Source organism: Cryobacterium ruanii (assembly GCF_004404055.1).
In the GTDB taxonomy this organism is placed as follows: Bacteria; Actinomycetota; Actinomycetes; order Actinomycetales; family Microbacteriaceae; genus Cryobacterium; species Cryobacterium ruanii.
In genome coordinates this window covers 1-224059 of record NZ_SOHK01000012.1, presented here as the reverse complement: position 1 = coordinate 224059, position 224059 = coordinate 1, and the positions used below count along the sequence as shown (strand labels likewise).

Annotated in this window: 221 protein-coding genes, 5 tRNA genes, 7 pseudogenes and 1 riboswitch (1 of these 234 cut by a window edge); of the genes and pseudogenes, 97 read left to right on the top strand and 136 right to left on the bottom strand. The window is 64.3% G+C overall.

What is annotated here, in order from left to right:
* The 6 genes from E3T47_RS08270 to E3T47_RS08245 all read left to right on the top strand — a co-directional run.
* Positions 1-1238 carry the 3' portion of a ThiF family adenylyltransferase gene (locus tag E3T47_RS08270; protein WP_134555593.1) on the top strand. It extends 55 nt beyond the left edge of the window, so the window shows 1238 of its 1293 coding nt (coding positions 56-1293); its start codon lies off the left edge, out of view; it ends in the stop codon at positions 1236-1238.
* Positions 1235-2698: a molybdopterin molybdotransferase MoeA gene (locus E3T47_RS08265; protein WP_241982085.1), complete on the top strand. Its 1464-nt coding sequence runs from the start codon at positions 1235-1237 to the stop codon at positions 2696-2698. Before E3T47_RS08270 ends, E3T47_RS08265 begins: the two co-directional genes overlap by 4 nt.
* Positions 2695-3204 carry a cyclic pyranopterin monophosphate synthase MoaC gene (gene moaC, locus E3T47_RS08260; RefSeq protein ID WP_134555592.1) on the top strand — a complete coding sequence of 170 codons (510 nt, stop codon included), beginning with the start codon at positions 2695-2697 and terminating at the stop codon, positions 3202-3204. The genes E3T47_RS08265 and moaC overlap by 4 nt, the downstream gene beginning before the upstream one ends.
* A 154-nt stretch (positions 3205-3358) precedes the next feature.
* Positions 3359-4051, top strand: coding sequence for a molybdenum cofactor guanylyltransferase (gene mobA, locus E3T47_RS08255; RefSeq protein ID WP_134555591.1), 693 nt, complete (start codon positions 3359-3361; stop codon positions 4049-4051).
* Positions 4048-4320 (top strand): DUF6457 domain-containing protein, encoded by a 273-nt coding sequence (locus E3T47_RS08250; protein ID WP_134555590.1) that lies wholly within the window; start codon positions 4048-4050, stop codon positions 4318-4320. The genes mobA and E3T47_RS08250 overlap by 4 nt, the downstream gene beginning before the upstream one ends.
* Entirely contained in the window at positions 4320-4559 is a 240-nt protein-coding gene (locus E3T47_RS08245) for a MoaD/ThiS family protein (RefSeq protein WP_134555589.1), read from the top strand. The genes E3T47_RS08250 and E3T47_RS08245 overlap by 1 nt, the downstream gene beginning before the upstream one ends.
* Before the next feature lie 22 nt (positions 4560-4581).
* Here E3T47_RS08245 and E3T47_RS08240 read toward each other — a convergent pair whose 3' ends face one another.
* Positions 4582-5040: a molybdenum cofactor biosynthesis protein MoaE gene (locus tag E3T47_RS08240; RefSeq protein WP_134555588.1), complete on the bottom strand. Its 459-nt coding sequence runs from the start codon at positions 5038-5040 to the stop codon at positions 4582-4584.
* The gene (locus tag E3T47_RS08235) at positions 5040-5555 is read right to left on the bottom strand and encodes a MogA/MoaB family molybdenum cofactor biosynthesis protein (RefSeq protein WP_134555587.1); all 516 of its coding nucleotides are present in this window, start codon (positions 5553-5555) and stop codon (positions 5040-5042) included. The genes E3T47_RS08240 and E3T47_RS08235 overlap by 1 nt, the downstream gene beginning before the upstream one ends.
* Before the next feature lie 186 nt (positions 5556-5741).
* On the opposite strand from E3T47_RS08235, the gene E3T47_RS08230 reads away from it, so the two are divergent.
* Together E3T47_RS08230 and E3T47_RS16550 are read left to right on the top strand one after the other, a co-directional pair.
* Positions 5742-7067: an MFS transporter gene (locus E3T47_RS08230; RefSeq protein WP_134555586.1), complete on the top strand. Its 1326-nt coding sequence runs from the start codon at positions 5742-5744 to the stop codon at positions 7065-7067.
* A gap of 82 nt (positions 7068-7149) precedes the next feature.
* On the top strand, positions 7150-7284 hold the full coding sequence (locus E3T47_RS16550; protein WP_277871814.1) for a hypothetical protein: 135 nt from the start codon (positions 7150-7152) through the stop codon (positions 7282-7284).
* A gap of 99 nt (positions 7285-7383) precedes the next feature.
* Here E3T47_RS16550 and E3T47_RS08225 read toward each other — a convergent pair whose 3' ends face one another.
* From E3T47_RS08225 to narJ, 5 genes and pseudogenes are all read right to left on the bottom strand, one after another.
* On the bottom strand, positions 7384-8796 hold the full coding sequence (locus tag E3T47_RS08225; protein WP_134555585.1) for a dicarboxylate/amino acid:cation symporter: 1413 nt from the start codon (positions 8794-8796) through the stop codon (positions 7384-7386).
* Between the two features lie 137 nt (positions 8797-8933).
* On the bottom strand, positions 8934-9290 hold the full coding sequence (locus E3T47_RS08220; RefSeq protein WP_134555584.1) for a DUF488 domain-containing protein: 357 nt from the start codon (positions 9288-9290) through the stop codon (positions 8934-8936).
* Positions 9291-9308: 18 nt separating this feature from the next.
* Positions 9309-9965: pseudogene (gene narI / locus E3T47_RS08215) on the bottom strand (respiratory nitrate reductase subunit gamma); the annotation flags it as partial.
* A gap of 12 nt (positions 9966-9977) precedes the next feature.
* Positions 9978-10067 (bottom strand): respiratory nitrate reductase subunit gamma, encoded by a 90-nt coding sequence (locus E3T47_RS16675; protein ID WP_338419386.1) that lies wholly within the window; start codon positions 10065-10067, stop codon positions 9978-9980.
* Entirely contained in the window at positions 10064-10789 is a 726-nt protein-coding gene (gene narJ, locus E3T47_RS08210; protein ID WP_241982082.1) for a nitrate reductase molybdenum cofactor assembly chaperone, read from the bottom strand. Before narJ ends, E3T47_RS16675 begins: the two co-directional genes overlap by 4 nt.
* Positions 10790-10809: 20 nt before the next feature.
* Here narJ and E3T47_RS08205 point away from each other — a divergent pair, with 20 nt between their 5' ends.
* The 4 genes and pseudogenes from E3T47_RS08205 to E3T47_RS08195 all read left to right on the top strand — a co-directional run bounded on the left by E3T47_RS08205 (position 10810) and on the right by E3T47_RS08195 (position 13530).
* Positions 10810-11724, top strand: a complete 915-nt coding sequence (locus E3T47_RS08205; protein ID WP_241982080.1) for an alpha-ketoacid dehydrogenase subunit beta — start codon at positions 10810-10812, stop codon at positions 11722-11724.
* Positions 11693-12010: pseudogene (locus E3T47_RS16790) on the top strand (E3 binding domain-containing protein); the annotation flags it as partial. The gene E3T47_RS08205 and the pseudogene E3T47_RS16790, both read left to right, overlap by 32 nt.
* Positions 12011-12019: 9 nt before the next feature.
* Positions 12020-12802, top strand: coding sequence for a 2-oxo acid dehydrogenase subunit E2 (locus E3T47_RS08200; RefSeq protein WP_166805662.1), 783 nt, complete (start codon positions 12020-12022; stop codon positions 12800-12802).
* A 62-nt stretch (positions 12803-12864) separates the two neighbouring features.
* Positions 12865-13530 (top strand): helix-turn-helix transcriptional regulator, encoded by a 666-nt coding sequence (locus E3T47_RS08195; protein WP_134555582.1) that lies wholly within the window; start codon positions 12865-12867, stop codon positions 13528-13530.
* Here the strand turns inward: E3T47_RS08195 and E3T47_RS08190 are convergent.
* Genes E3T47_RS08190 through E3T47_RS08180 form a run of 3 tightly spaced genes read right to left on the bottom strand, consistent with a single transcriptional unit; the run spans position 13527 to position 15752 of the window.
* Positions 13527-13754: a putative acetyltransferase gene (locus tag E3T47_RS08190; protein ID WP_134555581.1), complete on the bottom strand. Its 228-nt coding sequence runs from the start codon at positions 13752-13754 to the stop codon at positions 13527-13529. The genes E3T47_RS08195 and E3T47_RS08190 overlap by 4 nt on opposite strands.
* Entirely contained in the window at positions 13751-14449 is a 699-nt protein-coding gene (locus tag E3T47_RS08185; protein ID WP_198416611.1) for a potassium channel family protein, read from the bottom strand. The genes E3T47_RS08190 and E3T47_RS08185 overlap by 4 nt, the downstream gene beginning before the upstream one ends.
* Positions 14442-15752: a TrkH family potassium uptake protein gene (locus E3T47_RS08180; protein WP_134555676.1), complete on the bottom strand. Its 1311-nt coding sequence runs from the start codon at positions 15750-15752 to the stop codon at positions 14442-14444. Before E3T47_RS08180 ends, E3T47_RS08185 begins: the two co-directional genes overlap by 8 nt.
* A 264-nt stretch (positions 15753-16016) precedes the next feature.
* On the opposite strand from E3T47_RS08180, the gene E3T47_RS08175 reads away from it, so the two are divergent.
* Positions 16017-16544 (top strand): hypothetical protein, encoded by a 528-nt coding sequence (locus tag E3T47_RS08175; RefSeq protein ID WP_134555580.1) that lies wholly within the window; start codon positions 16017-16019, stop codon positions 16542-16544.
* Here E3T47_RS08175 and E3T47_RS08170 read toward each other — a convergent pair.
* The 3 genes from E3T47_RS08170 to E3T47_RS08160 form a co-directional block, all read right to left on the bottom strand.
* On the bottom strand, positions 16541-17926 hold the full coding sequence (locus E3T47_RS08170) for an NAD(P)/FAD-dependent oxidoreductase (RefSeq protein WP_134555579.1): 1386 nt from the start codon (positions 17924-17926) through the stop codon (positions 16541-16543). The genes E3T47_RS08175 and E3T47_RS08170 overlap by 4 nt on opposite strands.
* The gene (locus E3T47_RS08165) at positions 17923-18627 is read right to left on the bottom strand and encodes a phosphatase PAP2 family protein (RefSeq protein ID WP_134555578.1); all 705 of its coding nucleotides are present in this window, start codon (positions 18625-18627) and stop codon (positions 17923-17925) included. Before E3T47_RS08165 ends, E3T47_RS08170 begins: the two co-directional genes overlap by 4 nt.
* 96 nt (positions 18628-18723) lie before the next feature.
* Complete coding sequence (locus E3T47_RS08160) at positions 18724-20001, bottom strand: multidrug effflux MFS transporter (protein ID WP_241982078.1); 1278 nt, start codon at positions 19999-20001, stop codon at positions 18724-18726.
* Between the two features lie 377 nt (positions 20002-20378).
* Here E3T47_RS08160 and E3T47_RS08155 point away from each other — a divergent pair, with 377 nt between their 5' ends.
* Both E3T47_RS08155 and E3T47_RS08150 read left to right on the top strand, forming a co-directional pair.
* Entirely contained in the window at positions 20379-21260 is an 882-nt protein-coding gene (locus E3T47_RS08155; protein WP_166805661.1) for a DsbA family protein, read from the top strand.
* A gap of 14 nt (positions 21261-21274) precedes the next feature.
* Positions 21275-21649: a CHY zinc finger protein gene (locus tag E3T47_RS08150; RefSeq protein ID WP_338419385.1), complete on the top strand. Its 375-nt coding sequence runs from the start codon at positions 21275-21277 to the stop codon at positions 21647-21649.
* Between the two features lie 50 nt (positions 21650-21699).
* Here E3T47_RS08150 and crcB read toward each other — a convergent pair whose 3' ends face one another.
* The 3 genes from crcB to E3T47_RS08135 form a co-directional block, all read right to left on the bottom strand.
* Complete coding sequence (crcB, locus tag E3T47_RS08145) at positions 21700-22080, bottom strand: fluoride efflux transporter CrcB (protein ID WP_134555574.1); 381 nt, start codon at positions 22078-22080, stop codon at positions 21700-21702.
* Entirely contained in the window at positions 22077-22529 is a 453-nt protein-coding gene (locus E3T47_RS08140) for a CrcB family protein (protein ID WP_134555573.1), read from the bottom strand. Before E3T47_RS08140 ends, crcB begins: the two co-directional genes overlap by 4 nt.
* A gap of 306 nt (positions 22530-22835) precedes the next feature.
* The gene (locus E3T47_RS08135) at positions 22836-23204 is read right to left on the bottom strand and encodes an ArsR/SmtB family transcription factor (RefSeq protein WP_134555572.1); all 369 of its coding nucleotides are present in this window, start codon (positions 23202-23204) and stop codon (positions 22836-22838) included.
* A 147-nt stretch (positions 23205-23351) separates the two neighbouring features.
* Between E3T47_RS08135 and arsB the strand changes: the two genes are divergently transcribed.
* Positions 23352-24416 (top strand): ACR3 family arsenite efflux transporter, encoded by a 1065-nt coding sequence (gene arsB, locus E3T47_RS08130; protein WP_134555675.1) that lies wholly within the window; start codon positions 23352-23354, stop codon positions 24414-24416.
* A 25-nt stretch (positions 24417-24441) separates the two neighbouring features.
* Positions 24442-24846, top strand: coding sequence for an arsenate reductase ArsC (locus E3T47_RS08125; protein WP_104131561.1), 405 nt, complete (start codon positions 24442-24444; stop codon positions 24844-24846).
* 103 nt (positions 24847-24949) lie between these two features.
* On the opposite strand, the gene E3T47_RS08120 is transcribed toward E3T47_RS08125, so the two are convergent.
* The 5 genes from E3T47_RS08120 to E3T47_RS08100 form a co-directional block, all read right to left on the bottom strand.
* Positions 24950-25225 (bottom strand): metal-sensitive transcriptional regulator, encoded by a 276-nt coding sequence (locus E3T47_RS08120; protein WP_134555571.1) that lies wholly within the window; start codon positions 25223-25225, stop codon positions 24950-24952.
* Position 25226: 1 nt separating this feature from the next.
* Positions 25227-25529: a rhodanese-like domain-containing protein gene (locus tag E3T47_RS08115; RefSeq protein ID WP_134555570.1), complete on the bottom strand. Its 303-nt coding sequence runs from the start codon at positions 25527-25529 to the stop codon at positions 25227-25229.
* Positions 25526-27190, bottom strand: coding sequence for an FAD-dependent oxidoreductase (locus E3T47_RS08110; RefSeq protein ID WP_134555569.1), 1665 nt, complete (start codon positions 27188-27190; stop codon positions 25526-25528). Before E3T47_RS08110 ends, E3T47_RS08115 begins: the two co-directional genes overlap by 4 nt.
* A gap of 169 nt (positions 27191-27359) precedes the next feature.
* A complete protein-coding gene (locus E3T47_RS08105; RefSeq protein ID WP_134555568.1) occupies positions 27360-29588 on the bottom strand; it encodes a heavy metal translocating P-type ATPase in 2229 nt (742 codons plus the stop codon).
* Positions 29588-29809, bottom strand: a complete 222-nt coding sequence (locus E3T47_RS08100) for a heavy-metal-associated domain-containing protein (protein ID WP_134555567.1) — start codon at positions 29807-29809, stop codon at positions 29588-29590. The genes E3T47_RS08105 and E3T47_RS08100 overlap by 1 nt, the downstream gene beginning before the upstream one ends.
* A 102-nt stretch (positions 29810-29911) precedes the next feature.
* On the opposite strand from E3T47_RS08100, the gene E3T47_RS08095 reads away from it, so the two are divergent.
* Both E3T47_RS08095 and E3T47_RS08090 read left to right on the top strand, forming a co-directional pair.
* Positions 29912-30220 carry a metal-sensitive transcriptional regulator gene (locus tag E3T47_RS08095; protein WP_134555566.1) on the top strand — a complete coding sequence of 103 codons (309 nt, stop codon included), beginning with the start codon at positions 29912-29914 and terminating at the stop codon, positions 30218-30220.
* A 106-nt stretch (positions 30221-30326) separates the two neighbouring features.
* On the top strand, positions 30327-30974 hold the full coding sequence (locus tag E3T47_RS08090; RefSeq protein ID WP_134555565.1) for a response regulator: 648 nt from the start codon (positions 30327-30329) through the stop codon (positions 30972-30974).
* On the opposite strand, the gene E3T47_RS08085 is transcribed toward E3T47_RS08090, so the two are convergent.
* On the bottom strand, positions 30874-32652 hold the full coding sequence (locus E3T47_RS08085; RefSeq protein ID WP_241982076.1) for a GAF domain-containing sensor histidine kinase: 1779 nt from the start codon (positions 32650-32652) through the stop codon (positions 30874-30876). The two genes, E3T47_RS08090 and E3T47_RS08085, sit on opposite strands and share 101 nt — an antisense overlap.
* A 67-nt stretch (positions 32653-32719) precedes the next feature.
* On the bottom strand, positions 32720-33574 hold the full coding sequence (locus E3T47_RS08080; RefSeq protein ID WP_134555563.1) for a universal stress protein: 855 nt from the start codon (positions 33572-33574) through the stop codon (positions 32720-32722).
* A 233-nt stretch (positions 33575-33807) separates the two neighbouring features.
* Between E3T47_RS08080 and E3T47_RS08075 the strand changes: the two genes are divergently transcribed.
* From E3T47_RS08075 to E3T47_RS08065, 3 genes are all read left to right on the top strand, one after another.
* Entirely contained in the window at positions 33808-34863 is a 1056-nt protein-coding gene (locus E3T47_RS08075) for a zinc-dependent alcohol dehydrogenase family protein (RefSeq protein ID WP_134555562.1), read from the top strand.
* Positions 34864-35026: 163 nt separating this feature from the next.
* Positions 35027-35902, top strand: coding sequence for a universal stress protein (locus tag E3T47_RS08070; RefSeq protein ID WP_134555561.1), 876 nt, complete (start codon positions 35027-35029; stop codon positions 35900-35902).
* 118 nt (positions 35903-36020) lie between these two features.
* Positions 36021-36950, top strand: coding sequence for a hypothetical protein (locus E3T47_RS08065; protein WP_134555560.1), 930 nt, complete (start codon positions 36021-36023; stop codon positions 36948-36950).
* A gap of 42 nt (positions 36951-36992) precedes the next feature.
* On the opposite strand, the gene E3T47_RS15860 is transcribed toward E3T47_RS08065, so the two are convergent.
* Positions 36993-37817 carry an NUDIX hydrolase gene (locus E3T47_RS15860; RefSeq protein WP_166805660.1) on the bottom strand — a complete coding sequence of 275 codons (825 nt, stop codon included), beginning with the start codon at positions 37815-37817 and terminating at the stop codon, positions 36993-36995.
* Positions 37818-38012: 195 nt separating this feature from the next.
* Between E3T47_RS15860 and E3T47_RS08055 the strand changes: the two genes are divergently transcribed.
* From E3T47_RS08055 to E3T47_RS08040, 4 genes are all read left to right on the top strand, one after another.
* Complete coding sequence (locus E3T47_RS08055; RefSeq protein WP_134555559.1) at positions 38013-39068, top strand: 2,3-butanediol dehydrogenase; 1056 nt, start codon at positions 38013-38015, stop codon at positions 39066-39068.
* A 65-nt stretch (positions 39069-39133) separates the two neighbouring features.
* Complete coding sequence (locus tag E3T47_RS08050) at positions 39134-39910, top strand: MBL fold metallo-hydrolase (protein WP_134555558.1); 777 nt, start codon at positions 39134-39136, stop codon at positions 39908-39910.
* 393 nt (positions 39911-40303) lie between these two features.
* Positions 40304-41779: an MFS transporter gene (locus E3T47_RS08045; RefSeq protein ID WP_134555557.1), complete on the top strand. Its 1476-nt coding sequence runs from the start codon at positions 40304-40306 to the stop codon at positions 41777-41779.
* Positions 41780-41931: 152 nt separating this feature from the next.
* The gene (locus E3T47_RS08040) at positions 41932-42429 is read left to right on the top strand and encodes a universal stress protein (RefSeq protein WP_134555556.1); all 498 of its coding nucleotides are present in this window, start codon (positions 41932-41934) and stop codon (positions 42427-42429) included.
* 87 nt (positions 42430-42516) lie between these two features.
* Here the strand turns inward: E3T47_RS08040 and E3T47_RS08035 are convergent, their stop codons facing one another.
* The 10 genes from E3T47_RS08035 to E3T47_RS07990 form a co-directional block, all read right to left on the bottom strand.
* A complete protein-coding gene (locus E3T47_RS08035; RefSeq protein ID WP_134555555.1) occupies positions 42517-43848 on the bottom strand; it encodes a class I SAM-dependent methyltransferase in 1332 nt (443 codons plus the stop codon).
* On the bottom strand, positions 43845-45278 hold the full coding sequence (locus tag E3T47_RS08030) for an FAD-binding oxidoreductase (protein ID WP_241982075.1): 1434 nt from the start codon (positions 45276-45278) through the stop codon (positions 43845-43847). The genes E3T47_RS08035 and E3T47_RS08030 overlap by 4 nt, the downstream gene beginning before the upstream one ends.
* Before the next feature lie 54 nt (positions 45279-45332).
* Positions 45333-46307, bottom strand: coding sequence for a class 1b ribonucleoside-diphosphate reductase subunit beta (nrdF, locus tag E3T47_RS08025; RefSeq protein ID WP_134555554.1), 975 nt, complete (start codon positions 46305-46307; stop codon positions 45333-45335).
* 48 nt (positions 46308-46355) lie between these two features.
* Positions 46356-48461 carry a class 1b ribonucleoside-diphosphate reductase subunit alpha gene (gene nrdE / locus E3T47_RS08020; RefSeq protein WP_134555673.1) on the bottom strand — a complete coding sequence of 702 codons (2106 nt, stop codon included), beginning with the start codon at positions 48459-48461 and terminating at the stop codon, positions 46356-46358.
* Positions 48462-48490: 29 nt separating this feature from the next.
* On the bottom strand, positions 48491-48895 hold the full coding sequence (gene nrdI, locus E3T47_RS08015) for a class Ib ribonucleoside-diphosphate reductase assembly flavoprotein NrdI (RefSeq protein ID WP_134555553.1): 405 nt from the start codon (positions 48893-48895) through the stop codon (positions 48491-48493).
* 72 nt (positions 48896-48967) lie between these two features.
* Positions 48968-49201 carry a glutaredoxin-like protein NrdH gene (gene nrdH / locus E3T47_RS08010; RefSeq protein WP_035880942.1) on the bottom strand — a complete coding sequence of 78 codons (234 nt, stop codon included), beginning with the start codon at positions 49199-49201 and terminating at the stop codon, positions 48968-48970.
* A gap of 496 nt (positions 49202-49697) precedes the next feature.
* Complete coding sequence (locus E3T47_RS08005; protein WP_134555672.1) at positions 49698-50789, bottom strand: substrate-binding domain-containing protein; 1092 nt, start codon at positions 50787-50789, stop codon at positions 49698-49700.
* 83 nt (positions 50790-50872) lie between these two features.
* Positions 50873-52210, bottom strand: coding sequence for a multiple monosaccharide ABC transporter permease (gene mmsB / locus E3T47_RS08000; protein WP_134555552.1), 1338 nt, complete (start codon positions 52208-52210; stop codon positions 50873-50875).
* Positions 52207-53757 (bottom strand): multiple monosaccharide ABC transporter ATP-binding protein, encoded by a 1551-nt coding sequence (gene mmsA, locus E3T47_RS07995; protein WP_134555551.1) that lies wholly within the window; start codon positions 53755-53757, stop codon positions 52207-52209. The genes mmsB and mmsA overlap by 4 nt, the downstream gene beginning before the upstream one ends.
* A gap of 84 nt (positions 53758-53841) precedes the next feature.
* Positions 53842-54888: a LacI family DNA-binding transcriptional regulator gene (locus E3T47_RS07990; RefSeq protein ID WP_134555550.1), complete on the bottom strand. Its 1047-nt coding sequence runs from the start codon at positions 54886-54888 to the stop codon at positions 53842-53844.
* A 158-nt stretch (positions 54889-55046) separates the two neighbouring features.
* On the opposite strand from E3T47_RS07990, the gene E3T47_RS07985 reads away from it, so the two are divergent.
* On the top strand, positions 55047-55865 hold the full coding sequence (locus tag E3T47_RS07985) for a shikimate 5-dehydrogenase (protein WP_174844651.1): 819 nt from the start codon (positions 55047-55049) through the stop codon (positions 55863-55865).
* A gap of 96 nt (positions 55866-55961) precedes the next feature.
* Here E3T47_RS07985 and E3T47_RS07980 read toward each other — a convergent pair whose 3' ends face one another.
* The gene (locus tag E3T47_RS07980; protein ID WP_134555549.1) at positions 55962-57113 is read right to left on the bottom strand and encodes a cystathionine gamma-synthase; all 1152 of its coding nucleotides are present in this window, start codon (positions 57111-57113) and stop codon (positions 55962-55964) included.
* Positions 57114-57138: 25 nt separating this feature from the next.
* On the bottom strand, positions 57139-58503 hold the full coding sequence (locus E3T47_RS07975) for a cystathionine beta-synthase (protein WP_134555548.1): 1365 nt from the start codon (positions 58501-58503) through the stop codon (positions 57139-57141).
* 259 nt (positions 58504-58762) lie between these two features.
* On the opposite strand from E3T47_RS07975, the gene E3T47_RS07970 reads away from it, so the two are divergent.
* Both E3T47_RS07970 and E3T47_RS07965 read left to right on the top strand, forming a co-directional pair.
* Positions 58763-59443, top strand: coding sequence for a DUF3105 domain-containing protein (locus E3T47_RS07970; RefSeq protein WP_241982073.1), 681 nt, complete (start codon positions 58763-58765; stop codon positions 59441-59443).
* A gap of 14 nt (positions 59444-59457) precedes the next feature.
* The gene (locus E3T47_RS07965) at positions 59458-60162 is read left to right on the top strand and encodes a DUF305 domain-containing protein (RefSeq protein ID WP_134555546.1); all 705 of its coding nucleotides are present in this window, start codon (positions 59458-59460) and stop codon (positions 60160-60162) included.
* A gap of 159 nt (positions 60163-60321) precedes the next feature.
* Here E3T47_RS07965 and E3T47_RS07960 read toward each other — a convergent pair whose 3' ends face one another.
* The 4 genes from E3T47_RS07960 to E3T47_RS07945 form a co-directional block, all read right to left on the bottom strand.
* A complete protein-coding gene (locus tag E3T47_RS07960; RefSeq protein ID WP_134555670.1) occupies positions 60322-62256 on the bottom strand; it encodes an ABC transporter ATP-binding protein in 1935 nt (644 codons plus the stop codon).
* A 99-nt stretch (positions 62257-62355) separates the two neighbouring features.
* Positions 62356-63330, bottom strand: a complete 975-nt coding sequence (locus tag E3T47_RS07955; protein WP_134555545.1) for a carbohydrate ABC transporter permease — start codon at positions 63328-63330, stop codon at positions 62356-62358.
* Positions 63327-64460 carry a carbohydrate ABC transporter permease gene (locus tag E3T47_RS07950; RefSeq protein ID WP_134555544.1) on the bottom strand — a complete coding sequence of 378 codons (1134 nt, stop codon included), beginning with the start codon at positions 64458-64460 and terminating at the stop codon, positions 63327-63329. Before E3T47_RS07950 ends, E3T47_RS07955 begins: the two co-directional genes overlap by 4 nt.
* Positions 64461-64610: 150 nt before the next feature.
* Entirely contained in the window at positions 64611-65930 is a 1320-nt protein-coding gene (locus tag E3T47_RS07945) for an ABC transporter substrate-binding protein (protein ID WP_134555543.1), read from the bottom strand.
* Between the two features lie 315 nt (positions 65931-66245).
* On the opposite strand from E3T47_RS07945, the gene E3T47_RS07940 reads away from it, so the two are divergent.
* Positions 66246-67262 carry a LacI family DNA-binding transcriptional regulator gene (locus E3T47_RS07940; protein ID WP_134555542.1) on the top strand — a complete coding sequence of 339 codons (1017 nt, stop codon included), beginning with the start codon at positions 66246-66248 and terminating at the stop codon, positions 67260-67262.
* Between the two features lie 111 nt (positions 67263-67373).
* Here E3T47_RS07940 and rplL read toward each other — a convergent pair whose 3' ends face one another.
* A complete protein-coding gene (rplL, locus tag E3T47_RS07935; protein WP_134555541.1) occupies positions 67374-67757 on the bottom strand; it encodes a 50S ribosomal protein L7/L12 in 384 nt (127 codons plus the stop codon).
* A gap of 55 nt (positions 67758-67812) precedes the next feature.
* Positions 67813-68328, bottom strand: a complete 516-nt coding sequence (gene rplJ / locus E3T47_RS07930) for a 50S ribosomal protein L10 (protein ID WP_092106287.1) — start codon at positions 68326-68328, stop codon at positions 67813-67815.
* 337 nt (positions 68329-68665) lie between these two features.
* Here rplJ and E3T47_RS07925 point away from each other — a divergent pair, with 337 nt between their 5' ends.
* Complete coding sequence (locus E3T47_RS07925; protein WP_241982071.1) at positions 68666-70267, top strand: MDR family MFS transporter; 1602 nt, start codon at positions 68666-68668, stop codon at positions 70265-70267.
* A complete protein-coding gene (locus tag E3T47_RS07920) occupies positions 70264-70725 on the top strand; it encodes a MarR family winged helix-turn-helix transcriptional regulator (protein ID WP_134555540.1) in 462 nt (153 codons plus the stop codon). The genes E3T47_RS07925 and E3T47_RS07920 overlap by 4 nt, the downstream gene beginning before the upstream one ends.
* Here E3T47_RS07920 and E3T47_RS07915 read toward each other — a convergent pair.
* The 3 genes from E3T47_RS07915 to E3T47_RS07905 form a co-directional block, all read right to left on the bottom strand.
* Positions 70722-72254 carry a sensor histidine kinase gene (locus E3T47_RS07915; RefSeq protein WP_134555539.1) on the bottom strand — a complete coding sequence of 511 codons (1533 nt, stop codon included), beginning with the start codon at positions 72252-72254 and terminating at the stop codon, positions 70722-70724. The two genes, E3T47_RS07920 and E3T47_RS07915, sit on opposite strands and share 4 nt — an antisense overlap.
* Positions 72254-73000: a response regulator transcription factor gene (locus E3T47_RS07910; protein WP_134555538.1), complete on the bottom strand. Its 747-nt coding sequence runs from the start codon at positions 72998-73000 to the stop codon at positions 72254-72256. Before E3T47_RS07910 ends, E3T47_RS07915 begins: the two co-directional genes overlap by 1 nt.
* Before the next feature lie 68 nt (positions 73001-73068).
* Positions 73069-74208 carry a hypothetical protein gene (locus E3T47_RS07905; protein WP_134555537.1) on the bottom strand — a complete coding sequence of 380 codons (1140 nt, stop codon included), beginning with the start codon at positions 74206-74208 and terminating at the stop codon, positions 73069-73071.
* 229 nt (positions 74209-74437) lie between these two features.
* Between E3T47_RS07905 and E3T47_RS07900 the strand changes: the two genes are divergently transcribed.
* The 3 genes from E3T47_RS07900 to E3T47_RS07890 all read left to right on the top strand — a co-directional run bounded on the left by E3T47_RS07900 (position 74438) and on the right by E3T47_RS07890 (position 77789).
* Complete coding sequence (locus E3T47_RS07900; protein ID WP_134555668.1) at positions 74438-75022, top strand: YqaJ viral recombinase family protein; 585 nt, start codon at positions 74438-74440, stop codon at positions 75020-75022.
* Between the two features lie 71 nt (positions 75023-75093).
* Positions 75094-76071, top strand: a complete 978-nt coding sequence (locus E3T47_RS07895; protein WP_241982069.1) for an NADP-dependent oxidoreductase — start codon at positions 75094-75096, stop codon at positions 76069-76071.
* A gap of 299 nt (positions 76072-76370) precedes the next feature.
* Complete coding sequence (locus tag E3T47_RS07890; protein ID WP_134555536.1) at positions 76371-77789, top strand: cryptochrome/photolyase family protein; 1419 nt, start codon at positions 76371-76373, stop codon at positions 77787-77789.
* 123 nt (positions 77790-77912) lie between these two features.
* Here the strand turns inward: E3T47_RS07890 and aceB are convergent, their stop codons facing one another.
* Positions 77913-79601, bottom strand: a complete 1689-nt coding sequence (gene aceB, locus E3T47_RS07885) for a malate synthase A (RefSeq protein ID WP_134555535.1) — start codon at positions 79599-79601, stop codon at positions 77913-77915.
* A gap of 263 nt (positions 79602-79864) precedes the next feature.
* Between aceB and E3T47_RS07880 the strand changes: the two genes are divergently transcribed.
* The 3 genes from E3T47_RS07880 to E3T47_RS07870 all read left to right on the top strand — a co-directional run bounded on the left by E3T47_RS07880 (position 79865) and on the right by E3T47_RS07870 (position 84051).
* Positions 79865-81346 carry a helix-turn-helix transcriptional regulator gene (locus E3T47_RS07880; RefSeq protein WP_134555534.1) on the top strand — a complete coding sequence of 494 codons (1482 nt, stop codon included), beginning with the start codon at positions 79865-79867 and terminating at the stop codon, positions 81344-81346.
* Between the two features lie 228 nt (positions 81347-81574).
* Positions 81575-82516, top strand: a complete 942-nt coding sequence (locus E3T47_RS07875; protein WP_166805659.1) for an ATP-binding cassette domain-containing protein — start codon at positions 81575-81577, stop codon at positions 82514-82516.
* Positions 82517-82617: 101 nt separating this feature from the next.
* A complete protein-coding gene (locus tag E3T47_RS07870; protein ID WP_134555532.1) occupies positions 82618-84051 on the top strand; it encodes an aminobutyraldehyde dehydrogenase in 1434 nt (477 codons plus the stop codon).
* A 64-nt stretch (positions 84052-84115) separates the two neighbouring features.
* On the opposite strand, the gene rplA is transcribed toward E3T47_RS07870, so the two are convergent.
* From rplA to E3T47_RS07835, 7 genes are all read right to left on the bottom strand, one after another.
* The gene (rplA, locus tag E3T47_RS07865; protein ID WP_134555531.1) at positions 84116-84805 is read right to left on the bottom strand and encodes a 50S ribosomal protein L1; all 690 of its coding nucleotides are present in this window, start codon (positions 84803-84805) and stop codon (positions 84116-84118) included.
* A gap of 106 nt (positions 84806-84911) precedes the next feature.
* The gene (gene rplK / locus E3T47_RS07860; protein ID WP_092106326.1) at positions 84912-85343 is read right to left on the bottom strand and encodes a 50S ribosomal protein L11; all 432 of its coding nucleotides are present in this window, start codon (positions 85341-85343) and stop codon (positions 84912-84914) included.
* A 128-nt stretch (positions 85344-85471) separates the two neighbouring features.
* A complete protein-coding gene (gene nusG / locus E3T47_RS07855) occupies positions 85472-86446 on the bottom strand; it encodes a transcription termination/antitermination protein NusG (protein ID WP_134555530.1) in 975 nt (324 codons plus the stop codon).
* Positions 86447-86549: 103 nt separating this feature from the next.
* Entirely contained in the window at positions 86550-86822 is a 273-nt protein-coding gene (secE, locus tag E3T47_RS07850) for a preprotein translocase subunit SecE (RefSeq protein ID WP_134555529.1), read from the bottom strand.
* A gap of 40 nt (positions 86823-86862) precedes the next feature.
* Positions 86863-86935: transfer RNA gene (locus E3T47_RS07845), tRNA-Trp, on the bottom strand.
* Between the two features lie 293 nt (positions 86936-87228).
* A complete protein-coding gene (locus E3T47_RS07840) occupies positions 87229-88683 on the bottom strand; it encodes a phytoene desaturase family protein (protein WP_134555528.1) in 1455 nt (484 codons plus the stop codon).
* A complete protein-coding gene (locus E3T47_RS07835) occupies positions 88680-89522 on the bottom strand; it encodes a UbiA family prenyltransferase (protein WP_134555527.1) in 843 nt (280 codons plus the stop codon). Before E3T47_RS07835 ends, E3T47_RS07840 begins: the two co-directional genes overlap by 4 nt.
* Before the next feature lie 155 nt (positions 89523-89677).
* Here E3T47_RS07835 and E3T47_RS07830 point away from each other — a divergent pair, with 155 nt between their 5' ends.
* The 3 genes from E3T47_RS07830 (at position 89678) to E3T47_RS07820 (ending at position 92866) form a co-directional block, all read left to right on the top strand.
* The gene (locus E3T47_RS07830) at positions 89678-90880 is read left to right on the top strand and encodes a pyridoxal phosphate-dependent aminotransferase (RefSeq protein ID WP_134555526.1); all 1203 of its coding nucleotides are present in this window, start codon (positions 89678-89680) and stop codon (positions 90878-90880) included.
* Positions 90881-91070: 190 nt separating this feature from the next.
* Complete coding sequence (locus E3T47_RS07825) at positions 91071-92015, top strand: ABC transporter ATP-binding protein (RefSeq protein ID WP_134555525.1); 945 nt, start codon at positions 91071-91073, stop codon at positions 92013-92015.
* Complete coding sequence (locus E3T47_RS07820; protein ID WP_134555524.1) at positions 92012-92866, top strand: ABC transporter permease; 855 nt, start codon at positions 92012-92014, stop codon at positions 92864-92866. Before E3T47_RS07825 ends, E3T47_RS07820 begins: the two co-directional genes overlap by 4 nt.
* Before the next feature lie 21 nt (positions 92867-92887).
* Here the strand turns inward: E3T47_RS07820 and E3T47_RS07815 are convergent, their stop codons facing one another.
* Entirely contained in the window at positions 92888-93619 is a 732-nt protein-coding gene (locus E3T47_RS07815) for a LuxR C-terminal-related transcriptional regulator (protein ID WP_134555523.1), read from the bottom strand.
* Complete coding sequence (locus tag E3T47_RS07810; protein WP_134555522.1) at positions 93616-95043, bottom strand: ATP-binding protein; 1428 nt, start codon at positions 95041-95043, stop codon at positions 93616-93618. The genes E3T47_RS07815 and E3T47_RS07810 overlap by 4 nt, the downstream gene beginning before the upstream one ends.
* A gap of 113 nt (positions 95044-95156) precedes the next feature.
* Between E3T47_RS07810 and E3T47_RS07805 the strand changes: the two genes are divergently transcribed.
* Positions 95157-96746, top strand: coding sequence for a PspC domain-containing protein (locus tag E3T47_RS07805; RefSeq protein WP_166805658.1), 1590 nt, complete (start codon positions 95157-95159; stop codon positions 96744-96746).
* A 9-nt stretch (positions 96747-96755) separates the two neighbouring features.
* On the top strand, positions 96756-97163 hold the full coding sequence (locus E3T47_RS07800) for a hypothetical protein (protein ID WP_134555520.1): 408 nt from the start codon (positions 96756-96758) through the stop codon (positions 97161-97163).
* Positions 97164-97247: 84 nt separating this feature from the next.
* On the opposite strand, the gene E3T47_RS07795 is transcribed toward E3T47_RS07800, so the two are convergent.
* Genes E3T47_RS07795 through E3T47_RS07785 form a run of 3 tightly spaced genes read right to left on the bottom strand, consistent with a single transcriptional unit; the run spans position 97248 to position 99311 of the window.
* The gene (locus tag E3T47_RS07795; RefSeq protein WP_134555519.1) at positions 97248-98441 is read right to left on the bottom strand and encodes a UDP-N-acetylmuramate dehydrogenase; all 1194 of its coding nucleotides are present in this window, start codon (positions 98439-98441) and stop codon (positions 97248-97250) included.
* A 4-nt stretch (positions 98442-98445) separates the two neighbouring features.
* Entirely contained in the window at positions 98446-98868 is a 423-nt protein-coding gene (locus E3T47_RS07790) for a MaoC family dehydratase (protein ID WP_134555518.1), read from the bottom strand.
* A complete protein-coding gene (locus E3T47_RS07785; protein WP_134555517.1) occupies positions 98865-99311 on the bottom strand; it encodes an FAS1-like dehydratase domain-containing protein in 447 nt (148 codons plus the stop codon). The genes E3T47_RS07790 and E3T47_RS07785 overlap by 4 nt, the downstream gene beginning before the upstream one ends.
* Before the next feature lie 72 nt (positions 99312-99383).
* On the opposite strand from E3T47_RS07785, the gene E3T47_RS07780 reads away from it, so the two are divergent.
* Entirely contained in the window at positions 99384-99830 is a 447-nt protein-coding gene (locus tag E3T47_RS07780) for a GNAT family N-acetyltransferase (RefSeq protein WP_166805657.1), read from the top strand.
* A gap of 272 nt (positions 99831-100102) precedes the next feature.
* Positions 100103-100675, top strand: coding sequence for a HEAT repeat domain-containing protein (locus tag E3T47_RS07775; RefSeq protein ID WP_134555515.1), 573 nt, complete (start codon positions 100103-100105; stop codon positions 100673-100675).
* A gap of 21 nt (positions 100676-100696) precedes the next feature.
* Here E3T47_RS07775 and E3T47_RS07770 read toward each other — a convergent pair whose 3' ends face one another.
* Together E3T47_RS07770 and E3T47_RS07765 are read right to left on the bottom strand one after the other, a co-directional pair.
* Positions 100697-101593 (bottom strand): PfkB family carbohydrate kinase, encoded by an 897-nt coding sequence (locus E3T47_RS07770; RefSeq protein WP_134555514.1) that lies wholly within the window; start codon positions 101591-101593, stop codon positions 100697-100699.
* Positions 101586-102584, bottom strand: a complete 999-nt coding sequence (locus tag E3T47_RS07765) for a LacI family DNA-binding transcriptional regulator (RefSeq protein ID WP_134555666.1) — start codon at positions 102582-102584, stop codon at positions 101586-101588. The genes E3T47_RS07770 and E3T47_RS07765 overlap by 8 nt, the downstream gene beginning before the upstream one ends.
* Before the next feature lie 230 nt (positions 102585-102814).
* Here E3T47_RS07765 and E3T47_RS07760 point away from each other — a divergent pair, with 230 nt between their 5' ends.
* Positions 102815-103117 carry a putative quinol monooxygenase gene (locus E3T47_RS07760; protein WP_134555513.1) on the top strand — a complete coding sequence of 101 codons (303 nt, stop codon included), beginning with the start codon at positions 102815-102817 and terminating at the stop codon, positions 103115-103117.
* Between the two features lie 92 nt (positions 103118-103209).
* Here the strand turns inward: E3T47_RS07760 and E3T47_RS15855 are convergent, their stop codons facing one another.
* On the bottom strand, positions 103210-103374 hold the full coding sequence (locus E3T47_RS15855; protein ID WP_166787763.1) for a hypothetical protein: 165 nt from the start codon (positions 103372-103374) through the stop codon (positions 103210-103212).
* A gap of 212 nt (positions 103375-103586) precedes the next feature.
* Here E3T47_RS15855 and E3T47_RS07755 point away from each other — a divergent pair, with 212 nt between their 5' ends.
* The 4 genes from E3T47_RS07755 (at position 103587) to E3T47_RS07740 (ending at position 108936) form a co-directional block, all read left to right on the top strand.
* On the top strand, positions 103587-104501 hold the full coding sequence (locus tag E3T47_RS07755) for a LysR family transcriptional regulator (protein WP_134555512.1): 915 nt from the start codon (positions 103587-103589) through the stop codon (positions 104499-104501).
* A gap of 292 nt (positions 104502-104793) precedes the next feature.
* Entirely contained in the window at positions 104794-106125 is a 1332-nt protein-coding gene (locus E3T47_RS07750) for an MFS transporter (RefSeq protein WP_134555511.1), read from the top strand.
* 46 nt (positions 106126-106171) lie between these two features.
* Positions 106172-107446 carry a M20 family metallo-hydrolase gene (locus E3T47_RS07745; protein WP_134555510.1) on the top strand — a complete coding sequence of 425 codons (1275 nt, stop codon included), beginning with the start codon at positions 106172-106174 and terminating at the stop codon, positions 107444-107446.
* Positions 107447-107460: 14 nt separating this feature from the next.
* Positions 107461-108936 (top strand): amidase, encoded by a 1476-nt coding sequence (locus tag E3T47_RS07740; RefSeq protein WP_134555509.1) that lies wholly within the window; start codon positions 107461-107463, stop codon positions 108934-108936.
* Between the two features lie 5 nt (positions 108937-108941).
* On the opposite strand, the gene moeB is transcribed toward E3T47_RS07740, so the two are convergent.
* From moeB to thiO, 5 genes are read right to left on the bottom strand one after another with little or no spacing between them, the layout of a single operon-like run.
* Positions 108942-110102, bottom strand: coding sequence for a molybdopterin-synthase adenylyltransferase MoeB (gene moeB / locus E3T47_RS07735; protein ID WP_134555665.1), 1161 nt, complete (start codon positions 110100-110102; stop codon positions 108942-108944).
* Between the two features lie 5 nt (positions 110103-110107).
* Positions 110108-110245 (bottom strand): hypothetical protein, encoded by a 138-nt coding sequence (locus E3T47_RS07730; protein ID WP_198416610.1) that lies wholly within the window; start codon positions 110243-110245, stop codon positions 110108-110110.
* Entirely contained in the window at positions 110242-111015 is a 774-nt protein-coding gene (locus E3T47_RS07725; RefSeq protein WP_134555664.1) for a thiazole synthase, read from the bottom strand. Before E3T47_RS07725 ends, E3T47_RS07730 begins: the two co-directional genes overlap by 4 nt.
* Positions 111016-111035: 20 nt before the next feature.
* A complete protein-coding gene (thiS, locus tag E3T47_RS07720) occupies positions 111036-111290 on the bottom strand; it encodes a sulfur carrier protein ThiS (protein ID WP_241982067.1) in 255 nt (84 codons plus the stop codon).
* Positions 111287-112543, bottom strand: a complete 1257-nt coding sequence (gene thiO / locus E3T47_RS07715; protein ID WP_134555508.1) for a glycine oxidase ThiO — start codon at positions 112541-112543, stop codon at positions 111287-111289. The genes thiS and thiO overlap by 4 nt, the downstream gene beginning before the upstream one ends.
* A 43-nt stretch (positions 112544-112586) precedes the next feature.
* Here thiO and thiE point away from each other — a divergent pair, with 43 nt between their 5' ends.
* On the top strand, positions 112587-113246 hold the full coding sequence (thiE, locus tag E3T47_RS07710) for a thiamine phosphate synthase (protein WP_134555507.1): 660 nt from the start codon (positions 112587-112589) through the stop codon (positions 113244-113246).
* Positions 113247-113323: 77 nt separating this feature from the next.
* On the opposite strand, the pseudogene thiD reads toward thiE, so the two are convergent.
* A pseudogene (gene thiD / locus E3T47_RS07705) lies at positions 113324-114169 on the bottom strand (bifunctional hydroxymethylpyrimidine kinase/phosphomethylpyrimidine kinase); the annotation flags it as partial.
* Positions 114152-114251, bottom strand: a riboswitch (TPP riboswitch). (Overlaps the previous pseudogene by 18 nt.)
* Positions 114252-114873: 622 nt before the next feature.
* Between thiD and E3T47_RS07700 the strand changes: the two are divergent.
* The 4 genes from E3T47_RS07700 to E3T47_RS07685 all read left to right on the top strand — a co-directional run bounded on the left by E3T47_RS07700 (position 114874) and on the right by E3T47_RS07685 (position 118055).
* Positions 114874-115425: a dihydrofolate reductase family protein gene (locus E3T47_RS07700; protein ID WP_134555505.1), complete on the top strand. Its 552-nt coding sequence runs from the start codon at positions 114874-114876 to the stop codon at positions 115423-115425.
* A 41-nt stretch (positions 115426-115466) separates the two neighbouring features.
* On the top strand, positions 115467-115763 hold the full coding sequence (locus E3T47_RS07695) for a DUF4287 domain-containing protein (protein WP_134555504.1): 297 nt from the start codon (positions 115467-115469) through the stop codon (positions 115761-115763).
* Positions 115764-116362: 599 nt separating this feature from the next.
* Positions 116363-117343 (top strand): alpha/beta hydrolase family protein, encoded by a 981-nt coding sequence (locus E3T47_RS07690; protein WP_166805654.1) that lies wholly within the window; start codon positions 116363-116365, stop codon positions 117341-117343.
* Between the two features lie 97 nt (positions 117344-117440).
* The gene (locus E3T47_RS07685; protein WP_241982066.1) at positions 117441-118055 is read left to right on the top strand and encodes a Pr6Pr family membrane protein; all 615 of its coding nucleotides are present in this window, start codon (positions 117441-117443) and stop codon (positions 118053-118055) included.
* On the opposite strand, the gene E3T47_RS15850 is transcribed toward E3T47_RS07685, so the two are convergent.
* The 3 genes from E3T47_RS15850 to E3T47_RS07675 all read right to left on the bottom strand — a co-directional run bounded on the left by E3T47_RS15850 (position 118045) and on the right by E3T47_RS07675 (position 121068).
* Positions 118045-118398, bottom strand: a complete 354-nt coding sequence (locus tag E3T47_RS15850; RefSeq protein ID WP_166805653.1) for a hypothetical protein — start codon at positions 118396-118398, stop codon at positions 118045-118047. The genes E3T47_RS07685 and E3T47_RS15850 overlap by 11 nt on opposite strands.
* Before the next feature lie 214 nt (positions 118399-118612).
* Positions 118613-120262: an MFS transporter gene (locus E3T47_RS07680; RefSeq protein WP_166805652.1), complete on the bottom strand. Its 1650-nt coding sequence runs from the start codon at positions 120260-120262 to the stop codon at positions 118613-118615.
* Positions 120259-121068 carry a tryptophan-rich sensory protein gene (locus E3T47_RS07675; RefSeq protein ID WP_134555501.1) on the bottom strand — a complete coding sequence of 270 codons (810 nt, stop codon included), beginning with the start codon at positions 121066-121068 and terminating at the stop codon, positions 120259-120261. The genes E3T47_RS07680 and E3T47_RS07675 overlap by 4 nt, the downstream gene beginning before the upstream one ends.
* Before the next feature lie 57 nt (positions 121069-121125).
* On the opposite strand from E3T47_RS07675, the gene E3T47_RS07670 reads away from it, so the two are divergent.
* Positions 121126-121599 (top strand): MarR family winged helix-turn-helix transcriptional regulator, encoded by a 474-nt coding sequence (locus E3T47_RS07670; protein WP_241982065.1) that lies wholly within the window; start codon positions 121126-121128, stop codon positions 121597-121599.
* 418 nt (positions 121600-122017) lie between these two features.
* Here E3T47_RS07670 and E3T47_RS07665 read toward each other — a convergent pair.
* Together E3T47_RS07665 and E3T47_RS07660 are read right to left on the bottom strand one after the other, a co-directional pair.
* Positions 122018-122091 (bottom strand) — tRNA-Met (locus E3T47_RS07665).
* A gap of 31 nt (positions 122092-122122) precedes the next feature.
* Positions 122123-122194, bottom strand: a tRNA-Thr gene (locus tag E3T47_RS07660).
* Positions 122195-122321: 127 nt separating this feature from the next.
* Here E3T47_RS07660 and E3T47_RS07655 point away from each other — a divergent pair.
* Together E3T47_RS07655 and E3T47_RS07650 are read left to right on the top strand one after the other, a co-directional pair.
* Entirely contained in the window at positions 122322-124022 is a 1701-nt protein-coding gene (locus E3T47_RS07655) for a glycoside hydrolase family 13 protein (protein ID WP_134555500.1), read from the top strand.
* Entirely contained in the window at positions 124019-124801 is a 783-nt protein-coding gene (locus E3T47_RS07650) for a GTP pyrophosphokinase (protein ID WP_174844650.1), read from the top strand. Before E3T47_RS07655 ends, E3T47_RS07650 begins: the two co-directional genes overlap by 4 nt.
* A gap of 164 nt (positions 124802-124965) precedes the next feature.
* Here the strand turns inward: E3T47_RS07650 and E3T47_RS16545 are convergent, their stop codons facing one another.
* From E3T47_RS16545 to E3T47_RS07635, 3 genes are all read right to left on the bottom strand, one after another.
* A complete protein-coding gene (locus E3T47_RS16545) occupies positions 124966-126138 on the bottom strand; it encodes a M23 family metallopeptidase (RefSeq protein WP_134555499.1) in 1173 nt (390 codons plus the stop codon).
* 182 nt (positions 126139-126320) lie between these two features.
* Positions 126321-127157 (bottom strand): inositol monophosphatase family protein, encoded by an 837-nt coding sequence (locus E3T47_RS07640; protein WP_134555498.1) that lies wholly within the window; start codon positions 127155-127157, stop codon positions 126321-126323.
* Between the two features lie 65 nt (positions 127158-127222).
* Positions 127223-127307, bottom strand: a tRNA-Tyr gene (locus tag E3T47_RS07635).
* A 188-nt stretch (positions 127308-127495) separates the two neighbouring features.
* Between E3T47_RS07635 and E3T47_RS07630 the strand changes: the two genes are divergently transcribed.
* The gene (locus E3T47_RS07630; protein ID WP_092106423.1) at positions 127496-127984 is read left to right on the top strand and encodes a YajQ family cyclic di-GMP-binding protein; all 489 of its coding nucleotides are present in this window, start codon (positions 127496-127498) and stop codon (positions 127982-127984) included.
* Positions 127985-128099: 115 nt separating this feature from the next.
* Here E3T47_RS07630 and E3T47_RS07625 read toward each other — a convergent pair whose 3' ends face one another.
* Genes E3T47_RS07625 through ubiE form a run of 3 tightly spaced genes read right to left on the bottom strand, consistent with a single transcriptional unit; the run spans position 128100 to position 131337 of the window.
* Positions 128100-129482: an FAD-dependent oxidoreductase gene (locus tag E3T47_RS07625; protein WP_134555497.1), complete on the bottom strand. Its 1383-nt coding sequence runs from the start codon at positions 129480-129482 to the stop codon at positions 128100-128102.
* A gap of 60 nt (positions 129483-129542) precedes the next feature.
* Positions 129543-130613: a polyprenyl synthetase family protein gene (locus E3T47_RS07620; RefSeq protein WP_241982063.1), complete on the bottom strand. Its 1071-nt coding sequence runs from the start codon at positions 130611-130613 to the stop codon at positions 129543-129545.
* Positions 130614-130635: 22 nt separating this feature from the next.
* On the bottom strand, positions 130636-131337 hold the full coding sequence (ubiE, locus tag E3T47_RS07615) for a bifunctional demethylmenaquinone methyltransferase/2-methoxy-6-polyprenyl-1,4-benzoquinol methylase UbiE (protein ID WP_134555496.1): 702 nt from the start codon (positions 131335-131337) through the stop codon (positions 130636-130638).
* An 84-nt stretch (positions 131338-131421) separates the two neighbouring features.
* On the opposite strand from ubiE, the gene E3T47_RS07610 reads away from it, so the two are divergent.
* Positions 131422-132648: an isochorismate synthase gene (locus E3T47_RS07610; RefSeq protein WP_422386481.1), complete on the top strand. Its 1227-nt coding sequence runs from the start codon at positions 131422-131424 to the stop codon at positions 132646-132648.
* An 8-nt stretch (positions 132649-132656) separates the two neighbouring features.
* On the opposite strand, the gene E3T47_RS07605 is transcribed toward E3T47_RS07610, so the two are convergent.
* From E3T47_RS07605 to E3T47_RS07595, 3 genes are all read right to left on the bottom strand, one after another.
* Positions 132657-132833, bottom strand: coding sequence for a 2Fe-2S iron-sulfur cluster-binding protein (locus tag E3T47_RS07605; protein WP_134555495.1), 177 nt, complete (start codon positions 132831-132833; stop codon positions 132657-132659).
* Between the two features lie 188 nt (positions 132834-133021).
* A complete protein-coding gene (gene menD, locus E3T47_RS07600; protein ID WP_134555494.1) occupies positions 133022-134740 on the bottom strand; it encodes a 2-succinyl-5-enolpyruvyl-6-hydroxy-3-cyclohexene-1-carboxylic-acid synthase in 1719 nt (572 codons plus the stop codon).
* The gene (locus tag E3T47_RS07595; RefSeq protein ID WP_134555493.1) at positions 134733-135212 is read right to left on the bottom strand and encodes a PLD nuclease N-terminal domain-containing protein; all 480 of its coding nucleotides are present in this window, start codon (positions 135210-135212) and stop codon (positions 134733-134735) included. The genes menD and E3T47_RS07595 overlap by 8 nt, the downstream gene beginning before the upstream one ends.
* Positions 135213-135284: 72 nt before the next feature.
* Between E3T47_RS07595 and E3T47_RS07590 the strand changes: the two genes are divergently transcribed.
* The gene (locus tag E3T47_RS07590) at positions 135285-135584 is read left to right on the top strand and encodes a DUF4229 domain-containing protein (protein ID WP_134555492.1); all 300 of its coding nucleotides are present in this window, start codon (positions 135285-135287) and stop codon (positions 135582-135584) included.
* Here the strand turns inward: E3T47_RS07590 and E3T47_RS07585 are convergent.
* From E3T47_RS07585 to E3T47_RS07575, 3 genes are read right to left on the bottom strand one after another with little or no spacing between them, the layout of a single operon-like run.
* Positions 135558-136586 (bottom strand): 1,4-dihydroxy-2-naphthoate polyprenyltransferase, encoded by a 1029-nt coding sequence (locus E3T47_RS07585; protein WP_422386479.1) that lies wholly within the window; start codon positions 136584-136586, stop codon positions 135558-135560. The two genes, E3T47_RS07590 and E3T47_RS07585, sit on opposite strands and share 27 nt — an antisense overlap.
* Positions 136583-137797, bottom strand: a complete 1215-nt coding sequence (locus E3T47_RS07580) for an AMP-binding protein (RefSeq protein ID WP_241982059.1) — start codon at positions 137795-137797, stop codon at positions 136583-136585. Before E3T47_RS07580 ends, E3T47_RS07585 begins: the two co-directional genes overlap by 4 nt.
* 15 nt (positions 137798-137812) lie before the next feature.
* Positions 137813-138724 carry a 1,4-dihydroxy-2-naphthoyl-CoA synthase gene (locus tag E3T47_RS07575; RefSeq protein ID WP_134555491.1) on the bottom strand — a complete coding sequence of 304 codons (912 nt, stop codon included), beginning with the start codon at positions 138722-138724 and terminating at the stop codon, positions 137813-137815.
* 247 nt (positions 138725-138971) lie between these two features.
* Between E3T47_RS07575 and E3T47_RS07570 the strand changes: the two genes are divergently transcribed.
* The 4 genes from E3T47_RS07570 (at position 138972) to E3T47_RS07555 (ending at position 141599) form a co-directional block, all read left to right on the top strand.
* The gene (locus tag E3T47_RS07570; RefSeq protein WP_134555490.1) at positions 138972-139928 is read left to right on the top strand and encodes a sigma-70 family RNA polymerase sigma factor; all 957 of its coding nucleotides are present in this window, start codon (positions 138972-138974) and stop codon (positions 139926-139928) included.
* A 39-nt stretch (positions 139929-139967) separates the two neighbouring features.
* Positions 139968-140303: a DUF7882 family protein gene (locus E3T47_RS07565; protein WP_134555489.1), complete on the top strand. Its 336-nt coding sequence runs from the start codon at positions 139968-139970 to the stop codon at positions 140301-140303.
* Positions 140300-140554: a hypothetical protein gene (locus tag E3T47_RS07560; RefSeq protein WP_134555488.1), complete on the top strand. Its 255-nt coding sequence runs from the start codon at positions 140300-140302 to the stop codon at positions 140552-140554. The genes E3T47_RS07565 and E3T47_RS07560 overlap by 4 nt, the downstream gene beginning before the upstream one ends.
* Before the next feature lie 61 nt (positions 140555-140615).
* Complete coding sequence (locus E3T47_RS07555; protein WP_134555487.1) at positions 140616-141599, top strand: o-succinylbenzoate synthase; 984 nt, start codon at positions 140616-140618, stop codon at positions 141597-141599.
* Between the two features lie 82 nt (positions 141600-141681).
* Here the strand turns inward: E3T47_RS07555 and ccsB are convergent, their stop codons facing one another.
* From ccsB to E3T47_RS07530, 5 genes are all read right to left on the bottom strand, one after another.
* Positions 141682-142725 (bottom strand): c-type cytochrome biogenesis protein CcsB, encoded by a 1044-nt coding sequence (gene ccsB / locus E3T47_RS07550; RefSeq protein ID WP_134555656.1) that lies wholly within the window; start codon positions 142723-142725, stop codon positions 141682-141684.
* A gap of 69 nt (positions 142726-142794) precedes the next feature.
* Positions 142795-144471: a cytochrome c biogenesis protein ResB gene (resB, locus tag E3T47_RS07545; protein WP_134555655.1), complete on the bottom strand. Its 1677-nt coding sequence runs from the start codon at positions 144469-144471 to the stop codon at positions 142795-142797.
* Positions 144455-145216 (bottom strand): cytochrome c biogenesis CcdA family protein, encoded by a 762-nt coding sequence (locus E3T47_RS07540; protein WP_134555486.1) that lies wholly within the window; start codon positions 145214-145216, stop codon positions 144455-144457. The genes resB and E3T47_RS07540 overlap by 17 nt, the downstream gene beginning before the upstream one ends.
* Entirely contained in the window at positions 145213-145815 is a 603-nt protein-coding gene (locus E3T47_RS07535) for a TlpA family protein disulfide reductase (RefSeq protein WP_134555485.1), read from the bottom strand. The genes E3T47_RS07540 and E3T47_RS07535 overlap by 4 nt, the downstream gene beginning before the upstream one ends.
* Positions 145812-146456, bottom strand: a complete 645-nt coding sequence (locus E3T47_RS07530; protein ID WP_134555484.1) for a histidine phosphatase family protein — start codon at positions 146454-146456, stop codon at positions 145812-145814. The genes E3T47_RS07535 and E3T47_RS07530 overlap by 4 nt, the downstream gene beginning before the upstream one ends.
* Positions 146457-146558: 102 nt before the next feature.
* Here E3T47_RS07530 and aspS point away from each other — a divergent pair, with 102 nt between their 5' ends.
* Positions 146559-147872 (top strand): aspartate--tRNA(Asn) ligase, encoded by a 1314-nt coding sequence (gene aspS / locus E3T47_RS07525; protein ID WP_422386480.1) that lies wholly within the window; start codon positions 146559-146561, stop codon positions 147870-147872.
* A 171-nt stretch (positions 147873-148043) separates the two neighbouring features.
* On the opposite strand, the gene E3T47_RS07520 is transcribed toward aspS, so the two are convergent.
* The 4 genes from E3T47_RS07520 to E3T47_RS07505 all read right to left on the bottom strand — a co-directional run bounded on the left by E3T47_RS07520 (position 148044) and on the right by E3T47_RS07505 (position 149388).
* Positions 148044-148343 carry a Dabb family protein gene (locus tag E3T47_RS07520; protein ID WP_134555482.1) on the bottom strand — a complete coding sequence of 100 codons (300 nt, stop codon included), beginning with the start codon at positions 148341-148343 and terminating at the stop codon, positions 148044-148046.
* The gene (locus tag E3T47_RS07515; RefSeq protein WP_134555481.1) at positions 148340-148609 is read right to left on the bottom strand and encodes a glutaredoxin family protein; all 270 of its coding nucleotides are present in this window, start codon (positions 148607-148609) and stop codon (positions 148340-148342) included. The genes E3T47_RS07520 and E3T47_RS07515 overlap by 4 nt, the downstream gene beginning before the upstream one ends.
* Before the next feature lie 103 nt (positions 148610-148712).
* Positions 148713-148811 (bottom strand): 30S ribosomal protein bS22, encoded by a 99-nt coding sequence (locus E3T47_RS07510; protein WP_003792170.1) that lies wholly within the window; start codon positions 148809-148811, stop codon positions 148713-148715.
* A gap of 109 nt (positions 148812-148920) precedes the next feature.
* Positions 148921-149388: an ArsR/SmtB family transcription factor gene (locus tag E3T47_RS07505; RefSeq protein WP_134555480.1), complete on the bottom strand. Its 468-nt coding sequence runs from the start codon at positions 149386-149388 to the stop codon at positions 148921-148923.
* A gap of 144 nt (positions 149389-149532) precedes the next feature.
* On the opposite strand from E3T47_RS07505, the gene E3T47_RS07500 reads away from it, so the two are divergent.
* The 3 genes from E3T47_RS07500 (at position 149533) to E3T47_RS07490 (ending at position 153082) form a co-directional block, all read left to right on the top strand.
* Complete coding sequence (locus E3T47_RS07500) at positions 149533-150924, top strand: TrkH family potassium uptake protein (protein WP_134555654.1); 1392 nt, start codon at positions 149533-149535, stop codon at positions 150922-150924.
* Complete coding sequence (locus E3T47_RS07495) at positions 150917-151588, top strand: potassium channel family protein (RefSeq protein WP_134555479.1); 672 nt, start codon at positions 150917-150919, stop codon at positions 151586-151588. The genes E3T47_RS07500 and E3T47_RS07495 overlap by 8 nt, the downstream gene beginning before the upstream one ends.
* A 114-nt stretch (positions 151589-151702) precedes the next feature.
* On the top strand, positions 151703-153082 hold the full coding sequence (locus E3T47_RS07490) for a MinD/ParA family ATP-binding protein (protein WP_134555478.1): 1380 nt from the start codon (positions 151703-151705) through the stop codon (positions 153080-153082).
* Positions 153083-153123: 41 nt separating this feature from the next.
* Here E3T47_RS07490 and proC read toward each other — a convergent pair whose 3' ends face one another.
* Positions 153124-153972: a pyrroline-5-carboxylate reductase gene (gene proC, locus E3T47_RS07485; RefSeq protein WP_134555477.1), complete on the bottom strand. Its 849-nt coding sequence runs from the start codon at positions 153970-153972 to the stop codon at positions 153124-153126.
* A 95-nt stretch (positions 153973-154067) separates the two neighbouring features.
* Here proC and E3T47_RS07480 point away from each other — a divergent pair, with 95 nt between their 5' ends.
* A complete protein-coding gene (locus E3T47_RS07480; RefSeq protein WP_134555476.1) occupies positions 154068-155030 on the top strand; it encodes a cation diffusion facilitator family transporter in 963 nt (320 codons plus the stop codon).
* Between the two features lie 3 nt (positions 155031-155033).
* Here the strand turns inward: E3T47_RS07480 and tadA are convergent, their stop codons facing one another.
* Positions 155034-155510 (bottom strand): tRNA adenosine(34) deaminase TadA, encoded by a 477-nt coding sequence (gene tadA / locus E3T47_RS07475; RefSeq protein WP_206751334.1) that lies wholly within the window; start codon positions 155508-155510, stop codon positions 155034-155036.
* Between the two features lie 44 nt (positions 155511-155554).
* Here tadA and upp point away from each other — a divergent pair, with 44 nt between their 5' ends.
* The 4 genes from upp to E3T47_RS07455 all read left to right on the top strand — a co-directional run bounded on the left by upp (position 155555) and on the right by E3T47_RS07455 (position 159183).
* Positions 155555-156187 (top strand): uracil phosphoribosyltransferase, encoded by a 633-nt coding sequence (gene upp / locus E3T47_RS07470; protein WP_134555475.1) that lies wholly within the window; start codon positions 155555-155557, stop codon positions 156185-156187.
* 525 nt (positions 156188-156712) lie between these two features.
* Entirely contained in the window at positions 156713-157417 is a 705-nt protein-coding gene (locus E3T47_RS07465) for a winged helix-turn-helix domain-containing protein (protein WP_134555474.1), read from the top strand.
* A 356-nt stretch (positions 157418-157773) separates the two neighbouring features.
* The gene (locus tag E3T47_RS07460; protein WP_422386478.1) at positions 157774-158235 is read left to right on the top strand and encodes a MarR family winged helix-turn-helix transcriptional regulator; all 462 of its coding nucleotides are present in this window, start codon (positions 157774-157776) and stop codon (positions 158233-158235) included.
* 249 nt (positions 158236-158484) lie between these two features.
* Positions 158485-159183 carry an SDR family NAD(P)-dependent oxidoreductase gene (locus E3T47_RS07455; protein ID WP_134555473.1) on the top strand — a complete coding sequence of 233 codons (699 nt, stop codon included), beginning with the start codon at positions 158485-158487 and terminating at the stop codon, positions 159181-159183.
* A 14-nt stretch (positions 159184-159197) separates the two neighbouring features.
* On the opposite strand, the gene E3T47_RS07450 is transcribed toward E3T47_RS07455, so the two are convergent.
* Both E3T47_RS07450 and E3T47_RS07445 read right to left on the bottom strand, forming a co-directional pair.
* Positions 159198-160661 carry a cryptochrome/photolyase family protein gene (locus tag E3T47_RS07450; protein WP_134555472.1) on the bottom strand — a complete coding sequence of 488 codons (1464 nt, stop codon included), beginning with the start codon at positions 160659-160661 and terminating at the stop codon, positions 159198-159200.
* 168 nt (positions 160662-160829) lie between these two features.
* A tRNA-Arg gene (locus E3T47_RS07445) sits at positions 160830-160902 on the bottom strand.
* Between the two features lie 404 nt (positions 160903-161306).
* On the opposite strand from E3T47_RS07445, the gene E3T47_RS07440 reads away from it, so the two are divergent.
* The gene (locus E3T47_RS07440; RefSeq protein WP_134555471.1) at positions 161307-161612 is read left to right on the top strand and encodes a chaplin family protein; all 306 of its coding nucleotides are present in this window, start codon (positions 161307-161309) and stop codon (positions 161610-161612) included.
* A complete protein-coding gene (locus E3T47_RS07435; RefSeq protein WP_134555470.1) occupies positions 161609-162346 on the top strand; it encodes a flavodoxin family protein in 738 nt (245 codons plus the stop codon). The genes E3T47_RS07440 and E3T47_RS07435 overlap by 4 nt, the downstream gene beginning before the upstream one ends.
* 77 nt (positions 162347-162423) lie before the next feature.
* On the opposite strand, the gene E3T47_RS07430 is transcribed toward E3T47_RS07435, so the two are convergent.
* Positions 162424-162693 (bottom strand): hypothetical protein, encoded by a 270-nt coding sequence (locus tag E3T47_RS07430; protein WP_241982056.1) that lies wholly within the window; start codon positions 162691-162693, stop codon positions 162424-162426.
* The gene (locus E3T47_RS07425) at positions 162690-164108 is read right to left on the bottom strand and encodes a glycosyltransferase family 2 protein (protein WP_166805651.1); all 1419 of its coding nucleotides are present in this window, start codon (positions 164106-164108) and stop codon (positions 162690-162692) included. Before E3T47_RS07425 ends, E3T47_RS07430 begins: the two co-directional genes overlap by 4 nt.
* Positions 164109-164310: 202 nt before the next feature.
* On the opposite strand from E3T47_RS07425, the gene E3T47_RS07420 reads away from it, so the two are divergent.
* Entirely contained in the window at positions 164311-164724 is a 414-nt protein-coding gene (locus E3T47_RS07420) for a DUF1294 domain-containing protein (RefSeq protein WP_134555468.1), read from the top strand.
* An 18-nt stretch (positions 164725-164742) separates the two neighbouring features.
* Here the strand turns inward: E3T47_RS07420 and E3T47_RS07415 are convergent, their stop codons facing one another.
* Together E3T47_RS07415 and E3T47_RS07410 are read right to left on the bottom strand one after the other, a co-directional pair.
* A complete protein-coding gene (locus E3T47_RS07415; RefSeq protein WP_134555467.1) occupies positions 164743-165312 on the bottom strand; it encodes a hypothetical protein in 570 nt (189 codons plus the stop codon).
* 114 nt (positions 165313-165426) lie between these two features.
* The gene (locus E3T47_RS07410; protein ID WP_134555650.1) at positions 165427-165789 is read right to left on the bottom strand and encodes a MerR family transcriptional regulator; all 363 of its coding nucleotides are present in this window, start codon (positions 165787-165789) and stop codon (positions 165427-165429) included.
* A 227-nt stretch (positions 165790-166016) separates the two neighbouring features.
* Between E3T47_RS07410 and E3T47_RS07405 the strand changes: the two genes are divergently transcribed.
* A complete protein-coding gene (locus E3T47_RS07405; protein ID WP_134555466.1) occupies positions 166017-167537 on the top strand; it encodes a SulP family inorganic anion transporter in 1521 nt (506 codons plus the stop codon).
* A 12-nt stretch (positions 167538-167549) separates the two neighbouring features.
* Here E3T47_RS07405 and E3T47_RS07400 read toward each other — a convergent pair whose 3' ends face one another.
* The 6 genes from E3T47_RS07400 to E3T47_RS07375 form a co-directional block, all read right to left on the bottom strand.
* Complete coding sequence (locus E3T47_RS07400) at positions 167550-170162, bottom strand: multicopper oxidase domain-containing protein (RefSeq protein WP_134555465.1); 2613 nt, start codon at positions 170160-170162, stop codon at positions 167550-167552.
* A gap of 9 nt (positions 170163-170171) precedes the next feature.
* Positions 170172-170492, bottom strand: a complete 321-nt coding sequence (locus E3T47_RS07395; protein WP_134555464.1) for a DUF2249 domain-containing protein — start codon at positions 170490-170492, stop codon at positions 170172-170174.
* Between the two features lie 143 nt (positions 170493-170635).
* The gene (locus E3T47_RS07390; protein ID WP_134555463.1) at positions 170636-173155 is read right to left on the bottom strand and encodes an MMPL family transporter; all 2520 of its coding nucleotides are present in this window, start codon (positions 173153-173155) and stop codon (positions 170636-170638) included.
* A 103-nt stretch (positions 173156-173258) separates the two neighbouring features.
* A complete protein-coding gene (locus tag E3T47_RS07385; protein WP_134555462.1) occupies positions 173259-173903 on the bottom strand; it encodes a TetR/AcrR family transcriptional regulator in 645 nt (214 codons plus the stop codon).
* Positions 173904-174324: 421 nt separating this feature from the next.
* Positions 174325-174669: a hypothetical protein gene (locus E3T47_RS07380; protein ID WP_134555461.1), complete on the bottom strand. Its 345-nt coding sequence runs from the start codon at positions 174667-174669 to the stop codon at positions 174325-174327.
* Positions 174670-174674: 5 nt separating this feature from the next.
* Positions 174675-175073 carry a hypothetical protein gene (locus E3T47_RS07375; RefSeq protein WP_134555460.1) on the bottom strand — a complete coding sequence of 133 codons (399 nt, stop codon included), beginning with the start codon at positions 175071-175073 and terminating at the stop codon, positions 174675-174677.
* A gap of 598 nt (positions 175074-175671) precedes the next feature.
* Between E3T47_RS07375 and E3T47_RS07370 the strand changes: the two genes are divergently transcribed.
* Together E3T47_RS07370 and E3T47_RS07365 are read left to right on the top strand one after the other, a co-directional pair.
* A complete protein-coding gene (locus tag E3T47_RS07370; RefSeq protein WP_134555459.1) occupies positions 175672-176295 on the top strand; it encodes a maleylpyruvate isomerase family mycothiol-dependent enzyme in 624 nt (207 codons plus the stop codon).
* A 2-nt stretch (positions 176296-176297) separates the two neighbouring features.
* Positions 176298-176591 (top strand): DUF1905 domain-containing protein, encoded by a 294-nt coding sequence (locus tag E3T47_RS07365; protein ID WP_134555458.1) that lies wholly within the window; start codon positions 176298-176300, stop codon positions 176589-176591.
* A 267-nt stretch (positions 176592-176858) separates the two neighbouring features.
* Here the strand turns inward: E3T47_RS07365 and E3T47_RS16785 are convergent, their stop codons facing one another.
* From E3T47_RS16785 to E3T47_RS07345, 5 genes are all read right to left on the bottom strand, one after another.
* Positions 176859-176999 (bottom strand): sigma factor-like helix-turn-helix DNA-binding protein, encoded by a 141-nt coding sequence (locus E3T47_RS16785; RefSeq protein WP_422386477.1) that lies wholly within the window; start codon positions 176997-176999, stop codon positions 176859-176861.
* A gap of 126 nt (positions 177000-177125) precedes the next feature.
* The gene (locus E3T47_RS16780; RefSeq protein WP_198416607.1) at positions 177126-177302 is read right to left on the bottom strand and encodes a sigma factor; all 177 of its coding nucleotides are present in this window, start codon (positions 177300-177302) and stop codon (positions 177126-177128) included.
* A 1050-nt stretch (positions 177303-178352) separates the two neighbouring features.
* Complete coding sequence (locus E3T47_RS07355) at positions 178353-178745, bottom strand: hypothetical protein (RefSeq protein WP_104082774.1); 393 nt, start codon at positions 178743-178745, stop codon at positions 178353-178355.
* A complete protein-coding gene (locus tag E3T47_RS07350; protein WP_166805650.1) occupies positions 178742-180664 on the bottom strand; it encodes an ATP-binding protein in 1923 nt (640 codons plus the stop codon). The genes E3T47_RS07355 and E3T47_RS07350 overlap by 4 nt, the downstream gene beginning before the upstream one ends.
* Positions 180665-181232: 568 nt before the next feature.
* Positions 181233-181436 (bottom strand): hypothetical protein, encoded by a 204-nt coding sequence (locus E3T47_RS07345; RefSeq protein WP_233193068.1) that lies wholly within the window; start codon positions 181434-181436, stop codon positions 181233-181235.
* Between the two features lie 693 nt (positions 181437-182129).
* On the opposite strand from E3T47_RS07345, the gene E3T47_RS07340 reads away from it, so the two are divergent.
* The 5 genes and pseudogenes from E3T47_RS07340 to E3T47_RS07320 all read left to right on the top strand — a co-directional run bounded on the left by E3T47_RS07340 (position 182130) and on the right by E3T47_RS07320 (position 187179).
* A complete protein-coding gene (locus E3T47_RS07340; RefSeq protein ID WP_166805649.1) occupies positions 182130-182837 on the top strand; it encodes a S8 family peptidase in 708 nt (235 codons plus the stop codon).
* Positions 182834-183673, top strand: coding sequence for a hypothetical protein (locus E3T47_RS07335; RefSeq protein WP_104082778.1), 840 nt, complete (start codon positions 182834-182836; stop codon positions 183671-183673). The genes E3T47_RS07340 and E3T47_RS07335 overlap by 4 nt, the downstream gene beginning before the upstream one ends.
* Positions 183673-184305: a hypothetical protein gene (locus E3T47_RS07330; RefSeq protein WP_092452073.1), complete on the top strand. Its 633-nt coding sequence runs from the start codon at positions 183673-183675 to the stop codon at positions 184303-184305. The genes E3T47_RS07335 and E3T47_RS07330 overlap by 1 nt, the downstream gene beginning before the upstream one ends.
* A gap of 523 nt (positions 184306-184828) precedes the next feature.
* Positions 184829-185401 (top strand): annotated as a pseudogene (locus tag E3T47_RS07325) (recombinase family protein); the annotation flags it as partial.
* 278 nt (positions 185402-185679) lie between these two features.
* Positions 185680-187179: a glycosyltransferase family 39 protein gene (locus tag E3T47_RS07320; protein ID WP_134555455.1), complete on the top strand. Its 1500-nt coding sequence runs from the start codon at positions 185680-185682 to the stop codon at positions 187177-187179.
* Here the strand turns inward: E3T47_RS07320 and E3T47_RS07315 are convergent.
* Together E3T47_RS07315 and E3T47_RS07310 are read right to left on the bottom strand one after the other, a co-directional pair.
* Positions 187162-188298 (bottom strand): acyltransferase family protein, encoded by a 1137-nt coding sequence (locus E3T47_RS07315; protein WP_166784249.1) that lies wholly within the window; start codon positions 188296-188298, stop codon positions 187162-187164. The two genes, E3T47_RS07320 and E3T47_RS07315, sit on opposite strands and share 18 nt — an antisense overlap.
* Before the next feature lie 611 nt (positions 188299-188909).
* Positions 188910-189545, bottom strand: coding sequence for a GDSL-type esterase/lipase family protein (locus E3T47_RS07310; protein ID WP_134555453.1), 636 nt, complete (start codon positions 189543-189545; stop codon positions 188910-188912).
* Between the two features lie 231 nt (positions 189546-189776).
* On the opposite strand from E3T47_RS07310, the gene E3T47_RS07305 reads away from it, so the two are divergent.
* A complete protein-coding gene (locus E3T47_RS07305) occupies positions 189777-191153 on the top strand; it encodes an IS30 family transposase (protein WP_134555452.1) in 1377 nt (458 codons plus the stop codon).
* Positions 191134-191913, top strand: a complete 780-nt coding sequence (locus tag E3T47_RS07300; RefSeq protein WP_134555451.1) for an arginase family protein — start codon at positions 191134-191136, stop codon at positions 191911-191913. Before E3T47_RS07305 ends, E3T47_RS07300 begins: the two co-directional genes overlap by 20 nt.
* Positions 191914-192009: 96 nt before the next feature.
* On the opposite strand, the gene E3T47_RS07295 is transcribed toward E3T47_RS07300, so the two are convergent.
* Entirely contained in the window at positions 192010-192675 is a 666-nt protein-coding gene (locus tag E3T47_RS07295) for a hypothetical protein (protein ID WP_134555450.1), read from the bottom strand.
* Positions 192676-192948: 273 nt separating this feature from the next.
* Between E3T47_RS07295 and E3T47_RS07290 the strand changes: the two genes are divergently transcribed.
* The 3 genes from E3T47_RS07290 (at position 192949) to E3T47_RS07280 (ending at position 195746) form a co-directional block, all read left to right on the top strand.
* Positions 192949-193356, top strand: a complete 408-nt coding sequence (locus tag E3T47_RS07290; RefSeq protein ID WP_134555449.1) for a RidA family protein — start codon at positions 192949-192951, stop codon at positions 193354-193356.
* A 250-nt stretch (positions 193357-193606) separates the two neighbouring features.
* Positions 193607-194062, top strand: a complete 456-nt coding sequence (locus E3T47_RS07285; RefSeq protein WP_134555448.1) for an SRPBCC family protein — start codon at positions 193607-193609, stop codon at positions 194060-194062.
* Between the two features lie 448 nt (positions 194063-194510).
* Complete coding sequence (locus tag E3T47_RS07280; RefSeq protein WP_134555447.1) at positions 194511-195746, top strand: MFS transporter; 1236 nt, start codon at positions 194511-194513, stop codon at positions 195744-195746.
* A gap of 174 nt (positions 195747-195920) precedes the next feature.
* On the opposite strand, the gene E3T47_RS07275 is transcribed toward E3T47_RS07280, so the two are convergent.
* From E3T47_RS07275 to E3T47_RS07265, 3 genes are all read right to left on the bottom strand, one after another.
* Positions 195921-196151, bottom strand: coding sequence for a hypothetical protein (locus tag E3T47_RS07275; RefSeq protein ID WP_134555446.1), 231 nt, complete (start codon positions 196149-196151; stop codon positions 195921-195923).
* A 133-nt stretch (positions 196152-196284) separates the two neighbouring features.
* Positions 196285-196755 (bottom strand): GNAT family N-acetyltransferase, encoded by a 471-nt coding sequence (locus tag E3T47_RS07270; RefSeq protein ID WP_134555445.1) that lies wholly within the window; start codon positions 196753-196755, stop codon positions 196285-196287.
* A gap of 518 nt (positions 196756-197273) precedes the next feature.
* On the bottom strand, positions 197274-197675 hold the full coding sequence (locus tag E3T47_RS07265) for a hypothetical protein (protein WP_134553983.1): 402 nt from the start codon (positions 197673-197675) through the stop codon (positions 197274-197276).
* 218 nt (positions 197676-197893) lie between these two features.
* Here E3T47_RS07265 and E3T47_RS07260 point away from each other — a divergent pair, with 218 nt between their 5' ends.
* Complete coding sequence (locus E3T47_RS07260; protein WP_134548907.1) at positions 197894-198163, top strand: luciferase domain-containing protein; 270 nt, start codon at positions 197894-197896, stop codon at positions 198161-198163.
* A 184-nt stretch (positions 198164-198347) separates the two neighbouring features.
* Here E3T47_RS07260 and E3T47_RS07255 read toward each other — a convergent pair whose 3' ends face one another.
* From E3T47_RS07255 to E3T47_RS16340, 8 genes and pseudogenes are all read right to left on the bottom strand, one after another.
* Complete coding sequence (locus E3T47_RS07255; protein WP_134551456.1) at positions 198348-201122, bottom strand: ABC transporter permease family protein; 2775 nt, start codon at positions 201120-201122, stop codon at positions 198348-198350.
* Positions 201119-201805 carry an ABC transporter ATP-binding protein gene (locus E3T47_RS07250; protein WP_104134115.1) on the bottom strand — a complete coding sequence of 229 codons (687 nt, stop codon included), beginning with the start codon at positions 201803-201805 and terminating at the stop codon, positions 201119-201121. Before E3T47_RS07250 ends, E3T47_RS07255 begins: the two co-directional genes overlap by 4 nt.
* 35 nt (positions 201806-201840) lie before the next feature.
* Positions 201841-202443 carry a PadR family transcriptional regulator gene (locus tag E3T47_RS07245; protein ID WP_134551457.1) on the bottom strand — a complete coding sequence of 201 codons (603 nt, stop codon included), beginning with the start codon at positions 202441-202443 and terminating at the stop codon, positions 201841-201843.
* A gap of 663 nt (positions 202444-203106) precedes the next feature.
* Positions 203107-204432: a hypothetical protein gene (locus E3T47_RS07240; protein ID WP_134555444.1), complete on the bottom strand. Its 1326-nt coding sequence runs from the start codon at positions 204430-204432 to the stop codon at positions 203107-203109.
* Positions 204433-204601: 169 nt separating this feature from the next.
* Positions 204602-205108, bottom strand: a pseudogene (locus E3T47_RS16775) (transposase); the annotation flags it as partial.
* A 643-nt stretch (positions 205109-205751) separates the two neighbouring features.
* Positions 205752-206414: a phosphonatase-like hydrolase gene (locus E3T47_RS07230; protein WP_134551461.1), complete on the bottom strand. Its 663-nt coding sequence runs from the start codon at positions 206412-206414 to the stop codon at positions 205752-205754.
* A 31-nt stretch (positions 206415-206445) separates the two neighbouring features.
* A complete protein-coding gene (locus E3T47_RS07225; RefSeq protein WP_241982087.1) occupies positions 206446-206994 on the bottom strand; it encodes a GntR family transcriptional regulator in 549 nt (182 codons plus the stop codon).
* Between the two features lie 30 nt (positions 206995-207024).
* Positions 207025-207228 (bottom strand): annotated as a pseudogene (locus E3T47_RS16340) (winged helix-turn-helix domain-containing protein); the annotation flags it as partial.
* Between the two features lie 146 nt (positions 207229-207374).
* Between E3T47_RS16340 and E3T47_RS07220 the strand changes: the two are divergent.
* Genes E3T47_RS07220 through E3T47_RS07195 form a run of 6 tightly spaced genes read left to right on the top strand, consistent with a single transcriptional unit; the run spans position 207375 to position 213422 of the window.
* On the top strand, positions 207375-208577 hold the full coding sequence (locus E3T47_RS07220) for a TIGR03364 family FAD-dependent oxidoreductase (protein ID WP_198416606.1): 1203 nt from the start codon (positions 207375-207377) through the stop codon (positions 208575-208577).
* A 53-nt stretch (positions 208578-208630) separates the two neighbouring features.
* Positions 208631-209725: an extracellular solute-binding protein gene (locus tag E3T47_RS07215; protein WP_166784250.1), complete on the top strand. Its 1095-nt coding sequence runs from the start codon at positions 208631-208633 to the stop codon at positions 209723-209725.
* Complete coding sequence (locus E3T47_RS07210; RefSeq protein ID WP_134551464.1) at positions 209725-210642, top strand: ABC transporter permease subunit; 918 nt, start codon at positions 209725-209727, stop codon at positions 210640-210642. Before E3T47_RS07215 ends, E3T47_RS07210 begins: the two co-directional genes overlap by 1 nt.
* Positions 210639-211496 (top strand): ABC transporter permease, encoded by an 858-nt coding sequence (locus E3T47_RS07205; RefSeq protein WP_134551465.1) that lies wholly within the window; start codon positions 210639-210641, stop codon positions 211494-211496. The genes E3T47_RS07210 and E3T47_RS07205 overlap by 4 nt, the downstream gene beginning before the upstream one ends.
* Before the next feature lie 26 nt (positions 211497-211522).
* Positions 211523-212605 carry an ABC transporter ATP-binding protein gene (locus tag E3T47_RS16335; RefSeq protein WP_241982052.1) on the top strand — a complete coding sequence of 361 codons (1083 nt, stop codon included), beginning with the start codon at positions 211523-211525 and terminating at the stop codon, positions 212603-212605.
* Positions 212598-213422 carry an alkaline phosphatase family protein gene (locus E3T47_RS07195; RefSeq protein ID WP_134551467.1) on the top strand — a complete coding sequence of 275 codons (825 nt, stop codon included), beginning with the start codon at positions 212598-212600 and terminating at the stop codon, positions 213420-213422. The genes E3T47_RS16335 and E3T47_RS07195 overlap by 8 nt, the downstream gene beginning before the upstream one ends.
* 1332 nt (positions 213423-214754) lie before the next feature.
* Here the strand turns inward: E3T47_RS07195 and E3T47_RS07190 are convergent.
* From E3T47_RS07190 to E3T47_RS15845, 10 genes and pseudogenes are all read right to left on the bottom strand, one after another.
* Entirely contained in the window at positions 214755-215030 is a 276-nt protein-coding gene (locus E3T47_RS07190; RefSeq protein WP_134551468.1) for a hypothetical protein, read from the bottom strand.
* Between the two features lie 614 nt (positions 215031-215644).
* Positions 215645-216067 carry a hypothetical protein gene (locus E3T47_RS07185; protein ID WP_134551469.1) on the bottom strand — a complete coding sequence of 141 codons (423 nt, stop codon included), beginning with the start codon at positions 216065-216067 and terminating at the stop codon, positions 215645-215647.
* A 174-nt stretch (positions 216068-216241) separates the two neighbouring features.
* A complete protein-coding gene (locus E3T47_RS07180; RefSeq protein WP_198416605.1) occupies positions 216242-216940 on the bottom strand; it encodes a DUF6998 domain-containing protein in 699 nt (232 codons plus the stop codon).
* A 557-nt stretch (positions 216941-217497) separates the two neighbouring features.
* Positions 217498-217860 (bottom strand): hypothetical protein, encoded by a 363-nt coding sequence (locus E3T47_RS07175; protein WP_134551470.1) that lies wholly within the window; start codon positions 217858-217860, stop codon positions 217498-217500.
* Between the two features lie 164 nt (positions 217861-218024).
* The gene (locus E3T47_RS07170; RefSeq protein WP_134551471.1) at positions 218025-218687 is read right to left on the bottom strand and encodes a hypothetical protein; all 663 of its coding nucleotides are present in this window, start codon (positions 218685-218687) and stop codon (positions 218025-218027) included.
* A 425-nt stretch (positions 218688-219112) separates the two neighbouring features.
* Positions 219113-219355 (bottom strand): glutaredoxin family protein, encoded by a 243-nt coding sequence (locus E3T47_RS07165; RefSeq protein ID WP_134551472.1) that lies wholly within the window; start codon positions 219353-219355, stop codon positions 219113-219115.
* 256 nt (positions 219356-219611) lie between these two features.
* Positions 219612-220676, bottom strand: coding sequence for a hypothetical protein (locus tag E3T47_RS07160; protein WP_166784252.1), 1065 nt, complete (start codon positions 220674-220676; stop codon positions 219612-219614).
* A gap of 4 nt (positions 220677-220680) precedes the next feature.
* A complete protein-coding gene (locus E3T47_RS07150; protein WP_134551474.1) occupies positions 220681-222156 on the bottom strand; it encodes an ATP/GTP-binding protein in 1476 nt (491 codons plus the stop codon).
* Entirely contained in the window at positions 222153-223823 is a 1671-nt protein-coding gene (locus E3T47_RS07145) for a hypothetical protein (RefSeq protein WP_134555443.1), read from the bottom strand. Before E3T47_RS07145 ends, E3T47_RS07150 begins: the two co-directional genes overlap by 4 nt.
* A pseudogene (locus E3T47_RS15845) lies at positions 223820-224059 on the bottom strand (hypothetical protein); the annotation flags it as partial. The pseudogene E3T47_RS15845 and the gene E3T47_RS07145, both read right to left, overlap by 4 nt.

Genomic DNA, 224059 nt, shown 5'->3' with positions numbered 1-224059 from the left:
TGCGCACCGCCCGCCAGCGTCGCCTCCCCCAGCTCAATGAACTCGGCCAGCGCCGCCTCGCCAACGCCCGGGTGCTCGTGCTCGGCGCCGGCGGACTCGGCTCTCCCGCCCTGCTCTACCTCGCGGCGGCCGGCGTCGGCACAATCGGCATCGTTGACGGTGACGACGTGGAACCCAGCAACCTGCAGCGCCAGATCATTCACGGCCAAGCGGATGTCGGCCGCCCGAAAGTAGACAGCGCCGCCGAGCGTATCGCCGAGATCGCCCCGGAAACCACGGTCGTCCGGCACACCGAACGCCTCGTCGCGGCAAACGCGGCCGAGATCATCGACGGCTACGACGTGGTCATCGACGGCACCGACAATTTTCCAACCCGATTCCTCGTCAACGACACCTGCGCCCGGCTGGGGCTGCCGTTGGTGTGGGCATCCGTTTTGCGTTTCGACGCCCAGCTTTCGGTGTTCTGGGCCACACCGCCCGAGGGCTCTGGCGTGACCGGCGTGCACCTGCGCGACCTGTTTCCGACGCCGCCGGCCGAGGGAGAGGTGCCCAATTGCGCCGACGCCGGTGTGCTGGGCGCGCTGTGCGGCCAGGTCGGATCGCTCATGGCGACCGAAACCATCAAGCTCATCACCGGTATCGGCTCGCCGCTGATCGGTCGCGTGCTCGTGATCGACGCGCTGTCGGGCCGGTTCAGCGAGATTCCTCTGCTCGGAACCGGCCGTGCCGCCGAGCCGACCGCCGCCGAGATTGCCGCCGAGATTGCGCAGGCTTCCATGGCGAGCACGCCGGAGGTTTCCAGCGCCGAACTCGTCGACCGCCTCGCTGCCCAGAGCGCGGGCACCGACAGTTTTCTCGTGGTGGACGTGCGGGAGCCGAGTGAGTTCGCCGAAAGCTCGATTCCGATGGCCCGATTGCTGCCCATCGGTGAGCTGTTGGACGGTGGCATTCTCACGGACAGCGGCCGCGCTGCGCTCCCCACGGACACCCCGCTGATCGTGCACTGTCACGCCGGCGGCCGTGCCGCCCGGGCCGCGAACGCGCTGCGCGAGGCCGGATTTACCGATGTCTCGGTGCTCACCGGCGGAATCCTGGCCTGGGATGACCTTGTCACCGCCGGGCGGGCGCCCGGTTTCGGCAGCCGCTGGGCCGCGCTCGAGCCCGCCGCGACCGGGCGGCACGGGTTGGCGCGCGACGACGCCGACAGCGCCAGCCAGTCCGAGAGCCTGGACCGGTGACCGACACCGAACGGCCCGACGACCGCGCCCCCGCGAACACGGCCGCCGTGGCTTCCACCGAGCCACCCACGCGCTCCGATGGCTCTGACCGCAACGCCGTGGCGAACGACCACGACCACCCTCACTCGCAAGCCGACCGAGCGGATGCCTGCACCCCCGCCGCATCCGCTCGCACCGTTTCCGAGCAACTCGCGGTCGTGCTCGGCAGCGTCGCGCCGCTGCCGCCCGTGCGCGTGGAGCTCGATGCGGCCCGCGGACTCGTGCTGGCCGAAGACGTGCTCACCGTGACGGACACGCCTCCCTTCGACAATTCCGCGATGGACGGCTACGCCGTCATCCGCTCGGATCTGCTCGGCGCATCCGTTCTGAACCCGATCACCCTGCCGGTCGTCGCCGACCTCGCCGCCGGCACCGCCGATAACCCGCGCCTGGTGCCGGGTCAAGTGGCGCGCATCATGACGGGTGCTCCGATCCCCGATGGAGCGGATGCGATCGTTCCGATCGAAGACACCGACCAGGGCACCGACCTGGTCACGATCGTGGCAGCACCCGCGGTCGCGGCGCACGTACGCCGGGCCGGCGAAGACGCCCACGCCGGCGACCGGGTGCTCGCCGCAGGCAGCGTGCTGTGGCCCGCCCGGGTCGCCGCCGCAGCCAGCGCCGGCACCAGCACCGTGCTCGTACACCCCGCCCCGCGCGTGGCCGTCATCTCGACCGGAAGCGAACTCGTCACACCGGGCAGCCCGACCCGACGCGGCCAGATTCCCGACTCGAACTCCTTTCTGCTCTCGGCCGCCGTCGCCGACGCCGGTGGCATTCCCGTGCGGATCGGCGCCGTTCCCGACGACGAGAACGTTTTGCGTGCCGTGTTGGCCGAACTGGCCGGCACGGTCGACGTGATCGTGCTCTCCGGCGGCGTGAGCGTTGGAGCGTACGACGTGGTCAAAGCCGTGCTGAAACCGCTCGGCACCGTGCACTTCGGACCGGTCAAGATGCAACCCGGCAAGCCGCAGGGTTTCGGGCACTGGCCCGCCACCGACACCGTGCCCGGACCGCTCATCTTCGCCCTGCCCGGCAACCCGGTCAGCGCCCACGTGTCCTTCGAAGTGTTCGTGCGACCCGCGCTGCGCCGCCTGCTCGGCCACACGACGCTGCACCGGCGCACCGTCACGGCAACCGTCGCCGACGGCTGGAACTCCCCGCCCGGACGTGCCCAGTACATGCCCGTCATCGTGACGTACCGCACCGATATCCAGCGCGCACCCGCCGACAACACCCGGGCGGCCGGCACGGACGCCAGCGCCGGCAGCACCCACGCCGAGGTGCGGCCGGCCTCCCGCGGGGGGTCGGGTTCACACCTCGTCGCCGGCCTCGCCCAGGCCAACGGCCTCGCCCATGTGCCCGAAGACACGACTCACATTCGCGGCGGCGACCTCATCACTGTCATGCTGACATCATGACGCACACCACCGACACGACCGGCGCGGCCGTGCCCGCCCAGCTGTTCACCCATCTCGACTCGGCCGGACAGGCCCGCATGGTCGACGTGACCAATAAGGTGCCGACCGTTCGCAGCGCCACTGCCGCCGGCTTCGTGCGCTGCGGCGCGAGAGTGATCGCCGCTCTCCGCGACGGCACCGCGCCCAAGGGTGACGTGCTCGCCGTGGCCCGCATCGCCGGAATCCAGGGCGCCAAGAAGACCGCCGACCTGCTCCCCCTCGCGCACGTGATCGGCGTGCACGGTGCCGTCGTCGACCTGATCGTCGAGGACGACGGCGTCAGCATCACCGCCACCGTGCGCACCGCCGACCGCACCGGCGTCGAAATGGAGGCGTTCACCGCCGTCTCGGTCGCCGCGCTCGCCGTCGTGGACATGGTCAAGGGCCTCGACAAATCCGTCACGATCGAGAACGTGCGCCTGCTCGCCAAGAGCGGCGGCAAGAGCGGCGACTGGCTGCGCGCGTGACCCTGCTCGTTTCCCGCACATTCTTCCCTCAAAACGGAGGCCCGGCACCCGCCTGGCCTCGTACGGTCATTGCCGCGCTCGATTTGGGCAGCCGCTACGCCGGTTACCGTAGCAGCTACCCAAATGGGGCGCGCGCATGCGCTGAGCTCGCCACATGAGCGCCCATCCCAGCGGCCTCACAATCGACCTGATCGTGCTCGCCGGCGGCCGCGGCAGCCGGCTAGGCGGCGCACTCAAACCCGCGGTCGAGGTGGCCGGACGCACCCTGCTCTCCCGGGTACTCGACGCCCGCCCGGTCGCCCGGCACGCCGTAATCGTCGGCCCGCCCGCCGCCCGGTCCGCCGCCGCCGACCAACCGAGTGACGCGCTCACCTGGGCCCTGGAAGACCCACCGTTCGGCGGCCCCGTGGCCGGCATCGCGGCCGGCCTCACCGCGCTCGCGTCGAATGTTGATGAACCCGCCGGCTGGTTGCTCGTGCTCGCCTGCGATCTGCCCTGGGGAGCGGATGCCGCACGCCTGCTGGCCGTGGCAGCATCCGCCCTCGAGGCGGCGAACGAAACGGCAAACGCACCGACCGTCGACGGCGTGCACCTCGTCGACAGCACCGGCCGCGCGCAGTGGCTCGCCGCAATGTACCGCGCACCCGCCCTGCGCGCGGCCGTGGCCCGCCTCGGCGATCGTGTGGACGGTGCCAGCATGCGTCAGCTGCTCGCCGGCCTGCACCTCGACGGGCTGCGCGACGAAGCCGAAGCCGGAACCGACGTGGACACGTGGCAGGATGTTAAGAGCAGCACCGCCCGCTTGAACGGTGCTATTCAGCCCGACCCGAGGAGTGACCCCGAATGAGCTCTGTACCGCTGCCTCCCGAAGCGCTCGACGAGTGGCTCACGGCCCTCGCCGATCGCCTGCAACTCGACCCGGCCGACGTACCCGTGGGCGACCTGCTCGACGTGGCCCGCGATGTTGCCCATAGTGTGGCCCGGCCGGCCGCGCCGCTCAGCACCTTTCTGATCGGCCTCGCCGCCGCAAAAAACGGCGGAACCGGCGCCGATATCGAAGCTGCCTGCGCCGCCGCGAGCGAACTCGCTCGCGACTGGGCGCCCGGAAAGCTCTGATGGCGACCCTGCGATTCTTTGCCGGCGCGGCCGAAGCGGCCCGGGCCGAGACGGCCACGGTCGATGCCAGCACGATCGGCGAACTGCGCACCGAGCTCGGCGTGCGCTACGGAAGCGAGTTCATGCGCGTGCTCGGGCTGTGTTCCCTGCTCGTGAACGGTGCCCGCGCGAGCGACGACGCGGTCACGCTCGCGCCCACCGACACCGTCGACGTACTCCCCCCATTCGCCGGCGGTTAGTCCCGTTCACCCCGGTAGAAAGTTACAGACCGACCCAGGAATGCGTTCCGTCGACCTCGTACTGCTTCTTCCAGATCGGGACCTCGGCCTTGACTGCCTCGACCAGGCTCTCGCAGGCCGCGAAGGCGTCGCCGCGATGCGCGCTCGCGACCGCAGCGACGAGAGCGAGGTCGCCCACGTCGAGGTGTCCGATGCGGTGACTGACCGCCAACACGACCAGCGGATGCTGCCCCCGCACCCGGTGCGCGATCTCACCGATAATGCGCCCCGCGTCGGGATGCGCACTGTAATCGAGGCCCGTGACGCGACCGGAAGCATCCGGATCGTGGTCGCGCACCTGCCCGATGAACGTCACCACGGCGCCGTGGGTGACTTTCGAAACGGCCGTCACGTGCGCGTCGACATCGAGCAGCGACTCGGTGACGACGGCAAAGCCGAGCGAATCGTGCCCTGAATCCGACCCAAACGCAGGCGCCCCCATCAGTGGTCGCCGCCGTCGAGCTGGTCGATGATATGGCGCACGAGCGGCGCGAGGATGGCTACACCGTCACGCACCCCACCGGCCGAGCCGGGCAGGTTCACGACGAGGGCACCGTTGTTGCCGACCGAATCGGCGATGCCGGCGATGCCGCGGGACAGCATCGCGGTGGGAATCGTCGCGACGCTGACCGCGCGCATCCGCTCGGAAATACCCGGCAGGATCGTGTGCAGCAGGGTCGCCGTGCCTTCGGGCGTGAGGTCCCGGGCCGAGACCCCGGTACCGCCGGTGGTCACGACGAGGCGGGCGCCGTCGCCGAGCGCGGCCGAGATAGCCCCGGCCACGCTCTCGATGCCGTCGGGCACCACTCGGGGCGGCCCGCTCGGAATGCCGACGTCCCCGAGCGCATCGACGGCGGCCGGACCCGACCGATCTTCGCGTTCGCCGCGCGAACAGCGATCAGACACGGTTATCACGACGGCCCCGAGTTCGGCCCCAAGTTTGAGCTGAGTTTTCACCGTTCCACAGTACCGCGACCCATCGCGAGCAAACGGGCCAAGTGCCAGCGACAAGCGGATGCCGCCGGCATCCGCTTGTCGCTGGAATCATTTGTCACGGTGTTTGCGCGATGCACCCCGAACGGCAAACGAACAAGCTGGGTCATGCAACGGGCCGCCTGCCCGACAGAACAACCGAGGAAGCCCATGTCAACCGTCTTACCCCCACGCGTCACGTCCACGCTCAAGCCGGACCTCTCCAACTGGGATCCGGAACACGACGAAACGTGGGATTCGCACCTCGCCTGGCGCACCCTGTGGATCACCACCTTCAGCATGACCCTCGGTTTCGCCGCCTGGTACCTGGTCAGCGCGATCGCGCCGCGGCTCAACGACATAGGCTTCGACCTGAGTACCAGCCAGTTGTACTGGCTCGTCGCGCTGCCCGGCCTTGCGGCCGGCCTGCTGCGGCTCGTGTTCATGTTCTTACCGCCCATCCTCGGCACCCGGGTGCTCGTCGCCCTCTCGAGCGCGCTGCTCCTGCTGCCGATGATCGGCTGGACCCTCGTTGCCCGCGACGTGTCCACCCCCTACTGGGTGCTGCTCGCCCTCTCGTTTGCGGCGGGGATCGGCGGTGGCAGCTTTTCGGGTTTCATGGCCTCGACCACTTATTTCTTTCCGAAGCGCCTCGCCGGAACAGCGCTCGGCTTGCAGGCTGGGCTTGGCAACTTCGGCATCGGACTCATCCAGCTGCTCACCCCGTGGGTCGTCGGTTTCGGTCTGCTCGGCACCATCGCGCTCACCCCGGAGAGCGACTCGAACGGCGAGCTGGTCTGGCTGCACAACGGCGGGCTCGTGCTCATTCCCTGGGTGATCCTCGCTGTCGTCCTCGCGCTCCTCTTTCTGAAGCGCGTGCCGATCAAGGCCAACTTCCGGCAGCAGCTCGACATCTTCACGGTTAAGCACACCTGGATCATGACCGCCATCTACCTGATGAGCTTCGGCGCGTTCAGCGGCCTGGCCGCACAGATGGGCCTGATCATCCTCAACGTCTACGGCGACTTTCCCGACGCGCCCAACCCGCTCGCCTTCGCCTTCATCGGCCCCGTCGTCGGCGCCCTGGTGCGCGCGGCCTCCGGCCCGCTCTGCGACCGTTTCGGCGGCGCCATCTTCACGTTCATCGGCGGCGCCGGCATGGCCGTGGGCACCCTGGTCACGGTGTTATTCCTTACGCCGACGAGCGTCGACGAGTTCTCCGGGTTTCTCACCGGCATGATCATCATTTTCTTCTTCTCCGGACTGGCCAACGCCGGAACGTTCAAGCAGATGCCGATGATCTTCCCCAAGCGCCAGGCCGGCGGTGCGATCGGCTGGACCGCCGCGATCGCCGCCTTCGGCCCGTTCATCGTGGGCATGGCCCTCACGGCCATGAGCCCTACCGCCTTCTTCATCGGCTGCTCGGCGTTCTGCGTGCTCTGCACCGGCCTGGCCTGGTTCTACTACGCCCGCCCCGGCGCCCCCAACCCGAGCTGACGCTCCCTCCGGCCACCCGGGACCCCCTCTCCTCCAGCGGGGTGCCCCGGGTCTTTCTCTGCCCGGGGGTCATACTGGAACAGTGACCACACAGGAACCCATCGGCGGCGACCCGGTCTGCTGGCTCGAACAGGTCTGCCCGGAGTGCGGCGCCTACGTCTCCGGCGGATTGCCGGCCACCTGCTGGCGCTGCGGCACCGTGGTCTCTCCGAGCTGAGCCGGCGGGGCTAACGATTGAGGGGGCGCAAATTGACCTCCCGAGACCGGTTGTAGATCGATCTGCGCCCCCTCACAGCGACCTGAGAGCCAGGTAGACCTAGACCCGCGTGTCGGCCGGTTCCCGGGACGCTATTTCTGCCGAGTCGTCCGTGAACGGCTGCGCGGTGCGCGGCGCGTTATAGAGTGACTCGTCGAGAATGCCCTGACGCTTGGCCACGATGGTGGGCACGAGCGCCTGTCCCGCAACGTTGACCGCGGTACGGCCCATGTCTATGATCGGGTCGATGGCCAGCAGCAGGCCCACCCCGGCCAACGGCAGTCCCAGCGTCGACAGCGTCAGCGTCAGCATGACCACGGCACCCGTGGTGCCCGCCGTTGCTGCGCTTCCCAGTACGGAGACCAGCACGATCAGCAGATACTGGGTGAGGTCCAGCTGGATACCGAAGAACTGTGCGACGAAAATAGCGGCGACGGCCGGATAAATGGCCGCGCACCCGTCCATTTTGGTCGTGGCTCCGAGCGGAACGGCGAAGGATGCGTAGCCGCGAGGCACACCGAGGCTGCGCTCGGTTACGCGCTGCGTCAGTGGAAGGGTACCGATGGAGGAGCGCGACACGAAGCCGAGTTGAACCGCCGGCCACACGCCGGAGTAGTACTGCTTCACAGACAGACCGTGCGATTTGATCAGTATCGGGTAGACGACGAACAATACCAACACCAGGCCGATGTAGATGGTGACCGCGAACTTGCCGAGGGAACCCATGGTGTCCCAGCCGTACACCGCGACCGCGTTGCCGATCAGACCGATCGTGCCGAGCGGCGCGATGCGAATGATCCACCACAGCACCTTCTGAATGACCGCGAGAGCGGATGCGTTCAGGTTGAGGAAGGGTTCGGCCGCCTTGCCCACCTTCAACGCGGCGATGCCGACCACGATGGCGATGACCAGGATCTGCAACACGTTGAAGCTGATGTTGGTGGTCGCGATGCCGTCGACGACATTGGTGCTCGCGCCCAGACCGAGGAAGTTCTTCGGGAACAGCCCGGTCAGGAAAGCCCACCAATCACCGGTCTTGCCGGCGTATTCGGCATTCTCAGTGATGCCGGTTGCTGCTCCCGGCCGCACCAGAACTCCCAGTCCGATGCCGATCAGAACGGCGATCAAGGCGGTGATTGCGAACCAGAGCAGGGTGTTCCAGGCTAGTTTTGCCGCGTTGGACACCTGGCGCAGGTTGGCGATCGAACTGACCACGGCCGTGAAAATGAGCGGCACGACGGCTGCCTGCAGCAGCGAGACGTAGCTCGACCCGATAATTTTCAAGGTGGCACCGAGCCCGTTGGGGTTTGCTTCGGTGCTGCCGGTGTATTTGGCCAACAGACCCAGGCCGAGGCCGATGATGAGCGCGGCGATGATCTGAACGCCGAATGAGCGCACCCATTTGGGAAGTCTGCTGCGGCGGGTGCTGACGGGAATTACTGAAGACACTGGTTCGACACTTTCTGTTGTCATTTGTGTTACACGCTGACGCCCCCTGGCCCGCATGCTGGGAGCCCCTTCGAGATCCCCCTCCACGTGCGGGCGCTCTTGACCCAAGGCCGAAAGCTGGCTCAGTATTCCTCCGCGCGAATTGTGGACCGGTGCGTCGATTATTCCTTTAGGTATTCGGCGAGCACCCGCGCGTGGTTCACCCGCGGGTCCTTGGCCCCGTAGATCAGAGTCGTGACCTGCGACCCCGCGGCGAGCGCACGCAACTCCTGGACGGCCGCCTGGGTTGGCGCGTTGCCGTCGAGTTCGGCGCGGTAGCGCAGCGCGAACTCGTCCATTCGCTTCGGGTCGTGCTTCCACCATGTGCGCAGCGCGGGCGACGGTGCAACGTCTTTCAGCCACTCGTCGAGCGCGGCGTGCTCCTTGGAGACGCCGCGTGGCCAAAGTCGGTCAACCAGCACCCGGCATCCATCGGAAGCGGATGCCGCCTCATACGCTCTTTTAATTCGTAGTGTCATGCAGCCAGTATCGTGCCATTATTTGCGCGACCGCTCGAGCGGACGCTCGCTCTTTTCCCAGCCGCGACGCGGTGCCCTCGACCCCGCACCGCGGGGGTTGTCCCGCGAGCGGTAGACCACGTAGGGCCGCACGAGGTAGCCGAGCGGCGCGGAGAACACGTGCACCAGGCGAGTGAACGGCCAGAGCAGAAAGAGCGTCGTGGCGGTGAGTACGTGCAGTTGAAAGAAGAACGGCACGTCGCTCATGAGCGAGGGATCGGGCTGAAAGCTGTAGAGCGAGCGAATCCAGGGTGAAATCGACCCGCGATAGTCGTAACCGCCGCCAAAGATCTGGTAAAGCACCGTGGCCGTCGTGCCGAACGCGATGGTCCCGGCCAAAAATACGTACATGACCTTGTCCATCACCGTCGTGACGAGCAGCACCCGCCTGGTCAGGCGACGCCGGTAGATCAGAATGGCGAGCCCGGCCACGGTCAAGACGGCCGCGAAAGTGCCCAGCCAGGTGGCCCCGAGGTGGTACATGTGCTCGGTCACGCCGAAGAACTCGAGCCACGGCTTGGGAATGAACAGGCCAACGACGTGCCCGCCAATCACCATGAGGATGCCGTAGTGGAACATGGGCGAACCCCAGCGCAGCAGCCGATTCTCGTAGGTCTGGCTCGACCGCGAGGTCCAGCCGAACTGGTCTTAGCGGTAGCGCAGCAGGTGGCCTACCACGAACACGCCCGAGGCGGCGTAGGGAAAAGCGACCCAGAGCAGGTAATCCCAAGCGGTCATGCTCTCACATCCTCGTTGGCGTGCGCGGAAAACGGTTTCAGATTGCCGAGGTAGGTCATGCCGACGGTCTCGGTTGGCGGCCCCTCGTTGACCAGGTTGAGGTAGCGTTCGCGGGTCTCGTCGTCGATCACGGGCAGCGACAGGCACACCGCCTCCACAAGGTGGGCGTATGGACTGTCGAACTTCTCGAGCGCCGAGCGCAGCACCTCGATACCGTCGCGGTGCGCGGCGAGCAGTTCCTGCGCGATCGGGGAGTCGGAGAGCGCTGAGAATTCCAGCACCATCGGCAGGTAGTCGGGCAGTTCGTCGGCGTCAACCTGCCAGCCAGCGGCCCGGTACGCCTCGACGAACCGCACGAGCGCCATGCCGCGGCGACGTGTATCCCCGGCCGCATAGTAGGTGAGGTACGGGCAGCACTTGCGTTTCAGGTCGAAGGTCGCGGTGAAGTGCGTTTCGAGCTGCTGCTGGCTGAGCGTGTTGACCGCCGTGAAGAACGCCTCAAAGCTGCGGTGCAGCTCCCCCGGCAGATTCAGAACGGATGCCTCCACCAGCGCGAATTGCGCCCGCCGCGCCGGCGTCGGGTAGTCGAGCAGAATGGACGCCGCCATGTGCGCGATGACGCCCTGCTCATTCGTGAGCGGGACGGCCGCGATGGAACGCGGAGCCACCTTGGGTGCCCGAAAGCCAAAGTTCAGGCGGCGCGTGGGGTTGCCGGTGCTCATGAACCCGTTATGGACGCACTGTGACTGCCAAAGTAGAACCCGCCACCCGCACGATCACCTACCGCCAGGCGCTCAACGAAACCCTACGCGCCGAACTGGAGCACGACGAGTTGGTCCTTCTCATCGGTGAAGAAATCGGGGTGTTCGAGGGGTCTTATAAGATCACCGCCGGACTGCTCAAAGATTTCGGACCCGACCGGGTGCTCGATGCTCCGATCGCCGAAGAGGGCTTCGTCGGTGCCGCCCTCGGCGCCGCGATGCTCGGCATGCGGCCCGTGGTCGAGATCATGACCATCAACTTCAGCCTCATCGCCATCGACCAGATCGTGAACCACGCCGCCAAGATGCGGTCGATGTTCGCCGGCCAGGTCTCCATTCCGCTCGTCATCCGCATGCCCGGCGGCGGCGGCCAGCAGCTCGCCGCGACCCACTCGCAGAACCTCGAGGTCTGGTACGCCCACATTCCCGGGCTCAAGGTCGTCGCCCCGTCGACCCCGGCCGACGCGAAGGCGCTGCTCACCGCGGCCATCCGCGATGACGACCCGGTGATCTTCCTCGAGAACCTCTCGCTCTACAGCGCCAAGGGCGAGGTGCCCGATGGCGAACAGATCGCCGAGATCGGCAAGGCGGCGGTCGTCAAGACCGGAACCGACCTCACCATTGTGAGCTATTCGCGCGGCACCACGACCGCCCTCGAGGTGGCCAACCAGCTCGAAGCCGAGGGCCTCTCGATCGAGGTCGTCGACCTGCGCAGCCTGCGCCCGCTCGACCGCGACACCATCTGTGCCTCGGTGAAGAAGACCGGCCACGCCGTCGTCTTCGAAGACGACTGGCTCAGCTACGGCATCGGCGCCGAGATCTCGGCGACCATCGGCGAGGGCGTCTTCGACTTTCTCGACGCCCCTGTGCGCCGCGCCGGTCGCCCGCATCGGTGACGGCAGCAATATCGTCACGGAAAACGCGGCCCCGGCCGTCGTCGTAGCTCCCCCAGCGGATGCTCCCGTTCCCGCCCCGGCAGCTCTCGCCACGGCCATTGCTCCCGCCCCGGCAGCTCCCACCGCGGCCATTGCTCCCGCCGCGGCAACACCCGCACGTGCGGCAGCGCCCACGGCACCGAACACGGGCGAACTGCGCACCTCGCCGCTGGCCCGCAAGATCGGCCGAGAGCACGGCATTGACCTGCACACCATCGCCGGCACGGGGCCCCAGGGTCGCATCACGCGCACCGACGTGGACGCGGCGATCGCCGTGAAAGGGAAGGCCGGTCCGGCCACCCCCGCACCCGTCATTGCAGCGCCAGCGGCACCCACGACCTCGACCGGGCCGACCGATTCCGTCGACGTACCGGTCAGCCGCATCCGCGCCGTCACGGCCCGGCGACTCACCGAGAGCCAGGCCGTGCCGCACTTCTTCCTGACCAGCGTCGTCAACGTAGAACGCCTCGTCGCCTTCCGCGCCGACGTGAACGAGTCGCTCGCGGTGCTTGGCACCAAGGTCAGCCTCAATGACCTGTTCGTGCGGGCCAGCGCGGTCGCGCTGCGCGCACACCCCGAAGTCAACGCCTCCTGGGGCGACGGCGTCATCCTGCGCCACAACCACGTCAACGTGGGCGTGGCCGTAGCGACCGACGACGGACTGCTCGTACCCGTGGTCGCCGACGCCGATCAGAAGTCGCTCGGCGCCATCGCCGTCGAGACCCGCGCCCTGGCCGGCCTCGCGCGCAGTGGCGGCCTGTCCCTCGGTCAGATGTCCGGGGGAACCTTCACCATCAGCAACCTCGGCATGTTCGGTATCGATTCGTTCACCGCCGTGTTGAATCCGCCGGAGGCCGGCATCCTGGCGATCGGCGCGGCGAGCGATGTTCCCGCCGTGCGCGATGGCGTGCTCGTGACCGTGCCCACGGTCAAGATCACCCTGACCGTCGACCACCGGGTGCTCGACGGGGCCGTCGCGGCCGCGTTCCTGCGCGACCTCACCACCCTGCTCGAGGAGCCGCTGCACATCGTTCTCTGACCCGCACGCCGGGCCCGAATTAAAAGCACCCTGCTGCTCGCAAATCGGGCTACTGTTGAAACGTGGAATCCAAAGAACGCAGTCCCGCCTGGCATGCCGCGCTCGCGTCCCCGATCCGACGCAGCGTGCTCAAGTTTCTCATCGATTCCGGCGAGCCGTTGGACGCGGCCGCCGTCGCCGCCCGAATGAACCTGCACGTCACGACCGCCCGGTTCCACCTCGACCAGCTGCTGGCCGCCCGGCTCATTCAGCGTGAACCCGACCGGTCCGGCCAGCGCGGCCGGCCGCGCATCCGTTTCACGCCCGTCCCGGCTCCCCGTGGCGACGCGCAGGACCAGCTCAGCCACGCCCTCGCGAGCGCACTCGCGGAGGACGACGACGGCGGCCGGGCCCGCGCCATCCGCGCCGGAGAAAAATGGTCGGAGGCCTTCGCCGGCGGTCTCGCCGCGTCGACCGGAGCGGGCGCCATGCCCCTCGTCGAGTTGCTCGACCAGCTGGAATTCGCCCCCGAACTCGATTCGGCCGGCCGCTCCATCGCACTCACTGCCTGCCCGTTTCGCGAGGCGGCCCGCGACAACCCCGGCGTGGTCTGCGCTGTGCACCTCGGACTCATCCAGCGGGTCGCGCGCACTCTCGGCCACGACGACAGCGCCGTCGCACTGCGCCCCTTCGTCGGCCCATACCTCTGCGTCGTCGAACTCGGAACCGACTGGGCCCCGCACGCCTAGAGCAATCGTGACCGAGGCTCTGGCGCGGGCGGCACGTCCTTCGCGGCCACCACGTCCTCCATCGCGAGCGTGACCAGGCCCCGTTTGGTCTCCACCGAAACGGATGCCGCGCTCCGCTCCCGCAGAAAGCCCAGCGCGTCGGTGTATCCACCTGGGATGCGCGTACGCACGACGACGCGGGTGCCGAGCGAGGCCTGCGCCAGAAATGCGAAGGGGTCGCTCATCGCATCAGGCTGTATTCTTCGACGCGCGCCGACTCTCCCGCGATCAGGATGATGTCGCCGTCCTCGATCACGGTGTCGAGCGAGGTGTAACTCCAGCCAGCGCCGGGGCGGTGGTAGGCGGTCACGGTGATGCCAAAGCGGGCGCGCACCTTGGCCTGTCCGAGCGGTACGCCGATCAGGGAGCGTGGCGGGGCCGTCTTGACCAGCGCAAAATTCTCACCGATCTCGATGTAGTCCTGCATGGCGCCGCGCACGAGGTGGGCGACCCGCTTGCCCATGTCTTTCTCCGGGTAGATGACGTGCTGCACGCCGAGCTGGGTGAGAATTTCACCGTGCGGGTCGCTGACCGCCTTGGCCCAGATATTGGGAATGCCGAGCTTGAGCAACAGAGAGGCGGTGAGGATGTTCGCTTGGATATCGCCGCCGATCGCCACGACCACGCTGGAAAAGTCGGGCACTGACAGCTCGCGCAGGGTCGCTTCCTTCGTGGAGTCGGCACGCACCACGTGGGTGAGCAGGCGATTGTGTGCCTGCACGATTTCTTCGTCACCGTCGATGCCGAGCACCTCGGTGCCGCTCTTCATGAGTTCGAGGGCGAGGGCACTGCCAAACCGGCCAAGGCCGATGACCACGACCGATTCCGCTTCGGCCAGGCGGGAAGCGTCGCGATGCCCGAACAGCGAATATTTAGCCAATGATCGGCCTTTCCTTGGGGAGTTCGTAGGTGGTGTGCCGTTCGCGCAGGGCCATTGCAGAGCCGATGGTGATCGGGCCGAGTCGGCCGATGAACATCAGCAGAATCAGAATGACCTGCCCGCCCCACGGCAATCCGGCGGTGATACCGGTCGACAGTCCCACCGTGGCGAAGGCGCTGATCGCTTCGAACAGCAGGGCGTCCATCGAGATGTCGGTCAGGAGCATGAGAGCCGCGGTCGCGGAGATGATCACCCCGACCGCGAGCAGGACGATCGTGATCGCCTCCCGGTGCACCGCTCGGGAGAGCCTCTTACCGAAGACGTTCACGGCAACCTCGCCGCGCAGCTCGGTCCAGAGAATGAAGAACAGCACGGCGAAAGTCGTGATCTTGATACCGCCGGCGGTGCCAGCGGGGCCGCCACCGATCAGCATAAGCACGTCCATGCCGAGCAGGCTTGCCGAGTCCATCTGACCGATGTCGATGCTGTTGAAACCGGCGGTTCGGGTCTGCACCGCCTGAAAGAACCCGGCAAGCAGCTTGCCCGCCCAGTCGAAGGGGCCGAGCGTGTTCGGATTGGACCATTCAACGACCGTAATATACGCCGTTCCGAGCGTTAGCAGCACGATCGTGCCGGCCAGAACGATGCGAGTGTTCATGGTCCAGGTTCGAATCGACCAGCTGAACGGCCGCGTGCGCAGCTGCCGGCGCAGCTGCACGATCACGGGGAACCCCAACCCGCCCAGAATGATCGCGGCGCTAATCGGCACGCAGATCCAGGCATCCGTTGCAAACCCCATGAGGTTGTCGCTGAACAGGGCGAAGCCCGCATTGTTGAAGCTCGACACGGAGTGGAATACTCCGAGCCAGATGGCTCGGCCGACCGGTTCGCCGTAGCCGAGCATGAAGCGCAGCGCTAGCAGGACCGCGACCGTGATCTCGATGGCGAGCGAGATGCGCACGACGCCGAGCACGAGTCCTTTCACGTCTTCGAGCCCGACGCTCTTGGTCTCGGCGGCGGCCGTGATGCGGGAGCGCAGCGAGAGCTTGCGGGCAATGGCGAGGCCCACCACGGAGGCGAAGGACATGATGCCGAAGCCGCCGATCTGAATGAGCAGCAGAATCACGACCTGGCCAAACGGCGTCCAATAGACCGCCGTATCGACGACGGTCAGACCGGTGACGCAGACGGCGCTGGTCGCGGTGAACAGCGCCTCCAAGAACGACGCCGCGCCGGGCCCCACGCGGGAGTTCGGCAGCATGAGCAGCGCGGTGCCGACCAGAATGGTCAAGGCGAAGCCCATAACGACGACCTGCGCCGGATGTAGGCGGTACCGCTTCGCTGTGTTGCCGCGTATGCGGACAGCCGGTGAATGCACAGAAATAACTCTACGCCGGGCACACCAGCACCGATTCACCACTCACGATTCTTCGTCTCCGATCGCTAGTCGATCTAGACCGCTTCGTCTCCCCCCCAGGTGGAGGTACAGAGAAAGCGCGCAGCATGCGCAATACTCATTTTGAGGGGAAATGAATATATGTTGCCTAAGGGGTTCGAGCCCAGCAAAATGACGCTTTTGCGACCACGGCGCAGGTTGGTCGCGCGCACGGTCATTGCCACCCTGGCGTTGCTGGTGCCCCTGTCGCTCGTGATGTACTGGCTCACCATTCCCAGCGATACCTGGATATTCGTCACCGTCGTTCAGTTTGGTCTGGTCATTCTCGGCGCAGCCGGAGTGTTTGGAGCACGCACGATGTGCGTGACCGTGACCACTGAGCGCGTAGAAAGCCGAAACCTGCTGGGTCGAGTCACCACACTCGCCACCGCCGACATCACCAGCGTCGTGCTCGTCAACCTGTACCAGAGCGGAACCCTCGATACCCTCCCGCACCTGTACCTACTCGACTCCGCCGGTGAGGTGCTGCTGCGCCTGCGCGGCCAGGTCTGGCCACGATCGGGCCTGGAAGAGATGGTCGACACGCTCGGGGTCGCGGTCGTGCGCCCACCCGATCCGCTCACCGAGGCTGACCTCGGCCGCCTCCAACCGCAGCTGGTGCACCGGTGCGCGCGGCACGCGACTCGCCAGGGCGTCTAGTGTCCCCGGCCCGACACGACATCGGCGACCCGCGCGAGTAATGACGTCGTGCGGCGGCCGCCGAGTTCGGCCCGATCGGCCAGGGAATAGGCCCGATACAGCGCGGTCACGGCGAGCCAGCGCAACGGTTCCGGCTCCCAAGCGCGCACCCGATGGTTCACCCAAGGCAATTCCACGAGGGTGCTGTCCCGGCCGAGAATCAGGTCGGTCAGGGTGCGCCCGGCCAGGTTCGTAGTCGCGACCCCGGTGCCCACGTAGCCACCGGCCCAGGCCAGTCCGGTCTGCGGGTCGAGACCGACGGTCGCGGCCCAGTCCCGCGGCACACCGAGCACGCCGGACCACGCATGATCGATGCGAGCGCTCTTCGTCGCCGGAAAGAAGCGCACCAGAATTTCGCGTAACGCGTCGACGGTGGCCTGCGGGGTCTGGCCATCGGCATCCGTTTTCGAACCGAATCGGTATGGCACCCCGCGCCCGCCGATCGCGATGCGGTCGTCGCTCGTGCGCTGCGCGTACATGTAGGCGTGCGCCATATCGCCCAGGGTTTCCCGGCCAGACCAGCCGATGCTCTCCCAAACGGATGCCGTGAGCGGCTCCGTCGCGATCAGCGACGAATTCATGGGCAGCCACGTTCGGTGCAGCCCTTTGAGCGCGGCGGTGAATCCCTCCGTCGCGCGCACGACGAACGAGGCCGTGACGGTGCCCCGAGCGGTCAGCGCCCGGTGCGGCGTGATCTCGCTCACCGGTGTGTTCTCGTAGATCTCCACGCCGAGCGCTTCGACCGTGCGCGCGAGCCCGGCCACGAGCTCGGCCGGGTTGATGCGGGCGCAGTGCGGATGCCACATGGCGCCGGTGGTACCCGCCACATTGATGCGGTTCTGCGCGGCGGTTGTCGACAGCAGTTCGACGTCGGTGTGCGCCCATGCCTGTTCGGCGCGCGCAGCGTGCTCCAGCCGGTGCTGCTGCGCCGGGTCATAGGCCACCGTGAACTCGCCGCCCTTGACTATGCCGGCGTCGATGCCCTCTTCGGCTGCCACCCGAATGACCTCATCGACCGTGTGATTCATGGCGGCCTGAAAGCGTTCGGCGGCGGGCCGACCGTGGCTACTCACGTACTGCTCGCGACCGCCGGTGACCGAGTTCGTCAGCCAGCCGCCGTTCCGGCCCGAGGCACCGAATCCGCTGAAGCGGGCCTCGAGCACGATGATGCGCAGCTGCGGCGCCGCCTTCTTGAGGTAGTAGGCCGTCCACAGGCCGGTATAGCCGGCGCCGACGATGACAACATCGGCGCCGGTCGATCCGGGCAGTGCCGGGCGGGCTGCTGGCTGTCCGAGTTGGTGCCACCAGAAAGACACCTCACCGTTGCGCCGGGCCTTCGTCATGAACGGGCTTCTTTCTGTCTCTGGCGTTCAAACCTTCGACGGGCGGCCAGTTCACGTTCACCGGCGAGTTTGGCGGCGACCGGAGCCCACAACACGATGGCAACGCCGGCGCCGAGGAGCAACCCGCCGAAGGTGTCGGTGAGCCAGTGCGCACCCAGATAGGTGCGGCTGAGCAGCATCACGATCGTGTACGCGGCGCCGACGAGCGCCACCCAGAGTCGCGGAAAGATAATAGCGAGGCACACGGCCATGGTCGCCGCATTGGCGACATGGCCTGAGGGAAATGACCCGAAATCCGAGGCGACCAGCATGTCCTCCGGTCGGGCCCGGCCGAAAACCTGTTTGAGCACCTGTACCCCGCCGGCACTCAGCACGGTCGCCGCGACGTAGTACCCGGCCGCCCACGGCCGCTTGATCAGCACGATCGCGAGCGTCACGGCCAACGGAACGACGAGAACGCCGAACAGGCCGCCGCCGAGGGCGTTCATGAACAACGACGGAATCTCCCAGACCGGCGAGCGGTGCTCTACGATCTCGTCCATCCACTCGGTGTCGAGCTCGGCGGCGAGGCCGTTGGCCCGCACGACCACGACGAGTCCGAGCAGCGTGGCGAGCGCCAAAGCCGAGAGCCCGCTGATGAGGGGCCAGCGGCGCGACACGCGGCGAGCAGCGGGGCCTGCGGCGCGTTCCGGCTTAGTCATCCCGCCATCGTAGAGGAGCGGCCCGCAATCGGGCCCCCCGGCGTGCCGCCGCGGGCATCCGTTCTCGCATTGTGGACGACACCCGAGCGCGTCGGCTTAGTGCTCGAGCGCCGGCACGCGGCTCGGGCGCACGATGAGCCAGAGCGAGAGAATCGAGATCGCCGCGGTGACGCCCATAACGGATGCCATCGGTATCGACGTTCCGACCCCGAGCACTCCCACAATCGGCGAGATCAGACCAGCCACACCGAAGTTCGCAGCGCCGAGCAGCGACGCCGCCGTTCCGGCCTCATGACCGTGGGCATTGAGCGCGATGACCTGCACGCTCGGCAGGGTGAAACCGCAGGCCGCAATGAAGAACCAGAGCGGTACCAGGGTGCCCCACAGCCCCATGCCGGCGAAATCGAGCAGTACGATCGCACCGGAAGTGATGACCAGCACGACCGTGGACACCGAGAGAATCCACTGCGGTCCAATGTTGAAACGATGCATCAGGCGCGAGCTCAGCTGCACCCCGGTGACCACACCGAGGGAGTTGATGGCGAACAGCAGGCCGTACTCCTGCGGGCTGAACGCGTAAACGTCTTGAAACAAGAACGGCGAGGCGGACAGGTAGGAGAATAGCCCGGTGAAGGTCATCGCCCCGATGATGGCGACGCCCACAAAGGTGCGGTCACTGAGTACCGCTTTGTAGCGCTGGCCCAACGTGTTGTGGCCCGACGTGTGGCGTTCGCTTTCGGGCAGGGTCTCCACGATCCAGAAAGCCACGGCCAGAATCACGATGACGCCGTAGGCGGCGAGCACCCAGAAGATGCCGCGCCAGTTCATGACCAGCAGCAGTTGCGACCCGATCACCGGCGCCAGCACCGGCGCGAGGCCGCTGACCAGCGCGAGGCGGGAGAGCATCTTCACGAGCGGCTTACCGCCGAACAGGTCGCGCACCATGGCCATGGCCACGACCGCGCCGGCCGCGGCCCCGAACCCCTGCAGCACCCTGAACACAGCGAGCATGACGATCTCATTCGACAGCGCGGCGCCGACACACGCGAGGATGTGCAGCCCGGTAGCGAGCATCAGCGGCAGCCGGCGACCGATCTTGTCGCTCCACGGCCCCACGACGAGCTGCCCGAATCCGAAACCGATCATGGTTCCGGTCAGCGTGAGCTGGATGACCGACGGCAGCACGCCGAATTCGTTTTCCAGGGTCGGGAACGCCGGCAAGTACAGGTCGATCGTGAACGGGCCGAGGGCCGTAAGTGCCCCGAGGATGAGAATGTACGCGATGCGCTGGCGGCGAGTCAGTTTGTCCCCGGGGTGCGCGGCCGTCGAGTTAAGTTGTGCGGCGCTAACCACGGGGATACTGGCAGTGATCACGAAAACGGATGTCCTTGGCTGGTCGAGAAAGGCTGGATGGCGGCGGGTTGTGGTGACGGCGAAGCTGTGGCAGCGCGCCCGGCCACTCTGAAAGCAAGCAAGGGTAGACCCTGAGTATTCCCCATTCCGAGAAGTCGGTGGAGCTGCGGGCCCGTGGCGAATCCAGACTTGGTGCGGCGGCATCCGCTCTCTGACTGGTGAAACGGGTGCTGTCGCGCGTTTTTTTCAATACGCCACCACCCGGACAGGTCACGCCCCGGAGCCCTGCTCCCAGCCTGCTCCCAGCCCGTCTGAACCGGATCGTTAGGCAGGGCCGCTAACGTCATAAGCAACGGCTGTCTCGGCAGCGCAGCGACGACTGAATGGTGAACTCCCGCATGAGCACTTCCGGCCAGGCCCGCCCGCCCAAGAAGGACCGCCGCGAGGAGGCTCGCGAAACCGCCAGGCTCATGCGTGCGGAGCAGGCGAAACGGGACACCCGACGTCGCCTCTTTCTGCGCGGCGGTATCGGTATCGGGCTGCTTGCCGTGGTCGCCATCGTGGCGCTCGTGATCGTGAACACGGTCAACGCGCCGGCGGCGGCGGGCCCGGCCAACATGGCCAGCGACGGCATTCTGCTCGGCAGCGAAGGCACCGCGGTTTCCGCGGCCACGTCGGCCGCTCTGACCGCCGACGCCGATCCCATTGCGACCGACCAGACCGCCCTGACCGACACGGCCAACATTGTGCTGTACCTCGACTACCTTTGCCCGATTTGTGGCAACTTCGAGACCACCAACGGCAAGCAGATCACCGACTGGGTGACCGCCGGCAATGCCACGGTCGAGATCCACCCGATCTCGATTCTCGACCGCCTCTCTTCGGGCACCAAGTACGCCACGCGAGCCGCGAACGCTGCCGCCTGCGTGGCCGACTACGACCCCAACAATTTTCTTGCTTTCAATACGGCGATGTTCGCCGATCAGCCCACCGAGAATTCAAGCGGCCGGACGAATGCCGAACTTGCCAGCCTCGCCCAGGAAGCCGGGGTGACGTCCAGCGATGTCGCCAGCTGCATCACCGACCAGACCTATGCCGGCTGGGTGGACGCTTCGACGCAGCGCGCGCTCGCGGGGCCGATCCCCAACTCCGACATTGAAAATGTCAAGGGAACGCCCACAGTGCTGGTGAACGGCGTGAGCTACAACGGCTCGTTTACCGACGCCGCGGCCTTCGAAGCATTCGTTACCGCACAGATGACCGCTGCGCCCGGCGAGTAGCCGCGCGCGTTGAGATGAGCCATTCTGACGAAACGGCCCCGAGGGGAATGGGCGCGCCGACCGTATACGGGGCGGTTCTTGATGCGTCGACCCGGTGCATCCACTTTCACTCGGAGCGCGATATTGTGGCGATCAAGTTCGCCTGCTGCCGGCGGTATTACCCGTGTTTTCAGTGCCACGACGAGGCCGTGCGGCACGAACGCACCCCGCACGCAACGCGGCGGTGGCCGCAAGCCGAGTGGTCAGAGCTCGCAATTTTGTGCGGTGCGTGCCATCGCCAGCTCAGCATCTCCGAGTATCGCCGAGTTGATCGCTGCTCGCACTGCAACGCCGAGTTCAATTCCGGCTGCCGGCTGCACGCCCACCTCTACTTCGACGAGCCCCAATGAGCACTGACCACCTCTTCACGTTCCGGGCTCGGAACATGGGCGCAGCAGTGCTAGCCCGGTGCGAGCCCGACCCAGAGGCCGAGCGCGGCAGCGGCCACGGATACCCCGAGCATGCCGATTCCATTGAATAGCCCTGCCAGGTAGCGGCGCGCCTGGATCAGCCGCACCGTTTCGAAGCTGGCAGTGCTGAACGTCGTGTAGCCGCTCAGCAGGCCGACACCGAGCACGAGGCTCCATTCCGCAGCGATCAGGTGGTTCATTGCCAGGCCGGTAACGAGTCCGAGCAGCAGCGAGCCGCTCACGTTGATGATCGTCGTTCCGAACGGGAACGCATCGCCGAGCCTGGAGCGCACGAGGCCGTCAAGAAAGAGACGGGCGGTCGCGCCCACGCCGCCAGCGGTGGCGATTGCCAGGAACAGGAGGGGGGTCATCCGGTGTCCTCACCAGCGACTGCGCGACCCTCGTGCGTGCGCCGCTGCAGCGCCGCACCGATCAGGATGCCGAGCCAGGTGGCGACGCCACCGAACAGAACCGAACCGAGACCATAGGTCATGGCCACTCCGGTCGCACCGCCCTGCAGCAGCAGAACGCTGTCGGTTGCGAGGGCGCTGTAGGTCGTGAATCCGCCGAGCAGTCCGGTGCCGAGCAGCAGACGCACGGTGCGGCGGCGGCCAGCGTCGGGTCCCCGACGCACGAGGGCCTCGAGGAGCAGCCCGAGCAGCAGGGCACCGAGCAGGTTGATGCCGAGTGTGGTCAGCGGTAGGCGAACACCGGCGGTGAGATCGACCGGAGGTAGCACGAGGGCGAGTGCCTCGCGGAGGGCCGTGCCCACGGTTCCGCCGAGAAAGACAAGGCCGAGCGAACCCCAACTTAGGTTCACGGCGCGCGGCGTGATCGTGTCGATGGTTCACCTGCCTGATCGTTGCGGTTTCTGCCACAATCGGCAAGAACCATTGGCCGCAGTCAACTCGAGCGGATGCTGCGACGCGATCCGGCGCCGTGGCCAGAATACATGCCTCTTTCGGCGGACTTGCACGGCAGCTCGACACAGGAGGCGCCCGCCAGCATCAACAGGCTGCCGTCGGCAGGGCTGCTTTGTAGCCAGTATGGCCGCGCTTCGATCGAAAGGAGGGGGCCACCCGGGTCGCGGTTCGGGAACGAAGGCGGCGTGCCAGATAGCCGCGGGTCAGACCGCCGCGAGCACCCCGGCGACAGAACCCAGCGAGCCGGGCACGAGGCTGTAGTAGGACCAGGTGCCACGTTTGGCGCGGGTCAGGAACCCCGCGTCAACGAGCACCTTGAGGTGGTGCGAGATGGTCGGCTGGCTCAGTGTGAGCTGGTCGGTCAGGTCACAGACGCAGGCTTCCTGGTCGGCGTGAGCGGAGACGATCGAGATGATGCGCAGCCGGGCGGGGTCGGAGAGGGCCTTGAGCGAGCGGGCGAGGGCGTCTGCGCTTTCCGGGGCGATGGCCGTGCGGGCCAGCGGGGAGGAGCAGGCATCCGCTGGTGAAACGCCAGAGATGTCGGTCAAGGGCAGGATCTGGGTAAACGTCACGTGAACACACTCTCCTTAGATTGACATTGGTCGATGTATTGTTCTAGCGTAGGCATCGACACCGATCAATGTTACCGCGAGTCGCTGTCGTCAACACTTTGGAGATTCGTGAGCATTACGGCGCCTGCCCCCACCCGACTCGGCGCGATGGACCGGCTGCTGCCGGTCTGGATCCTCGCCGCCATGAGCCTCGGGCTGCTCCTCGCCGTGTTCGTGCCGGCCGTCGGCGACCTGTTGCACGCGTTCACGATCGGGTCGATCAGCGTGCCGATCGCCATCGGGCTGCTCGTCATGATGTACCCGGTTCTCGCCAAGGTGCGCTACACGGATGCCCGCGTTGTCGCCTCCGACAAGCGCCTTCTGGCCTCCTCCCTGCTGCTCAACTGGCTGATCGGCCCGGCGCTCATGTTCGCCCTGGCCTGGATCTTTCTACCCGACCTGCCGGAGTACCGCACCGGCCTGATCATCGTGGGCCTCGCCCGCTGCATCGCCATGGTGCTGATCTGGAACGACCTCGCCTGCGGCGACCGCGAAGCCGCCGCCTTTCTCGTGGCCGTCAACTCGGTGTTCCAGGTCGTGGCGTTCGGTGCCCTCGGCTGGTTCTACCTTCAGTTACTGCCGGCCTGGCTCGGCCTGCCGACGACGAGCGCCGAGTTCTCGATCTGGGCGATCACCGCGAGCGTGTTGGTGTTCCTCGGCATACCGTTGCTGGCCGGTTACCTGTCGCGCCGCATCGGCGAGGCGCGCCGCGGTCGCGACTGGTACGAGGCGAAGTTCCTGCCCCGGGTCGGCCCGTTCGCCCTCTGGGGCCTGCTGTTCACGATCGTCATGCTGTTCGCCCTGCAGGGCCAGCAGGTCATCGACCACCCCGGCGATGTCGCGCGGATCGCGCTGCCGATGCTGGTCTACTTCGCGGTAATGTTCCTGGTCGGGTTCTTCACCGGGCGGCTCTTGCGCATGACGTACGAGCGCACCACAACGCTCGCCTTCACCGCCGCCGGCAATAACTTCGAGCTTGCCATCGCCGTCGCGATCGGCACCTTCGGCGCCCTCAGCGGCCAGGCCCTGGCCGGCATCGTCGGCCCGCTGATAGAGGTTCCGGCCCTCGTCGCCCTCGTCTACGTAGCGCTCTGGCTCAAGCCCCGCCTGTTTGCCAGGCGGATGCCGCCGGCCGACGTGCCGACGCCGGCCGCGGCATCCGCTCTCGTCTAGTCCACCCCCAAGAAAGAAGAGTTCCATGAAACCCTCCGTATTGTTCGTCTGCGTGCACAACGCCGGACGCTCGCAGATGGCCGCCGGTTTTCTGACCGCCCTGTCGCAGGGTCGCGTCGAGGTGCTCTCGGCCGGTTCCGAACCGAAGGACCAGATCAACCCGGTCGCGATCGCGGCGATGGCCGAAGAGGGCATCGATATCGCCGGCAACGTGCCGAAGATCCTCACCACCGAGGCGGTCAAGCAGTCCGACGTCGTGATCACCATGGGCTGCGGCGACGCGTGCCCGATCTTTCCCGGCAAGCGCTACGAAGACTGGAAGCTCGACGACCCGGCCGGCCAGGGCATCGAGAGCGTGCGCCCGATTCGCGATGAGATCAAGGCGCGCATCGAGGCGCTGCTCGCCGAGATCCTGCCGGTCGAGGCCTAGGCATGCTCCCCGGCCTGAGATGCGGGTTGGACTCGGCGTGACCGCCGCCGCCTGAGTCGCCTTTCGGCCCGGGCCCAGCGCGCGCAGGCCCCGGTTGAAAACGCTACGCGAGCGTCAGAAACAACTTCTCGAGCTCGGGCACCGTGAGCGAGTTCTCGCTGTCGGGGTTCGCGATGCAGTCACGCATCGCGGTCGACACGATGACGAAGCCGGCTTTGTCGAGCGCGCTCGACACCGCGGCGAGCTGGGTCACGACATCGCGGCAGTTGCCGCCAGCCTCGACCGCGGCGATGACGGCGGTCAGCTGCCCCTGCGCCCGCCGCAACCGGTTCAGGATCTTCTTCTGCTCGGCCGCCCGGGTGTCTTCGGAGATCGTCATCTCAAGCCCCCTGCTCAGTCGGAAGCCCGGCTTGTTGCCAGGCCCCGGTGCCACCGGCAACGTTCACGGCGTCATGGCCGTGGGCCGCGAGGTACTCGGCCACCTGCGCGCTGCGACCGCCGACGGCGCAGATGACATGCACCGGCACATCCGCTGGAATCTCACCGATTCGTGCGACGACCTCCCCCATCGGAATGTGCACGACGCCGGGCACGTGGGCGGCTTCGTATTCCCACAGCTCGCGCACGTCGATGACGACGGGGTCGGGGAGCGCAAACAGCTCGGCTACGGTGATCTCTTTCATACGAGGACCCTTTCAGCAATGGGGGAAGCCATAAGGCTAGACGTTCCGGCGAGCCAGGTGCGGTAACCGCCGTCGAGGTTCTGCGCATCGAAACCGCTCTCGGTCAGAATGCGCGCGGCGGTGTGCCCGCGCTGTCCGACCTGGCAGTGCACGATCAGCGGCACTCGCGGCAGTTCGAAGAGACGAGCGCGCAACTCATCGAGTGACACGTTGAGCGCGCCCGGGATGCTGCCCGCCGCGAATTCTTCGGCCGAACGCACGTCGACGAGCACGGCGCCCGCCGCCCGCGCCGCTTCCAGTTCGTGCCACTGCAGGTTCACGCTCGTGCCCTGCGCGAGGTTGTCGGCGACGTAGCCGAGCTGGTTGATCGGGTCTTTCGCCGAGGCATACTGCGGCGCATAGGCGAGCTCGAGACGCGTCAAAGCGGATGCGCCGAGCCCCGCCGCCATCGCCACGGCCAGCACGTCGATGCGCTTGTCGACGCCCGCACCGCCCACGATCTGCGCGCCCAGGATGGCGTCGGACTCGGCGTCGATGAGCAACTTGATCGACATGCCCTCCGCGCCGGGAAAGTAGCCCGCGTGGTTGGAGGGGTGGGTGTGCGCTATGCGGTGGGCGCGTCCGGCGGCGACGAGGCGTTTCTCGCTCCACCCGACGAGGGCCACAGTGAGGCCGAAGATCCCGAGTATTCCGGTGCCGAGAGCCGGAGCGGCGTGCTCGGTGTTGCCGGCGATGCTGTCGGCGACCGAGCGGCCGTGGCGGTTCGCGAGTCCAGCCATGGTGACGAGCGTGCCGGAGCCGTCGACGGCATCCATTTTCTCGACACCGTCACCGACTGCGAAGATAAGCGGATCACTCGTGGCCTGGGTGCCGTCGACCCAGACGCCGCCGCTCTCGCCGATGCGCAGGCCAGCCTGCTCGGCGAGGGTCACGTCGGGCCGCACGCCGCTCGCGTCGATCACGAGGTCGGCGGGCACGGTCGTGCCGTCGCTGAGGATGACGGTACCGGCCCCTGCAGTACCGGTCACGGTCGTGTTCAGGCGCACGTCGACGCCGCGTTCGCGCACCCGGTCGAGAACGGGCGCGGCCATCTCGGGGTCGAGCGGGGTGAAGATCTGGGGCCCGCGCTGCACGAGGGTCACGTGCACGCCGCGGTGCACGAGGTTTTCGACGGCCTCGAGGCCGATGAAGCCGCCGCCCATGACGACAGCGGATGCCGCGCCCGCTTCAGCGAGAACCGCGGTGATGCGGTCGACGTCATCGACCGTGCGCAGCGTATACGTGGGAATGGTGCTGCCGGTGGCACCGGACCGGGCCGACGCTCCGGCGGCGAGCACGAGGCGGTCGTAGTGCTCGATGCTCTCGTCGCCGGTGAGTACATTGCGCACCGAGACGGTCTGGGCAGTGCGGTCGATCCGCACGACCTCGGTGTCGACGCGCACGTCGAGGGCGAAGCGGGCTCCGAGCGATTGGGGGGTCTGCAACAGCAGATCACCACGATTACGGATGATTCCCCCCACGAAATAGGGAAGGCCACAGTTTGCGAACGAGACGTAGTGGCCGCGCTCGAACACGATGATCTGGGCCGTCTCGTCGAGCCGCCGCAACCTCGTTGCCGCCGACATTCCGCCCGCAACTCCTCCTACGATGATGATTTTCACTTTTGCCTCCGAGAAAAGGATACCCTAAGGGGTATGTGCACACAACTCTTCGCGGCGCGGCAGCGGCGGCGAATCCGCTCGCCCGGGCCCACCTTGTGAACTCGGGCCCGGTCTATGAACTGGGCCCGCATCCCGGGCCCCGTGCGCACAAACCGCGAACACACACAACTCAGGCGACGGGCAGCGCCCGAAACCCGCGCAGGCGCAGGCTGTTCGTCACCACGAAGACCGACGACAGTGCCATCGCGGCCCCGGCGATAAGCGGGTTCAGCAGCCCGGCCATTGCGAGCGGAATCGCCGCGACGTTGTAGGCGAAGGCCCAGAACAGGTTGGCCTTGATCGTCGTGAGGGTACGCCGAGACAAGCGGATAGCGTCCGCTGCGGCGAGCAGATCGCTGCGCATGAGCGTGAGGTCGCTCGCCTCGATGGCCACGTCGGTGCCCGACCCCATCGCAATGCCGAGGTCAGCGGTGGCCAAAGCGACAGCATCGTTCACGCCGTCGCCGACCATGGCGACCACGTGGCCTTCGGCCTGCAGCCGCGCAATAATCCGCGCCTTGTCGGCGGGCAGCACCCCGGCGGTGACGTCGCTGATCCCACACACGGCCGCGACACTCTGCGCCACGGCGAGATTGTCGCCGGTCACGAGCAGCGGCGTCAGCCCGAGCGTGCGAAACCGGGCGATCGCGGCAGCGCTCGTAGGCTTCACGGTGTCGGCGACGGTGAGCACGCCCCGCACCTGCCCCTCCCAGGCCGCCATGACGGCCGTCCTGCCGAGGGCCTCGGCGGTGCCCAGCACAGCCTGCATCTCGATCGGAACGACAAACCCCCGCTCGACGAGCCACGAGGGCCGCCCGACCAGAACCTCGCGGCCGTCGACAGTGGCCTGCACGCCCAGTCCCTGCTCAGAGGCAAACGCCGACGAAGCGGGCACCGAACCCAGCCGCGACACGGCGCCCGCAGTGATCGCCCGCGCGATCGGATGCTCCGACCCGCTTTCCGCCGCCCCCGCCAACCGCAGCAGCTCGTCGCTGGAACCACACTCGTGCACGTCGACGGTCGAGAGCATCATGCGCCCGGTCGTGATGGTGCCGGTCTTGTCGAGAACGATCGTGTCGACCCGCCGAGTGGATTCCAGAACCTGCGGCCCCTTGATCAGAATACCCAGCTGCGCGCCACGCCCGGTGCCCACGAGCAGCGCGGTCGGGGTGGCCAGCCCGAGCGCGCACGGGCAGGCGATGATCAGCGTCGCCACGGCCGCCGTGAACGCGACTGAAGCCCCGGCGCCGACCAGCAGCCAGCCGGCCAGCGTGGCGAGGGCAAGAATGATCACGATCGGCACAAAGATGCCCGAGACCCGGTCGGCCAGGCGCTGCACCGCCGCCTTGCCGGTCTGTGCCTGCTCCACCAGCCGGCCGATCTGGGCCAGTTCGGTATCGGCACCAACCCGCGTCGCCCGCACTACGAGTCGCCCGCCGGAGTTCAGGGTCGCTCCGACAACGCTGTCGCCCGGCCGCACCTCGATCGGCACCGATTCGCCGGTGAGGAGGCTCGCATCGACGGCGCTCACTCCGTCCACGATCATTCCGTCGGTCGCGACCTTCTCCCCCGGCCGCACGACGAACTGGTCACCGACCACGAGCAGCGCGGTGCTGATGCGACTCTCGACGCCGTCGCGCAGCAGCGTGGTCTCTTTCGCGCCGAGCTCAAGCAGCGCCTGTAGCGCCGCGCCGGAGTTGCGCTTGGCCCGCGCCTCCGCATAGCGCCCGGCCAGAATGAACACCGTCACAGCGGATGCCACCTCGAGGTAGATCTCGTCGGCGCCACTTCCCGGGGTGGCCGAGAAGGTGAAGCTCATGGTCATGCCGGCCATCCCGGCCATGCCGAAGAACAGGGCGTAGAGCGACCAGCCGAGGGCGGCGAGCACGCCGACGCTGACCAGGGTGTCCATGGTTGCGGCGCCGTGGCGGGCGTTGACCCAGGCGGCGCGGTGGAACGGCCAGGCCCCCCAGACCGCGACCGGGGCCGCGAGCGTCAGTGCAAGCCACTGCCAGTTTGTGAACTGCAACACCGGGATCATCGACAGGGCCGCGACCGGCAGGGTCAGCGCGGCGGAGACGAGCAGGCGTTGGCGCAGGGCCGTAACCTCGAGGGAAGCGGCATCTTCCGGCGCGACGAACGCAACCGGCAACACTGCCGTGTAGCCGGTCGCTTCGATGGTCTTGATGGCGTCGTCGACGCTCGTGCCGGCGGGTACGAAAACGCTGGCCTTTTCGGTGGCGTAATTGACCGTGGCGGCGACCCCGGGCATCCGGTTGAGCTTTTTCTCAATGCGCGCGGCGCACGAGGTGCAGGTCATGCCCCCGACGAGCAGGTCGACCTGTTGGCCGGCAGACATCAGGCGGCTACCAGCTGGTAGCCCGCCTCCTCGGTGGCCGCGGCGACGAGAGCGTGGTCCAGCGGAACATCACTCGTGACGGTCACCTGCGAGGTGCCGCCTTTGACCAGTTCCACGGTGACGGATTCGGCGCCCGCGATGAGCCCGATCTCCTCGGTCACACTCGCGACGCAGTGGCCGCAGGTCATTCCGTCAACGCCGTAGGTGGTCGTGGTGCTCATGGTTATGCCTCACTGTCTTCTGCCCTCGAATGGGTGTTCATTCGAATATACCCCTTGGGGGTACCATTCCCTACTATACCCCAAGGGGGTACAGTAAATGTCATGAACGAGTCAGAAACCCACGACGGCCCGCACGGCTACATCTCCAACAAGGACGCCTACCTCAAGCGCCTGCGCCGCATCGAGGGCCAGGCCCGCGGCCTGCAGGGCATGGTCACCGACGACAAGTACTGCATCGACATCCTCACCCAGATCTCGGCCATGACGAGCGCGCTCGAATCGGTCGCCCTCGGCCTGCTCGACGACCACCTGAACCACTGCGTTCTGCACGCGGCCATGGCCGGCGGTGCCGAGGCCGAAGCCAAGCTACAGGAGGCATCCGCCGCCATCGCGCGGTTGGTGCGCTCCTAAAGGACCGGACCTTTGGCCCTAGTCGCCGGGTGAGCCCGAGCGCAACACTGGGAGGACACCAACCAAGCACCGGCCGCCGGCACCGCGCCCGGCCGGGAAGGACCCCATGAACACGCCCGACCGCATTCGCGTCTTCATTCTCGACGACCACGAACTGGTGCGCCGCGGCCTGCGCGAACTGCTCGAGGGCGAGGGCTTCGACGTTGTCGCTGACAGCGGCCTGGCCGCCGAGGCGACTTTGTTGATTCTGCAACTGCGCCCCGATGTGGCCATTCTCGACGCCCGCCTGCCCGACGGCACTGGCATCGAGGTCTGCCGCGATGTGCGGTCCGTCGACCCGTCAGTGCAATGCCTCATTCTCACGAGCTATGACGACGAGCAGGCCCTGCGCGGTGCGGTACTCGCCGGTGCGGCCGGCTACGTACTGAAAGAGATTCGCAGCACCGACCTGCTGGGCAAGATCCGACACGCGGCGGCCGGCGATTCCCTGTTCGATCCGGCGATCAAGGCCAGCATCATCGCCGGGCTGGCAGACCCGCAAGACGCTCGACTCGCTTCACTCACCGCACAGGAGCGTAAGGTGCTCGACCTGATCGGCGAGGGCCTGACCAACCGTGAAATCGGTCAGACCATGTTCCTCGCCGAGAAGACGGTCAAAAACTATGTGTCGTCGATGCTGGCGAAGCTGGATTTTCAGCGCCGAACCCAAGCTGCCGTGTACGTTGCGAAACGTGGAGACGAACACCTACGGTAACCTCCGGCACCGGCGCCGACCAACGCAGCCGGGTTCCCTCGCCCACAACGCTGCGCACCGAGAACTTGCCGCCCAGCAGCGCCGCACGCTCCTTCAGGTTGTCGAGGCCGCTGCGCCGGGCGGACTTGCTGAAGCCACTACCGTTGTCGGCGATGACGAGTTTGATGCGATCAGCGTCGGCATCGACCGAAATGTCGATCGAACTCGCCTGGGAATGCCGAGCAGCATTGCTGAGTCCCTCCGAGATGACCGCGAGCAGGCTGCTGCTCAGCTCGTCGGTGAGCGGCGCATCGATCGGTCCAGACAAGCGGATGCGCGGCGCATACGGCAGGCTTGCCGCCCCCTCCTTGATCACGGCCAGGATGCGGCTGCTGAGCGTGCCGGTGTCCTGCGCCATTCCGCGCAGTGAGTAAATCGTGTCGCGCAGTTCCCGAATCGTGTCGTCGAGCTCGTTGGTGACGGCGTTGATGCGGTCGAGGGCGGTCGGATCGTTGGTGAACCGCCGCAGGCTCTGCATGCTCAGCCCGGCGGCGAACAGCCGTTGAATGACCAGGTCGTGCAGGTCGCGGGCGATGCGGTCGCGGTCACCGAGCACGGCCTGTTCTTCGCGCATGCGATGCACCGAGGCCAGTTCGAGCGCGAGCGACACCTGGGTGCCGAAGACCGCGCTCATCTCCACATCGGTCAGGCTGTAGCCAGCGGATGCCGGCGCGCGCGACAGCAGGATCACTCCCTGCCCGTCGCCGGCCGGCCCGAGCGCGGCAATGAGGGTGGACCCCAGGTGCGACCAGTGCGCGGCGGGGTCGGGCGCGGCATCCGCTGCCTGCAATGGCGCTGTGTACAGCGGCGGCCCGGCGAGCAGGGCGGACCGGCCGGTCACCTGCAGCTCGCGCAAAACGTCGGCCTGCAGAAGCACGGTCGTGCCGGTCAGGGCGCGCGCAGACGCCTGAGACCCTGTCGCGCCGGCTGCAGCCGCACAGAACAGGCTGTTGCCGGTGGGAAACCCGATCACGGCCAGTTCGGCGCGGGAAGCTTCGAGGACTCGCTCGGCGACAAGACCGAGCCCGTTGTCTTCGTCGCCGTCGACCGATCGCAGCAGGTCACGGCCCATTTCGGCGACCGCTTCGAGCCACCGCGAGCGGCCGCGAGCCTCGTCATAGAGTCGGGCGTTCTCGATCGTGACTCCGGCTGCCGCGGCGAGCGCGACGGCCAGTTCCTGGTCTTCGTCGGTGAAGTCACCGCCCCCCTCCTTCTCGGTGAGATAAAGGTTGCCGAACACCGTGTCGCGCACCCGCACCGGCACTCCGAGAAACGACTTCATCGGCGGGTGGTGGGCCGGAAAACCGAAGGAGTCGGGGTGATCATGCAGGTCATGCAGGCGAATGGGGTGCGGTTCTCGAATGAGCAGGCCGAGCACGCCGTGCCCGACCGGCAGCGCCCCCACATTGCGGATGGTCTCCTCGTCGAAGCCCACGGTGACGAAGTGGCTGAGCGACTGGTGTGCGCCGATCACGCCGAGGGCACCGAACCGGGCCTGCACGAGTTGGCAGGCCGCGGTGACGACGCGTTCGAGCACCGCTTCGAGGCTGAGGTCTTCGGCCACCGACACGACGGCGTCGAGTAGGCCGCGCATACGATCCTGGGTGAGGGCAAGTTCGGCGGCAGTCTGATCCGTCATTGTTCTCATCCCCAACCACGAAACCAACTGAGGCTCTAACCTTGGCACGATTTGGCGGGTGGCGACCTTACTTATGAGTGGTTCTGGTCACAATTGTCGGGCAGGTGATGTGCAGGAGCACCTCATGGCTGACCGACCCCATCAGCAGGCGCTGCAGCGACCCGCGACCGCGGCTGCCCACGACGAGCAATTGGGCGTGCCGGGCCGCAGCGACGAGCGCCCGGGCCGGCGATTCGTCGGTCTCGAGAACCTGGTGCACCACGAGGTCGGGATAGCGTGCGCTGAGGCCCGCCACGGACTCCGCGAGAACGACGCGTTCCTCTTCCATGCGCTCGGTCACGGCGTCGGCAGGAATACTGCGCAGCACGCGACGAGTCGGCAGGTGCACCGCGTAGAGGGCGAACAGCTCCTGGCCGGTGCGGTCAGCCTCGGCCGCGGCGAAGGCCACTGCGGCCACCGAGTCGGCCGAGCCGTCGACGCCGACATAGACCCCGGTTCGCTCGCTCTCGGGCAACGACGGGATCACGGCGACCGGGCAGGTACCGAGCGCGGCAATCTGCAGGCTGACACTGCCGAACAGTTCACCCTCGACCCGGCTCTTACGGTCGGTGCCGACGACAATGAGGTCGGCATCCTTCGACAGCTCGCTGAGCACGCGCGGTGCACTGCCGGTACGCAGCTCGGTGTGAACGACAACCGTCGGGGCGAGGGCCGCAGCACGAACGCCCGCGTCGGCGAGCAGCTTCTTCTCGGCGTCGAGAATGGAGTCGTAGTAGCCGTAGCCGTCGGCCAGCCAGGTTTCGTACACCGTGTGCATGAGGGTCACCGGGCTCTTGACGTTCTCGGCCCGGTGCATTGCCCACGCCAGGGCGGTCTCGCCGGCAGCCGATTCGTTGATGCCGACCACGATCATCCGGTTCATTGCTCTACCTCGTTCTGAAATCGAAAGGGCGGGCCCCGAGCTGGTGCCCCATCGCCTCCACCTCATCCTGTCAGTCAGCGCCGCTCGCGAATAGGGCCGGAAGTCCCGATTAGCCGCACAATCCTCGTGGCGGCGCTACGGGACTTTCGGCCCTAGTCGCATCGGCTCGTCGGTCGTACCGTGGCTCTGACGGGTGGTTTGCCCGCCCCCATTCTCAACTCAAGGAGATCCTCGTGAAGGCACTTGTCTATGGCGGCCCCGGCCTGAAAAGCTGGACCGATGTTCCCGACCCGACCCTGCAGAGTCCGACCGATGCCATCGTGCGCGTGGACACCACCACGATCTGCGGCACCGACCTGCACATACTCAAGGGCGACGTTCCCGCCGTTACGGTCGGGCGTATCCTCGGCCATGAGGGCGTCGGCACGATCACCGAGGTCGGCTCGGCGGTGAGCAACCTGAGGGTCGGCGACCGGGTCATCATCTCCTGCATTAAGAGCTGCGGTCACTGCAGCAATTGCAGCAGCGGGCTGTACTCGCACTGCCTCGGCGACGAGGGCGCCTCCGGCATCGGCTGGGTTTTCGGCCACCTCATCGACGGCACCCAGGCCGAGTTTGTGCGCGTGCCTTACGCCGACAACTCCCTGCACAAGCTGCCGGCGGGCGTCAGCGACGACCAGGGCGTCATGCTCAGCGACATCCTGCCGACCGGTTTCGAGATCGGCGTGCAGTACGGCCGGGTCAAGCCCGGCGATGTCGTCGCCGTGATCGGTGCCGGCCCGGTGGGCCTCGCCGCGATCGCCACCGCCGGTCTCTACGGTGCGGCGACCATCATCGCGATCGACCTCGACGAGAACCGCCTCGAACGGGCCCGCGACTTCGGTGCGACCGACACGGTCGTCTCCGGTGCAGCGGACTGGAAGGAGCAGGTGCTCGCCCTCACCGACGGCGCCGGCGTCGACGTCGCCATCGAGGCCGTCGGCATTCCGCAGACCTTCACCATGGCCACCCAGATCGTGCGCCCGGGCGGCAACGTCGCCAACGTCGGCGTGCACGGCAAGCCGGTCGACCTGCACCTCGAAGAACTCTGGATCCAGAACATCAACATCAGCATGGGTCTGGTCAACGCCAACACCACGAAGATGCTGCTGAAACTCGTTGCGAGCAAGAAGCTGCCGGCCGAGAAACTGGCCACGCACCACTTCAGCTTCGATCAGTTTCTCGAGGCCTACGACACCTTCGGTCGTGCGGCCGAAACGAAGGCACTCAAGGTCGTCATTTCCCGCTAGTCAGCTGCGGCCGGGCCGCGGCATCCGTTCGGCATTGCCGACTTGAAGGTGACTTAAGGCCCTACTCGGGGGCGGCGGCCATGGCTATCGTGAAGAATAATCGTTGGTGACGCTCACACGGCATTCCCGCTCGTGGCCCGCCGCCGGAGAAGGGATTGAGCTCATGACGCACACACTCACACGGAGCCAGACGGTGGTGGCCTGGGACGGTTCGGAACCCGCCAGGGCTGCCCTGGACTGGTCGCTCGCCCGCTCCAGCGGTGGCAGCAGCGGTGGCGAGCTCACCCTTGTGCGCATCCTCGACCGCACGGTGTCGTCGGCCGATTACTTCACGGAGGAGTCCGCCACGGAGCGGGCGCGGGAGGTACTCAAGGACGCCGTCGACCGGGTGAGCGCCCGGTATCCGACTCTTACCGTGCACGCCGACCTGCGCTCCGGCGACCCGATCACCGAGCTGCGCGCCCTGAGCGGAACCGACACCCTCGTCGTCGTCGGAACGCACCGCCGTCGCGGGTCGACCCTGCGCTACGAATGGTCGATGGGAGCCCGGCTGGCCGGGTCGGCCCATGGACCGATTGCGATCATCCCGGAGGGTGACAGCAAGCACCACTCCGGCATCGTGGTCGGCGTCGACGGATCGGCGGCATCGAACGCCGCGGTGGACTTCGCCGCAGCCGAGGCTGATCGCACCGGCCAAGAGCTGCACGCCATCCACGCCTGGCAGGAACCGCTGGTCTGGCGCGACACGACCGAACCCGACGCCCAGTTTCTGCAGACGCTCGAATCGTCGCACCGGCGCATCCTCGACGAGGCGCTGCTCGCGGCCTCCCGGCGTTACCCAGCGCTCGGCATTCGGGCCTCGCTCGTGCGCGGCGCTCCGCAATCGGCGCTGCTCGACGCCGCCCGCGGGGCCGCGCTGCTCGTCATCGGCGACCACGGGCTCAAGGGCATGTCGAAAATGCTGCTCGGTTCGGTGAGCCACTCCATCGTGCTGAATATCCAGTCGCCCATGGTGGTCATCCCGGCTCCGCACGCCTGACCGGGTTCGCTGGTCGTGCTTCTCAATCGGGGGCTCGCGGCACTCGTTCGGGAAGCCGGCACCTAAGGCCACGCTAGCTTCCCAAGCACGTGCCGACCGGGGCGGTTAGGGTTTTGATATGAGCTCCTTCGCGCTACCCCGTCGTCTCCTGCGCGTTCTGGCGACCGGGATGGCCCTGCTCGGGCTTGCAGCGACGCTCATCGCACTGCCGGCGACGTCGGTCACCGCGGCACCGCTGCCGGCAACCGCTATCCCGGCAGCCAGCGACCCGGCTACGTTCGACCCCGGCTTCATCATCAGCGACTACAACTTCTTCAACCCCGACGCCCTCACCGCGGTGCAGATTCAGGATTTCCTCGAGGAGCGATCCTGCCGCCCGAGCGACGACGTGCCGTGCCTCTGGGAGTACCGCGAGACGACGACCAGCCAACCGGCCAAGGGCGATGGCCACTGCCTGCCCTACGTCGGTGCCGAGAACGAGACGGCCGCTCGCATCATCGCGAAGATCGCGGCGGCCTGCACGATCAGCCCCGAGGTGTTGTTGGTGCTGCTGCAGAAGGAGCAGTCGCTGTTGACCCGGCCCACGGCATCCGGTTACCTGCGCGCCACCGGCTATGGCTGCCCGGACACCGCGGACTGCGACGCCCAGTACTTCGGATTCTTCAACCAGGTCTACAACGCGGCCTGGCAGTTTCGGCAGTACACGCAGGAGCCCGACCGGGCCTTCCAGATCGGTTCTGTCGACGTCGGTTTCAACCCCAATGCCGAGTGCGGGGCCTCCGCCGTGGTCATCGACAACCAGGCCACCGCCAACCTGTACAACTACACGCCGTACCAGCCCAACCCCGTGGCCGTCGAGAACGCCGGCGACGAGGGCGACGCCTGTTCCACCTACGGCAACCTCAATTTCTGGCTGTTCTACAACGATTGGTTCGGAGATTCGACCCTTGAAACGTTCCCGGTCATCTTCGACGACTGCCTCAACTTCGTCGACGGCCAGGGTTGCGCGCCCTCATCGCTGCTGCCGAACGTTCGCGCTGGCGGCTAGCTCGCGCTGGCGGCCAGCTCGCGCCGCCGCACCCGCTTCCGCTCAGTTCGCGGTGTACAGCCACGGCACCCGGCCGATCTCAAGGCGGTGCCTCCCGCCGGCTTGGTCGGCGAGCGCGTCGTCGTCGTAGGCGACGTCGCCGGCCCAGAACAGCACCGGCCCGCGCTCGCTCGCACCGAGCCGGGTTTCGTAGTGCGCGAGCCCACGCTGTCGGGCACTCGCCACGATCTCGGCCACCGACCCGTGCCCCTGCAGCCCGTGCAGGGTTACCCAGGTCGGTGCCACTAGCGTCAGCACAGCGGATGCGTGCCGCTCCAGCGCCGCAGCCGGCCGCAGCCAGGCGTAGTCGATGACCTCGTCCTCGGCGAGCACGATGGTGCCGGGCGGGGCCGTCGTCACGTAGAACCAGGTGCGCAGCCGCTTCGGGACACTCGACGGGGGCACCCACAGCGCCGTCGCGACGAGCGCAGCGGAAGACACCTGCAGCCCGGTCTCCTCCCATACCTCACGCACGGCGGCGCGGCGGGCGGCGAGCTGCTCGACGTCCTCGGCCCGGGCCTCGGCATTCGGGTCGACCGAGTCGGCCAAGGCGTTCGGGTTGGCGGGGTCGATCGCAGGACCGACCGACTCGACGGCGGTCGCTGTGCGGCCGGCCGGGGCCGCGGCATCCGTCGGCAATCGGTCGGCGGCGTCTACCGCACCGCCCGGAAACACCCACGCGCCGGCGAACGATCCGCGATGGCGCGGACGTTCGAGCAGCAGCACCTCGGGACCCTCTGGGCTGTCGCGCAGCAGCACGACCGTCGCGGCCACTCCGATCGGTGTTTCGGGGATCGGTGGCGAGCCGGACTCTGCCTCTCGCGTCATTGCGCTGTCCTCGTCATGGTCTCGTGCTATCTCGTGAAGCCGGGTCGGCCGCGCTTTCCCCCACCCTAACGGCAGCCCCCGACGCGGCACCGAAATCCGGCGAGTACGCTGAAAGTAAGCCGGAACGTACCGCACCCTGCCACGAGGGCACCGTCGCTGCACCGCGTCTCCGGAGTCAAGGAGTAGTGACGCATCATGAAGGCAGCTCGTTTTCACGGCCCAGCAGACATTCGCATCGAGGAGATTCCGGAACCCACCCTTCGACCGGGAGCCGTCGCGATCGACGTGGCCTGGTGCGGCATCTGCGGCACAGACCTGCACGAGTACCTCGAAGGCCCGATCTTCATTCCGGCCGAGGGACACCCACACCCTCTCTCGCACGAGGAAGAACCGGTCACGCTCGGCCATGAGTTCTCGGGCACGGTCACCGCACTCGGCGAGGGTGTGTCCGACCTCGCGGTCGGAGACAACGTCGTGGTCGAACCGTATTTCGTCTGCAACGAGTGCGGCCCCTGCCTGGCCGGCAACTACCACCTCTGCACGAAGATGGGCTTCATCGGCCTGGCTGGCGGAGGCGGCGGACTCAGCGAGAAGGTCGTCGTGGACCGCCGCTGGGTGCACGCCATCGGCGATATCCCCTTGGATGAGGCGGCGCTGATCGAGCCGCTCTCCGTTGCGCACCACGCCTTTGTGCGCAGTGGCGCGAAAGCCGGCGATGTCGCCCTCATCGGCGGGGCCGGCCCGATCGGACTGCTCGTCGCTGCCGTGCTCAAGGCCGAGGGCCTGACCGTGATCATGTCCGAGCTCAGCGAGGCTCGCAAGGAGAAGGCGCGAGTCACCGGGGTGGCAGACTACGTGCTCGATCCCAGCCAGGAAGACGTCGTCGCCCGGGTTCACGAACTCACGGGCGGTAACGGCGCCGACGTCTGCTTCGAGTGCACGAGCGTCAATGTCGTGCTGGGCCAGCTGTTCGACGCGGTGCGGCCTGCCGGTGTCATCGTCAACGTGTCGATCTGGGGCAAGCCGGCCAGCATCGACATGCAGAAACTCGTACTCAAGGAGATCGACCTGCGCGGAACGATTGCCTATGTGCGCGATCACCCGGCCACCATCAAGCTCGTGCAGGACGGCCGGGTCAAGCTGGCGCCGTTCATCACCGGGCGCATCGCGCTCGACGATCTGATCACCGAAGGCTTCGACACCCTGATCAACCACAACGAGACCGCGGTCAAGATCATCGTGCACCCCTGATTAGTGCTGGCAGCGGCACCTCGCGCATCGGGGTACCGGTCGTGGCAGTCGCTAAGCTGCGAGCTATGCCCGACGATAGCGCCCGCCCGCAGCGCACGAGCCCGCTCACCCGCAGCCTGCTCGCGCCAAACGCCGGTCCGATGACTCTCGACGGCACCAACACCTATCTGATCGGTGCACCGGACTCGCGCTCGATTGTCGTCGTCGACCCCGGGCCGCTTGACGAGGGCCACCTGTCCACGCTCGCCGCTTCCGGCCGGGTCGAGCTTGTGCTGATCACGCACCGACACGCCGACCACACGGCGGCAAGCGAACGATTCGCGGCGCTCACCAACGCCCCTATACGTGCGTTTGATCCCGCCTATTGCGTGAACGGTGACCCTCTCGTCGATGGGGAGCAGCTCTCAGCCGCTGGTACCAGCATCCGCGTTGTGGCCACGCCCGGGCACACCGACGACTCGATCTGTTTACATCTGCCCGGCGACGGCCTCACCGGCTCGGTGCTCACCGGCGACACCATTCTTGGCCGTGGAACGTCGATCATCGACGGCGCCCTCGCCGACTACCTGGCCTCGCTCGAGGCGCTGCGCGCGCTCGGGCCGGCCACCGTGCTGCCCGCGCACGGCCCGATACTGCCCGACCTTGCGGCCATCTGCACGGCCTACCTCGCGCATCGCCACGAACGACTCGACCAGGTGCGAGCTGCCCTCGCCACGTTCGGTTCTGAGGCGACGGTGGCCGAGGTCACCGATCTCGTTTACGCTCAAATGGATGCCGCGGTGCGGTTGGCCGCGGAGGCATCTGTTCGCGCGCAGCTGGCCTACCTGCGCGAACCGCGCTGACCGAGCTGACCGAGCTCGCGAGTCTACTTGCCGGGTTTCTTGTTCTCAAGGGCCCGGGCCGCCAGGGCGCGGGCTCGCGCAGCGGCAGTGTCTGCTGCAGCACTGAACCGGGTATTTCTGATCCCCGAGCTGGCGGTTCGTGCAACCTTGTTGCTTTGTTTGGGGTTTTGGGCCATGGTGCATTTTCCAATCACGTGAAACCGGGAGATAACTCCTTGTTGAACCCTATCCGCCCGAAGCCTCCGGCGCCTGTGTGGCACGCACGCGCCGTGAGCGGCGAGCCGGGTTTTGGCCCGGTATCCGCTTACGCGACGGCACCTAGAGGCCAGTCCAGGTAGTCCGCGTGCCGCACACCGTACTGGCCTGTGACCCTGGATCTAGAATCAATGGACCATGCCGAAGATCACTCCTCCCGTCTCCGAGCATGCCGACAGGTCGAAGCGGCAAGCCTTCTGGGTGTGCGTCGGAGTTGCTTCACTGACAATTCTCGACCTGTCCAAGATAAATGTTGGGTTACCGGCCATCGAGCAGTCGCTCGGCGGTGGTACCACCGAACTCCAGCTCATCGTCGCTGGTTACGCACTCGCTTTTGGGCTCGCGCTGGTACCGTCCGGTCGGCTGGGCGACATCCATTCCCGGCGACTCATGTTCATTGTCGGCCTCAGCTCCTTCACGGTTGCAAGCATCCTGTGCGCGCTCGCGCCCACGATCGAATTCCTGATAGTGGCGCGTATCCTGCAGGGAATTGCTGCGGGAATACAGATGCCGCAGGTACTCGGACTAATCCAACAGTTGTTCCAAGGCGCGGCACGAGGGCGCGCCTTCGGCTTGTTTGGAGCGGTCATCGGAGTTTCGACGGCCTTCGGACCGACCCTGGGTGGCCTCCTGATCGCCGTTGGCGGCCCCGATAACGGCTGGCGCCTGTCGTTTTGGATGAACGTGCCGCTGGGTCTTCTGGCACTCTTCTTCGCGATGCGAGTGCTTCCGAAACGCCAGAGTCATGCCCGAGAACGCACGGGGCTCGACCTCGTCGGCATCCTGTTGCTGGGAATCGCCACTCTCGGCCTCATGCTTCCGTTCGTACTGACGACCGGCGCCCCAACGGATGACCCCCGCCGCTGGTTCTGGCTGATTGTGTTCGGTCTTTCCGGCGCCGCGTTCTTCTGGTGGGAACGGCGGTACCAGCACATCGGTAAGTCACCCGTTGTGAATTTCGCGCTCTTTCGCACGGCCTCCTATCGCAACGGGATACTGATCACCACGGCCTATTTTGCGGCGATTCCGCCGTACTTTCTGCTGGTCACCCTTTTTCTGCAACAGGGCCTTGGGCTTGAGCCCGTCTTCGCCGGAATGGTGAGCATCTCCTTTGCCCTCGCCTCAGCGGTAACGTCGTGGATCGGCGGTCGCCTGGTCTTTTGTTGGGGCCGCCAGCTCGTCGCTCTCGGCCTGGTCACCGTCATGATCGGCTTCGTGCTCGTTCTACTGGCGGGATTATTCGCCTCGGTAGGCCTCGCACCGTGGCTGATCGCGGCAGCCATGACGATGACCGGTGTCGGCGGCGGCCTCGTCATCTCGCCGAACCAGACGCTCACCCTGACCGAGGTTCCAGTCACGCAGGGCGGCGTCGCCGGGTCGATGGCCCAGGTGGGTCAGCGGGTGGGAACGGCCATCGGAGTCGCGGCGATAATCTCGACCTTCTACGCAACGTTGTACGCGGAGGCGAGCCAGCCCGACCGCGTGCAGGTGTTTCGTGACGGCTTCCTCAACGGAATCCTGGTCGCGCTGGTACTCGTCGCCGTTGCCCTGGTATTCGCCCTGGTCGACCTGTTCGGACACCGAGCTGAAACGTCGGCCCTACCGAAGGCCTGAACGCAGACAGGTCTTCGCCGATGAACGAAAATCTCCACCTTGGTAAACGGCGAATCGGGGCGGAATCTGCCATGCTGGCCGTGAGTCGAGGTGCGACAGTCGGTCCTGTCCGCCTGTCCGCCTGCCGGGCGCCGTAGACAAGGGAGTGCAGCATGAGCGCGTGCGTGATTGTTGGGGTGGTGACCGGCCAGCCGGACACCGTCGTGCAGCAGGCGGCCATGTTCGCGGCGCGTTTCAACGCGGATCTGGTGTGCGCAGCCGTTGACGCCGGCCAGTACCAGGTCTACGACCTGGGCTACGGCACGATGACGAGTCTGCCATTGACTGCGGACTCGCCCGAGCGTGCAGAGGAGAGATTCGACCCGGATCTCGCGGCGCGCCTGGCCGCGCTCCTCGACGGACGCGGTCTCACCTGGAGCACCCGTGCCCTGGTCGGTAATCCGGCCCAAGCCCTTGGCGACCTGGCCGACACGCTCAATGCGGCGATGATCGTGGTCGGAACCAGGGAGGCGACGTTGCGGGCCAGCCTGCAGGAGTTCATCAACGGTTCGGTGGCGGTGCAACTGGCGCACCGTCAGCATCGTCCGGTGGTCGTGATTCCGCTTGCCCCGGTTCCGTCTGACCAGGCCCTGCCCTGGGACCCCGCCTGATCATCCGCGCGACCATTCTTCGCGTTCACGCGAGCCGCGGCCCGTCGTCGCAGGCCGGCCCGCCGCATCCGCTCCCAGCGAATATAGCTACGGTGTCCACCACGGCCGCAGCGGCAGCGCACCGAAACCGACACCCTCGTCGGGCTTGGCCATCAACACCTGATGCAGCTGGATCCCGTTACTTTCGAACCCGAGCCGTGAGCCCGCCATGTACAGCCCCCACACTTTCGCGGTGGGGAGGCCAACCTCGGCGACCGCCTCGTCCCAATGCTCGACGAGGTTGGCGCACCAGTCGCGCAGCGTCAGCGCGTAGTGCTGGCGCAGGTTCTCCTCGTGCAGCACCTCGAGCCCCGCATCCTGCGCTTCGCTGATGATCCGGCCCGAGCCGGTGAGCTCACCATCCGGAAAGACATAGCGATCAATGAACCCGCGGGGCGCCGGTTCGGTTCGGTTCTCTGGCCGCGTGATGCAGTGATTGAGCAGAAGACCGCCGGGGCGCAGCCTGGATTGCAGAAAGTCGAAGTACGACGAGTAGTTGCGCACTCCGATGTGCTCGAGCAGCCCGATTGACGACACCGCGTCATAGCCGGTTTCGGTGATGTTGCGGTAGTCGCCGTGGCGAACCTCCGCGAAATCGTTTAGGCCCTCCTCGGCGATGGCCCGCTGCGCCCACGCGGTCTGCTCACGCGACAGCGTCACTCCGGTGGCGAGCACGCCGCGGCGTGCGGCGTAGCGCACCATGCCGCCCCAGCCACACCCGACGTCAAGCAGGCGGTCACCCGGCAACAGCGCCAGCTTCTCAAACACGAGCCGGTATTTGTTCTCCTGTGCCTCATCGAGGGATGCGTCGCTGCGGGGGTAGCAGGCGCAGGTGTAGGTCATCGTCGGCCCGAGCACCCACTCGTAGAACCGGTTTGAGACGTCGTAGTGGTGGCGGATCGCCTCGGCGTCGCGCGTTTCGCTGTGCCGGAGCCCCCCGGCAACACGGCGCCAGCGCGGCATTGCTTCCTCCGGCGGCGGTGCGATCGGGCGCAGCTGCCGCACACCGATAGAGCGGATGATGTCCACCATCATTCGCGCCGGTGGCCGAGTGAAGTCCAGGCTGTCGGCGAGGGCTTTGAGCAGCTCATAGGGATCACCGGGGTGTACGCCGTGCAGGTCGAGGTCGCCGGCGATATAGGCGCGGGCCAGTCCGAGGTCGCCGCGGCCCGTGGCGAGGTAGGTCGTGCCGCGCGGGGTTAGGAGATCCAGCCCGAACGGTGCGCCCTGCGGTCCGGCTGCGCTCCCGTCGTAGGCGGTGAATCGCACCGGGAGGCGACCGCCGGCCAGAATCTCCAGCACCTGGGCGAGGGTGAATTTTCCTGCTGTCGCGTCCGTCGCTTTCGTCGCTTTCGTCGCACGATCCTTGAACGTGGTCATCGTCGTTGCACCGCCTTGGAGTAGAGGTCGAGGAGCCGGGATCCGGGGTCGTATCGCTTCTTCGCGGCTCGGTAGCTGTCCCCGCCGTAGAGTTCGTCGAACTCCGGCCGCGAGTAATACGAGTCGGAGTACAGCGACTTGTGCCCGTCGAATTCGCCGACCTTGCATTCGATCAACCGGTTCGTCGCCCCGTCGCTGAACCCAACCGGTACCGTCGACCAGAAGCCGACGTTGACGTAGTTCTGCTGGGGCCGGATCGGGTAGAGCGGCCAGTAGTCATCGCCTCTCAAGCGCAGCGGGCACAGCCAGATCGGCGTGATCGGTATGTTGTTTAGAAACCAGTCCAGAAACTCCGCGCATCGCGCGATCGGCACCTCGACGTCTTGGACGACTCGCTCGCGGGGCGGCCGGCCGTTCAGTTTTTCGATACGGTCGCCGATGTGGAACCGCTGTTCGAGCTTCATCAGCTTTCCGTAGAAGCTGCTGCGCCGGAAGCGCCCGGGCCAGACCCTTCGTATCAGCGGATGCTGCGCGCCGAACGCTTCGGAGCACCAGAACCAGTCGGTGTCCCAGCGCCACAGGTAGTCGTGAATGGTGAGGCGATCATCCGTCGCGCCGCGGTCGTGTCGCATGGAGCGGTAGTAGATCTCCTGGCCGGTGTAATCGCTGGCGGGGCCGGGCGCGCTGGTCTGCCGACCCACGCAGAGGTAGCCTTCGTCGGCGCTGAACACCACGCCGTCGAGGTAGTCGACGAGAACTCCGTCGAGGCGGCCGGTCTCGAGAATGCCGTCCATCGCCGCGACCAGGTCGACGAGCGAGTGGAATCGCACATGGGTGAGGGCGACGAACGGCTTGACGGGTTCGAGTTCGATGCGCAAACGCACCGCATAGCCCAGCGTCCCGTACGAGTTGGGAAAGGCGCGGAACAGGTCGGCGTTCTGGCCGGGCGATGCGGTGATCATCTCCCCGCCGCCAGTGAGGATGTCCATTTCCAGTACCGACTCGTGCGGCAGACCGTTGCGGAACGACGTCGACTCGATGCCGAGGCCGGTCACCGCGCCACCGAGGGTGATGGTCTTCAGCTGCGGTACGACCAACGGCACCAACCCGTGGCGCAGCGTCGCTGCAACAAGGTCGTCATAGGTACACATGCCGGCCACGTCGGCCGTTCGCGCCGCCGTGTCAACAGCGATGACGTTCGTCAACCCCGACACATCGAGGCCTGAAACATGGGCCTTCGTTCGGGTTCGGAACAGATTCGACGTGCGCTTGGCCAGGCGAATCGGGGCCGTCATCGGGACGGCGCGATAGCTCGCCAGAAGGCGCTGCACGCCGGCGGCGTGAGCGCTCCGGGCGATGAGCACAGCAGCGGGCACGCCGTCACGATAGTCCCGCGCGGCATCCGCCGCGACCCGTACTTGGACAGGCAACGCAGAAAGGGCGGTGGCCGAAGCCTCCGCCCTTCCCCAGTCACACACGCGGCGCTAGAAGTCCCAGTCGTCGTCCTCGGTGACCACGGCTTTGCCAATCACGTACGACGAGCCGGACCCGCTGAAGAAGTCGTGATTCTCGTCGCCGTTGGGTGAGAGCGCGGAGAGGATCGCCGGGTTCACGTCGCAGACGTCCTTCGGGAAGATGGCCTCGTAGCCGAGGTTCATCAGTGCTTTGTTGGCGTTGTAGTGCAGGAACATCTTGACGTCTTCGGTCAGACCGACCTCGTCGTAGAGGTCTTGCGTGTATTGCACCTCGTTCTCGTACAGCTCGAAGACGAGGTTGAAGGCGTAGTCCTTGATCTCGTCGCGGCGCTCCTGCGTTGCCTTCTCGAGACCTTTCTGAAACTTGTAGCCAATGTAGTAGCCGTGCACGGCTTCATCACGAATGATCAAACGGATGAGGTCGGCCGTGTTGGTCAGGCGCGCCCGGCTGGAGAAGTACATGGGCAGGTAGAAGCCCGAGTAGAACAGGAACGACTCGAGCAGAACCGAGGCGACCTTGCGCTTGAGCGGGTCGTCACCCTGGTAGTAATCCATGACGATGGAGGCTTTTTTCTGCAGGTTCTCGTTCTCGGTGGACCAGCGAAAAGCCTCGTCGATGTCCTTGGTGTTGCTCAGGGTCGAGAAGATCGAGGAGTAGCTCTTGGCGTGCACCGATTCCATGAACGCGATGTTCGTGTAGACGGCCTCTTCGTGCGGCGTGATGGCATCCGGAATCAACGACACGGCGCCGACGGTGCCCTGGATCGTGTCGAGCAGGGTCAGCCCGGTGAACACGCGCAGGGTGAGCTGCTGCTCGACCGGCGTGAGCTGGTTCCACGACTGGATGTCGTTGCTGAGCGGAATCTTCTCCGGCAACCAGAAGTTGTTGGTCAGTCGGTTCCAGACCTCAACGTCTTTCTCGTCTTCGATCCTGTTCCAGTTGATCGCATCGACGTGCGAGACCAGCTTGAGCTTGTCAATCATTGGCGGTATTCCTTTGTCCATGGTTCATGGAAAGAACATTTAGCAAACTCACAGCGCGCACGAAACACAACCCTCAACCTCGGTCCCCTCGAGGGCCATCTGACGCAGGCGGATGTAGTAGATGGTCTTGATGCCCTTCTTCCAGGCGTAGATCTGGGCGCGGTTGATGTCGCGGGTGGTCGCGGTGTCCTTGAAGAACAGGGTGAGCGAGAGCCCCTGGTCTACGTGCTGCGTCGCCGCGGCGTACACGTCGATGACCTTTTCGGAACCGATCTCATAAGCGTCCTGGTAGTAGTCCAGGTTGTCGTTCGTCATGAACGGCGCCGGGTAGTACACGCGGCCGAGCTTGCCTTCCTTGCGAATCTCGATCTTCGCCGCGATCGGGTGGATCGACGCGGTCGAGTTGTTGATGTACGAGATCGACCCGGTCGGCGGCACGGCCTGCAGGTTCTGGTTGTAGATTCCGTGCTTCACAACGGATGCCTTCAGCTCGGCCCAGTCGGCCTGCGTCGGAATCGATACCCCGGCCTGGGTGAAGAGTTCGGCGCCGCGCGCGGTCGTCGGCTCCCAGACCTGGTCGGTGTACTTGTCAAAGAATGCGCCCGAGGCATAGGTGGAGTTTTCGAAGCCTTCGAAGGTGCGGCCACGTTCGATGGCGATGGCGTTCGAGGCGCGCAGGGCGTGGAACAGCACCGTGTAGAAGTAAATGTTGGTGAAGTCGATGCTCTCGTCGCTGCCGTAGTAGACGCGCTCGCGGGCGAGGTAGCCGTGCAGGTTCATCTGGCCGAGGCCGATCGCGTGAGAGCGATCGTTGCCGTCTTCAATGGATCGAACCGAGCTGATGTGGCTCTGCTCGGACACCGCGTTGAGGCCGCGAATGGCGGCATTGACGGTGCGTCCGAGGTCGCCGGAATCCATTGCGAGGGCAATGTTCATCGACCCGAGGTTGCAGGAGATGTCCTTGCCGATCTCGTTGTACGAGAGGTCCTCGTTGTAGGTCGTCGGTGTGTTCACCTGCAGAATCTCGGAGCACAGGTTCGACATGTTAATGCGGCCCTCGATCGGGTTCGCCGCGTTCACCGTGTCTTCAAACATGATGTACGGGTAGCCCGATTCGAACTGAATCTCGGCGAGGGTCTGGAAGAACTCGCGCGCCTTCATCTTCGACTTCTTGATGCGGGGGTTGTCGACCATCTCGTGGTACTTCTCGGTCACGGAGATGTCGGCGAAGGGCACGCCGTAGACGCGCTCCACGTCGTAGGGCGAGAAGAGGTACATCCACTCGTCATTCTTGGCCAGCTCGAACGTGATGTCGGGAATGACGACTCCGAGCGAGAGCGTCTTGATGCGGATCTTCTCGTCGGCATTCTCCCGCTTGGTGTCGAGAAAGCGCATGATATCGGGGTGGTGCGCGTGCAGGTAGACCGCGCCGGCGCCCTGGCGGGCACCGAGCTGGTTGGCGTAGCTGAAGGAGTCTTCGAGCAGCTTCATGACGGGGATGATGCCGCTGGACTGGTTTTCGATCTGCTTGATCGGCGCGCCGGCCTCACGAATGTTGCTGAGCAGCAGGGCCACGCCGCCGCCGCGCTTGGAGAGCTGTAGCGAGGAATTGATGCCGCGGCTGATCGACTCCATGTTGTCTTCGATGCGCAGCAAGAAGCAGGAGACGAGCTCGCCGCGCTGGGCCTTGCCCGAGTTCAGAAAAGTGGGGGTCGCGGGCTGAAAACGGCCGGCGATAATCTCTTCGACCAGGGTGACGGCGAGCTTCTCGTCGCCGGAGGCCAAGCCAAGCGCGGTCATGACGACGCGGTCTTCGAAACGCTCGAGGTACCGCTTGCCGTCGAAGGTTTTGAGCGTGTAAGAGGTGTAGTACTTGAACGCGCCGAGAAAGCTCTGAAAACGGAACTTCTTGGAGTAGGCCAGGTCGTTCAGGCTCGTGATGAACTCGAACGAGTACTGGTCGAGCACGGCCTGCTCGTAGTATTCCTTCTCAACCAGGTAATCCAGGCGTTCGCGCAGCGAGTGAAAGAACACCGTGTTCTGGTTGACGTGCTGCAAAAAGAACTCGCGGGCCGCCTCGCGGTCCTTGTCGAACTGGATCTCCCCGTTCGGGCCGTACAGGTTCAACATCGCGTTGAGCGAGTGGTAGTCCATGCTCGAGGGGGCAACGATGGGCGTGATCTTCACGGCTGTTGTTTCCAAAATTCTTCCAATCCGTCGTGAACGATGCGCACATCATCCGGTGTTCCAAATACTTCAAAGCGGTAAAGATGCGGCACCTTGCACTTGGCGGCAATGATGTCGCCGGCCAAGCAGTAGGTTGTACCGAAGTTCATGTTGCCGGCGCCGATGACGCCGCGAATCAGCGACCGGTTGGTCTCGTTGTTCAAGAACTTGATGACCTGCCTGGGCACGGCCCCGCCCACACTGCCGCCACCATAGGTGGGCACGCAGAGCACGAACGGCTCCGTAGCCACAAGCGGTTTTTCGCGCGCATACAGCGGTATGCGCGCTGCCTTCCGACCGAGTTTCTCGACGAACCGACGAGTGTTACCCGAGGTACTCGAGAAATACACGATGTCAGTCATCTGGATAGGCGATTCTGGTCGGGCCAGACATCCGGGCCAGTGGGGGCCTGCGGATGTTTGTGCTGATGTGAACTACGCGAGGCGGGCAGCGAGTGCGTTGATCTTGTCGGGGCGAAAGCCCGACCAGTGCTCTTCGTCGGTGATCACGACGGGCGCCTGCAGGTAGCCCAGAGCCTTGACGGCCTCCAGGGCGTTTTCGTCGACCGACAGGTCGAGCACCTCATACTCGATGCCCTTGTTGTCGAGGGCACGGTAGGTCGCCGTGCACTGCACGCAGGAGGGCTTCGTGTAAACGGTGATTGCCATGGTTATGGCCTTTCTTCTTGGCAGTTCAAGTCTAAATCTGTTCGACATACTTCGCAAGTATGTTCGATAAAACTCTGTGACCCCGGACGAGAATTTGTCAGAGATTACGGTGCAGATCATCGCGCAAAGTGAGCACGTATGCTGTCCGACCGTAGAGCCTGACCAGAGTTCTAATACTACATCTAGTGATCCCCGAGCTCAAGAGCCACTACATGCAGTAATTACAATTATGTAGTTATCCACCGACATTCCACATGTTGCACACAGTCCGGCAACTCAGAACTCCCCGCATTCCGCGGAATTACACCCGGTTATCCACAGGCACCGTTCTCGACTGTATTTTGCCTGTGGAATCGTAGTCGGCGTGTCGCACCCCCACCGTCGCGGGCATCCGCCGCTCGGCTGGGGCGCCGGCCAGGCACGCACAAACGGGCCGGTCCCCACCGAAGTGGCGACCGGCCCGTCAGGCGGTGCTGGCTAAGCGGATGCCTGCGCCCTACTTGGTCAGCGGCGACAGCTTCGGGTCATTGGCATAGGCCTCAGCCGCATTCTCCTTGGTCACGATCACCGGCGGCAACAGGAACGCGGGCACGATCTTGTTGCCGTTGTCGTAGGTGTCGTCGTTGGTCTCGGCGGTGCCTCCGGTCTGGAGCACCTTGACCATATCAATGGCCTGCTTCACGAGGACGCGGGTGTCCTTGTTGATCGTCGAGTACTGCTCGCCCGCCATGATCGACTTGACGGACTCGACCTCGGAGTCCTGACCGGTGACGACCGGGATGGGCTTGCCGGCTGCCTTCACCGAGGTGATGATGGCGCGTGCCAGGGTGTCGTTCGGCGACAGGACCCCGTCGAGTTCCTGGCTTCCGTAGGTGCTGGTGAGCAGCGAGTCCATACGGCTCTGAGCGTTCTCCGGCTTCCAGTCTGCGGTTGCAGTCTGCTTGATGTCGGTCTGACCGGAGGCCACAACGAGAGTTCCGTCATCGATCTTCGGCTGCAGCACGCTCATCGCCCCGTTGAAGAACACCGGAGCATTGGCGTCGGCAGAGTTGCCCGAGAACAATTCGATATTGTACGGCCCCTCGGGCTTCTTAGCGGCAAGACCATCCAGGAGTGCCTGACCCTGCAGTTCCCCCACCTTGAAGTTGTCGTAGGCCACGTAGTAGTCAACGTTGTCGGTGTTCAGAATGAGGCGGTCGTAGGCGATGACGATGGCACCGGCATCGTGGGCATCCTTGACCTGCGTGCCGAGCTGGCCGCCGTCCTGGGCTCCGATGATAATGACCTTGGCACCGTTCGTGACCATGGCGGAAATTTGGTCCTGCTGGTCCTTGACCGTGGTCGAGGCTCCGGCGTACTGCACGTCGCCCTTGAAGCCGGCCTCCTTGAGACCGTCTTCAAACAGACCACCGGCCAGCACCCAGTTTTCGCTCGTCTTCGAGGGGAGCGCAACGCCGATGACGGAGTCTTCCGGGAATCCGGCTGCGGCGCTGCCGCCGCCGGCCGTCTCCGGAGCTCGGCTGGAGCAACCGGAGAGCGCCATGAGCGCTACTGCGGCGACCGCTGTGACCGTGAGAATTTTTCGCATGTCAATCACTTTCTGTTCATTGGGTTAAAGGGTAGGCAGAGGGAAAATCATCAGACTGGTAGCGTTCGAAGAACGGCTCACGTTCAGTTGGCAGCGCTGTCGGCGGGCCGCGCCGAAGCCGGTGTGCCGGCATCCGGGAGCACTGCAGGTGGCGCCGTTGGCGGATCAGAAACCTTGCGGTTGCGGGTGAGCAGGCCGATGATCGATGGCCGGCCCTGGCTCTTGTTCCAAACGTCCACGCCCACGGCCACCAGGAGTACCAGTCCCTTGATGATCTGTACGAGGTCAGAACCTACGCCGAGCAGTTGCAGCCCGTTATTCAGTACGGCCATGACCAGACCACCCACGATGGAGCCGATCACGGTGCCAATACCACCCGACACCGCAGCGCCGCCAATGAAGACCGCGGCGATCGCGTCGAGTTCCCAGCTGAGGCCGTCCTGCGGCCCGGATGCCCCGGCGCGAGCCACGAAGATCATGCCGGCCAGGGAGGCCAGGATCGACATGTTCATCATGACAAGAAAGTTGACGCGTCGGGAGTTGACCCCCGAGAGCTCAGCAGCGAGTTTGTTGCCGCCTACCGCGTAGACGTGGCGCCCCAGGATGGTGTTGCGGGTGACGAAGCTGTAGAACAGCACGAGCACGCCGAGGATGATTCCCGACACCGGGAAGCTCGTGCCGACCCGCCCACCGGCGAAGAGGAAGGTCGCGTAGAGGACGACAGCGTCGAGGAGGCCGATCTTGAGCAAGCTGGCCCAGAGGGGGGACATCTCAGAGTGCATCGTTTTCTGCACCCGCCTGGCCCGCCACTCCCGCACGGCAATGGCAATCGCGATCAGAAAGCCGAGTAGCAGGGTGAGGTTGTTGTAACCGGTGGCCGGCCCCATCTCGGGCAGGTAACCGGCACCGATCACGGTGAAGCCTTCAGGCACGGGCACCGTGTTGGCGTTACCGAAGAACTGGTTGCCGCCGCGAAAGATCAGCATGCCGGCCAAAGTGACGATGAAGGCGGGAACCCCGATGTAGGCCACCCAGAATCCCTGCCAGGCTCCAATCACTGCACCGACGAGCAAGCCAAAAAGTACGGCCAGCGGCCAGGGAAAACTCCACTCCGACATCGAGGTCGCGACGACGATACCGGAGAAGGCGGCGACCGAGCCGACCGACAGGTCGATATGGCCGGCGATGATCACCATGACCATGCCGATAGCGAGAATGAGAATGTAGGAGTACTGGCTGACCAGGTTGATCAGGTTGCCCGAGGAGAGGGTGAGACCATCGGTCAGAATTTGGAATAGGACGATGATGGCGATCAGGCTGAACAGGATTCCGAACTGGCGAAGATTGTTCTTGCCGCGACCGAAGATCGACCTGCGGCCTTCGTCCTTTTTCGTATCGATCGGGGTCGTGTTGAAGCTCATATGCTGCGCACCTTTTTCTTGGCAGAGGTCATGCTTTTCATCAGGGATTCCGGGTCGGCATCGGCACCGTCAATGCAGTCGGTGATGGCGCCCTCGAAGATTGTGTAGATGCGGTCGGCCAGACCAAGCAGCTCCGGCAGCTCGGACGAGATGAGGATCACGCCTTTGCCCTGGGCGGCGAGGGCCTGAATGATGCCGTAGATCTCGTATTTCGCCCCGACGTCGATGCCGCGGGTAGGTTCATCCAGGATCAGGATGTCGGGGTCGGTGAACATCCACTTGGCCAGCACAACCTTTTGCTGGTTGCCGCCGGACAGTTTGCTCACGCCCATATCGACGTTGGGCGTTTTGATCCGCAGACTCTTGCGGTACTCCTCGGCGATCGAGTACTCCTTGGCATCGTTCACAACGGGGCCGGCCGAGATTTTCGACAACTTGGCCGAGACGACGGAGCGTTTGATGTCGTCGAGCAGGTTGAGTCCGAGCGCTTTGCGGTCCTCGCTGACGTAGGCGAGACCGTGCCCGATGGCCTCGCCGACGTTGCGCAGCTCGATCTCCTTACCGTCCTTGAAAATGTGGCCGGAGATGAAATTACCGTAGGAACGGCCGAAGATGCTCATGGCGAGCTCAGTGCGCCCGGCGCCCATCAGCCCGGCGATGCCGACGATCTCGCCGGTGCGCACGGTCAGGTTGGACCCTTTCACGACCATCCGCTCGGACATCTGAGGGTGTTGCACTGTCCAGTCGCGCACCTCGAAGAACACCTCGCCGATTTTCGGTGTGCGGTCGGGAAACCGGCTCTCCAGACTGCGGCCGACCATGCCGCGAATAATGCGGTCCTCGTTGACGCCGTCGGCAGCGATGTCGAGGGTCTCGATTGCTCGGCCGTCGCGAATGATGGTGATCGAGTCGGCGATCTGTTCGATCTCGTTGAGCTTGTGGGAGATCATGATCGAACTGATGCCCTTGCTCTTGAGCCCACGAATGAGGTCGAGCAGGTGTTGGGAGTCGGCCTCGTTGAGCGCGGCCGTCGGTTCGTCGAGGATGAGCACCTTCACCGATTTGTTCAGCGCCTTGGCGATTTCGACCAGTTGCTGCTTGCCAACGCCGATGTTCTTGATCAGGGTGTCGGGGTCGTCGCGGAGGCCGACCCGAGCGAGCAGCTCGTAGGCGGTTCGCTTGGCTCCAACCCAGTCAATGGCACCCCACTTGGTGGGTTCATTACCGAGAAAGATGTTCTCGGTAATCGAGAGTTCAGGAATGAGGGCGAGTTCCTGGTGAATGATGACGATTCCGGCCGCTTCGCTGGAGCGGATGTCCTTGAACCTCATCTCGGTGCCCTGAAAGATGATGTCGCCCGAATAGGAGCCGTATGGGTAGACCCCGGAGAGCACCTTCATGAGCGTGGACTTGCCGGCACCGTTCTCGCCGCAGATCGCGTGGATCTCTCCGGCCAGGACGGTGAGGGACACATCGGAGAGCGCTTTCACACCGGGAAACTCCTTGGTGATGGAACGCATCTCCAAGATCACGTGCTCAACCGGCATTGGTTTACTCCTCCGTCAGCGGTCATTGTGACCGTTCACATCGAAGTCTATGCTGGTCTCTGCGTCTAGCCATGTCAAGGGCTGTTAATAACGCTTAAGTAACGGCAGTCGGGAGACCGGCACCGGTCCGCTGGATCCGCGCACGACCAGTCGCGGGGCGATAGGGGCCGACGGCACTTCCTCACTCATTCCCATCTCGCCCAGGAGCGTCGCGAAAGCCAGACGGCCGATCGCATCGAAGTCCTGATGCACGGTGGTAAGTGGCGGCCAGCTGTGGCTGGCCACCGGAATATCGTCGAATCCGACCACGCTCACGTCACCCGGAACACTGAGCCTGGCGTCGTGCAAAGCGTGCAGCAGCCCCAGCGCCATCTCGTCGTTGGCCGCGAACACGGCTGAGAAGTCCCGGGATCGGAGCAACTCCTGACCCGCGAAATATCCAAAATCCGCGCTCCAGTCCCCCAAAATCGGCGGGTGAGTGATCAGGTCAGCGTCGTCAATCTCGAGCAGAAACCCGCGCATACGCGCTTCGGCCTCGTTCCAGTCCTGCGGTCCGGCCAGGTGCACGATCTCCCGGTGACCCAGATCGATGAGATGTCGGGTGGCCATTTTCGCGCCCAGGATCTGGTCGGCCGCGAGCGCCCGCAGATCATGCTTTCCGGTGGATTGCAGGCTGACGTAGGGAACAGCAATGTCTAATCGCTCGAGCACATCGAAGACTCGTTCCTGGGGAGCGATGATCACGAGGCCCTCGACCGCCTGATCGAGCAGGTGCTCCAATGCGTCCTCGATCGCAGCCGGGTCGGCGCCGCCCAGGTTGGCGGTGTCAACAAAGTACCCCTGCCGCCGCGCAGCATCCTCGATCGCGGCGACGCTCCGGGTCGGGCCGTACTGAGCGCTGGACGCGGTGAGAATTCCGATCGTACGGGACCGGCCCTTCGACAACGCCCTGGCCGCTTGATTCGGCCGATATTGCAGTTCCTCCATCACCTGGAGAATTCGGGCCTTCGTGGTCGCGCGAATGCTGGGGTGGTCGTTGAGCACGCGGGACACCGTCTGGTGTGACACCCCGGCCAGGCGCGCGACATCACGGATGCTGGGTGCGCGATCTTTGGGAAGATCTGCCGACATGGACAACCTTGCTCGCATGTGCACGGTCACAATTGTGAACGCAGGTCCATTATGCTCCCCGCCCGGTTTCTCGGGGATCCAGTTCTGGGTCTAAACGCGCCCGGCGCACGGTGCCGACAGCGCGTGACGAAGCCGGCAGAACAGGTCACACTGTAGGCATGCCCATTCTGAACAAAGACATGACCCTGTGTATTTCGCTTTCGGCCCGGCCGAGCAATCTGGGTACCCGGTTCCACAACTACCTCTACGAGGAGCTGGGCCTGAACTTCATCTACAAGGCGTTCGCCCCGGCCAACCTGGCCGACGCCATCGCGGGTGTACGTGGGCTGGGCATTCGCGGCTGCGCGGTGTCCATGCCCTACAAGGAAGACGTCATCGCACTCATCGACGAAATGGACGCTTCGGCTGCGGCCATCGACTCGGTCAACACCATCGTGAACGACGGCGGTCACCTGACCGCCTACAACACTGACTATTCGGCCGTGCAGCGCTTGCTAGTCCAGCACGACGTGTCGAGCGACTTCTCGGTGATCGTGCGCGGGAGCGGCGGCATGGCCAAGGCCGTCGCGGCAGCCCTGCACGACGCCGAGTTCACCCGTGGCACGATTGTCGCCCGCAACGAGGTCGCCGGCCGGGCCCTGGCCGCACTCTATGACTACGGCTGGGCGCCCGACATCGGCATGCTCACCGCTGACCTGATCGTCAACGTCACGCCGGTGGGCATGGCCGGCGGTGCTCACGCCAACGACCTGTCGTTCCCCGACACGGCGATCAAGGCGGCGAGCCTGGTCTTCGACGTCGTGGCGTCCCCCGCCGAGACACCGCTCATCGTGGCGGCGCGAGCGCTCGGCAGGCCCGTTATCACGGGGGCCGAGGTGGTGGCCTTGCAAGCCGAGGAGCAATTCTTTCTGTACACGGGCATCCGTCCTACCCCCGATCAGGTGCGCTGTGCCGCCGCTTTCTCCCGCCAGCCCTGAACCTTTTTTGCACAGCGACCGGGCCCGGAACGTGGGCGCAGCTTATAAACTGCGCCGGCGTTCGCACTGCGAGCCTGGGCGCGAAAACATGCGGGCTCAGGCCCGGGGCAGTGCGCTCTCGAGGTCGGCGATGAGGTCGGCGATGTCTTCGATGCCGACCGACAGGCGCACGATGTTGTCGGGAACCTCCAGCTCGGTGCCGCGCACCGAAGCGTGCGTCATCTCCGAGGGGTAGTTCACGAGCGATTCGACCCCGCCGAGCGACTCGGCCAGCTGGAACAGGTGCATCGACTCGGCGAACAGGCGCGCAGCAGCGGCACCACCGGCGAACGCAACGGAGATCATGCCGCCAAAGCCGGACATCTGCTTTTTCGCCAGCTCATGGCCGGGGTGGCCGGGCAGGCCCGGGTAGAAGACCTGCGCGATCGCGGGGTGACCGTCGAGATACTCGGCGATGGCCTGGGCGTTGCTGCAGTGGCGGTCCATGCGCACCGAGAGCGTCTTGATGCCGCGCACGGTGAGCCAGGAGTCGAGCGGCGCCGACACCGGTCCGGCCGCGAACTGCAGAAACTGGGCCTTCTCGTGCAGCTCGTCGTCGTTGATGATGAGCGCGCCGCCGAGCACATCGGAGTGGCCGCCAAGGTATTTGGTAGTCGAGTGCACGATGACGTCGGCGCCGAATTCAAGCGGATGCTGCAGCGCCGGTGATGCAAAGGTGTTGTCGACGATCGCGACCACGCCGTGCCGGTGCGCGATCTCGGCGAGCGCCGCGATGTCGCTGATCTTCATGAGCGGGTTGCTCGGTGTCTCGACCCAGAGGATTCTGGTCTCCGAGCGGATAGCCGCTTCGACAGCCTCGAGGTCGCTCATCTCCACCGTGGTGTTCGTCACGCCCCAGGCGGCATGCACCGTGTTGATGAGGCGGTGGGTTCCGCCGTAGACGTCGTTGCCGAGCACGACGTGATCGCCCGGCTTCAAAATGGCGCGAAGGATGGTGTCTTCTGCAGCGAGGCCGCTCGCGAAGGACAAGCCGTGCTTGCCGCCCTCGAGCGCGGCAAGCAGGGTCTCGAGCACGGTCCGGGTGGGGTTACCTCCACGACTGTACTCGTAGCCGTCGCGGAGGTTGCCGATGCCGTCCTGCACGTAGGTGGAGGTCTGATAGATCGGCGGAATGACGGCGCCAGTGGTCGGATCGAATGCCTGACCGGCGTGGATGGCGATCGTGTCGAACTTCTGAGTGTTATTCATGGCGCTCCCTCTGTGAAAAAAATGTTCAGGCGCTCAGGTAGCTGAGCAGGTCGTGCCGGGTGATGACGCCGAGCGGTTTACCGCCGTCGGTCACGAGCAGCGCGTCGTGCTCGGCGAACGCGGCGCGCGCGGCGGCAACGGGTTCGTTGACGCCGATCAGCGGGAGCGCGTCGCCGACGATGGAGCCAACCCGGTCGGTGAGCTTAGCGTCACCGGAGAAGACGAGGTCCATCAGGGCGCGCTCATCCACGGCGCCGAGCACCTCGCCCATGACGACGGGCGGTTTAGCGCTTAGTACGAGCAGCTGCGACACACCCTGACTCGTCATGGTCTCGATCGCATCGTGCACCGTGTCACTCGGGTGCACGTAGACCAGGGCCGGTAGGCGACCAGTCTTCGATTCCAGCAAATTGGCGACTGCGTGACCGGCGGGAGCGTTGCTGAACCCATAGCTGCGCATCCACCCGTCGTTGAAGATCTTGCCGAGGTAGCCGCGGCCGCCGTCGGGCAGCAACACGACGATCGTGTCGTCGGGGCCAAGCCTTTCGGCCGCGCGCAACGCGGCCACAACGGCCATCCCGCTCGAGCCGCCGACGAGGATTCCTTCTTCGAGGGCGAGCCGGCGGGTCATGGCGAAGGCGTCGGCGTCGGAGACGGCGATGACCTCGTGCACGACGGTGGGATCGTAGGCGCCCGGCCAGAAATCCTCGCCGACGCCCTCGACGAGGTAGGGACGGCCGGTTCCCCCAGAATAGACGGAGCCTTCCGGGTCGGCACCGATGATTCGCACGGTGTCACTGGAGACCTCGCGCAGGTAGCGGCCGGTGCCGGTGATGGTGCCGCCGGTTCCGACGCCCGCGACGAAGTGGGTGACTGTTCCGTCGGTGTCACGCCAGATCTCCGGTCCGGTGGTCTCATAGTGGCTGAGCGGGCCGTTCAAGTTGAAGTACTGGTTGGGCTTGAAGGCACCGGGAATATCCCGGGCCAGCCGGTCTGAGACGCTGTAGTACGATTCGGGGTCGTCAGGCGCAACCGAGGTCGGCGTCACGACGATCTCGGCGCCGTAGGCCGTGAGCACGTTGCGTTTGTCTTCGCCCACCTTGTCGGGCAGAACGAACACGCACTTGTAGCCGCGCTGCTGCGCCACCAGGGCCAGGCCGACACCGGTGTTGCCCGAGGTTGGCTCGACGATGGTGCCGCCCGGCTTGAGCAGGCCGTCGCGCTCGGCGGCATCGATGATGCGCACCGCGATGCGGTCCTTCGCCGAACCGCCCGGGTTGAGATATTCAAGCTTCACAAGCACCGTTGCGCTCACTCCTGCGGTGACCTTGTGGAGTTTGACTAGCGGGGTGTCACCGATGAGGTCAAGAATGGTGTCTGCGATCTTCATGGAAATTCCTTCTGTCGGGCTGCGCGCCAGTTGGCAGGCGCGGCCTCGGGGTTGCTCACCGGGTAAGCGGTGGCCGTCACGAGCGCAGGGATCGGCTAGTGACAGCAGCAACACGACGAATGAACGGGCACTTTTCGATCCTAACGGGCAGCGCCAGCCAGCGACCAGCCTGAGAAATGACTGTGAGGGCAGCATCGGGGGAAAGAACAGGAGCGCCTGATACGTTCGAAGGGAAGTAGCACCAATAGAGAGGCCACACGTGACCCCCCAGCCCGGCTCCCCCGCGAATAAAGCGTCAATCAAGGATGAACGTGCCGCGAAGCGCGCGAAAAAGCTGGAGGAATACCACCGCCAGCAACAGCGCGGCAAGCGCAATCGCCTGATCGGCGTCATCGGTGGTGGGGTGGCCATCGTCGCTATCATCGCCCTGGTGGTGACAGCGTTCGTGTCGACCCCGAAGGCTGCGAACTATGCCGGCGGCGGGGCCGGTAACGCATCGACGATCGACGGGGCCGAGACCTTCTCCAACACGGCCGGCCACGTCAAGACGGCCGTCACGTATGAGCAGACGCCGCCCGCCGGCGGCGAGCACAACGCGGCCTGGCTTAATTGCGGAGTCTACGAACAAGCGGTTCCGAACGAGAATGCCGTTCACTCGCTCGAGCATGGGGCCATCTGGGTGACCTACGACGCGGCGATCTCCGACACCGAGCTGGAGACGCTCAAGGCCCAACTGCCGTCGAGCTACGTCATCCTCTCGCCGTTCGAGGGCATTCCCGCGCCGATCGTACTGAGCGGCTGGAACTCGCAGCTGCAGGTCGACCGCGCCGATGACCCGCGCATCCCCGAATTTTTCACGGAATTCTGGAAGAGCACGAACGTGCCAGAAAACGGTAGCCCCTGCTCGGGCGCGATCGACGCCCCCGGCAAGGTCTCCTAGAACACACGCGCACCGTGACTTCAGCCAGCCCACAGGCCACAGCGGATGCCCACCCGTCCCACGCGCGCCGGTCGCTTCTGCGTGCCCTCATCGTCACGGCGATTGCCACGGCGCTGATCGTCGGTGCTGTGGCCTTCTCGATCGGGCGGCTGAGCACGATCGTCGATGCGACACCCGGCACGACCAGCGCCGAGGCTGGCTTTTCTAGGGACATGCAGGAGCACCACAACCAGGGCGTCGAACTCGCACTGATCATTCGTGACCGTACCGACGATGCCCCCGTGCGGCTGCTCGCCTACGACATTGCTACGACGCAGGCCCAGCAGAGCGGGCAGATGTCGGGGTGGCTCGCCGTCTGGAACCTCCCGCAGTTCGCGCCGGAACCCTCCATGACCTGGATGACCCGGCCGACACTGGAGGGCGAGTCGCACGATTCGTCGCACACGGCCGATTCCGGCGCCGCACACGTCGCCGGAGAGCCGATGCCCGGGCTCGCGACCGCCGCGCAGATCGCGGCGCTCACCGCGGCGTCCGACATGGAAGCGGAGCGGGAGTTTCTCGTCATCATGATCGCCCATCACCGGGGGGCGATCGAAATGGCCGAGGCCGTGCTGGACCGCAGCACAAATGCGACCGTGCAGGCCTTCGCAACCTCGGTGGTGCTGAGCCAGGAATCCGAGATCGACCTGATGACCGGTATGCTCGCCGAACGCTCCTAGCTCGCCCCCGACGATCCCGGGCCCACCATATGAACCCGGGGCCCAATCCTCCCCCACTCCCGTACACACGAGTTCCGTGCAGAATGCCAGGCGCAGAATCATTTAGTGCGAAAAATTTGCGCGCGGGGGAGCAGGGAGTGGGGGCTATGGTGCGGAATGTTAGGGGGCCGGGAGTCGCTCGGGGGCTTCGGAAGGGACGAGGCTCGACGTGATCTGGCGGGCGTAGAGGCTCGCATAGACGGTGCCGCGGGCGAGCAGTTCGGCGTGGGTGCCGCGCTCGACGATGCGGCCGGCGTCGACGACGAAGATCACGTCGGCGCCGACGATCGTCGACAGGCGGTGGGCAATCGCGATGGTGGTGCGACCGTGGCTCGCAGTGTCGAGGGCGGCTTGCACCACGCTCTCCGAGAGGGAATCGAGCGCGCTCGTGGCCTCGTCGAGGATGAGCACCGGCGGGTCCTTGAGCAGCACCCGCGCGATGGCGATGCGCTGCTTCTCGCCGCCGGAGAGCCGGTAGCCGCGCTCCCCGACCATCGTGTCGTACTTCTCGGGGAACGAGTCAATCGTGTCGTGAATGTTGGCGGCGCGCGCGGCAGCGACCAGCTCGGCATCCGTTGCCTCGGGTTTGGCGTAGCGCAGGTTCTCGGCGATCGTCGCGTGGAACAGGTAGGTCTCCTGGCTGACGATGCCGATGTGCGACACCAGCGACTCCTGCTGCAGGTCGCGCACATCGACACCGGAGAACATCACCCGGCCGGCCGAGGCCTCGTAGAAGCGCGGAATCAGGTATGACACCGTGGTCTTACCGGCGCCCGACGGACCGACGAAGGCCGCGAACTGGCCCGGTTCGATCATCAAGGACACGTCGTCGAGGGTCGGTCGGGCATCACCGCCGGCATCCGGGTAGTTGAAGCGCACGTGGTCGAATTCAACCCGGCCTCCATCGGAGCCGGCCGACGGCACGAGCGCCGCGTCCGGCTTGTCGCTGATCGCCGGCTTCAGGTCGAGGTACTCGAAGATGCGTGCGAACAAGGCTGATGAGGTTTGCAGGTCGAGCGCGACGCGCATGAGTCCGAGCAGCGGAAAGATCAGTCGCGCCTGCACGGTGGTGAACGCCACGATCGTACCGGGCGTGATGTCGGTCGTGCCATTGAACACGAGTGCCCCGGCCACGAGGTAGACGATCGCAGGAATGGCCGATAGGAACACGCTCACCGTGGCGAAGAACCACTGGCCGCTCATCTGCTGACTCACCTGCAGGCGCACCTGATTGCGGTTCTCTTCAGCGTAGCGTTCGATCTCGTTCTGCTGCCTGGTGAAGCTCTTCGACAGGAGGATGCCAGACACGCTCAAGGTTTCCTGCGTGATGGCGGTCATGTCCGACAGCGATTCCTGGGTCTTGCCAGCAATGCGCGCCCGCACCTGGCCGACGCGGCGCTGGGCGAACACCAGAATGGGCATGAGTACCACCGCCACGATCGTCAGCTGCCAGTTCAGCAGCAGCATCGCCACGAAGGCGGCGATCACCGTGACGGTGTTGCCGAGGATGCTCGAAATGGTGTTGGTCAGCACCGTCGCGACACCGCCGACGTCGTTTTGCAACCGCGATTGAATGACACCGGTCTTGGTTTTGGTGAAGAAGCTGAGCTCCATCGCCTGCAGGTGGGTGAACAGCCTTACGCGTAGGGCGCCCATGACTTTGTTGCCTACCGTCGCGGTAAGCCAGGTCTGCCAGACACCGAGCAGCGCATTGACCAGGAATACACCGAGCATGAGCGCAACGAGAACGCCGAGAACCGAGAGGTTGGGGGTGCCGCCGGCGGGAAACAGTCCGTCGTCGAAGGCGCGCTGGGTGAGGAGCGGCGGCACCACCGACAGAGCGGCGCTGACCAGAACGAGTACGACGGTGACGACGAGGGTGCTGCGATGCGGGGCGAAAAGTGCGCTGATACGTCGCAGCAGGTGCGGGATGCGCGGGGCGAGGGCGTTCTCGGCGCGCTGCGCCGCAGCATCCGCTCCACTAACTCGCTTGCGCGGGCGCTCGACGCCCGCCTGCTGCCGCGAACCCGGGCCCGGGCCCGGAGCACCGTGCATTCCACTCATGCATTCACTCTAAAGCTCAATGCAGATCGCCCAAAACGGATGCCCGCAGCCGACCGGCCCGCGGGCATCCGTTCCCGCACGAGCGCGCATCTAGCCCTTGGTCGACCCGGCGAGCAGGCCGCGCACGAAGAACCGCTGCAGGGAGAAGAACACGATCAGCGGAACCAGAATCGACAGGAAGGCACCGGCTGTGAGCAGATGCCAGTCCTGCCCACGCGCACCGGAAAGTTCGGCGAGCAGTTTGGTCATCGGGGCGACCGCGCCGTCCGCGAAGATCAGTGCCACCAGCAGGTCGTTCCAGACCCAAAGAAACTGGAAGATGGCGATCGACGCGATGGCCGGCATGGTCAGCGGCAACACGATGCGAAAGAAGATCTGCCCGTGGCCGGCGCCGTCGACCCTGGCCGCTTCAATGACCTCACTCGGTATCTCCGAGATGAAGTTGTGCAGCAGGTAGATGGCCAGTGGAAGAGCGAACATCGTGTGCGCAATCCACACCTGCGAATAGCCGCTGCCCGGGTTTAGCGCTGCGACCACGGGGTAACCAAAAATCGTACCACCGGAGAAGAACTGAAGCAGCGGCACCAGCGCCATCTGAATGGGCACGATCTGCAGCGCGAACACTGCGATGAACATGGCATTCTTGCCCCGAAAGTCGATCCAGGCGAAGGCATAGGCCGCGAGGCTGGCAATCATCAATGGGATGAGCGTAGCTGGCAGGGTAATGGCGACCGAGTTAATGAAGGAACCGGCCAGATTGAGCTGGCTGTTTCCGGCAGCCAGCGCAGCTGTGTAGTTGTCGAAGGTGACCCCGGTGTTGGTGAAAATGGTCCACCAACCGGTGCTACGCACCTGCTGCGCCGGCCGGAACGACGATACGAGCAGGCCCAGCGTGGGGATAGACCACAGCACCGCGATGATGAGCGCCCCAATGGTCGCCCCGCGGCTGGTGAGCCGTTTTTTGGTGTTGCGGGCGATTGGCGACTCCATCCGGCGAACGCCGCGTCGCAGTCGCCGCGTGGTCTGGGCGTCAACGGGAAGTCTTACGGGCATGACGGAGCTCATCGGATTTCCCTCTGCTTCTTGATCTGGCGGGCGTTGTAGATGACGATCGGCAGCACCAGCAGAAACAAGACCAGGGCAAAGGCGGCTGAACGGCCCTGCTCGAAGTTCTTGAACTGGGTGTACATTTCGTTGGCGACGACGCTGGTCTCGTTAGACCCGGCCGTCGTGGTGCGCACAATGTCAAAGACCTTCAGCGACACGATGGAGATTGTCGTCAAAACGACGACGAGGGCACTGCGGATGCCGGGGACCGTCACGTTCACGAACTGCTCCCAAGCGTTGGTGCCATCGAGCTCGGCCGCCTCCATCTGCTCGGTCGGTACGCCCTTGATGGCGGCAGACAGCACGACCATGGCGAACCCGGTCTGTACCCAGATGAGAATCACGATGAGAAACAGGGTGTTGAACGGGGACACAGACAGAAAGTCGACCGGCTGCCCGCCAAACATGACCACAAGCTGGTTCAGCAGGCCGATCTGCTCCTGGTCGGCCGGGCGGGCCGTGTAGACGAAACGCCAAATAATGGATGCTCCCACCAGCGAGATGGCCATCGGCATGAAGACCAGAATCTTGAAATACTTCTCACCTCGGCTCTTGTCGATGAACACCGCATACGCGAGACCGGCGACGGTCGAGATGGTCGGAACGATCAGCACCCAGACAATCGTGTTGAGCACGATGCGCACGTTCTCGGGCTGCGTGAAAATCCAGGCGAAGTTGTCCAGGCCGACGAACCGGTCACCGCGAGCGCTCATGAAGGCCTGCACCGTGGTCTGAATCGTCGGAATCACCAAGCCGATGGCCAGCAGGAGCACGGCCGGGGCAAGGAAACCGACCAACTGGAACAGGTAGCCAGCGCCCTTGCGCGAGCGGTAGTCGATGTAAAAGAAGCCGAGGCCCAGTACGCCGGCACCGATGATGGCCCACGTATAAGAGTTACCGACCAACAGAATGAGCAGCGGTGCCAGAACGCAGACGGCAAGACGGATGATCGTGTAGATCCGACCAGAGCGTGGGGCAATCTCAACGAAGAACAAGATGGCACCAACGACGACACCAAACGCCAGGATCACGATGGGGACTTGTGCCAGCGCTGGTAGTTGCGCCAACCAGGAGAAGAATGCGGACATCTGAAACCTTTCGAGTACGACAGTGGACCCTGGAGATCACGTATGAACCGGTGAAAACGTGTCGATAACGTACACCTCCAGCGCGAGGTGTGCCGCCCGTTTCTGATCGCGGGCGGCACACCGATCATGCTTATGGTGCTGGAGGTTGAGCTACTTCGACGGCCAGCCTGCCTCGATGCTGGTGAGCACCTCGGAGGTGGGTGTTCCGTTAATCCAGCTGACAATGCCCTTGAAGAAGGTTCCGGATCCGACCGCACCTGGCATCAGGTCGGAGGCGTCAAAGCGGAACGTGGTGTCAGGGTCCTGGAGGATCCTGATCGATTCCGCGAGGATCGGGCTGTCGACGAGTTCGGGGTCGACACCGGTGTTGGCGCTAATACCGCCGCCGATCGACACTAGGCTATTCGCCCACTCCGGCGTCGACAGATACTCCTGCACCGCCACGGTGTCCGCGTCATCGGCGAAAGCACCGACAATCTCGCCACCGCCGGTCACCGCCTGGCCACCGGCTTCGATCGACGGGGTCATGAACGCCCAGATGTCGGCATCCGGGCCAACCTTGCCGCCAGCGTCGCCGAGGAAACCGTCGAAGAAGGATGCTTGGTGGGTCAGGGCGCAAGTGCCGTCAACGATAGGCGCGGCAACATCACCGAAGGGGGTGCTATTGATCGACTTCACGTCGCCAAAACCGGCGTTCACGTAGTCCGGGTTGAGCAGGATTTCGCCGACGGAGTCGAAGGCTTCGGCGATGGCGGGGTCAGTGAACGGAATTTCGTTGTTTAACCACTGGTCGTAGACGTCCGGGCCAGCCTGACGCAGTACGAGGTCTTCGACCCAGTCTGTTCCCGGCCAGCCAGTTGCATCACCGGAGCCGAATCCGGCGCACCACGGCGCCGCTCCGGTTTTTTCCTGAATGGTCTTAGTCACGGCCAGAAGGTCGTCCCAGGTCTCGGGAACTTCCACACCCCACTCCGCGAATTTGGTGGGAGAAAACCAGATAAAGCCCTTGAGGTTGGCCTTGAACGGGGCGCCGTAGAAGACGTCTTCGACCGTGCCGTACTTCTTCCAGTCGGCCGACCAGTACTCGTCGACGTTTGCTTCGACGGCGGCTGGAGCCTTCTTGATAAACCCGCGGCTAGCCAGGTCGGCGAAGAGACCGGGCTGGGGGAAGATTCCAATGTCGGGAGGATTACCGCCCTGAGCTCGGATGGAAATCTGAGATTCGAACTCTTTCGAAAATTCATACTGAATGTCGATGTTGTTGTCTTTTTCCCACTCGGCCCAAGACTTTTCGAGCGCCTCCGCTTCGAAATCGGCGATCGTGCTGTATATGGTGACGACACCGTCGCCCTCGGCTCCGGCGTCATCGGTGGTTGACCCGGGGCCGCCGGAACAACCGGCCAGGGCCAGACCAGCAATCGCCGCCATGGCAATCGGTGCTGTAATTCGACGGTGCAGGAAAGGCCGCATCTTGTTTCTCCTCATTGAGTAGTGCCGGATCGAGTGGTGCTGAATCGAGCAGTCCTTGAACGGTGGCGATCAGTCGCGAACAACGTGAATGTGGCCACGGATCGGGAACCGGTTCCAGACCCTAAAGTACGTTGGCGTATCGGCGTTGGCAAGGCGGTGAATGTAACGGAACGGCAAAGATTTTGATTTTCTTACTGCGTGGCATAAGAGTTTACAGACACCGTCTCAGATAAATCAAGGGCCTTCATGGAACCGGTTCCAGACTTGGTGAAAAGGCGCTAGCCTGTTCCCAACAGTCCCATGGACGGAGGCCGAATGAGTGCGATCGCCGATGTTGCGCGCCTCGCAGGCGTCGCGAAGGCCACAGCCAGCCGCGCGCTGAGCGGTCACGGCTACGTCTCCGCAGAGACCCGAGACAAAGTCATCGCCGCCGCCCGCGAGATCGGCTATGTCGCTTCACCCAATGCCGCCAGCCTCGTGACCGGACGCACCCAGAACGTCGGCGTCATTATTCCATTCATCAGCCGGTGGTTCTTCGGCGAAGTCCTCGAGAGCCTGGAGCAGGCGCTCCTCGTGCAGGGTTACGACATGACCCTGTACAACCTGCCGCCCGCCTCCCCCGAGCGCGACCGGGTGTTCGATTTCTTTCTCGCCCGCAAACGCTTCGATGGCATCATCTCGGTCGGAGTGGCCTTGAGCGAGCAGGAAGTCGACCACCTGCACCGCCTCGGCCGACCGCTGGTCGGCATCGGTGGACCGATCCGCGGCGTTCCCACGATCGAGATCGACGATGTTGCATCAGCCCGACTGGCCACCGAGCACCTGCTCAGCCTCGGGCACCGCGACATCGTGCACGTCGGCGGGAGTCAAATCGATGAGATGGACTTTCACGTGCACAGCAACCGACTGCGCGGTTTTCAGGCGGCAATGGTAGCCGCAGGATTATCGGTGAGCGGATGTTTCTATGCCGCCGAGTTCACCATGCCGGGTGGCTACGAGCGCGGCCTGGCCCTTCTCGGCGATCCTCGCCGTCGTCCTACCGCGATATTCGCGGCGAGCGATGAGATCGCCTTCGGGCTGATTCTGGCGGCGCGGGAACTGGGAATTCGAGTTCCAACCGAGCTCAGTGTGATCGGCATCGACGGTCATCCACACGCCGAGATGTTTCGGCTCACGACCCTGGTCCAATATCCGCGCGCACAGGGCGAGCTCGCCGTGCGCATTCTGCTCGCCGAACTCGGAACCCGTGGCGGCGCAGCAGAATCAACCGTTCTGCCGACCAGCCTCGTGATTCGAGCGAGCACGAGCGCGCCGCGAGCCCGGCCGCATTGACGACACAAAAATAAGGGGCGTCGTCTCCTCACGGAAACGACGCCCCTCACGCGCTGACCGGCCCGAAGGCCCGTCGGCTACGCCTCAATCAGGTCCCCTCGCGGGGAATGATTACTTGAGGGTAACGGTTGCGCCGGCCTCTTCGAGGGAAGCCTTGGCCTTCTCGGCAGCGTCCTTGGCAACGCCCTCGAGGACGGCCTTCGGCGCGCCATCGACAACGGCCTTGGCCTCGCCGAGGCCCAGGCTGGTGAGCTCGCGCACAACCTTGATGACCTGGATCTTCTTGTCGCCGACGACGTCGAGGATGACGTCGAACGCGGTCTGCTCTTCGACCTCTTCAGCAGCAGCAGCGGGGCCAGCGGCTCCGGCAGCGGCGACGGGAGCGGCTGCGGTGACCTCGAAGGTCTCCTCGAATGCCTTGACGAACTCGGAGAGCTCGATGAGGGTCAGGCCCTTGAACTGCTCAAGCAGGTCTTCAGTGGAAAGCTTTGCCATGATGTACTCCTTTTAGTTTCTTAGAAATTCTTGAACCGTGATACCAGGCAGGTGCCTAGTTCGCGGACTCCTGCTTCTCACGCAGCGCGTCGATGGTGCGAACAGCCTTCGACAGCGGTGCCTGAAAGAGATAAGCGGCTCCGAACAGCGATGCCTTGAAGGCGCCGGCCAGCTTGGCCAGCAGCACCTCGCGGGACTCGAGGTCGGCAAGCTTGCCAACCTCCGCTGCGGTGAGCGGGTTACCGTCAAAGTAACCGCCCTTTACCACCAGGAGAGGGTTTGCCTTGGTAAAGGCACGCAGGGTCTTCGCGACGGCGACGGGGTCTCCGTGCACGAAAGCGATAGCGGACGGACCGACAAGTTCCTCGTCGAACGAGGTGATGCCGGCCTTGTTGGCCGCGATCTTGGTGAGCGTGTTCTTTACCACGGCGTACGTGGCGTCCTCACTGATGGACGTACGCAGGCTCTTGAGCTGCGCAACAGTGAGACCGCGGTACTCGGTGAGCAGAACGGCGGTCGAGCTTTCGAATTTCTCCGTAAGCTCGGCGACCGTTGCTTCCTTGTTCGCCATGGTGCTCCTCATTAATAATCATGTGCCGGGTAGCCCGGGGCGCAGACATGAAAAAAGCTCCAGCGCAGGGCGCCGGAGCTTGGGGAACAATCTAAAAGACTGCAACTGAACTTCGAACACCTGCGCGGGCCGTTCACGTGAATGAACCTTCGACTGCAGTTTGTCTTTCGACATCATGCAGCAACCGGCGGTCTGTGGCTGGAATGAACTCTACGGCACGCTGCGGGAGCGTGCAAATCGCGCAGGACGGGCATCCACTCCCTTAGCGGTGTTAAGTAGTTGACATTCATTTACTAGTTATCTATCGTTGATATTTGTCAATCAGTTAAGGAATCGTATGAGCCGCGCCAGTCGTACCGCCACGGAACCGGTCGCCGCTGCCTCCATGACCCACCGCCAGGTGCTCGAAGCGCTGTCGGGCCTGTTGCTGGGCATGTTCGTGTCGATTCTGGCCAACACCGTCGTGAGTACTTCGCTACCGCTCATTCTGAGTGATCTCAAGGGCTCGCAGTCCGCCTACACCTGGGTCGTCACGGCGACTTTGCTGGCCACGACGGTCAGCACGCCCATCTGGGGCAAGTTCGCCGACCTGTTCAACCGCAAGTTGCTCATTCAGCTGGCCCTCGGCGTGTTTGTGATCGGCAGCGCCCTCGCGGGTTTCTCCCAGGATGCCGGCACGCTGATCGCGTTCCGGGTGCTGCAGGGGCTCGGCGCAGGCGGTCTGGTCGCCCTCAGCCAGATCATCATGGCCGACATCATCAGTCCGCGCGAGCGCGGCCGCTACGCCGGGCTGTTCGGCGCAGTCATGGCCCTCGGCACCATCGGCGGCCCGCTGCTCGGCGGCGTTGTCACGGATGCTTTCGGCTGGCGCTGGAACTTCTTCATCGCCCTGCCGGTGGCGATTGTCGCGATCGTGCTGCTGCAACGCACCCTGCACCTGCCGCCGCGGGTCAAGCGGATCGTGCGCATCGATTATCTCGGCGCCGCGCTCATCACGAGCGGCGTCTCACTGTTGCTCATCTGGGTGACGCTGGCCGGTTCACAGTTCGGGTGGCTATCGCTGACCTCGTCGGTCATGGTGATTGGAGCCGTTCTCCTGCTCGTCGCGGCGATCATCGTGGAGTTTCGCGCGCCGGAACCGATCATTCCGCTCAGCCTCTTTCGCAACCACACCTTCAGCCTCTCGACCGTGGCGAGCCTCGCGGTCGGCGTCTCGCTGTTCGGCACCTCGGTCTATCTCAGCCAGTACATGCAACTCGCCCGCGGCGCAACGCCGACCGAGTCGGGCCTGCTCACGATTCCGATGATGGGTGGCCTGCTCATCTCGTCGACGCTATTCGGCACCGTGATCAGCCGGCGTGGCACGTGGAAGTCGATCATGGTCTCGGGCTCGGTGCTCATGCTCGTCGGCACGACCCTGCTCGGCACCCTCGACGTGAACACGAGCCTCATCTTCGTCGGCATCTACATGTTCATCCTCGGCGCCGGCGTTGGCATGGTCATGCAGAACCTGGTAGTGGTCGTGCAGAACACCATCGCGGTGCGGCACCTCGGCGTGGCCACGAGCTCGGTGACCTTCTTTCGCAGCCTCGGCGGCGCGGTCGGCGTCTCGGTGATGGGTTCCATTCTCGGCAGTGTCGTTACGGCGCAGATTCAGGACCGCGTCGGCAACCTCGGCCCCGGCAATCAAGCGAATGCCGGCCGGCTGCTCGGAGATGGCGTCATTCCGCAGGTAAATCTGCTACCCGATGCGCTGCGCATAATCGTGGAAACTGCCTACGGCTCCGGTGTTGGTACGATCTTTTTGATCAGCGCACCCCTGGCGCTCGTGACCCTACTCACGGTGTCGCTGCTGCCGAACTATGCGCTCGGCACGGAGACCGGCATCGATCGGGCCCGCAATATGGCCCTGGCTTCATCGCCGAAGGCCAAGCCGTGAGTGAGGTGGTCGACCCGCTCCTGGTAAATGGCGACAGCCCTGAACTGACCCGCGTCGAAGCGCAGATGGCCATGCTGGCCTCGCACATTCGGGCCAACACGCGTTCGACCGCGGCAGTGATCGACCCAACGCTCGAGCCGTTCGGACTGGCCTTGCTGCGCGTGCTCGCTCGCCGGGGCGAATCGCATGCGAGCGCTGTCGCCGATGTGCTCGCGGTGGATCGCAGCATGATCAGCCGCCAGGCCAAGTTGCTCTGCGCCCTCGGGCTCGTGGAGACCCGGGTTGATCCGCTCGACGGGCGCGCCCGCTTTTTAGCCCTGACGGCCCTTGCCGAAGAGAAACTTGCCGAGGTGCGCCGCAATCGTACGGCCCTCGTGCATCGCCGGCTCAGCCGGTGGACTCCCGCTGAGCTCGACCAGTTTGCCACTCTGCTGGAACGGCTGAACGAGGCCGACTAATCCTCCCTCGAGGCAGCGGCGAGCGGCAGCTCGACCCGAAACCGGGTGCGGCCCGGCTCGCTGTCGACGGTGACCGCGCCGCGGTGCGCCGCGACGACCGCGGCCACGATTGCGAGGCCGAGTCCGGTGCTGCCGGTTCCGCGAAAGCGTGAGCTGTCGCCCCTGGCGAACCGTTCGAACAGGGTGCTCCGGAGGTCTGCGGGTATGCCCGGTCCGTTGTCGGTGACCGTCATGACGGCCTGGTCGCCGACGGCTTTTAGCGCAACGACCACTTCGCTGCCGGCATCCGTGTGCACTCGCGCGTTGGCGAGCAGGTTCGTAATGACCTGGCGGAGGCGCGGTTCGTCGCCGATCGCCTCGATCGGTTCATCCGGCAGGTCGAGGTTCCAGACATGATCGGGACCGGCCGCGTGCGCGTCGCTGACGGCGTCGACGAGCAGCATGGTGAGGTCCACCGGCTCCATTTCGAGTTCGCGCCCTTCGTCGAGCCGGGCGAGCAGCAGCAGATCTTCAACCAGGCCGGTCATGCGCACCGACTCGGATTCGATCCGGCCGAGCGCGTGAATCGCGTCGGGCGGCAGTTGCTGGCCGCTGCGCCGCGTGAGTTCGGAATACCCACGAATCGAGGCGAGCGGGGTGCGCAACTCATGGCTCGCGTCGGCGACGAACTGGCGCACCTTGCGTTCACTGGCCTGCCGCGCCTCCAGGGCGAGGTCGACGTGGTCGAGCATGCGGTTGAGCGCGGCACCGACCCGACCCACCTCGGTGCGCGGATCGGTGTCGCCGACCGGAACCCGGTCGTCGAGCGAGACCTCGCCGCGGTCCAGGGGCAACTGCGCGACCCGGGTGGCGGTTGCAGTCACGCGTTGCAGCGGTCGCAGGGCCAGCCGCACGACCCAGGCGGCGATGACGGCGACGACGACGAGCCCGGCGAGCGAGACGAACGTGATGATCAGGGCCAGCTGTGCTGCGGTGGCCGCGACGCCGGACACGGGCAGCCCGACCAGGTAGAGGATGCCGCTGCGCGACGTTTGCGCCTGCACGCGGTACTCGCCGAGTTCACCGCCGAGGTGCACGGTGGCGGTGGCCGACTGGTTCGCCTGGTCGGCGAGCAGTCGCACCTGCTGGGCGGAGAGTTCTTCGATCGCGCCGCTCTCGTCGTCGGTATAACCCGTCGTGATGCTCGATCCGTCATAGACCAGAGCGAGCAGGCCGGGCGGCTGGGCGGGTCCGGCGAGGATGCTGTCGGCCGTGGGCGTACCGAAGTAGGTGTTCCCGGGGGTATCGCCGAAGCTGTCGCCATCATTGTCACCGATGCCGAGCACAGTTCCGGAGCGCTCGACAGCGGAGGCGAGCTGGAGGTCGAGGCGGTCAATGAGGGAGGCCCGCAGAATGACGACGCTCACCACACCGATGGTGATGCTCACGAGCGCGAGCAGCGCGACCACGGTGAGCACGAGACGCCGCTGCAGGGTCCAAAGCGCGCGGGGCTGGCGCCGCGGCATCCGCTGTGGTCGAAGCCCTGGCATCAGGCGGTTTTGAGCATGTAGCCTGCACCGCGCACCGTGTGGATCATCGGCTCGCGGCCGGCGTCGATCTTCTTGCGCAGGTAAGAGATATAAATCTCGACGACGCTCGACTTGCCACCGAAGTCGTAGCTCCAGACCCGGTCAAGGATCTGCGCCTTGCTGAGTACCCGGCGCGGGTTGCGCATGAGAAAGCGCAGCAGTTCAAACTCGGTCGCGGTGAGTTCGATGGCGGCGCCATCACGGAAGACCTCGTAACTGTCTTCGTCGAGAGTGAGATCGCCGACGGTGATGCGCGGATCGGTCGAGTCGGCCACGGCGAGGGTGGAACGGCGGATGAGACCTCGCAGCCGGGCGACGACCTCTTCGAGGCTGAACGGTTTGGTGACATAGTCGTCGCCGCCGGCGGTGAGCCCCGCGATGCGGTCGTCGAGCGAGTCCTTGGCGGTGAGAAAGAGCACGGGGGTTTCGTAGCCGTCGGCGCGCACCCGCTGCAGCACCTGCAGGCCGTCGATGTCGGGCAGCATGATGTCGAGCACGATGGCGTCTGGCCGAAACTCGCGGGCGATGGTGAGAGCCTGTCGGCCCTCGCCGGCGGTGCGCACCTCCCAGCCTTCGTAACGCAGGGCCATCGAGAGCAGATCGGTGAGGGTGGGTTCGTCGTCGACGACCAACACGCGGACGGCGCTGCCGTCGGCCTTGGTCAACCGCGGGCCGTGGCCGGTGTGGGTGCTCTGAGGTCTGCTCATTCTTACGAGTATCGGGCAGTTGGCTATGAACGAGCTATGAGTGCACCCGCGGAATCCTGTGGCCTGGCCTAAGCGGTCAGCGCGGCCAGGAGCGCCGGAGCTGGCATGAGCGCTTGGCTGCCGGGAACGAACAGTCGCTGGCAGCCGTCGAGTTCCACCTGGATCGGGCTGTCCAGCCGGGTGCCGGCACGCTCGGGCCAGACCACCGCGAACCGCGTGAAGTTGGCGTTGCACTCAGGCGCCTGCAGAGCGGATGCTGCAGCGGGGAGCAGCGCCGCGGCATCCGCTGCAAGGGTGGTCGCGCTCGAGAAGGTACCGAACTGCAGGCTCATCATGCCGCCGTTGAGTGCTTCGCCATCGAGGCCTTCGACGGATTCGAGCTCGGGTTCGGATTTCGAATCGACAGTGTAGACACAGACGCTGGCAGCGTCGACGCCGGCGTACGACGGGGGCTGGGGCGGCGACGCCGGAATCGTCGACAGCTCCGTCTCGTGCCCGATGTCGTTCGCACCCGGTAGGGTCTGCAGGCTCGTGACGCCGAACAACAGCGATTGCTCGGGCGCGCTCGTGCTCATGGCGCAGCCGGCGTCGAGGGCCGGGCGGGTGATCTGCAGCACGAGCGGCAGTTTGACCGTGTCGGTCAACTCGAGCTTGTCGAGCGCCTGCGAGGTCGCCGGCTTGGTTTTGCCGCAGGAGGTGCGCGGCCAGGCCGCTCGCACGGCCTCACCGTCGACGTTTTCAAGCCAGAGCTCCGGCACAAGCTCCATGTCGGCGGTACAGGCCTGGTTGAGGCCAGCTTGGTCGTTGGGTTCGTCGAGTGCGGCGAGCAGCGCGTCGAAATCGCCCGTGCGGGTCTCGACGGTCACGGCCGACCAGCGGCCCTCTGCGGTGTCGATGCTGCCGAAGAAGGTGCAGAGCGAGGCGGCGACCGGTTCGAAGCCGGCCGGAACCATGCCAGGCGTCGGGGCATCGGGACGCGTGGCGGTCAGATCGGTCTGGGCCGGGACGCCCTCTGGAACGACTATCCAGTTGTTATTGAGGTTGGGCGCCTGGCAGTCGACGCCAGCGGCGAGTTGCGCGACCGGGGTGTCTGTTGCGGCTGGGTAGCCGGGCAGGCCGGCGCACCCGCTGAGCAGCACGATGACCGCGATCGCCCCGGCGAACGCGCCCGAGCATGCACTGCGAGTTGAGTCTGTGACCTGCGACATCTGTTCCCCCGAGTGGTAGACGTGCTCCACGTTAGCGAGCCCAGGTTACTTCGCGATAACGATTCTCCGGCGAGCGCATGCGCCCAGCCAGGCAGACCCAGCCGAGCGTTGAATCGCGTCGCACCCCGTGGCGGTGGCGCGCCGACCGGGCGCGCGGGCACACAATAGGAGAGTGCCGAATTCCACGCTGTCCCTCTTCGATCTGGACCAGCCCTCGGCATCCGCTTCTCTGCCGGCGCCGCATACACTGCGCATCGTCGCCGACTCCACCGACCGGGTCGCGTGGCTGCGGGCGCGCAACCAGGGCATCACCGCAACGGATGTCGCGAAACTGTCAACGCCGAAATCCATCGTCAATGCCGCGCGAGACAAAATGCATGGTACGAGCTTCTCGGGCAACAGTTACACCGACCATGGTCGGGCCCGGGAACCGGTCATCGCCGAGTGGGTACTCGAGCACTACGGCATCGAGCCGAGCACCAACCTGTTTCGGTCGCTCGGGCACCCACGGCACCTGGCCACACCCGACGGGGTCGGCGTCGTGGCCGGTGGCGACCTGCACCTGGCCGAGATCAAGACCACGAGCAAGCCGTGGCGCAGCATTCCGCGCAGCTATCTGCGGCAGGTGTGGTGGCAGCAGTACGTGCTCGGCGCCGACCGCACCCTGCTGGTCTGGGAAGAGCACCTCGACTTCGTGCCGGTCGCGGCCGTGCCGCAATGTCGTTGGATCGAGCGCGACGAAGACCAGATCGCGATTCTCGTCGGCCTGGCGAACGCCCTGATCGACAACCTCGACCAGCAAGCCCGCCGCTAGCCTGCCCCTTCCTTTTTTAGGACTGGGCCCCGTCCCCAATGCACGCACCGGGGATGCAGCAGAATGGGGGCATGGCTACTGACTTCGAACTGCCGCCGACCATGAGCGCCCTCGTCATCGATGCGACCGGAGCCCCGGAGGTGCTGCACCTGGCCGAGAGGCCGCTGCCCCGGCAGATTTCCGACGAGGTGCTCGTGAGGGTCGCCGCCGCCGGCCTCAACCCCATCGACGCCAAGACGCGCTCGGGCAAGGGCGTCGCGGCCGCGATCGAGAGCTTCCCCGCTATTCTCGGCAACGACTTCAGCGGCATCGTCGTACGCGCCGCGTTCGAGGCCTCACCCCTGCAGCCCGGCGACGCGGTCTACGGCATGGGCCGGGTGCCACGCACCGGCGGCAGCTTCGCCGAGTACGTCTCGGTGTCGAGCATGAGCGTCACCCGCAAGCCGGCCAGGCTCAGCCACGCCGAGGCCGCCGCCGTTCCGATCGCCGCCCTCACCGCGTGGGGCATGGTCAAGCTGGCCGGTGCCGCCCCCGGGCAGCGGCTGCTCGTGCACGCCGCCAGCGGCGGCGTCGGCCACTTCGCGGTGCAGTTCGCGCGCGTGCTGGGCGCCCACGTGACCGCCACCGGATCCACCCGCAACCTCGATTTTCTGCGCGAGCTCGGCGCCGACGAGGTCATCGATTACACGACCACCCGCTTCGAAGACGTGGCGCAGAACCTCGACTCGGTCATCGACCTCATCGGCAACGTGCACGATGACACCGGCACCCGCTCGCTAACGGCGCTCCGCCCCGGTGGGCTCCTCGTGAACGCGCCGACCGGCAGCTGGCCGACCATGGCAGCGGATGCCGCGCGCGCCGGCCGCCGCGCGACCGGTTTCAAGGTGTCCCCCGACGCCCGCGCGCTCGACGAGATCTCGGCGATGCTCGACGCGGGTACCGTGCGGGTACACGTCGACGCGGTGTTCGAACTCGCCGACGGTGCCGCCGCACACCGTCTGATCGAGCAGGGGCATACCCGCGGCAAGATCGTGCTGCGCGTCTCGTAGCGTCCGGCCCGATTCGCGGGCGGTCTGCTCCGTCGAAGGCGATGCGCGTTTCGGGCTGACAGCCACCGATACCGGCGATGCCAGGCCGAATCGTGCTAGCCGAGCTCGCCAGCGGTAGCGGCGAATGGAGAACAACAGGGATATCGCAGTAATCCGCGGCAAAACACAAGTACGTCAACTAAAAGGAGACTTTCCAACGCTCGTTCGCCAGGCCCGGCGACAGCTCGAACAGACCGTTCCACCTGCAAATTGGAGTAACCCGTGGCATGGTCCAGACTGGAGTTTCACGAGGAGAGCGCATGACATCAGAGCATCCAACCGACAGAACCGGCCCGGTCATCGTGTGGTTTCGCGACGACCTGCGGATTGCCGACCACCCGGCCCTGCACGCTGCCCTCGAGCATGGCCAACCGATTGTGGCCGTCTACGTGCTCGACGAAGAGTCGGTCGGGGTGCGCCCGCTCGGCAGCGCGGCTCGCTGGTGGCTGCACCAGAGCCTCCGCTCCCTCACCGCCGACATCGAGGCACTCGGCGGCCGATTGCTTCTGCGCCGCGGTGCGGCCGGCCCGATCATGACCGCCCTGGTGCACGAAACGGATGCTTCCGCCGTGTTCTGGAACCGCCGCTATGGCTTGCCCGAACGCACGGTCGATACCGCGATCAAGAGTGACCTGCGTGCCAGCGGCATCGACGCCCACAGCTTCGCCGGTTCGCTCCTGTTCGAACCGTGGACGATCCAGACCGGCCAGGGCGGCTCCTACTCCGTCTTCACCCCGTTCTGGCGGGCGTGCACCGCCGGCCCGCCGCCCCGCGCACCCTATCCGGCACCGGATTCCATCCCGGGCTGGGCGGGTATCCTCGATGCGGATCCCCCCAGCTCCGACGACCTCGACTCCTGGGGCCTCGAACCCTCGCGCCCCGACTGGGCGGGCGGGCTCCGTGCCGCGTGGACGCCGGGTGAGGCCTCCGCTCACGCGCTGCTGCAGACTTTTCTGGACGGCTCGCTGCCCCGCTACGGTTCTGAACGTGACCAGCCGGCCCAGAACGCCACCTCGCGTCTCTCGCCCTACCTGCGCTGGGGCGAGATCAGTCCTTGTCAGGTGTGGTCAGCGACCCAGAGCGCGCAGCGCGGCCTTACCGGGACCGCCCTCACCAGCGCGACCCGCTTTCTCACCGAGGTCGGCTGGCGGGAGTTCACGTACCACGTGCTCTTCAATGCGCCCGATCTCGCGACAAAGAACCTGCGGCCCGCCTTCGACGCCTTCCCGTGGCCGCCGGTCGACCAAGAGGCCTTGGCGGCCTGGCAGCAGGGTCGCACCGGCTTTGCCCTCGTCGATGCCGGTATGCGCGAACTGTGGCGCACCGGAAGTATGCACAATCGGGTACGCATGGTGACCGCATCATTCCTGATCAAGAATATGTTGGTCGATTGGCGCGAGGGCGAGCGGTGGTTCTGGGACACGCTGGTCGATGCCGACCCGGCGAGCAACCCGTTCGGCTGGCAGTGGGTGGCCGGCTCAGGGGCGGATGCCGCGCCCTACTTTCGCATCTTCAATCCCAACCTGCAGGCGGCCAAGTTCGACCCCCACCAGCAGTACATTCGGGAGAACGTACCCGAATACGGTACGGATGCCTACCCTGCGCCGCTCGTGGACCTCGGCGAGACGCGTCGCGCCGCCCTCGCCGCCTACGAAAGCGTCAAGAACCCGAGCGCCTGAACCGGCCGGGCGGGCCAGACGTAAAAACGGGCAAACAGCCAGGTCCACCCCTGTGATGATGCCGGGGTGTATCCAACCATCTGCCCGCTCTTGCGAACCCGCAGGGCTACCCGCGGAAACTACCTAGAAGAACCGAGCATACGCTCCGACCGTGAGGAACGTCGGAAACTCGGGCTCGAGAGCCGAGGTACGCAGCACGGCGAGGGCGTCGTCGAAACGGTCAGTGGGCGTGCGCTCGAGACCGTCCACGATCTCGTCGAGCACCTCTTCGACCCAGTCAGAGTCGATCCGGCGGCCCTCGGCGGTGACCGAGTTCTCGTGGATCCACTGCCAGAGCTGCGAACGGGAGATTTCCGCGGTCGCGGCGTCTTCCATCAGGTTGTCGATGGCCGCAGCGCCCACGCCGCGCAACCAGGACTCGATGTAGCGCAGCGCAATGAGCACGTTGCCGCGCACACCGGCCTCGGTGATCTGCCCTCCAACCGAAGCGACGTCGAGCAGGTCAGCAGCGCTCACATTCACCTCCGGGCGGGTGCGTTCGAGCTGGTTCGGCCGGTCGCCGAGAACCTTATCGAACTCGGCCTGCGCGGTCGGGATCAGGTCGGGGTGCGCGACCCAGGAACCATCGAAGCCGTCGGTGGCTTCACGCTTTTTGTCGGCGGCAACCTGGGCGAGCGCCTGCTCGGTGACCGCGGGGTCGCGACGGTTGGGGATGAAGGCGCTCATGCCGCCGATCGCGAAGGCTCCACGACGGTGGCAGGTGGCGACGAGCAGCTCGGTGTACGCCCGCATGAACGGCACGGTCATGGTGATCTGCTTGCGGTCGGGGAACACGAACCGGCTGCCGCGGGCACGGAAGGTCTTGATGATGCTGAAGATGTAGTCCCAGCGTCCGGCATTCAGGCCGGCGCAGTGGTCCCGCAGTTCGTAGAGGATTTCTTCCATCTCAAAGCCGGCCTGGATCGTCTCGATCAGAACGGTGGCGCGCACCGTGCCGTACTCAATGCCCAGACGCTCTTCGGCGAAGGTAAAGATGTCATTCCACAAGCGGGCTTCCTTGTGGCTTTCCAGCTTGGCTAGATAGAAATACGGGCCGGTACCGTTCTCAATCAGCTTTTTGGCATTGTGAAAGAAGTACAGACCGAAGTCGATGAGGCTACCAGAGGACTTCATGCGGCGGTTGGCGCGGTCGATGAACGTGATGTGCTTCTCAACGAGGTGCCAGCCGCGCGGACGCATCACGATGGTCGGCAACGACTCGTTGGTGATCTCGTACTTCTTACCCTCGGGACTCGTGAAGCTGAGTTGGCCGCGCACCTGATCGAACAGGGTCAGCTGGCCCTCGATCACGTTGGTCCAGGTCGGGCTCGTGGCGTCTTCCTGGTCGGCGAGCCACACCTTCGCGCCCGAGTTGAGCGCGTTTATGGCCATCTTGCGGTCGGTCGGACCGGTGATCTCCACCCGGCGATCTTCCAGGCCGGGTCCGGCTCCCGCAACGCTCCATGCGGGATCGAGACGGATGCCCTCGGTCTCGCTCAAGAATTTGGGATCGCGACCGTTCGCGGCATCCACTCGAGTCTGCAGACGGGCAGCAAGCAGATCGTGTCGGGTTCCGGCGAAGCGCTCGTGCAGTTCGGCGAGGAATTCCAGGGCGTCGGGCGTGAGGATTTCGTCGTAGCGATCGCCGACATGGCCGGTGACCTCGAGGTGCGGACGAATCGTGGCGAAGCCGCCGGTCGTCGTCTTCACGGCTTCGGTGCTCGTCGACACGGAGGCGACCGGCTGATCGATTGTCGGGTTCGGGGTGTTCATGGTCTGGCTCCTTGCGAAAGTAGATGGTACCGACAGGGGGCGACCCGCGACGGCGGTTCGCCCGATCTCAGGCGGAGGGGGACGTATTGTTCTGCTTCGGTCGAATCGACGAGGGCGAGGGTTCTGCGGTCGTGATTCAAAAGTCGGTGCTTGCCTGTGCCTTTACTCTGCCCGGTCCAGGCCGGGGCAAACCACTATCGGGCAGCAGAAAAAACCGTGTTCTTCTGATTGTGGAAACTTTTCAAACGTGTGACACTGAGCAGATGGTTCCCGCAGATGCTCTCGCCGCCCTGTCTTCCCTTGGCGTTGATGAACCCGAACTCGATGCCCTGACGCTGGGCCGTCGCATTCGGGAGCTGCGCACCATGCGTCGGATGACGCTCGATGCCCTCGCCGCCGCGATCGACCGCGCACCCTCGCAGGTGTCGATGATGGAGAACGGCAAACGCGAACCACGTCTCTCCATGCTGCGCACCATCGCCCTCGCGCTCGGCACCACCGTCGAGGAACTGATGCGAACGGATGCCCCCTCCGAGCGAGCCGCCCTGGAAATCTCGGTCGAGCGCGCCCAACGTGGGCCGGTGTTCCAGGCGCTCGGACTTCCCCGAATTCGGGTGAGCAAGGGCCAGAGCGATGAGACACTGCAGACCATCCTGAGCCTGCACAATGAAATCGACCGGCTCAACCGGGAACGCGCAGCCACGCCGGAAGAGGCCCGACGGGCCAACTCCGCCCTGCGCCAGATCATGCGTCAGCAGGACAACTACTTTCCCGAGTTGGAGGCGCAGGCCCTCGAGCTGCTCACCGCGGTCGGGCACTCGGGCGGTCCGGTGTCCCAGCAGCTCGTAGCGGATATGGCTACCCACCTCGGCTTTTCGCTGCACTACGTGAACGACCTGCCGCACTCCACCCGTTCGGTCACCGACAAACGCAACGGGCGTATCTACCTGCCGACCGAACGTTCCGCGTCGCGGGACTCCCGCTCGCCGATCGTCCAGGCGTTCGCGAGCCACCTGTGCGCACACGAAGAGCCGAAAAATTACGCCGAATTTCTGCGTCAGCGGGTGGAGACCAACTATCTCACCGCAGCGATTCTGCTGCCGGAACGTGACGCGGTGCGCATGCTGGCCGAGGCGAAGACCCTGCGACGAATCTCCATGGAAGACTTGCGGGACGCCTTCGCGGTTTCCTACGAGATGGCGGCGCACCGCTTCACCAACCTCGCTACGGCCCGGCTGGACATTCCGGTGCACTTCATGAAGGTGCACGAGTCCGGCACGATCATCAAAGCCTACGAGAACGACAATGTGCGATTTCCCAGCGACGCGCTCGGCGCGGTCGAGGGCACCACGGTCTGCCGCAGCTGGACGGCCCGCACCGTCTTCGACGTCGAGGACCGCTTCAGCGCCTGGTACCAGTACACGGACATGCCATCCGGAAGTTTTTGGTGCACCTCCCGCATCGAGAAGGCCAAGGAAGGCGAGTATTCCGTGAGCGTGGGCGTGCCTTTCGCCCACGTGAAGTGGTTCCGAGGCCGGGAGACCCTGCACCGCGCGATGTCGCTCTGCCCCGACGAGTCCTGCTGTCGCCGTGCGCCCGACAACCTCGCCGGTCGCTGGGCCGGGCAATCCTGGCCGGCCGCGCGCACCCCGACGAGCCTGCTTGCCGCGCTGCCCACCGGCACGTTTCCCGGCGTCGATCAGACCGAAGTGTACGAGTTCCTCGAGGCCCACTCGCCGCACTGACCCGGGCCGGGCTGTTGGACAGATGGGTGGCGCATCCTTTTTCAGAAGAAAACAAACCGGTACGTTGTAAGCAATAGTTTTCGGTAGCATGGTCAGGGCGTTGCAATGCTTCGAGCCGGGGCATTTTTGCGGTGCCACGCAACAGAGATTGTCGGTCGGGTTTTTTCATGCGCCGCCGCTCCTCTCGACCTACTGAAATGCGAGCCGACTATGTGTGACGCTCGTCGTGTGCTTCGTCGCCTCCATCGTGTCGTGCGAGCGGGGATCCCCTCGGTCGAAGCATCGACGGTCGAGCCGCACGAGCGCATCGTGTCGCCCACTCCGGCCGAGATGACCGCGCCCATGCCGTCGCACTGGTTTCGCTCGGCTGCGCTGCTCGACGTGCGGGGGCTCCAGGTCGGGGCGACGGCGCAGGCGAGTGCACCACGGTTGGTCAACGGCATCTCGCTGTCGATTACCCGCGGCGAGGTCGTCGGGCTGGTCGGTGACGACTTTTCGGGCGCCTTGGAGGTGGCCCAGTGCATCGCCGGGGTGCTGCCAACGCCGGCCACCATTCGTTCCGGGTCGATCCTGTTCAACGGTGTCGAACTGGTCGGACGGCCCACGCGATCGCGTAACCTGCTGCGGGATACGAAAATCGCGTATTTGTCCCGCGATCCGCTCGCCGGCCTTGACCCCGCGGTGACGGTCGGAACCCAGCTGGCCGCTCCACTGCGTTCGTCTTTCGGCCTGTCGAAACTGGCCGCCTACGAGCGTTCGATCAACCTGCTGCAGGAGGCCGGCGTTGAGTGCCCCGAGCGCACGTTTGCCTCATTTCCGCGCGACGTGTCGGCGACGCTGGCGCTGCGGGTGCAGATTGCCGGCGCCCTCGCCGGCGGTCCGAACCTCCTGGTGGCCGACGACCCGACAGACGCCCTGAACGCATCTGACAGCTCCGAGATTCTTGACCTGCTGCGCCAGTTGCAGCGCGAACGCACGATGACCATGATCATCGTGACCCGCTCGGTGCGAGTGGCAGCTCTCATCTGCCATCGGGTCGCCGTGGTGCGCACCGGCGGGATTGTGGAATACGCGTCCGTCGCCGACCTCGTCGGCTCGCCCAAGCATCCGTACACCCGAGAGCTGCTCTACGCGGCCGGGAACGAGTGGCCGAGCAGTCCGGCCCTGTAGATCGCAGTCCGGCGTCTGCTTGGAATCATTGCATGCCGAATGTTCTGCGGTATCGTCGCGGTAGGGCACCGTTGCCCCTCCCGGCTTTTCGAAAGGACCACATGTCTATCCGTGAACTCCGCAACTTCGTCAATGGGGACTACGCCTCCTCGACGGCCGGCGAGCAGCTGGATATCATCAACCCGGCCACCGAAAAGGTCTACGCGCGCACCCCCATCTCGACCGAGGCCGACGTGGCCGGGGCTTACACCGCCGCCGCCGCCGCGTTTGAGACCTGGGGCCAGACAACCCCCGGCGAACGCCAGCACGCCCTGCTCAAGTTTGCTGATGCGCTCGAGTCGCGGGCCGAAGAACTCGCCGACGCCGAATGCGAGAACACGGGCAAGCCGCGCGCCGGCATCGTCGGCGACGAGGTGGAGGTCATGATCGACCAGGTGCGCTTTTTCGCCGGAGCCGCCCGGCTGCTTGAAGGCAAAGCCGCCGGCGAGTATATGAAGGACCATACCTCCTTCGTGCGGCGCGAGCCGATCGGCGTCGTCGGCCAGGTGACCCCGTGGAACTACCCAATGATGATGGCGATCTGGAAGATCGCTCCGGCGCTGGCCGCCGGCAACACCGTCGTGCTCAAGCCGAGCGACTCGACCCCGGTCTCGACCCTGCTGCTGGCCGAGATCGCCTCCGAATTTCTGCCGGCCGGCACATTCAACGTAGTGGCCGGAAACCGCGATACCGGTCGCGCCCTGGTCACCAACCGCACCCCGCAACTCGTTTCGATCACCGGTTCGGTGCGCGCCGGCATGGAGGTCGCCGGTGCTGCCGCCCTCGACCTGAAGCGCGTGCACCTCGAGCTGGGAGGCAAGGCCCCGGTGATCGTCTTCAACGACGCCGACATCCAACAGGCCGTCGAGGGCATCTCCGGCGCCGGGTTCTACAACGGCGGCCAGGACTGCACGGCGGCGACCCGCGTGCTCGTGCAGGAGGGAATCCACGACGAATTCGTCGCCGCCCTCGCCGCCTATGCTCAGGACAACGCCCGAACCGGCGCTCCGCTCGACGAAGGGATCCTGTTTGGTGCACTCTCGAGCGCCGACCAGTTGGCTCGCGTCGAGGGCGTCATCTCACGCCTGCCCGACCACGCCACTCTCGCGCTCGGCGGCCACCGCCAGGGCACAACGGGCTACTTTCACGAAGCCACCATCGTCGCCGACCTGCTGCAGACTGATGAGGCCGTGCAGAACGAGATCTTCGGCCCGGTTATCACCGCGCAAAAATTCACCGATGAGGCCCAAGCCCTCACCTGGGCGAATGACGTGCAGTACGGGCTGGCTTCTTCGGTGTGGACGACGAACTACTCAGTTGCGATGCGCATGGCAAAGAACCTCGACTTCGGCTGTGTCTGGATCAACACGCACATTCCGCTCGTGGCCGAGATGCCGCACGGTGGTTTCAAGCACTCCGGCTACGGCAAGGACCTCTCCATGTACGGGCTCGAGGACTACACCCGCATCAAGCACGTCATGAGCTTTATCGGCTAGCAGCATCCGCTCAAAGCAAAGTAGGGCCCGTCCGAAGACGGGCCCTACTTTTCTACGAGGATACTTAGATGCTGTTCACGTCGAGCGGGATGCCCGGACCGAAGGTGGTCGAGACGACGCCCTTCGTGATGTAGCGGCCCTTGGACGAGCTCGGCTTGAGACGAACAATCTCTTCGAGCGCTGCCGCGATGTTCTCGCCCAGCTGCTCAACGGAGAACGAGGCCTTGCCGACGACGAAGTGAACGTTGGAGTGCTTGTCAACGCGGAATTCGATCTTTCCGCCCTTGATGTCGGACACGGCCTTCGCGACGTCGGGCGTCACGGTTCCGGTTTTCGGGTTGGGCATGAGGCCACGCGGGCCGAGCACCTTTCCAAGACGACCGACCTTACCCATGAGCTCGGGGGTCGAGACGGCGGAGTCGAACGAGGTGTAACCGCCGGCTACCTTCTCGATGAGCTCGTCGCCACCGACCTCGTCGGCGCCGGCGGCGATCGCGGCTTCGGCGGCGGGGCCGGTGGCGAAGACGATGACGCGGGCGGTACGGCCGGTGCCGTGCGGGAGGATGACGGTTCCACGAACCATCTGGTCGGCCTTGCGGGGATCGACTCCGAGGCGAAGTGCGACCTCAACCGTGGAGTTGAACTTCGCGGAGCCGGTCTCCTTGGCGAGGGCTACAGCCTCGGCCGGGGTGAAGACGTTGTCTTCGCCGATTTTCGCGGCGGAGGCGCGGTACGCCTTTGACTTGGTTGCCATGTTAAATCTCCTGTATGTACTTCAGAGTGTGGTGCGAGCCTGGCAGGCTCTTCCACTAATTGCTAAGGGTGCACAGGCGCCGTTTGGCGCCGAAGCGGTGGCGTGCTTAGGCGCTGACCGTGATGCCCATGGAGCGGGCGGTTCCGGCGATGATCTTCGCGGCGGCGTCGATGTCGTTGGCGTTGAGGTCAACCATCTTCGCTTCGGCGATCTCGCGGACCTGGGCCTGGGTGAGGTTGGCAACCTTGACGGTGTGCGGGGTTCCACTGCCCTTGGCTACGCCAGCGGCCTTCTTGATGAGCTCCGCTGCGGGCGGGGTCTTCAGGATGAACGTGAACGAACGGTCGTCGTAGACGGTGATCTCAACGGGGATGACGTTGCCGCGCTGAGCTTCGGTCGCTGCGTTGTAGGCCTTGCAGAATTCCATGATGTTCACGCCGTGCTGGCCCAGTGCCGGCCCGATGGGCGGTGCGGGGTTGGCTGCGCCGGCCTTGATCTGAAGTTTGATCAGACCTGTAACCTTCTTCTTCGGTGCCATTGTGTTGTCCTTTTTATTGATGTTCGAGCAGCCCGCGGGCCGCTCTCCCGGTGGCCCGGATGGGCCCCGGTGGTTTGGGAGAACCGAACGCGCGTGGATATCCCCGGTGGGGCATCCGCTTTCGTCGGTTAGAGCTTGGTTACCTGGTCGAAGCTGAGCTCGACCGGGGTCTCGCGCTCGAACAGGGAGACGAGCACGATGAGCTTGCCGCTCTCCGGCTTGATCTCGCTGATTGAGCCGGGCAGGCCCGCGAACGAACCTTCCTTGATCGTGATGGTCTCGCCGATTTCGTAGTCAACCTCGGCCGCGATGACGCGCTGCGCTGACTTTCCGGGCGCGCCGCCGGCCTTGGTCGGAGCTTCGACGATCTCGACGAGTCCTTTGAGCATGCCGAAGGCCTCTTCGAAGCGCAGCGGGGTGGGGTTGTGGGCGTTGCCGACGAAGCCGGTCACGCCGGGGGTGTGGCGAACAACCGACCAGCTGTCTTCGTCGAGGTCCATCCGAACGAGAACGTAGCCGGGGATGCGCACGCGGGTGACCATCTTGCGCTGGCCGTTCTTGATCTCGACGACATCTTCCATGGGAACTTCGCACTGGTAGATGAAGTCTTCCATCGCCATCGACTGCTTGCGGTTTTCGATGTTCGATTTCACGCGGCGCTCGAAACCGGCGTAGGAGTGGATGACGTACCACTTGCCCGGCAGGAAGCGCAGTTCCTTGCGGAAGGCTTCGTAGGGGTCGATCTCTTCGTCGGACGCTTCAGCATCCACTTCACCGGCACTGGTTTCGGCGGTAACGAGCTCGTCCTCGTCTTCAACGGCTTCGACGGATGCGTCGGCTTCTTCGGCGGAATCGATGTCGAGGGCGTCGTCGACGATGGCGTCGGCTTCGGGGTCGGCGGACTCGGCGAGTGCATCGAGTGCGGCGTCGAGATTGATCTCAACGTCGTCATTTTCGTCGATGACGTGCAGGGCTGCCTGCTCGGCGGCCTCTACGGAGTCTTCGTCGGCGGCGAGGGTGTTGCCCTCTTGCGCCTCGTCTTCCTCGGAGGACTGCTCGGCGGCAGTGGCCCAGTCGACATCGTCGTGCTTCGTCTCAGTCACTAGAATCTCAATCCTTAATATTTTTCTACCGGTGCAAGTTGTCTGGACACGTTTCCATGCCGGTGATGCGGGCGTTCCGCCTAGCGGATGCCGGTGATGCTCTCTAGCCCGGAGTTCCGAACACATAGAGAACGGCGAGGCCGAAGACCCAGTCAAAAGCCGACACGATGGCCATCATGATGATCACGAAGACGAGCACGACACCGGTGTAGCTCAGCAGCTCTTTACGAGTTGGGGTGACGACTTTGCGCAGCTCGGCGAAAACCTGCTTGACAAACAGGGACAACCGAGCGAAAGGACCGCGATTGGATTCGCGGGCAATTCGTGCGTTCGCGACGACTTCCTCACTAGGTTCGTCGACAACTTTTCGGGCCACCTGTTACACCTCTCATGGTCGGCAGACATCTACCGATGTGCAGGGCGGACAGGACTCGAACCTGCAACCTGCGGTTTTGGAGACCGCTGCTCTACCAATTGAGCCACCACCCTATGGAAGTAAACCCGCCATGCCGATTATGCCTTCGACCAAGTGAGACACTTGGAAAAAGGCGCAAAAAAGCATGGCAGAATTTCATTACCGTGTACCAGTCTAGGTCACGGACCGGCCACTGTAAAGCTGAGACGAACTACCCCGGGGGGAGAGCCATCGCTTCCCTGTCAGCTTGGCACACGAACCCTCGAGCGCGTAGCTCCTAGAGGAGTGAGTCCTCATCGATTGATCGAGCGTCACCCGCCCCGTCAGCTCTAATGTTCTCACGTGATTGCTCGGCCGGCACCTGGGATCAGGGACTGTCGAGGCGGCCGATCAGCTTGTGCATCGCGGTCATGGCGCCGCCGAGCACGGCCGGGATACCGCCGCCGGGGTGCACCGACGCGCCCACCCGCCACAGCCACGGGCGTGCGCGGCTCGTGTAGCCGGGGCGGTGAAACGGCCCGCTCTGCCAGAGCGGGTGGGTGGCGCCGTAGAGTGCTCCGCCGGTGGAACCCCAGCCTCCGAAGTAGTGCGGGTCGAGCACGACATGGTCGCGGAACAGCTCGCTGATCGGCCGGTCCAGGCCCACGGCATCGCTCACCCGAGCAACCTCACGCGCCACCCACGGGTTGTCGAGCTCGTAGTGGCGGCCATCGGCGGGCGCGGTGAGGAGTACCGCCACGGTGGCCCGGTCGTTGGGATAAACCTCGTGCGCGCGATAATAATTCAGGAAAGCCATCGTCTGCTCCGGCACGACTCCGGCATCGAGGCTGCGGTGCAGGGCGGCCGGGTCGTCGGGTAACACGACGGAGTGCGTGGCCGTGCCCTCCGGCAGCGGCGTCTCGAGCGCCGCATAGATGGCCACCCCCGAGCACGAGCGCGCCCGCGCCCGCGCCGATGACACGCCGAGCAGGCCGTCGAGCACCACGCTGTCGAGCCCGCTCACGATCACGTCGGACGGGTACGTCGCCGACGCCGTGGTCACGAGACCTTTCGACACGGATGTGACGGGCTCGCCGGTGTGTACAGTCGCGCCGGCGTTCAGCGCCAGCCGGTGCAACGCGAGTGGTAGCTCGTTCACTCCGCCCTCGGGAACCCAGACGCCGTCCCTGGCCATGACGGCCGGCATACTCGCGTACAGGGCGAGAGTCTGCCGGGGAGAGACGCCCGCGTTGAGAGTGTGGATGGCGATGACCTCCCGAAGGCCGTCGGGCATCCAGCTCAGGCCGTCAAGAAAGCTGCGCGTGGTCAGGCGCATGCCATACAGTCGAAACACGTTGCGCACGGCCGGCAGCGACGCCGGATCCAGCGGGTTGGCGGTGAGCATGCTCGTGAGTTGGGGCCCGAGGCCGCCGTGTTCCAGTTCGAAACGGGTCCAGGCGGCGTGCCAGGGGTGCCCCGCCGGCACCGGCAGGGTGGCTGCTTCTCCGCGGTAGAAGTACCGGCCCACTTCGGGCAGTCTCTGCAGCGTTACCCCGGCCACCGCGGCGGCCTCTGAGGGAGCAGACCAGCGCGCACCGAGCGCGTCGTAGCGAGCGAGCAGTTCCTCCCAGACCCCGGGGAAAGTGACCAGCGCCGGTCCGGTGTCCACGCGTTGCCCATCAATTTCGAGGCGTCTGCTCTTGCCACCGACCCAGTCGGATCCCTCCAATACTGTCACCGAATGGCCGGCGCGGGCCAACAGCGCGGCGGCCGTGAGCCCACCGATACCCGCGCCGAGTACGACTATGCGCTGCGGGGATGTGTTCGTGCGTGATCGGGTCATGGATAGGCTCCCAGCAACATGGAGGCCACGATTTGGGCCCCGGCGACGGAACCGGCAACGTAGGGGAACACGATTGAGTATCGATACAGGCGGCGGGCCGTTGCCGGTGTGGGGCTGCGCCCCAGCGATACCACCAGCCAGCCGGCGATGAGTGCATTCACCGCGGCGACCGGCCAACTGATCAGCGCGAATCCCACGGTGGACAGAGCCCACCACACGCCGCTCCACACCGTGGCGCCACGCGCACCGAGGTGGACGGCAGTGGTTTGAATTCCGGCGGCGCGGTCCTCGTCGATGTCCTGCACCGCGTCGTAGGTGTGCTTAGCCACACTCCACGCCATCAGCCCGATAGCGACCGCCCAGACCGGCGATTTGCCGAAGGCCAGTGGTACGAAGATCAGCGGGAAGGCATAGGCGGCGTTGCTGAGCGAATCGAGGTAGCGCCGGGCCTTGAAACGCAGCGGGGGTGCCGAGTAGAAGATGAAGATCACCGTATACGCAGCAATCCAGGCGAGCGCCGCCGGCGGCGACGTGACGAGAAAATACGCCACGAACGGCACGTTGGTCAGCACGACCGCGAGCACAATACTGCGAGTTTCCGAGCCGAGAATGCGAGCCCCTTCGAGGCCGCCCTTGCGGGCGTTCTGGGCATCCGTTTCCTGGTCGAAGATATCGTTCACGCCGTAGATCAGCAGGTTGAAAGGCAGGGTCGCCCAGAGCAGCAGAGGGATGATGTCCCAGCGCCACAAATCCCCCATCAACCACATGCCGATGACGGTCGTTCCGACGGTGTTGACCCACAGCACCGGTCGAGAGATCTGAACCAGGCGGGTGATCATTTGATCACTCTATTCCTGCGGGAGACCCAATTTTTACGGGCGTCACGTCGCTCAGGCGACGCGCGGCAGATCTGCGTCACCGGGGCTGACACGAGCGCTAACTCGGCCGGGGGCTCCGCTAGCCTGCGCGCGGGTCGGGTAGCTAAACTCAACACGTGGATCACGAACTCAAGCGAATTTCAACCCGGATCGGCTCTATTGCCGAGTCAGCGACCCTCAAGGTTGACGGTAAGGCTAAGGCGCTGCAGGCGGCGGGAAGGCCGGTGATCAGCTTTGCGGCCGGGGAACCCGATTTTCAGACGCCCGAACACATCGTGGAGGCAGCGCTGGCCGCGGTGCGCGACCCGAAGAACTATCGATATACCCCCGCAGCCGGCCTGCCCGAGCTGCGCGAGGCCATCGCGGCCAAGACGCTGCGCGACAGCAGCCTCGCGGTCTCGCCGAGTCAGGTCGTCGTCACCAACGGTGGCAAGCAGGCCGTCTATCAGGCCTTCGCGACCCTGCTCGATCCCGGTGACGAGGTCATCGTGCCGACCCCGTATTGGACCACCTACCCCGAGGCCATCCGCCTCGCCGGCGGCGTGCAGGTCGATGTCTTCGCCGGCAGCGACCAAGGCTACCTCGTGACCGTCGAGCAGCTCGAAGCCGCACGCACCCCACGCAGCAAGGTGCTGTTGTTCGTCTCACCATCCAACCCCACCGGCGCCGTCTACTCACCGGAGCAGACGCGGGCAATCGGCCAGTGGGCCGAGGACAACGGCTTGTGGGTCATCTCCGACGAGATCTACCAGAACCTCACGTACGACGGCGTGCGCGCCGTTTCCATCGTCGAGGCCGTTCCGGCGCTGGCCGACCGCACCATCCTGGTCAACGGCGTTGCGAAAACCTATGCCATGACCGGCTGGCGGCTGGGCTGGATGGTCGGCCCCGCCGACGCCATGCGGGCGGCAGCAAACCTGCAGTCGCACCTCTCCTCGAACGTGTCGAATATCTCTCAGCGCGCGGGAATCGCTGCGCTGAACGGCCCGCAAGACGCCGCCGAGGCCATGCGGGTGGCCTTCGACCGCCGCCGCAAGGTGATCGTCGCCGAGCTGAACAGGATCCCGGGCGTCGTGACACCCACCCCGCAGGGTGCCTTCTACGTCTATCCCGATGTGACGGGCCTGCTCGGCCGTGAGTGGGGCGGGGTCACCCCGACGACCTCTCTGGAACTGGCCGACCTCGTGCTCGACCAGGCCGAAGTGGCCGCCGTTCCCGGCGAAGCCTTCGGTCCGAGCGGGTTTTTGCGGCTGTCGTACGCCCTCAGCGACGAGGCCCTGCTCGAGGGCGTGCAGCGCCTCCAACGCCTGTTCACCTAGCCTTGGGGCTGGCCGCTGGCCGCTGGCCGCTGGCCGCTGGCCGCCGAATCGTGAGCCGGAATGGCTTTTTTGCGCTGAAACTCCCGACAAACTCACGGGTCGACGGGGAAGCGACATCTGCCGACCGGTGGATGGAGAAATGCGACCAACGGCGGTGGTTTAGGGGGTGCGGGAGTAAGATCCTGAGTCCATGACAACCACACCCCCGGTCGTGCAGGTGCGCGACCTGCAAAAATCGTATGGCGGCGTCGAGGCGGTGCGTGGCGTGAGTTTCTCGATCGCGGCCGGTGAGACCTTCGCCCTGCTCGGCCCGAATGGCGCCGGCAAGAGCACGACGATCGAGATTCTCGAGGGCTACCGTGACCGTTCCGGCGGTGAGGTGAGCGTGCTCGGCATTGATCCGCACCGCGGAGGCCTGGACTGGAAGGCCCGCCTCGGCATTGTGCTGCAGACCAGCAACGAAAGCGGGAATGCGACCGTGACCGAGCAGCTGCGCCACTTCGCCGGATTCTATCCCCATCCCCGCGACGTCGACGAGGTCATCGACGCGGCGGGGCTGCGCGAGAAGGCGAAAACCCGTGTCAGCAAGCTTTCCGGCGGGCAGCGTCGCCGAGTGGATGTCGCCCTCGGCATTATCGGACGCCCCGAGTTGTTGTTTCTCGACGAACCGACCACAGGCTTCGACCCCGAGGCCCGGCATCAGTTTTGGAACCTGATTCGCGGGCTCAAGGCGGAAGGCACCACCATTCTGCTGACTACCCACTACCTCGACGAGGCCGCGCAACTCGGCGACCGTGCCGGAATCATCGTCGGTGGCCGGCTCATCGACATCGGCCCGCTCGACGAAATCGGCGGAGCGGATGCCCGCGTTCCGGTCGTGCGCTGGCGTGACGGCAACGGATTGGTGCGCGAGGAGCGCACGAGCCGCCCTGCCCAGATCGTGGCGAACCTGGTCGCCAGCGGCAAGGGCGCCGAACCCGAAGGTCTTGAGGTGATCCGACCAAGCCTTGAAGACGTGTACCTGTCCCTCGTGCGCGGTCACGAAGCGATGACCCCCGGCAACGAAGCTGCCGCATCCGCCAATGGGGCGCGGCCCGATCGAAGCCGGCTTACAGACAAGGACGTGCGGGCATGAGCGCCACGATTTCGAGCACCCGCCGGCAGAACAAGGCTCCGAGCACGCTCGCGCTCGGCCTGTCTCGCATCGCCTATGAAACGCGCCTGTACTTTCGCTCCCCCGATACCCTGTTGTTCACATTCTTTTTTCCCTTCATCATGCTTGGCATTTTCACCGCCGCGTTCAGCTCCTCCGGAAATATCGGTGCGAATCCCGACGGCACCGGCGGCGTCAGCGTGGGCACCTACTACCTGCCCGGCATGCTCGCCGCCGGCATGCTTCTTTCCGGTGTGCAGAACCTCGCCGTCGATATCGCCGGCGAGAAAAGCGACGGCACCCTCAAACGTCTGGGTGGCACCCCGCTATCCCCGCTGAGCTATTTCCTCGGCAAGATCGGACAGGTGTTCGTCACCGCGATTCTTCAGGCCGGTCTACTGCTTCTCGTGGCGCGGCTTGTGCTCGATATCGCGCTGCCGACCGAACCCGGGAAATGGGTGACTTTCGCCTGGGTGTTTGTGTTCGGCGTGATCACGAGTGCGTTTCTCGGCATCGCGCTGTCGGCGGTGCCTCGGTCGGGGCGCAGCGCCACGGCCGTTGTGGCTCCCGTGGTGCTCGTGCTGCAGTTCATTTCGGGCGTCTACCTGCAGTTCACGACGCTGCCCGAGTGGATGCAGAACCTGGCGAGCATCTTTCCGCTCAAATGGATGGCGCAGGGCATGCGTTCGGTCTTTCTTCCGGAAAGCTTCGCGGCTGCCGAGCAGAGCGGCACATGGGATTTGCTCTGGGTGGCCGGCGCCCTCGGCGTCTGGCTGGTGCTTGGGCTCGTGCTGAGCCGGGCGACGTTTCGTTGGATTCGACGCGACGCGTAAGCCTGGCCTGAAGCCCGGGCGCTACAGCAGTTTGCGCGCAAGCGCCCAGGCCGTCAGCTCGTGCCGACTCGAGAGCTGCAGTTTGCGCAGCACGGCAGAGACGTGGGTTTCGACGGTCTTGGCTGCGATGAACAGGGCACCCGCAACCTCCTTGTAGCTGTAGCCGCGTGCGATGAGGCGCATCACCTCGGTTTCGCGGACAGAGAGCCGGTCGAGTTCCTCGGTTGTCTCGGCCGTCTCGCCGGCGACAGCGCCGAAGGCGTCGAGCACGAACCCGGCCAGGCGCGGCGAGAACACGGCGTCGCCGCCGGCGACACGGCGGGCAGCATCGGATACCTCGGCCCCGGAGGCGCTCTTGGTGATATAGCCCCGCGCGCCGGCGCGAATGACGCTCACCACGTCGTCGGCGGCATCAGAAACGCTGAGCGCCAGAAACAGGGTGTGCGGTGCACGCTGCGCTGCCTCACGAATAACCTCGGCGCCGCCCCCGCCGCGCCCACCGGGCAGGTGCACGTCGAGCAGCACGACGCGCGGCTGCAGTTCAATAACCTTCGCGATCGCCGAGTCGACCGTCGCAGCCTCGCCGAGCACCGAGATGCCGGCGTCGAGTTCGGCGCGCAGCCCGGAACGAAAGATGGAGTGGTCGTCGACGATGAGTACGCGCAGGCCAGCGGATGCCGCAGCTGGTGCGGCCGGCGTGCCGGCGTCTCGCCGAGGACGCCCGCCCTGTTCGCTCGGTTCGGGAGTGGTCATTGCACGCTCGTTTCGGTGTGGCGCTCATCGGGGGCCGGTTTGGTTTGCGGTGGAGCAGGGAGGGTCAGCAGAATCTCGGTGCCGCCCCCATTCGGGCCGGGACGCACGGCGGCGGTCCCGCCGGCCCGGCGCATCCGTCCCAGGATGGATTCGCGCACGCCGAGCCGGTCTTCGGAAATCTGGTCGAGCCGAAAGCCCGGCCCACGGTCGGTCACGCTCAATTCGATGCCGCGCGTGCCGGTCTCAAGATAGACCGACACCGCTCCCCCGGCATGCCGGGCAGCGTTGAGCATGGCCTCTCGGGCGGCGGCGACCAGGGATTCCTGGGCATCGACACTGCTCGGGGTCGACTCGGGGCCAGGGGCCGATCGCATACCCACCCCCGAGCCGACCGTCACGACCTCGAAACGCACCGCAAAATCTTCTTCGATCTCGCTGGCGATGCGACGCAGCGCGGTGGCCAGGTCGGTCGCCGGTTCGCCGCCGCCACGGGTTCCGGTGAACAGCCACTCGCGCAGTTCGCGTTCCTGCGCGCGGGCCAGCCGGGCGGCATCGCTGTGCGGCCCGGCCTTCTGTTGAATGAGCGCGAGGGTTTGCAGCACCGAATCGTGCAGGTGCGCGGCGATGTCGGCCCGTTCCGCTTCACGGGCCCGCGCAGCCCGCTCATCGGCGAGGTCGCTCCACAGGCGCAGCAACCACGGCGCGGTGACCACGGCGACACCGAGCAGAACGGATGCCGCCGCCAAGATGACCGTCCACGCATTCGGGTTGGTGCCGGTCACGAAAAACAGCAGAATACCGACGGCGACGAGCACGAGTGCTCCGAGAATGCGCACGAGCAATGCCGAGGATTGCTGCGCCGCACCACTGCGAATGTCAGCGAACTGACGCCAGGCGAGTGCCGTGCCGGCGAGCACGACGATAGTGGGCACCACGACGGCGAGCGGAATGTCGGCGCCGAGGCGACTCGCCACGAGGGCGCCACCGGCAGCGAGCAGGGCCAGACCGAGCAAAATCTCGGTAACGGGCGCGGCCCGGGTGGAGGCGGCATCCGCGCTCGGGAACGGTCCATCCGCGGTCGATGGGCGGCCGATGTTACCGTGATCGATCCGTACCGCACCGGAATCATCGACCGTGCGGGCGATCGCGGTCGGCCCACGTGCCTCGTGGGCCGACGGAGACGGCGCGACTCTCGATCGCGCCAGGCTCGACTTCGGCAGCGGGTCTGCCGCCGCTCGGCTATCGATGCTCGGAACCGTCACCCACAGCCAGGCATAGAGCAACGCGCCGAAGCCGCCGCAGAGGCTGAGCAGCACGGTGACCAGACGCACCCTGCCCAGGGAAACGCCGGTGTGCTCGGCGAACCCCGCACAGACACCGCCGACCAGCCGAAGCCGGGGCCGAGTCATCCGTTCGGTTCTCACGTATTCATCCAAGCACGCCGGACTGACCCGGCGGAACCCTGCGAAAATCAATCAGGGTCCAATCAGGGTCATCCCCCATGGCAGCGATCTCGGCACGCTGCCACACTCGAATCATGACCGACACACCGAGGGCAGACGCCCCTCATCCTGCACAGCGACCCGACCAGATCAGCCGGTTCTTCGACTGGATTCGCGGCAGCGGCCTCAACCGCGACGGTGACCGCTGGATCGCCGGCGTCTGCGGCGGCATCGCCGCCCGCACCGGACTCGACCCCCTCATCGTGCGCGGCATCGCCGTCGTGATCGCCATCCTTGGCGGTCCCGTCGTCTTCGCCTACGCCGTCGGCTGGGCACTCCTGCCGCGCGGCGCTGGCCGCATTTACGCCGAAGACGCCATCCGCGGTCGCTTCCAGCCAGCCATGATCGCGATCGGCGCATTCCTTCTCTTCACCGTCGTGCCGCTGTTCCGCGGCTTCTGGTGGAACGGTCCAACTGGACTATGGGCCCTTCCCGACTGGCTCATCGGCATCTTCTCACTAGGCTGGGGGCTGGCCATGGCGGCCGCCATCGTCTGGCTGGTCGTATTCCTGGCGCGCCGCTCGCAGAAACCGCAGCCGCCCACCGGATCTGGCCCCGCATTCGGCCCCGACGCTCCTTCGGCCGGCCCGTTCGGCCCGGGCAGTGTCTACGACCCGAAACCTAAATCGGGGTCCGGTTCCGGCCCCGGCTCGGGTCCGCGCCAGCAAACGGATGCCCCGTCGGCCGCACCGGGATCGTCGGCGACCACCGCGTCGGACACCATCGCAGCCACCGATAATACCGATCCCACCACGGCAACCGCTCCGACCCTGGCTTTCGCGGCCGCCAGCACGGCAACGAACAGCGCACCGACCGCCGCACCCACCCGCACCGCACCGTATCCACCGGTGAACCCGTACGCCAGCGCTTATGCACCGGACTCGGCCCGGAGCATCCGCTCGGAGCAGAATCGCCTCTGGCAGGAACAGAACCGTGCCCGCCAGGCCGCCCACCGTGCGCGGGTGCAGGCCCGCCGCCCCGGGGCGGGCTTCAGCGCCATCGTGCTCGGCTTGGCCCTGGCCATGGGCGCCGTAGCTGCCGGGGTGAATTCGAACGGCGTCTGGTCCCTGGATGCGGTGGTTCTCGGCGTCGCCTTCGCCCTCGGAGTGCTCGCGCTCGGCATCGTCATCGCCGGGATCCGGGGCCGCACCGACGGCGCTATGGGAGGGTTCGCCTTCCTGGCCGCGGCTACCCTCGTACTGCTCGGGGTGTTTCCGCAGGGAACCCAATTCTCGGCCGTCGGCAACACCGTCTGGTCGCTCAGCGCGAATTCCGCCTCGGCGAACCCGGTCACGGGCTACGCCATGATCGTGGGGAACACCACACTCGACCTGCGCGACTTCGACAACCCCGGGCTCGACGAGGACAGCGTCATCGATGTCTGGCTCCTCGTCGGTGCCACTGACATTCAACTACCGTCGAATGCCCCGGTGCACGTCGAATCGCGCGCACTGGTCGGCGGCGTCGAATATTCCGGACGCGCCGTTGCCGCCGAAAACGGCGAGCAGACCGGCGTGTTCGCCTTCGACCGGCGCACCTTCAACGCGAACAACCGCAGCGACGGCCCGCTCGTGCGCATCTGGACCCTCGCCGGCGTCGTCACGCTCGATTCCTCCATCGACTAGGACCCCACCATGACCACACCGCAGAACCCCACAAGCCCCGGCACGGACGCCCCCACCGAAGATTTCTCCGCGAGCCGCCCGAATGGCGACGCAGCCGCCACCGAGAACCTGTCGGTACACCCGACCGTGCCGTATCCAAAGTCGATCTTCCCGCATCGGGAGACCGACACGACGCCAAGTTTCTTCGCCCCGAACACCGACTGGCCCACCGCAGCGGCACCCGCAGCCCGCCTGCGCCCACGCTTCGGCACGATCCTCTGGGGCATTCTGCTGCTCGCCTTCGCCATCTATATGGTGGTGTTCACGCTGCTCCCCGTGCCTCCGGATCCCACGCTCTGGCTGCTCGGCGGGGTCATCGCGGTGGGGCTCGGTCTCGTCGTGGCCGGCATCGCTGCCGCCGCCCGCCGAGCCGACTGACTGACGGCCTGGGCGCTGCCGTGCGCCGAGCCGACTGACTGACGGCCTGGGCGCTGCCGTGCGCCGGTCGGGAGGGACGACCGACTACAGCGTCAGCCCCACCAGCACCGGCTCGGGCTGTAGGTTCACCCCGAACTCGGCCTGCACCCGGCCGAGCACGTAACGAGCCAGTTCGGCGATCTCCACTGCCGTAGCCCCGCCCGTGTTGGTCAGCGCTAGGGTGTGCTTGCTCGACACGGCCGCCTTCGACCCGGGCAGGCGAAATCCGCGACTGACACCGGCGTGCTCGATCAGCCAGGCCGCGCTGAGCTTGACCAGGCGCACCGGTTCCCCGCCGGGAATCGGCCCGACACCCATGTATTCCTCGAGTGGAGTGACCCGATCGGCCGGCTCCTCCCCGAGTTTCCAGCGCGGGGCATCCGCTGGCAGCGAGCGCGCAAAGGTCTCAGTGACGATCGGGTTGGTGAAGAACGAGCCGGCGCTAAACGTGTCGGGGTCGGCGGGGTCGAGCACCATACCCTTGCCGGCCCGCAGGCCGAGCACGGTTGAGCGCACGCTCTGCAATGGCACCCGGTCGCCGAGCTGCACGCCGAGTGCCCCGGCGAGTTGCGCATACTTCAGCGGCTGCCCGAGGACGCTCCCCAAAACGGATGCCTCGGCGTATGTATCGTGCAACTCCAGCTCGATCGCCAGCACGACTCCGCGCAGGCCCTGCTTGAGCGCCGACGTGCGGTACCCAAGATCGAGGTCGGCGCGCTCCAGCCGCTCAACCTCGCCGCTCTCGTAGGAAAGAAAGTCGATCGCCCTGAGGCTGTCGGAGAGTTCCTGGCCGTACGCGCCGATATTCTGCACGGGCGCGGCACCGCACGATCCGGGAATGCCCGACAGCGCCTCGATGCCGGCCCAGCCGTGGTCCACCGCATAGGCGACGAGGTCGTCCCAGGGTTCACCGGCCTGCACGCGCAGGCGTACCTGTTCGCCGCCGTCGGTGACCGATTCGGGGCCGACGGCGAGGGGATCGACGCTGTCAGCGGCATCCGTTTCGCGGCCGAGCACCGCGATGCCGCGCGTCACCACCTGAATTACGATGCCGTCGAAGCCCTCGTCGGCGACGATGGTGTTGGAACCGCCGCCGAGCAGCAGCCAGTTCTCATCCAGGCCCCAGACGGCGAGGGTCTCGTCGATGAGGTCCTGCTCGGTGGCCGGCGCGACCCGCGCGGCGGGTGGCCCGCCGACGCGAAAGGTGGTGAGCGTGCTCAGGGGAACGGGTTCGATCATGAGTTCAGGCCAGGTTGACGCGCGCCTGCGCCTTGCCGAGAACGGTCGCGCCGTTGAAGGTCACGGTCAGGTCGATGCGCACGATTCCGGCGTCGGGCTCGAGCGCGCCGACCTTGGCGACGACCATCACAACGGCGCCAACGGTGGCGTCGACGAAGACCGGGCGGGTAAATCGCACCTGGTAGTCAATGACCCTGGCGGGGTCGCCAGCCCAGTCGACGACGGGCTGCACGGCCAGGCCCATGGTGAGCATGCCGTGGGCAAGTACGCCCGACAGGCCCACCGACCGCGCGACATCATCGCGGTAGTGAATCGGATTGAAATCACCGGATGCCCCGGCGTAGCGCACGAGTGAATCGCGCGTCAATGAGAAACTCGCCTCAGCGACGACGCTGCCGACGGTGAGGTCAGCCAGAACGGGGATCATTCGTCTCCCCTGACGACGAGGGTGGAGGTCGCTGTCACGACGTGGGCGCCGGCTGCGTCGACGATCGTGGACTCGGCGGTCACCATCGCGTGAGCGCCGAGCGTCTTGATGCTCGTCACGGCGAGGGTCGCTGTGAGCTCGTCGCCGGCGACGATCGGGCGGGTATAGCTGAAGCGCTGGTCGCCGTGCACGACGCGGGTGAAGTCGATGCCGCCGTCGGGTTCGGCGAGCAGTTGGGCCAGCGTGGCCTCCTGCACGACCACGGCGAAGGTGGGCGGGGCTACAACGTCGGCGTGGCCGGCCGCGCGGGCCGCTTGGGGATCGTGGTTGATCGGGTTGGTCGCGAACACGGCGCGGGAGAATTCGCGCACCTTTTCACGGCCGACAAGATACGGTGCGACCGGCGGAAAGACCCGCCCCTGCAACTCTGGGTTCACTGACACCCGTTGAGTCTACTCAGAGAGCCCTGGCAGACCGGTCAGGAGCTGGCCCTAACAAGGCGCACACTGGTAATCGTGAAATGTGTATCCGTGCGCCTCGGCGACCCCGAGGTAGTCCCTCTCCTGCTCGACCTGCACCGCGAATACGAAACCCGCTATGGCGACGGCGACTCGGTGCACGACGTCGACGGCGCCGAGTTCGAAGCACCGAGCGGCGGCTTTCTCGTGCTCGTCGACGGCGACACGACGGTCGCCGGTGGTGGCCTGCGGCAGTTCAACGCCACGACCGCCGAGGTCAAACGTATGTGGACCAACCCCGCTTACCGTCGCCAGGGCCACGCCCGCACGATTCTGCGTGAACTCGAATCGCTCGCCCGCAGCCTCGGCTACGAGCGGATGCGCCTGGAGACCGGTTACGCCCAGCCCGAGGCCCTCGCCCTCTACCGCAGCCTCGGCTTCACCGACATCGGCAACTACGGCATCTACGAGCACGCCTCCGGCTTCGAGCTCGCTCTCACCTGACCTCGCATCGAGGCGGCGGCCCGGTTCTTAGCTAAGGCGCAGCCGAGTCTTGCGCCCTGGGCACCCTTACATCGTGAAGGTGCGGTACCCACCTACCGGAACAGCTCCAGTTTCGTAGTCATCTCTAAGCTCCGCACGTCGATGCCCCGCCTATCGCGCAGTGATATCTCGCTCCGCGAGCGCGCGAAAAGTGCCCGATTGTCGCTCTCAATGGCCCCTTTTTGCGCTCTCGCGAGCGTGGGGAGCAGTAGGGGAGGTAGCGTAAGAGGGCTATGCAAAACAAATTGATTCCGCACCCCGACCTTCCGATCGACCTGCCGACCGAGGAACGCATTCGCGCCGCCGTCGCGCACTACGGCGAGAACGTCGTCATCGACAATTCCGTGGCCCTGCTGCGTGCCAAGAACGCCGGCAAAGACTTTCTGCTTTACGCCGGCGGGCGCCACGCGCTCGGCATTCTCGAGGGTGCTCCCGCGCTGTACTGGCCCGAATTGTGGGGCGCCCGCGCGCTACTGCACGTTTGGGGCGAGCAGGCCGCTCCGTACATCGTCGTCGGTTTGAACAACCAGGCTTGGCGCGTACGCGAAATGTGCGCGAAGGTCGTGCTGCTGCGCGGCCTGCAGGTCGTGCCCAAGCTTGTGCGCCTCACCACCGACGAGCACCCGCGCGTGCGTTCCGCCGCGCTGCACGCCCTCGCCGACCAGGGCACCGAAGCCAACATCGCCACGATCGAGGTGCGCCTGCGCGACTCCGACAAGGAAGTGCGCCGCGCCGCCCAGCAGGCTCGCGACGCCATTCGTTCGCGCCTGAAGCTGACCGACGCCGCGGCCGAACCCGAGGCGTAACCAGCCGCGGGCATCCGCTCGTTACGGCCGGCGCAGCAGCGCACCCTCGTGCCGGCAGGTAGCGGCGGCGGTGAGCATAGCGTCGGCCAGCAGGGCCTGCCACGCGTCGGAATCCTGCGGCACCCCGTCGTTCACGATCGTGCAAACGGATGCCGCCAGCGTCGCGTCCCCTGCACCCATCGTGTCGATGACGGGCCCGTCGAGCTCGGCGATCGGCGCGCTGATCAGCTCGTTGTTTGCGAACGAGACCGAGGCGCCCAGGCGTCCGGCGGTCGCCAGCACGGTGTGGGCCCCCGCGTCGACGAGCCGTTCCCGCAGCTCATCGAGCGTGCTGTCGTAGAGCAGATCGGCGTCTTCGTCGCCCACCTTGACGAGCAGGCTACGCGCGGCGAGCGCTTGGAAGTTGCGCACGAACCGCGGCCCGTCGTGCAGCATGCCAGCTCGCGGGTTGGGGTCGATCACGAGGCGCCGTTCCGGGTCGGTTACGCAGGCGGCGAATGCTTCGGTCTGCGCGGTGTCGTCGAACGGAAAGCAGCTCACGACGACGAGCTTGGCGGCCTCGAGCGCGGTGCGCTCGGCGACACCGAAGTCGATGCGGCGCGCTTTCGCGGCGTCGTTGAAGAAGTAGCGGGGCTCGCCATCGGTGCGGTCGGACACCGCTCGCGACGAGCCGAGCGGGCCCGGGGTCGCGATGAGCTCCACGCCGTGCTGGTCGAGGAAGGCCCGAAGCACCGCGCCGTCGTCGTCGTCGCCGACCATGGCAATGAGGGTGGTCGGCACCCCGAGCACGGCCAAGCCGACCGCCACGTTGAGGGCGGCGCCGCCGGCGAATTCCCGACTGGCCGCCGAGTCACGCAATACGTCGATCAGGGCGTCGCCGACGACGACGACACGGGCGGGGGCGCTGAGTTCAGGCATGGGGTCCAATCTCTCCGGAGCCGCGAGCGATCAGCTCGGTCGGCACGACATAGGAATGTTCGGGGGTGCGATCGCCGTCGAGGCGCGCCAGCAGCCGCTCGGCCGCGAGTTCGCCGATCCGCTGCGGGTTCTGGGCGATGACGGTGATGCCGGGGCTGAGCAGATCGGCGAGGGAAATATCGTCGAACCCCACCAGGGCCACCCGGTTTTGCAGTGAACGGTCGCGCAGCGCGGTGATCGCACCGATGGTGACAAGGTTCTGGCTGGTAAACAAGGCGGTGGGTGGATCAGCCGAGTCGAGCAGGGCGAGCACAGCCCGGTTCGCCGCGGCTTCATCGTGCAGGTCGACGACGACCGGGATGTCGCGGGTGGCAACGCCCGCTCGTCCCAATTCCTCGAGAAACCCACGACGACGTTCGCGAGCCGTCTGGATGGCGTCGAAGTCCCCCAGGTAGGCGATGCGGCGGTGCCCGTGTGCGAGGAGGTGCCGGGTGGCAAGGGCGGAACCGGCGGCGTTGTCGCTGACGACGGCATCCGCTTCGATGCCGGCCGGCTCGCGGTCGATGAAGACCAGCGGGGTTCCACGGCGCAACTCCGCAGCCAGGTAGGCCTGACTCTTCGTGACCGTGGTCAGGATCAGCCCATCGACCCGCCGCTGCAGGAACGCCGAAACCAGGCCCTGCTCGCGACCGGGATCGTCGTCGAGGCTCGAGGCAAACACCGCGATGCCGCGCGCCGTTGCAGCCTCCTCGACTGCCCGGTGCAGCGTGCCGTAGAACGGATTGGCGACGCTTCCGACGAGCAGGCCCAGGGTCTTGGTACGTCCATCGGCCCGGCGCAGGTTGCCGGCATGCAGATCGGGCTGGTAATCGAGGCTGTCTGCGGCTTCCTTGACCTTCGCGATCATGGCCGGCGACACGTTGGGCTCACCGTTGATGACCCGAGAAACCGTCTTGATGCCCACGCCGGCCAGCGCGGCGACCTGGCGCATGGTCGGTCGAGCGCGCGGGGCAGTGCCGGAGGTGCTTTCCGACATCGTTGTCACGATTAATCTCCAACGTGATTAAGTTCCTTGACTCTATAGCAACAGTCGTCTAAAACTATAAATGACATCGTTGTCAGGAAGATTGTCTTCCGTCTGATTAGAGGAGGTTCACCAATGAATCGCACCGCACACAGCTCGACCGACGGGGTCGCGATCATGACCGGGGCGCGCAAGGCATGACCGGCCCGGTTATCGCCCTGTACGCCGAGTTCACGGCGCTCCCCGGACACGAGAATGAGGTCGCCCGCCTACTGCAGGACCTCACGGCCCACGTGCGAGAGGAAGCGGGCTGCATCCGCTTCGATCCACACCAACTTGGCAGCAACCCGGCGGCCTTCTTCGTCTACGAGGAGTACCGCGACCCCGCAGCGTTCGACGCCCACCGCGCCACCGCCTACGGTGCCGAGTTCAACCGAGCACTCGGGCCGATCATCGAGGGCAACGGTTCGACACTGACTTTCCTGGCCCCCCTGGTCTGAGGCGGGCCCCGACCAGGCGGGGTCCGGTACAGAAAACAGCCGGCACGAGGAATCCATGCTCCTCGTGCCGGGCACCTTGGAACCATGCAGAGTTAGACGCTCTTTCGTCCTGACATCGACCTCATCAGGAACATGATCACCGCGATGATCGCGAGCACGATACCTACCCAGAGCAGAAATTGAAGCGACTGCACCAGGCCTCCGGTAATGAGCAGCACCACCGCAACGACGGCCACAATGATGAGTAACGGGTTCATAGTTCGACCTTTCATTTCATGCGCGGGAAGATCCCGATTGCGGTGATACTACCCCCCACACGAGGGTCGCAAGAGGGCGCCGCGCGCGGCATACACTTGCGCGTCGCGTCGCCCTCTCGTTCGCGTCCGAACGAATGCCCGGCGCTACGATTAATCAACTCAGGCGCTCGGACGGAATGCCCCCTCCCGGCTGCCACCCGATCCGGAGTCCGATGCGACACTTCACCCTCACGCAGTTGCGGTACTTCGCCGTCGTCGCCGAGTTGGAGAGCATGACCCAGGCCGCAGCCCGGCTGCTCGTGAGCCAGTCCGCCGTTTCGACGGCGATGGCGGAGTTGGAGCGCACGCTCGGCGCCCAATTATTCTTGCGCAACCCGTCGACCGGGCTCAAGCTCACCGCGACCGGCCGCAGGTTTGCTCTCGACTTGAAAGGATTTCTCGATCACGCCGATTTGTTGTTCGAGTCGGCCTACGGCGCCGCCGAGACCCTCTCCGGCGAGCTGACCGTCGGCGTATTCTCACCGCTGGCCTCGTTTCGGCTGCCGGCCATTCTTAAGGCGTTCGAGGCCACCCATCACGGCGTGGACGTGACCTTTCTCGAAGCCGACCTCGCCTCGCTGCAGACCGCTCTGCGCGAGGGACGTTGCGACCTCGCGCTCATGTACGGGCACGGCCTCGGCAGCGGTTTCTCGAGCCAGGTACTCGAGCGGGTCCCCCCACACGTAATCGTTCCCGAGGGACACCACGCCGCGAACACCCCCGGGCAGGAAATCGCCCTGCGCGACCTCGCCGGCGAACCCCTTATTCTGCTCGATCTGCCGCACAGCCGGGAATATTACGAGAGCCTGTTCGCGCTGGCCGGGGTGGAGCCCAACGTGCGCCACCGGTTCGCCGGCTACGAAACGGTGCGCTCCTTCGTGGCCCAGGGACACGGCTACGCCCTGCTCAACCAACGGGTTTACAACGATGTGCCGTACTCGGGCGGGCGCGTTGTGCCGCTGCGGTTGACCGACGAGTTTCCACCGAGCGAGGTCATGCTCGTGCGCCTCGACAGCACCCTACCCACCCGGCGAGCGCTGGCCTTCGAAGACATCTGCCTCCGGCTGTACGGCGCGACTCGCCCCTAGCCCATCACCAAAATCGATGCGGTCGGCCACGAGAATCAATTGGACAAGGATCTTTCGCGACGCGCAAGCTTGATCACAATCAGTCGCACATTCCCGGCAGCATGCGTCCGTGACCGGGATCGCGACAGCAGTGATCAAGGAGGATCAGTGTTCGAGCAGGCAATTCACGTGTCGCCCCGGTTACACACCAGCGGATGCGCCGCAATATGACCGACATACGGCTCATGCAGAGTTCACCGGTTAGAAACGCAGCGGCGAACGCCGGAATCATCGCGATCGTACGGTGGATTTCATGACCGCGACCGCCGCCACCACCCCGATCAGTTCGCCAGCCGAGACCGCTCCTCCGAAGAAAATCACCAGCCTGCAGAAGCGCGTGCTGCTCGGCGGCAGCATCGGCCAGTTCATCGAGTTCTACGATTTCACCCTCTACGGCCTCACGGCCGTGATCTTCTCCCAACTGTTCTTTCCAAGCTCGGATCCAATCCTGGCCCTGCTCGCCACCTTCGCCACCTTCGGTGTCGCGTTCGTCGTGCGCCCGCTCGGCGGCCTGTTCTTCGGCGCCCTCGGCGACAAGATCGGGCGACGCAAAGTGCTCGCCATCACCCTGCTCGCCATCGGAACCGCGACCGCGTGCATGGGGTTGCTACCGACCTTCGCCCAGATCGGCGTCTGGGCTCCCCTGCTCTTGCTGCTCCTGCGCCTCGTGCAGGGCTTCTCGGCCGGCGGCGAATCGGTCGGCGCCCCCTCGTTCGTCTTCGAACACGCACCGATCGACCGCCGCGGTCTCTGGCTGAACATCACCATCGCGGCCACCGCGCTGCCCTCGGTGTTCGCCGGGACGATGATCCTCATCCTGAGCCAGAGCATGTCCGACGAGTCGTTCACCGCCTGGGGCTGGCGCCTGCCGTTCCTACTCGCCCTGCCGCTGGCCCTGTTCGGCGTGTGGATTCGCAGCAAGACCAGAGAGAGCAAATCGTTCACCGACGCCCAGGCCACCAAGACCAAAGAATTCAGCCCAATCAAGGAAACCTTCCTCGAGAACAAGCTGCGCATGGTGCAGGTCATCTTCGTGATGGGCCTCACCGCGATGGGCTTCTACTTTCTCTCGGCTTACTTCGTGGCCTACGTGCAGACCACCGGCAACCTCGGCCGCGAGCAGTCCCTGCTGGCCAACGCGGCCGCCCTCGCGCTGTACGCCGTGATGCTGCCGATCGGCGGGCGCATCGGCGACCGGGTCGGGCGTAAGCCGATGCTCATCGCGGGATCGGCCGCGATCGCCGTTCTCGCCATCCCGAGCTTCATGCTCGTCACGAGCGGCAATCTGTCACTCGCCCTGCTCGGCCAGATCCTGTTCGTCATTCCGCTGTGCATCTACGGCGGCGGCTGCTACACCTTCTTCGTCGAGATCTTCACGACCCGAACCCGCTTCACAAGCGCCGCCGTAAGCTACAACCTCGGTTACGCCATCTTCGGCGGCACCGCACCGCTCGTCGGTACCGCTCTCGTCGCCAGCTCGGGCGTTGCGTTCGCCCCCGGCTTCTACATGGCCGGCGCCGCCGTCATCGTGTTCCTGCTCGTGACCCTCACTAAGGTCCCCGAGACGCGGGGGCGTCTGGGCTGAGCGCTGCGGCAATCCGTTCTATCCGATATCTCTTGAAGGAGCACCCATGTCATCTGCTGATTTTCTGACCGACTTCCACCACGTTGCCACCATCGGCGCTACGCCCCACCAGGGCGTCGACCGACAGGCAGCCACCGCCGAAGACGCCCAGAGCCGCGCCTGGTTTTCGAAGTGGGTCACCGACGCCGGCTATACCCTGCACGTGGATGGCATCGGCAACATGTTCGGACTGATCGAATGGACCCTCGGCGCCCCGTACGTGCTCGTCGGTTCGCACCTCGACAGCCAGCCGCTCGGCGGGCGCTTCGACGGCGCTTACGGCGTACTCGCCGCGCTGCACGCCGCCCGCAACGTCGACGAGCTCGTCACGAAAAGCGGCGCGGTGCCACCGTTCAACCTCGCCGTCGTGAACTGGTTCAATGAAGAGGGCGGCCGGTTCGCGCCGAGCGTCATGGGCAGCAGCGTGTTTGCTGGCCTGTTCGACCAGGAGAAGATGCTCGACGTGACCGACCTGGCCGGAGTGACCGCCCGCGCGGCCCTCGCCGACACCGGCTACCTCGGCACCGACCCCCGCCCGGTCACGGTGAGCTACGCCGAGATTCACATCGAGCAGGGTCGCATTTTGGAGCGCGAGGAGATCGCGATCGGGGTGGTCGACCGGAGCTGGTACACCCAGAAGCTCGACATCGAGGTGCTCGGCGAGCAGTCCCACACCGGGGCAACCGCCATGGCCGACCGGCACGACGCCCTCGTGGCCGCCGCCAAAATCATCCTCATGGTGCGTGAGGTCACCTACGACTTCGTCGACGAGGCCATCGTCTCGTCGGTCGGGCAGCTGACCCTCGAACCCAACTCCCCCATCGTCGTGGCCCGCCGGGTACGCCTGGTCGCCGACCTGCGCAGCGGCGACCCCGAGATCGTGCAGGCGGCCCGCGCCACCCTGCTTGAGAAGATGGCCGCGCTCGCCCTCGAACACGACATCAAGATCAACGTCACCGACTTCGATATTCGTCCAATCAGGTATTTTCCAGAGAACGGACTGCAGTTGGCCGAGCAGGCGGCCGCACGTGCGGGGCTGTCGACCCGCCGCATCCAGACCATGGCTGGGCACGACTCGGTCGCGATGAACACCATCGTGCCCTCGATCATGCTGTTCATTCCGAGCGTCGACGGCGTCTCGCACTGTGAACGCGAATTCTCCACGGATGCCGACATGGTCGCCGGGCTCGCGGTGCTCACCGAAGTCACCACCGACCTGATCCACGGGGCTCTGGTCGATGCGGTGCCGTCCCTTGCAGCGGCGTCGACTGCCCGGGTTTGACGAAGGCGGGCACGATGAGCCGAACAGAATCGCCTCCCAACAGGTTGCGCAACACCGTTTCAAGCAGTGCCAGCACCGACCTGCACTACCTCGGCGCGAGCGAGGCGCTCGGCCTGTTTCGATCGCGCGCGTTGTCGCCGGTCGAGCTGCTCGAGGCGGTTCTGCAGCGCATCGACGCGATCAACCCGCGGATCAACGCGCTGACCGAGCAGCTGGCCGATGAGGCACGCGAGTCGGCCCTCAGCGCTGAGCGCCAATATCGCGCCGGCGGCGCGCTCGCTCCGCTGCTCGGCCTGCCCATCGCCGCGAAGGAGAAACACTCCCTCGCCGGTCACGTGCTGAGCAACGGGCTCGTCGCCCAGCGCGCGGTGGTGGCGAGCACGGACCATCCGGTGATCAGCCGCATCCGCTCGGCTGGCGGCATCGTGCACGCACGCACGACGACACCCGAATTCTGCTGCGCCACCGTCACGCATTCGCCGCTCTGGGGGGTTACGCACAATCCTTTCAACCTCGAGCTTTCCCCCGGCGGGTCCTCCGGCGGCTCCGGCGCTGCCCTCGCGGCAGGCTTTGCGCCGCTCGCGACCGGCTCGGACATTGCCGGTTCGACCCGACTGCCGGCGGCCTTCACCGGAACCGTCGGGTTCAAGGCGCCCTACGGCCGTATTCCGGGCGTCGCGCCGCTCTCCGCCGACCACTACCGGAGCGACGGTCCGATGGCCCGCACGGTAGCGGATGCCGCCCTGCTCGCCAACGTGATGGCCGGCCGCCACGCGGGCGACCATGCCTCGCTCGCCGCCGCCGCGCCGCTGCCCGGCGCGTGGTCCTCCGTAGCGGGTATCCGCATCGCACTATGCATTCGTCTCGGAGACTACCTGATCGACCCCGATGTGGAGGCCAACACCCGCGCCGTCGCCGCGGCGCTGCAGAGCGCCGGGGCGATCGTGGAAGAGGTTGAGCTGCCGTGGAACACAGCTGAGATCAACCGGGTGTCCTTCACCCATTTCGGTCATATTCTGGGTCCGACGATGGAAGACGAGACCCGCGGCACCGAGAGCCAGCTCGCCGCCTACACGGTGCAGTTCATGGCGGATGCCCGCGCTGCGGCCTCCGACACCCGCTTTCTCGACGGTCTCACCGCTGAAACCCGCATGCAGGGCGAGCTCGCCGCGGTAATGACCGGGTTCGATGCCCTCGTCTGCCCGACATCGGCCGTCGCGGCGCTGACCGCTGACGGCCACTACATCGACGGCATCACGGCCAGCGGCGAGCACCTCGAACACTACTGGCAATCGCACATGACGCTGCCGTTCAACATCAGCAACCGCTGCCCGGTGCTCGCGGTGCCGAGCGGCATGGCTGACTGCGGCATCCCGACCGGGGTGCAGATAGTCGGGCATCCGTTTGATGACGGCACGGTCTTTCGCGTCGGTGCCGCCGTCGAAGCGGTGCGCCCGTGGGCCCACCGCTACGCGCGGATCGGCGACTGACCGTCTCAGTAGGTCGAAAGCTCGGGCTCGATCTGCTTCACCCAGGCCAGGATGCCTCCCTCGACCTGGCGCACCCGGTCGTAGCCCTGGCGCTGCAGCTCGGCAAGGACGGCAGTCGAGCGCGGCCCGGCCTTACAGTGCACGACGATATCGCGGTCCCGCGAGAGAACGGCTTGTCCCGAGCGGATGCCGCCCTGCGGAACCAGCAGCGCCCCGGTAATGTGCACGATCGCGTATTCCTCCGGTTCGCGAACATCGATGAGGTCGAAGTCGAGTGCGCCGCGTTTCCGGGCATCGAGCATGGCAGCGAGTTGTTGTACGGAAATGGCATCGTCGCCCCGACGTGGCTCCGACGCTGTGCCGCAGAACAAGTCGTAGTCGATGAGTTCGGTCACCGGCTTGGTGGCGGGATCGGGCGCAATACCGATCTCGCGCCAGGAAGTGTCGAGCGCACTGAACAGCACGACCCGGCCGAGCAGTGTGCGTCCTACCCCGGTGATCAGCTTCACCGCTTCGGCCACCATCATCGCGCCGATCGTTCCGCACAGCATCCCGAACACTCCGCCCTCGCCGCAACTGGGTATGGAACCAGCCAGCGGGGCTTCCGGATACAAGTCCCGATAGGTGGGACCGTGCAGATTCCAGAACACGCTCACCTGACCGTCGAAGCGTAGAATCGACCCCCAGACGCAGGGCTTGCCGAGCAGCGCGGCGGCATCGCTGACCAGATAGCGGGTGGCAAAATTGTCGGCGCCGTCGACGACCAGGTCGTATTGGGCGAACAGGTCGAGCGCGTTCTCCGCTGACAGCCAGGCATCGTGCTGGTGCACGGTGACGAGTGGATTGAGCTCGGCCACGGCCGCGGCAGCCGACTGCAGTTTCGACTGGCCGAGACCGGCGACGCCATGGATGATCTGGCGCTGCAGATTGCTCAGGTCGACCGTATCGTGGTCGACAATGCCAAGCGTGCCCACGCCGGCGGCCGCGAGATAGAGGAGCACCGGTGAGCCGAGGCCGCCGGCGCCGATCACGAGCACGCGCGCATTCTTCAGCCGCCGTTGACCGATCATCCCGATGTCCGGGATGAGGATGTGGCGCGAGTACCGCTCACGTTCGGTCGCGGTGAGCTCCTCGCCGGGTTCCACGAGCGGCGCGAGCACCGGCATCCGCTTCACAGGTCGGGCCGCCCGGTCATGGTCGATGACGCCAGGGCCAGGTCACGCCGCGGAATGCGGCCGGCCAGCGACGCCCGCCGGCCAGCAATCACGGCGTGTTCCACGAGCGGCGCGAGCACCGGCATCCGCTTCACAGGTCGGGCCGCCCGGTCATGGTCGATGACGCCAGAGCCAGGTCACGCCGCGGAATGCGGCCGGCCAGCGACGCCCGCCGGCCAGCAATCACGGCGTGTTTGAAGGCGTCGGCCATGAGGGCCGGGTCTTGAGCACGCGTGACCGCGGTGGCCAGCAGCACGGCATCGCAGCCCAGTTCCATTGCCAGTGCGGCGTCGGAGGCGGTGCCGATTCCGGCGTCCAGCACGACGGGAATGCCGGCGCGGGCCACGATCAGTTCGATATTGTGCCTATTGAGGATGCCGAGTCCGGTGCCGATCGGCGCCCCGAGCGGCATCACGGCGACAGCGCCCAGGTGTTCGAGCCGCAACGCGAGCACGGGGTCGTCGTTTGTGTAGGCAAACACCTTGAAGCCCCGCGCGACGAGCTGTTCAGTGGCATCCACCAGCTCGACCGCATCGGGAAGAAGGGTCTGCTCGTCGGCGATGACCTCCAGCTTGATCCAGTCGGTCTCGAGCGCTTCCCGGGCCAGCTCAGCGGTCATGACGGCTTCTCGCGCGGTAAAACAGCCAGCAGTATTGGGCAGCACTCGGATGGAATTCTCTACCAGAAGATCAAAGAGTGAACCGGTAGTCGCCACGCTGTAACGCCGCATGGCGACGGTGGTGAGTTCGGTTCCGGAGGCCCGCAGCGCAGCGCCAAGGCCGTTCAGGCTCGGTGCGCCCCCGGTACCCATAATCAGACGCGAATTTAACGACACGCCGTCAATCACGAGGCTGTCGGCGTTCATGAGCAACGCGGTCTCCACTGTCAACCTCCCTGAACTGCGGTAAGAATTTCAATCTCATCACCGGCGGTGAGCCCGGTGCACCACCATTGGCTGCGTGGAACGACCTCGGCGTTGCATGCGACGGCTACACCGAGACGTTGTCCGTCGGGAGCATGACCGTCTTGCGCGATAGACCGATCGGTGATCTCGGCCACGAGGTCGGTCACCGTGATGCCAGGCAGCACCTTTCGTTCCTGGCCATTGACGGTGATCCTCACGCTTGGCGATGCGGTCATGAGCGGGCTCCTTTCGGTGAAGCGGATGCCGGAGCGCGGCTGGCTGAGAATCGGTCGGGCCGGAATCTGTCCCACCGCTCGTCCGCACTTCCCTCGATGAGGCGAAGACAGAACTGCGCTGCTATCGGGGTGAGAAGTACGCCATGGCGAAAGAATCCGGTGGCGATGATGAGGCCGGAGATGTCGTCATTTTCGCTTTCCCGTGCGCTTCCTGTTCGGGAGACTCGTCCGAGGAGCGGCGCGTTATCGGGCGTTCCCGGACGTGCCCGAGCTGTCACCTCGATCAGCTCGAGTTCGTTGACCGCCGGCATAAGCACCCGGGCATCACGCAACAGTTGATAGACGCCACCGGCTGAGACCGCGCTGGAACCGTCTTCGCGCTGCGTAGCTCCGATCACGAGTGTGCCGTCCGGGCGAGGCACCAGGTACACCGGCATGCCACGCACCAGCCCGCGAAGTGTGCAGGTGAGCAGTGGCTGAAGATGCTGAGGTACCCGAAGTCGGAGGACATCCCCGTAGACCGGTCGAAGCGGCAGGCTCAAGTGCTCGGGCAAGCCGTTCAGCCCGGCCGCCCCGAGTCCATTGGCTACGACCACTTCGGTTGCTCCGACCATCCCGCCGTCGTCCAGGGCGACACCGGTGACGCGCGATGAGGCATCCGCTGGATCTTCGTGCACCAACCCACTGGCGTTCACGCGGATCAGGGCGTCGTGGCCCCACCCACCGTTTACCGCGAGCGCTGCAAGTTCGAGCTGAATGCGCTCGGTTAGCCGGCGTGGGTCGACCTGATGATCCTGCTCCACCACGAATACACCGGACACCTGGGGGCTTAGCAGCGGTTCAATCACCCGCGCTTCGCGAATGGTCAGGCGTTCAACGTTCAGCCCATTGGCCAGTTGCACGCCGCGCAGGTCGGCGAGCGCTTGCCGGTCAGCCGATTCGGCACCGACGTTCATGGTTTTGGTCCTCTGGTATCCAGTTTCGTTGGAATCGACTCCGATCGATTCGATGAACGAGGGATACAGCGAGGAAGAGGCGAGCATGAGCTCGAGCAACGCCTCTTCCTGGTAATGCAATTCGCTCACCGCTGCGAGCATTCCGGCCGCCGCATAGGTGGCCCCGCCGGCCGGATCCGGGTCGATGACGACCACCGTGCGGCCGGACTGCGCGACCGACCAGGCGATGCCGAGCCCGATGATGCCGCCGCCGATGACGGCCACGTCGACCGTGCGGTGCGCCCGCCGTTCACTCATGGAGCGCACCGCGGCCGGGCCGCAGCCCTTTAGTGTTGGTCGCATGGACCAGATCACCGCCCGGCTGTATCTCTGCACCGATGCCCGGAAGGATCGCGGCGATTTCGCTGACTTCGTGCATGCGGCCTTCGCTGGCGGGGTCGACATCATCCAGCTTCGCGACAAGAGCATCGACGCTGCGGAGGAGCTCGACTATCTCGAGATCCTGCGCTCGGTTGCCGAGCAGCACGCACGACTCTGGGCGGTCAACGACCGGGCGGATATCGCCGGCCTCGCCGGAGCGCCGGTCTTCCATGTCGGCCAGACCGATTTGCCACTGCCCTTCGCCCGCAGGCTGCTCGGTGCGGCCACCCGAATCGGTCTGTCCACGCACACCACCGAGCAAGTGGATGCCGCCCTCACCGCCGCCGACCTCAATTACTTCTGTGTCGGCCCGGTCTGGGCCACGCCGACTAAACCCGGTCGTGCCGCGGTCGGAACTCAACTGCTGCGCTATGCGGCCGAGCGCAGCGCATCCGCTCGCCAAACGCCCAACCAGCGAACGCTCCCGTGGTTTGCCATCGGCGGTATCGATCTCGGCAACATCAACCAGGTCGTCGACGCTGGCGCCACCCGGGTGGTGGTGGTGCGCGCGATCACCGAGGCCGATGACCCGACGGATGCCGCGCAGCGGCTTCTCGCCAGTCTGCCCGCCCTCTGCTAGCAGCGCGCAGCGTTGCGCGTTTCGCACGCTCATCGCATGCCCCCGCCCAGAGCGGAAGCGGCACTCGCCCGGGCGAACAGCCGATGAAAGTGGTGGATCGGTCCGTTCCCTCGTCCAACCTCAAGGTCATCAGCGTGGGCCAGGGCGTCCTGGAGCCACTCTTTGACCTCGGCGAGGGACCGCGCCCAGTCCCCGGTTCGCGCCTGCACCGTCGCCATCGCGGCGGAGAGCGAGCATCCCGTGCCATGGGTGTTTCTGGTAGTGATGCGCGGGGCGGTGAACTCGACCACGCTGTGCGCGAGCAGCCCGTGGGTGTTCACCAGGGCATCCGGGCAGGTGGTTTCATCGAGGTGGCCGCCCTTGACCAGCACGGTGGCGCCGGTGCGGGCCGACAATCGTGCGCCCTGCTCGAGGGCCTCGGCCCAGTCGATCGCCGGCGGCTCGGCCAGCAGAACGGCCAGCTCGGGAACGTTGGGCGTGACCAGATCGACGAGCGGGATCAGGTCGCGCAGCGCCTGCTCGGCCGCGGGCTCGAGCAGCCGGTCACCACTCGTTGCAACCATCACCGGGTCGAGCACGACCAGGGGAGGCCGACAGTCATCGAGCCAGGAACGCACCTCGGTGATCACCTCGAGCTGCGCGAGCATGCCGATCTTCACGGCATCGATGGCCACGTCATCACTCACGGCGTTCAATTGCTGCCGCAGAAAGGCAACCGGCGGAACGTGCACCGAGCGCACCCCGAGCGTGTTCTGCGCGACCAGGGCGGTCACGACCGCCATGCCGTAGCCGCCGTTGGCCGCGATGCTCTTCAGATCGGCCTGAATGCCGGCGCCACCGGTCGGATCGGTGCCCGCGATGCTGAGAATTCGGGGCGTTTGCCGCAGCATGATGCGGGTGGTTCGATCGATCATCCGTGACATTCCTTCGCTAGTACTAACTAGACAGGTTCAACGGGTATCGGTCTCAGCTCGCACACTACGTGGAGCACCCCGTGTCAATGGATAAGCCTATACGCGCACAACGAACGGACGCACAACGAACGGACGGCCGCGCTGAACGCGCGATCGCTCGCAGCGCAGGAGTGCACCGTGGACTAAGCGCACCGACTTGAGCTCGTAGATCGCCCGCGATCCGGCACACCCGGCGACCGCGATCACGACGCAGCACACGCAAAATGGCCGCAGCAGCCAACCGCCCAGATCCCACGCGCCCGCGTTGGACAGTCGCATTCACGCTCAGCCTCAGCCTCTTCGGCCTATTGCTCTTCGCCGAGACCATCGCCGCTCTGAGCTGGCTCGATGGCGCCCTTACAGCAGCTCCCGAAAGTCGAGTTATCGGGGCAATGACTTTCTTCCCCGGGTCGAGTCTCTTATGCACTCCGTCCGCCAGCGGGTCCGACAGTGGATCCAGCCTCTCGATGAACTATGGCTGGATTTGCCCGGCCATCAGTTTCATCGCCTTCGTACTTGCTGCACAGCCCTGGCAGATCTTCCACAACCGCGACGGCGAACACGACTGCGAGCTCGTCCCTGATCCGCTGCGGATACCCGTTCCCTTCACCCAGAAGCTTTGCTCCCCACCGTCCCAAGGCCATACTCTATGGTCCAACGGAAAGAGACCGATCATGCGTACGCTTTCAGCGGGATTGTTCATGTCACTCGATGGCGTCGTCGAGGCCCCCAACCTCTGGCAGTTCGACAGCTTCGACGACGAACTTGGCCAGCAGATGGAAGAAATGATGGGGCGCATCGACACCGCGATTCTGGGCCGAATCGGCTATCAGGAGTGGTCGGAGTACTGGCCGAAAGCCGCAGATGACGACCCATTCGGCGGGTTCATCAACCCTATTCAGAAGTTCGTGGCATCTCGAACGCTGGCCGCTGATCTGCAGTGGCAAAACTCCACCCTGATCGTGGGCGATCTTGCCACGTTTCTCGTCGAACTGAAGAACACCGAGGGCGGTGAAATCGCTGTGTTCAGCAGCATCTCCCTGGTGCGACAGCTGCTCTTCGCTGGTGTTCTCGACGTGTTGACTGTCATGATTCACCCCGTGATCGCCGGAGTCGGGCGGCACCTCTTCGAGCCGACCGATCCAACGACCCGGCTCGAACTGGTCGACTCCACGATCACCAGCAATGGCAATGCCGTGCTGAGTTACCGTCTGCGCTCGGTCTGAACCGGGCATCCACACTCTCGACACCACCGAAGGAGCACATCATGTCATTCCAGGCTTATCTCGACACCATCGAAGCCAAGACCAAGCTCACGCCGCGACAACTGGTCAACATCGCCGCGGAACGTGGGCTCACGGTCCCACCCGTGAAGCCGACAGCCATCGTCGACTGGCTCAAGGCTGACTACAACCTTGGTCGCGGACACGCAATGGCGCTCGTGCACGTGATCAAGAACGGAGCGGCGATCAGTGACAAGCATGTCGGCGCCGAGGGGGTGCACCGGGACGCATCGACGGAATTATGGCTAGACGGCGTTGCGACGAAGCCTGCAGGATATTAATTTTCGTACCAACCGCTTATTCGACCGCGCAATTGCCTCCGCGGATGACCCGCACTGAGATCGCAGGGTCGACCAGCAGCCAAGCGGGCATTCCCTAGGGTGTGTCCTGGTAACGGTGTTTCCGGCGCTTTTCATTACTAGGATTCTGCGTTCGGCCAGCGGTCACGGAGGGTGATGGCGAAGGCGTTGAGCGACCTGCGGTGACGGTGCGGCGGAGGTCGGAGTTCTGCAGGCCAACTGACCGTCACGCCGGCCGTATTGACGTTTTTGGTGGTGGCCAGCCATAGTTGCCAGATGAGTTCTCTTTCGCCTGCACGCGGCCGTCTTGTTAACGACGCCTGCTTTCGACTCTGATGGGCCTCCTGCCAGACACGGAGCCTGTGGATCCGTTCTATCAAATGGGCGCCACCGACTTTGTAGGTGAACATGGTGACGTCATCCGTGTGCGCACGATGTCGGGACCTGCCGCGTTAGAGTCCGCCGCAACGTGCGAGCTTGTGATCTATCAATCCACGCGCGTGTCTGATGGGGCGCCGATAGGTGTTTCGGGAATCATTGCAATGCCCCCGGGAAACCCCCCAGCGGGTGGTTGGCCGGTCGTGAGTTGGTCGCACGGGACCGTCGGTGTCGCAGATCGCGGTGCTCCCTCGCTGGATTCGGAAGAGCTGGCCGACATTGGTGACCCGACCGACCCGCCCCTGACCGTTCACCGCAAGATCAATGCGGCCCCTCATGGGCTGTTGAACGAGTTCCTCAACCGGGGCTGGGCCGTCGTTATGACCGACTATGAGGGGCTGGGCACTCGCGGCCCGCACCCTTACCTCTTCGGGGCCTCGGAAGCGCGCGGAGTGCTGGACATCGTCCAAGCCGCTCGCGCCCTTCACAATCGCGACAGTGCGACTGGACAAGAAATAATCTCCCGACGTTTCGTGATCGTCGGCCACTCGCAAGGCGGGCAGGCTGCGTTGTTCGCTGCGCACCTCGCCCCAACCTGGACCGGAGAGCTCGCCCTTCTCGCTGTCGCCGCGATCGCGCCAGCGTCCGCGCAAGAGCGACTCCTCCTACTGTCTCTGTTGCCGGCCGCGCCCGACCTGGCATTCTTACCGCTCGCCATCGCCGGCGCCCTTGCCAGTGACCCTGGCCTGGCTACTGAGCTGGAACAAAAAGTCTTCACGCCGCTCGGACTCCAGCTCTTCAAAAACACAATTGACGTGCAAACCCGGGTCGAGTTGAGCAAGCCCGATTCCTGGGGCGCGTTGCCTGGGCGCAAGTACTTCCGCGTTCTCTCCCGCAAACCGAGGCTGACAGCCGCACTGAGACGGATGCACCCAGATCTGGAAATTCAGGTACCCATCCGGATATCCCAGGCTGTCAACGACCGTCGAGTGTCAGCGGCTGCGACCAAAAGACTATGGAAGCAGCTCAAGCGAAGAAACCAAACCGTCACGGTCGAGTGGGTCGAGTACGACAAAGTTGCGCCAGCGGTCCCGGCCAGTCTTGGTGATCACTTCGGAATTCTGAACAGCGATGTTGTGCCGCTCGCCGATTGGCTGGAGCGTAAATTCGCCACCGCTAAATAAACGAATGGAATGGCCCATTCGTTCGGTTTATGCAATAGCTTTAGCCCAGTCTCTGGGAGCTCCCTAGTCGCGAATTTATAGGGAACTGAGGGCGTCGTTGTCCAAGCTCATCGCAGTAATCCGCCTCGCGGCCGTCGCGCTTGGGGTCGTGGCCATCATCGCGACCTTCGCTGACACCGCCACCAGGGCGACCATCAACCCGTTCAACTTCTTCGGGTTCTTCACCATGCAGAGCAACATCATTTGGCTCATAGTGATCGCGATCACGGGAATCGTCGTACTGCGTGGAAAGAAACAATCCGGTTTGCTCCTCCTCGCCCGCGGCTGTGCAACGGCGTACATGATTCTCGTCGGAGTTATTTACAACGTACTTCTCTCCGGCCAAGAAGGCGGCGTCGCCCTGGAGTGGGCAAACAATGTCGTTCACATCATCCTTCCCATTTACGCCGTGCTCGACTGGATCCTCTTCGCCGACCGCCCGCCGCTGGCATGGAAGCGCCTCTGGGTCTCACTCATCTACCCGATGGTGTGGGTAGTCGTCGTGCTCATCCGGGGAGCCACCGACGGGTGGGTTCCTTACCCCTTCTTCAATCCCGCCACCGGATACGGACTCGTGTTCGCGTACGTGGTGGCCATTGCGGTACTGACCGTCGTCACCGCCGCAATCGTCTGGGCTCTCAGCCGACTGAAACTTGTGAAACTTAAGGCATGAGGGCGATGTCCTGACCGACGAACCGGCGGAGACCCGAAGGCCACCGATATATCGGCACACGCCCAGTCGCCGTGGTCGGCAGGAGGAGGGCGCGATGCTCATCGACCAAACTTCCGGAGGACAGTGCCATCTCGCGTTGATACGGGGAGAACGTCACGGTCGGTCCCTGTATTTCCATGGCATACCCGGCCCAGGACGCGAACGGGTGCGTGCTCTGATCCGGTTCCAGTGCTTCGATGAGGCGCTTTGCGAGACTGACGGGTGGATTCCCCATATCGAGTTCCCTCCGATAGCCGTCGGGAAGCACAACACCTGTAGCGGCCGCGAAATCGGGCCACTGCATCCACGCCCGAGGCTGGACTCCGTTCCTGCCCACGACATCCGTCCAGGAGACAGTGGATTCGTCTCGAAGTTCGATCGAGAATACGCACATACGATTCGTAGCCGGGTGGGATCACCGACGTCACTCTGTCTCCCTCCGCGTCGAGGAGTTTGGCGATGGCCTCGGCCAGACGCAGATCATCTTCATGACCTCACCAGGCTTTAGGAAACCCGTCCTAGACCGGCTCCCCCGACGTGCGGGCCGCGGTGACGCTCTCACCGGCCGCTTCCTCTTCGCGCTGCTCGTGGTGCGGCGCCGTTCCGGAGAGCCGCAGCGTCGCCAGGAAGCCGAGCACGAGGAATCCGGCCGCGGCAAAGGCCGAGTACCGGGTTCCGTCGCTGAAGGCCTCCCGCGCGGCATCCGCCACAGCCGGGCTCTGCGCCTCGAGAGCCGGGATCGCGGAGCCGGCACTGTTCACGACTGCGTCGACGATTTGCGTCTGGGTCTGGGCCGGCAGGCCCGGCACGGAGGACAACTTCGCGTCGAGCGATGCGCCGACCGCGGTGAACAGCACAGTGCCGAGCACCGCGATTCCGAGCGCGGACCCGATCTGCCGGGCGGTGCTGGAGGTGCCGGAGCCCTGGCCGCTCTGCGCCACAGGGACGTCCTTGAGCACCACGCCGGTCAGCTGCGCGGTGGCGAGGCCGACGCCGATCCCGTAGACGAACAGGAACGGCACGACCACCAGCCAGGTGGCTTCCGCGGTGATGACGATGCCGAGCCCGGTGACACCGATGATCTCCGCGACGATGCCCATGCGTACGATCGTCTCCGGCGAGGTCTTGTTGCCGAACGCGCCCGACAGCCCGCTGGCCACGAACGAGCCCAGCGCGAGGGCGAGCAGCACGAAACCGGTCTGCAGGGCGTCATAGCCGAGCACGTTCTGCAACCAGAGCGGCAGCGAGAGGATAATGCCGAATTCGCCGAGCGACACGATCATCGCGGCGATGTTGCCGTTGCGGAACGAGGGGATCGCAAACAGGGAGAAGGCGAGCAGGGTGGTCTGGCCGGCCCGCTGCCGGTAGAGCCCCCAGGAGACGAAGGCGATCCCGGAAACGATGGTGAGCAGGAAGACGAACGGGATGATCGACCCGGAGTACGGCCAGGTCCAGTCGCCGACCGTTGGGGCGTTGTTGGTGAGCCACCAGCCGTAGGTGCGGCCCTCGATCAACCCGAAGACGAGCGAAGCGCTGGTGATGACCGAGAGGATGGCGCCGACCACGTCGACGCGGCGGGGCTCCCCGGCATCCCGGGATTCGACCACGAAGACCAGCACGCCGATGATGACGACGATGCCGAGGGGCACGTTGATGCCGAACGCCCAGCGCCAGGAGAAGTAGGTGGTGAGCCAGCCGCCGAGCAGCGGGCCGACGGCCACCATGCCGCCGATGGTCGAGCCCCAGATCGCGAACGCGATGCCGCGGTCCCGGCCACGGAAGGTGGCGTTGATGATCGACAGGGTGGTCGGCAGCACCATCGCGCCGCCGACGCCCTGGATCAGCCGGGCCAGGATCAGCAGGTCGCCCGACTGGGAGAATGCGGCGAAGACGGATGCCGTGGCGAAGACGATCACGCCGAGCACCAGGATGCGGCGGCGCCCGAAGCGGTCGGCGAGCGTGCCGAACACGAGCAGGAGCGCGGCGAAGACGAGCGTGTAGCTCTCCTGCACCCACTGCACCTGGGTCGACGTGATGCCCAGGTCGTCCACGATCGAGGGGATGGCGACGTTGATGATCGTGGAGTCGACGATGATCAGGGCGACCGCGACGCTGATGAAGACGAGGCCCGCCCACCGGCGGCGGGCGGAGGGGGTGGTGCTGGTCATGCGGGTACCAATCCCCGTGTCGACGTGGAGGAGGAGCTTCGGATGCGAATGGTGACGGTGACGGTAAGAATGACGACCACCGCGACGAGGGCCGCGACCGCGGCCGGGGTGGAGAGGAGGGTGCCTGTGAGGCGGGCGACGGCGACCCAGGCGAGTCCCCAGCAGAGGGATGCGGAGGGGGCGAGCCGGCCACGCCCGGAGAGGGCGATCAGCACGCCGACCAGACCGGCCAGCGCGATCACCCCGACTGCCCAAATGTCCGGGCTGATGCCGAAGCCGCCGAAGCCGGCGGCGACGAGCACGGCCGTCACGTTCGCCGCTGTGGCGATGCTGACCCAGCCCAGGTACAGACCGATCGTGCCGTCGGCGACGATCGTCTCGACCAGGTTCTTCGGCCGCGAGGCGAGGGTGAGATGGAACGCCCGGATAAGCACGGCCAGAAGCAGAACGATCACGGGGACGCTGAGTGCGAGCAGGTCGAACTGGATGCTGAGGATCCAGGCCGCGTTCAAGACCAGTGACGCGGCGACCGGGTAGCCGAGGGTGCGCTGCCGGGCATCCGTTGTCTGCGCCGGCAGGAACTGCCAGATTGCGTAGGCGATGAGGCCGAGGTAGATCGGCGTCCAGATGCCGAATGCCGGGCCGTCGGGGGCGATCGGGGTCGCGTCGGCGGCCAGGGCCCCGCCCGACGCGTTCTGGATCGGGGTTCCGCCGGCGGCGCCGGAACCGATGAATGATCCCACGATGGCCAGGATCGCACTGACCAGCACCACGGTCTGGCGCAGACGATCGCTGCTCTGTTTCATCTCAGTCTCCTATTGATCAGCTAGCTGATTAGTTGACGCTAGCACTAGATTAGGGGCATGACCACACCTGATCCGGAACCCTCGGCGGAGCAGGAGCCGAGACCGGCGCCATTGCAGGAGTCCATGGTCTGCTGGCCGACCGGTCGCCTGCTCTCGACCGCCGCGCGGCTGGTCGAACACGCTTGGGTGGAGGCGCTGGACCCGCTGGGACTTACCCACGCCGGCATGGTCGCACTGCACCTGCTCGGGTCGGGGCCGCTCAGCCAGACCGAACTCGCACATGCCGCCCGCGTGCAGACGCAGACCATGTCCCGCACCCTCGAACGACTTGAGCGCGAGGGCTACGTCGTGCGCACCCGGGACAAGCACGATGCCCGGCGACACTCCGTGGTCAGAACGGATGCCGGCGCCGCCGTCTGGCAGAAGTCCCGCACGCTCGAGGCCGACCTCTTTCCCGAGCTCGAGAACGCGGACGCGCTGCGTGACGCGCTGCTCACGATTATCTCCGCCTCCTCAGCCCGCCGCTGGTAACCCGGGCCGTCCGGCACCTGGCAAGCGGGGCCCCCCTCGGGCGTGTCTTCTGACGGCTTCATCCAGATCGCGATGGCCCGGAGGATGACCCCGCCGCGGTAGATGACGGCGAGGTCATCGAGAAGCAAGGCCCTGGGGCGGCCAAAGCCTGTGGAGCTGTGCTCTTCCGGATGATGGACGTGGCGGCGCGCTCCGGCACGGGTTGCCGGCCCTGGGAAGTCCTGGCCATCCGTTGGTCCGCACTCGACTTTGATGCCGGCACTGGAGCAATCAAAACCAACGTGATCCGTGCACGTGGTCAAGGTGTTCTCCTGCAGAACCACGCGAAGACGAAGGCCAGCGTGCGTACGATTGCAATCCCGAAGGCACTCATCGGCGATGAAATACCCCGGACTTCCGCAGAAATCCGGGGTTTTTGTAGCGGGAGCGGGAATTGAACCCGCGACACCACGATTATGAGCCGTGTGCTCTAACCAACTGAGCTACCCCGCCGCGACTTGTCGGCTGTTCGCTTCCAAGCCTGAGCCCCCTGTGGGAATCGGACCCACTACCTCTTCCTTACCAAGGAAGTGCTCTACCAATGAGCTAAGGGGGCAGAGCGACCAAAAACGATAGCAATGCCGCGTTTTTGGCAACCTAGAAACTTTATCACCCCGACAGCGCGCTCCGGACCACTTCCCCCACGCTGCGGGCATCCAGCAGTGATGCCGTAACATTTCAGGATGACTGGCACCAAACTGACTTCCGGCACCGAATGGTGGCGCACAGCCGTTATCTATCAGATCTACCCACGATCATTCTCCGACGCGAACGGTGATGGCATGGGCGACCTCGCCGGCATCAGCGCGCGACTACCCCAACTCAAAGACCTCGGCGTCGACGCCGTCTGGCTCTCTCCTTTCTATACGTCACCGCAACGCGATGCCGGCTACGACGTCTCCGACTACTGCAACGTCGACCCTCTGTTCGGCACCCTCGACGACTTCGAGGTGCTGCAGCGCACCGCCCACGACCTAGGAATCCGGGTCATCGTCGACATCGTGCCCAACCATTCATCGAGCGACCACGGTTGGTTCCAGGCGGCCCTCGCCGCCGGCCCGGGCAGTGAGGAACGCGCCCGCTACACCTTCCGTGACGGCAAGGGTGAGAACGGCGAGCTCCCCCCAAACAACTGGGAGTCCGTCTTCGGAGGCCTGGCCTGGACCCGCACAACCGATCCGGACGGCACCCCCGGCCAGTGGTACCTGCACTTATTCGACAGCAGCCAGCCCGACTTCGACTGGGACAGCGATTGGGTACGCGAGCAGTTCCGCGCGGTGCTGCGCTTCTGGCTCGATCGCGGCGTCGACGGCTTTCGAGTGGATGTCGCGCACGGCATGATCAAGGCTCCCGGCCTCCCCGATTACACGCCGCCCGCGGAGGGCGGCAGTATGGGCGGGGCGCCGGCATCCGTTTTGGAACCGGGCATCACGGCAGAGACGCCGCTGACCGCTCCCTACTGGGCGCAGGATGGCGTGCACGAGATCTATCGTGACTGGCACCAGGTGCTCGCCGCTTACCCCGGCGACCGCGTTCTCGCGGCCGAGGCCTGGGTCGACCCGCTCAGCCAGATGGCTAAATGGGTACGCCCCGACGAGATGCACCAGGCCTTCAACTTCGCCTACCTCGAGACTCCCTGGAACGCCGCGGAGCTGAAGAGCGTCATCGACGAGTCGCTCGAAGCGTTTGGCAATGTGGGCGCACCGAGCACGTGGGTACTCTCCAACCATGACGTAGTGCGCCACGCCTCGCGGCTCGCCCTCACCGGCGACAACTTGCAGGGGCACGGCATCGGCCCGAAGACGGTCGGGCTGCCCGACACGGCGCTCGGGTTGCGGCGCGCACGCGCGGCATCCGCTTTAATGCTGTCGCTGCCTGGGTCGAGCTATCTGTACCAGGGTGAGGAGCTCGGCCTGCCCGAAGCCGTCGACCTGCCCGATCATGCCCGCGAAGACCCCACCTGGTTTCGCACCCAGGGCGAGCGTTACGGGCGAGACGGATGCCGCGTGCCGATTCCGTGGGAAGCCGCCGGCGAATCGTTCGGCTTCAGCACCGGTGCGAAGAGCTGGCTGCCGCAGCCCGCCGAGTGGGCCGGGCTGGCGCGAGACCAGCAGAACGGCGTCGCCGGATCGACACTCGAGTTGTACAAGCTTGCACTGCGGCTGCGCCGGGAGCACGCCCTCGCTTCGGGCACGGTCGAGTGGCTCGCTGGCTTCGGCCCTGACGTACTGTCCTATCGCAACGGCGACGTGACGATCGTGGCCAACACGGGAACGGCATCCGTTCAGCTGCCCGACGGCGAGGTGCTGCTGGCGAGCGAAGGCCTCGAGGGCCGCACCCTGCCGGGAGATGCTACGGCCTGGTTGCGCTCCGTTCAGGCATGACTGACGCCGTCGACCGCCCCCGTGACGCCAGCAGCACCGCGCTGGCCACCGTATCCGCCATGCGGGAGCTGAAGCTCGAGCTGACCAGGTTCATGATGTCGTACAAGTTCGCGAGCGACGAGATGCTCACCAAGATCAACATTCTGAAAGAGGAATTCAGCTCGATCCACGACTACAGCCCGATCGAGCACGTCAGCTCGCGGCTCAAGTCACCGGAAGGCATCCTGCAGAAGGCCATCCGCAAGGGGTATCCGCTCGAACTGGACGGCATCCGCGACAGCATTCAGGACATCGCGGGCATTCGCGTCACCTGCAGCTTCATCTCAGACACCTATCGCATCCGCGACCTGCTCGCCGGGCAACGCGACGTGACGGTGCTGCACGAGAAGGACTACATTCAGCAGCCCAAAGCCAACGGCTACCAGAGCCTGCACCTCATCGTCGCGATTCCGGTGTTCATGACCGACCGCGTGCAGCCGGTCACCGTAGAGATTCAGATTCGAACCATCGCCATGGACTTCTGGGCGAGCCTCGAGCACAAGATCTTCTACAAGTACAACGGCACCGTGCCCGACACGCTCGTCGAAGACCTGCGGCAGGCAGCGGATGCCGCCAATCGCCTCGACGTGAAGATGGAGCTGCTACACGACCAGGTCGTGGCGCTCGAGAGCGTCGATACCAATGATGCCGACCTGTTCAGCTTCGACGGACTGCCGCCGTTTCCGCTGCCGAAGGGCCTGCTCGACTCATTCATGCGCGGCCGAACCGAGCCGGAATAGTCTTGGCGCCCCGACTTGGGCGAATTTTCGCCGGCCAATGCGCATGACTCCTACAATTCGCGGGCAAACAGAAAAACTCTCGCGTCTATCCGCGGGTTCGACCTTTGGACGCAAGAACTTGCAGGAACTCTGCGCGCGCCGACCGGCGCATCTGAGCGCTTGAGTTAGTTCGTGTTGGCGTAAAGCCAGGCGAGCGGGTCGATCTTAGTGCCGGTGATTCCACCCTGGCGAATTTCGAAGTGCAGGTGCGGGCCGGTCGACATTCCGGTGCTGCCGGTCTTGCCGATGACCTGGCCGACCTTGACCACGTCGCCCTCCTTGAAGAGCATCGACCCATGGATCATGTGCGCGTACACGCTCGTGATGAGCTCGCCGTTGACCATATGATCGATCATCATGTGTACGCCGAGGCTGGCCTCGCCGTCTTCGGCGTGGCTGACCACACCGTCGGCGATGGCCTGAATCGGCGCGCCGACACCGGGGTTGAAGTCCTGCCCGCCATGGTTTGAGGAACAGCCGGCGCAGTTGCGGTAGCCGATCTGGTCTCCGATGTGCACACCAACGGCGAACGGCCACTGAATGGTGCCGTTCGGATTGTTGGTGAAGGTATCTTCCATGCGGATGCCGCTGGCCTCGGCAACCTCGGCGATGGTGGTGGACTCGTAACCGTCGCGCTCGACCGTGATGGTGTCACCACCTGCCATATCCATGCTCTGGGACTCATCGACCGGCAGAGCGCGCTGGGCTTGCAAAGCGGATGCCTGTACGTCCTGCGAGGACAGCAGCGCCTCAGCGGGGATCGACGTCGCCACGGCCATCAGGGCCACGAACGACATGGCGAGAATCGAGGCGCCCTTGGTTGCACGCTTGCGCATAGTGCTGCCGAGCGGGCGTGCGCGTGGTGTGCGGCGGTTCAGCGAGCCAGCCGGAATGAAATCACGCGCGGGGGCAAAGGTCTCGCCGGGCTTGTGTTCTATGCGCTGGCGGCGGCGGGGGCGGTCTCCGGCGGCGGGAATCACGGTCGGGATCGACTGTGTCACGCCGGGAGCCAGGAGTTTGTCGTAGTCGGTGGGCTCGGCGGCGGCGATCGGCAGGGCGGCGACAGTACGGTCGGTCTCGATGAGGACAGCTGCCTCGACATCGGGTTCGGCCAGGTCGGCGGCGAGCAGGTCGGCGGCGGGGCTGAGTCGAATAACGTCAACAACGTCTTCGTCGGCCCGTGCCGTGTCGGAGGAGGCCACGCGCTCACGCTCGCGCAGTTCGCGCCGGGTGAGCGCAGCGGGAACTTCTAGTGGAAAAATGGTGCCGTCACTCTCGCCGGACACGGAAGTGTCCAAGGATGGAGTGTGATGGGACAAGGTGCATCTTTCGGCGTAGCGGACGGGATCAGATATTTGTACTAAGAAACGCCAAATGACGACATGGCAATATAACGAATTGATTAAGGGTAACCCGTAAACCTGAGAATATCAGAGAAAAGTGCCCAATCACACCCAAACGGGGGTAAATGGGCGACGTTTCACTCGGCTTTCGTGTCGTATGGGAAGCGTTTGAACAGCCCGGCCAGCACCGGTTCGAACTTCTCATAGAGGCCGGGAGCGGCGGCAATGAGGAGGTCGCGACCCTCGGCATCCGCTTGCAAAGCGCCGACCCGGGCACCCGCCTCGCGCGCGATCAAGGCACCGGCCGCGTGATCCCACGGGTTGAGACCGCGTTCAAAATAGAGGTCGAGACGCCCGCAGGCAACCGAGCATAGGTCAAGAGCGGCCGAACCGATCCGACGGATGTCCCGCACGTGGCCGATGAGGCCACCCACGACGTTCGCCTGCCATTCCCGCCGAGGCGCCGCGTATCCGAATCCGGTGCCGGCCAGAGCCAACGAGAGCGGAACGTCGTGATTGACGTGCAGTCGCTGGTCGCCGAGCCAGGCACCGGAACCGTCGGATGCTGTGAAAACCTCGCCGACGGCTGGATTGACGACCGCACCGGCGAGGGCGTTCCAGCTGGCCGGGTCGGGGTCGCCCTGCACAACGGCGATGCTTACGGCATAGAACGGGATGCCATAGAGGTAGTTGACGGTGCCGTCGATGGGGTCGACCACCCAGGTGAGCCCGCTCGTTCCGCCGGTCGCGTCGGATTCCTCACCGTAAAAGCCGTCGTTCGGTCGCGCGTCGGCGAGCAGGCCGCGAATGAGCAGCTCGACCTCGCGGTCGGCCACAGTGACGATGTCTTCGGGCGACGACTTCGAGGCGGCGATCTCAACGCCTTCGGCGCGGCGACGGTGGGCGAGAGCGCCGGCGGTGAGGGCGATGGTGCGCGCGAGGTCGAGCAACTCGGTCGGGGCAGGATGCGTCATACCCTCACGTTACCGGCAGGGCATTAACCAGAACAGGCAGGCCCGGGGGCCTGCCTGTCTCCTGCTGGTGGCGAGTGCGAGGTTCGAACTCACGAAGGCTACGCCGTCTGATTTACAGTCAGATCCCTTTGGCCGCTTGGGTAACTCGCCAGGCGCTCCCGACCAGGTGTAATCACTTGACCGGAGACGCGGTTTCAACAATACAAGACGAAACGCCTCACCGAGAAATCAGCGGGTGGCGTCTTTCTCGTTGAACCCCTTCAAAGCGCAGAAAGTGCCGCTACGGCGTGCGCAATCAGGCACTTTGAGTGCTCTCGCGGGTCGGATATCATGGGTGGATGGCAGATTCAACATTCGACATCGTCAGCAAAGTCGACCCGATGGAGGTCGACAACGCCCTTAACCAGGCGCACAAGGAAGTCGCCCAGCGCTACGACTTCAAGAACGTGGGAGCCTCGATCGCAATGAGCGGCGAGAAGGTGCTCATGAAGGCCAACACCGAGGAGCGCGTGAAGGCGATCCTCGAGGTCTTCGAGGCCAAGCTGATCAAGCGCGGCATCTCACTGCGCAGCCTCGATGCCGGAGAGCCCTTCGCGTCCGGCAAGGAGTACCGCATCGAAACGTCGATGAAGGCCGGTATCGACCAGGAGAACGCAAAGAAGATCAGCAAGATCATCCGCGATGAGGGCCCCAAGGGCGTCAAGAGCCAGATCCAGGGCGACGAGCTGCGGGTCAGCTCGAAGAGCCGCGACGACCTGCAGGCTGTGATGGCGCTGCTCAAGGGTAAGGACCTCGACGTGGCCCTGCAGTTCACGAACTTTCGCTAGCCGCCCGCGCGCCGCGGGCCACATTGTCTCTAGCCGCCGGGCACACCTTCGGGACGTGGGCCCACGCTAGATCATGGGCCCATTTTCCGGGCCCGATCAGAAAGAGGGACGGGGGCTACTCGGCGCGGGAGACGGCGACCATCTCATCGCGGTCGACGACCTTGATGCGGGTGCGGCCAGCCGCCTCGCCGAGACCGAGCTCATGCTGGTCGAGGTTATGCCAACCGTCAAGACCGGTGTATTTCACGCCGCGCGCGTCGAGCAGCTCCACGATGCTCTCCTCCGACGGCGACTCGGGGCGCCACCAGTTGCCGAGGTCGTTGATCAGGTGCTTGATGGTCTCCATCGCGTCGCTCTTGGTGTGGCCGATCAGGCCGACCGGGCCGCGCTTGATCCACCCGGTCGCGTAGACGCCGTACATCTGCTGGTTGAACAGCCCGCCGGTGCCGGCCGAAGGGTCGCGACGCAGCACCTGGCCCTCACGGTTCGGAATGACGCCGCGCTTCTTGTCGAACGGCACGTCGGGCAATTCCGACCCGAAATAGCCGACCGCCCGATAGACGGCCTGCACCGGGATCTCGCGAATCTCGCCGGTGCCGACGACGCCACCGGCGGCATCCGTTGCGGTGCGTTCCCACCGAAATGCAGCCACCCGGCCGGTTCCGTCGTCGACGATTTCGACGGGCTTGGCGAAAAAGTGCAGGTGCAGGCGGCGGCTGGCCGTTCCGGTCGCGCGGGCCCGCCACTGGTTCAGCGTCTTGTCGATCACGAACACCTGCTTGTTGCTCGCAACGGCGGCCTGTGCGGCCTCGTCGTAGTCGAAGTCTTCGTCGTAGACGATCATGTCCACATTGTTCAGCTCGCCAACCTCGCGCAGCTCGAGCGGTGTGAATTTAACGGATGTCGGACCGCGGCGCCCAAAAACATGAACGTCCGTCACCGGTGAGGCTTTGAGTCCGTCATACACGTTCGCAGGAATCTCGGTTGACAGCAGATCGTGGGCATGCTTGATGAGCATGCGAGACACGTCAAGGGCCACGTTGCCGTTACCGATCACGGCGATCTCGCGTGCTTCGAGCGGCCAGGTGCGCGGCACGTCGGGGTGTCCGTCAAACCAACTGACGAAGTCGGCCGCTCCGTACGAGCCGCGGAGTGAGGCACCCGGAATGTTCAGGTCGGCGTCCTGCACGGCGCCGGTCGCGAAGATGACCGCGTTATAGTGCTTTTTAAGGTCATCGAGGGTGACGTCAACGCCGAACCGCACATTACCGAACACGCGAATGTCGCCGCTGTCGAGCACGCCGCGCAGCGCGGTGATGATGCCCTTGATGCGGGGATGGTCGGGAGCGACGCCGTAGCGCACCAGACCGTATGGAGCGGGCAGGTGGTCGAACAGGTCGATCGAGACGTCGAATTTTCGCTCAGACTTGAGCAGAATATCAGCGGCGTAGATGCCGGCCGGCCCTGCGCCGACGATGGCCAGTCTCAGTTTCGTCACGGAAGATTCCTTACTGCGCGGGCAGGCCGGGCCAAAGCCCCGGCGCACTCTCGAATGGGTCTAGCTGGAGCGCTCGACGATGGACTCGGCGAATCGGGTGAGGGCTTTCTTGACCGAACCGTTCGGCAGCGGCGCCAGGGCGGCGACCGCGTCGCGGGCCCAGCCGTGCGCTTCGGCGAGGGTCTCGGCGGTGACGGCGTGCTCACGCAGCGCGGTGATCGCCGCATCAGCGGCCTCACCCTGCTCAGCACCGTCCGTCATGACGTCACGTTCCAGCCGCTCCAGCAGATCAGCGGATGCCCCGTCGCTCACGGCGCGTTCCCGCAACCGAAGCAGCGGAAGCGTCACGACGCCGGCGCGGAGGTCCGTCCCTGGAACCTTGCCGGTCTCCTGCGGCTGCGGCGACAGGTCGAGCACATCGTCGATGAGCTGAAAAGCCACGCCGATCTTCTCGCCGAAGTCCACAACGGGCTGCTCGTACTCGGCTGGGGCATTGGAGAACACCACTCCGCCCTGGGCTGCCGCTGCGATGAGCGAACCGGTCTTGCCGGCGAGTACCTGGATGTAGTGTTCGACCGGGTCTTCGCCGGCGCGCGGGCCGACCGTCTCCTGGAACTGACCGAGCACGAGGCGTTCGAAGGTGGTCGCCTGCAGCTTGATGGCGCGTTCGCCGAGGCGGGCCATCAGCTGGCTGGCGCGGGCGAACAGCAGGTCGCCGGTAAGGATGGCAATGGAGTTGCCCCACACGGTCTGAGCGCTGGGCACCCCGCGGCGCTTGTCGGCGTCGTCCATGACGTCGTCGTGATAGAGCGAGGCGAGGTGGGTCAGCTCGATGGCCGTCGCCGCGGTGACCACATCGTGCACCACGCCATCGCCCAGGTGCGCGGTAAGCAGCGCAAGCATGGGACGCACCCGTTTGCCGCCAGCGTTAAGCAGGTAACGACTGGTGACGGTGGCGATTTCGTTGGCGTAGACGAGCTCGTCAATGAGCGCGGTTTCGACTTGTTCGATGCCGGCATCGATGTTCGCCGCCAGGCCGCGGTCGGCGGAAGTCGAGAAAATACGTTCGCCGAGACCCGCCTGGCTGGTCACCGACGCGCTGCGTCGAGTCACGGGGGCTCTGGATTTCACGTAAGACAGCCTATCGAGTTGGTCAGGGCTTGGTGCCGCGGTGCAGGGCCACGATGCCGAGCGTGAGATTGCGGTAGGCGACCTGGGAGTATCCGGCCGAGCGCAGCCATCCGCTGAGCACCGGCTGGGTCGGCCAGGCCGCGATGGACTCGCCGAGGTAGTCGTAGGCTTCAGCGTTCGACGAGGCGAGCCGCACGACCCGCGGCATGACGTGGTTGAGATAGGCGAAGTAGCTGTTCCGCACGAGCCTCCGCGGCGGAGTGGAGAACTCGCAGATGACGACGCGGCCGCCGGGCTTGGTCACCCGGTAGAACTCGTCGAGGGCCTTCTTCGGTTCGACCACGTTGCGCAGTCCGAACGAAATCGTGACGGCGTTGAATTCGTTGTCCTTGAACGGTAGCGCGGTGGCATCGGCCTGCACGAACTCGATGTTCGCATTGTGCGCGTGCCGGGCCTGCCCGACCTCGATCATGCCGGCCGAGAAATCGGCGGCGACGACGTGGGCGCCACTGTGCGCGAGGGCGGCGCTCGAGGTGCCGGTTCCGGCGGCGATGTCGAGGATGCGCTCGCCCGGCTGCGGGTTGACCGCCCTGGTGGTGGCGAGGCGCCAAAGCGACGCGTTGCCGACCGACAGCAGCGCGTTCGTGCGGTCATAGTGGGCAGCGACCTCGTCGAACATGGCAGCCACCTGCGCGGGCCGTTTGTTCAGGTCTGCTCTATTCACCCCATCATTCTAGGTTGCGCAGGCCCGCTGAAACTGCACGGTTGCCGGGGCACACAGACGCGGGCGTAGGCTACAGAAGTGAATGTGCAGGCCTTGACGGTCGAAACCTCCCCGATAGCCGATATCCGCCAACTGATCCTGCTGCTCGACAGCCGCACGCCCCTGCTCTGGATGCGTCGCAACCAGGGTCTGGCCGGCATTGGCTGCGCGTTGCGGCTCGAATTCTCCGGCCCTACCCGCATAACGGATGCCGCGGCCGCGTGGAAGCAGGTCGTCGCGCTGGCCACCGTGACAGACCCGCTCGCCCGCACCGGCACCGGGCTTCTCGCCTTCGGCGCGTTCGCTTTCGCCGAATCCTCCGAGCAGACCAGCGTGCTGATCGTGCCCGAGATCATCGTGGGCCGCGAAGACGGCCAGTGCTGGGTGACTCGCATCTGGGCGACCGGGCAGAGCGCCCCGGGGAACCCGCTGGTGCTGCATCCGCTCGGCGACGAGTATCGCATCGCGCTGCTCCCGGGGGCGCTGCCTCCCGACGGCTTTCGCACAGCGGTCAGTGCGGGCATCGAGCGCATTCGGGCCCAGCAGGTCAACAAGGTCGTGCTGGCCCGCGACCTGGTCGGACGGGTGCCGGCCGAGTCCGACCTGCGCCGCGCCATCACCAAGCTCGCGCTCGGCTACCCGGACTGCTGGACCTACGCGGTCGACGGTCTCGTCGGGTCAAGCCCGGAGACCCTCATTCGTGCCGACCACGGTTCGGTCAACGCCCGTGTTCTCGCCGGCACGATATCGCGCGGAGCGGATGCCGAGGACGACCGCGAGGCCGCCCTCACCCTCGCGACCTCCTCGAAGGACGGCGACGAGCACGAGTTCGCCGTGCAGAGCGTGCTCAAGTCATTGCGACCGCACACCTCGGTGCTGGCGACAAGCGAGATTCCGTTCACGGTGAAATTGCCGAACCTCTGGCATTTGGCGACCGACTTGGAGGGGACACTGAGTGACGGGTCGACCTCTCTCGACCTGATCGCAGCGCTGCACCCGACGGCCGCGGTTGCCGGAACTCCCACCAACGCTGCGTTGAACCTGATTCGCGAGCTCGAACCCTTCGACCGTGGTCGCTATGCCGGCCCGGTCGGCTGGGTCGGCGCCGACGGCGACGGCGAATGGGCGATCGCCCTGCGCTGCGCCCAGGTCGCCCCGACCGGCGGCATTACGGCTTACGCCGGCTGCGGCATCGTGCTCGACTCCGACCCGGATCGCGAGCTGGCCGAGACGAAGATGAAGTTTCGCCCGATAGTCGAGGCCTTTGGCTAACCCGCTGCCTAGATGTTCAACCCAAGTGACGCTGCCATCGAGCGGGAGACGCAGGGGTACATGACTCCGAGGTCGTCGTTCTCCGAGTCGTGGAGCACCGAGTCCAGGTGTTCGGGTGCGCCCTCGACCACCCGTACCTCACAGGTGCCGCAGACTCCCTTGCGGCAGGAGCCGAGAATGGGCACGCCGTGGGATTGGGGGCGTCGAGCAGGTTCTCCTCTGCGGGGCGGTGAATTCTAGGCGGCTCTTGCGGCAGGCGACCTGGAGCGGGTGCGGCGGCGGACTGGTTGATGTCCGGTGCGTAGACGGTACGGAACGCCGTGATCAGGGTGTTCTCGGCGAATTTGTGGATCCCCCGATGGCCGAGACAAAGCTACCGAACGAGCGGAACCTCGAGGATAGAGGGACGGGTGGGGGCACCCGTGAGGGCGCGCTCGAGGTCACTGCGGGTGGCGGCCAGCTCGTAGTTCCAGCCGTAGGCTGCGGCGAGCGCATTCAGGTCAACGCTGCGCGGGGTGTAGAGCACACGCTCCATCGCCTCGGGCGGAGCGGTCGCCGCGACCTCGAGGCCGTCGAAGATACTGCCGCCACCATCGACGCCGACGATGACCTGCAGTCGAGGCTCCACCTCACCGGGGGCGAGCAGCAAGGAACCCACATCGTGCAGAAAGGTAAGGTCGCCCAGCAGCACCCGGGTCACGCCGACCGAGCTCGGCTGCGGTCCGGCTTGGCTCGCGAGTGCCACCCCGAGCGCGGTCGCGATGGTGCCGTCGATGCCGGCCAGGCCGCGGTTGGCCAGCACCCGGATCTTCTTACCGGGCACGCGCTTGTCGGCCTCACGAATTAGCCGGGAGGCGCCGAACACGAGCCGGTCGTGCGGCCACGACGCCCGCCACACCGCGTCGACGAGCAGCGCCCGGGTTAGCGGCGCGCGCAACACGGCCAGTTCGGTACGAGTGATGCCACGCTTATCGAGCGGGGCCCGCCCCTCGTCGGCCGCAGCCTCGGCCAGCGCCCGGCTGGTCATAACCCAGCGGCCCAGCCATTCGCGGCCGGCCGGGGTGCGTGCGGCCGCAGCGCATGCCGCATCCGCTTCAATCGAGCGGGTGAAGGCGCGCGCGGCGTGGGCCGGGTTGTACCATTCGAGCCCGGTCGGGGCGACGACGATGGTCTCGACACCGTCGCGGGCGATAAGGGCCGGTATCTCGCGGCTGAGGGTGGGGTGGCCGAACACGATCACCCGTTCAACTTCACCACCGAGATCGACCGCAGCGAGCAGTTCCCGGTAATGCACGATGAGGTTCGGTCCAAATCGAGCGCCGCTCGACACCTCGGCCAGCAATGGCCAGCCACCGGCATGAGCCAGTTCTTCGGCCGCCGGCCCGGCTCCATCACCGGCGACGACCACCGTGCGAAGCTCAGGCGCGAGCACCATGGCCGGCCCATCGGTCGACCCGACAGCAGCAATGCGAGAAACCGGCGTCACCGCTGTCAGCCCGGCCGGCAGCGCTGTCGACAGCGGCTCACGAAAGGCGAGGTTCAGTTGTGCGGGGCCGGGAGCGGTGGTGGCGACGCCGGTGGCGGCATCCATTGCCTGCCGCGCGAGGGCCGCGGCGATGCCGGCCTCATCGGGTTCACCGACCGGCGCAGGAACGTCGAGGCACAGCCGCGTGGCGACGCCGAACAGGCCGGACTGCACGGTGGTCTGATTTGAGCGGATGCCGCGCAGCTCGGCCGGCCGGTCCGCCGTCAGCAGGATCATCGGCACCCCGGCATGGTGCGCCTCGAGTACGGCCGGGTGCAGGTTGGCGACGGCGGTTCCCGAGGTCACCACGACGAGGGCGGGCAGGCCCGTTTCGAGGGCGAGGCCGATGCTGAGAAAAGCGGCACTGCGTTCGTCGGTACGTACGTGCAATCGGATACTGCCAGTCCGCTCCATCTCGGCCGCCGCCAGGGCGAGGGCCTGCGAACGTGCTCCTGGGCAGAGCACCAGGTCGCGCACGCCCAGCCGAACGAATTCGTTCAAGAGGGCGATGCTGAAATCGGTCGCCGGGCTACTGCGGTGTTGGTCTAAAGCGCTCTGCTCAGGCATCCCGCCGGCCAGGCTGATCGCCCTCGCCCGGTTCGATTTTCTTCTTCTTCGGGTCGACGCCCGCCGTGTCGGCGGCACCATTGGCACCGCTTTTGTTCGGTGTCGGGTCGTTCTTATCGAGATCTGCGAGGTCCTGCTCCATGCGACGGATGCGTTCCTGCTGGTCTTTCTCGTTGAACGGGCGGTTCTCCCCGATAACGGTGGCGACATTACCGCCGTTCAAGCCACGCAGAAAGTCGAGGTCGTCATCGGGCGCGACCGACCGAGAGGATCGGGTGGTGGGAGTGGCGCGTCCATGGCCGACAAGGAGCCAGAGCAGCGGGCCGATCAGCGGCACCAGCACGATGACGAAAATCCAGACCCAGCGTGGCAATCCGCGAATGTGTTTGCGGTCGAAAACGGCACAATCCACGAGGGTATAGACCGTGAGAATGACCAGGGCCAGTCCTAGTCCGATCAAGAGCTTGGGCATGGCTTGATTGTAAGCCGCTTGGCCGTGAGAGACATGTGCGGATGCTCAGCCGCGGCATTCTAAGCTGGATTCATGAAATCCGTGCCCCCCTGGCTGTACTACTCTGTGCTGCGCATCCTGATGTTTGCCGTCCCGCTGGCGATTTTACTGTCCCTGGGATTCTGGCCGTGGGCCGCGGCCGTGATCGCCGCCCTGCTCGGATTGTGCCTGTCGTACCTCTTGCTGGGAAAGTCACGGGAGAGTGTTGCCCGTGATCTCTACCAAGCGCGGCACCCAGAGAACGAATCGGTGAACCCGGATTCAGAGGTCGAGGACCTGGCGTTGAATACGCAGGAACAGACCGACTCAGAACGCGAAGGCAAGTCCCAGTAGCAAGCCGTAGGCGAGAGCCGCGAGGCTCGTCAGTTTGAGAGCGAGAATGAGCTCCTTCGCAGTCGTCGCGGTGATCGTGATGAGGCAGGCCGGCAGCGCCAGCAGCAACACGAAGAACGTGAAGATTCCCAGCGGATAGAAGACACTGAAAAATCCGGCGATGACGAACGGCAACAGCAAGAAGACACAGAACACGACCCGGGAAGCCGTGCTGCCGATGCGCACCGCGAGGGTGCGCTTGCCGGCGGCTTTGTCGGGCACGATGTCCCGTAGGTTGTTGACCATGAGCACGGCACAGGCGATCAGCCCGATGGCCACACCACCCAGCACGCTCTCGGTGGTGAATTCACCGACCTGCACGTAGGTCGTACCGACGGTGGCCACCAGGCCGAAGAACACGAACACGAACAGTTCGCCGAGCCCCAGGTAGCCGTAGGGCTTTTTGCCGCCGGTGTAGAACCACGCAGCGGCGAGGGCGACCACGCCAACGAGCAGCAGCCACCAGTACTGGGTCAGCACCACGAGCGTCACGCCGGCGACGCCGGCAGCGCCGAAAAAGACGAGGGCCACGCGCAACACGGTGCGGGGGTCGGCGACGCCGCCGCCGGTGAGTCTGGCTGGCCCGACGCGAAAGGCGTCGGTGCCGCGAATACCGTCGGAGTAGTCGTTGGCGTAGTTGACGCCGACCTGCAGCAACAGTGCAACGGCGAGCGCGAGGAGCGCGCGCACCGGGTGGTAGACCCCGGGGCCGCTCGCGACGATGGCGGCGCCGGTGCCGAGCAGCACGGGAGCGATGGCGAGCGGCAGGGTGCGCAGGCGTGCGCCCGAGACCCAGTCGGCGGCGGTGGCCGGCTTGACAGCGGCTGGTCCTTTGCGGGGCGGGCCGTTCTTGAAGGCCGGATGACCCGACTTACCGCTACCGCCTGCCGCGCCGGACGCTTTCGTGCCGGCATCAGCACCAGCACCAGCACCAGCACCAGCCAGCTTCGCTGCGGGGTTCAATCGTTGTTGTTTGGGCCTGACCGGCCGAGCTCCTTGTGCCACGCCTCCATGCTACTGTCCGGCGCAGGATCGGCCAGCGCGGCGGTAGCCAGCGCGCGGCGATCGGGCTTGCCCGAAGCCAGGAGCACGATTTCCGGCACCCGCACGACGCGCGCCGGCCGTGCTGCACGTCCCAGCATCGCCACAACGGATGCCGCCAGACCCTCGTCGGCAGCTCCCCCGGCCACCACCACGATTGGAACCTGCCCCCAGGTTGCGTCGTCGGCGCCGACCACGACGGCCTCCTCGAATCCCGGATATGCCCGCACAGTGCGTTCGACGGCATCGAGCGACACCTTCTCGCCGCCCGAAATGATCACGTTGTCCGCCCGGCCGAGCACCGTGACGCGGCCACTCGACGGATCGACCCCGCCGAGGTCGCCGGTGCGATACCAACGCACGCCGTGCTCCAGCAGAAAGTGGTCAGTGCTGCGCGCTTCGTCGTCGAGGTAGCCCTCCGCGAGGACGGAACCCGATAGTTCAAGCTGCCCATCGACGACGCGCACGAGGGTATCCCCGATCGGAACACCGTTGTAGACGCAGCCACCGGCGGTCTCCGAAGACCCATAGGTTCGCACCACCCGCACGTCGAGAGCTTCCGCCTGCGCGATAAGGTCGGGCCGGATCATTTGCCCACCGACCAGGATCGCGGTGAAGCGACGCAGCACGGCCAACAGCGCCGGGTCATCCGCTGCGTCCAGCAGACGAGCCAGCTGCACCGGAACCAGCGCGGTGTAGCGCAGTGGGTCGGTCATGGCCTCGGCCAGCCGCCGAAAATCCTGCGGGTCGAAGTGGCCAGGCGGCAGCACGAGGGGGGTGGTCTCGGCGGCGATGGAACGCACGAGCACCTGCACCCCGGCTATGTAGTGCACGGGCAGAGCGAGCAGCCATTGTCCGGCCCCGCCGAGAGCTACGGCCGAGGCCGCAGCGCCGGCCAGCAGGGCATTGGTGGCGAGCATGACCCGCTTGGGCGTGTCGGTCGACCCCGAGGTCTCGATCACCACGGCGACCCGTTTGGGCACGTCCCCGAGGTGAGCCCTCACGTCGGGTTCCGCCGTGAGGGCACCGACCGGCACCGGCAGCACGGCCGGCCCGCTACCGGCGAGTGCATCCCGCAAGACCGCCAAAAAGTCGAGCGGATGCTCCGGCGCGAGCACGCGAAGCGACCTCACGAGTCCCCGCTCATGTCAATACTGCCAGGGGTACGGCGACCAGTCGGGATCGCGCTTCTCTAAGAAGGAGTCTCGACCCTCAACGGCCTCGTCGGTGCCGTAGGCCAAACGGGTCGCCTCGCCGGCGAACACCTGCTGGCCGACCAGTCCGTCGTCCACGGCATTGAAGGCAAATTTGAGCATGCGAATGGCGGTGGGTGACTTCGTCAGGATCTCGCGGGCCCAGTCCAGCGCAACCGTCTCGAGCTCGGCGTGCGGCACGACCGCGTTGATCGCGCCCATCTCGAGGGCTCGCTGGGCCGAGTACTCGCGGGCCAGAAAGAACACCTCGCGGGCGGACTTCTGGCCGACCTGGCGAGCGAAGTAAGCGCTGCCGTAACCGGCGTCGAAGGAGCCGACGTCGGCATCCGTTTGCTTGAATTTGCCGTGCTCGGCGCTCGCGATACTCAGGTCGCAGACCACGTGCAGCGAGTGGCCGCCGCCGGCGGCCCAACCGGGAATGACGGCGATGACCACCTTGGGCATGAAACGGATGAGCCGCTGCACTTCCAGAATATGCAGGCGTCCCGCCCGTCCCCGGTCGATGCCGGCCGCAGTGTCGCCCTCGGCGTACTTGTAGCCGTCACGGCCGCGAATGCGCTGGTCGCCGCCGGAACAGAAGGCCCAGCCGCCGTCCCTGGCGCTCGGGCCGTTTCCGGTGAGCAGTACAACGCCGATCTTCGAATTGGTGCGGGCGTCTTCGAGGGCTGCGAACAACTCGTCGACGGTGCGGGGCCGAAATGCGTTGCGCACCTCGGGCCGGTCGAACGCGATGCGGGCGATCCGTCCGCTGAGATCGTGGTGGTAGGTGAGATCGGTGAGATTCTCGAAGCCCGCGACGGCCTTCCACTGGCTCGCATCGAAGATTTCGGATACCTGTTCACTCATGCTGCCAGCCTACGCGGAGCCGGCCGGCGTTTCGGGGCGTCTGAATCTCGTAATATCGAGGGTTGATAAGACGAAAAAACCTCAGGTAATGTGGATCGAGCAAGAAGTCAATCCCTTGCCGCCCACCCCGTACGGGGGTGTACAAATGACTTGGAAAGTACGGGGAGGTCGCCATGAATATCTCACACGGCAACATGAGCAAGTGCGGGGGCGAACGATCATGACGACGACCTTTCAGGAGTCGCGTATGACCGCTGCACCGTCCCGCCGCACCACTGCACCGGGCAATTACAACGCCGCTTCAACGGATGCCTTTGGCGACTACCTGCGCCGGATCGGCAAGGGAACCCTGCTCAACGCCGAGCAGGAAGTCGACCTGGCTCGCCGCATCGAGGTTGGGCTTTTCGCTGAGGCGCGGCTGCTGCAGAGCGAAAGCTCCGGCACGGGCAATCCAACCGACGAGCGTGAACTGGCCTGGCTGGCGCACGACGGGCGCCGCGCCAAGAACCAGTTCATCGAAGCCAACCTTCGACTGGTCGTGAGCATTGCCAAGCACTATTCCGGCCGGGGAGTGCCGATCATGGACCTCGTGCAGGACGGCAATATGGGGCTGGTTCGCGCCGTCGAGAAGTATGACTTTATGACCGGCTACAAATTCTCGACCTATGCCACCTGGTGGATTCGGCAGGCCATCCACCGCGGCATGGCCGACAAATCGCGCATGATCCGAATCCCAGTGCACACCGCCGAAAAGCTCAACAAGATCAAGCGCATCCGGCGCGACTTGACGAGTGTGCTCGACCGCGATCCCACGGCACGGGAAATCGGCGAAGCCGCTCAGCTTCCTGTGCGGGATGTGCTGCGGTTGTTGCAGTACGACAACGAACCGATTTCCCTGCACACCCCGGTTGGCGACGGCGCGGGCGACATGGCGGAGCTCATCATCGATGATGATCTTCCCCAACCCGACGAACACGCCACGCTGACCCTGCGGGCAGCGGATATCCGCTATTTTCTCGACACGCTGCCGCCGCGGGAACGCTCTATTCTGCGGGCCAGGTTCGGCCTCGACGGCAACGAGCCGCGCACCCTCGACCAGATCGCCCACATTGAGGGCGTTACCCGGGAGCGGGTGCGGCAGATTGAGAAGCGCGCCCTCGCACTGCTGCACGTTCCACGGCTGGAGCACTATCTAAGGGACTGAACGTCAGCCGCATCAATTGCACGCTAGCAGGAGCGCGACATGGGAAAACTGACCTACGATTCGGCACTCACCGCGGATTTCGACGATCGGGTACTGGCCCATATTCAGGTTGTGATCGGTGCCAAACTGCGACGTGGAGAGTCGTTCTATTTCAGCTGGCGCGATGACCCGCAGGCCGGGGACGGGCGAAGCACGATCTGGCTGCACCCCGGCATTCCCATCGCTTACAAATATTTCGGCAGTCGTTCGCCCACGCTGAACCGCGAGTGGATCGAAGCGCTCATGGCCACGGCTAATTCCTCCGGTGGATTGCAAATCGTGCCGGAACCCCGCTCGCCGGCCGCGCAATCCGACTTCGTGAGGGACGAACCATGAACCGCATCGACATCGTCTACGGCGGCAAACCGTATTCGCTCGGAGGCCGTTCCATCGAATCCGTCCAGGTCGAGATCGATGGTGCCCTCGCCGCCGGTCTGTCCTTCTGGTTACGGGTGAACAGCGGCGAGGGCCGTTTCGAAGACGCCTACCTTCTGATCGCCCCCGGCATCGCCGTGGCCATGGTCAACGTCAAACCGAACGGCGTTGATCACACCCATGACGGTGACGAGTGGTACGAACAGGAATAGGGCGAACAGGATCAGCGCGGCTCAGGCTGTCTACCCAGCTGGAGACTGACACACTGGAAACATGATGCCCTCACTGGATGAGCTACTCGGTTCCGCGCACGTCGTCACCCTGAAACTGTTTGACCGGTTTCGCGGGTTGGACAGCCGGGAGGCGCTGCTCCTCGAGGGTCCGGAAGGCTGGACGGAGTTTTCCCCGTTCGTCGAGTACGACGATGCCGAGGCAGTGAACTGGTTGCGAGCCGCCATCGATTTCGGTTGGCAGAGTGCGCCGCACGCCTTGCGCTCGAGCATTCCGGTCAACGCCACCGTGCCGGCCGTGTCCGCGGAGAAAGTCGCCGGGGTGCTCGCCCGTTTTCCCGGATGCCGCACCGCCAAGGTGAAAGTGGCCAGCCCCGATCAGACCCTCGCCGACGACGTGGCCCGCGTGGCCGAGGTGCGCCGCGTGCTCGGCCCGGAGGGGCGCATCCGCATCGATGCGAACGGCCTGTGGAACGTCGACGAAGCCGAACACTCTATTCACGCGCTGAGCGCTTTCGACCTCGAGTACGTCGAGCAGCCCTGCATGACCGTGCCCGAACTCGCCGAGATTCGGCACCGCACCGCCTATCTGAGCGTGCCGGTCGCCGCCGACGAGAGTGTGCGCAAGAGCGGCGACCCGCTGGCCGTGGCCCGCGCCGGTGCCGCCGACATCCTCGTGATCAAGGCTCAGCCGCTCGGCGGAATCCGCGCCGCGTTATCGATCATCGGCCAGACCGGGTTGCCGGTCGTGGTCTCCAGCGCCCTCGACACGTCGATCGGGCTGTCGATGGGCGCGCACCTCGCAGCATCCGTCCCCGGACTGTACTTCGACTGCGGCCTCGGCACGGCCTCGCTGCTCGCTGCAGATGTAACGCGTGAGCCGCTGCTGCCGGTCGACGGGGCCATCCCGGTGCGTCGGGTCGCGCCCGATGCAGCGCTGCTCAAGCAGCACGCGGCCAGCCCCGAACGCCGCGACTGGTGGCTTGCCCGCCTAACTCGCACGCACGCACTGATCGCCGCCGAATAGCCCCAAACCCCTCCAATGGAATCGCAAAAATGGTTGAGTCGCCCGGTCCAAGCAACCGATTCCCGCTTTCGCGCGAGGGCGGTTAGAGGCCCGAGTAGGCGTGCAGGCCCTTGAAGAACACGTTGACGATGCCGAAGTTGAACATGACGGCAGTGAATCCGATGATCGAGAGCCAGGCCGAACGTGATCCGCGCCAGCCGCGAGTAGCGCGGGCGTGGATATAGCCGGCGTAGATGACCCAGATGATGAAGGTCCACACTTCCTTGGTGTCCCAGCCCCAGTAACGGCCCCAGGCCTGTTCGGCCCAGATCGAGCCAGCCATGAGGGTGAAGGTCCACAGGATGAAGCCGATGATGTTGATGCGGTACGAGAGGTTCTCCAGCGTCGACGACGACGGCAGCGTAGCGAGAAAGCGCAGGCGCAAAGCGGAGGCGAGCGCCGATCGCGGCTCGCCAGCGTCGGCCTCGCTCGCAGCGAACACATTGCTTTCTCGCCGGAACTGCAGCAGTTGCACGATCGACAGCGCGAAGCCAAGCGCGAACAGGCCGGTGCCCAGCGACGCGACGAAGACGTGGATGACCAGCCACGCCGACTGTAGTGCCGGCGGCAGCGGGGCCACTTCCACATAGAACTGCAGGGCGGCCACCCCAAGCAAAACGAGGACGAGGCCGGTGACGAAGGTGCCGAGGAAGCGCAAGTCGGAACGAATCAGCACGATCAGGAACACCGTCATGATGAGCAGGGTGCCCGTCATGGCGAACTCGTACATGTTCGCCCACGGCACCCGGTCGGCCGCGAAGCCGCGCATGACGGTGGCCGCGAGGTGCAGGGCCCAGGCCAGCACGGTCAGCGCAACTCCCACGCGCAGGCTCGAGGAGCGGCCGTAGGGCAGGGCCGCGTCGTTGTCCATTCGAGCGCTGATGCGCGACAGCACGGGCCGTTTCAGCACTGGTCGCTCCAGAGTGCGGGTGCTGCCAGCGGATGCCGCGGCGCCGGCCGGAAGGGCGGGATCCGCTTCGCTAAAGGTCACCGCGGCAACCTCCCCCGCTTCGATTGCACCGACGGCGCTCGAGCGACGGGCGAGGTCGACCGCGAAGGCGATGAAGGCGAGGGCGTAGACGGCCATCGCCGAGTACAGCGCGTAGAGCGAGTACGAGTTGAGCAGTGCGGAGTCAGTCAGATTCACGGTGTAAGCCTAAGTCGATTCGGGGGTGGTTACGGCGAGTTGGTGGGTCTTCAACAGTTTGAGATGACGGTCGGCCACCGCCGTGACGGCGGCTTCGAGGGCCGGGTCGTCGCCGCGGGCCAAGCCTGCGTATTCGAGGTGCACGGTTCCGTCGGCGCGGGCAGTTGCCTTCACCCAGACACGGCGACGCGGCACGAGCAACCCGGTGAACAGGCCGAACAGAACGAGCGCGGAGAAAGAGATCAACCAGACCTGCGTGGGGTCATGGTGAATGTCGAAGCTCGCAAAGCGCGGAACAGACTGGGTGAAGTCGCCAGCGGCCGAGGCGGCCGGGGCGTTATCGACGAAGCTGACGGTGCCGAGGTCGTTCGGCAACTCGGCCGATTCTCCCGGCTTGAGCTCGATCGAGGCGACACCGGTTGCGCCGCCGGTCTGCCGCGTCAGAGTGTCGGTAACCAGGGCATACACGGATGTCGGCACGCCGCCATCGAGACCGAGATCACCGGTGTAGACGTTGAGGGTCAGCAGCGGGTACTCCAGATCGGGATAGCTCGAGAAGTTCGCGCCGGACGCCGCTTTGTCCTGGGTGGGATAGAAGAAGCCGATCATGCCGAGCTGTTCGGCCAGGCCATCGGGAACTTTCACGATACCGAGCGACGTGAGGTTGGCATCCTGCGGCAGAAACGGCACCGAGTCGGAGAACACGACGGTGCCGTCGGGGGCCGTGACCGTGATCGTCGGCGCATAACCGTTGCCGAGCAGGTAGATGCTCGTGCCGTTGGTGCGCAGCGGTCCGTTCACCTTGACGACGCCGGGCTCAGCCCCCTCACCCTTCGGCGTGACGGTCACGTCCGCGGTGAAGTCGATCGGCTGCCCATAGGCCTGCAGGTTCTGCTGTTCGTAGGCGACCGCGAAGTCGTCCAGGCTCAGCGTGTACGGGTCGAGCGTGGTGTCGTCGAAGAACCGTCCAGGGTTGAAGGAGTCGTAGGCGAGGAGTGTGTTCACGAAGGTCTGGCCCTCGACCAGCACGCGCTGGCCGCTGAAGCCGTAACCACCGCCGAAACCGACGGTGACGAGAACGCCCACGAGAGCGCCGTGAAAAATAAGATTGCCGGTCTCCCGCAGGTAGCCACGCTCCGCCGAAACCGATGATTCGCCCGCGGAATCAAAACGGGCGACGCGGTAGCCGCTGGATTTCAGCAGGGTGCGGGCGTGCGTGATGGCGGTGGCGGCATCCGTTTGTGCTGGTGCGTCTCGTGTGGTGAAACCGGACAGGCGGGCGAGGCGGGCCGGGGTGGTCGGGGGTTTGGCACGCAGGGCCTGGAAGTGGTGTTTGGTGCGCGGAATGACGCAGCCGATGAGCGAAATGAACAGCAGCAGGTAGATCGACGAGAACCAGGCCGAGGTGTAGACGTCGAAGGCCTGCAGCTTGTCCAGTGCCGGCGCCAGGTCGGGGTTGTCGGCGAAGTACTGGGTGACACCGTTCGGGTCGGAGCTGCGCTGGGGCACGAGCGATCCAGGAACGGCCGCGATAGCGAGCATCAGCAGCAGAAACAGGGCGGTGCGCATGCTCGTAAGCTGACGCCAGAACCAGCGCAACCAGCCGCTGAGGCCGAGCTTGGGCTGAACGACGCCGGCCTGCGGAGTCTGCGGGCGGGAATCGATGTGGTCAGATGGCCGGGACAAAGCTGCCAATCACCCCTTGCAGGTCGAGGAGCCAGGTGTTCCAGATGCCGCTCACCATGAGTACTCCGATGACGACGAGCAGTACCCCGCCGAACAGGTTGATGGCACGTATATGCCGTTTCAGGAATGCGACCGATCCGGTGGCCCAGCTGAGGCCGAGGGCGATCAGCAGGAACGGAATGCCGAGGCCGAGGGAGTAGAACAACGCGAGCAGTCCGCCCTGCCAGGGCGAACCGGTGCCGAGGCTGAGCGAGTTGATGGCGGTGAGGGTTGGCCCGGTGCACGGCGTCCAACCGACTGCGAACACCGCGCCGAGCACGGGAGCGCCGGCCAGGCCCATCCTGGGTCGCCAGTTGGTCTTGATGGTGCGCTGCATGGCGCCGAACTGGCCGACGAAGACCAGGCCGAGCAGAATGACGACGACGCCGGCAATGCGGGTGATCAGGTCGCGGTAGGAGTTGAGCCAGAATCCGGCGGCGCCGAAGACGACCCCGGTGAGCACGAACACCACGGTGAAACCGAGCACGAACAGGCCAACCCCGGCCAGGAGCCGGTTGCGTCCGCGCCGGTCCCGCTTGGAGGTGCCGGTGCGTCCGTCGGTGAAACCGCCGATGTAGGCGAGGTATCCGGGCACGAGCGGCAGGATGCACGGGGAAGCGAACGATACCAGGCCGGCGAGGAGCGCGACGGGGATCGCGAAGAGCAGCTGGCCGCTGAAGACGATCTCACCGAACGGATTGTTCACTCTGTCGTGCCACTCTCCGCGATGGTGTCACGGATCAGGGTTTCCAGAATGGACGGCGAGGTGACCTGGCCGAGAATGCGCGCCGCGACCCGGCCCTCGGCGTCGAGCACGAGGGTGGTCGGCACCGCGTTCGGCGGGATGCTGCCGCTGAAGGCGAGCTGCATGGCCCCGGTGTCCACGTCGAGCACCGAGGGGTAGGTCACGCTGTACGTCTCGTTGAAGGCGATGGCGTTCGGCGCCTGGTCACGCACGTTCACGCCGAGGAAGCTCGCACCCTCGTTCTCGAACTGCGCGTTGATTCTCTGCAGATCGGATGCCTCGGCGCGGCACGGTGCGCAGCTCGCGTACCAGAAATTGACGACGAGGACCTCTCCGAGCGTTTCGACGCTCGTCACGGTCTCGCCCGTCTCCGTCACGCCCGAGAACTCGATGGGCTCGCCGCGGTCGGCGAGGGCGATCTCGGTGATGCTGCCGTCGCCGGCGATGAAACCCTTGCTCGAGCCTTCCCGGTACTGGTCAGCGAGCGGGTCGGAGGAGCAACCGGCGAGCAGGAGAGCCGCTGCGGCCAGCGCGACGAGTGGAGAGAGACGGCGGTTCATACGGCACCCACATCGTTGCTCGGCTCGAGAAGGGCCAGTGCCGGGCTGGTGTAGGCGGTTTCGGCGAAGTGGTCGCCATGCCAGGAAACTGTGGTGATGCTCGACAGGTCGCAGCGGCGTTTGCGCGGGTCATGGGCGAGGCGTTCATGCGCCAGCGCGCGGTGCACCATCCAAATCGGGAGTTGGTGACTGACCAGCACGACATCGCCGTCGTCGACCGAATTCCAGGCGTCGTCGATCGCCGCGAGCATGCGCGCCGAGACAGCGCGAAACGGTTCGCCCCAGCTTGGCTTCAACGGGTTGATCAGGGCCGGCCAGTTGCGGGGGTCGCGCAGCGCGCCGTCAGGGCCGCGCATCCGCTTGCCTTCGAAGGCATTCGTCGGTTCGATGATGCGTTCGTCGGTGTCGATCAGCAGCCCGAAGGCGGCGGCGACCGGGGCTGCCGATTCCTGGGCGCGTTGCAGCGGCGAGGCGATGACGCGCACGACCGCGCGGCCGCGTTCGACGAGTTCGTCCGCTGCGGTTGCCGCCATGAGCACTCCTCGTTCGGAGAGCCGGTAGTTCGGCAGTCGTCCGTAGAGCACGCGTTCGGGGTTGAAAACCTCACCGTGACGCACGAGATGCACTTGACTGGCTACCACCCACCCAGTCTACGGAGGGCCTAGCCTGGAAACCGCCGTGAGAGCTGCCCGTGACCGACGCTGGGCGGCTCCGGCTAAACTCGAATAGTGACTTCGCGCGTATTGATCAAGAACCTGTCCGCTCTCAATGACGGCACCGTTTCGGTGTCGGGTTGGGTCGACACGGTGCGCGACCAGAAAAAGGTGCAATTCGTCGTGCTGCGCGACGAATCAGGCGCCGTGCAGCTGGTCAATCCCCGCACAACGGATGCCGATGGCCAAGTCGTCGCTGACGAACCGGCCACGAGCATATCCGGCCTCGCCCAGGGCACCTTCGTCACCGTCACCGGCGAACTCAAGCACGACGAACGCGTCAAGCTCGGCGGCATTGAGATTAAGCTGGCCACCCTCACCGTCGTATCGGCCGCCATTCCGGAGACGCCGATCGCGGCCGACTCGAGCCTCGACAAGCGCATGGACTGGCGCTTCCTCGACCTGCGCAACCCCAAGCAGAACCTCATCTTTCGCATTCAAACGACCTTCGAGCACGCACTGCGCACGTACTGGATCGAGCGCGACTTTATCGAGCTGCACACCCCCAAGCTCATGGCGAGTGCAAGCGAATCACGCGCTGAACTGTTCGAGGTCGGCTACTTCGAGACCAAGGCCTACCTCGCGCAGAGCCCCCAGTTTTTCAAGCAGATGGCGCAGTCCGCCGGGTTCGGCAAGATCTTCGAGGTCGGGCCGGCGTTCCGCGCTGACCCGTCGTTCACTAGCCGCCACGCCACCGAGTTCACGAGCATCGACTCGGAGATCAGCTGGATCGACAGCCACGACGATGTCATGCAACTGCACGAAGACCTCATGGTTGCTGGCTTCACCGCCGTCAAGGCGAAGCACGGCGACGAGATCAAGGCCCTTTTCGACGTCGATGTGACCGTTCCGAGCACCCCGTTCCCGCGCATCCCGCTGGCGGAAGCGAAGGAAATTGTCAAGGGCCGCGGCTACGAGGTGCCCCGCGACGACGACGATATGGATCCGGAGGGCGAGCGCCAGATCGCCGCCTATGTGGCCGAGAAGTTTGGGCACGAGTTCGTGTTCCTTACCGACTACGCCTCCAGCATCCGCCCGTTTTATCACATGCGGCACGAGGGCGACCCGTCGATCACCAAGAGCTACGACCTCATCTTCAACGGTACGGAGATCTCCACCGGCGCGCAGCGCGAGCACCGCATCGAGGTGCTCGAGGCCCAGGCCATTGAAAAGGGATTGGACCCGAAGGAGATCGAGGGCTACCTCGACTTCTTCCGCTACGGCGTGCCCTCGCACGGCGGCTTCGGCATGGGCCTGGCCCGCGTTCTGATGCTCATGCTGCACCAGACATCCATTCGCGAGGTCACCTACCTGTTCCGCGGCCCGACTCGCCTCGAGCCGTAGGCCGACCTCCGGCTTCCGGCCTGTCTGAGCCGCAGCCCGTGCTGCACCGAGCCGCACCGAGCCGTGGGTTCACGTCAAGCCGTGATTTTTTGGCCCTCTTTCAACCAAGAATGAGCCAATAGTCTCGGCTCGGCGACTTTCGACCTTGGAAACTCGCAGCTCGGCGAGCGGCTAGACCTCGAGGTCGACCGCCAGGCGGTCAGCGACGACGGTGCGGATGAACGCCCCGACCTTTTTGTGCTCGGGGTGCTTCTGGTAGCGGGCGAGAGCCTCGAGGTCATCGAAGTCGGCGATCAGCGCGACGTCCCAGTTTTCGTCACCGGCAACATCCGGTCCTACCGTCAAGCCCAGGATTTCGGGAACGACACCCACGAGGGCCTCGAGGCCGGCCACAATGCCCGCGGCATCCTCGGCCTTCTTGCGCGGGGTCAGGGCGTTGAGCTTCCAGAAGACGATGTGGCGAATGGTCATGAGACCTCCAGTAGGGCGGTGCGCAGTCGCACGGGATCGATGCGCCAGTAGTTGTGCACTTTGCCGTTGATGAGGAGCACCGGAATGTCCTCAAGGTAGAGCGCGTGCAGTTCGGCGTCATCGAGAATGGAACGTTCCTCGAACGTGATCATGGGCGCCGCCGGGTCGACTCTGAGCTTGGCTACGACGCTGCCGACCAGGCCACGTGCGTCGTCGCAGAGGTGACAACCGGGCTTGCCGATCAGGGTCAGGTGTGCGGTGGCCATTGTTCCAGCCTACGACGACTTCCAGCCTGGGTGATGGGCGCCCGGCCGCCGCACAGCAAAAAGCGCCAGTCCCGAAGGGCTAGCGCTTTGCTCATTGAACGATCTACTTCTTGTTGCGACGCTGGTGGCGAGTCTTGCGAAGCAGCTTGCGGTGCTTCTTCTTCGCCATACGCTTGCGTCGCTTCTTAATTACAGAACCCACACGGACCTCACAAGTATTGGTTTAGTCGCGGGGCCCGCGACTGACACGAAAATATCATTCTACCGGACAAAACCGGCTGCAACTACTCAGCGGCCGGATCGAACCTGATCTAGCCGTTTCTGCGCCACTTTTTCGCGGTGGCATCTTTCACCACATGCGACATTTGCGAGGCTTCGGCGAACGCCTTGCCGATCGCCGAGGCGAAGGCACGCTGCTCGTCTTTCAAGCCGGCATCGGCCTCCAGCTCGGAGCCCTTGACAGCCTGGTTGAAGTCGACGCTGAGGAACGGGATCAACCAATCCTCGATCTCTTCGAGCGGCGAATACTCGAGCCGGTAAAAGCGGTGCTGCCCGTCTTCACGCGCGGTGACCAGACCGGCTTCGCGCAACACCTTGAGGTGTTTGGAAACGGTGGGCTGACTCAGCCCGAGGTGGCCGACGATGTCGGACACGCTCAGTTCGCGGCGGAATTCACCGGACGAGCCACGAATTTCCGCGACGGGAACAGCGCGCTCCAAAAGGATGCGCAAGATGTCCCGTCGCGCCGAATCCGCGATCACGGTGAAGATATCTGCCATAACCTCAGGGTAGTCATTACTGCTGTCTAATAACCACCGATGGGTAGTACCATAACGAATTGATGGAAATTGCAGGTCAATCGAGGGTTCCAGGTGTTGCCGAAAACCGGAACTGAACCATTTTTTCCGCGGCCGATATCCGTCCTGGTGCGAATCCGGGATGGGATCGATTCGCTCGCCCACAAGTCGCCATCGCGGTTCGCCATCCTGGTCTTCTCCGCGCTCATCCTGGTGTTCACCGTGTTGTTCTCGCTGCCGATCGCCTCGGCGGATCGCACGATCACGCCGCTGCACGATGCCGTGTTCACGGCCGTCTCGGTCATCTGCGTCACCGGCCTGGCCACGGTCGACATGGCCACCCACTGGTCGCCATTTGGCAACATCCTTGTGTTCGTCGGTGTGAATATCGGTGGCATCGGCGTGCTGACGCTCGCATCATTGATGGGGCTGGTGATCTCTCGCCGGCTCGGGTTGCGAGCCAAGCTGATGGCCGCAAGCGATTCCAACCCGTCCCGCATTCATGCTGGCCCGGTCAACGAGGGCCAGACCGTGCGGCTCGGCGAGGTTGGCAGCCTGCTCCTGACCGTAGCGATCAGCGCACTCGTTATCGAGGTCGGAGTGGCCGCGCTGCTCTTCCCGCGAATGCTGCAGGCCGGCGTGGACCTCGGCGAAGCGGTCTGGCACAGCTTTTACTACGCCGCGATGGCATTCACCAACACCGGTTTCAGCCCGAACGTAGGTGGGCTCGACCAGTTCGCCAGTGATTATTGGTTTCTCAGCGCACTTATGATCGGCGTATTTCTCGGCAGTCTCGGTTTTCCAGTGATCTATGCCTTCGCCCGCGGCTGGCGCAAGCCGCGGCGCTGGTCGGTTCATGTCAAGCTCACTCTGGTCACGACGATCGCCCTGCTCATTGTCGGAATGATCTTCTATGTCCTCCTCGAATTCGATAATCCGAAAACCTTCGGGACACTAAATGCCGGCGACACGATCTTCCAATCGCTGTTCATGTCAGTGATGACCCGCTCCGGCGGTTTCGCGACAATCGATGTAAGTGAACTGAATGGGTCGAGCCTGCTGCTCAGCGACATGCTCATGTTCATCGGTGGCGGGTCGGCATCGACCGCCGGCGGTATCAAGGTCACGACCCTGGCCATCCTCTTTCTCGCCGCCTTCGCCGAAGCTCGCGGTAAGCAGGAGATGGAGGCGTTCGGCCGCCGCATTCCTAGCGATATCCTGCGCCTGTCGGTCAGCGTCGTATTGTGGGGTGCCACCACCGTCGCGGTGGCCAGCATACTAATTCTGCACATCTCCAAGCAGCCATTCGACCTGGTGCTCTTCGACGTGATCAGCGCGTTCGCCACCTGTGGTTTATCGACCGGACTAACCGGCGAGCTGCCTCCGGAAGGTGTCTACGTCATGGCGGCAACGATGTTCATGGGCCGGGTTGGTACAGTGACTCTCGCAGCAGCCCTGGCCGCAAGCCATAGCAGGCAATTGTTCAAACGCCCGGAAGAGAGACCCATCGTTGGTTGATCGCATCAAACACGACGCCCCCGTGCTCATCATCGGGCTCGGAAGGTTCGGCGCCGCCACCGCTGGCCAGCTCGACCGACTGGGCCGCGAGGTACTCGTCGTCGATACCAGCGAGGCCCTCGTATCGAAGTGGTCGGAGCGGGTGACGCACGCCGTTCAATCGGATGGCCGTTCGCTCGAGGCTCTGCAGCAAATCGGCGCGCAGGACTTCTCGATTGCTGTCTGCGCCGTCGGCTCGTCGGTGGAAGCCAGCGTGCTGATCGTCGCCAACCTGGTCGACCTGAAGATTCAGCAGATCTGGGCCAAAGCGATCTCCAAATCGCACGGTAAAATTCTTGAACGCATTGGCGCCAACCACGTCATCTACCCGGAGGCGGAGGCTGGCGAGCGAGTCGCCCACCTGGTATCGGGTCGGATGCTCGACTTCATCGAGTTCGACGACGATTTTGCCCTAGTGAAGATGTACCCGCCTAGGCCCATTCGCGGCCTCAACCTGGTTGATTCCGCGGTGCGCCGCAAATACAACGTCACCGTCGTGGGCGTCAAGAGCCCCGGAAAGCCGTTCACCTACGCAACCGCGGAGACGGTCGTCTCCAACCACGACCTCATCATCGTGTCGGGTACCGAGGCCGATATTGAACGGTTCGCCGCGCTCGGATCGTAGCGTTCCCCCTATTTGGGGGAGTCGACCGGCTATTCTCCTACTACGGACATTTCTCGCCGCAGCTCACCCGTGGCTGCGCGCTGGCGACGTGTGCGTGGACGGAAAGGCTCTCCCATGTCACCCGATGTGCCCGCTCTCGCCAACACCACGGCCGACATCGTCGCTGCGGTCCAGACCGACACGACCGGCGAGGTGACCATTGACGGCTCCAGGCTCCGCGTCACCGGCAACGATGAGGCCGGTGTTCGTGAGGAGATCATCGGCCTCGTGGTCGCGTCTGCACGCATTCGTGGGCAATCCGTTCTGCTGCAGGTCAGCGACGAGCAAGGCAATTGGCCGCTGACCGTTCACCCCAACGGGCGGGTCGAATCGGCCGGGCCGGTCGTGGTCGCGAACCGCCAGAAGACGAGCACCGTGCCCCTCCCCGTCGCGACCCCCATCGAGTCGCCGACACCGTTTGCCACGCTGATGCAGCCACCCGTCGCGGCGCCGGCCAGCGCCGCGTTCGAGTCCTTAGTGACACCCACACCGGATGCCGCGGCCCCCTCTCCGACAGCACCCGTCGCTCCCAACCTGGCCGACTTTCTCAGCTCGCGGCCGCCGGCGCCCGCCGGACCGGCCGAGCAGGGCTGGCAGGGCGTGCTGCGCCGTCTCAGTGGCGGCCTGGTCTCACCCGCGCCGAGTTCGACCGAGCGCGAGCAGCGCACCGCCATCGCGGCCGTGCAGCGCAGCCTGAACGGCCCGCGCACCATCGTGGTGCTCAACCCCAAGGGGGGAGCGCACAAGACGACGGCCACCCTGCTCATCGCTGCCACGTTCGGCATCTATCGCGGCGGCTACACGCTCGCTTGGGACAACAACGAGACCATGGGCACGCTGGGTGTGCGTGCGCAGGCCGCCCGGCACACCAACACTGCCGTGGATCTACTGCGCGACCTCGACCGATTTGGCGATGCCCGCTCCCGAGTGGGCGACCTCGACAATTATGTGCGCTCGCAGGGCGATGCCCAGTTCGACGCGCTCGCTTCCGACCTCGACCCGGCCGGCGCCGCGAGTATCGACGACGACGCCTTTCGCAAACTCCACACGACGCTGAGCCGTTTTTACCGGGTCTTGGTCATCGACACCGGCAACAACATGAGGGCCAGCAACTGGGAAGCGGCCGTCGATACCGCCGACCAGCTCGTGATCGTGTCGACCATTCGCGAGGACACCGGTTACGGTGCGGCGTCGCTGATCGACGGTTTGAGGCAGAAAGGTCACGCCGACAAGGTCGCCCAGGCGGTCACCGTGCTCGCCTCACCGTCGAAAACCGCCGACGAGCAGCTCTCCAAACGCCTGCACGACCATTTTCGCCAACTCACCCGCACGGTCGTCGATGTTCCCTACGACGCCTCACTGGTCGGTGGCGGCCCGCTCAACGTCGACGCCCTGGCACCGCGCACCCGAGCCGCGTGGCTGCAGGCGACGGCCGCCATCGCCGAAGGGCTCTAATGCGCGCAGGGCTGTAACGCGCGCAGGGCTGCCAGGTCACTTTACGAAGCGGCCAGTTCCCGGGCGCGCGCGAGGGCGGCATCCGTTGCGGTGTCGAAGAGCTCTTTCAGCCCACCCTTTTCCAGCTCCCAGATGGCACGCTCCGTCGTGCCGGCCGGGCTCGTCACCTGGCGCCGCAGCTCGCTCGGCGATTTGTCGGACACGGCGAGGAGAGCGCTCGCGCCGAGGAAGGTGCCGTTGACCATGATGGCCGCTTCTTCGCGGGTGAAGCCCTTGCTACAGGCCGTTTCGGTGAGCTGTTCAATCAGGTAGAACACGTAGGCCGGGCCGGAGCCGGAAATGGTGCTGAGGGCGTCGAGTTTGCTCTCGGGCACGACCAGCACGTCGCCGACGGTCGCAAACAGCGCGCTGGTGAGCGCCAGGTCGGCCTCACTCGACCGGGTGCCGGCACTGATGCCGGTGACGGCCATGCCTACGACGGCGGGGGTGTTTGGCATGGTGCGAACAACGTGCACAGAATCGGGCAGCAGCGACTCGAAGGTGTCGATCGTGACTCCGGCCGCGACGCTCAAGACCAGCGTGCCCGGTGCGAGGGAGGCTCCGATTTCGCCGAGCAGATCGGCCACCATGTAAGGCTTGACGGCGATAATGACGATTTGGGCGCCATCGACAGCCTTGAGGTTGGCGTCAGCGTCAACCTCGGTCGCGTAGGCGGTGACGCCCTCGGTGTCGGCCAGCTCTGCCGCCTTCACCGCTGTGCGGTTGGTCACACGAATGCCGCCGTCCACGGTCACGCCCGGCTTGAGCAGGCCGGCCAGAATGGCGCGGGCCATCGATCCGGCGCCGAGGAAGGCGATCGTGGGCAGCGTCACATTCTGAAGAGAAGTCATCCGACCAGTCTACTTTTTCCGCCGTCGGACCGCCCTGAACGGCCAACTCGACGCAGCCTGGGACGTGCGCTGGCACACGGTTCTAAGATGCTTTCATGAGCGCATCGGGCGGAAACAAGGCAATCGTGGCGGCATTCGCGGCTAATCTGGGCATCGCAGTGACCAAGTTCGTAGCCTGGGCATTTTCCGGCTCGTCCTCGATGCTCGCCGAGGCGGTGCACTCGGTCGCGGATGCCGGCAACCAGCTGCTCCTGCTGCTGGGTGGTCGTAAGGCGAAGAAGCGGGCCGACCTGGAGCATCCGTTCGGCTATGGGCGCGAACGCTATGTCTACGCCTTCGTGGTCTCGATCATTCTGTTCTCGATCGGCGGGGTGTTCTCGCTCTATGAGGGCTTCGATAAGCTGCAGCATCCGCATCCGCTCGAAAACGCTTGGCTGCCGATTCTGGTGCTCGCCATCGCGATGGTGCTGGAAAGTTTTTCCCTGCGGACCGCGATCAAAGAGTCCAACCATGTGCGAGGAAACCAGACTTGGGTGCAGTTCATTCGACATGCGAAGGCCCCCGAGCTGCCGGTCGTGCTGCTCGAAGACGTGGCGGCCCTCACCGGCCTTACCTTCGCCTTCGTTGGCGTCGGCTTGGCCGTCATCACGGATGAGCCGATCTGGGACGCCGTCGGTACGCTCGCAATCGGTGTGCTTCTGGTGCTCGTCGCGATCATTCTCGGCATCGAAACCAAGAGCCTGCTCGTCGGTGAGGGCGCGAGCAAGAAAGACCTCGACGCCATCAAGACTGCCATTCTGAATGGCCCCGAGACTAAACGCATCATTCACCTCAAGACGCTCTACCTCGGCCCGGATGAGATTCTGGTCGGCGCCAAGCTCGCCTTCGACGGCGAGCACCGCTTTGCCGATATCGCCACGGACATCAATGCCGTCGAAACTCGCATTCGCGCCGCGGTACCGCTCGCTCGAACGATCTACCTCGAGCCCGATATCTTCTTCGACCCGAACCTGGCTGATCCCCCGACCGACACCTTCGTGATCAAGGGGCGGGAATAGACCTCAGCGGCTGGCTCGGCGGGCGGGATCGTTGAAAAACTCCCGCAGGATCTCGCTGCACGCGTGCGCATTGACGTCGGCAAAGACCTCGACCCGATGGTTGAGCCGACGGTCGCGCAGCACGTCGTAGACCGATCCGGCCGCTCCGGCCTTCTCGTCCCAGGCGCCGAACACGACCGTGGGCACCCGTGCGGCGAGGATAGCGCCGGCGCACATGACGCAGGGTTCGAGGGTGACGATCAGGGTGCAGCCGATCAAGTGCCAGTCGCCGGTGTGCGCGGCGGCCTGCCGGATGGCCACGACCTCTGCGTGCAGGGTCGGATCCTGGTGCAGTTCCCGCTCGTTCCGGCCCCGGCCGATCACGTAGCCGGCAGCATCGACGATGACGGCGCCGACCGGAACGTCGTCGGAGGCGAGGGCCGCGCGCGCCTCGGCCAGGGCGAGCAGCATCCACTCAGTGTGCTGATCTCGTGCGCGCATCTGTCACCTCTAGCCGTGGGAATGCCAATAGTAGAATTGAGCCTATGCGAGTCCATGTTGCCGACCACCCGCTCATCACGCACAAGCTCACCGTGCTTCGCGATAAGGACACGCCGTCGCCGGTGTTCAGATCGCTGGTCGAGGAGCTCATGACTCTGCTCGCCTACGAGGGCACGCGGGGAGTGCGCGTGGAGGCGGTCACCGTGCAGACTCCCGTGTCGGCCGCCCCGGGCGTGCGCATCAGCCATCCGAAGCCGCTCGTCGTACCGATTTTGCGCGCCGGGCTCGGCATGCTCGAAGGCATGGTGAAACTGCTGCCGACCGCCGAGGTCGGCTTTCTCGGCATGGCCCGCAACGAAGAGACGCTTCAGCCCACGACCTACGCTGAACGCCTGCCCGACGACCTGTCGGACCGGCAGTGCTTTGTGCTCGACCCGATGCTCGCCACCGGCGGGTCACTCATTGCCGCCATCAACTTTCTGTTCGACCGCGGTGCGGTTGATGTGACCGCCATCTGCATCCTGGCGGCCCCGGAGGGCCTTGCCGCCGTCGAGAAAGCCCTCGCCGGCCGCGAGGTGACCATCGTGCTGGGCGCCGTCGACGAGAAACTCAACGAGCAGGGCTACATCGTGCCCGGCCTCGGCGATGCCGGCGATCGCCTCTACGGCCTGGTCTGACGAACTGATCCACCGAACCCGGCTGGCGCATGCAGGTCCTGCGACCGGCAACATGCCAGACCGGGTTCACATCAATAATCTTTGATATTTGCCGATTTCGGCAAGGAAGATTTGATAAGGACGTGATCGTGCACGGAATCGCCTAAACGGGCACTGTCCCGCGAACGTGTTGCACGTCTTCCGGCGTCTTACCGCAACGTCAAATTGACACACGGCGTCACATTCCGCTTTACTCGCAGTTATGACAACCAGCGCACGCCCCCTGACCTCCCTCGAGGCCCCCGGGACTGCCGCCATGATGATGGCCGGCACCCCCGCCATCCGCTGTTGCCGAATGTGCCGCTAACCGAGACCTTCCCCTGCGTCCCTGCTTGACTCATTTCATGAACGTCAGGCCGACGCGCTAAGTGCTTGCTTAAAGCATTCGCCCTCCGGCCCAGTGGGCCATTCGGAGCCTCCACGTATGGACATCGCGCTTTCGCGCATCCGTCGGGCTCCTTTCGATCGAACAGTCAAGGACCTCTCATGTCACTCGCACACATCCACGCCACTCGCCCCGCACCGTTCAACCGCCCCGATCTCACCCTGGCCCCGCCACTGGCAGCCCCGCGCATTCGCGCCGTGCCGACCGGCACCGAGGCGCGCGGCTTCGTGCTCTACGTCGGCATCGACGAGGCCAAGGCGGCCGCAGCCGGTACCAGCCTGAATCGGATCGTTGAGGCGCTCAAGGCCCTCGCTATCGACATCGCCCCTTCGGCCGAAACCTACGCCGCCGTTGCCCTCGCTCCTGAAGGCGCCGGCGGACGCGACGTCGACGTCGTGCGCCTGGCTCTGCAGGACCCGGCCGCCCTGGCCGCGCACCGCGCCGAGCCCGAGGAACTGGACCGAGCCCGCAGCGGCGTCGTCGTGGACATCTCCCGCAAGCGCGTCATTCTCGACAACGAGACCGCCGCGCTGACCTACAAGGAGTTCGAGCTGCTGCAGTACCTCGTGCTGCGCGAAGGTCGCACCATCGACCGTGCCGAGATCATCTCATCGCTGTGGAACTCCGCCGACGAAGAAGACACCCCGAACGAACGCACCATCGACGTGCACGTTCGTCGCCTGCGCTCCAAGCTCGGCCGCTACGAAGATATCGTGCGCACGGTGCGCGGTGTCGGCTACCGTTTCGATCGTCACGCTGACGTCGCGATCCGCCAGTCCACCACGCCGAGTCCCGACCTGTTCTAGCCCGCACCGACGGTGAAATCACTGCGGATGGTGTCGTTATACGTGATTGAGGGCCAGTCGCAGAGGCTACGACTGACCCTCTTCCCTTGCACCAAGAGTGTCCTGCAATCACATTTCACGTCTTCCGCCACAGCAAACGGTTGACGCATCTAAAATATATAACGAATAGGTAACGGGCGCCACCTTTCGTCAAGAAAATCACCTGCGAGTTTTATGCCAAGCCCCTGACCGTTGCCCCCACGAGTGGATGCGGCCCCCCGAGTGGATGTGGCCCACCTTCGCACGCGGTGCCCGCCAGCCTCCCGGAGTCTCTATCCTTGGAGAACAACTCGAAGGATTGAGGCAGGGAGCCGCAGGTGGTGGATCGAACGGTCGCGGTGGGCGCGTGGGAATCGCTTTTTCGAGCGCAGGTCGCCATCATGCGCAGTCTTGCGGCTAATTTTCCGTCGAAAGAGATTTCCCTCAACGAGTACGACGTGATGTTCAACCTGTCTCGGCAACCGGACCGGCGCATCCGCTTGCGCGAGCTCAACCAGCACGTGCTACTGACCCAACCAAGCGTGAGCCGACTGGTCGACCGGCTCGTCTCTCGCGGATACCTGCTCAAGCAGACCGACCCGACCGACGGGCGCGGTGCCATTGTCGAGCTGACGTATGCCGGGCTCGCCCTGTTCCGACGGGTCGCCGTTGACCACATGGGTTCGATTGCCGAGCGCATCGGCGAAACCCTCAGCGAAACCGAGCTGCAACAGCTGACAATTCTGTGCGACAAACTGCGTGATGACTGCCCGGGCATCGACTCACCGCCCCGCGCGTAGCCAAGATGGGGCGATGGAACGAGGGCCCTACCCCTCGTCCCACCGAGGCAGTCCCTCGCAGGAATGCCTTCCTCACCGGGCGCCCGAACATTGCCCGGTGAGAAACTCGGGCGTAATCACGTATCGGATCTAGGGAATCAAAGCGAATACGAACAAGTGAACTTGGCTCACTTTTGCTGATGTTAGCCCAGCTTGGGGGTGGAAAGCCAATCCTTGGCAACACCCCAGCATCCGGCCTACGCTGAGGGCATGACTTTGCTCACCGGTTCCTCTATTCTCATCGTCGGCGCCACCGGGGGCCTCGGCCGTGAAATCGCGCAAATTCTGAGCGCGGAAGGCGCCCTGCTCACCCTGCACGGACGCACCCCGGAACGCTTGGCCGATCTGGGCATCGCAGCAGCCAGGGTCACTGGTGACCTGCGTGATCCGGAGACGGCCGCGCAGCTCGTAGCAGCGGCCCTCGCCGCTCACGGGCGCATCGACGGCATTGTCAACACGGCCGGACTCGTGGCATTCGGGCCCGTGGTTCAGGTTTCGGACGAAACGATCGACACCCTGATGGCGGTGAACGCGACAGCCCCCATGCGCCTGCTCCGTGCCGCCTATCCCGCGCTGGTCGAATCGTCGTCGGCCCACCGAGACCCATTCTTCCTGACGCTTAGCGGCGTCGTGAGCGAGAGTCCGACCGCGAACATGGCAGCCTATTCGGCATCAAAGGCCGCACTCGCAGCCTTTGCGAAAGCAGCCGGGCGTGAAATGCGGCGGGACGGCATCCGCTTTTTGGATGCCCGCCCCGGCCACACCGAAACTGGCCTGGCCACACGGCCCATCCAGGGCGTCGCACCGCGGCTGCCCGCCGGGTATCGCCCAACGGATGTCGCCCGCCGAATCGTCGACGCGATCGTCGCAGACGAACGCGACCTGCCGAGCACGGCCTTCGCCTCGTAACGAACCGGCTTCACCTACCAGGAGGTGCGCTCCCGCTCCTGAGCGACGACCTCTTCGCGATCCACCAGCCGCCTCAGGCCGGCGAGCGGCTGTGCCATTCGGTGATTACCTCGGATAAGTGGCTCCACGCGATCCAGAAATGCCCAGTATCCGGCAGTGAACGGGCACGCCTCCGGACCCAGCCTGATCTTCGGGTTGAACCGGCAACCGCCACAGAAGTCGGTCATCTTCGAAATGTAGGCACCGCCGGAGGCGTAGGGTTTCGTCGCGACGATGCCGCCGTCGGCATGCTGGGACATGCCCACCACATTGGCCGGCATGACCCAGGGTGTTCCGTCGACGAAGGCATTGATGAACCAATCCGACAGGGCGGACGGCTCGTACCCGCGCTGCAACGACCAGTTGCCCAGAATCATGAGCCGCTGGATGTGATGCGCCCACCCGGTGCGGGACACCTCATCGAGCACGTGACTCACGCACCGGGCTTCGACGGCGCCACCATCCAACTCCAGAAACGCCGGTGGAAGCGGCTCGTGGGCAGCGAGAAAGTTGCTTTCGGCGACGTAGTTCTCGCCGAGGTGCCAGTACAGGTGCCAGACCCAATCCCGCCAGCCCATGATCTGGCGCACCACGGCCTCGGCGCTGGGCAGCGGTACCTGACCGGCGTGATACGCCGCCACGACAGCGTCGATGACTTCCCGCGGATGCAGAAGGCCCAGGTTGAGCGGGACGCTCAGCCGTGAGTGCGCCATCGTGCTGTCACCGATGAGCGAGGCGTCCTCGAACGGCCCGAAGTCTGACAGCCGCGTCTCGATGAAATCGTCGAGCGCTGCGAGCGCTTCCGCGCGGGTGGCAGCGAACCGGCGGGGGCCATCCTGTCCAATCAGGTGCACGCGGCCCTCCGCGACGAGGCGGTCGAGATCTCGACGCACCTCCGCGTCGATGTCGTCTTCGACGGGAGCCCACGGGTCGGGCAGGCCGAGGCCGACCGCGTTCTTCGGGGGCGGCTGTCGATTGTCATGATCGAAGTTGAAGCGCCCACCCTCCGGCTCCGGGCCACGCATGAGTATGCCGGTGGTCGTGCGCACGTGTCGGTAGAACTTCTCCATCACGAGTCGGGAGGCGGGCCGGCCGTCGGCCCAACCGGCGAAGTCCTGCTCGCTCGTCACGAAGCCTCGACTCGGCAGAACGGATGCCCCGAGCTCGGCAACCAGCGCCCGCGCGCCCCACGAGGTGGGGTTGATCACCTCGAGCTCACGACCGTCGAGCACGTCCCGATAGTGCTCCGCGTGCAGAAACTCGACGCGGTCGCCCAACTCGCGCGCTCGATGGCGCAGTGCGCTCAGGATGAGGTGCGCCTTGGCCCGGTGGTACGTGCGACGTCCCAGCACGGCAGTGGCTTCGACCAGCACGATCGGGCCGCCGTCATCGTAGTGAGGACCGAGCTGGTCGGCGAATAGGAGACGCGGAAGATGCATACTGCAGAGTCTACGGACCGCGCGCGTCCAACGGCCATAACGGCACAAAGGCTATCTCCAGCGCACGTAACGACCGGTTCGGCTGGCTCGGCTGACTCGGCTGGCTGGCAAGCTGGCAAGCTGGCAAGTAAAAAGCCCCGTCCGACGGCTGTCGGACGGGGCTTACTGTGCGCCCGAAGGGATTCGAACCCCCAACCTTCTGATCCGTAGTCAGATGCTCTATCCGTTGAGCTACGAGCGCATGTCGATCTTCCGAACTTTGACGCTCGGAGACAACTTGAAAACTATACCAGCTATCGGGACCCCCGCGCGCCGCGGCGTGTGCGACCAGAACGTCGGCGGCGGAATGTGCTGGGCGGCGCGCTCGGCGCGGAAAGGGATCTCTGGGAATGACGGCGTTTCGATGGCGCTAATCGGGAAAACGTGTCGACCTGAAATTCAGTTAATACCCACAAAGGACGGGGGTGCCTAATGACGGAATCGACTTCTCTGCCGCCTGGGTCTGCCCTGCGGCTGGCCTTGGTCGGAACCGTTGTCGAGGTCTCCCCTCTGGGAGCACACCATCACTCGTTTTGGAGCACCACCGTGAATGCATTCATTAAAGAGGGCCTCTGCTGAGCTACTCTCGTCGGGGGCTTCTCGCTCATCGGCATCTTCGCGGCCAGAGCCGCCGAGGCACCCAGTACGTCCGGATCCGACGGAATCGCCTCGGGCACCCAGGTCGTCAGTGACGTGGCCGCTCCCGTCGCCCTGAGCGGAAACACCATCAGCGTGCTGGGCGATTCGTCGGCTCGTCAGGACACAACGGCCGCACCGGCCGCACCGACCGCGCTCGACGCTGCCCCGCTGGGCCTCGCACCCACCACAACCGGCATCGGCAGCGGCGCGCCCCCGCCGGCAAAATCAACCCCCTGTTATCGCTTGCAGTCGGGTGATTTACTAACGGGGTGAACGAGACAATTAGCCCAGAACGAGAATCCTTCGACTACTCAGACCTGCATGCCGTCTTCATCAATTGCACCCTTAAACGCAGCCCGGAGATCAGTAATACCCAAGGAATCGTTGACCTCAGCGCCCGGATCATGCGGGAGCAGGGGGTTCAGGTCGACCTCATTCGCGCCATCGACCATGACATCGCCACCGGCGTCTACCCCGACATGACCGAACACGGCTGGCAAGCGGATGCCTGGCCGTCGCTGTTTTCGACGGTGCAATCCGCCGATATTCTCGTGTTGGCAGGTCCGATCTGGCTCGGCGACAACGGCTCGGTAACCAAACGAATCGTGGAACGGCTCTACGCCCACTCGGGCGAATTTAACGATAAGGGCCAGTACATTTTCTACGGCAAGGTCGGCGGGGCAATTATTACCGGCAACGAAGACGGTCTGAAGCACTGCACGTCGAACCTGCTCTACAGCCTGCAGCACATCGGCTATTCCATTCCGCCCGCTGCTGATGCCGGCTGGATCGGCGAGATAGGACCCGGCCCTAGCTACCTCGACGAGGGATCGGGCGGCACACAAAACGATTTCACCAACCGCAACACGACCTTCATGAGCTGGAACCTCATGCACCTCGCCTCAATCCTGAAGAAGAATGGCGGCCTTCCGGCGTTCGGCAACGTGCGCGAGGACTGGGATCGCGGCGAACGCTTTGGATTTCAACCCAACCCGGAATATCGGTAGTCCCAGGAGCACGATTGCACAGATCGGGGACTTTGCGACAATCGATCATTTGATAACTCCCGCGCTGCAGCCCTTCACTACGTAATGGATTCTGGTTCCTCACTCTGTCGTCGCATCGGAACCGTATCCGGATTGGTCTCGGGGTAGATGCTCCGGGTTTCATGGCGGCGACGCTGGCCGGGCATGAGATCGCTGAGGTACAGTCTCGGCAGGATCTTGCCAATCGCGAGCACCGCGTACATCACCGTGTTGATCGCCACAAATGTCGCGAGGTTGGCAAAGAAGTCGGAGTACAGCACCGACTCCGGAAGCAGGATACCCACCGGTGCCAGCATCATGGTGGTCATTGGGTCTTCGCCGAGCGCGCGGTGTTCCTCTGCTCCACATGACCCCAGCTTCCTTTCCGCCCGCGCGTGATATCGATGATTCCCTTCACGAAGACGGCATTGAGGTACATGTCGAACAGAAGCTCCGGAATCACCGTGACAGCGAGCACGCGGGCCGCCCAGCCACCCCTCCAGACGGAGACCACGCGTTCAATGGTGAAGACGGTACCGATGCCGAGCCAGAAGGGGAACCAAACCCAGGCGCTTATTGAGAACAGCGTCAGGGCAATAAGAAAAAGAAAAGTCGTGAGGGCGATCACGCTGTATCCGATGCCGAGTTGTTGGGCCCAATACCGAAGGGTGGACGGCGTGATGCCGTAGGCGCCGATATTTTCTAGGGCACCGCGCTGCCAGCGCAGACGTTGCACCCACAGGGTGCGCAGCGTCGGCATGACCTCGGTGACCACGGTGCACTCGGACGGCGAAATAATGAGCGCTCCGAGGGATTTCAGGGCGATCGTGAGCTCGTTGTCCTCGGTGAGCGCCCGGGTATCGTACACATCACCGGGGTTCCCGGGGAGGGCAGAACCACGACTGCTCGCGACCTCCATCAGGGCGCGAGGCCGGAACATCGATGCGGTTCCCGTGAGAACGAACACCATTCCGCGACGGCGCTTGATCTGCGCGGAGTAGCGCACGTACTCGTTGCGCTGCATCTGGCCGAGCAGCCCGGCGCCCGGTTCACCATAAAACAGTCCGCCAATCGCCATCAGTGCACGGTCACTGGTGAAACGAGCGACCCCCGCCGCAAGAAAACCAGCGTCCAGGGTGGTGTCGGCATCGACAATCATGACGATGTCGTTGTCACCTTGGCCCGGCAATATGCGCGCGAGAATCTGGTTCAAGGCGCCGGCCTTCTTTTCCGTGTTACCCATGGACTCATAGACTTCGACTCCGTTACGAAGAGCCACGGCCACAGTGCCGTCGGTGCAATTATCGGCGATGACAATCACGCGCTCGGGCCGGTGGGACTGCGACAGGAGCGAGCGGAGGGTAGCCGACAGTGACGCTTCCTCGTTGTGGGCGGGAATCAACACGGTGATGGTGACCGGACCGGCGAAAATACCTCGCGTGGCTGCCATCACGATTTTCGGCGCGAGTGGGGCCGTGCGGAAGTCCGACGATTTTCGGGACTTGTTGGTGACCCGGTATTCGATGAGAGCAACGCCTACTGCAAAGAAAATCGCCAGGCACACGGCTGCCAGCAATACTCGGGGGGCGGGGATATCCAAAGCATAGAGAAGGGTCCAGACGAAGAACATCACCTGGTCGATCGCATTTCCCGCTGTGGGCCGGTCTGAGGCGACGGCCACCCAGAGCACGGTCGCTGCACCGCTGGCCAACGCAGCAACGAGTAGACCCACCGAACGACTCATCTGAAGCCCCATAATGGGCACTGTATTGAATGGGCCTGTCGATTGACTGTGGATTTTTTTTCGGCAAGCGGTCAGTTTGGCACCGCGGCAGAATACCTCAACCTCCACAGTTCTCATTCGCCGTTGATTCGACAAACCGCGAGGTGAGAGTCCGATCCGAATGAGACGACGGTGCGCTGTCGGACTCACCTACCATGGGGTCATGATCATCGGCCGCTCCCGCAGTGCGTCGGGCCGTGCCAGTTACCTGGCAATCGCTCTGTTTGCCGTGCTCTACCTGGTCGGTGCGGTGTACTGGCCCCGACCGCTCTGGGTGGTCGGACTTTACCTCGTCACAAGCCTGATCTGTTTTGCCCTGTACGCAATTGATAAGCGCAGAGCGAGGTTCGCCGGTTGGCGAATTTCGGAGCGCACTCTGTTGTTCTGGGGCTTCGTCGGCGGCTGGCCGGGCGCGATCGTGGCGCAGCAGGTATTGCGACACAAGACCCAAAAGAGAAGTTTCCGGAAGGAATTCTGGACCACGGTCATCGTCAATGTCATGCTCTTCGCCCTATTGAGCACGCCGACATTCGACAGATTAGTCGCCCAGGCGTTCACCGATCTCAGTGCTCTTTGACTGCAGGACTCGAGGGATTCAATACTCGTTGAACTCGGGGCCGGTCGCCGCATCGTGCTTGGCCTGCAAAAGAGCGAGGTTGATGAGCACGAAGGCTTCCAGGCGTTCGCTGCGATGTTCGGCGTAGTCGGGCTCGCGCTGGTCGACGGCCAATTCGATGAGTTTCGACGACACCGCTGAGCTGACCTCTTCGCTAGCGGATCGTTGCGCACTCGCCACGATCCGCGCCACCTGATCATTGTCGTCGGCTACGGCGTCGAGGGCGAGCGTCAATCGCTCGTGCACGCGAACCCTGAGGGCGAACTGCTTGAGATCGTGGCGTTGGTCATCGGTAAGACTCAGCCGCCACTTCATCGCTGCGAGGTCTCGGCTCATTCGATTCACGCGTCTGGAATACTCTTCGTTTTGCCGAGCCAGCCGATTCAGCTCGTTGCGGGCGTTGTCGGCATACCGCGCGGAGTCGTAGTCGAAGTGCTCCCGCAGCGCTCCGACGATAATGTCGTTCTTCACGGCCATCCGCACGGCCGACAACGCGATGAGCAGGCCTTCATCGACCGTGCGCTCGAGGTCGGGCAGCTCAGCGTTCACGTCGGGTTCACTGACGTGCGCGTGAGCGTCAGCACGACGCCGAGACCGGTTCCAAATAATTGCGCCACCACTTCCTCGTGCAGGTGCGTCTTATTTTATCGGTGATTCCGTTTGCTACTGCGCGCGGAGCAGCGAGAGGAATTCATCGGCCATGCCTAGCTGGTCCTCGAGCTTCTGGCGTCGCGCAATGGTCTCAGCGATGAAGGCATCCAGTTGCCGCCTCGTCTCGAGGCTGTCGGCATCCGCTTGACCGGCTTGTCGCGTGTCGATGACGGCGAGCAGCCCCGTCATCTCGTCGAGGGTGAAGCCAAGGGGTTTCATGCGGCGAATGAGCATGAGCCGAGTGAAGTCCTCGGGCAAGTAGAGCCGAAACCCGCCCGCGGTGCGAGCAGATGCCTTCAGCAGGCCAACTTCGTCGTAGTGCCGAATCGTGCGCAGCGACAGCCCGGTCTTCTCGGCAAGTTCGCCGATGTGCATCGTGACCGCGGAATCTGTCGCGCCTGGTGTCACCGGGAATCCTTCTTTCTCTCAGCCACAATCTACCCTAACGTTAGGGTAGTGTTGTAGACGTCGGCTGACATTCATCTGTAAGCCCACTCTCCCACCGTTGTCCTCGTTGACCGGTGGAGGTGCGCACCGCGGCGCCCACCCAACTCTTCTGAATCCACTTTGGCCGCACCGTCGGCCCAGCTTCTGGAGGCCTCATGGCCATTGTTCGAAACTCGACCACGACCAGCAGGTACAAAGCGGAACCCTCGGTTCTCACCGCGCTGCGCACGCCACGCCTGCTCACCCGAGAGATGCTCGCCGGCCTCGTCGTGGCCATGGCCCTCATCCCCGAGGCGATCGCCTTCTCGATCATCGCCGGCGTCGACCCTCGCGTCGGCCTGTTCTCGTCGTTCGTGATGGCCGTGACCATCGCCTTCGTCGGCGGCCGCCCCGCCATGATCACCGCCGCGACCGGCGCCGTCGCGCTCGTCATCGCCCCGGTCGCCCGCGACTACGGCATGGAGTACTTCATCGCCACCGTCATCCTCGCTGGGGTGTTCCAGATCGTGCTCAGCCTGGTCGGCGTCGCTAAACTCATGCGCTTCATTCCGCGCAGCGTCATGGTCGGTTTCGTCAACGCCCTGGCGATTCTCATCTTCACGTCCCAACTCCCGCAACTGCTCGACGTGCCCTTTATGGTCTACCCGCTCGTCGCCGCCGGGCTGATCATCATGGTGGTCATGCCGCGCATCACCAAGGTGGTTCCCGCGCCGCTCGTGGCGATCGTCGTCCTGACCGTCGCGACCGTGCTGATCGCCATCAACGTGCCGACCATCGGCGACCAAGGCGAGCTGCCCCAGAGCCTGCCCGAACTGTTCTTCCCCAATATTCCGCTCAACTGGAACACCTTTACGATTATTGCCCCATACGCCCTCGGAATGGCCCTCGTCGGAATCCTCGAGTCGCTCATGACCGCAAAATTCGTCGACGAAATCACCGACACCCACTCCAACAAAACCCGCGAGACTTGGGGCCAGGGCGTCGCCAACATCATGAGCGGCCTGTTCGGCGGCATGGGCGGCTGCGCCATGATCGGCCAGACCATGATCAACGTCAAGGCTTCCGGCGCCCGAACCCGCATCTCCACCTTCCTCGCCGGCGTCTTCCTGCTCGTTTTGGTGTTGGGCCTCGGCGACGTGCTCGCCGTCGTACCCATGGCCGCACTGGTCGCGGTGATGATCATCGTGTCGTATCTCACCTTCGACTGGCACAGCATCCGCTTCTCGACCCTCAAACGGATGCCCAAGAGCGAGACCACCGTCATGGTCGCCACGGTTATCGCCATCGTTCTCACCCACAATCTCGCCATCGGCGTCGTGGTCGGCGTGATCGTGGCGATGGTCGCCTTCGCACGCCGCGTCGCCCACCTGGCCCGAGTGGAACGCACCGTCGAACTAGAACAGTCAGTGCCGACCGCCTTTTACACGGTGACCGGGGCACTGTTCTTCGCCTCGAGCAACGATCTGATGACTCAGTTCGAGTATGCGGACGACCCCGACCGCATCGTCATCGACCTGTCGGCGTCACACATCTGGGACGCTTCGACCGTCGCCACCCTCGACGCCATCACCCACAAGTATGAGCGGCACGCCAAGCACGTCGTCATCGAGGGGCTCAACGAGGCGAGCCACGAACTGCACACCCGCCTCGCCGGTAAACTCGGCGGCGGGCACTAGGCATCCGCTCTTTCAGTCGGTGACGAGGATCAGCCCGCGCGCGCCCTTCTCCGCATCCGACATCACGTGGCTCACGAACGGGTAGGTACCGGCTTCGGTAAAGGTGAGCTCGACGAAGCCGCCCTGGGCGGGTGCGAGCGGGAGCGTCTGCGCCCCGCCCGTTCCGGTGCTGCCGCCGCCCCGCAGAAGGTACTCGCCCTCCGAGAACACCGTGTCGAACTGGCCACCGACCACGTGAAAAGAACTGCTCGAGTTGGGGCCGGCGTCGAGCAGCCAGACGCGCACCTTCTCACCGACGGTCGCGGTCAGCGGCGCCGCAACATACTGGTTCGCGTAGCCATTGAAGGTGAGCAGGTCGGGCGACTGGGTCTGCACCTTCTCCGCGTCGCCTTCCTCGCCCTGCTGTCCAAGATAGAACTCCGACTGGATCAGCACATATTCCTGGTCGACGGCGGCCAGCCCTGGCGGGTCGATGATGACCGCACCGAACATGCCGTTCGCGATGTGGGCCGACATGGGCATCGTCGAGCAGTGATACATCCAGATTCCCGACCGCGTCGCGGTAAACCGGTAGGTGAGTTCCTCGCCGGGGTCGATGGTCTGCATCGGCTTGTCCGGGGCGAGGGAACCGGCGTGAAAGTCGAGGGAATGGCCGATAGTGCCCGCGTTGACGAAGGTGATCTCAAAGACGTCGCCGACCGTGCCGCGCAACGTCGGCCCCGGTGCCGTTTTGTTGTAGGTCCACAGCATCTGTGTGACGCCCGGCGCCACCTCGGATTCGGTATTGCTCACGGTCATCGTGCTCCTGTGCACGGCAGTGGATGCTGCAGGCGCCAGTCGCGCATCGCGCGCGACGAAGTCGCTCTCCGGCTCGCGCATCGGGTCGATGTCGTCGGCAGCGGATACTGACGCGTCGCTGTGCATCGCGTCTGCTTGCGAATCGGCAGCCGCGGACGGGTGCGCACCGATCGCGTTGACGGTCAGCACCATTCCGAGCAGCCGGTGGCCACCAAGCGAGCACCAGCCGCTGAGGTCGGCATCGATCAGCCCGACGTCGACAGTCATCGTTGTTTGGGGATCGACCGATCCGGAATCCACTCCGCTGTCGAAGACGAGGTCGTGCAGCATGCCGTCGTTGTTCGTGAGGGTGAGCACCAGGGTGTCGCCGACCGGAACATCGATCGTGTCGGGGCTGAACCGGGTGTCGATCATCGTGACATCGACCATCGTCGTGTGGCCGGTCGCTCCGGAGGCGAGGGTCGTGCCGGCGGGCTCGAGGGCAACACCGATGGCGAGGGTCAGAGCCAGGGTCGCCGCAGCCGCGACGAGCATGCCGGTGCGAGAGTGCGGCTGCGGCGCGGGATCCGCCGCGCCATCGCGGACCAGGAGCGGAAGCCCCACTCCCAAAGGAGTGCGGGTCTTCCGATTGATGCGCAGCGCCCGCACCATCAAAACGATGAACGCGGCGAGGGTCGTGAGGATAACCACCCAGAGCGCGGCGGTGACGAGGTCGGGCATCGGCAGAAGGGTCAGAACGAGGGCGCCATTGACGACGCCCACTCGGAACAGCCCGGCACGATCGAGTTCGTGCGCGGTTTCCTTGGACGCCCGCGGTCCCCCGCCAAGCACGACCGGAATGAGAAAGCTCAGCGCACCGATCATGATCTGGCCGCTGAAGCCGACCGCGAAGTACGGCACGAGCGCTTTGAGACCGGCCGCGGCGTCCGCCCAGCTGGTAGCGGCGACAACGACGACGGCAAAACCGAGGGCGCACAGCGCGAACCAGGCGACGGCCGCGGTGATACTCCACCCGGCGTAGCTGACCGCGGGCGAACGGCGAAGATGACCGGCCAGCTCCCCAAGCACTTTGGCAAGACCGACCAGGTAGATGAGCACACCCGCCGCAGTGATAACTCGTGAGTCGGCGTAGGCGCTAGTGCCCAGAACCACCAGGCCGGCCAGAAGAATCGGCAGGGTGAAACGTGCGGCTGCCCGTGTAGTCGACAGGATATGGGAGTGCAGCACGGTCGGGAGCAGCAGGGCGACGGTACCGATGACGGTCAGCCCCACCCAGCCGAGCAGATTCAGACCGATATGCGCGATGTACAGCCGCGCGTAATAGTCACCCGCCGCCGCGCTGCCGGGATGGGCCATCAAGATTCCGAGAGTGACTCCAACCACGAGGCATCCGGCCGCAGCAATGTAATAGCGCACCAACGGCGCGAACCGGGCCGGGAGTGCGCCGCGCATCTGCCGAACGAGGATTGTGGCGTGCAGGACGGCGTTAAGCCCGACCAGGATTCCTCCGGTGAGAACAACATGCCACCAGGCCCCGATGATTCCGATCATCACCATCGCCGCGCCGATCGTGTGCACGGTCAGTCGGATGCCCAGCCAGTACCGACCGCCCGGGGCCGTGCTTTTCAGCAGGCTGTCGGCGAAGTGCTGACTCCAGACCAGGATCGCGGTCGAGACTGCGCCGAGCAGCAGCAGGTGAACCATGAGCCAGGGCCCGAAGGACGATGCCCGATAGAGCACGATGCTGACGATCCCGAGGATCAGCCAGACGGGCACGAGCATGCCGGTGATCTGATGCCACAGCCGGCGTTTGAGGCTGGGTTTCATGAGGGACGGCTAGGCGATACGGGTCAGGCGCAGGGTCCATACGTCGGGACCACTTTCGAGGTAGCTGATGCTGAAGGTGTTGGGGTGGTTTCGCTCGAGCTGGGCGAGCAGCGGGAGCGGGTCGTGCGAGACCTTGAGGTCGAGTGATATTCCGGGCTGGATCGCGCCCAGCGCGCCGAAGATCGTGGCGTGACGGATGGCGTGCGGGATGGTGCGGCCGTCGAGAACGATTGCTTCGCTGTCGTCGTGGCCACAGGTACACGTCGCCGTGGCGGGCTCGTGCGGGTGGGTAGTCGGCCCGGGAATGATACGGATCGGCTCGGCGGTCATGGTGTCTCCTCGGTTCGGTGCGAACAACAACACTTCTATTTTAGAGCACTTTATTACGTTTAATAGACTCGCGCCCGCACAAAAGTGGGTGAACGGTTGCTTCGCACTTGCTGAAGCCGCCGTTCACCCACTCTTGCGACGGGTTAAGCGACCGGTGTTGGTCCGCGCTCGGGAAAGGCCACCGGGTGCGCCCGCTCGAGCGACGCGCCCTCCACATCCACGTTGGGCAGGATGCGATCGAGCCATTTCGGCAGCCACCAGGCCGCGTCACCGAGCAAGTGCATCACGGCCGGAATGATCAGTAGCCGCACCACGAACGCGTCGAGCAGTACGCCACCGGCGAGCCCAAAACCAATCGACTGGATCATCACCGAGTTCGAGAAGATGAAGCCGGAGAAGACCGAAGCCATGATGAGCGCCGCGGCAATAACCACCGTGTGCCCGGCGTGCACCCCGCGCTGCACGGCGAGGCGCGCCGACGCGCCATGCACGTATGATTCGCGCATGCCGCTCACCAAGAACAGTTGGTAGTCCATCGCCAGTCCGAACAGCACGCCCACGACGAGAATGGGCAGGAAGCTCAAGATCGGCCCAGGGTCATGGATGCCGAACACAGCCCCGAGCCAGCCCCACTGGAAGACCGCCGTGATCGCTCCGAAGGACGCGAACAGTGACAGCACAAAACCCAGTGTCGCGGTGATCGGCACGAGGATCGAGCGAAACACGAAGATCAGGATGATCAGCGAGAGTCCCACGACAACGAGAAGGTACAGCGGGAGCGCCGCGGCAAGTTTTTCGCTCACATCGATGTTTCCCGACGCGTTGCCGGCGACACCGAGGGATGCGACACCGTCAATTTCAAGCCCGCGCAGGTCACGCACGAGTTGCTCGGTCGATTCGCTGGTCGGCCCTTCTGCCGGAATAACCTGGAAGGCGAGCAGCAGGTCATCGTCGGATGCTCCGATCGGCGCGACGGCGACGACATCATTCGTCGCCCGAAGTGCGGTTCCGATGCGCACCTGCTCGGCGAGCAGGTCGTCCTCCGTGATGGCTGTCTCGAGATCGGCGACGACGAGCAGCGGGCCGTTTACTCCAGCGCCGAATTTGTCGTCGGCGAGTTTGTAGGCGTTGTAGGCGCTCGAGCCCAGCGGTTCGGACGAGCCCGCGGGGAGTCCGAGGCGCATCGAGAGCGCAGGGATGGCCACGATGAGCAGCACGACGATGCCAACGACCACGGTGACGACGGCGCGCACGGTGTTCATCGGCTTGACCGGCACGCGGGCCGAGTTGCTGGCGTGGCCGACCTTGGCGCGGGCCTTCTTCGTGAGAATCTTCGTGCCGACCAGGCCCAACACCGCTGGCGTCAGGGTGATCGCAATGAGAATCGCGACGAGGACGCAGACGGCACCAACCGTGCCCATAAGCCCTAGAAAGGGGATGCCGGTGAGATTGAGGGCAAGCAGGGCGATGAGCACCGTGGCACCGGCGAACACGACCGCGTTTCCGGAGGTGCCGTTCGCCAGCCCGATCGACTCCTGCAGGGGCAGACCATGGCTCAGCTGGGTGCGATGCCGGTTGAGAATGAAGAGCGAGTAGTCAATGCCGACCGCGAGTCCGAGCATCACTCCCAGAACCGGGGTGACGGAGAGCATCTCGACGGATCCGGACAGTGCGAGGGAAGCGAGCACACCGACGCCCACGCCGATAAGCGCGTTCAACAACGGCAGTCCCGCGCCGATCAGGGTTCCCAGCATGACCCACAGCACGATCGCCGCAACGATCACGCCGCCGATCTCTCCCGGGCCGAGGATCTCGGGAATGGTAGAGGCAATGTCGTTGGAGACCTCAGCCGTGACGCCGTCGATCCCGGCGTCGTTCATCTCCGCGACAACGGCTTCCTTCGCCTCGGCCGGCACCAGATTGAGCGACGTGTCGAACTGCACGCTCGCGACAGCGGTGGTCTCGTCGGACGATACTTGACGAATGCTCGCAGCCAGGTCAAGCAGGTCGGCTCCCTGTTCAAGCGTGGCGCTCTGGGTTTCGAGTTGCGTGCGGCTCGCGTCCAGGGTGACCTGCTGCTTCGCAATCGTCGTCCGCCCCGCATCGAGCTGTGCTTGCTGGGCATTGAGGGTCGGCTGGGCGGCGGCGAGTTGCCCCGCGGCCTCGGCCTGCGTGCGGCTGGCATCGAGCTGCGTCTGTCCTGCCGTGGCCGAGGTCGTGGCCGTGTCGATCTGCACCTGTCCCGCGTCGAGCTGGGCCGTTGCGTCGATGATCTTTTGTCGGCCGTCCACGACCTGCTGGGACTGAGCATCGATCTGAGCCTGGGTATCGAACGGGTTCGTCGCCGATTTCACACTGTCCAGATCGACAGTGCGCATGAGCAGGTCACCGATTGCGGTCCTCTGCGCGTCGGTGAGGGCGGAGTCATCCGTTGTAGTGAAGAAAACGGTGCCACGCCCACCGCTGGCCGAAGGGAACTTCTCAGCGAGCTCGTCACTGACCTCCTGAGTGGCGGTGCCCGGGATACTGACGGACGAAGTGAGTGTTCCGCCGAAGACAGAGAAGGCACCGACCGCGAGGCCAAGAATGACCATCCACGCAACGATGACCGGCCAGGCTCGGCGGGCGGAGAACCGCCCGATCCGGTAGAGGAGCGATGCCATATTCTCAGGTTCTTTCTTTGGGGAGGGGTGAGTGGTCGAGCGACCGTTGTGGCGTCTCGCGTCGCATCATTGGCATTAGAGCTCCAGGTCTGGCTGCGCCGGCTCAGCTGAGCGGCGCGTAGCCGGTGCGGATGCTCGACACGAGGCGGTCGAGGAGCCCGTTCCACACCGTGCGCGAGGAGGCATCGAGTGTCCCCCCGGTGCGGGCGAGCCAGTGGGCTGACACGATGGCGATGCCATTCATCATCGAGCTGACCAGGATCGCGACCTCGAAGTCATCGATGGCGCTCGTGCGTTCGGCGATCTCGGTCGAAATTTGTTCGGTCGTGCGGGTGAAGACATCGCTAATGCTGTGCTGTGAGCGACCGTTCTCGCCCTCGACGGCGAGCACGCCAGCAAGGTAGGCGACCACGGGCGGCAGGTCGATGTTGCGCAGCGCCGCCGTGAGCTCGTCGAACAGGCCGTCGCGACTGCCGTCTCCGGTGGGAGTGGATGCCGTCGCCGCACGGAATTCGTCAACGGTGGCGCTGAGCACTTGCGTGCAGGTCGTCATGATCACGTCGTCAAGCGATGAGAAGTGGTTGAAAACCGTACGCCTGGAGACGTCGGCACGCTCAGCGAGTTCGTCAACGCTGAACTGCGGCTTGCCTCGCTCGCGGATGAGTGCGGCGGCGGCATCCAGGATGGCCTGGCGGTACCGAGCCTTGAGTTCGGTGCGGCGATCGGGCGCGATATTGAGTGACGTCACTCAGTTACACTAAGTGCAACGATGCACAAAGTGCAACGACTCCTTCACAACAGACGTGGGATCCGAGAACGGGCCGGGCCGGCCAACTGTTGGTCGATGAATTGACGCAGTGTTTAGCCGATTGTGGGTCGTTGAGTTTGCATGCGTCAAATGCTTGCGCGCACCACCGGCAAGGGCGATCGACGACATCACACTTCTGACGAGAGGCAATGATTGCGCACCCCTCGAAGATCGCCGAGCCGTGAGTTTCGGGCCAAGCTTGGCCATTTTGCGGTCAAGGCGCACGGGTCGGTAGTCGAAACTCACAGGCCGGTGATGAGGGGGAGTTGCCGGTGGTGCTGCGGCATCCGTTGCGAGTCGGGTCGCCACGTGGGCACAGGCTATGACGTTGGCGCAAATTGCTCCGCTAATCGCTGATTTCTTATGTGGAGGCTGCGCGCGTGGCGTCGGCCGTGTGCGGCGCGCGCCGTGTCCGATGAGAGACCACTGCGGCGACGAGCAGCATGACTGCAGCCGCCGCCGTCGAGGAAGCGACGATCGTTTCGGTGAAAGGGGTCATGTCATGGGATTGGTAGCCGACGATCTCGGGCGCAATCGTGAAGTTGGCGAGCATAAGTCCCGGCAGGGTAGACCCGAGCAGCATCACGCACGCGACGGATGCCGGCCACGACTTGCGCACGAAGCGCGCCCCGAGGACGATCAGGCCGACGAAACCGACCGCACTCAACAGCAGCTGCACGGGCAGGTACTGCAGCGGGGTTGGCATGCCAATTACACCGGAGACGAGTGCATGAGCTCCGGTAAGGGCGAAGGACGTGGCAGTAACGCTAGCGAGCATGCGGGTGGCACGGTCGCCGTGAGGCCCGACGCCACGAGCCAGCGCCAGAATTCCGAGTGCAAGGAGAAGGAGACCGACGCCGAAGACTTGCGCGGTGGTACCGAGATTTTCCCACGGTCTGCGGGGTAGTAGTAGTCGAAGAGGTGATCTTCGATGTTGCCGTCGGTGCGCGCACCGGCGAAGGACACCCATCGCTCCAGCGACGCAACGATCTGCAGCACTGCCGAGGCGAGAAAAAACCCGGCAGTGAGAAGTAACCAGCCGGAGGCGGGGACTCGGGAAGCGAAATGGTCGGGCGTCGTGCGAACATCCGGTCCTGCAATGGCTGCCATGGGGTCATCCTACCGAGACTCTACCTGTCGGGACGAGTAACACCAGATGAACGACATCGCCAAACTTGGCAAGACCTGGCCCTGCGGCCACGTCGAGGAATGTGGCTGCAAGGTCGGGATCGCCTACGCCGAACGCCTCACCAACAGGGACCATTTCGCGACACCCGAACACGCAATCGACGCTCTCGCTCCGGTTCATAATGGCAGCCCTCTGCGGGACGGCGGACTCGAGCGATTAGTCGATCGCGTCGGCCTCGCTCTGCAAGGCAGTGGCCAGGGTGACCACTGCCTTGCAGGGGCAGCGCCGTTGGCGCGAACTTCACCCGCTCGTTGCCGTCCGTGAGCATAGCTAGTAGCGGCCTTCTCAGTCGAAGTTGACAGAGCCAGGCGCCGGACCTCCTTCTTGGGTCTCGGGCGAACCGCCACGATGGTTTCGAGTCATTCCCAAGTGAGATTGCTCCTACTCTGCGGCGGCTCGAAGGTCTGGCGACGGATTCTGAGCCCGTCATGGTCCCCTCACCGGTAGCGTCCGATTAAGACCGACCCAGTAGTGTCGATTAAATGACTCGGCACCCGTAGAAGCAACCGAGGAGGCTCGATGAATGAGATCTGGGCAGTCGTGCACAAGGAACGTGACGCGCTGATTCAAGATCTGTTGGCGTTAGAAAAACAGCAGTGGACGATGCCATCGTTGTGCCCTGGATGGGATATACATGCTGTTCTGGCTCACCTCGTCAGTGACGCCAAAACCACTCGCATCGGGTTTGTCAGCAAACTAATTGCCGCTGGCTTTAGGTTCGATCGCATCAACGCATCGGGGATTGCACGGGAGCGGTGCACCGATCCAAACCAGACATTGGCCCACTTCCAGGGTGTCCGCAGCCGCACCACATGTGCACCTGCACCTTTAGCGACTCGGTTGGTCGAGGTATTCGTGCACGGTGAGGACATGCGACGCCCTCTCGGAATCGACCATGAGTACCCGGTCGCTGAGGTGGCAACTGCACTTCGATATCAACTGAAGACCAGCGTCAAACTCGGTGGAGGCAAGGAACGCGCGGAGGGGCTACGCCTCATCGCAATAGATACGGACCTCGACGAAGGTGTTGGCAAAGAGGTGCGCGGCGCCGCGATTGCGCTGCTGCTCGCAGTATCTGGTCGACCAGTCCACGAGCGGGAACTGACAGGTCCAGGCACCCTGCCACTAAAGGGAGCTAATTGACGATGAGTGACATGAGCAAGCCAGTTCAAATGATCGATTGTGTTTTTGCGGCGACGATCATTTCCGATGCCAACAGCGGCTGGCCCTGCGTGCAGATGCCCGGCTCTGCCGCATTCTTTGGCACGGGAAAGGCTGTCAAAGTCGCCGGGACGATAGACGGCCATCCATATGAAGCGAGCATGCTGCCGGTCGGCAACGGAACCCACATGATGCCTATTCGCGCCGCATTTCGGAAAGTCATAGGAAAGGGTCTCGGCGATGAAGTGAGGGTGCACTTGACACGAAGAGTCGTCTGAGTTCTGCGCCCCAATCGAGGAAAAATCGGAGCAACTTTCTATCGCCGAACGCGGGTACTGGACCGCACCGCCGCGTCAGCTGAGCCGTCCGAACGTGCCTCGTTTAGCCTCCGCCGTCCCTTCACCGGGCTTTTTTCGGACGGGTCTTACGGGATGATCGCCCTCTCGGCACCGCAGGAAACCCAGTAGACGACGATGATTCGAAGGTATCCCGGTCGCCGCCATGCTTGCGGGCGCCGGCACGCGGTGGGCCGTTTGGGTCAAGAGTTACTCGCTGGACCATTCCACCATCTTGCGCGCGGCCACCGGTGTCCGCCCCAAGATTTCCGCGATCGTGTGAAAGTCAAACCCGAAGCTGTCGTGCAGCACAAACGCAACTCGCTCTGTCGGGGTCAACCGATCAAGCAAGATGTGAAGGGCGACACCAACCGTCTCAGCGAGAGCTATTTCCTCAGAAGCGTCGGGTGAAGTCTCAACAACGTCGACGTTCGCTTCGGGGACCGGGATGCGGGCCCGGAGCCGGTCCAGACACAATCAAGTGGTAACCGTCGTTAACCAGCCCGGAAGATTGTCAATGTCGCACTCTGCCGCGTCCATTCGCAGCCACGCGTTCTGGACGACATCCTCAGCTTCATGCGGGTCGCTGAGCACTCGCCCGGCGACCCGCAGCAACCGGGGCCTCTGCTGCTCGAACACGGCGGCCTGGTCCATAGTGGTCCTAGTCTCCATCAGCCCGCGCGGACGGTCGAGGCTCAACTTGGTCCTCAGGGAGCTGGACGAACGCCTCTTTTGTGCTTGAGCACCAGTCCATCGACCGCTTCGGGCAAAAGAAAACCCCTGAGTCCCAGTGTTTATAAGGGATTCAGGGGTTCGAATGGCTGCGGAGACGGTGGGATTTGAACCCTAATACTGCCTCAACGAAGCAACGGGATCGGCCCGAAACCCGCGGAATTACGCGACTTTTCAATCATCTGAGCCCGGTTGAATTTGAAGTATTCTGGTTCAAATGTTGCCAAAATGTTGCCACGGCCAGCACACAGAGAATCGACCACTACGTCGACGCGCACACCTGAATGCGCGCTCGCGGACGAAGAGCAAAGTCTAAGCGCCGCGACGATCCCCCTCGAAGCCTGGCGACGACAAACTCGCGTTCGCCTCGTCCAAGTTCTGCAGGCCGGAGAGGGCGCGACTCCCTTCATGATTGACTCTGCTGACGACGCCGCAGTCGCTGCCGTGAAAGTTTCGGCCACGCCAATCTGCGCAGAAGAGAACACTCACAGCTTTGCCTAAGAGCGGGCGTGCGCGACCGGCAGTTGCGTCTAACGCTTTCACCCCACCTTCGAGAAGCTCACCGATCCCCACCTGCTCATCATCATGGGTCTGCCCGTCTGCTACCGGTGCCACCAGCGCTGCGAGAGGACGCGCATCGGCCACATCAGGCGTTTTAAGTGTGGAAACCCGGCCTGTAACGAGCTCATCCACCTCCACAGCTTCTATTCCGCGCAGGCCAACAAAACTGCAGCCTGTGGCGGCGCTAGAGTCTGTGCGCCTCAGGCTCGCGCCTTCTAAATCCCGGACTAACCCGACACCACCACCCGGCACGGGGTCGCTCGCTTGATAAATAGCTTGTCAAATACTCAGGGCCGATAATGATGATTATGTCAAGTTCTTGATTTCCTCACAGTTGGGTCGAACCTGCCTGGTCGGCCGAGCTCTCCCTCACGGCGAAAGCATCTCTCAGCCCCAAAATCAAGCTGAGATTCACCTGTTGCTTTCTCGTCCTGACAGATACAGCTGGGCCAACGCGATCCAGTCTTCTGGTGTAACTTCAGGCGCCCAGATTGCGAGGTATTCGCGGGGCGTGAGCCCACTCGGCGTCATTTCGATACCGTCACGATAGGTGGCAAAAGGAGAACTGGATCGACTGACGCGGAACAAAACGTCGCGAAACCGATTCTTCCCCAGTGCGAACGTCGGGAATTCCGAGACGCTCGCGCAACGCCAGGCTCGCCAGGCTTTCCCGAACGCAAATTCAAAGTCCATGATCGATGGGTTGAACTCGACAACGCCCTCCGCTGCAAGAGCTCCAAAGAATCCATTGGCTACAAGAAGGAGTTGTTGGTTGCGGGTAGTGGCCGAAGCCCCCGGATTCACGCTGCCACATCCGCCACCGTCGCAACGGCCAAAAGAAGATCTCGCTCGGCACCGAGGGCCAAAAGAGCCTCCGCCACAGACGGGTGCCCGAAACATGGGACTAGTTTCCTCTTCACGTCAGACTCCTTCTCGCTGCGCTTCTTGTCAGAAGCGAGTGACCATTCGACCTCCGAATTGAGAGAGTGAAGCACTCTTGCGACGGTCTCCGGCACGTCGACATATCCCCAGTCGTGGCCTTCGACAGCTTCCCGGAATAGTTTCGGGAACATTGGGTTTGCACCCTTGAAAGCATCTTCGATCGCCTCAATAGTGAGGTAGTTTTCCATCTCTCGCCGGGTCAGAACAAACATGTGTGACGACAGGTGATCGTCGGTGTTGTAGCGCGCTAGGTACTTGGATATCTCGGGTTTCAGAGCCGACCCTTCAACCAAGCGATCGGAATCAAGAAGGTGAACCTCAGGCCTACTAAACGGCGACAGGCGGCTCTCCCAAAGAGCAGCGGCGCCGCAGCCGCCGATAGGTATGAAGCAAAGCTCACCGTCAGTTTCCATTTGGCGAAGATCTGGATATTCAGTGGGACGGGCGGCTTGTAGCGCATCGCTCAGTGCCAGTAGACCGCCGATATCGTTCTTGCCCTCAACGATGAAGAAGCAACGCACATTGTGATCCGCGAAAGTCCCCATCGCCTTGTTCAATTGCTGGAGAACGAACCGCTCGCTGGATGTGTCACTGGAACTCCACACGCGCTTCCCCTGCTGCTCCTCGACGAAACGCACGGCTGCGATCGGTATGTTCCTCACCAAGTTCGAGCTGTGCGTCGTCATCAAAACCTGCCTGTTTGCGAGCCCCGCAACTTCAATTAGAGCGGAAACAGTTTCGCGCTGAAGATCCGGGTGGAGAGCCGTCTCGGGCTCCTCCACTGCGATGATGACGCCCCGTCGCCACTCATCCGTTTCTTCATATCCTCGCTCAACTTCCGCCCGAAAGAAGCTCAAGAGAACCAGTCTGCGTGTCCCGCTGCCACGCTTCGCAAGGGGAACATCGTTCTCGTCGACAAATTGTAGGGACGAGAATGCCTTCTGCCATACGGGGTCTAGGTTGGCCGGAATCAGCTTGGCCGCAAGATTTGGTGCGAATTCCTCCAATTTCCCAACGACTTCCAGGAGAAGTTCTGAAATCTCAGCCTTAACATCGCTCGTAAGCTTCGTGAGTTCAGCCGTATGGCGATCGAGCACGGCCTTGACTATGAGCTTGGCTGGGTCTTGGGCAACCTCATCGGACTCCGCCCCCAGCCGGTCAGCTTGAAAGAGGTGGAACAGGGGAAAGACACTCTCCAGAGCGCTGGTAACGTGCTTCCCGTCCTCTGAGTTCAACGGGATGATCGTCGGTTGCAGCGACGAGAGCCCCTTGGCTTCCCAGGCGCGCCAGATCGCCTGCCTATAGTTCAGGTTCACGCGTCGATCCTCCAGCTCCGCGACAACATCAAGAGTCGAGGCGAGGGATTTGAGTTGCGCGTGCTTCAGGCCGATAAGCGTTGGGCCGCCATCGACGACCGGGTGTAGAGCATGCGCCAAAATCTCGGGGTTGGCTCGCCCCCTGGTCCAGGTCTTGCTAATCACCAAGTGGCCGTTAGCGTCGAGGAGTTTCTCATCCTGGAGGGTCGTCACCGCAGTCTGGTCGATGACCAGCTCAGGGGGAAGGTCAGCGAATGTGCACGTGATGCGAATCGTTCCATGCCCATGAACCGAATAGTCAGAGACGTCCGGCTTTCCCTTGTCCAGGAACAGCCTCATAGCTTCCAGGATGCTGCTCTTTCCAGCGTCATTCTTGCCGGCAAACACAGTCAACGTATCGATCGACACGTAACTCGATGTCAGATATCCGCGAAAACCCTCTAGCTCAATACCCACAATGCGCATTTGTCCCCCTCGACAACAACTTGACATTCAAGTGCCAAGGCTGAGCCTGCCGGATTTGGGCCGACTCCGCAAAAGCGGACTGGTCAAGGCGCAACATGAAGCAGCGCGGCGACCAGCGATGCTAATCACCTCCGAAATAGCACCGACATCAGGCATGAGAGTGAGACACGCGTGGGAGGCAACTCGTGCGTTCCATCGTTCGGATTGTCCTTCCGAATGGAATCTATCGCCTCTACGCACCCGGCATAGCCCTAACCAATCGCCAGCAGGGTCACGCCCACAAGAATGAATGTCAAGGATGTGTCGAGATTAATCTGGGAATTGATTGAGTGTTAGCGCTTAGTGGCGGCGTTCTGTGATCGCTGTTTGGCGCATCGACCCGGTTCTCTGCGTTGCGTCAAAGGGCAGTCAGGGTCTTGTATCTCGTGCGATACGAAACAGGTCAGTTATGAGACACCACAGTCGTGAGAACTGGGGCAGCCTGGTCGACCTGGAACAGGCATTTCTATGTGTGGAAGACTCGAGAGTAGAGGGGATCTCCATGGGTGCGGGCAGCCTTGAGAGCGCATCAGGTCAGTCCCGGTTCGGAGTATTCTTCGTGCGAGATCGCACGGAGGATGCGGATGGTGCCGTCCAGGCTAGTGCCTGCACGGGTGCTGGTCTTGGCAAGTTGGCGAGGGGCTTCCAGCACTGGGAGCGACGTCGTTGTGCTCCGGCTGACCCGGGTTACTCCGCCAGTGCGGGCAGTGAGGTAGCCCTCGGATTCAAGCACTTTGTACGCCTTAGCGACGGTGCCAGGAGCGACATCGAGATCCTCCGCGAGCTGACGAACCAAGGGACGGCGCCCCTCGGCGTGCCCACAAGCGCGCAGTGGAACCTTCTCAGTCGGAGCTGCTCGTCCCCGTCCCTTTGACGATTTGGAGTAGTTGGACCCGCTCGTCGGGCGTCAGGGTTTCGCCCACTGAATGACGAGATGGTCGGATCTGTAGAAGTCGGCATGGCTGTAAATGACAGACTGTCGCGCACGGTCGAGGGACTGATACCGGTAGGTGCTGAACCGCACGATTGAGTGGGTGCTCAAGTCCTCAAATACTCAGTACTCACCGACATCGAAAAAAGAGAGATGCCCATGCTGGGCGAGGACGGAACTCAAATAGCCGCTTAATCGTCGCCCACATGAAAATTCCGTTGACTATTTCCGGATGGAGTTGACGCCGCGAGTTATCTCCGCCAATCTGAGTTTCACACGACATCTGGTTCGTGAGCATCGGGGGGAAAATGATGTTTCGAAAATGGGCGGGTGGATCGTATCGCCTGCGAGACCAGCCATTTAATGAACCGCTGCCCGGGGTAATTGTTCCGCGCGTGAAGTCAACGCAACGCATGTTTTGACCTCTCTCCGAGGGGTCCCCGCAGACGCCCCGCGTTCCTTTCGACGTCAATCATTGTCGTCACAGCCCTTCTGTTGATAGGTTGCTCATCGGCATCGATCACGCCGGCGGTTCGAGACACAGTCGCGATCGCTCTCGTCGATAGCGGCCTCAAAGATGAAAACGTCGACTTTAGCTGTTTTCATGTTTTCGATACTGACGCCGACGACCAAGGGCACGGCACTTTAGTCGCATCGATCGCAGCAGGAATCGATGAGGATAGCTGTCCTGCGTGGGCCCATCGAGTCACTTGGATTAGTTACTCCGTCTTCACTGCAGGAACCGCGTCGGCGGAGGACGTTGCGGACGCTATAGAGCAAGCTATCCGGGACCAGGTGGACGTCATTAACGTCAGCATCGCGATCGGGACGGACACCCGGGCCTTACGTGACTCGGTGAAACGCGCCGTTGAATCGGGAATCGTGGTGGTCGCGGCTGCTGGAAACAACCAAGGGATGGGGGCGGGCTACCCCGCCCGATACCCGGGAGTTATTTCCGTCGGCTCATTAGATGCCGCGGGCCATCCATCAAGCTTCTCGGCTATTGACCATGTGAATTACTTCGCACCCGGTGAAGACATTCCCGCGGTCGACCGCACGGGGGCCCGGCAGCTTGTCACCGGGACGTCAGCGGCTGCAGCAATGACCTCGAATCAAATCTTGAAAAGCTTGCTCGGCGTAGCTAAACCCGATTCCACCCTGTCCGCACTGATCGCTCACCAATCAAAGGAAGACAATCAATGAAAAAGATCGCCATCGGAGTCGTAGCGGCGCTGCTGCTCTCTGGATTCGCTTACTCGCCCGCGTTCGCAGAGACCAGCTCTGCCCCGGTAGAAGCTTCAGGCAGCGGGATGGTTGACGAGGAAAAGCTTGAATCCGCTTTCAACGACGCAGGATTGACACTGGAAGACGTGGACGCCTCGCTCACTAAAATCTCAGTCGAGACGACATCGGATTTGGGATCTGGCGAACCTGTCACGGCGCTGACAACGTTGTCGTTTGAGGACAGTAGCGCTCTTTTTTCTCTAGGGAGCATCGACACCGACTACAACGCCAACTACTCCATCCAGATACAAGAGTTGAACGACGAAGCCACCTCGTTCACCATGACAGACCTGGCCACTGGTGAGACAGAATCATATGCCGATGACGTGGGCTATGCCGCCTTCGTGCCAGTACTGGTTCTGGGAATACCTATCGCTCTAGAGATCTTGAAAACACTCCTGGTGGCATCTGCAGTTGTCATCGTCGCTGGTGTTACGTGGATCGCAGCCACTAACGCAATCGATGCCCTCAATAAAAAGGGATCAAGCTACCAACATTTCCGCGCAATGATTCTAAACGGCAAACTCGTGCTTGCAAATGGTATGTCGCTTTCCGCGGCCATCACATGGGGCCGCGGGGGGAAAGACACGTGGTCTCGCAGCGAGGCCGGCGCGCTCGCAGTTGCGAAAGGAATCAAAAACGGCCTGGCCGTAGTCGGACCTGAGCGCGATTCGGGCGGTCGCGGAAAATTCGCACACTTCCACCCGAGCAACCGCACCCCCGCAATGCACGCCTTTTTCGGACTACCCAATTGATGGACAATCACGAAGCTGACGACCGTTCAGACCTCCTGGCACGGTGGAAGAAGACCAATCCTCAGCGATGGACAACGGACGCCGTTGAAGAACACTTGAAACAGGGTTTTTGTGCATATGAAATCCCGCTCGAGGCCATTACACGCACTGACTATTCGAACGATGGAGAAGTCCGCGAGGACTTGATCTACTCGCTCTACACGATCACTCATCCGGACGTCCTATCCCGCCTGTACAGCGCAGAAGAGAAGGAAATGAAAGATGTTGGTCCTGATACGTACGATGAAAGCTGGCGGGGACTCTTCCTTCAAGAAACTTCGGGCAGTGACACTGACGATCTTGGAACGGCGCCTCTTGGAGACGCGTCTTGGCTGGCATACAACCTTCTAAACACTCAACATTTGGTGGGCCAACGCACCTCCATCGTGCTCGAGCAAGAAGACGGCCTCGTCACTGGTGCCAAGGTTTATGGGATGTCTGACCACCTAACGACGTACATGACCGCGCTGACCGGATACAGAGAGACTGGAACAGAAACTGACCAAAATTACTACTCGATGAAAACTGGCGACGTAAACGACGAAGCCTTCGTCTACTACCTCGACTGCCTCGCGCGACACAGCTTCATCTAGCCCGATACGAACAACACCTGTCAGGCTGCGGATGCTGACCCACGGTGATGCGGCAGAATTATGCTAGCTGCCGCTATCACCCGTTGGTCAGCACCGTAGTCTGACTCGTCAGAGGAACCTGCCAAGAAGTCGCCCTTGATGTGCCTCGCCCGGAGGCCAAAAAGCGGCCTATTCGATCCTGCGATGTCCGCGATCGCATAGTGGCCACCGGCCGCAGCCAGTTAATCGAACACCCCCCTCACGACGGAAATATTTCTCGGCCCATAAGCACACTGTCGTGCCGGCGTAAACGCGACCGTGGCATCAACTGCGGTCGCGACAACTGCCCTGCCCTGGAAAACTCCGCCATTCCACGAAACGGCTGTCTCGAAACCCTAGGGATATAAGACGTCTCACGACCCCCCATTTTCGCCCTTGCAGATCGCCGGAATGTGGCGACACGGCGAGTCTTATAACTACGTCGCACAACCTCCTGTTGTAATTGCAGTCCACACCGTTAGTTACGAGACACCTCAGGAGAAATGTGACGAAGCTGATCGGCTACGCGCGCGTATCCACGCGCCAACAATCCACCGACCGGCAACAAGTGGATATCTTGGCCGCCGGCGTGCGGCGCGACGACCTGTACGTCGACCACGGGATCTCCGGCGCTCGAGCATCACGACCACACTTCGACCAGGCCCTCGATGCTCTCGAAGACGGTGACACTCTCGTCATCACGACCCTCGACCGGCTGGGCCGGTCAACGCAGAACATGCTCGCTTTTGCTGAAGAGCTTCGCGGCCGCGGTGCCGGCCTTCGCGTGCTGAACCTCGGCGGCGGCGACGTCGACACGGCGACACCGATGGGGTCCATGCTGTTCACGATCATGGCGGCGCTCGGGCAGATGGAACACGACATCAAACGAGAGCGTGTTGTCGACTCCATCAACAAACGCCGCGAAGCCGGCAAAGATCTTGGCGGCCGCCCGCGCCTCATCACCGACAGCCAAATCCGCAACGCCCGCCGACTCATCGACGGCGGAGAGACCGCAACAACAGTTGCCCGCGATCTCGGAATGTCTCGAGCAACTTTCTATCGCCGATCGCGGGCCTTGGACCTCGCCGGTGAGTTATCGGAGGCGTCCGAACGTGCCCCGTATCGCGTCCCTTCACCGGGCATTTTCTCAGACGGGTCTTACGGGACAATCGCTCTCTCGGCACTGTAGGGAACCGAATCTACGACGGTGATGCGACGGTGCCCCGGTCGCCGTCCCCCTTACGGACAGCGTTAGTGATGTTCGCTGACCGCCGATCGAGGTAGTTGTGGTCATGCGGATGTTTGAGGGTCTGGCTGAGAGGTCGAGCTAGGCTCGGGTATTGAGCCGGGGGATGTGTGCGCGCGATTCTAGAACCGTTCCATGTAGACGATGCGCGTGACCAGCCGCATCGGGGGAGACGTTCGGCCGGCCTGGTCGGCGTATTTGCCGCCCTCGTCTCTCTGCTCGCGTCGGGGGTGCCGTCGTATTGGAGCGACGAGGTCGCCACTCTCCGTGCGGCGCGGTTGAGCTGGGCGGAGTTGTTCGCCTTTCTTGGGCAGAAGGACGCGGTCCACACCGGGTACTACTCGGTCATGAAGGTGTGGGTGGGGGTGTTCGGGGAGTCGGAGTTTTCGACGAGGTCGCTGTCCGCCCTCGCGGTCGGCGCCGCGGCGGCCGGTATCGTCCTGTTGGTCGCCTCTGTCGGGGGCCCCCGTGTGGGCGTGGTGGCCGGGGTTCTCTTCGCGATCCTGCCTCGCACTACCTACATGGGTATCGAGGCGCGGTCTTTTGCGTTGAGTGCGGCGGTTGCCGTCTGGGCCACCCTCATTCTGCTGATCGCGGCCCGGCGACCGTCCTGGCCGTGGTGGACCTTCTACGCGCTGGCCGTCGTCACCGGAACGTACCTGTTCCTGTACTCGGTGCTGCTTCTGGCCGTGCACGCGGTCGTGCTTCTGCTGGATCATCGCACCCGCATGGTGATGACCAGGTGGGCAGTCGCAGCGCTCGTGGTGGTCGTCGCGTGTGTTCCGCTGCTGGTCGTCAGTGTGGGGCAGAAGGAGCAGATCGCGTGGCTCTCGGATCAGCCCGTGGTGAATGTGTGGACGATTCTGGTTGAGCCCGCCTTCGACAGTTCCTGGCTGGTCGCGGCGATCGCATGGGTCACGATCTTCGTCCTGGCGGTGCGCGGTCGCCGGGTCCTGGCCAGCCGAGACGGGGGCCTGCTGCGCTTGGCCGCCGTCTGGGTTGTTGTCCCGTTGGTGCTGCTCTTGGTCGCGGATGCGGTCATCGGTCCGCTCTACACGGCGAGGTATCTGTCGTTCACGGTCCCGGGGATGGCGATCCTTCTCGCGGTCGCGTTCACCCGCACACCCCGTACCGGGGTGACGTGGATCCTCGTCGGCGCGGTCGCGCTGGCCGGTCTTCCGACCTATCTTGCTCAGCGCGGGCCGGTCGGAAAGAACGGGGGCAGCGACCTGGCCCAGATCGCCGACTACATCGACACTCAGGCACTGCCCGGCGACGCCATCTACCTGCAGGACACCGGCAGTGTCACGCTCCGGCCACGGCAGGCCCTGTATGCGTATCCAGACCAGTTCGCGCACGTGCAGGACATCGCCTTCATTGCCCCGTTCACAACGACTGGGACCTTCTCCGATGTGACAGTCGCCTGGCCCGACATCCGCTCGCACCTGGCAGACGTGGACCGCATCTGGGTGGTTCAGGCCGGTACCTCGATGGTCGAAACCAACGACCTGCTGCTCCCTCTGGGATATGTCGAGCAGCAACCTCACCAGACCAACCGCTCAGTCATTGCCCTGTACGAGCTCCCGCCGATCTCAGACGGGGACGGCTGACACCGTTCGGGGATCTCCCGGGGGTCGCGTCGTGACCCGGTGGATCTTGTGGGAAAGAGCACGCTTCTCCACCAAGTGCCACGACAGTGCGGCGATGGCCGCGGTCGTCGCCGTCACGATGGCTATGTTCATCGACCAGGGCAGAATGCCGAACCAGTCGATGACGAGTTGCTGGACGAGGAACCCCCACAGGTAGAGGCCGTAGGAGAGGTCCCCGAATCGGGCGGCCCGGCGAACCCCCGGAGTCGACGCCCGTCCGGCCACAACGAGAACATACGGCAGCGCAAGCCAGGCCGCCGCGAGGGACACGGTGGGGGCGAGAAGCGTGATCGCGACCCACAGCGTCACGACCCCGATCGCCAGCCTGAGATTGAGCGATCTCGCCGGGGCGCGGCTCAGGAGAGCGCCGACGGCGAAGAACACCCACGTGGTCCCGGCCGGTCCCGCCCACGCCAGAGCGGGACTTGCGACGGGAACGAGGGCGAACGTGAGCGCGATCAGGCCGAAGACGAGGTAGCCCCAGGAGGACCGGGTGCGAAGAAGGAGGCCGATGACGGCCACGACTAGGTAGCAGACGAACTCGAGCCCGAGCGTCCAAAGCACCCCGTTTACCGCAGTCGACCGGTGCCCGGCATCGAAGACCCCGGGCAGCTCGTACTGGGCCGTCAGCACCAGGTTGAGCAGGTACTGGTAGACCATTTCGTCCCGGAAATACTGCGCCGGGGCCAACGAGCTGACAACCGGGCCGATCAGCACGACGGTGACCATGACCACGATCACGAGTGCGGGGAAGATCCGTAGAGTCCGGTTCACCAAGAACGGCACGAGGGCTGGATTGTGTGCCCAACTGGTCGCGATCAGGTAACCACTGATTGCGAAGAACGCGTACAGGCCCAGACTATGGATGGGAATCCCGAGGACCCGGGGGGCCGCGCCGAGGCCAGTCAGGGTGAAAGAATGGCCGACAATCACGGCCAGGGCGGACAACAGGCGCAGCGCGTCGAGGTTATTCGTGGGCCTGATAACCGCTCCCCACGATCGCCTGACGAGGCGCCCTGCCTCACCATCGAGTATGGCAGCGAGAATGGCTCGCCCCAGAAACGACTCCTGGCGATCCACCCGCACTGTCCATAGGGGGTTCCCTTTACGTGACGCTTTGTTCATCTGAGCCATGGCTAAGGCAGTTCAGCTATCCTCGCATCACAAGCAATGAATGGGGACGACATGGCTTCCACACGATCGATCAATACGGCAAGGCGATTGGTCGTTCTCAGTGCCGCGCTCATGGTGAGTGCGGTTGTGTCCGGCTGCTCAGTCTCGGACGTGTGCCCCACGATCGGGTGGGACAACACTGTCACCGTCGAGCTCGAAGGCACAACATCTAACGTCAGCAGCGTTGAGTTGTGCGTCGACGGCGAGTGTTCAGGCCCTGCCCCAAGTCAGCTATCACCAGACGAGTCCGTCGGGATCGATGAACTCTCGTGGGAAATCTCGACAGTAATGGCGACTCCAGAAAATGTCACTATTCGCGCACTATCACCAAGCAAAGAAGTCCTCGCCGAGAGGGATGTGACACTCAACTGGGTCCGCGTGGGCGGTACTGAACAATGTGGCGGACCTGCCGAGACCGACCCCATCACCCTCACTATCGCATCCTGAATTCTCTGAGCGTCCCGACTCTGACCGTCCCGTAGGGGGTTCGGCTTACGGAACGCTTGAAATGTCGATTCCTATAGGCCTAAGTTTTGTGACGCACCGATGGCGTGCGGGCTGAGCCACTCGAGGAGTGGCGCCTGGATGATCGCGGCAAGCTGCTCGTAGCCGGTAGCGTCCGGATGAAATCCGTCACCCTCGCGGACCTGACGTCGCCAGACCGAGTTAGCCACCGTGCTCTCAAAACACCCAAGATAGGGAATGCCCAGGCTGTTCGACTCTTTCTGCAGGGCGTCACTGAGGTCTGAGATTCGTTCGTTTTGGTAGTCATCGTCGACCGCGGGCGGTCCTATGAACATCAGTTCGGTCCGCCCACTGGCAATGTTAATGCTGCGAAGCGCGGCCACGCTGTCAGCGCGACTGACTCGGGTCGTTCCGTTTTCGAAAGATGTGTCGTTCACGCCATATGAGACAACGATCCGTGGGACCTCAGCCTGTCGGAGCCGCGGCGCGACCTCGCGGGCGAGCCGTTCGCAGATGAGAAGCGACGTGTCGCGTCGCACGCCGAGGTTATAAGTCGTCAGAGGCAGTCCCCGACGGTGGGATTCATTGGCGATTCGACCGACCCAGCCCAAGCCGGTTGAGTCGCCGAGCCCGGCGACAAAGGAGTCACCGACGAAGCAGACACGCACATCACGACTCGAAGTAGACATGACGTCAGTCTAGGAACTGGCGAAATGATCGCTTGCATATGTCGTGCAGTAGCGTCGGGAATACGCGCGTCTGAGCGTGGTCGAATGGGATGGATCCAACATGAGTAGTACTGTCCTCGTTTATACCGGGCGTATCGGGGATCACAATGACCGAGGGATGAAGGGCGGATTCAACTGGTCGTCGCAACACTCTGATCATGAAGGTATTCGATGGGGCGTCCCGCAGGTTGGATGAAGGAGTTGACGGGTAGGTCCCCGATGAAGTCGCCTGGTGCGCCGTCGCATCGGCGGGAGATCGAGCGAGCGTTCTGGGGCGAGGTCGCGCGCGGGCTCTCCAGCGAGAATGCGGCAACGGCCGTTGGCGTGTCGCCGGCAGTCGGCGCCCGGTGGTTCCGGCATCGTGGCGGTATGTCTCCCTTCACGCTTGCCCCACTGACCGGTCGCTATCTCTCCTTCGCTGAGCGTGAGGAAATCGCGTTGTGCAGGGTTCAGGGCACGAGTGTGCGTGGTATTGCCCGGGCGACGGGACGGTCTCCGTCGACGATCTCACGCGAGTTGCGCCGCAACGCTGCCACCCGCGGGGGAAAGCTGGAGTATCGGGCCTCTGTCGCGCAGTGGAAGTCAGAAATCGTGGCACAGCGACCGAAGACGGTGAAGCTTCTGACCAATGACCTGCTGCGCGATTACGTCCAGGACCGTCTCTCGGGAGCAGTCAAAGACGCCAACGGTGCGCCCATCACCGGACCGACGACACAGACCTGGAAGGGCCGCAACAAGCCCCACCGTCAAGACCGACGCTGGGCGACGGTGTGGAGCCCGGAACAGATCGCCGGTCGCCTCCGCATCGACTACCCCCACGATCTGTCGATGCGCATCTCCCACGAGGCGATCTACCAGGCGCTGTATGTGCAATCTCGGGGCGCACTCACCCGCGATCTTGTCGCCAATCTGCGAACAGGTCGGTCGTTGCGAGTTCCACGCTCCCGGGCACGGCATCGGCCGGGCGGCCACGTCACCGCCGACGTGATGATCGACAAACGACCAACGGAGGTCGCTGCACGAGAGGTCCCTGGGCATTGGGAGGGTGACCTCATTATCGGAACGGATGGGTCGGCGATCGGCACCCTCGTGGAACGCATGACCAAAGTCACCATGCTCATCCACCTGCCGGCGATGGAAGGTTACGGGGTGCAGCCGCGGGTTAAGAATGGCCCAGCGTTGGCTGGACATGGGGCCGAGGCCACGAGGAAGGCGCTGGTGATCCAGATGAGTACTCTCCCGGCAGCGATGCGCCGATCATTGACCTGGGATCGAGGCAAGGAACTGGCCCAGCACGTGGAATTCACCAAGGCGACCGGGATTGCTGTCTATTTCGCTGACGCCCACAGCCCGTGGCAACGACCATTGAATGAAAACACGAACGGACTGCTGCGCCAATACTTCCCCAAAGGCACCGACCTCGCACGATGGGGCACTAATGAACTCGACGCCGTTGCTTTGACGCTCAACAACCGGCCACGCAAAATCCTTGGCTGGAAAACCCCCACCGAGATCTGGGCAGAGCATTTATTATTGACCGAACAGGCCGGTGTTGCTTCGACCAGTTGAATCCGCCAAGGGTGCCGCCATCGTGGGAGCCGCCCTTGGCCGTTGGCTGGGGATTGAGCCGACTGTCCTCGGGCATCCCGAACCGGCAATTAACGGCAATTGGGACGTCGAGTTGGAAGCGGCATTGCCCGGGCTCCGGTCGTTGCAAGCGGCTCACGCTGCCGCCCTGAATTTGGGAGGCCATCCTGTGTTCGCGTGGCCGCGGTGCGCCGCAGCCATCGCCACTCTCCCCAACGTTGCCGCACAGCATCCTGACGCCGTCGTGGTGTGGTTTGATGCCCATGCCGATTTGAACACCCCGGAGAACACCACAACTGGTTACCTCGGTGGGCTGGCCTTGAGTGCGTCACTTGGCTGGTGGGACTCCGGACTTGGAGCTGGCCTCGACTCCCGAAACGTAGTTCTCGGAGGGACTCGCGATCTGGATCCAGCGGAGCAATCGCACGTCGACGATGGCACGATCTCCCTCGCGGCCGGACCTGACATGCTCACACAGCTCGATCGACTCATTTCGGACCGACCGATCTATTTCCATCTCGACTGCGATGTACTCGATCCCGGAATCATGCCAACCGACTACAGCGTGCCTCGTGGTCTAACGCTCGATGATCTCACTGCCGTCGCCACACGCCTCGCGCACAACCCTATTGTCGGCGTCGAAATTGGTGAATTCGAGGACCACGGCGATGCGGAGCTGGCCCGCTCTCAGGCAGAGCGCCTTGTCTCCGCACTGGCCCCGCTTCTGAGCACCAATCGTTGACGACCGATACGCCGTCCCGCAAGACGTTCCCCTGCGGAAGGGCGGAAACCAGGGGGTGGGTGGTACCCGCGGTCGGATGCGCGGATGCCACCTGTGTCAGTTCGTCTCTGCTTCCTCCGGAGGAGCGACTGGTGATACGACGGGAGGCAGCTCGATATCTGCAAGGATCCGGCCGACGGCACGCCACTTTTCTGCCGAGGCGGCATCGAGCGGGTGCTCAGGAGTGTCTTCCAGGTCTTTCAATTCCGGGCCCAGGATCGCGCTGGCGATCTTTGTGATGAGTTCGCGCAACGAGTCGGTACGCATATAAGCACCGATGTACTCGCCGTTGGGTACGGGCGCGAGTTGCGTCGTATAGGCGCTCACAAAATTGTCCGCCGCTTCAGCGCGTAGGTAGGGGCTCTCCAGAGTCTGGTACCAGCGGCGAAGGAAAACATCACAAGGCGCCTCGTCATGAAGGTGCCGTTCGTCGTCACGAAAAATACGGTTATAGATCTCATCCGGGTTGAGCTGGTTTGCGAGTTCGATCGCCTGATCCATATTTCCTTGGTAGATCAGGTCGGCAAGTTCAGGGCTCGTCTTTTGATCCATCCGTTGCTGAAGTTGCCTCCGAAATCGGCGTGGATGACAGTGGTCTGCCCATGCGGAGCCCAGGCGAAGTCGCCATTCCTCTCTGGCCTTGACGACGTCCGTAGTTACCGAGATGACCAATGCGGTGACGGCGATCACTTCAAGTGCGGTGGTGATGGGCGATCGTTTCATCTATTGCTCCCTCTTCAGGTATCGCAGCACAGCACTGCTGTGCTGGTCAGGCGCGACTTTCGTACCCGGAACCCTGCCGCAGGCCGCCGCGACAAGGGATACCTGAGCAACTGACTCCCGCGTAGCTATGAATATTTCTCTACGATGTGTCGGTTATCAGAATAGAGGGCTGCTCCTGGCGTAGCTGACTCGTTGACGTGCCCCATGGTGGTTCGGTTTGCGGGCGTTCGTGAGCGAGCCAGCCGCGCGTTGGCTCTCCCATACAGTGAGGGCATGTCCCAAAATGTTGTCTTGATCCGTTCTGCTGAGCTTTCCAATGTGGCTCAGTATGCCTACGCTGCAACAGCTCCCGCTGAGGCGCGCCTCATCTTTCTGGCCGGCGCCTGCCCGCTCAATCTCGATGGCAGCACCGCAGGAGTCGGAGACTACTCGGCGCAGGCCAGCAAGGCGATGGAAAACCTCGTTATTGCCCTGCACGCAGCGGGCGCCCGACTCGATGATGTCCTGAGCACACGAGTTCTCGTCGCCTCCTCTAATCAGAGCGACCTCGTCAAGACCTGGGCAGTCGTTCGCGAGGCCTTTGGAACGCACGACGTACCGAGCACGCTCCTAGGAGTCACCGTCCTCGGGTATACGGATCAGCTCGTCGAGATCGAAGCCGTCGCTGCTGTGATCGACTGACGAGGCCGTCCCGCAGGGGGTTGGCGCATTCGGACCTAGAGCGGGAAATGTCGATCGAGTGACCAGAGAGCCCAATCGCCGTGCGGATACTGCGCGCAGTGGTTCGGTTAGGCGCAGCTCTCCGGGCACGTTCGGCGTCGGACTTGGTGAGGGTAAGCCTAGACCCGTCTGCCCTGCCTCTAGGCTGTGACTGGGGGGCGCGAGCATCCGTTCTTGAAGAGTTTCTGCGGGCGAGAGTACGGGGCGAGTTATGGAATACATCGAAAGTCGCGTCATCAACGCATCGAGGGCGACGATTGCAAACATTCTCGCCGATATTCGCCGCCTGCCGGAGTGGAATCCCGCGATTCTTTCTGTCACAGCGATCGATCCCCGTGCGCTGGTTGGCAAGCCGTACCCGATTCGAGCCAAATTACCTGGTTCCCCCACGATCACCTACGAACATGTATCCACGGATTCTGTAGTCTGGCGTCTGGACGGACTGCAGGCGCATGAAACAGGCGCTTGGAATCTCGTTTCGGTTGGCGACCATAAGACTAAGGTGACCCACGCCATCACTCACAGCGGAGCAATCTTTCGCGTGCTCGCCGGCGCCTTTCGGACTGTGCCCGGTCTAAGGCTCGATCGTTTGCAGCGCCGAGCAGAATACGTTCACGAGCGCACCAGACCAGGGGACGTGAACGATCGTCCCGAAGTTTCGGGGTGATCGCTTCAATGGCCGCTGGCTTCTTCCAGGCGGCCCGCGTCAGAGTCTCTGGTCGAAGTAGTAATGACGCGGTGACGCACAGCATTGCGTCCTGTTCCACTGCCCACGATGAGCGACTGCGACACAGGTGACCGTCCCGTAGGGGGTTCGGCTTACGGGCGCCCTTCGTAAGTCTGATTGTCTATTCGTCTACGGGCGCCGAGCTGCGGCTTTTGTTGCAGCGGCGGAGACTCCGGACTGTGGGCGACGGTGTGCCACGGCACCCACTACGCAGTCCGTGGCGGGCGACGCCAGCCGGCCGAAGCGACTCATGTTCGTGCACCTGCGGACGGTCGCAGTAAGCTCAGCCCATGCTCTCAGCTCGTGATTGATAGGTCGCGCCCTTCCTCGGTAGCTTGACCCTTCTTTCACTGCGCCATTTTGCGCCCATGAGCTTGGAGCTTTGCCCGTGCCTTCCACACAGCATGCACGTTACGTCGACGTGCTCACAATGCCCGATGTCCCACTGACTTTTTTGAGCGCCTTGGTAGGACGCTCGGCCTACGCCCTCGTGATTCTCCCTCTCCTCTTCGCCGTGCAAGCCACTACCGGTTCAGTTGCTACCGCCGGGATCGCGGTCGCCGCATACGGCGTCACGGCCTCATTTCTGGCGCCCTTCCGCGCACGCCTCATCGATCGGCACGGACGACGACCGGTACTTCTGGTCCTCGCTGTGGCCTTCGGAGGGGTGCTAGCAACTCTCGCTGTCGGCGCCTTCGCGTCGTGGTCTGGCGCCACGATGGTGATACTCGCCGGGATCGCGGGGTCCGTCGCTCCGCCGCTGGGCCCGGCCATGCGAGTCGCGTGGTCAGAGCTAGCACGGGAGCCCGTCCTACTGCGGAAGGCACTCAGTTTCGATGCCGTAATTGAAGAGCTCCTCTATCTGGTCGGCCCAGCGGCCGCGGGTCTTGCGCTCATGGTCATCGAACCCGGCCTGGTTTTGCTGGTCCCGGCCGGCCTGGTCATTCTTGGCACCGTACTGTTCGTATTATCACCGGCCATACGGCGCGTGCCGCACATTAGGCCTGCCACTAGCACTTCGGTGGAGGGCTCCGCCGCTCGAGGGCGCACCTTGCTCGGAAACACTCATTTCATCGGGCTCCTCCTCCCGGCAGTGGTTGCGGGCCTCGTGTCCGGCAACCTGACGATCGCGATTCCTGCCGCTTTTCCAGGCACCGAGGGTGCGGCCGCGGCCGGGATTGTGCTCGGCCTGTTCGCCGGTGGCAGCGCGGTGGGAGGGCTGGTCTTTGGTGCGTTGCGGATACCCGGGCAAGCACGAGTGCAGGTCATCGCAATAGCATTTATCCTCGTGGTGCTCTCCACCGCCGTCGGCCTGACTAGCGACGCGGCGTGGATGACCGTGGCGGTTGTGGCCGCTGGGGTGTTCTTCTCGCCGGTGATGATCGTGGCTTATTTTGCTGCCAATGATTTCGGCGGAGAAAATCGCAAAACCGAATCGACAACCTGGGTCAATACCAGCCACAACATTGGTGCCGCGGCAGGAAGCGCTCTGGCCGGCATTGTGATCGAGGTCACCGGGGTCAACGAGTCGTTCCTCGCTGTGGGCGCAATAGCCTTGCTCCTTCTCGTGGTGGCATCCTTTCTGGCCTACCGCCGGGTCAAAGAATTCTCACGACAAGCCTGAATCACAAACTCTTGACCAGACTCATGATCTCTTTATGAGCGTCCCGCGGAGGATTCCCCCTGAGGTCGAATTGGCAGGTGCTCTCTCTGAGGTGCAGGGAGGAGAACGACCGCCAGCGAGCCAAACGCGCACGTCGATTTCGCCAGCACTTCCGCATTGGCGAGGAAGCGAGGCCTATGAGCCGGTGGGCGTGTCTTCGTTCGAAACGAGCACTTTGATGACGGATGCCAAGGCAAGGACCGTTCCGATTAGCAAGCTGCCCCAGCCAAGGAATTGCTCAACCAGAGTCGGAGAAGTACCCAGCTCATCGACGCGGATTCCCGTGTTCGTAAGGAAAATGGCCGCGCTCAACGCGATCAGAACTCCGACGATCAAACCAACGATTCTGCCTCTTCTACTGCGCATGTGATGATCCAATCAGTTTTGGCGACGCTATCGTCTCGAGCGAGTCGCGTTTTCTGCGCACTCAGGGTTCGGTGTAAGGGCGTACGTCGCAGGGCTTGGGTGCCAACCGGCCCTCCTGTCTTGTTCGGAAGGGTCAGATGAGGGTCTTGAGCATCTTCACCGAAGTTGTTTCGTACCCAAGTGAGTTGTAAAGCCCCTGGGCGCTGGTGTTGAATCCGAAGACGCTAAGGCCGAGAGAATTCGCACCGTGTGAGCGTGCGTATTCCTCGCCGAGGAGCATTGCCGCTTTGCCGAAACCCTGACCACGCTGGTCACGGTTGATGACAACGTCCCAGACCCACCACGCCCCTGGATCGGCGCTGACGTCCTGTCCGATCCACAGGTATCCCACTGCCGCACCCGCCTCGTTCATGACGTGAAAGACCTCATTGCCAGGGCTCGGAACACCCTCCGGGAATGAACGAGCCATGCTCTCGGCCGCTATACGTTGAGCTTCCTCGTGGGATCCACCCTGGGTAACCAAATCACCGACGTATTCGGCGCAACTGCGGTCCAACCACGACGGGAACTCGTTAGCGAGGATTCGCTGAAGTGTCAGAGTCATCTCTGAATTCTTCCAGACAAGAATCGACACCAGCGCCAGCCGAAGATTGCCCGAACAGGGTTCCCATGTGACACAGCATTGGTGCTCTCGACCGTTGGGCGGTTCGGCCCCAGATCTGCTCCGTTCGTCGTCCGGCTTGCGGGACGCGCAAAACGGATCACCTGACAGCACCATGCCTAAGCAGCTATGTCGTCAAACGCTCATTCATTTCGGGCGAAGGTCCCAGACCGAGGCTGACGAATAATTTTCCACGTTTGTGGGGTAAACCGGATACTGAGGCGCCTCGGCGCACGTTCGCTGAAAGTGCTGATCTTGGGTTGCAGGCTGGTAACGCTGATTTATCCACGGTGGAGAAATGCGAGGAGGACATTTCGCTCGATCTCGGGCGGTCTCAGTTAGGGCTTGGACATCGGTCAACAGCCTGTCACCGCGCACAGTGGCCTCAAGGTTCGGATTCGCTGCCGAAGGGATCGAACGGCAACAGCTTCGCTACAGAAGCGTGCGCTTACGCGCGCCGGTCAGCGTGGCTTTTCGTCGGTAGTGGGAATGACGACTACGCCAACGCCTAGGATCGTGTGGCAGTCGAATCCGGCGTTGTTCTCTTCCCGGTCGAGCTGCCAGTAGGCTCGGCCGAACCGGTCGCAAATGAGGCCGCCCACGTCGCCTGCGACCGTCGTATAGCGGATAGTGCCCTCGGCATCCGTCTCGGTTTCCCCCATCGCTCCCTTTGCCGGCCCGGTGTCGATGATCGGGTCGGGCGTTGGCGTGGGGATCGGGACTGTCGTTGGGCTCGCTGGCGGCATGGCCGGCGGAGCAGTGGTGGGGAAGGTGCAGCCTGCCAAGAGAAGGGCGCCAATCAGCGCGACCCCCGCGACGCTCAGCTGACGGAGCGACATCGTGCAGGATGAGAGGCGAGGCATAGCACTTTCGTGTCTTGAGTAGTCATCAGAATAAGCCGTGACCGCTACGCAACCACGTACTCTCAGCTTGCCAAAAGACGCCGAGCAGCGCGAGTCGGCTGTTCGGAGGACACGGCCTCGTCATCGTCTTAAACCGCGATGGCCTGAGCCAGTTGAACGCGCTTTAACTGCAGGTGGGTACGTGGGGCGTTCCCAAGTGCGCAGTCTTTCTGGAAGACATGCCTTCCGAACGCGCCCCGGAAACTTCCCTAGCCCCCAATCAACGCCTTGAACCCGTTCATATCCACGGCGTCTCGGACACGAGCCTGCACCTCTGCCTTCCAGCGTCACGAGGGAAGGAGCTCACCGCACAGGTGTGGGCGGAGCCACACCAGTACGAGGATTTCGGAACAGAGTTCATGATCTACGGACCCCGCACCGAGGAAGAACTCGGCATTGTTCTTAGCATCGTCGACGAAAGCTTGGTTTTCGCGCGCACCGGTAACTAAGAGAGCATCGCCGTCGCCGATACGTCCCCGTCGAAGTGGCCATCGGGCCAGACGGCCATCAGCGATGAACTCGAAGTTTCAGCGTCCCGCACGACGTTCCCCTACTGGTGTCGGCTCTCGAGGTCGTTTGCACGGAGCTTCACACCCGTCTATGCGGCAAGTCGTTGTCGTGGCAGCGGATCCGTCAGAGCACGGTGGGGCGCCGTCCGCCGCGCGAGTGGCTTCGTGTTGTGATGAATGCGCCCGTAGCGATGAACAGAGGAATACCTACGGCGGTGAGTGCAAGCTGCGCCCACGGCGGGGCGAAGGGCACGACAGCAGCAGCTTGGGAGGTCTCGAGAGAGAGGGCGGCGGCGGGCACAACACCGAAGACGACCCCGATGATCGAGCCGGTGCCGGCAAGGAGGATGCCGTGCCAAAAGGCGAACAGCCGTCGCAGCCGTGGTGGAGCGCCCATGGAGGTGAGAACATCATCGTCACGGCGCCCCTCGGCACGCGCCAGGCTGATCGCGATCGCGGAGGCACCCAAGGCAAGCACGCCGGCTGCAGCGACGAGGGCCCAGCCGGCAGCGCCAGCGAAGACCGGCGGGCCCGTCTCAATTTGGGCGACGAGCTGGCCGCTGCCAATGCCTTGAAGGGCCTGCTGGAGCGCATCTTTCTGATTGGTGGTGGGCGCGGACTGGAACTGCGCGAAGACGGCCGTGGGGCGGAAGGTGATCCCGAGCGATGTCGCGGTCGACGGTGTAATGAAGATGGGGAAGTCAACTGGATGCTTTGTCGATTGGACAACGGCGGGCACCTGGATGGTCTTGGTCACGTTCGATGTGTCGTTCGTGGACCAGTCGAACGTGGCGTGACCGTTTTGAACAAGGGATGAGTAGAGAGCCACGGCACCGCCGGACCGGAGCGAAGCCGCGGCTGCCGCGTTGACCGGCTGCCCGAGGATTGCGGAAAGATCGGATTCGGAGCCAACCCAGATCTTGTCGCCCGCGTAGCCGCCAACCGTTTCGAGGGCGGACGAGTAGCAGGTCGGGTCTTGAGTGCACGCCGTCGAGGCGAGCACCCGTGGCGTGGGCAGCGTGATGGTGGCCTCTGAACCGCTGTTGTTCAGGCGCAGGGGGCTCTCCGATGACGAGAGAGTGACGACGTTCGACGTCCCGAAGCTGGATCGCATGGCGTCTTTGACGGCTGGCGCAACGTTCTCCAGCACGTATGCAGAGGTGGTGGAGGAGCCGCCGTAGAGCGTGACCCGCGCAGAATCCACCGGAAGGCTGTAGCCGTATGTGGAAGTCGTGAGCTGTTGAGCACCGCCAAGCAGAGACATGGCGAACGCGGCGATGAACACGGTGGACATGATTGCTGACACGGTCGGGACGGAACGGGCGGTGTTGCGAGCAGCGTCGCGGGAGCCGAGGCGCGCTCCGGCGCCGAAACGGCTGACGAGACGAGCGCTCATCCGCAGGAGTAACGGCGCGATCAGAATCGCGCCGATCTGCATCGTAACGGGGCCGACAACGACCAAAGCGATTCCGGCTTGCAGAAGGGTGATGTTCTGCAGCCCGTGCACGGGTGTCGCGCCGGTCACGGTCATCACCCCGCCCACGATCGACACGACTGCGCCTACGGCGATCAGTACCCCGCCCAGCAGCGGGCGTCGGTGCGTGGGGATGACAGGGCGGCGAGCCCCGCGGAGAGCGCGTACGACGTCGGGCCGCGAGGCGGACCGTGCGGGAACGGCTGCGGCCGCCCAGCCGGCGAAGGTCGCAAGAACGACTATGCCGATGAGTGCAGCCAGGTCGACGTGGAAGCCAGGGAATCGGGTGGCCTGTCCTGCTGCGACGACACGGAGCGCGATCGCTGTGACGCCCAGGCCGGCTCCGACGCCGACAAGGCTGCCGATCAGGCCGAGTCCGACGCCGCCGAAAGTCATGACTCGGAAGATGGTTTTTCGGTCGGCTCCGACACTGGCCAAGACAGCTAACGCGACTTGCTGCTGGCTCGCGTTGACGGCGAAGGCCGCACCGGCCAGAAGGCACACCTCGAAGAGGGCGAAGCAGCCCAGCAGGGCGAGCATCGTGTAGATGAGGTAGTTCGGTGTAGCCGACGTGGCCCAGGGGGATGAGTCGGCTGTGGCTGGCGGATTCAGCACCAGGTCGCGAGAGTACACGACGCCGCCCTTTTGGTTGATCTCCTCCATGGTGGTCAGGTCGACGGTGCCGGTGGGGATATAAAACTCGGTTCCGCTGAGATCTACGGTCGGGGTGACGCCGTTGAACACGGAGGACATTCCATAGACGGCGTCCGCGTCAGTGGTGAGAGCAGCGCTCTGGAGGGTGCCGACGATGGTGAATGTTTTCGTTTCAGGCGCGGTGATGAGCAGCTGCCCGCCGATGTTCTCGCCAAGGCGAGTCAGGGCGCCCGGCGACACCATCACCTCCCTGTCGTTCTGGGGTGCGCGTCCATCGACGATGTCCCACTTACCCGTGAAGGCTGGGTTCCAAGGTTCACCTTGGACAGCGGGAATATAGCCGACTCCGTGGGCGGTCGTTGCCGTGACTGTTGTGTGCTGGATGGTCAGCAGTTTGTCGCCCGATGGGGCATACGTCGTTGGATCAAGCAGCGCAGCGCCCGCCTCGTAGCCCGTGGGTGTGCCGGTGTTGTCCGTGGATGACGCGGTTTGGCTTGGATCGGTCGGATCTTGGGTCAGGGTCTTGTCTGGCGGTGAGTAGGCGGTGATTTCGGCGACCGTCTGGCCGAGACGGAAGCGCACCTGTTCAGCGGGGGTGGCGTTATTGCTGGCCTCAAGGGTGGCGATGCCGGTCATCCCGAGGACGGGAATGGCGATTAGAGCGACAACGAGGACGCTCCGGCCGATGTTTTGCACGGCCATCCGCCGCGCCAGACGGAACGCGACGAGGACGCTGGCGCGGTTCCGGCCGGCGCCGGTTGCCACATTCATCGGATGGTCTCACCTAGGAGGTCGGACAGCGGCATCCGGGGGGCGTCCTCGAGCACCCGGCCGTCTTTGAGGAACACAATCCGGTCTGCCCAGGCCGCGTGGCGGGCATCGTGGGTGACCAAGATCCCGCCGGCTCCCGCGTCGATTCGTTCACGAAGCATCCGCAAAACCGATTCCCCGGTCGTGCTGTCCAGCGCGCCCGTGGGCTCGTCCGCCAGGATCAGGGAGCGTCCGCCGACGACGGCGCGGGCGATCGCGACGCGTTGCTGCTGCCCACCCGACAGGTCGGCCGGGTAGCGGTCTGCCCGATCGCCCAAACCGACAACTTGGAGGGCGTCCAGGGCGGGGCGGTGCGCGCGGCGCGAGGAAACACCGTCCAACTCGAGGGGCAGGCTGACGTTTTCCAACGCGGTCAGGGACGGGATGAGGTTGAAATCCTGGAAGATAAATCCCAGGCTACGGCGTCGCAGCGCTGCCAACCTCTTGGGGGCGAGAGTACTCAACCATTCGCCTTCCACAATGACTTCACCGCTGGTTGGTTGCGTGAGCCCACCGGCAACGGTGAGGAGGGTCGACTTTCCCGATCCGGACGCGCCCATGACGGCCACCAGTTCTCCACGACCCACGGTGAGGTCGATGCCGCTAAGAGCGGTCACGGCTGTTTCCCCGGTGCCGTACTGCATAGAAACGCCATCAAGTCGCAGCAAGTCTTCACCGTTCACAGTTTCACCGCCTTTGCCGGCCGGCCACGCCGTATCGGCTCGTCACTCAACGGCACCGGCTTCGCGACGCCCTGCACTGCGGCCCGCTCTAGACGAGCCTCCGAGTGATCGAGCCATCGAATTTCTGCCTCGGCCGCGAAAATCAAGGAGTCAACGACGAGAAGCCAAGCCATGTCCTCCGACGATTCCGGGTTGTTCGTAGTGCGCTTGGTTCGGGTGAGGTCCTGCAACGTGCGCAGAGTCGACGCGCGCTGCGTCTGGATAATCGCGGCTATATCGACACCTGGCAGCGTGACGGCGATCGCCAATTTGATAGCAAGCTCGTCGCGGGCCGCGCCGGATCGCACAACGGGCGAGCCGAGCCAGTGCTGAACCTCCACATGTCCCTCTGGAGTGATCCGGTAATGCACCTGCTCGTGGTCCTCGGCGCCCGTCCGCTCGATGAAGCCGTCGCGCTCGAGACGTTCGATAGTGGTGTAGATCTGGCCGACATTGACCGGCCACGTCGAGCCGGTGCGTCGGTCGAATTCGACGCGCAGCTGATAGGCGTAGCAGGGTCCCTGGTCGAGGATCGCGAGAAGACTTAGGCGGATGGACATGTCAACCTCCAGTGATTACTGGGTAAATATTTACACAGTAACTACGTGAGCGCTAGACATTGACGCGGTGAATATTTTTCCTGTGGCGTCAGGGGCTCCGGATCGATTCAGGACGCGCGTGCTGTCAGCCGCGGACTCGCCGTTGGAGACACGTGACGGTAAGGGCTGCCGGGAAATTCCGAACCCGCCGCAGAGTTCTCCCAGGCTCGATCCGGAGCCTCAACCATTCCGAATCCAAACCCGGTGTGTACCAACGGACCCGCATCGTCGGCCAGGCGCTGGTTTCAACCCACTAATCGGCCAGAGTTACGCGAACACTGCCAACCCTGTCGCACTGCACAGCCTCACTGTCCCGTAGGGGGTTCGGCTAGCGGGCACTCAAACCCATGCTCGACCTGTGTCATTTATACGTTCGATTACGTGACAACACGATCGTAACCTCAATGGGTGCAGAAATTGTCAGGTAACCAGTCATTTAATCTACGTGCGACAAAGAGTGAGGCATTTTGATTGTGTGATGATGGGAAAACCCGTCCAGCGCGCGTGTTCTCGGCCCTGGTGCGACACGTCCAGACTGTAACTTTCTGATTTTTCTGGCAGGGTTCTCTTTTTCCTTCGAGTGGCCGGATTAGCCGACTCCGACGACGAGCGTGCTTTGCGCGGCTATCGCACCGATATGAACGTCAACGGGACGCCCTTCGTTTCGCCGGTGGTTGCCGCTGTGGCGAAGTCATCGACGGTCAGCCACGGCCCGACGAATGGCGCTTTTCCAGGGTCATCGACCATGACGTCAAATTTAAAGAATGCGTTCCCGCGGGGCTGATAGCTGCCAATGTTGTAGCCGGTGGTAGCGATGCCGTCTATCGTTTTCCTGTATTTTCCGCCCGTTGTTTCGTTCGCAATTTCTGAGGACTCGCGCACATACCGGAACCCTTCGGGAAGTCTGACTCGCAACCCGACCTTGTCCTGCTGGGTCGTTCCCTGATTCTGATACGTCACTCTGACCTGAACCACATCGCCAGCACTCACCTCGACGTTGTCCATATAGGCCGCGTCCGTTCCCTTCTGGCGGGCTTCGACTATGACGTCGAAGTCCGGCTGGTCGACGCGAAACCTGAATGTCACAAACCCCTCGCACTCCGGGGCAGGGCCGAGTTTGCCATCAAGGGCGTCACACCCGAGAAGGACGCCCCCAACGAAGATGTCGTCGCTGAGTGGGGTCCCGTTAACGGGACCGCCTGAGTGAATAGTCGCCGACCCTTGAACATACCGGAGGGCGTATTGATCCGCAGGTGAGTCGAAGAGCACGGTGAACCCGTCCCACACCTCAGAGGGAGCGGCGTTGCTTGAGGAAATTATTCCCCGCGCACCGGCTGCACCGGTCGCCACGCCAGGCATCTGGATTCGGATGTGCGTATCGTTCGCAATCGATCCTGGGGAATCCGGGCTTGCGTCGTTGGCAAAATGGAACACGCCGACATAGACCAACCCAGGTCGAACAATCATCTGGTCCCCATACTCGCTATTGGCTTCATCCAGTCCTCTGACCTGCGCGAAGTTGCGTTCGTCACCGCGTACGGGGTTGTCCAACATTGCGTTGATCGTGACGACCGAGTTCCGCGAAAGCGACGACACCGTGTCACGACTCGGACCCCACTCGGCCGGCGAAAACGTCGTAGTGGGCTGGGGGTCGGGGATCTGAACTACCACGCCTCCATGGGCGCTTGAGGGAGGGATGCTGGCCGCATTGTTGCCACCGCCCGTGTCCCCGACAGAAGCGATGAAGCCCCAGGCCGCAAATCCGAACACCAAGCCGATCAACGCGATCAAGAACCCCGAACGGTGACGAAACGTGTCCCGGAACCTTAGCGATCCAGTCGTAGTGAAGACACTCTGCTGATGACGCCTCCAGAGGTACGAAACTGTTCCAGCCATGGCCGCGGTCAGCAGACCGATGAAGAAGCTCAAGAAAATCTGGCTCGAGGTCACAGTTGGAGACTAGCGGACAGGCAGGCGAGACGCGCGAAATAGCCGGGTACTTCAAATGGGAACTTGAGATGTCCGGCGAACGGGTCGAAGCCTAGCAAACGGATCTTCAGTGATCCGCGGCATGGGGACCAACGGACCCGCGCCACAGCCGAGGCCACGAGCAACTCCGTTAAGGTCCGCGGGTGATGCGCCCCATAGATGGCCGCACCTTTCGCCGGCTGGTTTGCTGCCACGCCCTTGACAAGGGTCTAAGGCGATTGGGTGTTGGTGTCAAGAAAACCGGGATTGGATCCCAATCTGACACGGGCAGGCCTGGATCCCTGACGTCCGTTTTGGGTACACCCCAGCTAGGCACCCTGCTCCCCGACACTGTTTGGCCCCAGATTTCCTGCTTGACTGGGGCCGGGGATTTGGACCGCAGCACCATGTGCAGGCCGCGTTGGTAGGTTTTCAACTCGTCAAACACCGTCTCAATCTCCCACCGTTCGGAGTACACGGTCGCGAGTTCCTCGGCCGAGGCCTCAGCCGGATCCAGGATCGTGGTCAGTAGCCGGTAGGGATCAGGATTGTCGCGTCCGTCGTCGATCGTGTAGTCCACGACCCGAACCGTCACCGGTGTCGTCGACTGCCGCCGCGTGCCGGAGGTCGGGATGATCGTCGCTAGCCAGGACCCGTCAGCGAGGGCCTCCTGGTACCGATGGCGGAGGTTCGTCTTGACCCGACCTGTAGCCCGTCGGCAAGAATGATTGTCATTCTTTTTGCAGCGATAACTGCGTTTCCCTCACAAGGTCGTCCAATCGAGATGTCAATGTACGTGTGTCTCCACTTGAGGCCAGGACGATCTTGCCGGATCGGATCGGATCGCATCGCATCGGCGCGTGGGGCAGTGATCCCTATTCGATATTGATTCCACAACGTGCGGTCCAACGCTGCGTCCATCGAAACGGTCCTCGGCGTCTCGTCGGTCTAGTTCAGGCCGAAAACAGGGCGAGCAACATGACGGCCTCACGCAGGGTAGAGACCGGCCGTGAGGTGGGCCTTGCCCTGTCTTCTAGCACACTGGTCGGGCCGTCAGCGAGGATTGCGCGGGAACGAACGACTCGGTTTGAATGACGTGCAGCTTCATCAGATTGTGGCAAGCGGCGGCCAAGTGTCACTCGTGGGCGGCTCGCTTCAACCCGCGCAGAAGCACGAATCTTCCTTAGCGTGTGTGGACCTGACCGAACACGGGCTTCGCGATTGCTTAGCATCGCGCGTAAACCGCTTCCTTATTCATCTTCAGTTTCCGAGTGAATTGAGTCGTTCTACTCGGAGTGTGATCAACGGAGCTCGGCCATGGTGGCGAGACTCGGCAACAGGTGAGTGTGCTCCTCCTCGCCGAGTCGCGTGACATCATGCGCCCCCGTCAGTACGCCCACGACGTAACCGGCGCCGGCATTCGTTCCAGCGCGCAGGTCGTTGACGGTGTCGCCGGCAACAAGCACCCGTCGGACATCGGTTACCCCGGTGGCCTCCATTGTGCGGAAGATCATGTATGGAGCTGGACGCGATTCGGCGACGTCGTCGGCGGTCACCAGCGCATCCACTGCATCGAGTTCCCATCTCGCGGAACGCATGAGAGATTCGGCGATGTCTCGTGTATAGCCGGTCTGGAGGGCGACCTTCACACCGCGGGATCGCAGTTCAGCGACAGACTCACGCACACCGGGGAAAAGCGTCGGAGGTTCGGACTCGTATCGGGCGGCCAGCGCCACCAGGAAATGGGCGTATAGGGCGTCTGCATCTACGCCGTCAATGCCAAGTTCGTCGAGCACGCCGACGATTGCGGTGCGCTTCGACGTTCCGTTCCAGCGTGAAATTACGGAATCGTCAATCGCACGGCCAATTGCAGATTCGAGTTGCTCGCGCATCACTCGATAAACGATTCCGCCCTCATTAATGGTGGTGCCGGCCATGTCGAGAGACGCAAGTTGAAATGTCATGTGAAGCTTTCTGGTTGGGGTGCAGACGGATTTAAGCGTTGGCCACTGTATGGGTGGTGCGGGCGACGATTGGGGTCGGACGATTCTCATTTCTTGAGTTATAGATCAGGAGGGACGCATGATCGGACCGGTAGCGATCGTCGGAGGTCTCCAGAATCAGCCCTCGACGCGAACGCGTGACGCGGCGCACGCGCAAAAGAGGGGCGCCGGTCTCCACGCCCAGAAGTTCTGCATCGAGCGGCGCCGCGGGAACGGCATCCACGACGTGGGTGCCCTCGTCAAGTTCCGCGCCGTTATCGATGAGGTACTCGTAGATCGAGCCACTGTCTGTGTCGAAGGTGAGTAGCGCTTTACCGATTGAGTCATGGAAGGCCGAGCGTTCAATCATGGTCGGGATGCCGTCGATCAGCCGCAAGCGCACGATCTCGACGACAAATTCGCCGTCGGCCAGTCCCATTCGCGCCACGAGCGCAGGGGCGGCGCGGCGGCGCGCGATCTCAAAGGTCCGTTGACCGGGCACCTTCCCTTGTGCACGCACCCAGGACGAGAACGAAAAGAAATCGTCGATGGACTGGGCCAATGGTTGAGCTCGTACCCGCGGTGGACGACCCTGTGTGGTTTCGATCAAACCTTCGCTTCGAAGAGTTGCCAGAGCCTGCCGAATCGGACCGCGCGAGACCCCAAACCGGGACTGCAGGTCCGATTCGGAGGGTAGGTCATCGCCGACCGCAAGCGAACCGGATTCAATCTGTCCACGTAGCTGTGCGGCAATACGGCCATGTTTTGCGAAAAGAGCGATGGAGTCTGCCGTCATTCGATCAGTATATACAAGTGGGTTGGGGTCCAGCCGCCTATGTCCCCGATTTCATCAAGTGTTTTGCAAGTGAACTGCAAATGAACAGTTCTTGGCCATTTTCCATTTCTCCTACTTGTATGCCCAAGTTGTGGTGTGCTTTCTTCATGAGCAACGAAATGGCAGCAAGCGGCACCACTCAATCCCTGACCGGCGCCGTCTACGACCTAGTAATTGTCGGCGCAGGTATTGTCGGCTTGGCGCATGCGTGGCATGCGGTCAAGGCCGGTTTGCGAGTACACATCGTCGAGAGAGACGGATTCGCCGTCGGAGCATCGATTCGCAACTTCGGCCACATCGGCACCACGGCACAGTCCGGGCGCGCCCTGGAATTCGCGCTCGCTGCACGCGAGGATTGGTTGCAGGTTGCGCAAGCCGCCGGGACCCCGGTAACCCAAGCGGGCACCGTGGTGATTGCGCGCACTGTTGCGGAGCTTGCTGTGCTCGAGGAATTTCGGGAAGAGCGCGGCGATCAGGCGGTATTGCTAACTGCCGACGAGACCGCGCAGCTCCTTGGATTCGACGCGCCCGGCGCCGTCGGAGGAGCTCATCTCGCCCTCGACCTGCGGGTGGATCCGCCCCACGCCATTCCGGCGCTTGCTTCGTACCTGCAGACGCTCGGCGTCACGTTCAGTTACGCCACCAACGTTGGCTCGATTCAGGAGGGGATACTTCAGACCTCCCGCGGTCCCATGCGGGCTGCTGCCATCGTGATTGCGGTTGGGCACGACCTCGATCGACTATTCCCGCAGTTGGCTGCCAGGTGGCAGATTGACCGGTGCAGGTTGCGGATGCTCGAAATCGACACTCCGCGTGGTATCCGGATCGGCCCCGCCATCCTCACGGGCCTGGGGCTGCTCCGCTACGACGGCCTTGCTGCGCAGCCGAGCGCCGCGGCGGTGCGGTCGGACTTCGAGCGGCTGCGACCGCAACTACTCGAGCAGCAGGTCAACCTGATGTTTACCCAGCGTCCGGATGGTCGACTCATTGTTGGCGATACCCACCACCTCTCGGCAACCGAGACGCCGTTCGAAGACGAGGCGAGCGACGAACTGCTGCTTGAAGAGACGCGACACCTGTTCGGGGTCGACAGCGTGACCGTGCGGCGACGTTGGCGAGGAGTGTACGCGGCCGGTCGCAGTGACGTCTTCGTGCAGGAGCAGCCGATCCCGGGTGTCTGGGTGGCGACCGTGGCGAGTGGCATTGGCATGACCACGGCCTTCGGCTTCGCCGCCAACACCATTTCCCAACTCATCAGCACACCGCTGCAGCAGCCGATTGACGCAGCCAGATTGCCCAGCCGACCGTGAACCTCGCTCGATACCCAACGAACAAGAACGGGAACCCCACCATGATTCGTCGAATGCTTACCATCGCGACCGCTTCGGCGCTTGTGCTCATAACGGCGGGCTGCAGCTCACCGTCAGGCGTGGCCAGCGGAACGGATGCCGATTGGACCACTCCGCCAGACGCTTCGAAGATCGCCGAGCAGGCTGGTGCCATCACCACTTACGGCCTTCCCGACTCGTGGGCCAATTATGGAGAGCTCCTCGCCACGTTCTGCGAGCAGCACGGCGCGGACTGCACGCACGCTGACACCGATATGGCCTCGAGCGAGGCCATCCAACGCTACAACGCGGAGAAAGGCAATCCGGTCGGATTCTTCAACGACATTGGCGGGCTCTGGGGGCCGGTCGCTGAAGATATCGGCGTGACATCGGGCTACCTGCCGAAGTTGGTCAGTGAGCTGGAACCTGGTCAGTATGCCGAGACTGGCGGCTGGGTCAACAGTTTCACTGGCGTAATGGGCTACCTCGTCAACCCCGCCGTAGCCCCGGTTCCAAAGACTTGGGATGACCTGCTCAGCGACGACTATGCGGGTGGCAAGATCGCGTCCAGCGCTCTCATGGGACCTAACGGCGGTTCTGAGCAGGCGGCGATCCTCTCGATCGCTCTTGCCCGCGGCGGTGATGTCGGAAACCTCGACGCCGCATGGGACTACCTCAGCGAGCTCTACGCCACAGACAACATCTCGTCCGCCCCATCGAGCCTCGACTCGCTCATCCGCGGTGAGTACGCCATCTATCTGCAATACGACTTCAATGCCATCGCGGCAATCGAGGAAGCCGCCGCGCAGGGGGTGGAACTCGTCTACGTTGTGCCGGAGGATGGCTCCATCTACATGCCATCGTCGTTGCTCGCCAACGGCTACAACACCGAGCACATGGACTTCATCAAGGGCTTCATGGATTTCATGATCAGCGATGAAGGTCAGTTGCTGTTCGCCGACTTCGGCGCACGTCCGATTCGGTACGTCAATGGCGACCTCGAGATTCCGGAGGAACGCAAGTCACGCTGGCTGCCGGACGAGATGTTCACGAACACCCAGGTAATCGACCTGGGTGACATCGATCCCGAGGTCCTGATCAGTGAGTACAACAAGAAGGCCAAGGCCTAGTGAGCCTAACGCGCTCCAGGAACGCCGATAGCGGTCGGGCCCCTGCCCGGCCGCTATCGGCGGAGTCCCTCCGTGCGGGCCGGCGTTCGCGAGTTGTCGCGGCCCTGCCGGCGATTCCCCTCATCCTGTTTGGGATCGCGTGCCTCGTACTCCCCCTGCTCGCGCTCGTAAAGAGCTCGCTGGAACTGCGCGCTGGCGGGATCGGATTCGACAACTTCGTTGCCGTGCTCAGCTCCAGCGTCGACCGGCAGGCGATCCTCGGGTCGCTTCAGTTCGCCGCCATACAGGCGCTGTTGTGCGCTGTCATTGGCACCCCGCTCGCACTAGCCATGCTCCGGCTCGGGCAGCGTGGACGGCGTTGGTGGCTGCCGCTCATGAATGTCGCCAGCAGTTTCGGCGGACCAGGCCTGGCCTTTGCCTTTCTACTCCTTATCGGCACCAGCGGGGCAATCACCATGCTGTGGGCGCAGCTTTTCGGCGGCAATCCGTTCCCATCGCTCGGTTCGATGTTCGGCCTGAACCTCCTCTCCCTCTACATTCACCTGCCCCTGTACGTCATTCTCTCTATGCCGTCCTTTGGGATGCTCCGTGCCGAGTGGTGGGAAGCCGCGCAGGTGTCACGGTCATCGCGCTTTCGCTATTGGCGACGTGTCGGTTTCCCGGTGATCGCGCCGTTCATCGCGGCCCATACCCTGCAGATCTTTACCTGGTCCATGGGGTCCTACGCCTTGCCCTACGTCGTCACCGCATCACCCCAATCCGTGGCACTGATCACAGTGGAAATCGGACGCGACCTGCAAAGTGCCGTGTTCGGCTTGGAGCGGGCGGCAACGTTCGCCGTTCTTTTAATGGTGCTGGCAATTGGAACTATGTGGCTTTACCGCACCATCCAGAAGCAAGGAGCGAAAATCCTATGAGCCGCGCGATGACTGAAACGGGCAAGTCGCAGCGCATTCTGCTCGGAGCTGTGGCCGTCTTCTTCGGTCTGCCCCTCGTCGTTCTCCTGCTCTTTAGCCTTGCAGACGGATGGGTGGGCACGATCCTGCCGACCGACTTTACCCTCGCCAGGTGGATCACGTCCCTGTCGAGTACGGAAGTGCTCGCGGCGGCGGGCCGCTCGTTGCTCCTCACCGTCTGTGTTGTGGTCATCGACCTGGTGCTCGTCATTCCGGCTGCCTACGTGGCGGTCGTCACCTCTCCGCGGGTTCGCCCCATCATCCATGCACTCGCCGTCGTGCCGTTCGCCCTGCCGTGGCTTGTCATTGCTGCCGGAATGCAATTCACCACCGCGGAAATCGCGCCAAACCTCTTCGGCAGTTTCGGGTTGCTCACCGCCACGATCGCAGCGGCCACCTTCCCCTACCTGTATTGGGCGGTCGAGAATGCATTACTAACCAATCGCGCGAAGGAACTCTCGGAGGCGGCAGCGGTGAACGGGGCCGGCGCACTCCAGACCACAGTTCGCGTGATCATCCCGTCGATCAGAACGGGCATCATGTCAGGAACTCTGCTGGTGGCAGCCTCCGCATTTGGCGAATTCGCCATCACGATGACGCTCGCGGGCGCAGCCTACGAGACCCTGCCACTCTGGGCTCTGCGCATGTTCTCTGGCCGCAACCCGGGGGCTGGAGGAGAACTGGCCGCCATCACGTTCACGACGTTCATTGCGATGTTCGTGCTGTCGCTGCTGATCACTCGCATCGACACGCCACGATCAATCACTAATGCGGCCGGGGCATTCGACCTCGTGCCCGCAACGAAAGGAAAGTAGCTGTGGGAACAGTTTCACTTGATCACGTGACAAAGTCGTATGCCGGCAACGTCGTATTGAATGACGTATCGCTCAACATCGAAGACGGGGAATTCGTGTCGCTGCTCGGCCCTTCCGGCTGCGGCAAGACCACCCTGCTGCGGGCGGTCGCCGGGCTGCACGGCATCGAGAGTGGTCGCATCCTCATCGATGGCGCCGATGTGACGGCACTAACCCCTCAACAACGCCCAATTGGAATGGTCTTCCAGCAGTACTCCCTGTTTCCCAATATGAGTGTGCGACAGAATATTGCCTTTCCTCTCACCGTCATGCGTATTCCGCGCGCGCAGATCGAGTCCCGAGTTGACGAGATGGTCGAACTTATCGACCTCAAGAAGCATGAGCACAAGCGGCCGAATCAGCTGTCGGGCGGCCAGCAGCAGCGTGTCGCGCTCGCCCGTGCGCTTGCCCCGCAACCTCGGGTACTGCTGCTCGACGAACCTCTGAGTGCCCTCGACGCACTCGTGCGCACCCGGCTTCGCGACCAATTGCGGGCCATCCAGCGCGCGGTCGGGATCACGACCATTTTCGTGACTCATGACCAGTCGGAGGCACTCGCCATTTCGGACAAGGTTGTGCTGATGCGGCAGGGCGAGATCGAGCAAGTCGACACGCCAGAGGGGATTTACTTGAAGCCGCGCACGAAGCATGCAGCGAAGTTCATCGGCTCGCGCTCGGTCGTGAAGGTCGAGGCGAACGCGGGACTGCTCGAATGGCACGGACTATTTGAGATCGATTCGCCAGTGGTGGATGGCACCAGGGTAGAGTGCACTTTTCGCAGTGAGGACGTCTTCGTCCAGTTGCCGGGGAAAGACGCAAGCGGGGTGGCGGCGCGCGTCGACGTGATGATCTTCCTCGGGGCGACGAGCACGCTTCAGCTGACGCTCTGCGGGCAAGCGGACTCACTCGAAGTTCGCCAGGTCGTGGCACAGGTGCCCGCGAAGGTAGCACGCAGACTCGTTGAGGGTGACACGGTTATCGTTCTGGTGAGACCTGAGGACATCACAGTTTTCGTGGACGGCACTCTAATGGACAGGGCGGCGCCACTTCTGGCGGTCAGCCGTGTCTGAGACGCCGACACAATCTCCTCACAGGCTGCTCCTCGTTGGCATCGACGGTGTGCGGCTCGACATGCTTACGCGCATTCCCACTCCGGCTCTCGATCGCGTCATTGCGAGCGGTTTCCTTGCCACGCCGCTGGTGGACCCACGCAACATCACGGTCTCCGGACCAATGTGGGCCACCGTCTTGAGTGGCCTATGGAGCGACGAACACGGTGTGGTGTGCAATGAGAGGCCGCCCGGCGACGGCATCCATGCGCCAGATTTCCTGTCGCGCATCCTCCGGCGGCGGCCCACCTCGGAGCTCTTCGCCGCTGTGTCCTGGGCTCCTCTGGCGAGCCGGGTCGGATGCGGCCCACTCGTTAATCCTGAAACGGTCGAATGTTTCGTGGCCGAGTGCGGCCCTGAGACGGTCGAAGATTACATCCGTGCGGATGCGGCGGTCGCGGAATATTCCGTCCGTCGCCTCGCCGACGAGCCAGTCCGCGCCGCGTTCGTCTACTTTGGTGAGGCCGACGAGGCCTGCCATGAGTTCGGGGTGGGCGGTGAGTATGAGACTGCGATCCGTCGCTGCGATGCACATCTCGGCAAGCTCCTCAATGCCATTGACGCACGACTGGACAGCGACGAGTGGATTGTGATTGTCACGACTGACCATGGCCATGTCGATGCAGGCGGGCACGGCGGCGACAGCCTCGTCGAGCGGCAGGTCTGGATCGCGTGTTCGGAGCCAAATTTGGAGTACGAGCTGCGCGATTCCGCAGAGATCGCGTCCGTCTCAGTTCGGGTCACCACCGGTTCTCGGGCAGCTTTGCCAACGTGGTAATCGGCTGTGGTCTGCTCCAACAGTTCTCGCCTGACGTCAAGTGTCCCGTCCCAGATGGTGCGCCGACCCTCATCAACCTCGTCGGGCGTGAAGTGCTGCGCCGTGGCGGAGGCGTGCTCTATGCACGGTGGCGAACGTGTCGGCACCCCAAAAGGTACCGCGTCGCTCAGGATACTGTGCTGAAGTATTCTGGTTAAGGCGTCGTGCATAGGGTCGCAGGCCAGCTTCGTTGGGTGCTTGATCCAGTGCCATGCGCACCGATCACAGGTCGGCCGGAAATAAGCCTCGATCCACCGGCCGACCTGTAGAGGGCGGCGGATCGCGGCTTAGTCACATCCGCACCGTGGCGATCGTCGCTTTCCCATTGGCCCTGATGACGATCCTCACCGGCATGCTGCGCCGCGGGGGTCTATGGGTCGACGGACCGCAATGGGATGGTCATCCTCGTAAGGTGGAGCCCTCTCGCCGATATCCTCGCCGCGTGCGTCATCGTTATCCTGACCTACGTGGTGATCGGGATCGTAGCCGCTGTCGCATTTTTGGCCTCAGTACCGCTGGGACTGATTATCATGGGCTCCGCGGTGCTGTGGCTAGTCGCAGGTGCGGTCATCTTCGCGAGTGGGACCCGGACGTTAAGCCCCATTTGTAAGACGACGCCAAAAGGCTTCGGGCGATGGCACATCACTACGCTTGCGCAGCGGCCGGGCACCCGACTTGGTGCCCTGCTCTTAACAAGACGGCTAATAGCAGCAGCCCCGCCCGGTCACGTTCTGGCGGCTTCCGCTGGCAACGGCGAAATCAGTCCACCCACGTTCGGGCGCGATATTGCCGAAGAAGATCTCGCACTCGGTGCCCTTGATCGGTCGCGGAACCGGAACATTGCGCTTCCCCGCCATCTACGGGCGATCAACGCGGACAGGGACGGCAGGCAGCTCGAGGGGCTCGACAGGTCTCTATTACCGTTATGCGAAGCTGATTTACTGGCAGCTGTCGCAGTTCAGTTCGTCCATCGAGTCAACCGGGCACGATCAAACTCCGCCGCCGCCGCCGCCGATTCGAGTCCAGGCCGCGTCGCCCTCGGCTCGGCGAGACGCCCGATACGAACTCACATGCGCATCGCCGCCGGCGCGGACAAGGTCATCACGCGAGGTCCTCCGTGTCCGGCGCCAATGGATCCCACCCCAGACGAGGACCACCGCGACGACCAGGAACGTGACTGCCAACACAATCAAGTAGTCCATGGCGCAATCGTAAGTGCCCCACCTGCCAGCGCACAAGGGGCTGGGGTTTCATCCCCCTCGCGGCCGAGCCCGTGAGGGGTCGGCCCTGCGGTTAGGGCGTGGCGGTTGATGTGGCGGTTACGTCGTCTTGGTCGCCTTCCCAGAAGTGGCCTAGTCCGGCGTCGATCATGCTGCGAATCAGCGCGGCTGCGTTGATGCCGTGTGCAGCTCGGTCGGGAAAAGACAGTGTGATGGTGATGCTCTGGGTAGGGGCAGCGTGGTCGACGTCGCCGTTCTGCGCGTCGGTGGCGTACTGGTAATAACGTCCTCGTTGCCAACTCTCCGGAAGAGCGCGGCGACCCTCGCGAACGAGATCGAGTAGAGCCATTTATGCCGATCATGGTCAGACACGACCCAGATCGTCGCTGGTCCATGCTCCGATTGAGGATAGAACTCGAGAACGAAGGAGTGAATGAACAAGCTGACCAGCTCCTGAACGGTTAACTCGGTCTGGCGCTTCGAATCCATGTCGTAGTACTCCCAGTACGCCCACCGGTCATAGATCCCGGGAACACGACCCGTCAGAGGATGCATCCCGAAGGACAGTCGTTCGCGTGGCAGCAGTGACGACGTTTTCGCGGACTCGATCAGGCGCCGGATGGTGAACATGCCGACCATGAGGTCACGCTCGACGAGGAACCCAGTCCTTGTTGTCCACCGCTTCAGTTCAGCCCGTCGTTCCAGCGCGATAGCTACCTTAAGCAGCTCTTCTCGCCACGGCACGGAATCTGAGATCACGCTCGAAGTCTGGCATACTGACCTCCTTCGCGAGGACTACGAACGCGCCCCCGCTATCCCAGACGTGAGGCGCATTACTTCAGCCCGCAATCGGTCGTTTCTGGGCGTCGCGGCCGGGCCAGCGTCCAAGGCATCGGACCCCTTGCGGAATCACCTGCTTCCAGGATCAGGAACACCAGTCGCCGTGGCTCATACGGTGACCGGTCAGTCGTTTTCGTCCACTGGCATCTTTCCGACCACCCGGCGCCACTCAGCGTCCCGCTGAGCTTGCTCAGTCGCCATCGTCTGAAGGAACTGCTCTGTTTTCTTCTCCGAGAAGCCGGCAACCTCTATTTCAAACTCGCCGCGCTTGAGGATGACTCGCTTGCCATTGTGCCGTTGCACGAACGTCTTGATCATCAATGAGATGGCCACCAGCCCTCCGCCCGCACCGAGAAACTTCACGGCCTCGATTGCCAGGTCTGTACCCGCGGAGAACTCCATGATGGTGCCGTGTTCGATGCCGTTGTCATCGAGGAGGGACAGAATCTCGTCCCTATACTCCGGTGGGAAGCGAAGGTTGAACATACCGTCACCGGAGTGACCAAGAGTAACGAGGAGTGGGATCGATTCGGCATCGGCTGTCATCTTGAAAGTTTGACACTACGACGTCGGAAATTTTGGAAGTCAGGGAAATAGCCGTGGTGAGGCTGGCCGTGCGCATGGCTGGATCGCCATCGGCCGGTCGAACTTCCCGCTAACTGCACTGCCCCTCGTGAGCATCCTCCGGACTTCCGTCACAGTTGAGGCCCACGAGTAGGTTCACACCGATGCCAGCATCTCCCGCCATGCTTCGTCGACCTGATCCGTGAGATCGATACCGTGCCGGCGAGCCTGGCCGACACGGATCGCGATTCCATTGGTGTGCTCGCGGTGGACTCCGAATTCCTGAACCTCAGCAGCAGTCCACTCAAAGGCGCCCTGCACCCGATCATTCAGAGTGTCGATGAGCACGAAAATGCACGCGTCGAATCCAAATGAGCGGATCACGGAAAAGACAGCCGACGGGCTCGTCTCAGGACGAATGTTACGAACCTTGACCTGGATGCGTCGGCCGTCTGATGCGATCAGATCGTAGGCCTTCTCAGAATTCGGTGCCAGCACACCTCCGTACACAATCCCTGCCGCATACTCCGCCAGGTCACCGACGGGAGCGTTGTTCGTCCGAACAAGACCGCGCTTGCGCAGTTCCTCGAGTATTGAGGCATATGTGCCAAGCAGCTGTCCGACGGTCCAGCCCTCCCCGATGAAGGCCGGTCGCGATTCTGCCTCGACGGCCCCTGCGTTGCCGAAGTGTTTGCGGACGAGGTCAGCCTGATCGGGGGTCAGGCTCCAACGCTGCCACCGTTCTACCTCTGAGCGGATTCCGTTTGCGCGAAGCCACCCACGCACCTGACGCGGATCCACTCTGAGGTCCTCGGCGAGAGCTGTGGGCGTAATCGTGTCGTCATCGAGCAGCATGGCGTCGAGCCTAGCGAACTGTAGCGGCGCCGAACGTTGTCAGAAGTCGTGCTCAGTGGGTATCTAACTGACCGAAACGATGGGTTCTGGGATCAGAATAGGGCCGAGCGCGCCCACCTGAGACTGCCGTCGAACCCCGCATCTATTCCGCAGATTCAGCGACAACCAACGAAAACAGATGACAGCAAAAAGCACCCTTGATCAAGGAAGATCGAAGATGCCGGTAGTCCGCAGAAACCCCTGATAGAGCCATACTCTTAATCGAAAGGTAACCGGATCGGCGCCGGTCGCGGTTACCACCCCATTCACTTGAAACGCTGGGAGTGACCCAAGGTAGCTTCTCCTGACTCCGGCACGTCCTGCCTGGAACCTCGCTGGTGCGCCCTGCTAGATTCTCAGTCGTCGTTGGTCGGCGTCGAACCGTGAACATTCGCGAATCCGGACCGGTCTCGGTCCAGGTTTCGACAAACTCCACCAGATGAATTCATAGCGTCAGATCTCCGCGCGTCGGCTGGCATGACTAGCGTCGAATTCGATGAATTCGCAGGCACCCTCACCTAGAGGCGGTGCGCCCTGACCGAGGGCGTGCAGTCCAAGATTTCTGCGAGCCGGGCGTCATCGTCGCTGTCACCAAGGAGCAGGGGCACGAATCGGGTCAGGGTGGCGAAGCCGCTGGACTGATCTGGGTACACGCCGAGCGACACGAGGTGTGTGCTCCCGTTCGAGGTGGTCAGCTCCACGCAGGGGTAGTGCTCTTCGGGCGCGATTCCCTCTCGCACAGCGTCTGCGAAGGTGTTGCTGTCGAGCTGTTCCTCGATCGAGACGACCTGGTCGAGGTTAATCCAGACGTCGTCGGCGCCGATGATCGGCCGGGAGCGGTCGTGTCCGTAGGTGGTGACGGCAAGTTTGAGAAAACGCATGATGGCCCTTTCGCGACGGGTAGGCCTTGACGCTAATTCGCGGGAAGCGGCGGCCGCCGGCGATCAGGGCGATCTGTGGATAAGGTCGCGCTGTGCGGGGAGTGTGAGGGGGATGTTCCCCCTCACCGGGTGAGACCGCCGCCTGGCGGCGGCCTCACCGGGCGTTAGTGGCTGGTGTTGTCGAGGGCGGCGAGGGCGATTTCTAGTGCACGGTCGTAGCTGATTCCTGCGGGTCGGACTGAGCCGGGCACGAATCGTTGCGACTTGGGCAGTCGAAGGGTCCCTGCGTATCCGTCGGGCGCGTCCTGCAGGGGCCCATAGCCGGGGTGCAGGAGCAGCCACTGACTGAAGGGCTGGTCGGCGTCGTTGAGGACGGCGGCTCGAAACTTGGCGGTGGGATTCTGGCACAGGGCCCAGAAGCGGTCGGCTTGGCCTCGGGCCGTGAGGCGTTCGCTCACCGGGCGGCGCGTCACCCCGGGGGTCGGCATCCGCTTCATGGTTGCGGCGTGCACGTAGGGGCGTAGGCGGGAATCGACGCGTGCAGGAATGTCGTTCAGGGCTGCTTCGGCGGCGCGTTCAGCTCGTCGTGCGGCGCGGTGCGCGGCGCTATCGTCTGCGTGGATTCGGGCCCATTCGGTGGCTTCGATGACGCAGCAAATGAGGTTCCAGTCGTAGCTGTAGAACCGGAGGAGGGCGTCTCGGTCGCGCTGAGTTCTGGGGCTGTCGGTGGTCGTGTATCGGGCGAAGAATGCGTTGGCTGCTTTACGGTCGGCTGCTATGTCATCGCTGGTGCGTTCGGGACGGGTGGTGATGGGGAACTGGGGCATGATTCTCTCCGCTCAACTGATTTTTTTGCCTGGCTGGCAAGAGAATCGATAGAGAGCGGGAGTGCCGAAGTGCACGGCTGGTCGGGGGAAATAAGGGAGCCTGCGACCGCGCCCGAGCAGGTGGGCACGTAGGCACGGAAGCGAACTACGATGACCGGCCAGACAGACAAAAAAACGAAAAAGACGGCCGCGCAGCGGTCCGAGCACCCGCAGGGTCTCCCCGGTGCTTACGGGGTTGCGTCTGGTGTTAGCCGGTGTCGCCGAGGTGCGACCGCTGATTCACGAGGTTGAGCACGCCGAGGTTGACGAGCTCCCGCGCCGAGCGGTGCTCACCCTGCTGGTCGCTCTCTGCGGCGCGCTCCTGGTCGCTTCACCGCCAGACGCGTGGCCCTGTTGCCGCGGGCCTCGTCGATCGGCCCGCGGGGTTAGTGGCCGATTTTGGCGATGAGGTCGGGGCGGAAGCCGGCCCAGTGGTTGTGGTCGTCGATGACGACGATGGGAGCGCTGCTGTATCCGAGTTCGTCTTGCACGTAGGTGAGGGCGGCGGGTGTTTCGGTGAGGTCGACGACGGTGTAGCTGATGCCCTGCTTGTCGAGGTTGAGTTTGGTCATCCTGCAGGGCTGGCAGTTCGGTTTCGTGTAGACAATGATGCCGACTGTTTCGTTCATCGCGGGGCTCCTTTCACTCACACTGTCGGAGTGGTGCTGTTCGGTAGCGGAGGTTCGCTGTGCCCGGGAGGAAGCGACCACAAGTGCGGGACCGGATGGTGGGGCCAGTGGGTGAGGAAATAAGCGACCGGAGGGAACGCCGAGCCCAGTTGTTCCACCGGTCGGCACTTCGTGCGCACGTTGGTCAGCGCCCGCCCGGGCCAGCAGGCTCCTCGAACGAAGAGACACCGCCCCTGACGCGAGTAGAGCTGCGCGGTTAGCCAACGGTCATCGGATCAGCCGTGAACGCGACGTCGAGATGCAGGTGATTGCAGGTGTCGTCGAACGGGGTGAAGTGCAACAGCGCCAAGTTGATGCCGGCCTCCCGCCGGCAGTCTGCCTGCCCGATCCGTGCCCCGGGCGGCATGATTGGGTCGAGGAGTCCGATTAGGCGGAGGGACTGGCCGTCGGCGCCGGTGAGGCTGCGGCCGCCGAGGGAATAGAAGTCGACGGCTCCGCCTCCGCCGTTGATCCAGTGTGAGGACTGGGTGCCGGCGCCGAGGAGTTGCCCGGTGCATTTGCGGTTGATGTCGCTGACGCCGACCTGGTGAAACTGGTTGACGGCCAGGACCATCACCTGCAGGATGCGGGTGTCGATCCCGCAGTCCGGGACAGTTTGCCCGGTGGCGATCCACCGGATCTCCTTCAGGTGGTCCGGGACGAGGCCGCGCAGCTGCCCGTTGTCGGCGGCGGTGACGAGCTGCTGCGCCAGCCCGACCGCATCCCCTCCACCGACACCACAGGCGCCGCCGGCACTGGCGGTGAGCGCGGTGACGACGTCGGTCGCCGGCGCGAAGAACGGTGCGTAGTGTTCCGGGTCGGCGTTGATTTGCACGGCGGATGCTGCCGCCGACGGCGTCATTGTCTCCCACCCCGATAGCGCCACTAGGCGTTGGAAGAACAGCCGTGCCGCGGTGGCGGGGTCCATCCGCTCCGCGAGGGATCCCCAGGTGGCCCGTTGTTGGAACAGGCCGCGGCTGTCGGGCCCGGCGGTGTTGCCGTGGTCGAGGTTGACCAGGCTCGACTCCCCAATCGCCGTCATCACCCCGAGAGTTTGCGCCTGCGCAGTGAGGCCGAGCTGGGCGGCGGCGTTGATGATGTCGGCGGCGTTGGCGAGCTGGTCGCCGCTATACCCGACGACAGCCGCGTGCTCGGAGGCATCCGCTCTGTTGACGGCGGTCAGGCCGCAGGTGGTGCCGGTGCCGGAGGAGAGGGCGACGGTGCCGCCGACGGTCAGGAGCAGGCCGGTGAGGCTGGCGGCGAGGAGTTTGACCAGGCCCATGATGTTAGAAGATGGTGCCGACGGATAGGCCCTCGTCGGTGTTGGTCAGCTGCCGCTCCCACTCGGAGCGGATGTGCTCCACGTGCGTTTCCGGGTGCGACCCGAACTTGAAGATGTAGTGCCCATCTGCCAGCGTCTCGATGGTGCGCGCCGTCTCCGGTGCGAAGCCGAACGTTTGCTGGCACCAGAGGGCGTCTTCGGGGCGGGACTGCCGGTAGACGACCACGGTTTGTGCTTCCTGGATGATTGCCATGCCGGGTGAGTCCTTGGGGATGTCGGTGCCTTTGTGCATGACGAACACGTTCGAGATACCTAGGCCCCGGGAGAGTTTTTGGTTGGCTTTGATCAGCTGCGCCGACGGCCCGCCGATCATGTGCCAACCCTCTTCATAAACGACGGTCGTCGCGGAGGTGCGTTCGCTGCGCAGCCGGCCCAGCATCCACATGTTCCCAATCGCCATGATTACCGGTACCGCCGGGCCGTCATCGGGCAGCTGGGAAATATCAAACGATGTCAGCTTGCCGCTCAGGTCCACCGCTGCGGACGTTTCGCCGTCGAGGAGGCCCGCGTATTCGTCGAGCAGCCCGTTCAACGTCCACTTCACGGATAGGCCGGCCTTGTGCAGGTCGTCGCGGGCGGTGACCGACAGGGTGCGGTAGTCGTCATCGTCGACGACCAGGCCAAGGTTCGGCAGCACGTCGGCGAGCACCGGCACCCGCCCGTGGGCCTGGCCGACGGTGCGGCGCAGCGCCGCACGGAGGGCCTCCTCTTCCCATTCATTGAGGGGCTGATCGCCGCGGGCGATGCGAGTGACGATGTTCAGCAGCCGTGTCTGTCCTTTGACGCCGGTGCCGCGGGCGATCATCGGATCGAGCAGGTTCAAGGTGGTGCCGGTGCCGTCCGTGGTGAACCGGATCGGTTCAAACCCGTAATGCCGCACCACGTTGGAGTACTCGCCCTCCCCGTTCTGATCCTTCTTGTCAAACACCACCCCACGCCGCCCCTGCAGCAGGAGCGGGCGGACGACGTAGTTGCATTTAGTGTGCGAGCTTTTGCCCGCGCCGACGTCGCCCATCACGATCACGTTCGGACTCGACACCTCCCGCGGCTCAGAGTTGTAGGCCGTGACGGGGTCGTGGGAGATCGTCGTCCGCGACAACACGTCCCGCCCGTTCACGACACCGCGGGTGCCGGTCGGCGGCCCGATCAGTGCGGTGTTGAGGATCTCCGCTTGCCGCGTCGTCGTGGGTGCGCCAGCCAGCACCGGAGCGTAGAAGCCGCGACGCGCGGCCGCCGCTTGCGTGCGCAACGCCGTGCCCGGCAGCGCCCACGGCACAATCTCTGCCGCACCGTGGCTACCAGCCGTGTCGATCCCCCCGGCCTCGTCAGCGGGAATCTCAGCGGGCGGCGCAAAGCGGCGCAGCACCGGCAGCGCCCACAATCTCGAGCGGGATACGCTGGTGTCGTTGGGTGTGGTCATGTGAGGGCCTCCTTGTCGGATTTGCCGGCCAGGCGGCTGTAGACGCGGGCGGAGAACGACGGCGCCGACGCGACCAGGCCGCGTCCAATCGGCCACGTCGTGCCCGACGCGGCGGCCTGATACGAATCGAGCCAGTCCAGACTTTCAATGCCCAGGCCAGTGGAGCAGGTCTCCTCGAGCTGCCGCGACGCCCGCGCCAGCTCTTCCCGGGAGCGGACGGAGATGGTCACGAACCCGATCCAGACGGCGCCGTGGTGCTGCGACCCGGACACGAGATCTTGCCGGCGACGTCGGGCGGCCGTCATGTGCACGTCGGTATCGTCCGTGTCCAGCTGCCCGGCCTCCCTGCGGGAGAGGGCTTCGGCGGTGTCACGGACCAGGTCTTGCCGAGCGGCGACTTTCGCCTCCGACGCCGGAACCAGGTGAAGGTGAAAGCTGACTGACCGGATGAACTGGATGTCCTTCCCGATCAGCAGATCCAACACCCACAGCTGCGTGCGGGCCGCGGTCGCGAGCGCTTCGGCGCGGATCGCGGCAGTGCGATGCCACCACCGCACCGGCAGGCCGGTGAGCGGGTCGATGCTGTCAACGATGTGCGCGGAGAACTCCTCCTCGGCGGGTTCGCCGACCCGGTTCGGGTGCACGTTAGCGACGAAGTCGATCGGCCGCGACGGATTTTGCTGATGCCGCAGTACCGCCGCCACCTGCCGCGCCGTCAGCACCTCCACCCGGCCGATTTTTGACTCCGTCAAACCACGTTTGGTTGAGGCGATTTCCTGCCGCATCAACGCCCGCCATCCATCTCGGCCGTCGCCGTATTTGCGAGCGGCGTCGAAGAATACGGGGGTGAGGGGCCAGTTCACGGTGACGAAGTGGCGTTGCACCATCGCGTCATTCCCAGTCAGCCGCAGTACCTCCTCGTAGGAGGCGACCGCGTCGACCGGCGCCGCCGGGTCGAGGTTGTTGAGCACCCAGAATTCTTGCAACGCGGTATCGGCCGGCAGCACCCGGGTGGTGATCTGCACGTCTTGGACGAGGACGGAGGGGACGGCGCGGGCGGCGAGGAACGCGCCCCAGCCGTGGGCGGCGCGCGCCATGACGCTGGCCGATTCGATCCCCCGGAGCTGACCACTGACGGTGAACGTTACAGACAGGTAGCTTTGCTCCCCGACCGGGGCGTGCCAGGCGATGCCGGGCTCGCCCCTGCCGTATTGCAGCCAGCCGAGCCCGTCCGACCCGTCCGGATTGGCCCGCATCGCCACCACCGCCTTGGCCGCCTCCACGGCAGTCTCCCGGGCTACCATGTCCTTGGTGGTGCGGGCGTCGGTGAGGGCTTGCTGGAGCTGGTCCCACGCGCCGACCTCGTAGGGCACGAACCGGGTCGTGCCGGCCCGGGTGCGCTTTTTCCACCGGGCTCGCTTGCGCCGCCGGTCGACGATTGACCCGCGGTGTGTTTTCGCTGTGACGAGAAACGTCACCCCGCAACTGACTGCTGCCGCTGCGAGGGCGGGCCAGCCGATCAGTGGGGTGAACACCATCCCGAACACGAGCGACCCCGCGAGGAAGATAATGCGGGCGCGGGAGTGCGTGCCGCCGAAGAAGGAGCGGTGCCCGCTCTCCCCGCCTAGATAGCGGATGACCGTACGATTGCGTAGGTCCGTCATCATGGGTGATCTCCTCCCAGGGTTGGGGTGTCATCCATTGACTCCGTCGCCTGCTCTCCGGCGGTCTGGACCATGTCCATGCCTTTCCCGACGGCCTCGATGCTCTTGTGCGCGGCGGCGATCCCCGCCGCCGCGATCAGCGTCGGGACGCCGACGACCGCGCCCGCGCCGGTCGCTGATTCCGCCGTCCCAGCGGCGGCGAGCCCGGTCTCAGCCGCGGCCGCGCCTGCGCCGGCTCC

Coding starts and splice junctions, on each gene's coding strand:
- moaC (WP_134555592.1), top strand. CDS start 2,695: ATGACGCACACCACCGACACGACCGGCGCGGCCGTGCCCGCCCAGCTG.
- mobA (WP_134555591.1), top strand. CDS start 3,359: ATGAGCGCCCATCCCAGCGGCCTCACAATCGACCTGATCGTGCTCGCC.
- E3T47_RS08250 (WP_134555590.1), top strand. CDS start 4,048: ATGAGCTCTGTACCGCTGCCTCCCGAAGCGCTCGACGAGTGGCTCACG.
- E3T47_RS08245 (WP_134555589.1), top strand. CDS start 4,320: ATGGCGACCCTGCGATTCTTTGCCGGCGCGGCCGAAGCGGCCCGGGCC.
- E3T47_RS08240 (WP_134555588.1), bottom strand. CDS start 5,040: ATGGGGGCGCCTGCGTTTGGGTCGGATTCAGGGCACGATTCGCTCGGC.
- E3T47_RS08230 (WP_134555586.1), top strand. CDS start 5,742: ATGTCAACCGTCTTACCCCCACGCGTCACGTCCACGCTCAAGCCGGAC.
- E3T47_RS08225 (WP_134555585.1), bottom strand. CDS start 8,796: ATGACAACAGAAAGTGTCGAACCAGTGTCTTCAGTAATTCCCGTCAGC.
- E3T47_RS08220 (WP_134555584.1), bottom strand. CDS start 9,290: ATGACACTACGAATTAAAAGAGCGTATGAGGCGGCATCCGCTTCCGAT.
- E3T47_RS16675 (WP_338419386.1), bottom strand. CDS start 10,067: ATGACCGCTTGGGATTACCTGCTCTGGGTCGCTTTTCCCTACGCCGCC.
- narJ (WP_241982082.1), bottom strand. CDS start 10,789: ATGAGCACCGGCAACCCCACGCGCCGCCTGAACTTTGGCTTTCGGGCA.
- E3T47_RS08190 (WP_134555581.1), bottom strand. CDS start 13,754: ATGAGCGACCCCTTCGCATTTCTGGCGCAGGCCTCGCTCGGCACCCGC.
- E3T47_RS08180 (WP_134555676.1), bottom strand. CDS start 15,752: ATGGGCTTCGCCTTGACCATTCTGGTCGGCACCGCGCTGCTCATGCTG.
- E3T47_RS08175 (WP_134555580.1), top strand. CDS start 16,017: ATGACGCTTTTGCGACCACGGCGCAGGTTGGTCGCGCGCACGGTCATT.
- E3T47_RS08170 (WP_134555579.1), bottom strand. CDS start 17,926: ATGACGAAGGCCCGGCGCAACGGTGAGGTGTCTTTCTGGTGGCACCAA.
- E3T47_RS08165 (WP_134555578.1), bottom strand. CDS start 18,627: ATGACTAAGCCGGAACGCGCCGCAGGCCCCGCTGCTCGCCGCGTGTCG.
- E3T47_RS08155 (WP_166805661.1), top strand. CDS start 20,379: ATGAGCACTTCCGGCCAGGCCCGCCCGCCCAAGAAGGACCGCCGCGAG.
- E3T47_RS08150 (WP_338419385.1), top strand. CDS start 21,275: ATGAGCCATTCTGACGAAACGGCCCCGAGGGGAATGGGCGCGCCGACC.
- crcB (WP_134555574.1), bottom strand. CDS start 22,080: ATGACCCCCCTCCTGTTCCTGGCAATCGCCACCGCTGGCGGCGTGGGC.
- arsB (WP_134555675.1), top strand. CDS start 23,352: ATGGACCGGCTGCTGCCGGTCTGGATCCTCGCCGCCATGAGCCTCGGG.
- E3T47_RS08125 (WP_104131561.1), top strand. CDS start 24,442: ATGAAACCCTCCGTATTGTTCGTCTGCGTGCACAACGCCGGACGCTCG.
- E3T47_RS08120 (WP_134555571.1), bottom strand. CDS start 25,225: ATGACGATCTCCGAAGACACCCGGGCGGCCGAGCAGAAGAAGATCCTG.
- E3T47_RS08115 (WP_134555570.1), bottom strand. CDS start 25,529: ATGAAAGAGATCACCGTAGCCGAGCTGTTTGCGCTCCCCGACCCCGTC.
- E3T47_RS08105 (WP_134555568.1), bottom strand. CDS start 29,588: ATGTCTGCCGGCCAACAGGTCGACCTGCTCGTCGGGGGCATGACCTGC.
- E3T47_RS08100 (WP_134555567.1), bottom strand. CDS start 29,809: ATGAGCACCACGACCACCTACGGCGTTGACGGAATGACCTGCGGCCAC.
- E3T47_RS08095 (WP_134555566.1), top strand. CDS start 29,912: ATGAACGAGTCAGAAACCCACGACGGCCCGCACGGCTACATCTCCAAC.
- E3T47_RS08090 (WP_134555565.1), top strand. CDS start 30,327: ATGAACACGCCCGACCGCATTCGCGTCTTCATTCTCGACGACCACGAA.
- E3T47_RS08085 (WP_241982076.1), bottom strand. CDS start 32,652: ATGACGGATCAGACTGCCGCCGAACTTGCCCTCACCCAGGATCGTATG.
- E3T47_RS08080 (WP_134555563.1), bottom strand. CDS start 33,574: ATGAACCGGATGATCGTGGTCGGCATCAACGAATCGGCTGCCGGCGAG.
- E3T47_RS08070 (WP_134555561.1), top strand. CDS start 35,027: ATGACGCACACACTCACACGGAGCCAGACGGTGGTGGCCTGGGACGGT.
- E3T47_RS08065 (WP_134555560.1), top strand. CDS start 36,021: ATGAGCTCCTTCGCGCTACCCCGTCGTCTCCTGCGCGTTCTGGCGACC.
- E3T47_RS15860 (WP_166805660.1), bottom strand. CDS start 37,817: ATGACGCGAGAGGCAGAGTCCGGCTCGCCACCGATCCCCGAAACACCG.
- E3T47_RS08055 (WP_134555559.1), top strand. CDS start 38,013: ATGAAGGCAGCTCGTTTTCACGGCCCAGCAGACATTCGCATCGAGGAG.
- E3T47_RS08050 (WP_134555558.1), top strand. CDS start 39,134: ATGCCCGACGATAGCGCCCGCCCGCAGCGCACGAGCCCGCTCACCCGC.
- E3T47_RS08045 (WP_134555557.1), top strand. CDS start 40,304: ATGCCGAAGATCACTCCTCCCGTCTCCGAGCATGCCGACAGGTCGAAG.
- E3T47_RS08040 (WP_134555556.1), top strand. CDS start 41,932: ATGAGCGCGTGCGTGATTGTTGGGGTGGTGACCGGCCAGCCGGACACC.
- E3T47_RS08035 (WP_134555555.1), bottom strand. CDS start 43,848: ATGACCACGTTCAAGGATCGTGCGACGAAAGCGACGAAAGCGACGGAC.
- nrdF (WP_134555554.1), bottom strand. CDS start 46,307: ATGATTGACAAGCTCAAGCTGGTCTCGCACGTCGATGCGATCAACTGG.
- nrdE (WP_134555673.1), bottom strand. CDS start 48,461: ATGGACTACCACTCGCTCAACGCGATGTTGAACCTGTACGGCCCGAAC.
- nrdI (WP_134555553.1), bottom strand. CDS start 48,895: ATGACTGACATCGTGTATTTCTCGAGTACCTCGGGTAACACTCGTCGG.
- nrdH (WP_035880942.1), bottom strand. CDS start 49,201: ATGGCAATCACCGTTTACACGAAGCCCTCCTGCGTGCAGTGCACGGCG.
- E3T47_RS08005 (WP_134555672.1), bottom strand. CDS start 50,789: ATGCGAAAAATTCTCACGGTCACAGCGGTCGCCGCAGTAGCGCTCATG.
- mmsB (WP_134555552.1), bottom strand. CDS start 52,210: ATGAGCTTCAACACGACCCCGATCGATACGAAAAAGGACGAAGGCCGC.
- mmsA (WP_134555551.1), bottom strand. CDS start 53,757: ATGCCGGTTGAGCACGTGATCTTGGAGATGCGTTCCATCACCAAGGAG.
- E3T47_RS07990 (WP_134555550.1), bottom strand. CDS start 54,888: ATGTCGGCAGATCTTCCCAAAGATCGCGCACCCAGCATCCGTGATGTC.
- E3T47_RS07985 (WP_174844651.1), top strand. CDS start 55,047: ATGCCCATTCTGAACAAAGACATGACCCTGTGTATTTCGCTTTCGGCC.
- E3T47_RS07980 (WP_134555549.1), bottom strand. CDS start 57,113: ATGAATAACACTCAGAAGTTCGACACGATCGCCATCCACGCCGGTCAG.
- E3T47_RS07975 (WP_134555548.1), bottom strand. CDS start 58,503: ATGAAGATCGCAGACACCATTCTTGACCTCATCGGTGACACCCCGCTA.
- E3T47_RS07960 (WP_134555670.1), bottom strand. CDS start 62,256: ATGCACGGTGCTCCGGGCCCGGGCCCGGGTTCGCGGCAGCAGGCGGGC.
- E3T47_RS07955 (WP_134555545.1), bottom strand. CDS start 63,330: ATGAGCTCCGTCATGCCCGTAAGACTTCCCGTTGACGCCCAGACCACG.
- E3T47_RS07950 (WP_134555544.1), bottom strand. CDS start 64,460: ATGTCCGCATTCTTCTCCTGGTTGGCGCAACTACCAGCGCTGGCACAA.
- E3T47_RS07945 (WP_134555543.1), bottom strand. CDS start 65,930: ATGCGGCCTTTCCTGCACCGTCGAATTACAGCACCGATTGCCATGGCG.
- E3T47_RS07940 (WP_134555542.1), top strand. CDS start 66,246: ATGAGTGCGATCGCCGATGTTGCGCGCCTCGCAGGCGTCGCGAAGGCC.
- rplL (WP_134555541.1), bottom strand. CDS start 67,757: ATGGCAAAGCTTTCCACTGAAGACCTGCTTGAGCAGTTCAAGGGCCTG.
- rplJ (WP_092106287.1), bottom strand. CDS start 68,328: ATGGCGAACAAGGAAGCAACGGTCGCCGAGCTTACGGAGAAATTCGAA.
- E3T47_RS07925 (WP_241982071.1), top strand. CDS start 68,666: ATGAGCCGCGCCAGTCGTACCGCCACGGAACCGGTCGCCGCTGCCTCC.
- E3T47_RS07915 (WP_134555539.1), bottom strand. CDS start 72,254: ATGCCAGGGCTTCGACCACAGCGGATGCCGCGGCGCCAGCCCCGCGCG.
- E3T47_RS07910 (WP_134555538.1), bottom strand. CDS start 73,000: ATGAGCAGACCTCAGAGCACCCACACCGGCCACGGCCCGCGGTTGACC.
- E3T47_RS07905 (WP_134555537.1), bottom strand. CDS start 74,208: ATGTCGCAGGTCACAGACTCAACTCGCAGTGCATGCTCGGGCGCGTTC.
- E3T47_RS07895 (WP_241982069.1), top strand. CDS start 75,094: ATGGCTACTGACTTCGAACTGCCGCCGACCATGAGCGCCCTCGTCATC.
- E3T47_RS07890 (WP_134555536.1), top strand. CDS start 76,371: ATGACATCAGAGCATCCAACCGACAGAACCGGCCCGGTCATCGTGTGG.
- aceB (WP_134555535.1), bottom strand. CDS start 79,601: ATGAACACCCCGAACCCGACAATCGATCAGCCGGTCGCCTCCGTGTCG.
- E3T47_RS07880 (WP_134555534.1), top strand. CDS start 79,865: ATGGTTCCCGCAGATGCTCTCGCCGCCCTGTCTTCCCTTGGCGTTGAT.
- E3T47_RS07870 (WP_134555532.1), top strand. CDS start 82,618: ATGTCTATCCGTGAACTCCGCAACTTCGTCAATGGGGACTACGCCTCC.
- rplA (WP_134555531.1), bottom strand. CDS start 84,805: ATGGCAACCAAGTCAAAGGCGTACCGCGCCTCCGCCGCGAAAATCGGC.
- rplK (WP_092106326.1), bottom strand. CDS start 85,343: ATGGCACCGAAGAAGAAGGTTACAGGTCTGATCAAACTTCAGATCAAG.
- E3T47_RS07840 (WP_134555528.1), bottom strand. CDS start 88,683: ATGACCCGATCACGCACGAACACATCCCCGCAGCGCATAGTCGTACTC.
- E3T47_RS07835 (WP_134555527.1), bottom strand. CDS start 89,522: ATGATCACCCGCCTGGTTCAGATCTCTCGACCGGTGCTGTGGGTCAAC.
- E3T47_RS07825 (WP_134555525.1), top strand. CDS start 91,071: ATGACAACCACACCCCCGGTCGTGCAGGTGCGCGACCTGCAAAAATCG.
- E3T47_RS07820 (WP_134555524.1), top strand. CDS start 92,012: ATGAGCGCCACGATTTCGAGCACCCGCCGGCAGAACAAGGCTCCGAGC.
- E3T47_RS07815 (WP_134555523.1), bottom strand. CDS start 93,619: ATGACCACTCCCGAACCGAGCGAACAGGGCGGGCGTCCTCGGCGAGAC.
- E3T47_RS07805 (WP_166805658.1), top strand. CDS start 95,157: ATGACCGACACACCGAGGGCAGACGCCCCTCATCCTGCACAGCGACCC.
- E3T47_RS07800 (WP_134555520.1), top strand. CDS start 96,756: ATGACCACACCGCAGAACCCCACAAGCCCCGGCACGGACGCCCCCACC.
- E3T47_RS07795 (WP_134555519.1), bottom strand. CDS start 98,441: ATGATCGAACCCGTTCCCCTGAGCACGCTCACCACCTTTCGCGTCGGC.
- E3T47_RS07790 (WP_134555518.1), bottom strand. CDS start 98,868: ATGATCCCCGTTCTGGCTGACCTCACCGTCGGCAGCGTCGTCGCTGAG.
- E3T47_RS07775 (WP_134555515.1), top strand. CDS start 100,103: ATGCAAAACAAATTGATTCCGCACCCCGACCTTCCGATCGACCTGCCG.
- E3T47_RS07770 (WP_134555514.1), bottom strand. CDS start 101,593: ATGCCTGAACTCAGCGCCCCCGCCCGTGTCGTCGTCGTCGGCGACGCC.
- E3T47_RS07765 (WP_134555666.1), bottom strand. CDS start 102,584: ATGCGCCAGGTCGCCGCGCTGGCCGGCGTGGGCATCAAGACGGTTTCT.
- E3T47_RS07760 (WP_134555513.1), top strand. CDS start 102,815: ATGACCGGCCCGGTTATCGCCCTGTACGCCGAGTTCACGGCGCTCCCC.
- E3T47_RS15855 (WP_166787763.1), bottom strand. CDS start 103,374: ATGAACCCGTTACTCATCATTGTGGCCGTCGTTGCGGTGGTGCTGCTC.
- E3T47_RS07755 (WP_134555512.1), top strand. CDS start 103,587: ATGCGACACTTCACCCTCACGCAGTTGCGGTACTTCGCCGTCGTCGCC.
- E3T47_RS07750 (WP_134555511.1), top strand. CDS start 104,794: ATGACCGCGACCGCCGCCACCACCCCGATCAGTTCGCCAGCCGAGACC.
- E3T47_RS07745 (WP_134555510.1), top strand. CDS start 106,172: ATGTCATCTGCTGATTTTCTGACCGACTTCCACCACGTTGCCACCATC.
- E3T47_RS07740 (WP_134555509.1), top strand. CDS start 107,461: ATGAGCCGAACAGAATCGCCTCCCAACAGGTTGCGCAACACCGTTTCA.
- moeB (WP_134555665.1), bottom strand. CDS start 110,102: ATGCCGGTGCTCGCGCCGCTCGTGGAACCCGGCGAGGAGCTCACCGCG.
- E3T47_RS07725 (WP_134555664.1), bottom strand. CDS start 111,015: ATGAACGCCGACAGCCTCGTGATTGACGGCGTGTCGTTAAATTCGCGT.
- thiS (WP_241982067.1), bottom strand. CDS start 111,290: ATGACCGCATCGCCAAGCGTGAGGATCACCGTCAATGGCCAGGAACGA.
- thiO (WP_134555508.1), bottom strand. CDS start 112,543: ATGAGTGAACGGCGGGCGCACCGCACGGTCGACGTGGCCGTCATCGGC.
- thiE (WP_134555507.1), top strand. CDS start 112,587: ATGGACCAGATCACCGCCCGGCTGTATCTCTGCACCGATGCCCGGAAG.
- E3T47_RS07700 (WP_134555505.1), top strand. CDS start 114,874: ATGCGTACGCTTTCAGCGGGATTGTTCATGTCACTCGATGGCGTCGTC.
- E3T47_RS07695 (WP_134555504.1), top strand. CDS start 115,467: ATGTCATTCCAGGCTTATCTCGACACCATCGAAGCCAAGACCAAGCTC.
- E3T47_RS15850 (WP_166805653.1), bottom strand. CDS start 118,398: ATGCAGTGGCCCGATTTCGCGGCCGCTACAGGTGTTGTGCTTCCCGAC.
- E3T47_RS07680 (WP_166805652.1), bottom strand. CDS start 120,262: ATGACCAGCACCACCCCCTCCGCCCGCCGCCGGTGGGCGGGCCTCGTC.
- E3T47_RS07675 (WP_134555501.1), bottom strand. CDS start 121,068: ATGAAACAGAGCAGCGATCGTCTGCGCCAGACCGTGGTGCTGGTCAGT.
- E3T47_RS07670 (WP_241982065.1), top strand. CDS start 121,126: ATGACCACACCTGATCCGGAACCCTCGGCGGAGCAGGAGCCGAGACCG.
- E3T47_RS07655 (WP_134555500.1), top strand. CDS start 122,322: ATGACTGGCACCAAACTGACTTCCGGCACCGAATGGTGGCGCACAGCC.
- E3T47_RS07650 (WP_174844650.1), top strand. CDS start 124,019: ATGACTGACGCCGTCGACCGCCCCCGTGACGCCAGCAGCACCGCGCTG.
- E3T47_RS07640 (WP_134555498.1), bottom strand. CDS start 127,157: ATGACGCATCCTGCCCCGACCGAGTTGCTCGACCTCGCGCGCACCATC.
- E3T47_RS07630 (WP_092106423.1), top strand. CDS start 127,496: ATGGCAGATTCAACATTCGACATCGTCAGCAAAGTCGACCCGATGGAG.
- menD (WP_134555494.1), bottom strand. CDS start 134,740: ATGCCTGAGCAGAGCGCTTTAGACCAACACCGCAGTAGCCCGGCGACC.
- E3T47_RS07595 (WP_134555493.1), bottom strand. CDS start 135,212: ATGCCCAAGCTCTTGATCGGACTAGGACTGGCCCTGGTCATTCTCACG.
- E3T47_RS07590 (WP_134555492.1), top strand. CDS start 135,285: ATGAAATCCGTGCCCCCCTGGCTGTACTACTCTGTGCTGCGCATCCTG.
- E3T47_RS07575 (WP_134555491.1), bottom strand. CDS start 138,724: ATGAGTGAACAGGTATCCGAAATCTTCGATGCGAGCCAGTGGAAGGCC.
- E3T47_RS07570 (WP_134555490.1), top strand. CDS start 138,972: ATGACCGCTGCACCGTCCCGCCGCACCACTGCACCGGGCAATTACAAC.
- E3T47_RS07565 (WP_134555489.1), top strand. CDS start 139,968: ATGGGAAAACTGACCTACGATTCGGCACTCACCGCGGATTTCGACGAT.
- E3T47_RS07560 (WP_134555488.1), top strand. CDS start 140,300: ATGAACCGCATCGACATCGTCTACGGCGGCAAACCGTATTCGCTCGGA.
- E3T47_RS07555 (WP_134555487.1), top strand. CDS start 140,616: ATGATGCCCTCACTGGATGAGCTACTCGGTTCCGCGCACGTCGTCACC.
- ccsB (WP_134555656.1), bottom strand. CDS start 142,725: ATGGCCGTCTACGCCCTCGCCTTCATCGCCTTCGCGGTCGACCTCGCC.
- E3T47_RS07535 (WP_134555485.1), bottom strand. CDS start 145,815: ATGAACCGCCGTCTCTCTCCACTCGTCGCGCTGGCCGCAGCGGCTCTC.
- E3T47_RS07520 (WP_134555482.1), bottom strand. CDS start 148,343: ATGACCATTCGCCACATCGTCTTCTGGAAGCTCAACGCCCTGACCCCG.
- E3T47_RS07515 (WP_134555481.1), bottom strand. CDS start 148,609: ATGGCCACCGCACACCTGACCCTGATCGGCAAGCCCGGTTGTCACCTC.
- E3T47_RS07505 (WP_134555480.1), bottom strand. CDS start 149,388: ATGGCAGATATCTTCACCGTGATCGCGGATTCGGCGCGACGGGACATC.
- E3T47_RS07490 (WP_134555478.1), top strand. CDS start 151,703: ATGTCACCCGATGTGCCCGCTCTCGCCAACACCACGGCCGACATCGTC.
- proC (WP_134555477.1), bottom strand. CDS start 153,972: ATGACTTCTCTTCAGAATGTGACGCTGCCCACGATCGCCTTCCTCGGC.
- E3T47_RS07480 (WP_134555476.1), top strand. CDS start 154,068: ATGAGCGCATCGGGCGGAAACAAGGCAATCGTGGCGGCATTCGCGGCT.
- tadA (WP_206751334.1), bottom strand. CDS start 155,510: ATGCGCGCACGAGATCAGCACACTGAGTGGATGCTGCTCGCCCTGGCC.
- upp (WP_134555475.1), top strand. CDS start 155,555: ATGCGAGTCCATGTTGCCGACCACCCGCTCATCACGCACAAGCTCACC.
- E3T47_RS07465 (WP_134555474.1), top strand. CDS start 156,713: ATGTCACTCGCACACATCCACGCCACTCGCCCCGCACCGTTCAACCGC.
- E3T47_RS07455 (WP_134555473.1), top strand. CDS start 158,485: ATGACTTTGCTCACCGGTTCCTCTATTCTCATCGTCGGCGCCACCGGG.
- E3T47_RS07450 (WP_134555472.1), bottom strand. CDS start 160,661: ATGCATCTTCCGCGTCTCCTATTCGCCGACCAGCTCGGTCCTCACTAC.
- E3T47_RS07430 (WP_241982056.1), bottom strand. CDS start 162,693: ATGACCACCATGATGCTGGCACCGGTGGGTATCCTGCTTCCGGAGTCG.
- E3T47_RS07425 (WP_166805651.1), bottom strand. CDS start 164,108: ATGAGTCGTTCGGTGGGTCTACTCGTTGCTGCGTTGGCCAGCGGTGCA.
- E3T47_RS07420 (WP_134555468.1), top strand. CDS start 164,311: ATGATCATCGGCCGCTCCCGCAGTGCGTCGGGCCGTGCCAGTTACCTG.
- E3T47_RS07410 (WP_134555650.1), bottom strand. CDS start 165,789: ATGCACATCGGCGAACTTGCCGAGAAGACCGGGCTGTCGCTGCGCACG.
- E3T47_RS07405 (WP_134555466.1), top strand. CDS start 166,017: ATGGCCATTGTTCGAAACTCGACCACGACCAGCAGGTACAAAGCGGAA.
- E3T47_RS07400 (WP_134555465.1), bottom strand. CDS start 170,162: ATGAAACCCAGCCTCAAACGCCGGCTGTGGCATCAGATCACCGGCATG.
- E3T47_RS07395 (WP_134555464.1), bottom strand. CDS start 170,492: ATGACCGCCGAGCCGATCCGTATCATTCCCGGGCCGACTACCCACCCG.
- E3T47_RS07390 (WP_134555463.1), bottom strand. CDS start 173,155: ATGGCATCGCTCCTCTACCGGATCGGGCGGTTCTCCGCCCGCCGAGCC.
- E3T47_RS07380 (WP_134555461.1), bottom strand. CDS start 174,669: ATGCCAACCCCGCTGCAGTACCTGCCCGTGCAGCTGCTGTTGAGTGCG.
- E3T47_RS07375 (WP_134555460.1), bottom strand. CDS start 175,073: ATGGCAGCCATTGCAGGACCGGATGTTCGCACGACGCCCGACCATTTC.
- E3T47_RS07370 (WP_134555459.1), top strand. CDS start 175,672: ATGAATGAGATCTGGGCAGTCGTGCACAAGGAACGTGACGCGCTGATT.
- E3T47_RS07365 (WP_134555458.1), top strand. CDS start 176,298: ATGAGTGACATGAGCAAGCCAGTTCAAATGATCGATTGTGTTTTTGCG.
- E3T47_RS16780 (WP_198416607.1), bottom strand. CDS start 177,302: ATGGACCAGGCCGCCGTGTTCGAGCAGCAGAGGCCCCGGTTGCTGCGG.
- E3T47_RS07350 (WP_166805650.1), bottom strand. CDS start 180,664: ATGCGCATTGTGGGTATTGAGCTAGAGGGTTTTCGCGGATATCTGACA.
- E3T47_RS07335 (WP_104082778.1), top strand. CDS start 182,834: ATGAAAAAGATCGCCATCGGAGTCGTAGCGGCGCTGCTGCTCTCTGGA.
- E3T47_RS07330 (WP_092452073.1), top strand. CDS start 183,673: ATGGACAATCACGAAGCTGACGACCGTTCAGACCTCCTGGCACGGTGG.
- E3T47_RS07310 (WP_134555453.1), bottom strand. CDS start 189,545: ATGTCTACTTCGAGTCGTGATGTGCGTGTCTGCTTCGTCGGTGACTCC.
- E3T47_RS07305 (WP_134555452.1), top strand. CDS start 189,777: ATGAAGGAGTTGACGGGTAGGTCCCCGATGAAGTCGCCTGGTGCGCCG.
- E3T47_RS07295 (WP_134555450.1), bottom strand. CDS start 192,675: ATGAAACGATCGCCCATCACCACCGCACTTGAAGTGATCGCCGTCACC.
- E3T47_RS07290 (WP_134555449.1), top strand. CDS start 192,949: ATGTCCCAAAATGTTGTCTTGATCCGTTCTGCTGAGCTTTCCAATGTG.
- E3T47_RS07285 (WP_134555448.1), top strand. CDS start 193,607: ATGGAATACATCGAAAGTCGCGTCATCAACGCATCGAGGGCGACGATT.
- E3T47_RS07275 (WP_134555446.1), bottom strand. CDS start 196,151: ATGCGCAGTAGAAGAGGCAGAATCGTTGGTTTGATCGTCGGAGTTCTG.
- E3T47_RS07270 (WP_134555445.1), bottom strand. CDS start 196,755: ATGACTCTGACACTTCAGCGAATCCTCGCTAACGAGTTCCCGTCGTGG.
- E3T47_RS07265 (WP_134553983.1), bottom strand. CDS start 197,675: ATGCCTCGCCTCTCATCCTGCACGATGTCGCTCCGTCAGCTGAGCGTC.
- E3T47_RS07260 (WP_134548907.1), top strand. CDS start 197,894: ATGCCTTCCGAACGCGCCCCGGAAACTTCCCTAGCCCCCAATCAACGC.
- E3T47_RS07255 (WP_134551456.1), bottom strand. CDS start 201,122: ATGAATGTGGCAACCGGCGCCGGCCGGAACCGCGCCAGCGTCCTCGTC.
- E3T47_RS07250 (WP_104134115.1), bottom strand. CDS start 201,805: ATGCAGTACGGCACCGGGGAAACAGCCGTGACCGCTCTTAGCGGCATC.
- E3T47_RS07245 (WP_134551457.1), bottom strand. CDS start 202,443: ATGTCCATCCGCCTAAGTCTTCTCGCGATCCTCGACCAGGGACCCTGC.
- E3T47_RS07230 (WP_134551461.1), bottom strand. CDS start 206,414: ATGACATTTCAACTTGCGTCTCTCGACATGGCCGGCACCACCATTAAT.
- E3T47_RS07220 (WP_198416606.1), top strand. CDS start 207,375: ATGAGCAACGAAATGGCAGCAAGCGGCACCACTCAATCCCTGACCGGC.
- E3T47_RS07215 (WP_166784250.1), top strand. CDS start 208,631: ATGCTTACCATCGCGACCGCTTCGGCGCTTGTGCTCATAACGGCGGGC.
- E3T47_RS07205 (WP_134551465.1), top strand. CDS start 210,639: ATGAGCCGCGCGATGACTGAAACGGGCAAGTCGCAGCGCATTCTGCTC.
- E3T47_RS07190 (WP_134551468.1), bottom strand. CDS start 215,030: ATGGCTCTACTCGATCTCGTTCGCGAGGGTCGCCGCGCTCTTCCGGAG.
- E3T47_RS07185 (WP_134551469.1), bottom strand. CDS start 216,067: ATGACAGCCGATGCCGAATCGATCCCACTCCTCGTTACTCTTGGTCAC.
- E3T47_RS07180 (WP_198416605.1), bottom strand. CDS start 216,940: ATGCTGCTCGATGACGACACGATTACGCCCACAGCTCTCGCCGAGGAC.
- E3T47_RS07175 (WP_134551470.1), bottom strand. CDS start 217,860: ATGCGTTTTCTCAAACTTGCCGTCACCACCTACGGACACGACCGCTCC.
- E3T47_RS07170 (WP_134551471.1), bottom strand. CDS start 218,687: ATGCCCCAGTTCCCCATCACCACCCGTCCCGAACGCACCAGCGATGAC.
- E3T47_RS07165 (WP_134551472.1), bottom strand. CDS start 219,355: ATGAACGAAACAGTCGGCATCATTGTCTACACGAAACCGAACTGCCAG.
- E3T47_RS07160 (WP_166784252.1), bottom strand. CDS start 220,676: ATGGGCCTGGTCAAACTCCTCGCCGCCAGCCTCACCGGCCTGCTCCTG.
- E3T47_RS07150 (WP_134551474.1), bottom strand. CDS start 222,156: ATGACCACACCCAACGACACCAGCGTATCCCGCTCGAGATTGTGGGCG.
- E3T47_RS07145 (WP_134555443.1), bottom strand. CDS start 223,823: ATGATGACGGACCTACGCAATCGTACGGTCATCCGCTATCTAGGCGGG.